Here is a 219,092-nt window from a genome sequence, read left to right as displayed (position 1 = left end):
GCCGGAAGGCGGCCTGAGAACTCGGGCCCGGACGGCGCTGCGCCGAAATCGCCGCCGGCCGGGCCCAGCCAACACACAGCGACGCCCCCAGCACGACCGACAAGCCAGCGCTGAGGGCATCAACCGAGAGGAATTGTCTCCCATGTCCACGGAGAAGGAAATCGCGGAGTACTACAAGCTCCGCCGCAAGCACATCAAGCTCGGCGGGATCCCCGCCGGCGCCGAGACGATGGCACGCCGAGGCGACCACGCCAACAAGAACAGCGACTTCATCCACCGGCCCCGTGGCGGTGCCCGATGACCACCGTCGTCCAGGCCACCACGCACCCCGCCCTCGACGCCCTCGCCCAGCTGGGCGGCACCGCCGACGCCATCGCGATCAGCCTGCACAACCTCGGCATCACCGGTGACGCCGGGCTGCCCCGGGCGCTGCGTCATCGCCAACTACCTCGCCACCCTGCCCGGCGTCACCGGCGTCGAGGTGGTCCCCACCCGTGCCTGGATCCAGACCGGCGGCGACATGACCACCGTCGCTCTGCCGGCGCCGGTCACCGACCTGATCCGCTGCTTCGACACGCACGCCTACCCGCAGCTGATCGCGCCGATGACCAACAGCAGCACGCGGGGCGGTGACCTGTGATGACGAAGGACATCGAGCACCAGGTCGCGACCGCCTTCGCCAACGACGTGGACGGACACCGCATGATGGTGCGCCTCGACCACGGCCTGCACCGCCACCTCGTCTTCGAGCAGCGCCGGCACTCGTGGAACAACCGCTTCGAACTGATCACCGTGCCCGGTTCGCTGACCATCACCGGCGACCGCGGCTCGTACACCTTCCGGCGGCTGGCCGACATGTTCTCGTTCTTCCGCAGCAAGGGTTACCCGTACGGCATCAACGCCGGCTACTGGGCCGAGAAGCTCGACAACGGCCGCCGCTCCGTACAGGTCTACGGCGAGCACATCCTCCAGCAGTACGTCGAGGAAGCGCTGGCGGAGTGGCCCGAGCGGTACGACGACCTTCTCCACCGGCACGAGACGCAGCAGACCACGTCCGGCTTCTACGCGCTCAGCGGAGCGCAACGAATCGAGAAGCCCAAGACGGTTGATGAGATCCGTGAGCTGATCCGTGAGCACGAGGAGTGGGGTTCCGGCGTCCAGTTCGAGGACGGCGCTCGCGAGCTGCTGGCCGAGCTGGAAAAGATCGGGCTGATCTCGGACACCTGGGAGTGGGATCTCCGCGACTACGACTACCACTTCCTGTGGTGCCTGCACGCCATCGCGTGGGGTGTCCAGCAGTACGACCGGGCGGTGAAGACCGGCCTGCACGTCGTGCGTACCGGCACCCTCGCCTGGGATGTCCCGCTGCCCACCGTTGCACCGAAGCCGCCGGTCCCGCTGCCGAAGCAGACCCCGGCTGGAATCAAGACCCTCGCTGTGGCCGGGGGTGTCCTGTGATGGCCACGACGCCACCGCCCGGGGCGACCTGGGAAGGCACCGTTGAGGACGTCGCCGACCGGCTCGACAACGGCTTCAACAACATCAATCGCGCCCACTCCAACGCCCTCGGCGCCATCGGAGCGATCGTGCGCAGCCGAGGGATGGCTCCTGTGCCTGCCGAGCAGCGACTCCAGTTCATCGCGCAGATCCTCGATGGCCTCGACCTGGTCGAGCGGCGTGTCTCGGGCGGTGAGCCGGAGTGACCACGACGATCGTGCACCCCATCGCCCAGCCCGAGGCCGACGCCGTCCGGTGCGTGCTCTGGGCCACCGCCCACATCCCGGTCACCGTGCACGTCGACGGCGAGCACCACCTCACCGTGCAGCCGGCCGGGCGGGCCCTGACCACCGGCGAAGAGGTCACCGCGCTGCGCGCCTTCACCGCCGTCACCGACGCCCGCGTCGACTGGAATCCGGCGGTGGCTCGATGAGCCAGGATCGCGACGCCCACGAGATCACTCGCCCCGACGGTGGCCGCTTCATCACCAAGTCTGGCGCGACTCCTTACGAGAACCGCGAGGGCTACAAGGTCACACCGGTGCGAGGTCACGACGACGAAAAAGGTCGTGGCTTCCGCGTAACGAAGCGAGGTCAACGATGACCGCCTTCATCAGCCTGCGCGCCGTCGTCCGCGGCGAGACCCGCCGCCAGAGCTCCGTCGCCGACGCCCTGCGCGGACCCGGCCGGCACACCCGGGCTTCGGTCGCCGAGCAGCTGGCCCGGCCCGCAACCGAGCAGCCGCCCATCTACGCGGCCGTCCAGGCCGACCTGCGCCAGGAGGTGCGCCGGTGATCACCAAGACCTTCAACGACTGCAAGGTCAAGGTCCGGGCGCTCCGTGGCCGTGACAACTGGGGCACCATGCTCGCAACCGTCAACGGGGAGCCCTACTCCGTAGTGGAGAAGTTCGACGAGGCCAAAGCACTCGCCGAGATCGAGCGGGATCTAGCGCCGATCCACGCGGCTCCGATCGACGGCGACAGGTGGCCAGCGCACTTCTACCCGCCCGGCACCTACGAGCTCTGCGACGAAGGACTACACCCGCGCGAGATCGGTGGGCAGTGCACGCACGTCACGTGCCAGCCGGGCTACTGGAGCCGAGGCGGTGAGGGCCGGTGACCGCCAGCCAGCTCAACCGGCTCGCCGCCCGCTTCCAGGCCGCCCTCGACGCCGAACGGGCCCGGCAGATCGCCCGCGAGAACAGCCGCTACGGCCGGTCCACCGGCATAGACCTGCGCCGCGTCCGCGACACCGAGACCGCCTACGACCTGGCCACCGCCGCCTGCTGGAGGTGGCCGGCATGAGCAAGACGAAGCGGTACGTCGTCGGCCTCGTCAACGGCGAGGTGCTGGTCCAGGGCGAGCGGAACACCGATCCCGAATGCTGCGTCAACTGCGGTGCAGGGTCGCACCCCGGGCGCCGGTGCAACGCCGGCTACCAGCCCTTCGAGGCCTACGAGGGCCACCGGGGTGATGAGTCATGACCGGGAACTGGCCGCTGCTGCTCGCCGGCGCCCTCGCCATCGGCATGGTCTCCATCGGGATCAACGTGTGGCAGGCCCTCAACGCCATCGACGCCCGCGCCGGGCTGCGGGAATTCGCCCGCGGCAAGGTCCGGTACCGCGAAGCCAACCGGCAGCTGCGCCGCGAGCGCAACGAGGCACTGGCCCACGCCGACGACCTGGGCCGGCGGCTCAACGACGCCGCGATCGCCTGGGTCAACGCGCCGATGTTCCCCGACGGGATCGGCCGGATCTACCTCACCGACGCCGAGGTCGACGCGCGCTGCGCGGCCCTCGAGCGCTTCCTCACCGACGACTCCGACGGGACCGATGCCCGATGAACGAATACGGACCGGACAAGATCTGCCAGCGCACGAAGTGCACGGAGGAGGGGCCAGCCGACCACAAAGGCGGTGCCCACCTCGACCCCCGTGACCGCGAGCGGTTCGACGGCAACGGCACCTCCCTGCGCGCCGTCACGTACAAGGTGCGCGATCAGCTGCAGGCGCTGGACCGGGTCGGCCGGGAGCGGCCCGAGCTGGCCGAGGTCATCGACGTGGCGTTGCGCGCCGCGCTCGACGAGATCCACTTCCTGAACGGCCAGCTGGCCCACGTCCGGGTCGACGCCGACCGTCAGATCCGTGAGGGCTCGCGGCGGGCATTCGACTGCGACGAGCACGGCAAGACCATTCAGGGTCTCGAGGAGCAGGTCGACCACTACAGCCGGACCGCTGACCGCAACAACAAGGCACGACTGGCGCTGCTCGGGGGCATCACCGCCTTCGACAGCCTGATCACCGCCACCGACGAGATGACGGCGCTGGGCAAGCCGACACCAGACACGGCCGCCCTGCTTGAGGCGATCCGGGTCACGCTGAAGAAGGTCCACGCGTCGCACACCCGGGCGTGGTCGAAGTGAGCACGGTCAAGGAACTCAAGCCGTGCGGCACGCACGCCGCCTACAACCGGCACATCCGCCGCGGCGAGACGATCGACGACGCCTGCCGCACCGAGCACAACCGGGTCACCAGCCAGGCGCAGAGGATGCGCACTGCCCAGGGGCGCCGACTGACCCAGGCTCAGGAAACAGCCCGCAAGCAGGCCCTGGAAGCTCTCGTGCACCGGCACGCCGATGAGTTCAAGCGGCTGTACTCGACCGCCCTGCTCGAGGCGTTCTGCGACACCGGCCTGGACGTTCCGGGCGGTGAGCTCAGTGCCTGACCCGCTGCACATGACCGCCGCCGTCCGGGCCGCCTGCGACTGGGCTGCCGAGCACGGCGAGCCCTACCCCGAGCCGGAGATGCTCGCCGCCTATGGGCAGGTTCTGCTCGACGCGGTCCGCACCGCCCTGGCCGGAACCCTGCGCCGGATGGCCGGCGGCGCCCACGACCCCGTGCTCACCCTCGACGTCGCGGGAGCCCTCGAGAAGGCCGCCCAACTCGCCGAGAGCGTGCTGCTGCCCACGGAGGTGGCGTCGTGATGCCCAAGGCCGGCGAGATCCTGCTGATCACCAAAGCCGCATCCGTCCAGTTCGCGGCGCCGCTGCTGTTCTCGGTCCGCCGGGTCTTCACGCTCGGGTCCACGCCGCAGGGCTGGGTGTGGCTGGCCGGCTACGAGCTCGACAGGTACCGCGACGCGGTCGAGAAGCGGGAGATCTTCGTCCAGCTCGCCGGACTGCGGCCTGCGCCGGAACGCCAGGCGCCACCGGCCGCACCGGTCCGGCGGCCGGTCAACCGCGGGCCCGTGCCCATCCCGAAGCAGCGCACCAGTACCGCCGCAAGGAGCCACCGATGAGACACAACGGACAGATCCGATACCGCGGTGCCCGGCTCACCTCCGCAACACCGCGCCAGCCCATCACCCTCACGCCCCGGCCGGCCTGGATGACCGACCCCGCACGGGGATGCTCCCCGGAGAAGGGCGCCGCCAACCTTTTCACCTCCCACGACAGTCAGGATCTGAGCGACGCCGCGGCGCTGTGCATCAAGAACCGGTGCCCGTTCATCGAACAGTGCTGGTCCTATGCGGTCGAGCACCGGGAGACCCACAACGTGTGGGGCGGCCGGGTGTTCTCCAGCCCCCGGGTCCAGGCCGAGGCCGCCGGCGAGCGGGCCCGCCGCGGGATGACCGCCGACCACGACCGGATCGAGCAGGCCCTGACCGCCGACCCGCGGCTCATCAACAACATGGGGCCGGACGAGCGGGCGGACGTGATCCGGGCCGGGCTGGCCCGCAACATGACCGTCAGCGCCCTGGCCGCCTGGTTCCGGCGCAACAACCAGCAGATCCGCCTGATGCTGCCGCCCGGCGAGCGTCCCGCCCCGCAGGCCCGGCGTCTCGCGGACCTCGACGAACGGGTGCGCGCGCTCTACGACGCCGACCAGCCCGACACCGCGATCGCGCTGAAACTCGGCTACTCGCAGACCGTCGTCTGCGACGCCCGGCGCCGCATGCAGCTGCCCAGCAAGTTCGGCCCCGGCGGCCGCCGCCTGGCGGTGAACGCCTGATGTGCGCGCACGTGTGGCCCGGCGACCTGGATCCCGACGCCGAGTGCCTTTCCGGCTGCGGCACGACCTACCGCGACTAGTCCGAGGAGGACGAACAGCAATGAGCAGATACAGCCCAGAGCGCGCCCACGAAACGGCGCTCGCACTGTGGGGAAAACGGACGCTCAAGACTCGGCTGTTCAGCAAGGTCTTCGTGGACTTCGAGACCGGCTGCTGGATATGGACTGCGGCGCTCGACAACCGCGGGTACGGGCAGTTCAACGTGGCCGGCAAGCCGGTCAAGGCGCACATCGTGATGTTCAAGGTCTACGGGAACTCGATCTCCGACGGCCTGACACTCGATCATCTCTGCCGAAACACCCGGTGCGTCAACCCGGAGCACCTCGAGCCGACCACCCGGTCCGAGAACACACGGCGACAGTTCGATGCGGCCGGACACCCCCGGTCAAACCAGACGAAGTGCAGCCGGGGACACGACCTGATCGGCGACAACGTCCGGGCCAGTTCTCCGCCTGGACGGCGCGTCTGCCGCGAGTGCCAGAAGGACAACAACTGGCGCTACCGCGCGCGGAAGAAGGCGAACGCATGAGTGACCTGGTGAAGATCCCACCGATGCGCCCGGAACCCGAAAGGGACAAATGGGGTCGCTACGTGCTGCCGGACGCCAATGGGCGGCCGCGGTCGTGGACCCGGGCCACCACGGTGGTCGGGACGCTCAAGGACCTCAACGGGCTGATCGGGTGGAAGCGGCGCAAGGTGGCCGAGGGGCTGGCCCTGGCGCCGACACTGCTCAACCGGATCCCGGAGATGGCCGCCGCGATCGAGACGGCGCCCGACTGGCGGGCGGCCAAGGAGGCCAAGGCGGTCCTCGACGCGCTGTGCGACGAGGCGGCTCACGCGGCGGGGGCCGACGCGGGATCCGAGGCCGGCACCCAGGCGCACACGCTCACCGAGTACGCCGACGCCGGTCGGCTCGCCGAGGTCAAGCACCTGGCCACCGAGAGCGAGCTGGCCGACCTGAACGCCTACCTCGATGCCTGCTACGAGGCGAGCATCGTCCGCCCGCCGCAGTGGATCGAGCGGATCGTCATCAACTCGGTGACCGACTCGGCCGGCACTCTCGACCGGATCGTCGACATGCAACGACCCTGCTCGCAGTGCGGCGGCCACCTGAAGATCGCCGACGTGAAGTCGCAGAAGACCGTCGACTTCGGCTGGCTGGAGATCTGCTGCCAACTGGGCCAGTACGCCAACGCCGACGGCATGATCGGCGAGGACGGGCAGCTCGAGCCGCTGCCCGAGGGGCTGTGCCGGTGCACCGGGATCGTCATGCACGCCCCGGTGGGTCAGGCCAAGTGTGACCTGTACGAGATCGACCTGACCGTGGGCTGGCAGGCGGCACAGATCGCCGCCGAGGTCCGGCGCCTGCGGGCGATGTCGAAGTCGCTCGGGTGGCCGCACACCGTGCGCACCGAGCCGGTCGGCGACCAGGTGCTCGCACTCATCCGCGCCGCCGGTCACCCCAAGGCGCTGGCCGCGCTCTATCGCGACCTGCATCCGAAGGGCCGGTGGACGCCGACGCACACCGAGGCCGCCCGGGCCCGCAAGGCCGAGCTGCTCCAGCCCACGCGATGAAGCCAAGACCCCCGCGGTTTGTAGAGAACCGCGGGTCCTGAAAACCCATCCTCTTATCCCAAGGAGGCCCGCAATGGGCTATCTCAACCCCCACTTCCTGCACGGCAAGAGCCTGGCTGACATGACGGCGGAGATCCGCGCGATCAACGTCGAGAAAGGGTGGCGCTCCGCTGAGGGCGGTCCTGGCGGCAATACCTTCGGCGACTACGTCGCGCTGCTGCACTCCGAGCTGAGCGAGGCCCTGGAGGCCTTCCGGGACTGGCGACTGCGCGACCCCCGCAACGGGCCGAAGCCGGAGGGCGTGGGCTCCGAGTTCGCCGACGTGCTGATCCGGCTGCTTGACACCTGCGACGTCTTCGGCGTCCGGCCGTTCGAGATGGACCTCCAACTCGGCGACGTCTCGCCCGTCGAGGCACGGCACCTGGAGTCGTTCGGCGACTGGGTCTCCTGGCTACACGGGCTCACCGCCCAACTCGGCAAGACCGGCCCGGCCTCACTTGCTGGCGACGCCGCATTCCTGCTGCGCGCCCTGGTCACCACCACCGAGCACTTCGCCATCGACCTGGCCGGCGAGTACGAGCGCAAGGTCGCCTACAACCGCACCCGTTCGTTCCGCCACGGCGGCCGCGCGCTGACCGACACCAACGCCTGACCTGCCCGAACACCCATCCTCTTATCCCAAGGAGCACCAGATGCCCATCGGCGTCAGCGCAGCACCGTACGCAAAGTTCAAGAACCCCGGCGACCGGCACGGCGGCACCATCGTCGACTTCCGGGTCGTGCAGACCACCGACTTCGACACCCGCCGGCCGCAGTACCTGCAGCAGAACGAGGACGGGTCGTGGACCCGCACCTTCGACGCCTACCGCAAGTCCGACGGCCGGCCCAACGACCCGATCTGCCAGTGGGAGGTCACGGTCGACACCGGCGTCGAGGACGCCAACGGCGACAGCGAGCTGCGGATCTTCATCGACCCGCGCAAGGGCCGGCGCAACACCACGCTCGAGGGCAAGCGGGGCGGGGACGCCGTCGCGATCGCCCTGAAGAAGGCCAAGGCCCACCGGGTCGGCCTGGAGATCGGCGCGAAGTTCTTCCTGATCCTCGGCGAGCAGGTGAAGGACGGCACCGGGCCGAAAACCAACACCTGGACCGCGGAGTACGAGCCGCCGGCGGGCGGGCCCGGGTCGGGCAAGCCGGTCGACGAGACGCCGATCCTGGTCGGCGGCAAGCCGTACGACAAAGACGCCGAGCTGAACAAGTGGGAGGCGGTCCAGGGCCCCGCCCTGCAGGCGTCGATCGCGGGTGCCCAGGCGGCCCACAGCGAGGCGCGCGCCATGGCCCCGACGTCGGCCCCGGTGGCTGCCACTGCCCCGGCCAGCGCGGCCGCGGCGCCGATCGACGACTCGGACATCCCGTTCTAGTCATGCGACTAGTCTAGTCGCTCGGCCACTTGCTCCCGCTCTCCCGGCGGGCCGGGCCCTTAGCCGGGTCTGGCCCGCCGTTCCGTCCCCAGGAAGGCATCGATGACGATCATCGAGCAGCACGCGGTCTACCTCCGCGAGCAGGCCGCGATCACCGACGAGGTGGCGCAGGTCGCGGGCATCCGCTCGGCGACCACGGTGGACGAACTGCCCGAGTGGGCTCGCTCGTGGGGTGAGCAGGCCGTGCCGGCCATCGTCTTCCCGTGGCGCTCGCCGTCGGGTGAGGTCGTCGAGCAGGTCCGGCCGGACACGCCGATCGCCGCCGACGGGCAGAAGTACCTGTGGCCCAAGGGCGCAGGCTCGGTGCTGAACGCCGCCCGGCCGGTCACCAACGAGCACGACGCCGTGCTGATCGTCGAGGGCACCAAGCAGACCTGGGCGGCCGCGGCGTACGCGCCGGCGAACGTGGCCGTGTACGGCGTCGGCGGGTGCCGCAACTGGTCGGCCGACGGGATTCCGCTGACCGACCTGGCCGTCGTCGAGGACAAGCGGGTCGTCGTCGCGCTCGACGCGGACGCCGCCACCAACCTGGACGTCTACACCGCGGGCCTGCGTATCGCCGAGGCCTGCGCGGCCGAGGGCGCCACCGCGGTGGGTTTCATGCGCCTGGCCGGCGTCGGCGGCACCAACGGCCTCGACGACGTGCTGGCCAAGCGGGCCGAGGACAAGCGGGCTTCGTACCTGGCCCGGATGATCGCGGCACCGAAGCCGAAGCCAGCCGACGCGAAGCCGAAGGCGCGCGCTCGTGGTGCCGTCGACCTGAGCCTGCCGCCCGGGCCGTCGGACCGCCCCATCGTCTACCTCGACGGCGATCGCCTGCAGATCATCAACGAGATCACGGACGTGCTGCTGGCTAGGTGGAACGCCTCGCGGCTGTTCTGTCATGGCGAGAAACTGAGCCAGCTCAAGGGCCAGGCGATGGAACCGATCACCGAGGGATCCTTCCTCGACATCCTGGCCCAGACCGCGCGGACCGCGAAGCGGGTCGTCGGGCGCGATGGCGAGCAGGCCGGGATGACCGACGTCTGGGCCGACGCGCAGACGGTCAAGGTCGTGTTGAGCCGCTCCGACCGGTTCACCGAGCTCGACCTGATCGCGCGCTCGCCGTTCGTACGCCCCGACGGCACCATCTGCAGCTCCAACGGCTACGACGAGGCCACGCGCACGATGGTCGTCATGGACCCCGACCTGGTCGGGATCGAAGTGCCCGACGAGCCCACCGCCGACGAGATCGCCCAGGCCCGCAAGCTGATCCTCGACGAGTGGCTCGGCGACTTCCCGTTCCCCGACGAGGCCAACCGCGCCAACGCTCTCGCGCTCGTGCTGACGCCCTTCGTGCGCTCCATGATGTATGTCGTCCCCCTCGCGGTTATCGACGGCCTGGCGCCGGGCGTCGGCAAGAACCTGCTCGTCGACTGCATCCTGCTGATGTTCCTGGGCGAGAAGCCGCAGATGATGGGCTACAACCGCGACGACGACGAGTTCCGCAAGCAACTCACTTCGGCCTTCATGGCCGGCCCCGAGGTGCTCGTCTTCGATGAGGCCCACCAACTCGACGGGCCGTCGCTGGCCCGCGCGCTGACTGGGGCGTACTGGAAAGACCGCTTGCTGGGCGGCAACAACATGAAGGGCTACCCGAACCGAGCCACCTGGATCTCACTGGGCAACAACGTCCGGGTCGAGGGTGACGTCTTCCGCCGGGTCTACCGCATTGCCCTGCGGCCGCGGGAGGCCAACCCCGAGGACCGCGACACCCAGAGCTTCCGGCACCCCCACCTCGAGGACTGGACCCGGGTCAACCGGGCGGAACTGATTCGTGCCGCCCTGCTGCTGGTGCGCGCATGGTTCGCCGCCGGCAAGCCGCGGCCGGCGAACGGGGTCACCTTCGGGTCGTTCGAGAAATGGGCCGAGACGCTCGGAGGGATCGTCGAGACCGCAGGCCAGCCGGAGTTCCTCGGCAACCTGCGGGCCTGGCGATCAGAGAGCAATCTGGCCTCCGGTTACTGGGCAGCTCACCTCGCGTGGCTACGCGACACCTTCGACTGCGCCGAGTTCACCGCTCGCGAGGTCCGGGCCAAGCTGCAGGCCGACAGCAGCGATGCCGAGTATCCGCCGATCTCTGCTGATATCGCTGACAAAGTGGCGTATCCAAAGGCGCTGGGAGAGGCCTACGCCCGCTACCGCGACCGGTCGTTCGGCGGTCTGCGACTGCGCCGGCCGCTCACCATCGACGGCAAGCCGAAGGAGGCTCGGGGCGGTCGCGCGCTCTGGGCAGTCGAGCCGGATGAGGCCGAGGGTCCGAATAGTGCCGTTGTGCCGGAAAATCCGGTGGGTCCGGAGGGACCGGAGGAGGCTCCTAACCCAACACATGCGAGAAACACTCTCTCTGATGCGCGCGTGCATGAAGCGCACGTGTCACGCATAGGGCCGGGATCTGAAGCCCCCTCCCTTCCCTCCCCTCCCTCCAACCAGCAGAATTCGTCGGAAGTCGGGCGCGACTCATCCGAGAACCGGCAGTATTCCGGCACAACGGCAGAAGTCGCGCTCTCCGCTCCCGAGGAGCCGTGGGACGGCGTCGAGCAGCCGAGCCTGTTCTCCGGAGAACAGGCTGCAGCCGAGCCGGACCCGGCTGTGGCGGTCGACCTCTCCACCTGGACGACCGACGGCGACATCGAACTGCCCGAGGGCGTGCTCGTCTTCGACATCGAGTCGGCCGACGCCTTGCTCTGGCCCGTGCGTCAGGGCTTCATCCGGATCACCGGGGTGCAGCAGGGCAAGACCATCCGGGTCTACGACGACGCGGCCGAGGTGGCCGGCCTGCTCCGCGAGGCCAAACTGATCATCGGCCACAACCTGATGGGTTTCGACCTGCTCGCCTTCGCCCTGCACCACGGCGTCGACATCCACGACCTGGCCGAGCAGGGCCGCCTGATCGACACGATGCTCACCGAGGTCGTCGTCAACCCGCCCGAGGCACGCACCAAGCAGGGCCAGATCATGCGCGCGCTCGGCCTCGACGCCCTCGGCGCGGCCAAAGACCTCGGCGCCAAGAGCCACGACCTCAAGGCCCTGGCCAAGCAGCACGGCGGCTTCGACCAGATCCCGGTCACTGACCCCGAATACGTCGCCTACTGCGCCCAGGACGTCAACCTGACCGCCCGGATCGCCCAGGGACAGAAGCGCACCGCCTACGCGAAGCGCGAGCACCGCGTCGCCGCGATCGCCGCTCAGATCCGCCTGAACGGCTTCCGGGTCGACCGCGACCTGCTCGCTGAGCGCGTGGCCCAGGGCGAGGCCCTGCGAGCCCGGCGGCTGGCCGAGCTGCAGGACCGCTACGGACTGCCGATGACCCTGCCCAACGGCAAGCCGGCCAAGAGCCCGCACGCCACCAAGGAGGGCAAGGCCGCGATCGAGCGCGCCTTCAACGACCTGGGCGTCGAGCTCGAGCGCACCAAGTCCGGTGGGCCGGCTTTCGGCAAGGAGGCTCGCGAGGAGATGATCGAGCGCTACGCCGACCGCCCCGACGTGCTCGAACTGATCGACACCGTCGGCTCGCTGCTCGGCATCCGCACCGTCTACGGCACCGTCGAGCGCTGCCTGATCGGCGACCGCGTCCACCCGGACATCACGATGTTCCAGGCATCGGGCCGCTGGTCCATCACCGAGCCCGGCCTGACCGTCATGGGCAAGCGTGGCGGCAAGCACGTCGAGCGGGAGATCTTCCTCCCCGAGCCCGGTCACGTGATCATCTCCGCTGACCTCTCCCAGGTCGACGCCCGCGCCGTGGCCGCCTGGTGCCAGGACCCGGCCTACCTCGAGCTGTTCGAGCCCGGCCGCGACAGTCACACCGAGATCGCCATGGCCGTCTGGAACGACGCCGGCCGCCGCGAGGAGGCCAAGGTGCTGGGCCACGGCTGGAACTACGGCATGGGCATCGCCAAGCTCGCCGCGAAGATCGGCGACGAGGACACCGCCCGCGAGTTCGACCGGGCCATGAAGGAGCGCTACCCCGGCCTGGTCGCTTGGAAGCAGGACACCGCGGCGATCGCCGACTCCGGCGAGCTGCTCGACAACGGCTTCGGCCGGCGCCTGCGCACCACCCCCGGCTTCGGCTGGACCCAGGGCCCGGCCCTGGTCGGCCAGTCCGCGGCCCGCGACATCCTCATGCACGGCCTGCTCCGGATGCCGCGCGAGCTGTACCTGTACCTGCGCGCCGTCGTGCACGACGAGGTCGTCATGAGCATCCCGGCCGACCGGGCCGACGAGATCGAGGCCCAGGTCATGGAGGCGCTCAGCTTCCCGTGGGCCCCGCGACCCGAGTACCGCACCGTCAACATCGAAGCCGGCCTCGCCAAGCGTGGCCTCAACTGGGGGAGCTGTTACGAGAAATGACCTCCGCATCGAAACGCAAAGGCTCCGGGGCCGAACGCGACGTCGTGACCTACCTGCGCGCTCACGGGTTTCCGCACGCGGAGAGGCGCCTGGCCGGTTCGGCACAAGATCGGGGCGACATTGCGGGAGTCCCAGGTGTGGTGCTGGAGGTGAAGAACCAGGCGCGCACCGACCTGGCCGGCTGGGTCGACGAGGCGGTGCTCGAGCAGGCCAACGACGGCGCCGACTACGGAATCGTCTGGCACAAGCGCCGTGGGCACTCCGACGCCGGCCAGTGGTACGCCACTCTCCCCGCCGCCCAGCTCGTCCGGCTGCTGCGCGCCGCGGGCTACGGCAGCCCGCTCAGCGCCATGCAGAGCCGCGTAGATGACCCGGGCGAGGACGAGCCCGGGCCGGACGCGTTCAGCTCGGATGGGCCGCGCATGGCCCGCGAGCCGGGAGCGCCGTGATGAGCGCTAAGTCGGTGATCGGTAACGGTCGGACGCCCGCTCAAATCGCTCTGATGGTGGTTCGTGTCGCCGTCTTCAAGGCGCTGGAGGTCGGGGCGACCCGTCAGCAGGTGGAGGCGGAGATCGCCGAGGCCGAACGGATTCTCGTTCTGCGCGATGGCGGGTCCGGATCGTGATGGCCTACGCCGCCCTCGTCTCGCCCCGCGTGTGGACGCCTATTGGGCCCACCAACATCTGGGTGCGCTACGAGGCCAACGTGCTCGGCGACAGCAAACCGGTCCGGATCACCGTCCACGAGGCGCCGTTCCGCATCCACGGCGAGGGCTTCATCTGCGACCTGCAGGCCCGGCTCGGCCCGCCCGGCCCCGACGAACAGGACACCCATGACCTCGGTTGAGATCGGCGACCCGACGCCTGAGCACCTGCGGGCGGGCGCCGTGCTGTGGTCACTACGCGCGTCCCTGGTCATGCTGGCCGAGCACGACGTGGCGGAGGCCCGAGCCATTGCTGATGAGCGCGCTGCCGCCGCCGACCCGATCAAGAGCCCGGTGTTCGGCCGCCGGCAGGCGCTCGGCGGGCACAGCGACCCGACCAGCGAGGCCCTGATCGCGCTGAAGGAACCGATCCGGGCCAACCGGTACGCCGCCCTGGCCGAGGAGGTCGAGGGTCAGCTGGCCGAGGTGGCTCGGCACCTCGAGCCAAAGATCAACGGTATGCGGTTCGCCCAGCCGCTCCGCCTCATCGAGCTGGCCCTGCCCGCGATGAGCAAGACGGCGGCGGAGGCCACGTGGGCCCTGACAGATCGGATCGACAGCCGCATCCGCCGGCTGCTGCATGTTCCGCTCGACCGGCAGTTCGTGCCGCGAGTTCGCTGCCCCTGGTGCGACGCCGTCAGCTTGATGATGCGTCTGGCTCCGCCCCGAGAGCAGCGGGTGGTCGAGTGCACGACCTGCGACGGGGCATGGACCTGGGCCGAGATGTCAGGGAGCAATCGGTGATCGAGGTGGCGGGCGAGCAGTGGGGCACGGCGCGGGAGGTGGCCGAGCACATCGGTCACGGCCTGACCGAGGACGCGGTGCACTCATGGGGCCGCCACGACGGCCTCACTCGAGTGCGCACGACCGACGAGCGAGGCAAGCCGAGGGTCTGGTACCTGCTCGGCCAGGCCATCCGCATCGACGTGGCCAAGCGCTCGGAAGGGCGAGGCCGCCCGCGCGCCGCTTGACTAGGACAAGGTCATTCTTCAGACTGCTGGGCAAGCAGAGGTGTATCCGCAGCCCGGTAGAGCGTTCAGCTCCCGGGCTTCTTGCTGTCCGGGGGTGTCCGATGGCCGCCACCTACCGCAGCCGCCGCATCCGGGCCACCGTCCGCGAGCACATCGCCGACGCCATCATCGGCACCGCCATCGGGTCCATCGCCGCCATCGTGCTCGCCGCCATCACCCTCGCCGTACTCGCCGAGTTCGGCATCGGTATTGGCTGGTGAGGCGCAGGGCCGCCAAGGTCTGCGCGTGCACAGGTTGCCCTGCCCACCCCGGTAGCTGCCCTGCCATCGTGGCTGTCGGCCGCTGTGCCGACTGTGCCCGGGTCGCCGATGCCAGGCGTGGTCGACGCCAGGCCCGTGGCTACGGCAAGCAGCACGAGCAGGCCCGAGCCAAGCTGTTGCGCACCTGGGTACCTGGCACGCCATGCCCCAAGTGCAACTCGCCGCAGTGGGATCCCGCCGTGCTGGACGCAGGGCACAGCGTGGACCTCCGCACCAACCCTGATGCTGTCGCTGACCAGCTCGAATGTCGACCGTGCAACCGAGGATGGAGGCGAGGACAGTGAGCGCCACCGAGAACGCGATCGACGAGGCCATCACCGCTCACGCCAAGGCTGATGGTGAGACGGGAGTGGTCACGGGATGGGTCGTCATCGCTGCCGTCGTCGACCACGACGGAGATGACGAGACCTCGGGTGTCCGCATCATCTACCCCGGCGGTTCCATGCCATGGCCGCAGGCACTCGGCATCGTCGAGGCCGGTCGTATCCGTATGCACGACCAATACCGACGCGGCGAGGCCTAATCCAAACTCGCGCTGAGTGACCAAGAGGGGTGGCACCCACCCCCAAGGCTCCCAGGTCAGAGGACCGCCGGGGAGGTGGCTCGCGGTCCAGACACCTGAAACCGGTTTTCATTAAGATCTGAGGTGACCCAACGTGACCACCACTCCGAGGGGCCTCGCGACCGGCGGACGGAATCTGTGGAAGGCCGTCACCGACGCGTACAAGCTGGATGCCGTTCAGGAGGTCCAGCTGCTCGAGGCGTGCCGCGCGAAGGACCGCCTGGATCAGCTCGACCAGTTGCTGCGTGGCGACATCAACAACTGGGCGGTCATCGCCGAGGACCGCGACGGTGACCTGAGCTTGAAGATCGACGCGGCGCTGTCGCAGGCGAACTCGACAGCGAACCAGATGAAGCAGCTGCTCGCCGCGATCCGGCTCCCGGACGAGCAGACGGGCAAGCGCCCGCAGCAACGCGGCGGCGGCCGCGGCTCGTACGCGACCGGGACCAAGACGGCCACCAAGGTGACCGCGCTGGATAAGTTCCGCCAGGCCGCCGGCGGTTAACGCCCTGGGGTCGGCTCCCGTCGACCTCGTCGAGAACTAGGACGCGGCGTCCCGCTCCGTCTCCACTTGCCCGGCGTTCGCGTCGCCTGCCCGTTTCCTAGGCCAGACACAGACTCGCTTGCGCGCCCCAGGGGTTTTACCAGGATAGTCGATCGGTTCTTCGAGGTGAGCGATGCCGTTCAAGCCCCTCTGGGACGGTCAGCCTGCGTCGCTCGGGTTCGAGGTCGCGGACTGGATCGCCACCTACTGCTGCCACGGCCCGGGCGACATCGCCGGCGACCCGATCGACCTGGACGCCGAGTGGTTGTCCTTCCTGGTCGAGGCCTATCGGATCGACCCGACCACCGGCCGCCGCGTCTACGACGAGGCGGTGCTGTCCCGGCCGAAGGGCCGCGCGAAGAGTGAGCTGGCCGGTTTCATCGGTGTCGCCGAGGCGTTGGGGCCGGTACGTTTCGACGGCTGGAACGCCGACGGCCAGCCGATCGGGCGCTCGGTCAAGACGCCGCTGCTGAAGTGCCTGGCCACCGAGGAGTCACAGGCCGGCAACACCTTCGAGAACATCGCCTTCATCTGCGGCGAGTGGGGCAAGGACAACCACCCGGAGATCTACGGGCACATCACCGGCGCCCGCAACTACCAGTCGGCCACCGCGCTCTATCTGCCGCACGGCGGTGAGATCCGCGCGTGCACGTCCGGCTCGGCCAGCAAGGACGGCGGCAAGGAGACCTGGGTCTGCGCCGACGAGACCCACTTGTACGTGCTGCGCGAGCTCAAAAGCATGTACGGCACGGTCAGCCGCAACCTCGGCAAGCGCGACCAGCCCTGGCTGATGCAGACCAGCACCGCCTACCGGCCCGGCGAGCAGTCCGTCTTCGAGGACACCCTGACCGCGTGGCGCAAGGGCGAGCTCAGCTCGTCGGTGCTGATGGACCACCGCGAGGCCAAGGGCCGTATCGACCTGGACGACGAGGCGCACACCAAGGCGCAGTTGCGGCAGGTGTACGGCGAGGCGGCCGGCTGGCTCGACCTCGACCGGATCTATCGCAACATGCGTGACCCGCGGATCTGTGCCGATGACGCCGAGGCTGCCCGCTATTACCTGAACCGGCCGCTGAGCACCAAGGACGCTTGGATTGCCCTCGACGTGGTCGAGCGGCAGGCCCGGGCCGAGGTGGTCGAGCCGGGCACCGCGATCGCGCTGGGCTTCGACGGTTCGCTGCGCGATGACGCGACCGTGCTGATCGGCTGTCGCATGTCGGACGGGTTCCTGTTCCCGGTGGGGATCTGGGCGAAGCCGTCCGGGCCGGAGGGGTCGTGGTGGGAGGTTCCCCGGTCGGATGTGCTGGCCGCCATCCGCGAGGCCTTCAGCCGCTACGAGGTGTCCCGGCTCTACGCTGACCCGCACGAGTGGCGGTCCGACGTCGACACCCTCGCCGAGGAGCTCGGTGAGGAACGGGTCCTGTCGTGGGAGACCCGCCGCGACGTGCAGATGGCCGCGGCTCTGGACCGGCTGCGCACGGACCTGATGACCGGGGTCGCTTGGCACTCGGGTGACCCGGTGGTGATCGAGCACTTCGGCAACGCGTACGTGCGGCGCAAGGGCGGCCACCGCCTGGTCCGCAAGGAGCACGACCAATCGAACCGGAAGATCGACAGTGTGGTCGGTGCCGCTCTGGCCTATGAGGCCCGCGCGGACGCCCTGGCCGCCGGTTGGTCCGGCGAGCCCGAAGACACCAGCGTGATCGTGTTCCGATGAGGGAGTGACCTGTGGCCCTCTCCGACGACGAGAACGCGCTCCTCGGCCGGCTCACGTCGACCCTGCCGCGCCGGATCCGCCACAACCGGGTCCACGACGCCTACTACGACGGCGAGCAGCGCCTCGAGCAACTGGGCCTGGCGGTTCCGCCGGAGCTGCGCCGCTTCCTGACGATCGTGGCGTGGCCGGGCACCTACGTGGACGCGATCGAGGAGCGCATCGACCTCGAGGGTTTCCGGCTACCGGACATGACCGAGGCCGATCAGGACCTGTGGCGGATCTGGCAGGCCAATGATCTGGACCAGGAATCCCAGCTCGCCCACCTCGACGCGCTGGTCCGCGGCCAGGCGTACGTCATCGTCGGCGCCGGCGACGTGGACAGCCCGGACACCGGCGACCTCGACACCGACCGCGACCCGGCCACCCCACTGATCACGGTGGAGTCCTCGGACGAGGTGGCCGTCGAGCTGTCCCCGCGCACCCGCGAGGTGGCCGCGGCCGCCAAGCTGTACCGCGACGGCACTGACCTGCGCGCCACCCTGTATCTGCCCGACGTGACGATCTGGCTGGAACGCCGGGCCGGCCGCTGGATCGACGTCGAGCGCGACGAGCACGACCTGGGTTCGGTGCCGGTGGTTCCGTTGGTGAACCGGCCCCGGCTGGACCGCCGCGGAGGCCGGAGCCAGATCGACCGGGTTATCGGCCTGACCGACGCGGCCGCCCGGGCGTTGACCAACGCCCAGCTCGCGACGGAAATCATGGCGATCCCGCAGCGCTGGGTCGTCGGCGCCAGCAAGGGCGATTTCGTCGACAGCAGCGGAAACCTGCTGACGACGTGGGAGTCCTACTTCGGGGCGATCTGGGCGCTGAAGAACGGCGACGCCAAGGTCGGCAGCTTCTCCGCGGCCGACCTGGCGAACTTCTCGGGCATCGTCAACCACTACGCCAGCCTCGTCTCCGGGGTGACCGGCCTGCCGATGCGCTACCTGGGCCAGCTGGCCACCAACCCGCCGTCGGCGGAAGGCATCCGCGCCGACGAGGCTCGGATCATCAAGACGTGCGAGCGGTTCGAACGCTCGGCTGAGGGTGCGTGGGAGCGGGTGATGCGTCTGGCCCGGCGGATCATCGACGGCGAATGGGACCCGGACCTCGGCCAACTGGAAACGCTGTGGCGCGATCCGGCCACCCCGACCCGGGCCCAGGCCGCCGACGCGGTGCTGAAGCTGGTGCAGGGCGGCATCCTGCCGATCGAGGCTGCTTGGGAGGACCTGGGCTATTCGGCGGTGCGCCGCCGCAAGCTCAAGGAGATGCGCGACGCTGAGGCGGCTCGCAGCCCGGTCGCCCAGATCGCCGCTCGCCTGGAACCACCACCGCAGGTCGACGCTCCGCCGCCGGCTGCCGACGAGACCGATCCGGCCGGTGCCGGGGCTTTCTGAGATCGCGACGGCGCACGCCCGCGATCGGCTCGGCATGGTTGAGACGCTGGCCGACGAGGCGCAGCGCGCCTGGCGCCGGGTCGACCCGTCACGGATCGCAGCGACCTGGATCGCCCGGATGGTGCCGCTGCTGGTGACGCTGACCGGCGCCCAACGCGTCGTGGCCGGCGAGGCAGACCGCTACCTCGACGACGTTCTCGACGCCCAGGGCCTTGACCCGGCCGCCGCCGCGAGTACGGTCCCGCGGGCACTGTCCGGGGTGGCCTCGGACGGCCGCACCCTGGACGGGCTGCTGTACCGGCCGGCCGACACCGTCCTGACCCTGATCCGCAGCGGCACCTCCACCGAGCAGGCGCTGGCCTCCGGAAGCTACGTCCTGGACATGATCGTCCGGACGCAGGTGGCCGACGCCGGCCGCGCCGCCGACCTGGTGGCAACAACCACCCGGCGGCAGGCGACCGGGTTCGTGCGCATGCTGGCCGGCAAGTCCTGCTCCCGGTGCGTGGTCCTGGCCGGCCGCTGGTATCGCTACGACGCCGGTTTCAACCGGCACCCGAAATGCGACTGCATCGGTATCCCTGGCCGCGAGAACACCGTCGGCGATCAACGCACCGACCCGAAGGCCTACTTCCAGTCGCTCAGCCGTGACGAGCAAGACCGGGCATTCACTGCAGCCGGCGCCGAGGCGATCCGCAACGGTGCCGACATTGCCAAGGTCGTCAACGCCCGCCGCGGCATGTACACCGCCGACGGACGGCTGTTCACCACCGAGGCCGCAGGCAAGCGTCCGCGGCTGATGCCCGAGCAGATCCTGCGCGACGCCAAGAACCGCGACGACGCGATCCGTCTGCTCCGCCGCTTCGGCTACCTGAGATGAGGGGAGAGGCCATGCGCTGGCTCCGACGCCTCGTCGGCACCGACGGCATCCCCACCGCACTGCACCGGATCTTCCACCGCATCCATCACCTGGAGGAACTCATGGCCACCGCCACTGAGCAGCTCACCGCCCTGTCCGGCCGTTTCGACGACTTCGCCTCCGACGTGCGCGCCGCCCTGGCCGTCATCAACGACGACCAGCTCAGCCCGCAGGCCCAGGAGGCCCTGGACGGCCTGAACGCCAAGCTGGCCGCCCTCGACACCGAGGTCGGCGACGCCGACGGCTCCGACGACCCGGTCGTCACCCAGCCCGCGCCGGACGACGAGACCACCGAGCGGCTCTGACCCGCTGTGACCCGGCGGCCGGGCCGGGTCACAGCACCACTTCGACGTCCCCGCCGTGAGGGTGGGCGATCAGCAAGGAGCAGCCGCGATGGCTGAAGACACCGCGACGGCCGAGAGGGCCGACGAGGAAACCACCACCGCCCAGCCCGAGCAGCGCACCGACGTGCCGCCCGAGGTCAAGCGGGCGCTGAACAAAGCGAACAAGGAAGCCGAGCAGCTGCGGCTGAAGCTCAAGGAGTACGAGGACCGCGACAAGAGTGAGCTGGAGAAGCTCACCGAGCAGCGGGCCGAGGCCGAGAAGCGTGCGGCCGCCGCGGACCTGCGGGCAGCCCGGCTCGAGGTCGCGGCTGAGAGGGGGCTGACCCCGTCTCAGGCGAAGTACCTGTCTGGCGCCAGCCGTGAGGAGCTCGAGGCGAAGGCCGACGAGATCCTCGAGGACTTTCCCGCCAAGCCGGCCGAGCCGGACAAGCCGCGCCGGCCGCGGATGGACCCGTCCCAGGGCAGCCGCGGATCCAAGCCCGCCTCCGGGCGCGAGGCAGCGCTGGCGGAGGCACAGAAGCGGTTCGGCACGAAGTCGACCGTCACGTAACGAGATCAATCCGAAGGGACCCTCATGACCGACATCTCGGTGGCGACGGTCAACTACCAGGTCGAGAAGCGTGCGTGGCTGCTGAGCCCGCACGGCACCGAGCCCGGTACGACGCCGACCATCACCCTCGATGTCTCCGCGTTCACCGCGGCGACGCACTACCCGAACGGCTACCTGCTGTCCGGCATCGTCCTCGGCCGCATCACCGCGACGGGCCTGTACGCGCCGTACGTGGACGCCGCCGTCGACGGCACCGGCACCGCCGCAGGCCTGCTGTTCGCGTCGGTCAAGGTCCCCAACACCTCGGTCCTGACGATCGACGTCGCCGGCGCGATGCTCGTGCACGGCTTCGTCAACGAGAACAAGCTGCCCATCGCCAACGGTGCGACCGGCGGCGGGTTCATCGACGCGAACGGCCGCACCGACCTGAAGCTCATCCACTTCACCACGGTCACCCCCTGACCCGGACCTGCTGAGGAGGCAGAAGCATGGCAATCGTCTTCGACGGTCCGGTCACCCCCGACGCGCAGACCGTCTTCATGCGCAACGTTCCGACACCGGCGGAGTTCTCGCTCGCCGACCTGCTGCCGGACCGGTTCTTCACCCGCAACACGATCGACCTGTCCGAGGTCACCCGCACCAACCGGACCGCCCGGTTCCGGGCCTACGACGCCCGCCTGCACGTCTCCGAGCGTGACGCCGGCGTCACCAAGCAGGTCAAGCTCCCCCCGCTCTCGACCTCGCTGAGCATGGGCGAGCTCGAACGGCTGCAGCTGGAGTTCGCCCGTGCGGGCGGCGGCGACCCGGCCGAGGTCGTCAACGCCATTTACGACGACGCCACCAACCTGACCCGCGAGGTCCAGGCCCGCATGGAGCAGGCCCGCGGCGACGTGCTCACCGACGGCAAGTTCACCCTCGCCGGCGAGGGCGGCTTGGTCCTGGAGGCTGATTTCGGTGTCCCGGGCGGCCACATCGTCGCCCCCGGCACGCTGTGGACCAACACCGGTGCGGCCACGATCATCGCCAACGTGACCACCTGGAGCGACACCTACGTCGCCACCAACGGGTTCGCCCCGGGCGGCATGGTCATCTCCCGGCGCATCCTCAACCTGATGCTGCAGAACGCCGAGATCCGGACCCTGGCGGCCAGCATGTCCGGCACGCCCAGCCTGGTCACCCGCCCGGCGCTGGACAACGCCCTGGCCGCGTTCGGCCTGCCGCCGATCATCAAGGTCTACGACACCGTCGTCGACGTCGACGGCTCCTCGACCCGGGTCATCCCGGACGACCGGGTCATCTTCGTCCCGCCGAACATCGCCGACCTCGGCTACACCGCCTGGGGCGTCTCGGCCACCGCGCTCGAGCTCGTCAACTCCTCAGCCGTGGACTTCTCCTTCCAGGAGGCCCCCGGCATCGTCGGCGTCGTCGAGAAGGTCGGCCCGCCCTACCGCGAGTTCACCTTCGTGGACGCGGTCGGCATGCCGGTCCTGCAGAACGCTCGCCTGCTCATGGTCGCCGACGTCGCGTAAGGAGCCCTGCCATGGCCAAGAAGCTCAACACCTACGTCCACGCCGTCGAACGTAACGACAAGGGCGAGACCACCAACTCCGGCGTCTTCGGCCCCGACGACGACCTGGGCAAGCCCGAAAACGCCTGGGTCGAGGCCGCGATCACCAACCCGGACGTCTGGGAAGGATCCGGCGAGGACGACACCAAGTCGGCCGAGCCCGTCCGGTCCCGTCGCAGCCAGCCGAGGGCCGGCGACATCCAGTAGAACGCCGCCCGCGCCGGTCGGGGAGGAGCCTCCCGCGGGAGATCTGATCGGCGCGGGCGGATCCACATCGACGGCAGGAGTGCGCTGTGGCTGATCTGTTCACCCTGCCCGAGTTCGTGACCTACCTGCAGGTCGCCGAGTTCGACACGGCTACCGCCACCCTCGCCCGAGAGCTGGCCACCGGGGAGATCCGCATCTACGCGGGGCCGGCCATCTATGACGCGTTGACCGACGCTGACCGGGCCGCGTTCAAGGGCATCGCTCTCGAGATGGCCAAGCGGTACGCGCTCAACCCGTCCGGGGTGCGCACCCGTAGCCACGCAATCGACGACTACCAGGAGTCGGAGACCTACGCCTCGGAGACGTTCGGCGGGGTGGCGCTCACCGAGGACGAGAAGGCCCGCATCGACGTCTTGCTCGGCCGCCTGGGTGGCGCATTCACCATCCGGCCGCAGGGCCAGCCGGACGTCCCGCCATGGGTCGCATTCCGGCGGCGGCACCCGTACACGTACACCACCTGATCCGAGCCGCAAGGACTGCATGTGCCGGCGATCAGCACGCTGACGGACGACTTCAACGACAACGCGATCAACGTCACCAAGTGGTCGCAGAACTACGGCACCGTGTCTGAGACCGGCGGCCGGGCGCGGATGGCCTGCGACACCAGCTTCAACGCCTACGTCTCGGCTTCGTCCTACAGCCTCGACTCGGTGTTCTTACGCGCCTACCCGGCCGCCAGCAACGGTGCCGCGAGCGGGAACGTCTACAGCGGCATGTGGTTCGAGTCCAGCTCGACCAACTCGGCCGCCATCTGGGTTGACACCCGGCCCGGCACGATCTTCTTCCGGTCGACGGTCAGCGGCACGGTGAACGACACGACGGCCACCTATGACGCGACGGCGCACGCCTGGTGGCGCCTGCGCCTGTCCGGCGGCAACGTGCTGTTCGACACCGCGCCGGACGGGCTGACCTGGACGACGCGGCGCACTCTCGCGGCGCCGGCCTGGACCTCGACGACGGTCGGCTATCTGAAGCTGGAGTCGCACCGCGACAACGGCACCACGAACTTCGCCGAGATCGACAACGTCAACGTGGCCCCGACCGTGGCCGCCGCACCCCGCCGCCCGGCCGTGATCCGGCAGGCCGTCAGCCGCGCCTCCAACTGGTAAGGAGCCCCCGTGCCCTACGTTCTGGCACCCCGCAACGCGGAGCTCGGCGACGACGAGGCGCAGCGCTGGACAGCCCGGGTCGAGCAGATCCCCGGCTACCCGGACATGGCCGTCGAGACCGAGTACGAGGGCCTGACCCGCGCTGAGGCCACCACGGCGATCGAGTCCCTCGAAGCCGAGGTCGCCGCCGACCCGGCTCGCTTCTTCGGGCCGGTGGGCTGATGGCGGTCTACGGCACCCGTACGGCCGGGGCGATCACGCTGTCAGCGTCGGCGACCAAGACCCTGTGGCTACTCAATCCGGCGGTTGACTTCTTCGTCCTCGCCCAGCTCGCGGTGAGTTTCAAGGCCACGGCGTCGTCCGACACGGTGGCGATCGAGCTGTACCGGATCACCACGCTGGGCAGTCCGGCCGGGACGACGGCCACGATCTCGAAGGTCAACCGGGTCGGTGACGCGGCAACGGCCACGACCACCGGCTTGATCAACCTGACAGTCGAGCCGACCGCGGTCGAGATCCTCGCCGACTGGGAGATCCAGCCGTTCGGCGGTCTCCTGGACCTGCAGTACCCGATGGGCCGGGAGCCGATCTCCGCGGCCGCCGGCCAGCGGATCGGGCTGCGCGCGGTCACGCCGGCGTCGACCACTCCGGGCGTTCGCTCCTACGTCTGGTTCGACGAGCGCTAGGAGGCCGACGTGCCGTTGATCGGCCGCAGCTTCCCCTCCCGACCACGCATCACCCGGGCACCGCTCACCACGGCCGCGGGCACTGCCTTCACCCAGACCGTCGATGACGGCGCCGGCCTGATGGACACCGCGGCCACTTCGTCGGCGTACGCCCAGGCGGCCACAGACAGCGCCGGGCTGACCGATGCGGTGCTTCCCGCCGTCGTGCTTTTCCGTGCGGCCGACGATGGCGCCGGCCTCTCCGACGCCGTTGCCACCATGCTGGCCGCCGCGCACACACGCGCAGTCGACGACGCGACCGGCCTGTCCGATGCGACCTCGTCTGCGGCTACCTACGCCGGCGCGGTGTCCGACGGCTCGGGGCTGACCGACCAGGTCACCGCATCCTCCGCGCTCGCTCGAGCGCAGACCGATCCGAGCGGCCTGGCCGATTCGGCGACCACGGTCGCCGCGTTCACCCGGCCGATCGCCGATGACACGGGCACCACTGACGCGGTGGCGGTCCAGCTCGCCAGTGGCTTCACACGCACCGTTGACGACGGCGCCGGGCTCACCGACAGCACGTCAACGATCTCCGCCTTCGCCCGTACGGTCACTGACTCCGCCGGTCTCTCCGACTCGACTGCGGCGCAGCAGGCTAGCGCGCGCACCGTAGACGACGGCGCCGACCTGGTCGACGCGGTCTCGCCGCAGCTGGCTGGTGCGTCCAGCCGGACCGTGGACGACAGCGCGGGCCTGGTCGACGCGACGGCCCTGGCCCGCGCGGCCACGGTCACTGACCAGGCCGGGCTGACCGATCTGCTCGCGCTCGCTACGGCCGTCACGGTGCCGGACGGGGCCGGCCTGGCCGACACCGTGACGGCGCAACTCGCGAGCGCCTCAGCCCGAACTATCGACGACCCGGCCGGGCTCAGCGACACCGTCGCCGCCGACCGGACGGCCACGGCCACCGACTCCGCAGGCCTGACCGAAGTGGTCGCGCAGGCCCGGGCCGCCACCGTGGCGGACCCGGCTGGGCTCAGCGACTCGACCTTGGTCCAGCTCGCGGCCGCCGGCGCGCGGCAGGTCGACGACACGGCCGGCCTGACCGAAGCCATCAGCGTCTTCTCGACCCGGACCGTCGCGGACTGGCTCGGCCTGACCGACGTGACCGCGCTGGCTGTCGCGGCGGCCCGTTCGGCGGCCGATGCACTCGGCGTTACCGATGCGGTCGCCGTGGCCGTCACCCGGACGGTCGTCGTGACCGACCCGCTGACTCTGGCCGACTCCCTCTCGGTCGCCACGACGACCGGCAACGTCCTGACCCGCGTGGTCAGCGACTCGGCCGGCCTGACGTCGGCGATCCGCGTCGTGCAGCTGACGCTGCGACCCACCTCGGGTGCCACGACCCGGCCCAGCGCCGGCGCGACGACGCGACCTGCGGGCGCCACGACCTCCAGGCCCGGTTCGGGCACCACGGCCCGGTTCGCTCTCGGTGTGACGCCGAGGCATCAGCTCGTTCCAGACCAGTGACCCACATGGAGGGCTAGACCCATGCACCTGATCGCACCGGCAGACGAACGGGTCGACGCCCTGCACTCCGCGCTGGCGGACGCCCGCGCTCTCGTGCCCGACGGCGTGGGCATGGTCGGCTATGGCATTGCCGAGCTGACCGACGGCGACGGCCGGCTGAAGCAGCTCGTCCCGTTCCACAACCTGATCACCGACGCCGGCGACCTCTACATCGCGGGCAAGGTGATCGCGGCGATCGCCCCGGCGAGCCCGTCCGCGCCGACGGCGGCGAACGGCATGAAGCTCGGCACCGGCTCCACCGCAGCCGCGAAGTCCGGCGCCGGGGGTGCGCTGGTCACCTACCTGTCCGGGTCGAACGTGGCGTTCGACGCCTCATACCCGCAGACCGCGAACCTCGGCGCCGGTCTCGGCGTCAACGCTGTCTACCGCACCACCTGGGCGGCCGGCGTCGCGACGAACTCCGCGATCACCGAGGTGGCCATCGTCAACGACCAGTCCACCAACGCGACCAGCTCGGCGGCGAACACCTACAGCCGGGCTGTCATTTCTACGGTCAACAAGGGCGCCTCGGACTCGCTGGCCCTGACCTGGAACTGGAAGGCGCTGGGCGCATGAGCACCAACGACAGCGGCCTCGGCGACGACGTCGCGGCCGAGATCAACCCAGCTGGTGACAGTCCGGACTACGGCCCGCAGCCGGAGCCGATCCCGGCCCGGCCGGCCGACGGGGCCAGTACGGAGAAGTGGGTCGACTACGTGGTGGCGCTCGGCGCGAGCCGGGAGATGGTCACCGCGGAGACAGAGCATTTCGACGGCACGGAGTACGTCACCGACCCGAAGCTGGCGCGGCCCGAGCTGATCGCGCTGGCTGACCGGCTCGGCGGCTGATCAGCACTAGCGTCGGTTGGCGGTGACGATGGCGGTTGTCAGCACGAACAGGACGATGGCAACGACCCAGCCCAACGGGCTGCCGGTCGCCACGTTGATGGCTAGCCTCCGTCTTTCATTAGGCGGCGGTTGATCGTTTCGGTCGTTGCTGGATGAGGGATTGGTGGCCGGGCATGCTGTGTCGCCCGGCCGTAGGCCGGGTTGCTCCGTGGGTCCTGGTCGTGGGTAGGCGGCGGATTCTGTTGTCAGGTAACGGGTTCGGGTAGTTCAGCGAGGCGTTCGAAGGCTCGGATGAGATCGTCGGTCCAGGGCCAGTCCGCGGCGATGCGCATCGTGGTGGTGCGGGCGGTGCGGGTGAGTTTCGCGGCGACGTGCAGCAGCCGGTAACGCAGTTTCTTCGGCTCGGCAGCGGCCAGTGATCCGTCGAGGAGCAGGTGCTGGGTCCAGCAGAGCAGGTCGATGCCGGTCAGGGCGAGTTCTAGCCAGGCGGCGTTGATGGCGAAATGCCGCGACGGGAACCGGCCGAAGCCGGTGGTCTTGCCGGTGCGGATGCGGTCCTCGACCCGGGCGTGGCAGCGGTGCCGGACTTCGAGGAACTGAATCGAGCCGCCGCCGTGGGGTGTGTCGGTGGCGAAGACCTGATGGCGCATCCCGTTGACCTGGTCGAACAGCGTCAGTTGCGCGCCGGGGTGCGGGCGTTCCCGGCGGGAGATCAGCCTCGTGCCGGCCGGGAACGAGGCCAGCACGGCCGGGTCGACATGGTCGGTGAGTTCGACCAGTTCCGCGCCGTCGCGCAGGCTGCCATCACCGTCGAGCGCCGGCACCCAATCCTGCGCGGTGGTGATCGCGGCCCGGATCGGTGTGGTGATCGCGACCCCGACGGAGAACTCGGTCACCAGACCGGTCTGTCGCAGGCTGCGGATGTGTGCGAGGAACTCGTAGCTGCTGCCCGCCGAATCGGACCGGACAAGGATCGGGGTGCCGTAGCGATAGGCGTCCGGGATCTGTTGCAGGGCCTGGCCCAGGACGGTGATGTGGTCGGCGGCGGTGTTACTGCCGGCGTTGCCGGGGCGCAGCATCCCGGCCAGGGCTTCACCGGTGGCGTCGAGGAAGCAGAGCAGCGGGTGATAGCCGAACGTGTGTTTCCAGGTCGGCGCCGCCGCTTGCTTCTCCGAATGCGACAGCACGATCGTCGCGTCGATGTCCAGCACGAACCCCGGCAGCCTGCGGCCGAGCACGGTCGAGCCCGGCAGACAGCGGTGGGTCTCGCTCAGTTGCGCCCAGGCAAGGTCCCGGGCCGCGGCGCGAGCCGCCCGTATGCGGGCCAGCGCCGGTTCGTCGATCGTGTCGAGGACTCGCCACGCGGTGGGATCCGAGGCCACCGGGCCGAACAACCGTGGCTGCTGCCGCAGCACCGCCAGATCAGCGATGGCTTCACCGCCGTCAGCGAGCAACACCGCGAGATCGACGGCGACACGGCCGGGCTCATGCGTCGGCCGACGCTGCCGATCCAGCCCCAACGCCTGGACGAAACCCCTACTCAAACCCGTCTTATCAGCAAGATCGGTAAGCAGCCGGGCGCCGGCATGACCGACCACACCCCGAGCCCCACCACGGACGACAACCTTCGGACGCGTGCCGGTACTCTGCACCTTGAGAGTGCCTTCCGTGCGGGACGATCAGGGCCTTAGACATCCCAGATCTTCCCAGATCAGAAGGCACTTTCGCGTTCCAGGGCCCCACCACCCGCCAGTCTCACTGAAGGCGCGAGGCTAGGCCTGCAAGCACGGAATAAACAAGGCGATTGCCCCAGTTGCTGAGCCCCCAGTTGTAGCGCTTTGCCGGCTTGTTAAGGCTGGTCTCCTCGATGATCCGATCAACGTAGTCCTCGGGGACGTTGTAGCGCGCAGCGATTTCTGGCACGGCGCGCCCTGCAATAAATTCGTCGACCATTCGCCGGTCGGCCTCGGAAGTCATGAACATCACTTTATGGCTGGCCGTCAGCAGTTCACTGTCCGCTGTACGGCGGACCTGCCATCCGTCGAAGGAGCAACCTCAGATGGACCGCGCTGAGGTCCTCGCCCGTGGCCGTGTCGCTGCCGAGCTAGGTATGCGTGACACCTGCGTCATCCGACGGGTCACCGGCGAGACCACCGATGACTTCTCCGGCGAGACAGCTAAGACCTACCTCAGTCCTGATCCGTATTCAGGCAAATGTCGAGTTCAGCAACACCAGGCTTCCGCGAACCGGCGTGACGTCGGCGAGGACGACGTGCTGTTACTTGATGTCCAGGTGCAACTGCCGATGACCGTGGTCGGCCTGCAGGTGCGCGACGAGATCACTATCACCGCATCTGTTGACGCTGACCTGGTCGGCCGTGTGTTCCTGATCCGCGACCTGGCGCATAAAACCGACGCCACCGCCCGGCGTGTGCAATGCGAGGAGAGGACCGGATGATGGGCAGTTTCACTGTCACCGGTATCGACGGTGCCAATGGGCTGGAGATCGTTGCAGCTGAGTTGAAACACGCAGCCAAGGTCGCGCCAGAGGAAGCGCGCAAGGTAGTCCAAAAGGGCTTGCTGAACATCAAAGCCGACTGGCGTAAGCGTTGGACCGGTTTCCCGCATGCACCGCGCCTGCCGTACGCGATCACCTACGACAGCTACCGGATGGGCGATCGAGCCGGTGGGGAAGTCGGCCCGGACAAGGACAAGCGGCAGGGTGCTCTGGGCAATCTGTTCGAGTACGGCTCGGTGAACAACGCTCCGATCCCCGGTGGTGCGCCGGCCCTGCGCGCCGAGCAGCCTCGCTTCGAGCGCGCCCTCGAGAATTTGCCGGTCACCATGCTGGGCGAATCGTGGCGCTGAACCTTCTGCAGCAGCATGCCTCCGCCTTCACCGCCCTGCTCGACGCCGACGACGTAACCCCCGCGCTCGTCGTGCTCCTGGGCGGCGTCCCTCGCGATCCGGTCAGCGGCAAGACCTCGGTGACGCCTCCCTACGTGGTCATCTACATCGGCTTCCGCACGCCTCGCGCCGGCGACGAACCCGACAAGGTCAGCCTCGAGGAAGCCGCCGCCAGCGCGCTCTACACCACCGCCACCTGCCACAGCGTCGGCGGCAACCAGCACGCCGCGCTCGCGGTCGGCGGCCGGGTCCGAGCTGCACTGCTCGGCGTCACCCCGGTCATCACCGGTCGCGTGTGCGGGCCGATCAAGCCCGTGGATGGTCAGCCCGTACAGCGCGATGAGACGACTGGCGTCATGGTTTCCGACCTGGTCGACGTCTGGGAGTTCCTCAGCCTTCCGGGCTGATCAAACCGAGAGGAGCGCGCCGTATGACGGTGCTCGCCGCAACCGCGGTGCCGAACAACACGGCGGTCAACGTGGCCGCCGCGTCTGTCGGCACCGCACCCATCCAGATCGCACCGGGCAGCATCGGCACCAACGGTGCGCTCGTTCAGATCCTTAACGGTTCTGGCGGGTCGATGACCGTCACCGTCGAGGACCCCACTCCCACCGGTGTCGGCAACAGCGCCACCGAACCAGCCCAGTCGATCGCCAACGCGCAGGACCGCTGGTTCCGGGTCCTGCCCGCCAACATCGACCCGCTCACCGGATACGCGTTGCTCACTCTGTCCACGACCACCACGGTCACCTACCGGCTAATCCCAGGCTGAGGCGCGCACATGAACCAGTACTGGATCACCCACGAGGGCGGCCAGCACGCCCTGGTCACCGGCGCTGCCGTCCGCGACGACTACCTGCGCCAGGGCTGGAAGGTTGCCGACAGCGACCCCACTGGCGACGCCCAGGTGTTCATCTGGCACGAGGACGTTGCCGAGCCGGGCCTGGTCCCCGCCTCGGCCCTGGAAGTCCTGTGGTCGCGCCGCCAGTGGGTGGCCGGCCCGCCGCCGGATGGCGCGCACCCGTTCGGCCCCGAGCCCTCCGCCACGCCGGCGGAGACCAAGCCCAGCAAGACCATCGCCGCCGGCGGCGACGTGAAGAAGGAGACCAGCGATGCCTGATGTGATCGGCGACGGCAAGGAGCGGTGGGACATCGTCACCTCCATCTCCAACATCGGCGCCCCGACAGCGGCCGAACTCAACGCGGGCGTGCGCGTCTCGCAGTACATGACCAAGGACGGGGCCACCGGTTTCGTCGCCGAGACCGCGGACGCGCCGACGTCGTCCAAGGAATCGACGTTCCAGACCGCCGTCAACGGCATGATCTCGCTGAACAACCCGCGATTCCGGTTCAAACGGCAGACCCCGCTCGGTTCGGATCCGGCGTTCATCGCGACCCCCAAGGACGGCACTGCCTACGCGGTCCGGCGCAACTCGAAGACCGCCACGTCCGCGCACGTGGCCACCGACATCGTCGACATCTTCCCGGTCCAGTTCAGCCAGAAGGCCAAGCTCGACCAGGACGACAACATGCCGGAGCGCTACGACGTCCCGGTGAAAATCACCGCCGAACCGCGCTACGACGTCGCCGTCGTCTGACCTGCAGCAATTCGCGTTTCGCCGCCCCAGGTAAGGGCGGCTTTTTCGTGCCCGGCCGCCGTCCCGAACCGGTGGCCGGGCGCTCAGTTCGGGACGTTCGGGTAGGAGAGCAATGCCGAAGTTCCGCAAGAAGCCCGTCGAAATCGAAGCCCGGCAGTGGGCAGATGGCAACGGACACCACCTCGTCGGCTGGATTGCCAGCCACGGCGCTCAAGCTCAACTGATACGTGGTGCCGACCCGTCGGTAATCGCGATCGACACCCTCGAAGGCACGATGACCGCCCAGCACGGCGACTGGATCATCCGCGGCGTACAGGGCGAGTTTTACCCGTGCAAGCCCGACATCTTCGCCGTGACGTACGAGGCGGTCGAGGCGTGAGCAAGTACAAGGACAACCGCCAGGACGCCAAGCGCGCCGAGCGCTCCATCCAGATCTGTCTCAAGGCCGACCTAGTTGCCGACTGGGAGGCCGTAGACCGGGAGCTGCGGCGGCTCAACAAGGAGGGCAGCACCTCCTTCGAGGGAGACGGCAAGGGTGAACTGATCGACCGGGTCCGCGAGCTCGAAGCTCAGATGCTCGAGCACACCGAGACCTGGCGGCTGCAGGCCATGCCTCGGCACAAGTTCCGCGCGCTGGTCGCCGCCCACCAGCCCCGTACCGACGACAACGGCGACCCGATCCGTGAGGACGCCGCGCTCGGCCTGAACCGCGATTCGTTCTTCCCCGCCCTCATCCGCGCCAGCGTCGTCGACCCGGAGCTGGACGACGAGGACTGGGCCTGGCTACTCGGCTCCGAGGAGACCGGCGACGACGGCGTGCTCACCGACCGCCAGTTCGGCGACCTCGAAGACGCCGCCTGGTTCCTCAACCGAGGTGAGGTCAGCGTCCCTTTCTCGCACGCCGCCTCGCTGGCGAGCCGGGACTCCGGCGGCGAATAGCCGCCGCCCTTCGCGCCGGCACCTCCCCGTCACGGTTCGAGGGTCGGCCGATCGTCGAGACCACCGAGCACACTTACCACCACGGCCTGCTCGTCAGCTCGGTCACGACCCGCGACAGCGACTGGACCGACCAGGACCGCACCGAGCTGCTCGCGCTGCTCGAGTACGAGGACTCCCTGTGCCCGTGCGGATGCGGCCACCTGCGCACTGACACCACCAGCAACTGGGAGACCGGGCCTGAGTTCGAAGTCACCCGCACCACCTGCCGCGCCCGGGCCGCGCTGGCGGAGGAGCAACGCGCCGCGGCCGAGGCCGACGGCGGCAAGGCCGACAACGGCGCCCGTATCTGGGGAACCATCATCGTGCGGAAGGGGTGAACCGTGCCTCGCACCGTCTCCGTTCGGCTGCTCGCCGACGTAGGGAACTTCACCCGCAACGTCGGCGGCGCAGCGGTCAAGAGCGTCCGGGATCTGGGCGGTGAGCTGGACAAAGCCGCCAAAGGTGGGCAGCTTGACAGCGTCGCCAACGGGCTTGCCGGCGTCGGCGTCGGTTTGGTCGGGATGGCCGGCTACGCGGTCAAGGCCAGCATGGACTTCGAGAAGTCCATGTCCGCTGTTAAGGCAGCTACCCATGCCGGCACCGGCGAGATCAACCAGCTTCGCGAGGCTGCGCTGCAGGCCGGCAAGGACACCCAGTATTCGGCCACCGGTGCCGCAGACGCCATCACCGAGCTTTCCAAGGCGGGCGTCTCCACCGCCGACGTACTCAACGGCGGCCTCAACGGCGCCTTGAGCTTGGCTGCGGCAGGTCAGCTCGACGTAGCCGAGGCTGCCGAGACCGCGGCCAGCGCGATGACCCAGTTCAAGCTCAAGGGCAACGACATCCCGCACGTTGCTGATCTACTTGCGGCCGCCGCCGGCAAAGCCCAGGGCAGCGTCCACGACATGGGTCAGGCCCTCAACCAGGCGGGCCTGATCGCGGCCCAGACCGGGCTGACGATCGAGGAGACCACCGGCGGGCTCGCAGCTTTCGCGAGCGCGGGTCTGATGGGCTCCGACGCGGGCACCAGTTTCAAGCAGATGCTCTTGATGCTGCAGGCTCCGAGCGACAAGAGCAAAGACCTGATGGACGAGCTCGGCATCTCGCTGTACGACTCGTCTGGTCAGTTCATCGGCCTCACCAAGTTCGCCGGCCAGCTGCAGGCAGCACTGAAGGACCTCACCCCCGAAGCCCGGGCCGCAGCGATGGCGCAGATCTTCGGCGCGGACGCCACCCGTGCCGCGTCGATCATGTACGAGCAGGGCTCGGCGGGCATCCAGCAATGGATTGACAAGGTCAACGACGCCGGGTACGCGCAGGAAACCGCGGCCGCGCTGACCGACAACCTGGCCGGCGACATCGAACGACTCAAGGGCTCGATCGAGACCCTGGCCATTGAGGCCGGGACGGCGTCCAACGGTGGCCTGCGCGCGCTGGTCCAGGTGATTGAGGGCGTCGTCGACCGGTTTGGAGCGCTGCCCTCAGGCATCAGTTCCTCCTTGACGGCTATGGCCGGCATCGGAGGCGTGGCTGCGCTGGCTGCCGCCGGCTGGGTGAAGTCGCGCCGCGCTACGGCAGAGTTCCGGGCGGAGCTGGAGTCCATCGGTCCTGCCGGTGAGCGCGCTTCCCGCGGCCTGCAGACCACCACGAAGTGGGCCGGTCGGGCCGCTGCAGCATTCGTCGCCAGCCAGGTCGCTGCAGCCGGTGTCCAGGCTGCGTTCGGCAACAATCTGAATCCACAGATCGAGGCACTCAGCCAGAACCTTGAGCAGTGGGCGGTGTCCGGCACCAAGGGAGGCGAAGCAGCCCGGTTGCTCGGCAAGGACTTTGAGCACCTTGGCTACGACCTGGGCACTCTGGATTCCGGATTCTGGGCCGGCCTCGGCAACGGCATCGGCGGCGTCGCCGAGTCTCTTTCCGGCATGGGCAGCGTGATGGACGAGAGCCTGCAGCACGCCAAGGAGCGACTGCAGGGTATCGACCAGGCGCTGACTCAGATGGTTCAGGCCGGCAACAGTGCGGCCGCCGCCGATGTGTTCCGCAAGCTTGCGGAGGAGGCGAAGAAGTCCGGCGTCAATGTCGACGAGCTCAAGAAGGGGCTGCCGTCGTACGCTGCCGCACTGCAAACTGCCGGCACCGCTAGTCAGGGGGCTGCCGCTGCTGCAGGAAAACTTGGCGGTGCGGTGGACGATGCTGCCGCCAAGCAGGAGGAGTACAAGAGCGCCACCGAGGCTGCCACCGCGGCCACCCAGGGCCAGCGTGACGCCCTCATGCAGCTCAGCGAGTTCATGAAGTCGGAGACCCAGCCTGTGTTCGGGCTGATCAACGCTCAGGACGATTTGGCCGAGGCGCAGACCAAAGCAGCTAAGGCCGTCAAGGAGCATGGTCGCAACAGCAAGGAGGCCAAGGCCGCCACGCGCGAGCTGGCGCTCGCGGCGATCGCCCTGCAGGGCTCGGTCGGAGCGCTCGGCGAGTCCTTCAACGGCAAGATGACCCCGGCGCTGAAGAGCACGCTGCGCACCGCGGGTCTGTCCGAGAAGCAGATCAAAGACCTCGAGAAGCAGTTCAAAAACGCCAAGACGGCGGCCGACGCTTACGACGGCAAATACGAGGCCAAGTCTGCCGCCCCTGGCGCGAAGCAGTCGAAGACGGACCTCGACGCGGCCAGCGCGTCCGCCCGGCAGTTCGACGGCAAGTACAACGCCTATACGCTGACGCCCAAGGCCCGCGCGGCCAAGCTCGCCGTCGACGAAGCGTGGGATGCGCTGAAGGGCTTCGACGGCAACTGGGTCGCCAACCTGAAGCTGAGCGGCTACGACGGCGTCAAGGCCCGGCTCCTCGATGTCATGTCGGCGCAGTACAAGCTGGCGCACCCGAACGCCAGCGCCAACGACATCGCCGAGGACCGCCGTGAGAAGGGCCGCTTCATGGCCACCGGCGGTCCGGTCGTCGGCCCTGGATCGGGCACGTCGGACTCGATCGCTGCGTGGCTGTCCAACGGCGAGCACGTGTGGACGGCCGACGAGGTTGCCAAGCTCGGCGGCCAGCAGGCCATGATGCAGCTGCGTACCGCGGTGAAGTCCGGCAAGCGGGTCGAGGTCGGTGACGAGACGCCCGGATTCGCCCGTGGTGGTGCGGTCACCATGCCATTCACCACCAGCGTGGCCAACACGTACGTGATGCCCCGCCAGCAAGCGCTGGCGCTGGTCTCACCGCCGGTGCCGTCGGGCGGCGCCACCGACGACTGGATCGTGCGAACCGTCCGGGCCCGCTTCCCGGGGATGGACTACATCTCCAAGTTCCGCCCGGGCGCGACCACGCTGTCCGGCAACACCAGCTACCACGCCCGGCATCGGGCGGTCGACTGGCCCGCGTCGCACGCGCTCGCGAAGTACTGGCACGACACGTTCATGAGCAAGACCAAGGAACTCATCACTCCCTGGAATGACCTGAACATCCACAACGGCCGCCCGCACACCTACCGCGGCGCGGTGTGGAACCAGCACAACTTCGCCGGCGGCAACGCCCACGACCACATCGCCATGGCCGGCGGCGGCGTCATCAAAGAGCCCGTCTACGGCTTCGGCGCCCACTCCGGCTCGTCGTACAGCTTCGGCGAGCGCGGCGCGGAGACCGTCACCCCCGGCGTGCACGGTCCTGGGGGCAGCACGACCATCAACCTGAACGTCGCCCTGGCTGCCGGCGCCAATCCGCGTGAAGCCGGCCGGCAGATCGCTGAGCAACTGAAGACCTACCTCACCGCCGGCGGCAGCATCAACGTGCGCGGTAACACCGTGCTGAGCGCGCCGTGACCCTGCCGTACGTCCGCGTCGAGGTCGGTCTTGCCGGTCCCGACGTCGGCGACGTGTTCGTCATCGGCGACCCGCTGCGTGGCCGTGTCGGCGTCGACCCGATCGGCGGCCCGGTCTGGACGGACATCTCGAAGTACGTGCGGTCGTGGTCGGTGAAGGTCGGCGCGAGCCAGGCCAACGAACCCACCCGTCGTTACGGCCCGTCCACCGCGTCGGTCGTCCTCAACGACGGCGATCGCCGATTCGACCCGGACAACCTGGCTGGGCCGTACGTCAGCGCTGGTGTCACCCAGATCGAACCGATGCGCCGGGTGCGGATCGTCGCCGAGTTCAATGGCGTGGCCTACCCGTTGTTCAGCGGGTTCGCCGACGACTGGGTGCCCGACTACCAGCACAACGTGTGGACGTACACCACCCTCACGGCCACTGACGGCACCAAGCTGTGGGCCAGCGAAAAGCGCGACGGCACGGTGGGTGGCTTCGCCGGGGAACTGACCGGCGCCCGCATCACCCGCGTCCTGAACTCGATCTCCTGGCCGGTCGCCGATCGGGTCATCGATCCGGGCACCACCACGGTGCAGGCCACGTTGCTCGAGGGGCAGGCGCTCGCCGAACTCCAGCTGACCCAGGACACCGAACTCGGTGATCTGTTCATCGACGCTCTCGGCCGGGCCGTTTTCCAGGATCGCCAGTCAGTGCTCACCCGCCCGGGCTCGACGAGCTCGCAGGCGACATTCGGCGACGGAGGCTTCCTCGACACAGGCGAGATCCCGTATCTCGACGTAAGGCTGACCAGCCTTGACGACGCAGTCGCCAACCGAGTCTCGATCACCCGGACGGGCGGAACGATGCAGGTCGTGGCGGACAGCGCCTCGCAAGCCAAATACCTGACCAAGTCATACGACCGCGGCGACCTGATCATGCAGTCGGACCTTGAAGCGCTGAACTACGCCCAAGCCCTGCTCTATCGCTTCAAAACCCCCGTCCGCCGCGTGGACCGCCTCGAGTTCCAGCGGCCCGCGTTGCACGTCGAGAACACGTTCTGGCCGGCCATGTTCGGTCGTGAGTTCGGCGACCGGGTCACGGTGGTCCGGCGCCCAGCTGGCGGAGGCGACCCGATCGAGCGGGACGCCCTGGTGCGCGGCTTTGAGCACTCGTCCGACGGCACGGCCTGGACCAGTGCCCTGGTGCTGCAGGCCGCAGACCAGTTCACCTACTTCACCATCGGCGACCCGGTCAAGGGTCGCATCGGCGCATTCCCGATCGCGTTCTGAGGAGGGCCTGAGTGGCCAAGCCCGTCTTTGCTACCAACGACGTTCCGAGCGCGGCCCAGTTCAACGAGTGGCTGGTCGGCGTCAACTTCGCCCGCATGACGAGCAACCAGGGTGTCCTGAACTCGACGACGTTGGTGACGGCCACCGACCTCTCGGTCCCGTGCGCAGCGAACGCGATCTACCGGGTCGAGGCGCTGATTACTTACTCTGCCCCGACCGCCGCCGACATGAAGGTACTGTTCCGCACCCCGACCAGCGCCACGTTCCAGGGCGCCGGCACCGTGCTCGTGGTCGGCGCCGTGTCGCAGTCGGAGATCCAGACCCTGCCGTACGGCGGCAACGCTTCTGAGGTCTGGGGCGGTCTCGGCGGAGGCACGACCTGGGGGTTCGTTCAAGGCATCCTCATCACCGCGGGCACGGCGGGCAACTTCTCGGTGGAGTTTGCCCAGAACACGGCCAACGCCGGCGGCAGCACCACGATCCAGACCAACAGTTACATCAACCTGGATCGGAAGTCCTGATGGCGACGCTGGCTGAGTGCTGGACCGCGTCGCAGGCGGCCGGCTTCCAGCAGCGGGTGCTGATGGCCGTGCTGCAGACGGCTCGGCAGTACACGTCGGAGACGTCGGAGATCATCGTCATCGACCGCAAGCGCCGGACCCTGGCCGTCGCGGTCATGGCCAACCCGACGCCATACACGGTGCCGTTCGCCTACCTGCTTGCCTCGGCCCAAGTGCTCGTGGGCGACCCGGACGAAACCATCCAGCAGATGGTCTACGCCGTGTGGGACAACGTCGCCGGCATCCTCGGCGAGGAATACGGAGACCTGTGATGGCTGGTTGGATTCTCGTCCCTTGCCTCGACCGGCTGCGCGACGATTTCGACGAGGTCGCCCCGAAGCGCGATCGGTCCTCCGACGGCGCGGTGGGCGACACCGCCCACCAGTCGAGCCAGTCGGACCACAACCCGGACGAGACCGGCAACGTGCCGATCCGGGACGCGGACCGCACCAACGAGGTCCACGCGATCGACGTCGACGTCGACCTGCGCCGGCCGGGCCTGACCATGGAGATGATCGTCCAGCACCTGGTCGCCCGCTGCCGCGCCGGACTCGAGGACCGGCTGCGCTACATCATCTACAACCGGCGCATCTGGGCCGCCTCGTCGAAGTGGACGACCAAGCCGTACACCGGCGCCAACGCCCACGACCACCACGCGCACTTCTCGGCCAGCTACGCCTCGGCCGCCGAGGCCGACACCAGTTCGTGGCGCCTCGACGATGCGCTGCCGCCCACCGAACGCACGGGAGACGACGACATGACCAAGGTCGAACTGATCGCGTTCCTCAAGAGCGAGGAAGGCCAGCGCCTGGTCGGCAAGGCCGTCTGGGGTCACGACGTCGGCACCATGTCCGGCGGCAAGACCGTCGAGCGCGCCCACAAGATCCTGGTCACCACGAACACCCGGGCCGGCTACCTGGCCAACGACTTCGCCGGCGCCGTCATCGCCGCCCTGGCCGGCCTCGAGCACGACACCTTCACCCCGACCGAGCTCGACGCGCTAGCCGCCAAGGTCGGCCAGGCCATCCCCGCGGACATGGCCGAGAAGGTGGCCGACGTCCTGCGTGACCGCCTCGCCGCGTGACCGGGCCGTGCCTCTGACTCTCACCGCCCGGATCGGCCGGCGGGGCGCTGCCCTGCTGTTCTTCGCGCTGCTCGACTTCGTGTACGCCTACGCTTTGCTGACCGCGCCGCGGCCGCTGACGGCGTTCTACGCCTGGATGGACGCGATCATGCCGCTGCCGGTGTGGGCGGTGTGCTGGGCGGTTGTGGGCGCCGTGTGCCTCGGATTCGCGTTCGCCCGCCGCGACACCACGGCGTTCATGGCGGCGGTGTCGATCAAGGTGGGATGGGGCCTGCCGGCGCTGTTCGGCTGGATCGGCGGCTCGGTGCCGCTGGGCTATGTCAGCGCGGTCATCTGGCTGGGCTTCGCCGCGTTCGTCTATCTGATCGCGGGAGGTATACCGCCACCGCTGCCCTCGGAAAGGCGGTGGCTGTGGAGCCGATCCTAGGTCCGCTTCTGGCCCTGATCGGCGCCATCCTCGCCGCCTACCTGACCTACCGGGTGTCCAACCGCAAGCTGCGCGCGGACTCCGGCCAGCAGATGATCGACCAGCACCAGGAGGACATCAAGGAGTTGCGCGCGGGCCGGGCCGAGGACCGGACGCGGATCGCTCAGCTCGAGCGGACGCAGCGGATCCAGGGTGACTACATCGGCCAGCTGCGCCGGCACATCGCCGACGGCAACCCGCCGCCTCCTCCGCCGTACCCCGAGGGCTTGATCACGTGATCTGGTCAGACCGACTTGGCCAGACGGAGCACCGTGTTGCGCATGGTGGCCGGGATCTTGTCGAGCTGTCCCGTCTCGATCAGGTAGCAGGCGCCCTTGGGGGTCAGCTCCGGGATCTCGTTGGTGTCCAGCTTGATCAGGCCGTACGACTCAGCTCGGTCGAGGCTCGCGAGGTCGGTCAGTTCGTACTGGCCGGCGGCCTTGCGGACGACCCGGCTCATGCCATCGGTGACGTAGTCCCAGCCCATGACGGCTCCTTTCGTTGAGTGATCTCGGGGTGTCTCAGGCGACCCGGACCGGGCGGGTCCGGCGGTGGCGGGCCTTGGCGGTGCGGCGCTTCTCGATCGTCAGCTCCAGCCGGCACCCGGGCATCTGGCCCCGGTGCATCCGGTGCTCGCGGTACTCGGCGGCGGTCATCCGGACGTGGCCCCGCTCGGCTTTGGCCGGGAAGTACAGCTTCGGGGCGGCGAACTGGGCGACGGTGTAGCCGGTCTCGCGGGCCGTGGCCAGCTCGTTCGCGTGCTCGGCCTTGGCGTTCCGTGTCATCGTCATGCATTAAGTGTACCCCCAGAAAAGCCAGTAGGGCAAGCCGTCCGTCACACTTTCTGGGTACCCATTTATCCTCGACTTCCGATGCTGGTGGGGGTACATTAAATGTATGGTGGAAGAGACTGAACCCAAGCGCAGCCGCGGCCGACCGGCTACCGGCATCACCCCCAAACGCAACTTCCGGATCAGCGACGAGCTGATGGCCGAGGTCGAGCGCCTCGCCGCCGCGCTGGCCAAGCATGAGGGCAAGACCGCCAACGTCACCGCCTACGTGCGCGAGGCCCTGGAGGAGAAGAACGCCCGGGTCGAGCGGCTGGTCGCGAAGCAGGTACGAGGATGAGCCGCCTGAGAGAGGTCCCTGGCTGGTGGTGGGCGTGGCTCGCCGCAGGGGCAGCCTTCTGGGCAGTCGTGATCTTTGTGGCGGTGCACTTCATCTCGAAGTGGTGGTGACCCGGGCCTCCGCCGCGGCGATCCTGGCCACGTCCTCGATCGTCAGTACGCAGCTTCCCTCAGAGCCATCCTCGTGGAAAAGCCCCAGGCCGCGATCGGTGACCGCGAGCATCCCGGCGCGGGCTTGGGCGTCCAGCGCCTCATGCAGCCGCGCGGCGATCCGCCGCTGAAGGTCATCCACGCCTCGACCGTACGACGCCGCCCCGCCCTGGGGATGGCCTGTGGATAACTCCCTGAACGCTCCGGGCGCCGGCCTACGCCGTGATGTGCGCCCCCGCTGCCACGGCGAGCAGGTATTCGAGAAGAGAGCCTGCAACCACCGGCACCCGGAGCCCTACCCCGCTTCGAGCATCCAGTCGCTCCCGCGGCGCACCCACGGCAGCCCGTCGAGCGGCCGGCCGTTGGCGTCGAACGCCGCGGGCTGGGCCCGCCACTGGCCGGTGCGCATCCACGAGTAGGCCAGCCGCAGCGCGAGCTCGCGCGCCTGGTCGTCGTCGCCGAACACACAGCCACCCTGCTGCCGGTCGTCGACGTCGGCCTCGTAGCCGGTGCGCTCGGCGAACCACCTGCCGTCGGCGAGCCGGCCGAACACGACCGAGGTGGTCCAGAACGTCTGCGCGCCGCCCTGCCGCCATCGGCGCTGCCGGTCGGTCCCCTGCACCTGGGCCAGGTCCATCCGCTCCACCCCGCCACCGTACCGAACATACGTTCTAAGGAGCAGTCATGCGCATCTTCGGTCGCGAGCCGGCACTCGTCATCTCCGCCATCGGCACGCTCGTCACCCTGCTCGTCGCGCTCAACCTGCCCGGCCTCGACGCCGGGGCGGGCGCCGCCATCACCGCGCTCGTCACCGCCGGGATCGTCGCCGTCACCACCCGGCCCGTCGCGCCCGCCCTCTACACCGGCGTCATCACCGCGGGCGCCGCTCTGGCCGCCGAGTACGGCTTCGGCGCCTCCGACCAGATCGTGGCCGCGCTGAGCGCGCTGCTGCTCGCCGGCTTCGCGCTGTTCGGCATCCGGCCCCAGGTGACACCCAAGACCGATCCCCAGCCCGACGCGGTCGTGGTGGCCTGATGCCTGCGCTCTGGTGGCACAACGGTCGCTGTTCCGACTCGAAGGAGTGCGGTCTGCGTGTCGGGCATCCGAGACGTGACCGAACGAAGATCAAGGCCGGTCGCAAAGCAGCGAAGCGCCGATAGCACGCAGCCCGTAACCCCAGGCGGTAGATCCAAAGCCCTCAGCGACCCGTACAGAGCGACACCGCAGGTCACAGCACACAGAAGCGCCCCCACCTTCCTCGTTATGAGGTCGGTGGGGGCGCTTCTTGTCGTGTCGATCTCTTAGGTGTGGACGCGCTTACGGAAGAACACCCACACCCGGCGGCCGATTCGCCACCGCCGGCCCGAACCGCCGCACGATCGCGGCCAGCAGCGCCAGCCGGCGCACTCGCGAAATGTCTTGCCGGTCTTGCCGTGGTGGCGGCCGCTGCCCCCGCAGCACCAGCAGTACGCGAGTGGCCGCCACCAACACGCCAGCGCGTAGATCCCCGCCGACATGAGCCCGGCGCCGATCGCGATCAAGACCAGTTCCGTCGTCATCTCACCTCCCTCCGAGGGGTCGAAATCGGGGTCGCGGGTCGCGGTGTGACCCGGGCCGGGTCGCGGCTGCGCGACCTTGGCCGCGACCTGTCTGGCCTGCGGAAACGTTCAGGGTCGCGGGGTCGCGGGCACCCTCGCCGAACTGCCCGCGACCGCCTGAAACGGGGCTGGCAGACAGGCAGCGCGCGCAACCGCTACCCACCGATCTGCCGCCGCTCGACCGCCGCTTGAACCTCGGTCAGGCGGCAGCCTTTGAGCGCGATACCGTCCGCCTTGACGTCCACGCTCGGCACGCCCTTGTCCCGCAGCAGCGCGCTGACCGCCTCCGGGGTGATGTCCGCGTACACGTCCGGCTTCTCGGCGGCGAGCAGCTCGGCCAGCTTCTTCCACTGCACGCCCGGACGGCCGAGGTGCGAGAACACCTTGACCGTGTCAGCCAGGACGTCGGCATCTGGCCGTTCATCGAACTCAACCTCGGGCATGTCCCCGCGCAGTTCGAGTGCCCGCTGCACGATCAGCTCGGCGGTCGGGTTGTCGATGTAGCTGGCCCGCACCGGTTGATCCCGGCCGGCCAGATACCCCCATCCCGCCCATGGGTTTTCCTGGTCGGGGGGTGGGACGAACGTGGTGGGCCGGGCGCCACGGTTGTAGGCCCCAGTGCCCAGAACCAGGTCGGTCTCGGTGTGCGAGGGCACGGCCAGGCACAGGCGGTTGGAGACGTTCGAGGTGATGCCCTTGGGCAGGCTCTCCTTGTCGATGCGCTGGGTCGACAGAATGATGTGGATCCCGAGTGCGCGGGCCCGCTTGATGATGCTGGTCAGCAGGCGCTTGGCTTCCTTGCCCAGGTCCGGGTCGGTGATCAGTTCCTGGATCTCGTCGAAGATCGCAACCAGCGGCGGCAGGCTGGGGTCGGCCTCGGAGATGGCCCGGTTGAGCTTGTTCTGGGTGTTCAGTCCCTTGATCACCCATTTGCGGATGGCAGGACCGCGCCGGTCGCACTCGCGGTCGAGCCATCGCAGCAGCGTCATCGTGTCCCGCTTGGCCTTCTCGTCCGCGCCGGAGGCGTACATCCTCGGCTGCGACGGCCACCCGGCCAGGCACAGCGGCTCGAGCGCGTCGAAGTCGCCGGAGCCCTTGAGCTCGGAGACGACGAACCGGACCAGCGGGTCGAGCGCCGCGGCCAGGGCGACGTTGCGTGCGGCCAGAGTCTTGCCGGAGCCGACCATGCCGGCGAAGGTGCTGTTGCGTTCAGCCAGCCGCCACGTGATGTCGCGCATGCGGATGTCGTCGCCCCAGGGCATCGGTCCCCAGTAGTCGGTCGGGTCGCAGGTCAGCAGGGGTGTGACCTTCTGCTTCATACGGTCCACCGGCCGGTCGGCCACCCAGATGCCGAGCACGCCGGGGTGGGCACCCTTGACCGGCTCGGGCCACACCTGGGCGATCGGCAGCTGGAAGCCCGCGGACAGGTACTCGCGCCGGTCGATGACGTCACCAGCGATGATGCCGGTGGGCAGGGACACCTCGGCCGTGTAGCCGGGCCCGTCGCGGTAGATCTCCCGGTTGAACTTGATCGCGCTACCGTCCTTGATGCCGGCCCCGGACGCCACCAGCGCGGCCCTGGTCAGCTCCGCGGTGAGCCGGACGAACCGGGCCGCGTTGAACACCCGGGTGAGGATCGGCTTCTCGTCCGGACGGCCCGCCCAGGCCAGGCCAGTCAGTGCACTCATGATGATCAGCACCTTCACGTATTGGGGGGTAAAGAACCAGGTCAGCAGGCCGGCCACGATGAGCAGCACCGCGAGGACGGCGAACACCCACCAGCGGCCCGACGACGACTTCATCCGCCGCGAGTCCAGCGCCAGCCACGTCTCAGCGTCCAGCCGGTTGGCGGCGTCCTGGCGCAGGTGGTGGTTGCCCTCCTCGGCCGACGCCCATCGCATCGCCCGCCACAGGGTCTTGCCCGCACCGATCGGCGCGTAGAAGGACACCTTGGCCAGGTAGAGCGGGATCCGCGTGGTGTGCAGCAGAGCCCCGTACGACACGGCCACCGCCGCCCAGCGGGCCAGCGATCGGCGGCCCTCCTTGCTGCGGATCGACGCGGGGATGATCGGGCGGCGCTCGTCGGCGCGGCCCATCAGGTCGCTGAAGGTGGCCTGGCGGACCGGCGGGTCGACGGGTGCGCCCTTGACGGTGGCCTCGATGACGAGCGACTCGGCGTCATACGGCCGGGTCTCGAAGCGCTCCGGCTCGTCAGGCTGCTGGTCCGCCCGGGAGAGAGTGTCTGTCACCGTTTCAACCCCCTTTCTTTCGTTGCGCCAACCGATACCGTCGCCTATGTGCACGGATGCGCTGACGGCATGAGCGTTTCCCGGTCTTCGTAATTCGTGTGTTCGTTACGTTGAACTCGTGACCGCGGATGCAGTGAGTTTTGTTTGCGTTGATTGCAGCGAGCCCGGTTCCACGAAGGGTGTTAGTTCGCTGGGTAACTGGCTCGAGGTGGCTGGGAGCGACACACCAGGTGTGCCCGCAGAGGTGATCCAACGTGAGCCCATCAGGGATTTCGGAGACCCACACCTGGTAGACGAATCGATGAGCCAAGATCTGCCGATACGCGATGCAGAAGCGGCCGTACCCACAATTATTAAAATGTTTAATCCACCGCATGCATCCGTTCTCGTCAGGCAAACTGATGCTCTTGTGAAGACGGATCTTGTCTTTATGGTTCAGCCATCGAAGTTCGATTACCATTGGTTGCCTCCCTTCCAGGAGATCCATGTGAGGGGCGCGACCGGAAGGCGGGGGGCCTCGCCGGTCGCGCCCTGACCTGCTACTTCTTGCGCTTCTGCTGCTTCGCGGAACCGCCGACAGAGATGGTCAAGGACCGGACGGGTCGCTGTGCCCACCTGATGTTCTCGGCCTCGCTCTCAGCCACGGACTCTCTGCAGTTCTCTTGAATCAGGCGTTCCAGCGCTTCGGTGCTCAGGTGCTTCGCCATCAGTGGATCGCCGCCCGCTTGAACTTCTCCCAGCGCGTCTGCGGGCCTCGCGTCCACGGGATCGCCCCGGCCCGGTCGCTCTTCTTCTGGCCGCGGCCGACCTTCCCGCTGTACTGATGCATCCGGCCGTCATCGCCGATCTCGAAACCCGCCTGCGTCTTCGCCATCAGCGCTTGCCCTCCCAGTACTCGCGTCGGGTGATCTTCTTGTCGCGCAGCTCCTGCCGCGCCTGGCGCTCCGTCCGCTTCGCCGCGGCCGTCGCCTCCGCCCAGGTCAGCGGCTTGTCCCGGTCTTTCGCCATCAGCGCTTGCGCCCCTTCTGAATGCCGTACTTGATGTGGTCGGTCTCGGTCACGGTGACCTTGGTGCCGTCCGGCTCCCGCGACCGGGTGATCTCGGTGCGGGTGACATGCAGAAGCCCATCCCCGCCGGTACGCACGTCCCAGTTCACGTGCCTGACCATCAGCGCTTCCGCCCCTTCTCCTGGCTCGCGTAGTAGTCCCGGACGCCCTGCGCGTACCGCTCGGCCCGCGCCGGCGAGTCACCCATTCGCAGCGAGGCGCGCTTCTTCTCCTGCGCCACCTGCTCCACGACTTTCTTTGTCATCAGCGCTTCCTGCCTTCCTTGTCAGGCGGCCTTCTTGCCGCTCAGTTCCTTCGCCCACCGCTGGTGCAGTTCGCGGCGCTCACGCTCGTTGGCCTGCAGCCGCTCCTCAAGCGACCCGCGCCGGCGCCGGTCTACCTGCTGCATCGCCGCCGCTGTTCCCGCAGCCGCTCGGCCTCGGCCAGCGTGGCCAGGCGCAGCTGCCTGTTGCGTTCCTTCACCTCGTCGTGCTGGCGGTTCACCCACTTGTCCGACATGCTGGGAGTTCCTTCACTGCTCACGGCCGTTGCTGCGGCCTGGGGTTCTCTGAAGATCCGGCGGCCCGGGTGCCCACCACTCGGGCCGCCGTCGTGCGCGCCGGCCTCAGCGCTTGTCGGTGATCCGGCTCCGGCCACCGCGGCGGCCGAGCTGCTCGCGCTGGTGGTACTCCCGCGACTGGGAGTCCGACATGCTCTTCTCGACGCTGACCTTGATCTGCAGCCGCTGTGGGCCGACCAAGTTGTCCAGTTCCTTCTTCGCCATTACTTCGCCTCTTTCTTGATCTGTTCAGCGGCGTGGGCCTCAGCCCGCCACCTGCGGAAATTGGTTGCATGTACGGCCCCGTAGGCGAAGCAGGAGACGAGGAAGCCCCACTGCTCCGAGCTGATCGAGTACGCCAGCCACAGCAGCTGCGAACCGAAACCGATCGCCCAGCCCCACACCGACTTCCGGCCGGCCAGCCACAGCCCCGTCACGCCGACGGTCATCAGCAGCCACGACCACCACCAGGGCGCCATCAGCGCTTGTCCTTGGCCTGCTGCTTCCGCCACCAGGCAGGTGACCCATAGGGCGGGTTCTTTTCCCGATCCCGATCCATCGCTTCACGGATCGCCTCGGCATCGCGCGCCATATCACCGTCTTTCGGCTTCGCCATCACTTCACCTCCTCTCCTGCTCGGACCATGTGCACCAGGGCTGCGGCCAGGCCGAACACGGCCACCGGCAGGCACGACACCGCCGTCGTGATCGGCCACGGAGCCGCAGTCATGCCGTCCGCCTGCATCAGGTGGTAGGCGGTCTGGCCGGCCATGCCGAGCACCACCGCGCCCAGCGACGACCAGGCCGCGAACCGGCGCGCCCGGGCCGGGGCACCGCGATGCAGCAGCACGTAGAACGCGTAGGCCGAGTAGGCCTCCATGCCGAGCGGCAGCGTGATGGCGGTGTTCACCGTCGACCACTTGCCGTCGCTGACCAGGCCGGGCAGCAGGTTCACGTCCCCGAATCCGGTCAACCTGCCGATTCCGACCCAGCCTGCCCAGATCGCCACGAACGCACCCGCCGCGACGATCAGGATCGGCCAGGTCCGTAGCGGCTTCGGCGCCACCGCGATCGGCTCCGGGTGCTTCTGAACCGCTTCCGGCGCCGGCGGCCGGACCGGACCCAGCGGAACCTCGGCCAGCAACGGCGCGGCCATCTCCTTGACGGCCCGGTGCGGCTGATCGAGGTGCTTCCGGACCGCTTCCGGGACGGCCTGTCCGGCCGGGGCCGAGGGCAGTTCCATCGGGCGGAAGACGGTGATCTCGTTGACGGTTCGTTGACGCCCCGCCCGGACCGGCAGAGCGCTTCCAGACCGCTTCCGGGACGACAACGTCTTGATCTTCTTACGGGCCTGGCGGGACTTCGCCGCCCGTCGTTCGGCGTCTTCCCGGCCGAGCAGCGTTAGCACCTCGTTGACGGTCGCCCACCCCTTGCGGATGTGGTCGCGCATCTCCCGCTTCGACGGCTGCCGGCCACCCGCGGTCAACTCGCGGGCCTTCGCCAGGGTCGCGTCGTCCAGCTCGACCCGGCCGTTGTCGGTGATCGTCATCGCGACCACCGCTGCTTCTGCGCAGGGCGCCGGTCGCCGCGAGGGCTCCGTGAGGCCCGAGTCGTGATCTTGTCGGCGGGGCGGTCGTTGTCCTTGTCTCGAGGTCGCACGGGAGTCAGGTCCGGATCGAAGTACGTCATCGCGCACCTGCCCGAGCGGGCTGCGGCGGCGGCCCGTCGTCGACCTGCGCCTCCGGCTCGACCTGGCGGCGGATCCGCTTCAGGTCCCGCTGCGCGCGCCGGTCGGCCAGCAGCATCGTCACGTAGCCGATGCCGAACGGGACCGCGAAGCCGACCAGCACGTGCTGGGGCGACACCGTTGCCTCCGGAATCAGCGGGATGTCGGGCAGGTAGACCGGTCCGGCGATCCACAGGCTGGTGAACGCCGACGCCATCGACAGCGTGGTCACCGAGCGGGCCCGGGACACCTGCGGCAGTTCGATCGAGAACTTCATCGGTCGCTCCCCTCGGTGTCGCGGCGGTACTTGAAGTAGGAGATCCACGCCAGGGCCAGGCCGATCACGGTGAACAGCGCGCCGAGCAGGCCGTCGACCGGGAAGCCGATCGCGATGCAGACCACGCCGACCACCAGGGCGAACCACCACGGCGTGTGGACCATCGGGGTACGCAGCATCAGGCCACCGCCATCCGGGCCGGGCGCGGCCGCATCGGACTCGGGCCCGACGGCCGGGCCGGCGCCGTGTGCACGCCGAAGAAACCGGGGATCTGCGGGGCCGGGGCCAGCACCGACGGGAGCACCGCCAGGAACGGCCCGGCCAGGATCAGGAACCAGAGCTGCCAGATCATCGGGCACCCCGCTCCCGGCGCCAGCGCACCATGTACGCCAGCGCGCAAACCAGCGCGGCCACCGTCAGCACGACGCCGAGCAGGCCCGGGGCGAGCAGCGACAACAGGCACAGCAGGATGCTCAGCAGGCCGAGCTTGGTCAGCGTGGTCATCGGGTCACCTGCCAGGCGGTCAGCGCCTCGGTGCCGCAGGCAATCAACAGCATGCCGAGCTGCACAGCCTGGGCCGGACTCATCGGAGCGTCACCGGCGCCCTGAAGCCGCACCGCCGGCGTGGCGCCGACGTTGTTGTCCTGCTCGAGCGACACGTAGATGTCGTGTCGCTCAGGGCCCGACGTTGCTACAACGATCTGCTCGGCGGAGATGTGGGAGGGGATGTCGGCCGCACACCACGGCGGGCACTGGGAAATGGCAGCCTGAGCTGCTTGAATAGTCACGGGTTGACTCCCTGATCGAGTCGGCCAAGGGCCCTGGGTTGCGCTGGAATCGCCACTCGGGGCCCGCCTTGTGTATGGACACAGTAGCGCCGCGTGTATGGACACGCAAGAGGCTTGTGTATAGACACACTCGCCCCTATGGTTTGAGCCATGTATGGACAGCCCGATAAGATCCGGACCGTGCCGAACCCTGAGAACTTCACGCCCATCCGGTCAATCCGGATCGCCACCGCCACGTGGGACGTGGCCAAACGGCGCGCGCGTGAACAGGGGCTGACGATGAGCGAGCTGATTCGGCAGTTTCTCGACTGGTGGCTGCGTACGCCTGGCGCCAAGCTCCCCCAGCGCCCTGGGCCCGACCCTGGTACTGACGACTGATCCATGCTTCTATTGGCGCTGGTCACGGCCGTGAGCACGACGACATGAGGGGCGTCAGCCCGGCGTAAGCCTGGCGACATTTCGGCGACACGGGCGTACTCTCAGCCCATGCCCCGCAACCTTGCCCTGGTCGCCGCCCGCACCGCGCGCAACCTCACGCAGGAGGAACTCGCCGAGCTACTCGAAGTGTCGAAGCGGACCGTGCAGCGCTGGGAAGAACTCGAGCCACGACGGCCGCAGCCGGCCCAGATCCGGCGGCTGCAGACGACACTCGGACTGCCGGTCGAGCAGCTCGGATTCCCCGCCGACAAAAACGCCATGGTCGTCGAGGACGGCCGCGGCGGCCACGACCTGGAGGTGCGCTTCCCGCCCATCTCCACCGCACCGGCTCGGCCGCCGGCCAGCGACTACGCCGGTATCTGGGTCTCGCGGTATGAGTACTACTCGTCATCGCGAGCCGAGGCTTTCACCGGCCTGCACCACGTTGTGCTCACCCAGGGCGGCCCGAAGGTTGAAGCCGTAAGCTTGGCGAATTCGGCCAGTTCTCGGATGGCCATGACCCTGGACGTCGACGGCGTGGTGCTCACCGGCACCTGGGTCGAGGACACCGACAAGACCGGCTACTACCGGGGCAAGCGGTACGTCGGCGGCATCCAGCTGGTCGCCGATCCGAGCGGTTCCCGCCTGGCGGGCAAGTGGGTGGGGCACGGCAAAGACGGCGAAGTGAATACCGGCGCCTGGCGCCTGGACTACCTGGCTCCGGCCACAAAGGCGACGGTCGCGGAGTATGACCGGCCGCCGAACGACTGATCATCGACGTGATCCCGGCTGGACGAACGAGTCCGGCCGGGATCTTTCTGTCTCTACGGTGTCCACCATGAGACGATTCCTGGCCGCAACCGCCCTGATCGCCCTGATGACCGCCTCAGCCTGCTCGAGCGATCCGGCCGAACCGGCCGCGACCACTCTGCCTGTAGTCACCTCGGCGCCGGTGCCGTCGCCTTCCGTGTCCACGAACGTCGAGACCGACACGGCCTGCAAGCTCGTCGGCGATGCCGTCGGGTCGGAGCTGGACAACGACCTGGATGACCGCGCGACGATTGAGGCGATCGTGCTGAACGCGACGAAGTCGAACGTGGAGTCCGTCAAGCTGGCCGGGGTGCAGATGGACGGCCGCTACTCGGCCTGGTCGCGGGCGAACGGAGACGCCGAGCGTGAAGAGAACAAGGTCTGGGATGCTGCGCAGAAAGCGCGGGAGGCCGGCGTGCCGGACGTCCAGATCATCCGGGCCACCGGTCTGAACCGATCGACGTTCCAGCGACGCCTCGGACCCCGCCCGGAAACGGGATCTGGCGAAATCGAGACCACCCCCGAGGGGTGACTCGGTTGTCCATATCGGACGTTCTGCAACTTGCAATATAGTTCAACGATCCGTCAACCGGATGAGTTGCGCTCACGTCCGGCCAGTTTTTATTACCAGTCCGTATCCTGCGCATGACTGGCAGTCAACACAGTTCAGGTGCATGATTCGGACTTCGGGGCAGGATCACCGCGAAGATCCATAACCGACTCTGGGGCCGATCGATATCAGTCAGGTGACCACGACCCGAGGAAACGACCATGACTCAACAGGGCGAATCGGACCGGTCCGAACGTGGTGACCGTTCGGGCAACACGACGCAGGATCTGAGCCCTCGCATCGGTGCCGGCGCGGGCCAGGCCCACGTCGAGGACACTCCCGTCCAGGAGTGGTACCTCAAGGCTGAGTCGGAGCAGCACATCCGCATCCGCGGGCGCTGGTTGCTCATCGGCGGCGCGTCGATCGCCGTACTCACCTTGGCCCTGTCCGTGGTCTGGCACATCGGCATGCGCGACGACATGCCCGTCGCCTACGTCCTTCCGCTCTACGCGGTCGCCTTCGGCGCGATCGGTGTCGGCTGCATGGAGTTCCTCACCCGGTCGACCCGAGCTCAGTACATCCGCAACGCCCGGGCCACCGAAGAGATCGCACACGACATGCTGCTGCTGGTCAGCCTCATGCCCGACGCGCTGCAGCACCAGTTCTGGGCCGGTGCCGCGTTCGATCTCCGTAAAGACCTGCTCACCGGCACCGACAATCCCCGGCCGGCCTCGAACGTGACCTCCTTCCGGCGGACCGCCAAGCAGCGCAACAACGAGGCCCGCTAGATCCCGCGCATCACGTCGATGCGGTCGTAAGCCCGGCGGGCGCGGGCGCCACGCGCTGAGCGGCCGTAATGGCCAAGCATCTGCTCGGACTCCCAGCCGTTGAGCTCCATCAGGTCCCCCTCGGCCCCGCCGGCATCCAGCCAGTTGTGGCTGAACGTGTGCCGGAACAAGTGGGGGTGCAGGTGAATGCCGAGCGCCTGACCACGGCGCTCCATCATCTGCCGGATTCCCGAGGTGGTCATCGAGGTCTTGAGCAGCGAACCTATCCAGAGTGCGGGGACCTGAGCGCCACGCAGCAGTTCGGCGCGGCGGCGCAGGTAGCGGTCGATGGCCAGGGCACACTTCTGATCGAAACGCACGGTCCGGGTCTTGCCACCCTTGCCGGTCACCACTGCCTGTCGTTCCCTGAGGTTCAGGTCATCCACGACCAGGCCCGTGATCTCGGCGAGCCGGCACCCGGTGGAAGCGAACATCCGCACCAGCGCCGTGTCGCGCCGCGAGACGAAGTCCCGGCCCTTCTCCGCGTCCTTGATCAATCGATGCAGGTCCTCCAGGGGAAGAATCCTGGAGGGCAGTTGCCCCATTTTCGGGCCTGACGGTACGTCGACTCCCTGCTTGAACGGATTGTTGTAGTCCTCTTCTTCCTCGAGGAAGGCGAAGAAGCCGGCGATGCACTGGCCGACGTTGTGCTGGGTTGTCTGGGCGTATTGCAGGTGTTTGAGGTGGATGAAGAACTTGCGGAGGTGGCCTTTACCGACTTCGTCCCAGGTGGCCACTCCCTCGGTGATGAGCCAGCCGGCGAACCAGCGCACGGCGTCGCGGTATAGCGCGCGGGTCTTTTCCTTGCGATCGGAGGCGTCTAGAGCGAGCTCGAACGATTCGACCAGGGGGGTCAGGGCGCCTAGGTCGGCAGGCACGTAGCCGCGTCGGCTGGCGGTCATGGGCAGTCACCCGCATTCGGAGTAGACAGAAGCTCTCTGAACGATTGAGAGGCTATCACTCGCGATGGGTGACCGGCCATCACTGGTGTTTGACCTGGTCTTGGGCTTGAAGAGCCCCCGGTCGGGATCGAACCGACGACCTCCCGTTTACAAGACGGGTGCTCTGGCCATCTGAGCTACAGGGGCGGCTGAGTCAGCATACTGGCTGTGAACTTCCTGGCCACCTTGGCATGTCGTTGAAAAAGCTTTACGTTTACATGGCTATTCCTCCACTCGGATCGTCCGGCACGTTCCTGCCGGTGGAAAGGAAGTCTGTTTCAGCATGGCTACCGTTACGTATGACAAGGCATCCCGGATCTACCCGGGCTCCGAGCGTCCCGCGGTCAACGAGTTGAATCTCGAGATCGGCGACGGTGAGTTCCTTGTTCTGGTCGGCCCTTCCGGTTGTGGTAAGTCCACCAGCCTGCGCATGCTCGCCGGCCTGGAGGATGTGGACCGTGGGCGCATCCTGATCGAGGGCAAGGACGTCACCAACCTTCCGCCGAAGTCCCGCGACATCGCGATGGTCTTCCAGAACTACGCTCTGTACCCGCACATGTCGGTGTACGAGAACATGGCGTTCGCCCTGAAGCTGCGGAAGACCTCGAAGTCGGAGATCGACCGCCGGGTGAAGGAGGCCGCGGCTCTTCTGCAGCTCGACGAGTACCTGTCGCGTAAGCCGAAGGCGCTTTCCGGTGGCCAGCGCCAGCGTGTCGCCATGGGCCGCGCGATCGTGCGTGAGCCGCAGGTGTTCCTCATGGACGAGCCGCTGTCGAACCTCGACGCCAAGCTCCGCGTTCAGACCCGTTCGCAGATCGCTTCGCTGCAGGCCAAGCTGGGTGTCACCACGGTTTACGTGACGCACGACCAGGTCGAGGCCATGACGATGGGTCACCGGGTTGCGGTCATGCTGGACGGCGTGCTGCAGCAGGTGGACACCCCGCGCGCCCTGTACGACACCCCCGGCAACGTTTTCGTGGCCGGCTTCATGGGCTCCCCGGCCATGAACCTGAAGACTGTTGCGCTGACCGAGTCGGGTGGCAAGTTCGGCGGGCTGGACATTCCGCTGACCCGCGAGCAGGTCGCGGCCGCGCAGAGCGGTGGCGGCAAGGTCACGATCGGTTTCCGCCCGGAGGCGGCCGAGGTGACCTCGGAGTCGGCCGGTGCCCTGGCCATCGTCGTCGACCTGGTCGAGGACCTGGGTTCGGACGCGAACGTCTACGGTCACGCCGACCTGGAGGGCTCACAGGAGCGTTTCGTGGTTCGTACGGACCGCCGCACCATGCCGAACATGGGCGAGACGGTCTACATCCGTCCGCAGACGTCGGCCATCCACGTGTTCAACGCGGAGTCCGGCGTTCGCATCTGATCGACTGATCAGCAGTTCCGGGCGGTTCCCTTCGGGGGGCCGCCCGGTTCTATTCGGCGAACTCGATGACGACGAAGTCTTTGTCGGTGGCGCACGCCAGGTGGGTGGTGTTCCACGAGCAGGTGCTGGTGTTGACGTTGCTGAGCGGGCCCAGTTGCACGGGGTCGTCGCCGAGGTGGCGGCCCGCGAGCGCGGGATCGTCGGGGTAGCCGGAGAAGGGCTTGCTGAGTTCGAGGATGTTGGTCTCGTCGAGGCGGGCGGCGGCTCGCTGGCCGGCCCACACTTCCTTGCCGCCGGCGTCGAGGAGCCGGGTCTCGGACGAGTAGCTGGTGAGGACCGCCTGGCCGACCGGGATGACCGCGTCGGACCGCGGGGCGGCCGTTTTCCACGCGACCTTGCCGTCGGGGATGTTCACGGCGACCAGCTGGGTGTTTTCGTCGCCGGGGCCGGTGCCTTCGAGCGCGCACACCCGATCGTCGCCGCAGGGGGCGAGTCGCCAGAGCCGCGCGTCGGGGGACGGCGACGTGTAGATGATGTCGACGCCGTCGAGCTTGTCGAGCCCGTACGCGACCAGGCGGTGGGCGCCGTCGGATTCGCGCACGATGAGCCGGCCGTTGTGGGCGACGACGTCGTCGGAGGTGTCGGCGACGTCGGGGCGGGTGACGAGGATTTCGCCGGTGTTCGCGTCGAGGACGCGGGCCGAGTCGTCGCCGCCGATCTGGACGAGGCGCGGGTCGTCGCCGAGGTCGGGCGTGAACGGGCGGCCGGTGGCGCCGGCCGGGCCGGAGAGGTCGGCCGGGGTGGTGACGGTGATCAGTTTGGCGGGGGAGCCTTCGGGGTCGGGCTGCTTCCAGGCTTCGCGGCCGTTGGCGACGTCGAGGCCGAGGAGTTGTTTGTTCTCGCGGTCGGCGATGACGGCCCGGTCGCCCGCGAACCACACTTCGTCGTCGTCACCGAGGGTGCGGTTCCACAGTTCTCGGCCGTCGCCGGCGGCCAGGAGGACGAGTTCGCGGGTTCCGCTCGTGTAGTCGCCGTCGCTGATCAGCGCGACCCCGACCGGCAGGGCGATCACGGTTTGCCAGGCTTTGACCGTGCCGGGGGCGGTGCCGGCGTCGGGATTGCTCCAGGCCGGCTTGCCGGAGCCGGTGTCGATGGCGACGACGCCGATCTTGCCGGTCTCGTAGTCGGCGCCGGCCAGGTAGGCGCGCTTGTCGCGGATGACGGCTTGACGGAGCCCGCTGGTGAACGGGACGGCCGGCGTGACGTGGACCGGCGTGCCGAGCGCGTGATAGTCGAGGGCCGGGTATCGGGGCCAGAACGCCCAGGCGGCGGTGGCTCCGGCCGCGATGACGAGGACGGCCGCGGCGGCGCCCGCGACGACCCACCGGGGGCGGCGGGACGGCTTTTCGGCGGGCGCCGGGCTCGGTGAGGGGCCGGGGTCGTCGGTGGGCCGCGGGGTGTCGGAGGCGAGCCAGGGTTCGTGACTGGGCGGGCCGAACGTCGACGGTGATCCGGGCAGCGAGGGCGAGCCGGGCGGGGTGTGGCCGCCGGCGGCGATCGATGCGGCTTCGCCGGTCGCCCAGGGGTCGACGGGTTCGGCGTAGTGCCGATCGTCGGAGGGGCCGGTGGCTGGGGGAGCGGGCCTCGATGCGGGCGGCGGTCCGGGGGCGGCCGAGGGGAGCGGCGTCGGTGCGGCCGAAGTGGAGGCCACGGTGGCGGTCTTCTCGCCGGGCGACGCCGGCGCACCGGGGGCGGCGGAGGGCCGGGCCGGGTCGAGGGTGGCGCCCTCGGCGACGGGGAGCTCGGGCTGTTCGAGGACCGTGGGGGCGATGCCCAGCTCGCTGTGCAGCAGGCGGGCCACCAGCGGGACCCGCGAGGAGCCGCCGACCAGGAAGAGACCGGCCAGCTCGGACGGTTCGAGGCCCGCGGCGGCGATCACCGCGCCGGCTTCGGCCACCCCACGGCGTACGAGGGAATCGGCTGTTGCCTCGAGCTCGTCGCGGGTCAGATGCACCGCGTGCTCGACGCCGGGCACCGGAACCGGGGCGAACGAGCTGCGGGAGAGCATCTCCTTGGCGCCGCGGACGTCTTCCCAGAACTGGCGTCGCGCCCGCCACTGGGCCAGCGTCACCGGCTCGGTCAGCGCCCGCCACGCCTCGGGCTCGGCCCCGGCCAGCGACTTGCCCAGGTGATCGACCAGGGCCGCGTCGAGGTCGAGCCCGCCCAGATCGTCGGCCCCGCCCGAGGCCGTGACCGAGAAGTCGGCGCCCGGACCGGCGTGCCGCACCACGGCGACGTCGAGCGTGCCGCCGCCGAAGTCGAAGACGGCCAGCGAGGCGCCGACGGGCAGCGGCCGGCGCAGCACCTCGGCGAAGTAACGCGCGGCGGCCACCGGCTCGGGCATCAGGGCCGTCCCGGCCGGCCAGCCCGCCCGGCTCAGCGCGTCGACCAGCACCGAGCGCCGGGGACCGCCCCAGGACGCCGGATAGGTGACCCGGGCCGGCGGGAGGAAACCGGCGGTGGCCACGGCCTCGCGGGCGACCGCGTCGAGCAGCGCGGCCAGCAGGTCGGCCACCGGGACGGGGTCGCCGTCGCCGAGCATCACCGTGTCGGCGTCGACGTGACGTTTGGGGTGCGGTTCGAGGCGGGCGGGGTCGGCATGGCCGAGCCGCAACGCGTCGGCGCCCACGTGCAGGCGGCCGCCGGGGTCGCGATAGACCGCCGACGGCAGCAGTGGGCGGCCGTCGAACAGCAGCGGTCTCGTGCGCCCATCGGGCCGTCGCACCATGGCCACGGTGTGCGAAGTTCCCAGGTCGACGCCGAGCACGAACCCTTCGGTCACGGCCGTCATGCTACGACCTGGGTACGACGAACCTAAGGTGACCGCCATGCGAATCGATCGGGTGACCGGGGCCGCGGCCGTGCACGAGGCGGCCGAACTCTTCGACGCGCCCCCGCTGACCGAGGCGACCGAACGGTTTCTGGCGACGCCCGGCCACCATTTGCTGCTCGCCTACGACGACGATCGTCCGGTCGGAATGATCTCGGGAGTCGAGATGACGCACCCGGACAAGGGCACCGAGATGTTCGTGTACGAGCTGTCCGTGTCCCCTGGGGCCCGCCGGCGCGGCGTCGCCACGGCGCTGGTGACCGAGCTGGCCGCGATCGCCCGGCGCAACGGGTGTTACGGCATGTGGGTGGGCACCGAGCCGGACAACGTGGCCGCCCTGGCCACCTACCGCCGCGCGGGCGCCTCCGAGGAAGCGCCCTTCATTCTGCTCAATTGGGACCTGATCGCCCGCGATTCGATCGTCTGACTCGAGGACCGAATGGCCGACGGAACGGAGAGTGGCGTCGAGAAAGGACATTTGGCTTCGCATGCGCCGATACGGCCGCGGCTGATCCAGAGATTCCGTGACCTGCGGTAACTCGTCGGAAATGATCTCGTTCAGAGGCGTCCGGCCAAATGTCACGGCCTAGTCACAACGTCATCGACCGTAGTGACTTCAATGCCGATCGATCGGAATGATCCGGAGGATGCGCCCAGTGAACCCCCGCTGGGGCGCCTTCCTTCCGGAGGACCCGTACGTGAGACAACAATTCACATGGGGCCGGCGAACGTTCACCTCTGTGCTTGCGATCGGCGTTGCCGCCGGCGCGACTCTGAGCGGTGCGCTCCCGGCCTCGGCCGCGCCGGGCGCGGACGCGGTTCCCGCCGCGCTGCTGAATACGGCCGAGAACCCCGCCACCCCCAAGGAGTCACCGGCCGACACCCTCGGTGGCCACGACGCCGAGCTGCTGGCCAAGGCCGAGGCGGCCCACAAGAAGTTCGTCACGGTCATCGTCGCCACCGACTCCGGCCGGTCCGCGGACGTCGCCGCGAAGATCAAGGCGCTCGGCGGCGTCGTGACCCGGCACTTCGACGAGATCGGCTACGTGCTGGCCTCGGTGCCGATCGCCAAGGTGGTAGCGGCCGCGGAGCTCGCGGGCGTCAAGGCGGTCGACCTGGAAGAGACCGTCAAGCTGCCCGAGACCGGGTTCTCCGACAAGTCGGGCAAGCCCGCTCAGCTCGCGGCGCCGGGCCCGTCGACGCCGGCCGCGAACCCGTACCTGCCGACCGACGAGACCGGCTCGGTGGACTTCAAGAAGAAGTTCCCCAAGTACGACGGCCGCGGCGTCACGATCGGCATCATGGACTCCGGTGTGGACATCGACCACCCGGCACTGGCCAAGACCACCACCGGCGAGCGCAAGATCGTCGACTGGGTGACGGCCACCGACCCGCTGCTCGAGAACGACCTCACCTGGCGCGCGATGCTCACCGAGGTGACCGGCCCGTCGTTCACGTTCGCGGGCTCGACCTGGAAGGCCCCGGCGGGCGCCTGGCGGGTCAACCGTTTCGCCGAGTCGATCACCGCGGCCTCCGAGCCCGCGGGTGACGTCAACCGGGACGGCGACACCACCGACACCTGGGGCATCCTCTACGACCCGGTCAGCCACGACATCCGCGTCGACACCAACCAGAACTTCGACTTCACCGATGACGCCGTCATGCGGCCGTACAAGGAGAAGTTCGATGTCGGCCACTTCGGCACCGACAACCCGGCCACGGCGATCGCCGAGCGCATGCCGTTCGTCGTCGAATACCGCGAGGACGTCGACCTGAAGCCGGCCGGCGGCACCGGCACGGCCGACTTCGTCAACATCGGCATTCCCGAGGGCCTGCACGCCTCGCACGTGGCCGGCATCGCCGCGGGCAACGACCTGTTCGGCAACGCCGCGTTCGACGGCCAGGCGCCCGGCGCCAAGATCGTCTCGGCGCGCGCCTGCTCGTGGGGTGGCGGCTGCACCAACGCCGCCCTCACCACCGGCATGGCCGACCTGGTGATCAACCGGGGTGTCGACGTCGTCAACATGTCGATCGGCGGCCTGCCCGCGCTGAACGACGGCAGCAACGCCCAGGCTCAGCTCTACAACCAGCTGATCACCAAGTACGGCGTGCAGCTGTTCGTCTCGGCCGGCAACAGCGGCCCCGGCGTCAACACGCTCGGCGAGCCGTCCGGTGCGACCGAGGTCGTCAGCGTCGCGGCCAGCATCTCCGACGACACCTGGCTGTCGAACTACGGCGCGCAGACCCGCAAGCCGCTGCAGCTGTTCCCGTTCTCGTCGCGCGGCCCGCGTGAGGACGGCGGCTTCAAGCCGAACATCTCGGCCCCCGGCTCGGCCGTCTCGCTCTCGCCGACCTGGGAGAACGTCGCCGGCCTGACCACCGTGCCCTACACCCTGCCGCCGGGCTACTCGATGCAGAACGGCACGTCGATGGCCTCCCCGCAGGCCGCCGGTGGCGCCGCGCTGCTGCTCTCGGCGGCCAAGGCCAACGGCTTCAAGGTGTCCCCGCCGTCGCTGCGGCGCGCGCTCTACACCTCAGCCGACCGGATCGCGGGTGAGCAGGTCAACGAGCAGGGCTACGGCCAGATGAACGTGCCGGACGCGTGGAAGGTGCTGGCCCGCAAGTCGCCGACCCGCACGTACACGTCGTCGGCGCCGGTCTGCACCCCGCTCTCCGACCAACTGGCCACCCCCGGCCGGGGCACCGGCATCTACAACCGGTGTGCCGTCGCCGACGGTGGTCTCAAGCCGGGCCAGGTCAAGATCCAGACGATCAAGCTGACCCGCACTAGCGGCCCGAGCTACCCCGTGCTGCACACCCTCACGTGGCTGGGCGACCGCTCGTCGTTCGTCTCGTCCCCGGTCGTCGCGCTGCCGCTCAACAAGACGGTCAGCGTCCCGGTCGTGGTGCGGGCCAAGGACGGCGTGGCGAGCGCTCTTCTCAAGGTCGACGACCCGACCACCCCGGTCATCGACTTCGAGGTGCTCAACACGGTCGTCACCGGCGTCAACACCAAGAAGCCCGGGTACGCCACCTCGTTCTCCGGCCAGGTGGACCGCTCGTCGACCACGTCGTACTACGTGACCGTTCCCGAAGGCACGAAGGCGCTGCAGGTGGACCTGTCCGGAGTTGCTTCCGGTTCGCAGACCCGCTTCATCGCCATCAACCCGTGGGGCGTTCCCGTGGAGGACACGGCGAACACGGTTTGCTACACGAACTACTCCGACCCCGCGGCCTGTAAGCCGGACGAGCGTTCGTACGAGAACCCGATCCCCGGCATTTGGGAACTCGAGCTCGAGGCCCGCCGTACGACTCCGGTCATGAGCAACCCGTTCAAGGTGACCGCCAAGATTCAGGGCGTCACACTGACCCCCGAGTCGATCACGCTGCCCAGCGTGAAGGTGAACCAGCCGGTCCCGGTGAGCTTCAGCGTGAAGAACAACTTCGGCCCGGTGACGGTCTCGGCCCAGGGCGGCCCGCTCGGCAGCGCCAGCCGCCAGCGTCCGTCCATCGAGGAGGGCGCGAGCCAGGAGCACGAGTTCGCGGTGCCGGCCGGCTCGACCCGGCTGACCGTGGCCATCGGCAACACCAGCGACGCCACCGCCGACCTCGACCTGTCGCTCTACCGCGACGGCGTGCTGGTCGGCTCGGACGCCGACGGCGACTCGGAGGAGACGGTCACGCTGACCAACCCGGCGGCCGGCAACTACACCGCCGTGGTCGACGGCTACGCGGTGCCCGCGGGCACCACGGAGTTCGACTACCTCGACGTGTACTACAGCCCGGCGCTCGGCTCGGTCTCCGTGCCGTCCACGCCGGTCACCCTGGTCAACGGCGCAACGACGACGGTCGCCGGAACGGTTACCGCTCTGTCGGTGCCGCCGGCGGGCCGTGTGCTGTCGGGTGAGGTAGCCCTCGTTACCGACCAGGGCGCGGTTGTTGGCCGTGCCCCGATCGCGATCACGGCGGTTACTCCGTAGTCGGTTTTTGGCAGTGAGAGAGGCCCGTCTGGCGTTGTGCCGGGCGGGCCTCTTTTGTCGCTTCTCTCAAGATCGCTGTACGGCCATCCCTAACCCCCACCCACCCGGGGAAGGGGCCGACCATAGCCGGGGGTGGCTTGCGGAAACGGGTTATCCACAGGGTCTAACGGGTGGAATTGGTGGTACTGGCCGGTCGAATTCGGCTGGGGCCTACGGGGTATCGGTTTCGACCGGCTCCTCGTGCAGGCGCGGGTCGTCGGGGGTGGCTGCGGGCTTGGACTGCTGCTGCTTGTGCTGCTTGGCGGGCTTGGCAGTTTTGGCAGTCTTGGCCGGTTTGGCGGGCTTGACCTGGGTCGGCTGGTCGGCGGCGGGAGAGCCGGCGGTGTCCGAAGCGGGCGCGGAACCGGCGGGTGCGGTGCCGGCGGGCGATCCGGCGGCGGGCGAACCCACGGCGGGCGATCCGGCAGTAGCCGATCCGGCGGCGGGCGACCCGCCAGTGGGCGATCCAGCAGAAGAGCCGACGGCAGGCGAATCAGCGGCAGGCGAATCAGCGGCAGGCGAATCAGCGGCAGGCGAATCAGCGGCAGGCGAATCAGCAGCGGGCGACCCGACGGCGGGCGATTCGGTGGGCGACCCGGTGGGCGACCCAGTGGCGGACGACCCGGCGGGCGAATCGGTGGGTGCTTCGGCGGGCGACGCGGTGGGTGATCCCGTGGCGGCGGGCAGCAGGGCGACCCCACCGGCGGGCATGCCGGAAACGTCGGGCTCGTCGCCGTTGGGGAGGTCGCGGGGTGTGGCGTTGGTCGGCAGGCCGCCGCCCAGGCCGCCCAGCAGCGGGATGCCGCCCTCGAACATTGTGGACTCGCGGATCCGGGCCCGTGAGGTGGATTCCGTCTCGCCGCTCGGCATCAGGTTTGTCATCCAGGGCAGACCGTTCACGTCGGTGCCGAAGAGGGGCAGGCCCTGGATGCTGTCGGGGACCACGTCGGCCGCGGGGAGATCGGAGTCGGGGTCGGCCGCGGACGGGCTGGTGTCCGGTGCGGAAAGGTTGGGGTCCGGGTCGGCCGCTGAAGGGTCGGAGGAGAGGTCAGGGTCCTCGCTGGCTGCCGACTCGCGGGGGATCGGCGCGCGCCGCGATTCGGTGGCGTTGCCGGGGTTGAGCTGGGCGAGCGGGGCCCGGCCGAGGGCGGTGTCCTTCAGCGAGCTGTGGCCGAGCGGGTTGCCGACCTTGACTCCGTTGCTGCGGCCCAGCAGGCCGGTGAGTTGTTCGTCGGCCGCCGCGCTGGTGCCGGGGATCACGTCGGCCTGCGCCGGAGTGGCTGTGAACAGGACGATTCCGCCCGCGAGGGCATACCACAACTTGCGCACTGTTCTCCTCCTGGCAAGCGCCGAATTCGGACCAAAGTGTCGGATGGGGCAACGAACGGCCACGCCGAGCGGTTCCGGCTGGTTACGATCGCGAACGTGGCTACGGATTCGGCGAGGGACGGCGCACGGAAGTCCTTTGTGGCCCGCCTTCGTGAGCGCAACGGTGACGCCCGGCCGCATTTCGTGGTCTGCGGATCGGATGCGCTGGTCTATACGCTGGCCGAGGAACTGGCCAACTCGGGGCGCATCCGGCTGACCGTGATCACGCCCCCTGACCTGCGGCCGGCCGTGCCCGATCTGGACGGCCTGCGGGCCCGGGGCGTGCGGGTGATCACCGCGGCCCGGCTCGATGAGCGCACCTTCCGCGAGGCGGGGCTGGCGGGTGCGGCCGCCCTGGCCCTGGTGATGCCCGATGACATGGTCAACCTGCATGCGGCGTTGTGTGCGCGGGCCGTCGAGGGGGATCTTCGGCTTGTTCTTCGCATGTTCACAACCGGTCTGGCGTACGGGGTCCGCAAGCTCTTCGCCGACTGCGCGGTGCTCTCCGACGCCGCCATGGCCGCTCCCGCCTTCGTGGCCGCCGCGCTTGGCGAGGTGGCGCCGACCCATTTTCGGTACGCCGCCCGCACCCTGACCGTGGCCAAGCGCGGCGACGTGCCGGAGAAGTCGGCTCTGCTCACGCTGGCCACCTTCACCGACAACGGCCGCATGACCGTGCTGCCCGCCGAGCCCGGCGAGTCCAGCCGGCAACCCGCCGATCTGGTGCTGGCCGAAGCCACCGGCCGCCCGGCGGCGCAGGCGGTGACCGCCCGCCGGCTCGCCCGGGCCGGCCGGCGCCGCCGCCCGTGGCTGTCGATCGGCCGGGCCGTGCGCGTCGGGCTGACCCGCAAGCTGGGCATCGCCGTGCTGGTGGCGCTGGGCCTGACCGCGATCTCGGGCATCCTGCTCGCGCGTTCCACCGGCGTCGACGGGTTCTGGAAGTCGATCTACATCACGCTGCTGACCGTGGTCGGCTCGTCCGATGTGGAACCCGACAACTCTCCTGCCGCGCAGGCCGCCCAGCTCGTGCTGACGATCTCCGGCGTCGCGCTGTTGCCGCTGATCACCGCGGCCGTGGTCGACGGGGTGGTCAAGACCCGGCTGGCCCTCGACCGGGGCGAGGTGCTCAAGGTCCACTCCGGTCACATCGTGCTGGTCGGGCTGGGCACGGTGGGCACCCGGGTGCTGCGTCAGCTGATCGATCTCGGGCTCGACGTGGTGGCGATCGACCGCAATCCGAACGCGCGGGGTGTCAAGGTCGCCGAGTCCCTGGGCGTACCGGTGATCACCGGTGACGCGTCGCAGGAGGAGACGTTGCGGGCGGCGTCGATCAGCCACTGCCAGTCGCTCGTGGTGGTCTCGACCAACGACGCGGTCAATCTGCAGGCCGCGCTGCACGCCCGGGCCGCCCGCGAGGACATCCGCGTCGTGTTGCGGCTGTTCGACGACGACTTCGCCCAGCGCGTGCAGACCGCGTTCAACATCAACATTTCGCGCAGCGTCTCGCGGTTGTGCGCTCCCGCGTTCGCCGCGGCCATGCTGGAACGCGAAGTGCTGGCCACGATGCCGGTCGAGCGGCACGCGCTGCTGGTGGCCGCCGTCCGGGTGATGCCGGGCTCGGCCCTGGACGGCGCCCCGGTCGACCGGGCCGAGCGGCCCGAGAGCACCCGGGTGATCGGCATGACCGCGGCCGGTTCGGAGTGGGTCGATTGGCTGCCGGACGGCCGGCGGGTGCTCGCCGCGGACGACGAGATCGTCGTGGTGGCCCGCCGGGCCGGTCTGCGCGCGCTGCTCGGCGAGGCGGCGTCCCGGCAGCTGAGCGACTCAGCTGCCGGTGAGTGACTCCACCTCGATGCCCAGCACGGCCTGCTCGTCGGGTTTCTTGGCCAGCACGTCGGTGAGGTAGGACTGCACGGCCGGGGCCATGCCGACGTCGCGACCGGCCCGCTCGGACAGCAGCCACTTGTGCTGGATGATCTGTGTGAAGATCTCCTGCGGCTCGAGCTTGTTGCGCATCGCCGCCGGGACGGCCCGCACAACCGGTTCGAACACCTCGGTCAGCCAGCGGTGTGCGGCCTGCTGCTCGTCGGTCAGCAGACTTTCCGCCCGGTACGTGTCCAGGTCGTTGAGCAGCTGGCGGGCCTGGTTCTCCTCGGCGTCGAGGCCGGTCAGGCGCAGCAGCCGGCGCGTGTGGTAGCCGGCGTCGACGACCTTGGGGCGGATGCGGTAGCCGCCGTCCACGGTGGACATCGCCACCTCGGCCACGTCGAAGCCGAGCTCGTTGAGCCGCCGGATGCGCCCCTCGATGTCGTGCCGGGCGTCACGGGCCACTTCCTGCTCGTACGTCACCTCGTGCCACAGCCGTTCGTAGCGCGCCACGATGTCGTCGACCACGGATTCCGGGTCGATCGACTCGTGCAGCAGCTCGGCCGCCTCCAGGTCGAGCAGCTCGCCGAAGATGTTCAGCCGCAGGATCTCGATGTCCTCCAGGCGCTGACCCTCGGAGAGCTTCGGATAGAGGTTGCCGGTCTCGGCGTCGACCAGGTAGGCCGCGAACGCGCCCGCGTCCCGCCGGAACAGCGTGTTGGACAGGGAGCAGTCGCCCCACGAGAAACCGGTGAGGTGCATCCGCACGATCAGGGCGGCGAGCGCGTCGAGCAGGCGGTTCAGCGTGTCCGGCCGCAGCGTGTGCGAGAACAGCGCGCGATAGGGCAGCGAGAACTGCAGGTGACGCGTGATCAGCACGGTCTCCAGCGGCTCGCCCTCGGGCGTTTCCCGGTCGGTGACGATCGCGACCGCCTCGACGGCGGGGAAGTCGATGCGCTCCAGCGCGCGCAGGAGGTCGTACTCCTTTTCGGCGATCCGCTCCCGGGTCTCCTTGAGCGCGTAGACCACGTCGTTGAGTTTCACGAACCGCACGATGTGGCGCGAGATGCCCTGGGGCAGGGCGACCAGATGGTCGGCCGGCCACTCCTCGAGCGGAATGCCCCACGGCAGATCCAGCAGCGCCGGGTCGACGAGGGCGGAAGTGATGCGCACCGAACCAGTGTGCACGTTCCTCCGCGCGCGTCGCTGCCGCAGGTGGCTCGTTACACAGGTGCGAGAACGCCGGATTAGTACATATGTCCCTGATGTGACACGAATGGCGGGTTAATCACAGTGCCGTTGAAGACCGGTCGACGTAAGGCAGGCATAGCGATCGCGGCATGTGCGGCCGTGCTTCTGGCGGGCGCGGCAGGTGCGACCGCCTGGCGTGCCGCCGGCGACGACGGCAAGCCGGTCGGCACCTGGCACGACGCTCCCGCCGCGGCCCGTACGCCGGTCTCGGGCCAGCAGGAACTCGGGCATGGGCCGACCGTGGCCGAGGACGGACCGGCGGCGATCCCGGGCGAGGCGGGGCGGATCAGCGTCGTCGCGCCCGAGCCCCTGACCGAGGACGGGCCGGCGGTGGAGAAGACCGAGGTGGCGACGGTCCCGCGGGCCGGAACGCGGGAGCGCCCGATCGAGTCCGGCTCGGCCGACCCCATCCTCGAGCGGGGCACCCCGTCCGGGCCGGCGAACGGCCGTCAGCGGGTCGGCGAGCAGCTCAACGTGCGCAAGGCGCTCGGCTATCTCGGCGGCCGGCCCAAGAAGGAGACGTTCCGCTATCCCGGCGCCTCGTACGTGAAGCTGCACTTCTCGCGGATGGCGCTGATGCCCGGCGACTACGTCACGGTCACCAACGCGGACCGCACCGAGAGCTACCGGTACGAAGCCCCGCAGGACTCGACCGGCAGCGACCGCTGGGCCATGTCGGTCACCGGCGACACCGCCGTCCTCGAAGTGCACCGCGCCCCCGGCGCCGGACCGGCCGGCCCGACCGGCGGCCTCGGTGTGGATGTCGACCGGGTCGCCCGCGGTTTCACCCGTACGGAACAGGCTCGTCAGCCCGAGAAGCAGCTGTTCGCCCCCGGGCGTACGGGCCGGGAGGAATCGGTCTGCGGCAGTGACACCTCGGCCGACGCGGTCTGCTACCGCTCGTCCGACCCGGTGGCGTTCACCAAAACCAAGGCGATCGCCCGGCTGCTGATCAACGGAACCGAGCTGTGCACCGGCTGGCGGGTCGGTCAGCAGAACCGCATGCTCACCAACAACCACTGCTTCACCAGCACGTCGCAGGCCTACGACACCGAGGTCTGGTTCAACTACCAGTGCGCCAAGTGCGGCAGCTACGACGTCTCCCAGCCGACCAAGGTGTGGGGCTCGCAGGTGATCGCCACCGACCGCACATACGACTTCACCCTGTTCTCGGTGGACCGGTTCGCCTCGATCCAGAAGTACGGCTACCTGACGCTCGACACCAAGCGGCCGGCCAAGGGCCAGGAGCTGTACGTGCCGCAGCACCCGGCGGGCCAGCCGGCCAAGATCGCCGGATCGCTGGGGGAGAAGGCCGGGAACTGCTCGGTCGTCAACCCGGGCTACGACGGTTACGCCTCCGGGTCGGACGTGGCGTACTACTGCGACACCGAGGGTGGTTCGTCCGGTTCGCCGGTGCTGTCGCGCGCGACGAACAAGGTGGTGGCGCTGCATCACTTCGGCGGCTGCCCCAATTCGGGCGTACGGGCCGACCTGCTCGCGACCAAGCTGGCCCGCTACCTCTAACTTCGAGGTGTGCAGAAGAAGAACTGGTGGCTCGACGTCGCCCTGCTGGCGGCGTTCGTCGCGTTGACGGTGGCGCTGATCAACGGCCATCTGCTCCGGCTCGACGAACGGGTGGCCGACTGGTCGCTGAGCCACCAGCCGTGGTTGCCGTATTGGACCGCCCGCGTGCTCAACTATCTGGGCCAGGGCGGTCAGGTCCTGATGCCGGTGTCGCTGCTGCTCACCGGCGTGCTGACCTGGCGCACCCGGTCGATCCGGGCGGTCTTCCCGTTCGCGGCCGGCTTCCTGCTGACCTACCTGACGATCGGGCCGCTCAAGATCTGGGCCGATCGGGCCGCGCCCCGGTTCGACGGTCCCAACCCGGTGATCATGCATAACCCCGATGCCGAGGGCCCGTACGCGATGAGCTACCCCTCGGGGCACCTCGGCAACTCGCTCGTCTGGTACGCGGTGATCGCGATCCTGGTGGTCGCGCTCCTGCGCCGGCCGTTGAGCCGCCCCGAGACGTACGGGCTCAGGGTGGTGCCGGTCGCGATCGTCTTCGGCACGACCGTCTACACGGGCTTCCACTGGCTGACCGACTCGATCGCCGGCGTGCTGCTCGGCATCGTGCTGGCCCGCCTGATCGAGCGGATCCCGTTCGACCGCATCCCGCTGCCCAAGCTGCGCGGCTGGGAACGCCCCGCGGGTCTCACACCCAGAGACCGGCTCGCATCACACGCTTGACCCGCAGGTCGCTCGACAGCACGACCAGGTCGGCGCGCAGGCCCGCCTCGAGCGCGCCCACCTGGTCGGAGAGACCGAGCACGCGCGCGGGCGTGGTCGAGGCCATCGCCACCGCGTCGGGCAGCGCGATCCCGGCCGCGACCGTGTTGCGCAGCGCCTCGTCCATGGTCAGCGTGCTGCCGGCGATCGAGCCGTCGCGGGCCAGCCGGGCCACCCGATCGGCCACCACGACCTGCTGGCCGCCCAGGTCGTAGGTGCCGTCGGCCATGCCGGTGGCGTCGATCGCGTCGGTGATCAGCGCGGCCCGGTCCGGACCGGCGGTGCCTGCGGCGAACGCCAGCATGCCCGGGTGCAGGTGGATGTTGTCGGCGATCAGCTCGCAGACCACCGGCGAGGACAGCAGGCCGACGACCGGGCCCGGCTCGCGGTGGTGCGGCGGGCGCATGCCGTTGAACAGGTGGGTGCCGACCGTCGCGCCCGCTTCGACTCCGGCCCGCGTCTGCTCGTACGTGGCGTCGGTGTGCCCGACCGCGGCGGCGACGCCCCGCTCGACCAGGAAAGCGATCGCCTCCAGGGCGCCGGGCAGCTCGGGGGCGATCGTCACCAAGCGTACGGAACCCAGGTCGATCAGCTCGGTCAGTTCCTTGATCGACGGGTCGCGCAGGAACTCCGGGTTCTGCGCGCCGCAGCGTACGCCGGAAAGGTAGGGACCCTCGTAGTGCACGCCGGCGATCAGCCCGGCCTCGACCAGCGGGCGGTAGGCCTCGGTGGCCTCGCGCATCAGCTCGTACGGGGAGCTGACCAGGCTGGCCAGCATGGTGGTGGTGCCGTGGCCCAGGTGGAACCGGGCCGCCCCGCGCGCCGCCTCGACGTCGCCGGTGGTGAAGGTGTGCCCGCCGCCGCCGTGGCAGTGCAGGTCGACGAAGCCGGGCACGATCACGTCGTCGCCCGCGCCGGCGGCGGCCTCGACCGACAGGATCGCCGGCCCCTCCACCTCGACGTAGCCCTCGACGACGGCGCCGGGCCGGACGATCTTGCCCCCGATGCGGGTCACGCTGATGTCTCCAAGTGGTCGAGGGCCAGCAGGGCCGACCCGATGCAGCCGGCCTCGTCACCCAGGCCGGCCCGGACGAACTCGGGTGGGCGGTGGAAGGTGATCCGCTCGCGGAACGCCTCCTCCAGGGGATGCAGCAGCTCGTGGCGGGCCTCGGCCAGTCCGCCGCCGATCACGAACACCCCGACGTCGTAGAGCGCCTGCGCGATGACCATGCCGTCGGCCAGCGCCTCGATCGCCTCCCGCCAGACCATGCGGGCCAGGGCGTCGCCCTGACCGGCCCGGGTGACGACGTCGTGCGCGGTGGCGCCCGGGACGCCGGCCAGCTCGGCGTAGCGCAGCCCGATGGCCCGGGCCGAACCCAGCGACTCCAGACAGCCGTGCTGCCCGCACGGGCAGGCCGGGCCGCCCGGCCGGACGACGATGTGGCCCAGCTCGCCGGCCCCGCCGTGCGCCCCGCCGTAGCCGGCGCCGTCCACGATCAGGGCGGCCGCGATGCCGGTGCCGATGGCCACGAACAGCACGTGCCGGTGTGCCCGGCCGGCGCCCAGGCGGGCCTCGGCGGTGCCGCCGACCCGCACGTCGTGACCGAGGATGGTGGGCAGGCCGAGGCGTTCCTCGATGCGGGCGCGCACCGGCACGTCCCGGAAGCCGACATTCGACGACCAGACGGCGATGCCGTTCTCCTCGTCGACGACTCCCGGCACGGCGACTCCGGCGGCGACCGGCTCCAGGCCGTCGGCCCGGGCCTTGCGGGCCAGCCCCTCGGCCACGTCGAGGATCGTGCCGAGGACGGCCTCCGGGCCTCGCTCGGCCCGGGTGGGGTGCCGCTCGGTGTGGTGGACCGTCCCGTCCGGGCGGACCAGCGCGCATTTCATGCCCGTCCCGCCCACATCAAGAGCAACCACCACCCGGCGCTGAGCCGGCGGGGCCGCTTCGCGTTCTCCCGTGCAGTCGCCCATATTTAGAGGACTACCGAGCGCGTCAGATTGCGTGGGTGGTCGGGGTCGAGGCCCTGGCTGGTGGCCAGCAGGACGGCGACGCGCTGGGCGACGACCAGGTCGGCCATCGGGTCGAGCGGGGCGCGGCCGCCGCACCAGCTGCCGAGCGCGGCGTACCCGCCGTGGTGCCGGCTGTGCACGAACAGGGCGCCGGTCGCCTCGACCTGGTCGGCCAGATCGGTCGGGACCTCGCCGAACGCCCACACGACACGGCGCGGGGCGGCGATCGCGATCGGGCCGTGCCGGTAGTCCATCGCCGGGTAGGCCTCGGCCCAGTACATGGCGGCCTCGCGGCACTTCAGCGCCGCCTCCTCGGCCAGGCCGACGGTCCAGCCCCGGCCCAGGAAGGTGATCTGCTCGGCCAGGGCCGGATGCACCGGCAGCGGCAGGCGCACGGCGACCTCGCCGTCGGCCGCCACCGACTCGATGTCCTCGCCCAGGTGGGCCCGGAGCAGCGCGAGGGCGCTGGTGGCGAAGCGGGTCTGGACCACCGACTCCTCGTCGGCGAAGTCGAGCACCACCGACTGGTCGGCGATCCGGGCGGCCGGCTGGGCCTCGTCGGCCGTGATCACGGTCGTCGGTGTGCCCCCGGCCAGGTCGTTGAGCAGGTCGAGGACCTCGGTGGTGGTGCCGGAGCGGGTGATCGCGAGGACCCGGTCGTAGCGGCGGCGGCGCGGGAACTCGGACGCCTGGAACGCGTCGGTCTCCCCGTGGCCCTTCTGCTCGCGCAGGGCGGCGTACGCCTTGGCCATGAACCAGGAGGTGCCGCAGCCGACGACGGCGACCCGCTCGCCGCGCTCGGGCAGACCCGGGGCGTCGGCCAGTTTCGCGGCCTGTCGCCAGCACTCCGGCTGGCTGGCAATCTCTGCCTTGACGTAGGTCATGGGCCACCCTTCAACCACGTGCTGTGCGCATAAGCGCGCAGTTCCCGGCACTTTCGAGCGCCATTCTGCGTGGAAGCCGGGCGGAGACGCAACCATTGTCGCCGCACCGCGCAGGCCTGAGCTTTGCTTCCCGGGCTTTCGCGCACTAATGTGCACACTCTTATCACGTAATGTGCATCTGGGAGTCTGGGTGGACCGGTACGCGCGGTGGAATGCCCTGCTCGAGTTACTCGCCGAGAGTGGCCGGGTCAGTGTCGAGGACGCGGCCGAGCGCCTCGACGTCTCGCAGGCCACCATCCGCCGCGACTTCGACCAGCTGGCCCAGCAGCAGATGATCACCCGGACCCGGGGCGGCGCGGTCGCCAACGGCGTCTCGTACGACCTGCCGCTGCGCTACAAGAGCGCCAAGCACTCGGCCGAGAAGCAGCGCATCGGCGAGGCCGCCGCGGGCCTGGTCACCCCCGGCACGGTCGTCGGGCTCAACGGCGGCACCACGGTCACCGAGGTCGCGCGGGCCTTGGCCGTGCGCCCTGATCTGAACACGGGCGGCGAGGGCTCCCAGCTCACCGTGGTCACCAATGCCCTCAACATCGCCAACGAGCTGCTGGTGCGCTCGCGCATGAAGATCGTGGTGGCCGGCGGCGTGGTCCGGCCGCAGTCCTTCGAGGTGGTCGGACCGCTCGGCGGCGCGCTGCTCAAGGAGGTCACGCTCGACATCGTGTTGCTCGGCGTGGACGCGGTCGACGTGGAACTGGGCGCGGCCTCCCACCACGAGGGCGAGGCCGCGATGAACAGCCTGATGGTGGCCCGGGCCAAGCGCGTGGTTGTCATCGCCGACTCGTCCAAGCTGGGCGGCCACGCCTTCGCCCGGATCTGCCCGATCACCAAGATCGAAACCTTGGTCACCGACTCCGGCGCCCCGGCCGACATCGTCGCCCGATTCCGTGACGCGGGGGTACACGTTATTACGGCTTGAGGGCCGAACAGCAGCGCATATTGACGGTGCTGTCTAGAGTCTCGCCCGTGACTGCCGTATTGGAGATAGCCGGGCTGCAGAAGACGTACCGCAGCCGTAAAGGGGTGCGAAGAGCGCTCGACGGGTTCGACATGGTCGTCGAGGCGGGTCAGGTCCACGGCTTCCTGGGACCGAACGGCTCGGGCAAGACGACCACGCTGCGGACGCTGCTCGGGCTGATCAGGCCCAACGGCGGTCGCATGGCGATTCTCGGCCGCGAGGTGCCGGATCACCTGTCCGACGTGGCCGGTCAGGTCGGCGCCATCGTGGAGAGCCCGCAGTTCTTCGGCAACTTCACCGCGCAGGACACGCTCTCGCTGCTGGCCGACGCGGGGGGCGTACGCAAGGAGCGCGTCACCGCCGTGCTCGAGCTCGTCGGCCTGCGCGACCGGGCCAAGGATCGGGTCAAGACGTACTCGCTCGGCATGAAGCAGCGCCTGGCCGTGGCGTCCGCGCTGCTCAAGGAGCCGAAGCTGCTGATTCTGGACGAGCCGGCCAACGGCCTCGACCCGGGCGGCATCCGCGAGATGCGCTCGCTGATGCGCAACCTGGCCGAGTCGGGCATGACCGTCGTGCTGTCCAGCCACATCCTCGGCGAGATCCAGCTCATCTGCGACTCCGTCACGATCATCTCGTCCGGACGGCGGGTGGCCGCCGGTTCGGTCGCCGAGGTGCTGGCCAGCCACACCTCGTCCGGGGTAAGGGTGCGGCTCGAGCCGGGCGTCGACATGCGCGGCGCCGTCGAGCTGCTGCGGGCCAACGGCGCCCAGGTCACCGTCGAACACGACCACTTCACGGTCGGCAACGCCGGCAACCCCGCGCAGATCACCCGGATCCTGGCCGAGCGCGAGATCTATGTCGGCGAGCTGACCCCGATCGCGGCCGACCTCGAGAGCGTCTTCCTTGAGCTCACCGGCACCGCGCCGGTCGAGGGCCAGAACCGTCAGGTGGATCAGAGCGCGGTGGCGGCACCGACAGGAGGGTGGGGTCAGTGAGCCTTTACAGCGCCGAGACCAAACGGCTGACCAAGCGCCGCTTCACCCGGTTGTTCCTGCTGGGCACGACCCTGATCCTGCTCGCGGTCGCGGTCGGCATGTTCTTCACCAACGAGAAGGTCGGTCCCGACCAGATCGCCTCGGCTCAGGCCCAGGCGCAGCAGGACTTCCAGCGCGCGGGCGAGCAGTTCCAGCGTGACAAGGCGAGCTGCGAGGCGGCCCAGGGCACGCCCGAGGCGAGCAACTGGCCGCCGGGCTGCGACGGCATGTACGAGCCGACGCCGGAGGATTTCCAGGCGCAGTGGTACATGCCGCCGACCTTCGACTTCCGCGAGAACTTCCCCGACATGGTGACCACGCTGGCCGCGTTGCTCGCGCTGGTGGCGTTCATCGTCGGCGCGTCCTTCGTGGGCGCCGAGTGGAGCAGCGGCGGCATGATGAACCTGCTGCTCTGGCGGCCGCAGCGGTTGCGCGTGCTGGGCACCAAGCTGGCCGCCCTGCTGGTGCTGTTCGCCGTGGTCACGGTGGTCTACTCGGCCATCTGGACCGGCCTCTTCCTCGGCATAGCCGAGAGCCGGGGCTCGACCGCGAGCATGACCTCGGGCGCCTGGCAGTCGATCGGGCTGATGGAGCTGCGCGGTCTGGCCCTCGTGCTGGTGGCCGGGGCCGTCGGGTTCGGGCTGGCCTCGCTGGGCCGGCACACCGCGATGGCGCTGGGCGTGACGATCGGCGCCGTGATCGTGTTCCAGTTCGGACTGGGCACGGTGCTGTCGCTGGCCAAGGTCAAGTTCGCCGAGGCCTACCTGATCCCGGTCTGGATGATCGCCTGGATGGACAAGGAGATCAAACTCGAGGACTACAACTCGTGTGACTTCTCGTCATCGGGCGGCTGCCAGCCGGATTCGCTGACGCTGACGTGGCCGATGGCGGGCGGGTTGTTCGCCGGAATCTTCGTCCTCATTGTGGGTGCCGCGATGTGGGCAATGCGTAGTCGCGACATTACGTGACGTAACGTCGACCGCGCGTGCGGACGGGGACCGCCGAGATTTATGCTGACGGTCCCCGTTCGTACATTTGTGCTCGTCTCTCTCTTTTGGAGCGTCATGCAGCCGGCCGCGGACCCGTCCCAGGAGCAGCAGCACATCCCGGCCCCGCGTTCCGAGGACGCCGAGCCGGTCGAGACGCCCCCCGCGCCCAAGGAGCCGAAGCTTAGCGAGCGGGAACAGCAGATCCTCGCCTTCGAGGCCCGCTGGTGGAAGCACGCCGGGTCCAAGGAGCAGGCCGTCCGCGACACGTTCGGCCTGTCCTCGACGCGCTATTACCAGCTGCTCAACGGCCTGCTCGACAATCCGGCCGCCCTCGAGCACGACCCGGTGCTGGTCGGCCGGCTGCGCCGTCTGCGCTCGACCCGGGCCCGCACCCGGCGGCGTTAGGGCTGGTGCGTCTCCGCGTACGCCGCCAGCCACGCCACCTGACCGGGATCGAGTGACGCCCGTACGCGTCTGCGGGCCGTCGCCACGTTCGCGGCGGTGACGGTCGACGCCTCCAGCGACTCGCGCATCGCCGCCAGCGCCGCCTCGCGGATCAGGGCCGCGCAGTCCGCCGCCGAGAAGCCCTCGAGCTCCGCCCCGAGCTCGCCGAGGTCGACCGACTTGTCCAGCGGCACCGACTTCGACGACGCCTTGAGGATCGCGGCCCGCGCCTCGGCGTCCGGCGGCGGCACGTAGACCAGCCGCTCCAGCCGTCCGGGCCGCAGCAGCGCCGGATCGATCAGGTCGGGCCGGTTGGTCGCGCCGATGACCACGACGTTGCGCAGATCCTCCACGCCGTCGAGCTCGGTCAGCAGCGAGGCCACCACCCGGTCGGTCGTGCCGCCGTCCGTGCCCTGCCCCCGGGTCGGGGCCAGCGCGTCGACCTCGTCCAGGAACACCAGCGTGGGCGCGGCCTCGCGGGCCCGGCGGAACAGCTCCCGGACGGCCCGCTCGCTGTCGCCCACCCACTTGCTGAGCAACTCGGCCCCCTTGACCGACAGCACGTTGGCCTTGCCCGTGCCGGCGATCGCCTTGACCAGGAAAGTCTTGCCGCAGCCGGGCGGTCCGTAGAGCAGCACGCCGCGCGGGGGCGAGACGCCGAGCCGGGCGAACGTGTCGGGGTAGTTGAGCGGCCACAGCACCGACTCGGTCAGCACCTGCTTGACCTCGGCCATGTCGCCGACCTCGTCCAGCGTCACCGCCGCCACCTCGAGGGTCGAGTCGGCCATCGAGGTCGGGCGCACGACGTCGAGCGCGGCCTCGAAGTCGGCCATGGCCACGGTCGGCTTCTCGACGTCGTCGTTCTTCTGCCGCAACCCGGCCCGGACGCCGGCCTCGCGGGCCAGGGCGCCGAGGTCGGCCGCGACGAAGCCGGGAGTGCGTCCGGCGATCTCGTCCAGGCGCACGTCCTCGGCCAGCTGCAGGCTGCGGGTCAGCACGCCCAGCTGCTCGCGGCGCATGGCCGTGTCGGGCAGCGGCACCGCGAGCTGGGTGGCCAGCAGATGCGGCGCGCGCAGCGACGGGTCGACCGACTCGGGCCGGCTCGTCGTGGCGATCACCGCGACCCCGCAGCGTACGGTCTCCTCGATCACCTGGTGGAAGACCACGGAGATCGGGCCCGGGTCCTCGCGCGGCGCCAGCGCGTCGGCGTCCGAGAACAGCAGCACCGCCGGCCCGCCCGAGCGGGCCTCGCGGGCCAGCTCGCGCAGCCGGGCCGCGGCCGACTGGTTGGTCAGGGTGGCGATCTCGGGCGCCCAGACCGGCACCACCCGGGCGCCGACCTGCGCGGCGACCGCGCGGACGAGCGCCGACTTGCCGGAGCCGGCCGGGCCGGTGATCAGGACGCCCAGCGTGACCTCGGTGCCGAGCCGCTCCAGCACCTCTTTGTGGTTGAAGCCGAGGTCGAGCAGCTCCTCGAGTTCCTTGGCCTGGGCCCGCATGCCGGGCAGGTCGTCCAGGCTGGGCGGCGGCACCTCGGGATCGGTGGCGGCGGGCGCCTGGGCGGGCACGGACGGGCCGGGCACCGGCGACGAGACCGGGCCGTCCTGCCAGCCGACCACGGTGTCCATGGTGACCAGCGTGCCGTCGGCCTCGATCACGGTCAGCAGCGCGGTGTTCCACTGGTAGCCGAGCCGGTTGCGCAGACTCTGGCCGATGTCGGGGCCGCCCACCGGGATCAGCTCCTGCGGGCGCAGCGAGACGTTGTCGCCCTCGGTGACCACCTTGCCCAGCAGCGCCAGCCGCAGCATCTCGGGGGTGACCAGGGCGACCACGTCGGCCGCGCCGGCCAGGGTGACCCGGCGGGCGGCGACCGCGGGCTGCTTGGCCACGGTGACCCGGCCGCCGTCGCGCAGCCCCAGATTGCCCAGGGTCAGGTCGTCGGCGTAGAGGAACTCGCGGCTCGCGCCGGGCTGGGTCTTGGCCGCGAGCGCCGCGGTGGTGCGGGTGGCGCTCAGGCGTACGGGATCGCCCGCGTTGATCGACAGCGCGGTCATGACCTCGGGGTGTAACCGCACGATGCCGCGGCGGTCGTCGAGACCGGTCGGCCGCAGCGTCACGGTCAGCGTCAGTTCGTCAGTCACGCGCGCAGACCCCTGTCGATAGAACTTCCTGATCCCATGGTCCACGCTATCGTCCGCGGGCTCCTGAGAGGTTTCACAGGCGCCGCCCGGACGCTCGGCTAGCGTTCATGCATGTCTTGGACCAGCCGGCTGCCCCGGCCCACCCGGCGCCGGGTTGTCGCCGCCTCGGCCGTTCTCGTGCTGGTCGCCGGTCTCGTCGGCTGGGCCGTGTGGCCCGAGCGTGCGAGCTGGACTTCCCAGGACGAGATGATCACCGTGCTCAGCGGGGCCGAGGGCAACGAGAACGTGACACTCGACGCTCGGCTCTACCTGCCCCGCGACCGCGACGGCAAGGTGCCCGCGGTGCTGCTCGCGCACGGTTTCGGCGGCACCAAGGAGTCGGTCAGCGACGACGCCGAGTCGCTGGCCGGGCGCGGTTACGCCGTGCTCACCTACACCGCCGAGGGGTTCGGGCGCAGCGGCGGCCAGATCCACCTCAACAGCCCCGACTACGAGATCCGCGACGCTCAGGGCCTGCTCGACTGGCTGGCGACCCGCCCCGAGATCCGGACCGACGCGGCCGGTGACCCCCGGGTCGGCGTGGTCGGCGGGTCCTACGGCGGGGCGCTCGCGCTCATGCTGGCCGGGCAGGACCAGCGGGTCGACGCGATCGTCCCGTCGATCACCTGGAACGACCTGACCAACGTCTTCCTGCCGCAGTCGGCCGACACCTCGGCCACCGGCGTCTTCAAGAAGGGCTGGGCCGGGGTCTTCTTCGGCAACGGGGGATCGGTGCCCGCCCCGGAAACGCTGACCGGCCCGGATCGGCCGCCTCTCGGCATCAACGTCGACCCGGCCTGTGGACGGTTCGCGGCCGACGTCTGCCGGGCCTACCTCGACGTGGCCACCAGCGGAAATCCCGGTCAGCCGACGCTCGACCTGCTGCGCCGGTCGAGCCCGGCCGGGACGGCGAGCCGGATCAAGGCGCCCACCCTGCTCATCCAGGGCGCGGTCGACACGCTCTTCCCGCTCAGCGAGGCCGACGCCAACGCGCGGGCGATCGCCGCGAGCGGCACCCCGGTGCGGGTCGCCTGGTTCACCGGCGGTCACGACGGCGGCGCCGGGCCGCAGACGGATCAGGACAGGGTGAAGTTCCTGACCGCGCAGTGGCTCGACCACTACGTCAAGGGCGAGGGCAAGGCGCCGTCCGACGACTTCACGTACTCGCGGGTGGCCGGCTTCAGCGCGCTCGACCGGGGGCTGGTGACCAACGGGTACTCCGACGACGCGTACCCCGGCCTGAGCGGAACCGGAACGACCAGCCTGACCCTGCGGGGCCCGGCGCAGCCGATCGCCAACCCGCCGAACGGCAACCCGGGCGCGCTGTCGTCGCTGCCGGGCACGGGCGGACGGCTGACCGAGCTGCTCTCCGGGGTCGCCGCCGACATTCCGGGGCAGCACGCGACCTTCGAATCCGGGCCAGTGACCAAGGCGATCGACGTGGCCGGATCGCCGACCGTACGGCTGCGGGCCGCCTCGCCGACCGGGGAGGCCACCCTCTTCGTCAAGCTCTACGACGTCGACCAGTCGGGGGCCGAGACGCTGAGCGCCGGCCTGGTCGCGCCGGTGCGGCTGACCGATCTTCCCCGGACGCTGGAGGACTCGGAGGTGCGGACGGTCCGGCTCCCGGCCATCGTGCGCCAGATCGACGCCGGTCACACCGTACGGGTCGTGGTCGCCACCACCGACCAGGCGTTCCTCTCCCCGGCCGAGCCGGCCACCTACACCGTTCAGGCCGGTACGGAGCTGATCCTGCCGACCGTGGTGGGCGAGCCGATCGCGAACCCGCAGACGATCTGGCGTTACGTGCTGGCCGGTCTGCTCGCGGCGATCGTCGTGGGCCTGATCGTGATCCTGCTCGTGCGGCGGCGCAAGCTTCGAGGGCAGCAGACCCCGACAGTCCCCGAGCACGCCGAGACGCCCCTGGTCGTGCTGGGGCTGCGCAAGGCGTACGGGGACGGGTTCGTCGCCGTCGAGGAGATCAGCTTCACCGTGCAGCGCGGGCAGGTGGTCGGTCTGCTCGGCCCGAACGGCGCGGGCAAGACCACGACGCTGCGCGTGCTGATGGGCCTGACCATGCCGACCGCGGGTGAGGCGCTGGTGTTCGGCCATCGCCTGGTGCCCGGGTCGCCGGTGCTGTCGCGGGTCGGCGCGCTGGTCGAAGGCCCGGGCTTCCTGCCGCACCTGACCGGGCTGGAGAACCTGCGGGCGTACTGGAAGGCCACCGGACGGCCGTGGGAGGACGCCCGCTTCGACGAGGCGCTCGAGATCGCCGGCCTGGGCGATTCGGTGCACCGGCGTACGAAGAAGTACAGCCACGGCATGCGGCAGCGGCTCGCCATCGCCCAGGCCATGCTCGGCCTGCCCGAGCTGCTGGTGCTGGACGAGCCGACCGACGGTCTCGATCCGCCGCAGATCGCCGAGATGCGCCGGGTGCTCAAGCGCTACGCCACCGACGGCCGGGCCGTGCTGGTCTCCAGCCACCTGCTGGCCGAGGTCGAGCAGACGTGCACGCACGCGGTCGTGGTCAACAAGGGCCGGATCGTCGCGTCCGGCCCGGTCGAGGACATCGTCGGCGACTCCCCGTCGGTGCAGCTGGAGGTCTCGGACGTGCCGGCCGCCGAACGGGTGCTGGACGAGCTGGGCGTGCGCTCGGTGCTGCCCGACGGGCCGTCCGGCCTGATCGTCGACATGAACGGCACGCCGCGCTCCGAGGTGGTGGCCTCGCTGGTGCGGGCCGGAATCGCGGTCGACCGGGTGGTGCCACGCCGCCGCCTGGAGGATGCCTTCCTCGCGCTGGTCGGGGAGAACTCGCGGGGAAGTGGAGACCGATGAGCGTTCAGGAGCAGGCCGGCGCGACCGGCTACCGGCCGTCACGGACGATGCCGATCCGGGCCGAGATACGCCGTCAGGCCTCCCGCCGGCGCACCCAGCTCGGCCTGGGCTTCATGGCGGTGCTGCCGCTGATCATCCTGATCGCCTTCGAGTTCGACAGCGGGGGCGACGAGGACGGGAACGGCGGCGCGTTCGGCAGTCTGGTCGACCTGGCCACCTCGGGCGGCCTCAACTTCGCGCTGTTCTGCCTGGCCGTCTCGGCCGGGTTCCTGCTGGTCGTGGTGGTCGCGCTGTTCTGCGGCGACACGGTGGCCAGCGAGGCCAGCTGGGGCAGCCTGCGCTATCTGCTGGCGGTGCCGGTGCCCCGGGCCCGGCTGCTCGCGGTCAAGCTGATCGTCGCGCTGGCCTACTCGGCGGTCGCGCTGTTCGTGCTGACCGGAGTCGGGTTGCTGGCCGGAACGCTGCGTTACGGATGGCACCCGCTCGGCAGCACGGTGGCGGCCGAGATCGCACCCGGGGCGGGCCTGCTGCGGCTGCTCGGGATCGCCGGCTATCTGGCCGTCACGATGCTGGTCGTGGCCGGGCTGGCGTTCCTGCTGGGCGTCCTGACCGACGCTCCGCTGGGCGCGGTCGGCGGTGCGGTGATGATCTGGATCCTGTCCAGCATCCTTGACCAGATCACGGCGCTGGGCGCGATCCGCAACGCGCTGCCCACCCACTACAGCGACGCCTGGATGGGCCTGCTGTCCACCCCCGCGCAGGTGGACGACCTGGTCAAGGGGGCGATCAGTGCGATCGTCTACGCCGCGGTGTGCTGGGGTTTCGCGTTCTGGCGGTTCACCCGCAAGGACATCACCTCGTAGGGGTCTGTCTCACAACTGAAGGATCTCGCGTGCCGAAACGCGGGAGCCCGTCGTAAGGTGTTGGAAACACAACTGAATACCTCATCCAGAGGGGCAGAGGGAACGGCCCTGTGAAGCCCCGGCAACCACCACGCATGTCTCGATGACGAGGCCGCGCGCGGCAGGTGCTAATTCCGTCCCCGGCTCGGCAGGTCGCCCCGGGGAAAGATGAGAGGGAAGGCCTCGATGACGTCCACCGTCAGTGCACCCAGTTCTATCTCCGCCTCGCCCGCCAAGGGCCTCGAATGCCGTGCCTGCGGCGCCCAGTACCCGCTGGTCGCGCAGCACGCGTGTTACGAGTGTTTCGGCCCGCTCGAGGTGGCCTATGACCAGGAACTCCTCGCGCGGGTCACCCGTGAGCAGATCGAAGCCGGTCCGCAGAACATCTGGCGCTACGCCGGTCTGCTGCCCGCCGGCCAGGACCCGGCCACCCGGGTCTCCCTCGACCCCGGCCTGACCCCGCTGGTCAGCGCGCCCGCGCTGGCCGCCGCGGTCGGTCTGCGCGCGCCGCTGTGGGTCAAGGACGACTCGGCCAACCCGACCCACTCCTTCAAGGACCGGGTCGTCTCGGTGGCGCTCACCGCCGCCCGGGGCCTCGGCTTCACCCGCTTCGCCTGCGCCTCCACCGGCAACCTGGCCAACTCGGTCGCCGCCCACGCGGCCCGGGCCGGGGTGCCCAGCATCGTCTTCATCCCGTACGACCTGGAGCAGGGCAAGGTCGTCACCACCGCGGTCTACGGCGGCGAGCTGGTGGCCATCGAGGGCTCGTACGACGACGTCAACCGGCTCTGCGGCGAACTGGTCGAGACCGACGAGTTCGAGGACACCGCGTTCGTCAACGTCAACGTACGGCCGTTCTACGCCGAGGGCTCCAAGACGCTGGGCTACGAGGTGGCCGAGCAGCTCGGCTGGCGCATCCCGGCCCAGGTCGTCATCCCGATGGCCTCGGGCGAGCTGCTCACCAAGGTCGACAAGGCGTTCACCGAGCTGGTCGAGATCGGCCTGTGCGAGGCGCCCGAGGGCGGCTGGACGGTCTTCGGCGCGCAGTCGGCCGGGTGCAACCCGATCGCCACCGCGCTGCACAACGACACCGACGAGATCACCCCGGTCCGGCCGACCGGCATCGCCAAGTCGCTCAACATCGGCGACCCGGCCGCGGGGGCGTACGCGATCGAGGCCGTACGGCGTACCGGCGGCTGGATGGACTACGCCGACGACGACGAGATCCGCGCCGGCATCCGGCTGCTGGCCGAGACCACCGGTGTCTTCGCCGAGACGGCGGGCGGCACGACCGTCGCCGTGCTCAAGAAGCTCGTCGAGAGCGGCAAGCTCGACCCGGAGAAGGAGACGGTCGTCTACAACACCGGCGAGGGTCTCAAGACGCTGGACGCGATCAGCGAGCTGGTCGGGCCGACCCACCGGATCAAGCCGTCGCTCCGGGGCGCGCGCGAGGCGGGCCTGCTCGGATAACGGTGAGTAATCGGCCATCGGTCATCAAGTGAGAATTCCCTCGCGTGAGGACTTGCGCCGGGATCTCAGGATCGGCAGGATGCTCTCTGCGGGAGGGCGCGACGCCGTACGCGGCCCCTCACCTTCGAGCTTGGCGACAATCTCTCGAGGGGCCCAACGACCCAGTGCCGGAGGCGCTGTGCGTCCGTTCTCCCGACCAACTGCTTGCTACAAGTCCGTAAATCGTTAGCAATCATGGCCGTCGCCCGCAAGGGTGGCGGCCATGCGTGTATCTGTCGGGCCGTTGACGTCCTACGACATTGTTTACGACATCGCCAGCGTGACGGCTCATCATGACTGTCCGGACATTCCCTTCTCGATCCGCGAGAACTTCCTCAAAAAGATCGACAATCCGCCGCCGGGCGTGCTGATCGAGCGATACCTGGGCTACCTCGACGAGGTGCCGGTCGGCTATCTCGAGCTGTCGTTCCCGCAGCTGGACAATTTGGACAACGTCGAGGCCGACCTTCTGGTGCTGCCCGAGCACCGGCGGCAGGGCGTGGGCCGGGCGCTCTACGACCTCGCGGTCGAACGGGCGGCGGCGCACAACCGCAAGCACCTGATGGCCTCGACCGTCGACCGGCATCCCGACGGCGCCGCCTTCGCCGAGTCGGTCGGGGCCAAGAAGGGGCTGGCCGAGCTGCGCAGCCGGCTCGACGTCACCGCGCTCGACGACTCCCTGCTGGCCGGCCTGCGGGCCGAGGCCGAGAAGCACGCGACGGGTTACACCATGCGGAGCTGGCACGGCGTGCCACCGGACGACCTGATCGACGACGTGGCCTATCTGGAGGGCCGGCTGAACGCCGACGCTCCGACCGGCGACCTGGCCCTCGAGCCCGAGAAGATGGACGCCGATCGCCTCCGCCAGGGCGAGGTCGCCGCCCAGCGGCGCGGCCGCCGCAACTACCAGACCGGGGCACTGGCGGGCGATCGGCTCGTCGCCTGGACGTGGATCGCCGCCGAGCTCGATCAGCCCGTGCACGCCTGGCAGAGCACCACGATCGTCGATCCCGGCCACCGCGGCCACCGGCTCGGCATGCTGATCAAGCTGGAGAACCTGGCCTACGTACGCGGGGAGAAGCCCGGCCTCGAGGCGATCGACACGTTCAACGCGGCCGACAACGCGTACATGCTCAAGGTCAACCGGGCGATGGGCTTCCGGGTGGCCGACGCCTGGATCGAGTGGCAGAAGGACTTGTGAGCCGCCGCACCCAGGGACGCACCGGTTGGTCGGTGGGATAGCCACCGGCCCGCAGCCCGGCTTTCTTCTCGAAGAAGTTGCGGGCGCCCCACGAGCCGGTCGTCGCGTACGAATAGCCGCAGGCGACCCAGTAGGCCGGCCAGAACAGCGGCCCGAGCACCGCGTACTGCCCGGCGTGGCGGTGCTCGTGGTCGAACAGCTCGCGGCGCTGCTCGTCGAGCAGCCACTCGGCGCTGCGCCGGGTCAGAATGACCGAGCCGACCGTGAAGCAGGACGCGGGCGGGACCGGCAGGCGATAGCCCTCGGCGATCAGCACGCCGTGGCGGCCCCGGCGGATCTTGGCCCGGGTGGCCAGCGCCACCAGCAGCCCGGCTCCGGTCGTGCCGTTCAGCGCGGTGAGCAGGCCCCGGGTCACGTGACGTGCGGCCATCAGAGGCTCCGCCGCATGCGCAGCTCGGTCAGGGTGGGGATCACCGGGTGCGGCACGCGCTCGCCGGTGTCGCAGAAGCCCAGTTTCTCGTACGCCCGCACAGCCCGGTCGTTGCCGACCACGACCTCGAGCAGCGTGCGCCGCCGTCCCACGCCCGCCGACCACACGGTGACCGCCTCGATCAGGTCGGCCACCACCTTGCCGCCGCGATGGGCCGGCGTCACGTAGACCGCGAAGATCACCGTCTCGCCCGGGAAGTCGGGGGTCACCGTGCCGCCCGCGTGCCCGATCAGCCGCCCGCCGTCGCCCGGGTCGGCCACGAACTGGGCCAGGCTGTCGCCCGACGCGGCCTGCACGACGCGCTGCCGATACGACTCGTGGGAGCGCTGGGCCGCCTGGGCCAGCGTCTCGAGGAAGGCGAGGGGGCTGTCGGCCAGCATCTCGAGCCGCAGCGCACGCATCCGGGCCGCGTCCTCGGGGCGTACCCGGTGCACGTTCCAGCTCATGGCGTCCTCACTACCTCGATCGGGCCGGTGCGGCAAGCGGGTTGCCGGGAATCGGACGGGGTGGCGTGACGACCCTGTGCTGGGGCAAGGTGTCCGGGTGGAGCACGGCGAGGCACGCATCTTCATGGTCGAGGAACCGGTGGTGGCCGCCGCCGACCCCTTCGACCCCGAAGGGCGCACGGCCGATCTCAGCTGGCGCCGGCATGTCGCCTTTCCGCAGCTCGCGGGCGAGGCCGACCCGCTCGTGGCCGGGCCCGGGTTCGGTCAGTGGGCGCGCCGGTCCGGCCGGGTCGCCGGGCGGCACGCGTTGCATCTCGTGCCGATCATGCTCCTCGTCGCGCTGCCCATGCACTTCTTCGTCGGCCGGGTCGACGACACGATCGTGGCCGCGCCCGCCCTGGCCGAGCTGGTCGGCGGCTTCGGCCTGCTGCTTCTCCCGGCCATGTGGCTGGCCTATCTGGCGGTGTCCGCGCTGCCGCTGGTGCTGAGCCTGGCCGGCGTGGTCGGCGTGGTGCTGCCCGCCGCCGCCGAGGGCCTCCGGCCGCGTCCGGGCCGGGTGTGGGCGCTCGTCTCCATGCGGTTGCGCGCCCTCTGGCTCTGGTTCGCCGGGTTCGGCCTGCTCACCGGGGGCCTGCCGCTGGTGCTGACCGAGGAGCAGGTCGGCACGGCGGGCGGCCTGGTCGTCATCGCGTTCGCGATCGCCTCGACGGCCGCGCTGACCTACGGCGGCCTGCTCGGGCCGGTCGTGCTGATCGAGCGCGGCCGGGGTCCGCGCCGCGCTGTCCACCTGCTCTCGCACTCGCGCCCGGCCGGGCTGGTGGTCGCGGCGGCCGCGGTCACGGTGGTGCCCCGGGTGGCCGACTACGCCCTCGGCGGGCTGGCCGCGACGGTGGCCGGAGTCGTCCTCGTTCAGCTGTGGGCGATCGCGGCCCTGGTGACGTACGGGCAGGCTCGCCGGGCGGTCGAACCGGTGACCAGCCGTTCCCTGTTCGCGGAGCTCGGCGCCCCCGAGGAATGACGCCCCGGCGGCACCGCTCGGTGGTTGCGCATCGCCCTCCCGAGGCGGGGGTTTTCTTGCACTCGCACCCCCGGAGTGCTAAACAAGTGATTGGCACTCGGGACTGCTGAGTGCCAAGCAGGTCGGGACGGTGGGGTCTCGGTCGCGGCGTCGCCATCGGCGCCGGGGCACGGGGCCGGTCGTCGCGGGCTATCCGGCTCGACCTGAGGACGTCACGACGCCAGGTGGTGACGTCCGCAGAGTTCCGCGCAGTGTGCAATCAACAACGTGCGGAGGGCGGGGCCACGCGGCCCAGCACCTCGATTGTCCAGGAGGACACAGCCGTATGGCCAAGATCATCGCATTCGACGAGGAAGCTCGTCGCGGCCTCGAGAGTGGTATGAACCAGCTCGCCGACGCCGTCAAGGTGACGCTCGGCCCCAAGGGCCGCAACGTCGTGCTCGAGAAGAAGTGGGGCGCTCCCACCATCACCAACGATGGTGTGTCGATCGCCAAGGAGATCGAGCTCGAGGGCACCTTCGAGAAGATCGGCGCCGAGCTGGTCAAGGAGGTCGCCAAGAAGACCGACGACGTCGCCGGTGACGGTACGACGACGGCGACGGTTCTGGCCCAGGCTCTGGTTCGCGAGGGCCTGCGCAACGTAGCCGCCGGCGCCAACCCGATGGCCCTCAAGCGGGGCATCGAGGCCGCCGTGGCCAGCGTTTCCGAGGGCCTTCAGCAGCTCTCGAAGGACGTGGAGACCAAGGAGCAGATCGCTTCGACCGCCTCCATCTCCGCCGGTGACTCCACGGTCGGCGAGATCATCGCCGAGGCCATGGACAAGGTCGGCAAGGAAGGCGTCATCACCGTCGAGGAGAGCAACACCTTCGGTCTCGAGCTCGAGCTCACCGAGGGCATGCGCTTCGACAAGGGCTTCGTCTCGGCGTACTTCATGACCGACGCCGAGCGCATGGAGGCCGTCTTCGACGACCCCTACATCCTGATCGCCAACAGCAAGATCTCGGCGGTCAAGGACCTCCTCCCCGTGCTGGAGAAGGTCATGCAGGGCGGCAAGCCGCTCGTCATCATCGCCGAGGACGTCGAGGGCGAGGCCCTGGCCACCCTGGTCGTCAACAAGGTCCGCGGCACCTTCAAGTCGGTCGCCGTCAAGGCCCCCGGCTTCGGTGACCGTCGCAAGGCCATGCTCGAGGACATCGCCATCCTCACCGGTGGCGCCGTCATCAGCGAAGAGGTCGGCCTCAAGCTGGAGAACGCCGACCTGAGCCTGCTGGGCCAGGCCCGCAAGATCGTCATCACCAAGGACGAGACCACCGTCGTCGACGGCGCGGGCAACGCCGAGCAGATCCAGGGCCGGGTCAACCAGATCCGCGCCGAGATCGAGAAGTCGGACTCCGACTACGACCGCGAGAAGCTGCAGGAGCGCCTGGCCAAGCTGGCCGGCGGTGTTGCGGTCATCAAGGTCGGCGCGGCCACCGAGGTCGAGCTCAAGGAGCGCAAGCACCGCATCGAGGACGCCGTTCGCAACGCGAAGGCGGCCGTCGAGGAGGGCATCGTGCCCGGTGGTGGCGTCGCCCTGGTGCAGGCCGGCAAGACCGCGTTCGACAAGCTCGACCTGGTCGGCGACGAGGCCACTGGCGCCAACATCGTCAAGGTCGCGCTCGACGCCCCGCTGCGTCAGATCGCCGTGAACGCCGGCCTCGAGGGCGGCGTCGTGGTGGAGAAGGTGCGCAACCTCGAGGCGGGTTACGGCCTCAACGCCGCGACCGGTGAGTACGTCGACCTGCTGGCCGCGGGCATCATCGACCCGGCCAAGGTCACCCGCTCGGCGCTGCAGAACGCCGCGTCGATCGCCGCGCTGTTCCTCACCACCGAGGCCGTCGTGGCCGACAAGCCCGAGAAGAACCCGGCCCCGGCCGGCGCCCCGGGCGGCGGTGACATGGACTTCTGAGTCCAGTCCCAGCAAAACGGAAAGAGGGTGGGTCGCCTGGCGGCCCGCCCTCTTTCCGCGTTTCCCGGCCCGAAGCCGAAGGGTTGCTCACAGGTGCGGGTTGGGGAGCGAGTACGGGCGCTAACGTGGGACGCGTGCGCGAACCCTCCGTCTCCCGTTACACGGCCGGCCGGCTCTCCCCGATCCGGCGGGTGGCCGACCTCCGGCGCCTGCGCGACGAGCAGTTCGACGTCCTCGTCATCGGTGGCGGGGTCACCGGCGCCGGCGCGGCCCTCGACGCCGCTTCCCGGGGCCTCAAGGTCGCCCTGGTCGAGGCGCGTGATCTGGCGGCCGGCACGTCCAGCCGGTCCAGCAAGCTGATCCACGGCGGTCTGCGCTATCTGGAACAGCTCGAACTGCACCTGGTGCACGAGGCGCTGACCGAGCGGGGGCTGCTCTCCACCCGGCTCGCCCCCCACCTCGTACGCCCCGTGCCGATCCTGGTGCCGCTGCCCGCCGGCAACCCGGCCGTCCGGGCCGGTCGCCGGGCCTACTACGGGGCCGGCGTGGCCGCGTACGACGTGTTCGCCGGTGTCTTCGGCACCGGCCGGGGCATGCCGCTGCACAAACACCTCTCCCGCGACGGCGCCCGCCACCTGTTCCCAAGCCTGCGGGCTGACACGGTGAGCGGCGCCATCCGCTACTACGACGGCCAGGTCGACGACGCCCGCCTGGTCATCACCCTGGCCCGGACGGCGGCCAGCCTGGGCGCGGCCGTGGTCACCAGCGCCCGGGTCGTCGGGTTCGTGCGCGAGGCCCGCGAGGTCGTCGGGGTCCGCGTACGCGACCTCGAGGCGCCCGACTCCGGGGAATTCGAGGTCCGCGCCCGGACGGTCGTGGCCGCCACCGGCGTCTGGAGCGACGACATGTCGCAGATGCTGCGCGACGTCGGCGTACGCCCCGGCCTGCGGGTTCGTGCCTCCAAGGGCGTGCACCTGGTCGTGCCCCGCTCGGCGATCACCGGGGAGGCCGGGCTGATCCTGCGCACGCCGACCTCGGTGCTGTTCGTCATCCCGTGGGGCGGCCACTGGATCATCGGGACCACCGACACCGACTGGAAGCTCGACCGGTCCCATCCGGCCGCCTCCGCGCGCGACATCCGATATCTGCTCGACCAGGTCAACGAGGTGCTCGACCGGCCGCTGACCACCGACGACATCGAGGGCGTGTACGCCGGGCTGCGGCCGCTGCTCTCCGGTGAGGCCGACTCGACGTCCAAGCTGTCCCGCGAGCACGCCGTGGTCGAGCCCATGCTGGGCCTGCTCCTGGTGGCCGGGGGCAAGTACACGACGTACCGGGTGATGGCGGCCGACGTGATCGACCGGGCTGTCCGGCGGCTCGGCGGGGCGGCGCTGCCCTCCCGCACCGACCAGCTGCCGCTGCTGGGCGCCGACGGATACAACGCCGCCTGGCGCGATCGTCAGGACACGGCCCGGCGGCACGGCGTCACGGCCGGGGTGATCGAGCATCTCCTCGAGCGGTACGGCACGCTGACGGTTCACCTGCTGGCCATGATCAAGGCGGATCCGGGCCTGGCCGCCCCGCTCGCGGGCGCACCGGAATACCTGGCCGCCGAGGTGGCGTACGCGGCCCTGGCCGAAGGCGCCCTCCACCTGGACGACGTGCTCACCCGGCGTACGCGGATCTCGTTCGAAACCGCGCATCGCGGCACCGAGTCGGCCGCCCACGCCGCCGAGGTGATGGGCGAGGCGCTCGGCTGGGACAAGGCGGTGCGCGAACGCGAGATCGAGCACTACCTGGCCCGGGTGGCCGCGGAAAGGCAGAGCCAGACGATGCCGGACGACGCGGCGGCCGACGCGGCCCGGGTCGGAGCGCCGGACGTACGCGGGTTCGCCGCCGACCGCGGGGTCGACCTGCTGCAAGTCGACCTTTGATCCTCGTCGACGAGCCGCTCTGGCCGGCCCGCGGACGGCTCTGGTCACATCTGGTCAGCGACCTGTCCTACGACGAGCTGCACGTGTTCGCCGAAATGCTGGGCGCGCCGCGGCGCGCCTTCGACCGCGACCACTACGACATCCCGTCCCAGCGCTTCCCGAGCGCTCTGTGGCTGGGCGCGACGCTGCTGCCCTCGCGGGAACTGACCTTCCGGCTGCGGGCCGCCGGGCTGCGGCGGCCCAAACACCTCAGCCGTTCCCGCTGAGCTCCCGTTCCAGGTTGGCGCGGGCCCGGGCCTCCCACTGCTCGCGGAGGGGCGCCAGGCGATAGATCGAGGGCAGCTCGAGAAGCGCCTTGAGCACCTGGGCGCGGCCGGCCCGGAAATCGTCGTCGGCGACGTGCGCGTACTCGCGGCGGATCTTCTCGGTGTAGGCGGCGTACGCCTCGTCGTCGCCCGCCAGAACGGCCAGGTCGGCGTCGCAGAGCAGCTCGCCGTCGGGGTCGTCCTCCTGCGTGGCGTGACCCGCGGTCAGACCGACCAGCCGGGCCACCTCGCGCGCCGTGTCCCCGCCGACGCCGAGAGTCTGCAGAAGGCCCTCGGCGAACTCGGCGCTGTCCCGCTCGTTGGCGTCCCCCAGAGCCCGCGGGTCGTAGACGGCGTCGTGCATCCAGGCGGCCAGCCGCACTCGCTCGGGATGCGGAGCCAGCTCGGCGAAACGGTCAACCACGTCGAGAACGGCCGTCAGGTGATCGACGGTGTGATATTGCCGCTGCGGCTCGGACCACCTGGTGACGAGATAGCCGGCGGCCGCCACGAGATCCGCGTCGTCGACGGTGGCGCCGGCGGCCCGGGCCGCCTCACAGAACCGCTCCACAAGTCTTTCCACGCCCGCAATCCTGACACTGGAGGCGCTGGGCGTTCCGCGCGGTGGGTCTGCGCGGCGCCGGGGCTGAACACCTAGGGTTTGGGGATGACCGAGGCGGCACCGGCGGGGCGAGTCACGCGAGCTGTGGGGCGGGTGCGTGGCGGGCTGCGCGAGGGTATGCGGCGCGGGCGTCACGGGCTGGCGCTTGCCTTGCAGGCCGGGCTGGCGGCGGGGCTGGCCTGGTTTCTCGCACACGACGTCATCGGGCGGCCCAGTCCGTTCTTCGCGCCGATCGCCGCGGTGATCACGCTCGCCTCGTCGGTGGGGCAGCGCGTGCGGCGTACGACGGAGCTCGTCCTCGGTGTGGCCATCGGCATCGGGATCGGGGACGCGCTCATTCTGCTGATCGGCCGCGGGCCCTGGCAGATCGGGCTGATCGTGCTGCTCGCGGTGCTGGTGGCGACCGCGGTGGGCGGCGGGACCCCGCTGGTGGTGCAGTCGGCGTCGTCGGCGGTGCTGGTCGCGACCCTGACGTCGAGCACGGGGCTGCCCTGGACGAGGTTCTTCGACGCGCTGGTCGGCGGGGGCGTCGGGCTGGCCGTGATGACGTTGCTGCTGCCGCTCAACCCGCTGAACGTGGTGCGGCGGGCGGCCGATCCGGCGTTGCGGGCGCTGGCCGACGGGCTGCATCGGATCGGCGCCGGCATGGCCGAGCGGGACCGGACGACTATCGCCGACGCGCTGGCCAACCTGCGCGCGGCCGAGGCGACCTTTGCCGCGTTCTCGGCGGCCGTCACCGCCGCCCGGGAGAACGTGGCCTTCGCGCCGGCCCGCTGGCGCAGCCGGGGGGCGCTCGCGCTCTATGTCGACGGGGCTGACCACATCACGTACGCCCTCAGGAACTGCCGTGTGATGAGCCGCCGCGCCGATACCGCGCTGGCCGACGACGAGACGATTCCCGAGGTGCTGCCGGTGTCGATCGGTCTCCTGGGCGACGCCGTGGATCTGCTGCGCCAGGAGTGGGCCAAGGGCGTCGAGCCGGTGGCCGCTCGTGAACGCGCGCTGCGGGCGGCGGCCGAGTGCGGGAAGGCGTACGACGAGGGGGTGGGCTTCTCCGGCGGGGTGATCGTCGCGCAGATCCGGACGACCGCGACCGACCTGCTGCGGGCCAGCGGGGTCGACTACGCCGAGGCTCCTCGATTGGTCCGGCGGGCGGTCGGGTGGCACGGGCGGCCGCGTTCGGGGCGACGAAAACCGGCGTCGCGCTCGGGGCTGGGCCGCCCGCCCACGTGACCTAGTGCTGCGGCGGGGTCTCAGTTGCCGGTCCCTGCCCGTCACCCGTGGACGGCGCGGCGGGCTCGGCCGGAGTGGCGGCGGGAATCGCGGCGGGCTCGGCCGGCGTCACGGCGGACCCGGTCGGAGTGGCAGGGCGAGGCTCGGCGATGGTCGGGTCCGAAGCCGGGCTCGGCGGCGGCGCTGGGTGGCCGGACGCGGGCGGATAGCCGTTGCCGGGCGGATACGTGTAGTTGGGCGGCGCGCCAGTGGTCGGCTGTACGCCCTGGCTCGGCTGCACGCCGTGGCTTGGCTGTACGCCGTCGCTCGGCTGCACGCCATAGCCGGGCTGCGCGGGGTAGCCCGGAGCCTGGTCTGGTTGCGTGCTGTGCGACGGCTGGCCGGGTTGGTGCTGGTCGTACGAGGGCTGCCCGGCGTATCCAGGCCCGGCGTATCCGGGCTGGGTGCCGTATGCGGGCCGGCTGGGACCGTAGCCGGGGTACGGCTGAGCGCCGTAGCCGGGATGAGGCGCGTAGCCCGGCGGGGTGCCGTAGCCGGGATGAGCTGGGTAACCGGGCTGTGCGGCATAGCCGGGGTGTGGCGCCTGACCGAGCTGGCCGCCGGGCTGTGATGCGTAACCCGGCGGCGGTCCCCAACCGGGCTGGGCCGCCGGGTCGGGCTGGCCGCCATACGCGGGCTGGGTGCCGTAATGGGGCTGAGCTGCCGGGTCGGGCTGGCCGCCATACGCGGGCTGAGCGCCGTAATGGGGCTGGGCTGCCGGGTCGGGCTGGCTTCCATACCCGGGCTGAGCGCCGTGATTGGGCTGAGCCCCGTAGTTGGGCTGGCTGCCATAGGCGGGCTGAGGACCGTGGTTGGGCTGGCCGCCGTAGGTCGTCTGGGCACCGTGGTTCGGCTGCTGGCCGTAGCCCGGGTATGGGCCGTACCCGGCTGGCAAAGCGTGATCAGGCTGCGCGCCGTAAGCGTTGTGCGCGCCGGCCCCCGGCTGGGCCGCGTATCCGGGCCAGGCGGCCGCGTAAGGGGGCTGGGCGTAGCCGGGTGGGGCGGCGTACGGCTGGGGCCAGCCTCCCGCGTACGCGGGCTGGGGCATTTTGATCGGGAGCGGGACCACCGGCTCGGCCGGCGGCGGGACGGTGCGCGTGATGCCGTCCGGGAAGTTGATCTGGTAGTTGTGGCCGTCCCAGAAGGCCTGTGGCGCCTGCGGGTCCTTGGCCGTGAAGGCCGAGCGGTATTCGAGGATCTCAGCTAGCAGGCGGTGTTCCTCGGCGGCGGCCCGGTTGATGTCGGCCGGCTTGCGGTCGAGGCCTCTGTTCATGCCGTCGCGCAGCAGGGCCAGTTGCGTCGAGGCGAACTGGAAGCTTCGCATCGCCTTCTGGCCGGACTGGCCGGCGACCCGGCGGGCCCACTGGCGGGCCGAGTAGCGGCGGCCCAGGCTGCCCAGCGCGGCGACCTCGGGTGGGGAGAACCAGCCTGTGTTGACGTAGAAGGGCAGCACACGCTCGGTCAGGCGGCCCTCCCAGCTGCGCAGGGCGATGGCGAAGCCGACCACGGCGAAGAAGAACGGGACCATGAAGCCGAGATAGCCGTACAGCATGATCAGGGGCTGCGAGAGGCTCACCGAGAGCGTGGGCAGCAGGTTGAACGTGCCGTGCAGGATCATCGCCAGCAGCAGGCCGGCGATCGGGGCCAGCCAGCGCACCTTGCGGTCGCCGGAGCGGGCCGCGATGCCCAGGCCGATGCCGGTCATGGCCGAGAACAGCGGGTGGGCGAAGCCGGTGAACAGGATGCGCACGATGAAGATCGCGAAGAGGTTCTGCAGGCCGGTGGCCGGGCCGTACTCCTCGACGCCCGTCGCGTAGCCGTGTTTGCCGAGGTAGAGAATGTTTTCCACCATGGCGAAGCCGAGCGCGGAGAGGCCGCAGTAGACGATGCCGTCGGTGATGCCGGACCACTCGACGCGCCGCCGCCAGAAGAGCAGCAGCGGGCCCGCCGCCTTCATCAGTTCCTCGATGAACGGGGCGACGAGCACGGCGACCAGGGCGTCGGGGAGGCCGATCTTTTCGAACAGGACGGCCGCGCTGGTGTTGACGACCAGGGCCACGGCGGTGGCGATCGCCGCGCCCCAGGCGAAACAGAAGGCCAGGTAGCGGATCGGCTCGGGCTCGTAGCGGTCGAGCCACAGGAAACTGGCCACCAGCAGGGGAACCGGCAGGACGGCCGCGGTCAGGCCGACGGCCAGGCTCGTGCCGCCCATGTCGACGCCCAGGAACAGCAGCATGCCGATCGCGCCGGCCAGCAGGAACGCGACCACGCCGGCGATCGGCAGCCAGCGCCGCCACCCGGTCTTGCGCGCGGCCACCGGCAGCATGGCCGCCGGATCGTGGAACGGCGAAGAGGCGGGGGAGAGCGAGCCGGCTTCGGGCACGACGACGCCGGCGTCAACCGGGCCGACCGGCGCGGGCGCGGGTGAAAGCGGCGCCGCGGGCGGCGCGGACTGGGGAGAAGCCTGGTCGGGCGTTCCACCCGGCGAAACGTCGGCCATGCAGTCAGCGTAGTCACCCGATCGGGGACCGGCCGCCCCGAGGAGCACCCCGGCCGTCCGCGATCGCGTCAGAGATAGAGGCCGGTGCCGTCCGGCTCGACCCGGCTGGCCGCCACGGCGTGCACGTCACGCTCGCGGAGCAGCACGTATTCCCGCCCGTGCAACTCGACCTCGGAGCGGTCGTCGGGGTCGAAGAGCACCCGGTCGCCGACCACGATCGAGCGCACGTTCGGACCGACCCCGACCGCCGTGGCCCACGACAGCCGGCGGCCCATCGAGGCGGTCGCGGGGATGACGATGCCGGCGCTGGAGCGGCGCTCGCCCTCGCCGCCGTCCTGCCGCACGAGCACGCGGTCGTGCAGCATGCGGATCGGTAAGCCACTCTCGGTTCGGGTGTCGGCGCTCACGATTGCAGACGGTACGCCGCCCGTCGTGGCGGCCACCCCGGGGGAGCGTACGGAGACTAGGTTGTACCGGTGAGCCGGTTGCAGCGAGTCCGGGACAATTTGAAGCGCGCCTATGAATCGGGGCGGGAGTCCGTGCGTCTCGCCCGCGACGAATCAACTCCCGAACCGGATGCCGAGGTTGATTTCGTCCCACCACCTCCGGAACCCGACGACCTGCACTACTCGACCAACAGCCGAGACGACGCCGAGGTGCCGCACTCGCTGCGGATCTCCGCGGCCTGGGGCTGGCGCCTGATCGTCGTCGGCCTGGTCGGCTGGGCCCTGCTGCGCTTCATCGGCATCATCAGCGTCGTCGTCGTCCCGCTCGCCGTCGCCCTGTTGCTCTCGGCCCTGCTCGGCCCGGCCGTGGGCTGGCTGCGGCGGCTGCGGCTTCCGCCCTCGCTGGCCACGTTCCTTGTGCTGATCTGCGGCCTGGCTGCCGTCGCGGGCACGTTCACGCTGGTCATCAGCCAGTTCCTGGACGGTCTGCCGCAGCTGACCCAGAACGCCACGGCGGGCGTACGCCAGATTCAGGAGTGGGCCAAGACCGGCCCGCTGCACCTGTCGGACGACCAGGTCAACCAGGCCATCGACAACGCGCAGGAGTGGATCAACACACACAGCGCGTCGCTGACCTCGACCGGCATCTCCACCGCGGCCACGGTGTTCGAGGTGCTCACCGGCATGCTCCTGGTGCTCTTCTCGACGTTCTTCTTCCTGCGCGACGGCCGGAAGATCTGGCGTTTCGTCGTACGCCTCTTCCCCGTCAACGCCCGCTGGTCGATCGCCGACGCCGGGGACGCCTCGTGGGCCACGCTCGGCGCCTACGTGCGGGCCACGGTGCTGGTCGCGTTCATCGACGCGGTCGGCATCGGCATCGCCCTGGTGATCCTGGACATCCCGTTCCCGTTCCCGCTGGCCGCGCTGGTCTTCCTGGGCGCGTTCATCCCGATCGTCGGCGCGAGCGTGTCGGGCGCGGTCGCCGTGCTGGTGGCCCTGGTCGACCAGGGCTGGGTGATCGCGCTGATCGTGCTGGGCGCGGTGATCCTGGTGCAGCAGGTCGAGGGGCACATCCTCCAGCCGCTGATCATGGGCCGGGCCGTCGCCATCCACCCGCTGGCCGTGATCATCGGCATCGCGTCGGGCGTCGTGCTGGCCGGCATCATCGGCGCGCTGGTCGCCGTGCCGCTGATCGCCGTCCTCAACACGGGCATCCGCCGTCTGGCCCGCCGCCGTCCCGAAGTCCCCCCAACGGCCGTGGTGGTCAGCGGCGGCATCAGTTGATCAAGAGCTAATTCGATTGTCCGGCCGGTGCGGACCCCGCAGAGTCGCGTTGTGAATCAAGACGATGTGACCCGCGCGGTGGGGCTGGCTCTGGACACGCTCGAGAAGGCGGAAGGGCGTGACTGGCAAACGCCGGCGGGTGACCTGACCTGGACCTGCTGGGAGACCGTCGAGCACACGGCGGACGCCCTTTTCGCGTACGCCGCCCAGCTGTCCCCGGCTAGGCCGTCGGTGACGACCCACGTCCCGTACGGATGGCAGTACCGCCGCGAGGGTGGCCCCGGTCAGACCGTGTTCGTCGACCCGGCCGACGGCCCCGGCGCCCTGCTGCAGGTTCTCGAGTCGTCCGGCAATCTGCTGGCCGCGATCGTCACCACCGTCCCGCCCGACCGGCTGTCCTTCCACAACTACGGTCCTTCCGACCCGAGCGGTTTCGCGGCCATGGGCGTCGTCGAGGTGCTGGTCCACACGCACGACGTGGCCGCGGGGCTCGATCTCGGGTGGAATCCGCCCTCCGACCTCTGCGCCGCCGCGCTCGACCGGCTCTTCCCCGGCACGCCCACCGGCGCCGACCCGTGGGTGGCCCTGCTCTGGTCGACCGGCCGCGCCGACCTGCCCGGCCGGCCCCGGCCCACGTCATGGAAATGGGACGGCCGCCCACGATGATTCGCGGGCGGCCGTCCCCTTGAGACGATGCGGGTCAGGCCGGTGACACGGCCAGCGCGACCTCGTTGACGCCGACCGTGGCGTCGACGACGGCCTCGCCGTTGCCGCTGCGGCTCAGGGCGCGCAGCGTCCACGAGCCGGGCGCCGCGAAGAAGCGGAACACGCCCTCGGGCGAGGAGACCACCTCGGCGGTGAACTCGCCGGACGAGTCGAGCAGCCGCACGTACGCGCCGCCGACCGCCTCACCGTCGGTGTTCTGCACGATGCCGGTGAGCACCGTCTCGCGGTTGAGGTCGACCGAGGCCGGGATGGGAGCCGACTGGTCGGGCGCGGCGCAACCGGCCGCGGTGTTCGACGGAGAAGTCATGGTCACGCCTTTCCGGGCTCGTCGCCGAGGGCGATCGGGACGCCGATGAGCGAGCCGTACTCGGTCCAGGAGCCGTCGTAGTTCTTGACGTTCTGCTGGCCGAGGAGCTCCTTGAGCACGAACCACGTGTGCGAGGAGCGCTCGCCGATCCGGCAGTAGGCGATGGTGTCCTTGCTGCCGTCGAGGCCGGCCTCGCCGTAGATCTTGGACAGCTCGTCGTCGGACTTGAAGGTGCCGTCCTCGTTGGCCGCCTTGCTCCACGGCACGCTGATCGCGGTCGGGATGTGGCCGGCCCGCTGCGACTGCTCCTGCGGCAGGTGGGCCGGGGCGAGCAGGCGACCGGCGAACTCGTCGGGGCTGCGTACGTCGACGAGGTTCTTCACGCCGATGGCCTCGACGACCTCGTCGCGGAAGGCGCGGATCGTCAGGTCGGGCGCGGAGGCCTGGTAGCTGGTCTTCTCGCGGACCGGCACGTCCTTGGTGTACGTGCGGGCGTCGAGCTCCCACTTCTTGCGGCCACCGTCGAGCAGCCGGACCTGGTCGTGGCCGTAGAGCTTGAAGTACCAGTACGCGTAGGCCGCGAACCAGTTGTTGTTGCCGCCGTAGAGGACCACGACGTCGTCGTTGGAGATGCCGCGCTCGGAGAGGAGGGCGGAGAACTGCTCCTGGTTGACGAAGTCACGCCGGACCGGGTCCTGGAGGTCCTGCTTCCAGTCGATCTTGATGGCGCCGGGGATGTGGCCGCCGTCGTAGGCGGTGGTGTCCTCGTCGACCTCGACGAAGACGACGCCCGGGGTGTCGAGGTTCTGCTCGGCCCAGTCGGCCGAGACGAGTGCGGTGTCGCGACTCATCGGTTCACTCCCTTGTCAGGTGAGAGATGGGGGTGAGTCAGCGCACGGAGTTTGCTTGTCGCACCGCGCGCGGGACCCAGTGGAGATGGAAAACGGATCTCGAGCTGTCGTGCGACGGAGCCACGAACCCGGCTGCACTGCCGGTGGGGAGAGAGCTAAGAAATGCTCAGCACAGGTGGCCCCGTCAGATGACGGGGCGACACAGGCAGGCGGCCATGCGGCACAGGTCGACCGCACGCCTCTTGGTGAGCAACGGGCTCATGAGAACGGACCCTACCAGCGGTTCACGTACTGGTAACAGGGTCGACCACGATCCGGGAACATGGCCGGGGTCACAGACCGCCCGCGTTCAGTGACACCTGGTCGGCGCCGGCGGTGAACTGAAGACCCTCCGGCTGGGCCTCGACCTTCTGCACGGCCAGCTTGAGCGGCAGCTCGGGAACCCGCAGGTCGACCGAGAGCTTGCGCACGTACGCGTCGATGAGCGAGCGGATGATCGGCACGTTGGGCAGCTCGGCCGCGGTGACGTTGGAGAAGCGGACCTGCACCACGCCGTCCCGGACGGTGACCGTGGCCGCGCCGGAGACGTTGAACGTCTGGCCCAGCGCCTGCACCGGCGCGCTGCCGATCAGCTTGCCGTCCTTCTCGGCCAGCTTGAGGCCGGGCTGGCCGATCAGCTCGGCCAGCTGGGGGTAGTCGATCGTGCCGGTGCCGGTGACCGTCTGCGCGACGATGTCGCCGGTGCCGCTGCGGATGGTGTCGAGCGGCGCGTTGACGTCGTGGGCGTGCACGTCCAGGTTGGCCACGCGGACCGTCCGGTTGTTGCCGGCCGGTCCGGTCAGGTTGGCCAGCTGGATGCGGATCTCCTGATAGTTGCCGTCGAGCACCTGGGTCAGGAACGGGATGCCCTCGACCGTGACGTCCGGCTTCTCGCTGGTCGCCTTCTGGTCGGCGATCTGCTCGGAGACCCGGTCGCCGATGGTGCGCTCGGCATAGCCCGCCGCGAACCGGTCGAGCGCCACGAGCAGGCCCACAATGATGATCAGGAACACGATGAAGGTGATCAGCAGCCGCCGCCCCCACCGCTTCTTGCGCGGGCGCTCAGTGCCGTAGACCTCGCCGCTCACCGGTCCTCCTGACAGTGCCAGAAACTTGCCGAGAACCGTACATGCCCGCAACGAGCACCTTGCGAAACGGCTACGTCAGGAACCAGTGGCTCAACGCGTACGCCGCCGGGGCGACCAGCGCGAAGGCGCCGAGCGGCCCCTGCATGTGCCGCGCGACCCAGAAGGTCGGCGCGTCGCCGGCCAGCTGACGACCGGCCTGCCCGAAGTTGACCGCGAGGTCGACCAGATGGGCGATCACGACCGCGATCAGGCCGACGATCGCGCCCTTGGCCGGGGTGAACGGGAGGACCAGGAAGCTGCCCAGGGCGGCCCCGGCCAGGGTGCCGAGCATCGCGCCGAGCACGACCCCGGCCACGCCGCGTGGCACCTGCGCGGCGATCCGCGGCTTGGGGAAGACGGCGTCGGCGGCCCGGGCCACGACCAGCGCGACCCCGGCGGCGACGGCGCAGACGATCACGGTCTGGGTGCCGGTCTCCTGCCGGGTGAGGACGATCGGGATCGCGTACGCCACCACGCCGGCCACGATCGCGAGCGTGGTGCGCCAGGAGTCGGTCAGCCGGGCCCGGTCATCGGCCCGGAACAGCTGCCCGATCAGCGCCGCCACGAAGCCGCCCAGGGTCACCCACACCAGCGGCATCAGGGCCGGCCGGGCGCCGGTGACGGCCAGATAGTCGGCCACCAGCGCGACCGCCACGGACACGCCGGCCGTGGTGGCCGCCGCGGGCGGATTGAGGGCCATCACCCAGGCCAGCAGATAGAGCAACTGCACGCCGAAGAGCACGATCGCGTACGGCATCCGCGAGTCGGGCGCCGAGGTGAGGGCGCCCAGCACCAGGCCGACCGACAGCAGACCGGCGAACCCGGCGATGGCCAGCGACAGCTCGCGGCGTACGGGAACCTCTTCGATCTCGTCGAATTCGTCGTCGGTCTCGTCGGTCTCATCCGGGCCCGACGACTCCGGATCCGATTCTGCGTTGTCCCGGAAGCCGGCGGACGACCGCTTGCCGCCGGACCTCGCGATCTCGCGCGAGGCGTCGGCGTCCCAGGACTCTTCCTGCGGCATGGTGGGGAACACGCCTGCGATCGTGCCAGAAGGAACCCGGTCGCCCAATTCTTCGGCGAACGTAAAAGGCTTGTTACGAAACCGCCATTCGTACGCCGGGAGGGCGTTCACTACATCACTCGGTCAAACGATCGAGGCGTTCCTGGTGATGCATCGGTTAAGGTAAGCCCAGCCCACCCGTCGGTGACGCCGGGAAAATGTCCGCCGATGGCGGATTCTGATGAGACGCCATCGAGTCACCCGAGCGGCCTCGTGCCGCAAGGACGGAGGTGAGTGTGGAAATCCTTCTGTTGGTGACGGCACGGGCCGGTGAGCCTTCCGCCGTGCTGCCCGCGCTGGATCTGCTTCCCCACTCCGTACGCACCGCCCCCCGTGATGTCCGCACGCTGGTGTCCGGGCCGAGCCCCGATGCCGTTCTGGTGGACGCCCGTTCCGAGCTCTCCGAGGCCCGCGCCACGTGTCGCATGCTGCACGCGACCGGCATCGGCGTCCCGCTGATGGCGGTGGTGACCGAGGCGGGGCTGATCGCCCTCAACGCCGACTGGGGCGTCGACGACGTCATCCTGGCCAGCGCCGGTCCGGCCGAGGTCGAGGCGCGTCTGCGCCTGGCCGTGGGCCGCCTCAGCAACGCGACCGCCGGCGCCGGCGGCTCGATCCGCGCGGGCGAGCTCAACATCGACCCCGACACGTACGCGGCGAAGCTCAAGGGCCGTCCGCTCGACCTCACCTACAAGGAGTTCGAGCTGCTGAAGTTCCTCGCTCAGCACCCGGGCCGGGTCTTCACCCGCGACCAGCTGCTGCGCGAGGTCTGGGGCTACGACTACTTCGGCGGCACCCGCACGGTCGACGTGCACGTCCGGCGCCTGCGGGCCAAGCTCGGCTCGGAATACGAGTCGATGATCGGCACGGTGCGCCAGGTGGGCTACAAGTTCGTGGTTCCGCCGTCGGGCCGCCAGCTGCCCGACAACGAGCCGGTCTCGCTGCCGGTCTAGATTTGAGGGCATGACGCCTGTTCAGATACTTGATCGGTTGAGTGCCGCCCAAGCGGCCGACGTTCTCGCGTTGGCCGCCGCGGCGGAACAGGCCGACGGCGTCTACCCACTGTCGGAAGACGTGGTGCTTCGTGTGCGCGGCGGGGATTCCCCTGCCGCGCACAAGCATGTTCTGGTCTTTTCCGGCGACGAGACCCTGGCCGGGTACGCGTTTCTGGACGAGGACGGCTCGGGCGAGCTCGTCGTCCATCCCGCCCGCCGCCGGCACGGTTACGGCACCGCCCTGCTGAAGGCGGCCGGTTCGGGGCCGTTGCGGTTCTGGGCACACGGTGACGAGCCCGGTGCGCGCGCCTTCGCGGAAAAGAACGGCTTCGAGCGCGTACGGGTCCTGTGGCAGATGCGTCGCCCGCTCACCGAGCCCCTGCCCGACATCCCGCTCCCGGCCGGTGTCACCGTGCGCGGCTTCCGTCCCGGGGCCGACGAGGACGCCTGGCTCGGCGTCAACTCCCGCGCCTTCGCGCACCACCCCGAGCAGGGCCGCTGGACCCGCGACGACGTCCTGTTGCGCGAGGCCGAGCCCTGGTTCGACCCGGCCGGCTTCCTGCTGGCGGTCGACCCGCAGGACACCATGCTCGGCTTCCACTGGACCAAGGTGCACCCGGCGTCCGGGGCCGACCCGGCGATCGGGGAGATCTACGTGCTCGGCGTCGACCCGGCCGGTCACCGCAAGGGCCTGGGGGCCGCGCTCAGTGTCGCCGGTCTGCGACATCTGGCCGGGAAGGGCCTGACCGTCGCCAACCTCTATGTCGACGAGTCGAACACCGCCGCCGTGGCGCTCTACCGGCGGCTGGGCTTCACCGTTCACAAGGCTGACATCAACTACCAACGGTCATAGTTCGCCGAGGGTGTCGGCCGCCACATCGGGCGAGTCCCACCAGTCACGAATCGGACAAGGACGTGTCTCGAGGCGGTAACTAGTGCCTCCATATAACCGACATTTCCGTCTCTCGTCACTCAGTTCACGCAACGGACAACTCGCCCTCAGGGCAAGGCCATGTTGAGGCGGAAACGTGTTCACTGCGCGTTCATTTAGCCCGGGGAAACCGGCTACCTCTCACTCTTAGCTTCGGTGGTGCCGGTGCGAAGCCGGCATGCACACCATCGAAGGGAACATTGTGAAGCTCCAGCGGTCCGGTTTTCTGGCAGCCGGCATTGCTTTGACCGCGTCGCTCGCGCTCACCGCATGCGGCTCGGACAACGACTCGCCGTCCGGTGACGGCGCCGCCAACTCCGCCGCTGCCGGCAACTGTGTCGCCGGCAGCCTGACGGCTCAGGGTTCGTCGGCGCAGAAGAACGCCATGGACGAGTGGATCAAGACCTACCAGGCCCAGTGCGCCGACGCCAAGGTCGACTACCAGGGCACCGCCTCGGGCGCCGGCATCCAGGCGTTCATCGCGGGCACCGCCGACTTCGCGGGTTCCGACTCCGCCCTCAAGGAGGAGGAGCAGCCCCAGGCCGACGCCAAGTGCCCCGGTGGCGCCGCGCTCAACCTCCCGATGGTCGTGGGCCCGATCTCGGTGGTCTACAACCTCGAGGGTGTTGACGGCCTCCAGCTCGACGCACCCACGCTGGCCAAGATCTTCGACAGCAAGATCACCAAGTGGAACGACCCGGCGATCGCCGCGCAGAACCAGGGCGCCAAGCTCCCGGACAGCGCGATCACGGCCGTGCACCGCTCGGACGAGTCGGGCACCACCGACAACTTCACCAAGTACCTGAGCAAGACCGCCGAGTCCGACTGGACGTACGGCAACGCCAAGGCCTGGAAGGCCAAGGGCGGCACCGGTGCGGCCAAGTCCGACGGCATCGCCACCGCCGTCAAGGGCACCCCGGGCGCCATCTCCTACGTCGAGCTCTCGTACGCCGAGAACAGCGACCTGTCGAAGGCCAAGATTAAGAACGGCGCCGGCGAGTACACCGAGCTGACCGCCGAGAGCGCCGGCAAGGGCATCGAGGGCGCCAAGATCGCGGGCACGGGCAACGACCTGAAGCTCAGCATCGACTACACCGCCACGACCCCGGGTGCCTACCCGATCGTCCTGGTCACCTACGAGATCGCCTGCAGCAAGGGTTCCGCCAAGGCCGCTCCGCTGAAGGCCTTCTTCTCGTACACCTCCAGCACCGGTGGCCAGAAGGCCCTGGGCGACCTGGGCTACGCCCCGCTGCCGGAGTCGATCCGCGGCAAGGTCGAGACCGCGGTCGCCTCGATCTCCTGACCTGACGAACGAATCCCTCCGAGACGACAGCGAGCGAGCAGATGGGTGACAACCCCTCCTCCCGCTCGGAGAACGCCACTGCCGGCGACTCGGGTGTGACTGGACGTCATGCCCGGGGCGCTGGCACCGGTGTTTCGCCGAGTAGTCACGACGAACCCCCATTCGGTGGCGGGGGCGCCCTTCCCCGGAAGACCCGGTTCGGCATGGAAGCCGGCTTCCGGGGCCTGTCCGTGGCGGCGGGCGCGATGGTGCTCGTCATCATCGTCGCCATCGCGATCTTCCTGATCTCCAAGGCCGTGCCGGCCATCCGGGCCGACAACGAGAACTTCCTGACGTTCAACCAGTGGTTCCCGAACGAGACCGAGCCCCGGTTCGGCATCGCGGTTCTCGCCTTCGGCACCTTGCTGACCTCGATCATCGCGCTGCTCGTCGCGGTGCCGATCGCTCTGGGCATCGCCCTGTTCCTGTCGCACTACGCGCCCAAGCGGCTGGCCACCCCGCTGGGCTTCGTGATCGACCTGCTGGCCGCCGTGCCCAGTGTCGTCTTCGGTCTCTGGGGCCGTGACGTCTTCATGGAGCCGGTCCGCGAGTTCTCCGGGTGGCTCAACAAGTACTTCAGCTGGATCCCGATCTTCGGCGGCGACGGACCGTTCGGCCGCTCGGTGCTGCTCGGCAGCCTGGTCCTCTCGATCATGGTGCTGCCGATCGTCACCTCCCTCTCCCGCGAGGTCTTCCGGCAGACCCCGGGCATGAACGAGGAAGCCGCGCTCGCCCTCGGCGCCACGAAGTGGGAAATGATCCGCACCGCGGTTCTGCCGTACGGCAAGCCGGGCGTGATCGCCGCGGTGATGCTGGGCCTCGGTCGCGCCCTCGGCGAGACGATCGCCCTGGCCATGACCCTCGGCATCGTCTTCAACATCTCTTTCAACATCATCGAGAACGGCGGTAACTCGATCGCCGCCAACATCGCCAACTCCTTCGGCGAAGCCAATGAGACCGGCCGCGGTGCTCTCATCGCCTCGGGTCTCGTGCTCTTCGCGATCACCCTGGTGGTCAACATGGCGGCCCGGGCGATCATCTACCGTCGGCGCGAGTTCCGGGACAGTGCAGCATGAGCGTGATGGACGACCGTGAGCTTTCCGGCGTCGTGATGACCCCGGACAACATCCGTTCCAAGAAACTGCCGGTGGCGGTCAACCTCGGCATCGCCGTGGGCGGCCTGGCCCTCGCGGCGGCCGTGGTCTACGGCTTCGGCATCGGCAACTACGTGCTGGTCGTCGTGCTCGGCGTGGTGTTCTATCTGCTCGGCCTGCAGTTCATCGCCGGCCGCATCGAGGGTTCCCGCACCGCGCGCGACCGCATGTGGAAGACGCTCATCTACGCCGCCTGCCTGCTGGCGATCCTCCCGCTGGCCTCGGTGGTGTGGACGCTCGTCTCGAAGGGTGTCGGGCGCCTCGACGGCAACTTCTTCGGCACGTCGATGAACAACATCGGCGCCCGTGACCCCGAGGGCGGCGCCTACCACGCCATCATCGGCACGCTGGAGCAGGTCGGCATCGCCACCCTGATCGCCGTGCCGCTCGGCGTGCTCGGCGCGATCTACCTGGTCGAGTACGGCCGGGGCCGGTTCGCCAACACGGTCCGGTTCTTCGTCGACGTGATGACCGGCATCCCGTCGATCGTCGCCGGTCTGTTCATCCTGTCCTTCTGGGTCCTGATCGTCAGCCCGTGGTTCAACAACGGGACGCCGCGGTTCTCGGGTTTCGCGGCCTCCCTGGCGCTGACCGTGCTGATGCTGCCGACGATCGTGCGGTCCACCGAGGAGATGTTGCGCCTGGTGCCGGGCCCGCTGCGCGAGGGCGCGTACGCGCTCGGCGTGCCCCAGTGGAAGACGATCCTGCAGGTGGTCCTGCCGACCGCGCTGCCCGGCATCGTCACCGGCGTGATGCTCGCCGTGGCTCGGGCGGCCGGCGAGACCGCCCCCGTGCTCCTGGTCGCCGGCGGCGCGGCGTCGATCAACTTCGACCCGTTCTCGGGTGGCCAGCAGTCCCTGGCTCTCTTCGTGTACCAGCAGGCGGGCGACGCCTCCCGGTACGCCCCGGCGCGGGCCTGGACGGCCGCGCTGACCCTGGTCGCGATCGTGCTCGTTCTGACGATCGCCGCCAAGCTGCTCGCCCGCCGCAACAATCTGTCGAAGTAGAGGTAGACCCATGGCCAAGCGCATCGAGGCGACCAACGTCTCCTCCTACTACGGATCGTTCAAGGCGATCGACAGCGTCTCCATGACGGTCGAGCCCAAGACGATCACCGCCCTCATCGGCCCGTCGGGTTGCGGCAAGTCCACCTTCCTGCGGTCGGTCAACCGCATGCACGAGGTGCTGCCGGGCGCCCGCATCGAGGGCTCGCTGACCATCGACGACCAGAACATCTACGACCCGGACGTGGACGTCACCGCGGTCCGGCGCATGATCGGCATGGTCTTCCAGCGGCCCAACCCGTTCCCGACCATGTCGATCTACGAGAACGTGGTGGCCGGCCTCAAGCTCAACGGCGTCAAGAAGAAGTCGGTTCTCGACGACGCCGCCGAGCAGTCGCTCAAGTCGGCGAACCTGTGGAACGAGGTCAAGGACCGCCTGAGCCGGCCCGGCGCCGGTCTCTCCGGTGGTCAGCAGCAGCGTCTCTGCATCGCCCGCACCATCGCGGTCGAGCCCCAGGTCGTGCTGATGGACGAGCCCTGTTCGGCGCTCGACCCGATCTCGACGCTGGCGATCGAGGACCTGATGTTCAAGCTGAAGGACCGCTTCACGATCATCATCGTCACGCACAACATGCAGCAGGCCGCCCGGGTCAGCGACAAGACCGGCTTCTTCTCGATCGACAAGACCGGCGACCCCGGCCGCCTGATCGAGTACGACGACACGCAGAAGATCTTCAGCAACCCGACCGAGAAGAAGACCGAGGATTACATCACCGGTCGCTTCGGCTGACAATGTCCCGCACATCACCCACGGGACCCTGTGGATAAGTCGATTTGCCCGTTCCGCTCGGCGTACTTTCAGGCCAGCCCCCTGGGTGGGTGGGGTAGGGCCGGTGGGCGGCGCTCTACTGCAGGTGCAGCAGGGCGCCGCCGTCTTCCGTCAGTTCCACGCGAGGCATGACGGGCGTCGCGGCATCACGGCGGCTCGCGCCCGCGACCACCTCCGCCATCCCGGCGTACGGGGTGAGCGAGTCGATCACCGAGCGGGTCGGTGGCAGCATCGCCAGCCCGGCCGTGCCCGCCGCCGTGACCCACGTGGTGTCCTCGCTCTCGCCGGACACGTCGCGCGGCGCCTGACCCTCGGGCAGCAGCGACACGAAGAACCATGTGTCGTAGCGCTTGGGCTCGAACTCCGGGGTGACCCAGCGCGCCCACGGGAACAGCAGGTCGTCGCGCATCCGGAGGCCGCGACGGCGCAGCAGTTCACTCAGGGTCAGCTCGCGGGCCAGCACCGCGGCCCGGTCGGCCTCCCAGTCGTCGGTGCCGACCTCGGCGATCGTCCGGTCCGGTTGCTCGACCGGACCGGCGAGCAACACCCCGGTCTCTTCGAAGAGCTCCCGTACGGCCGCGCCGACCACCGCGGCCGCCCGCTTCTCGTCCACGCCCAGCCGGGCCGGCCAGTCGCCGCGGATCGTCGACGGGCGGTCGTCCGGATCGACACCGCCGCCAGGGAAGGCGTACAGACCGCCGAACGCCATCGTGGTCGCGCGCCTCAGCACGTACAGCTGGAAGCTCTCGCCCGAGGGGCGCAGAAGCACGACCGTGGCCGCGTCGCGTACGGGCGCCGGTGTCCCGTTGAACTCGCGGGCTCGCTTGATCAGGGCTGGGGGGAGCCGCAGGGGCGTGGAATCGGTCACCTGACGATCCTGACACCGGGGCGGCGCCGGACGATACCGTAAGGATCATGACCGATCAGAAGGTTCGCTGGGGCATTCTCGGTCCCGGCGGGATCGCCGCCTCGTTCGCCGCCGACCTGCAGCACGTGCCGGGGGCTGAGCTCGCCGCCGTCGGCTCCCGCCGCCAGGAGACCGCCACCGAGTTCGCCCAGCGGTTCGGCTTCGCCCGGGCCCACGGCTCGTACGCGGATCTGGCCGCCGACCCCGGCGTCGACGTCGTCTACATCGCCACCCCGCACGCGTTCCACGCCGAGGCCGCGCACCTGTGCGTCGCGGCGGGCAAATCCGTGCTGGTCGAGAAGCCGATCACCCTCGACCTGCCGGAAGCGGCCCGGCTCGTGGCCGCCGCCCGCGACAAGGGCGTGTTCCTCATGGAGGCCATGTGGATGCGCCTCAACCCGGCCATCCGCAAGATCGCCGAGCTGGTCGAGGGTGGCGCGATCGGCTGGGTCAGCGCCATCCACGCCGACTTCGGCCTGCAGGGCCCGTTCGAGCCCGACCACCGTCTGCGCGACCCCAAGCTGGGCGGCGGCGCGCTGCTCGACCTCGGCGTCTACCCGATCAACTTCGCCCACCTGATCATGGGGGCGCCCACGTCGGTGCAGGCCTGGGCGCATCTCACCCCTGAGCGGGTCGACGAGAACACCGGCATCCTGCTGGGCTGGGAGCCCGGCGCGGTCGGGGCGCTGACCTGCAGCATCAACGGCCAGAGCCGCAACAACGCGACGATCACCGGCACCGACGGCCGGATCGAGCTGCCCGAGGGCTTCTTCGTGCCGCGTTCGTTCGTGCTGCACCGGCCGGGTCAGGAGCCCGAGACGCACGAGTTCGACTTCCCGGGCAGCGGCTATCAGTTCGAGGCGGCCGAGGTGCAGCGCTGCCTGCTCGCCGGCGAGCTGGAGAGCCCGCTGATGCCGCACTCGACGACCCTCGAGATCATGACGTTGCTGGACACGATCCGCGAGGAGATCGGGGTCGCCTACTAGGGCGTGCCGCCCCCGTTCTCAGTTGAAGAGGGGGCGGCAGGCGAAGTAGGCCAGGCAGGCGATCAGGCCGGCCGCCGGGAAGGTCGTGACCCAGGCGATCACGATGTTGCCGGCCACGTTCCAGCGCACCGCGTTCAGGCGCTTGGTCGCGCCCACGCCCATGATCGCCGAGGTGATCGTGTGGGTGGTCGAGATCGGGGCGTGCAGGACGTACGCGTTGAAGAAGAGCACCGAGCTGGCCACCGTCTCGGCCGCGAAGCCCTCGGCCGGGCCCAGGTCGATGATCTTGCGGCCGAGCGTACGGATGATCCGCCATCCGCCGGAGTAGGTGCCGGCGGCCAGCATCGTCGCGGTCGTGATGTAGACCCACCACGGGATGTGGGTCGGGCTGTCCTGGAAGCCGCCCGTGTAGAGCGCCAGCACCACGATGCCCATCGTCTTGGCCGCGTCCTGGATGCCGTGACCCAGCGACATCAGCGCGGCCGAGGCGGTCTGGGCCATCCGGAAGCCGCGGTTCAGCCGGCCGGGATTGCCGCGGCGGAAGGTCCACATGACCACGACCATGACGATGAAACCGATGAGGAAGCCGACCAGCGGCGACGCGACCATCGGGATCAGGACCTTCGCGATGATCGTGTCCCACTGGACCGTGCCCAGCGACGACGCGACCAGCGTGGCGCCGACCAGGCCGCCGAACAGCGCGTGCGACGAGCTCGAGGGCAGGCCGAAATACCAGGTGACCAGGTTCCAGACGATCGCGCCGACCACGCCGGCGAAGACCACGGCGAGGCTGGGCACGCCCAGCTTGAGCTCGACCAGGCCGTCGCCGACCGTCTTGGCGACCTCGCCGCCCAGGTGCGCGCCCACGAAGTTGCCGACGGCGGCCATGGCCAGCGCCACCCGCGGGGTCAGGGCGCGGGTGCTGATGCTGGTCGCGATGGCGTTGGCGGCGTCGTGGAAGCCGTTGGTGTAGTCGAAGATCATCGCGGCCACAACCACCGCGAGGACCGCCAGGAGTTCGGGCGACAAGGCCTAGGACTCCTTGACCGCGATGGTCTCGACGGTGTTCGCCACGTGCTCGAACGCGTCGCAGGCGGCCTCCAGTTCGTCGGCCACCTCTTTCATCTTGAGCACGGTGAGCGCGTCGTACTCGCCGGAGAACAACCGGACCAGCAGCATCCGGTACGAGCGGTCGCCCTCGTTCTCGAGCCGGTTGATCTCGATCCAGTACTCGTCGAGATCCTTCATGCTGCGCAGCTTGGGCATCGCGTCCGCGGTGATCTTGGCCTGCTGGTCCAGCACGTCGACCAGCTCGTGCATCTCGCGCGGCAGCGACGGCAGCTCGGTCAGCCCGTACAGGTAGAGCAGGTTGCCGACCGCCTCGAGGTGGTCCATCACGTCGTCGAGCTGCGAGCCCAGCGAATAGATGTCCTCACGGTCGAACGGTGTGATGAACGTAGAGTTGATCTTCTTGTAGAGATCATGGGTGATCTGGTCACTGTCGTGCTCGACGTCGGTCAGCCGGTCGCTCACCGACTGGACGTCGACCCCGGGCAGCGCCAGCTCGTTGAGCAGAGCCGTGCCCTTCACGAGGTTGTTCGCGGCCTGCGTGAACAGGTCGTAGAAGGCGCCCTCGACGGGGCGGAAAGAAAACTTCACGTCACGAACCTCGATCGGCGGGCATGGGGTGATCACCAGGAATGCTAAGGCCTCTCCTGGTTCACCCGTCGTTCGCCCGCTAAACGGGTTCTCGTCGCCGATCTGCCCGGGTGGCGTCCGGTCTGGGCGAAGGACGGCGTACGGCCCTGGTCGGCAGGGGTTCGCGGGCCACCCAGCGGCTCACCGGGTGCCGGCGCAGGTGGCGGGCCAGCCCGCGCTGGTCGCGATCGGCGATGACGTCGACCCCGGCCGCGCCCAGCTCAGTCCAGATGGCGGCCCGGGCGCGCCGGGACCCTTCGGGCAGACCCGAGATGCGCACCGTACGCCCGTCGTCGTGCGCCGACCGCACCATCGCGTGCAGCAGGTGACGCTCCTCGGCCGGGATCGGCTCGAGCCCGTCCCAGCCGAAACGCCGGCTCCACGGCTCGCTGATCATCGGCACCATCGAGGGCGGCGCCGACCGCGAGCCGATGTCGTCGAACGAGCCCTCGGCGAACGCCAGCCGGACTTCCTCGGTCGCGAGCAGTTCCCGGACGTCCACGATGCCGGTCACCGACACGGTGACCGCGCCCGGCGTCAGCTCGTCGCCCTCGCAGTGGCTGAGCAGCCCGGCGTGGTCCCGCAGCTGCTGGTCGAGCATCCGGTACGCCCGCAGCAGCGTCTCGGCGTCGCGGACGGCGCCGGTGAACTCGACGACGAGCCGGAACGGCACCTGCTGGTCGCGGGAGAGCCGCCCGCCGTGGCCGCGGGCCTGGGCGAACAGCGGGGTCAGGACGAGCCGGCGCAGCGTACGCCCCGGCTGCGGCGCGCCCGGCCCGAGGAAGAGCTCGCCGCGCGGGCCGGGGGTGACCGGCACGGTGAGCCCGCCCAGTCCGTGCCGCATGACCCTCGGCAACGGGTCGACGTCGGCCGGACGGGCCAGCGCGTGCCCGGCCGGCAGATAGGGGCGGCTGTTACGGCGGGCCAGTGACAGCCCGGCCGTGACCAGCCCGGCCACACCCGCGGCACCCGCGAGGCCACCCGCGATCATCAGACCGTTGTTCACTGCACACCATCCGATTCGTACCAAAAATCCGTTCTCTACTGTGTCACAAGTGCTACCCGACCCCGGGTAATCTCGCGCAGAATTCCCCCATGCCACCGTCCGCCGAGGCCTTCGAGGCCGAGCGCAGCCATCTCGTCTCCGTCGCCTACCGGATGCTCGGCAGCGTGGCCGAGGCGCAGGACGTGGTGCAGGAGGCCTGGTTGCGCTACATCCGCGCGAGCGATCAGGAGATTCGCGACCTGCGCGGCTGGCTCACCACCGTCACCGGCCGGCTCTGCCTCGACGTGCTCAAGTCGGCCCGCGTGTCGCGCGAGGCGTACACCGGCATGTGGCTCCCGGAGTACTTCGTGGACCCCGACGCCGGACCGGCGGCCCAGGCCGAGCGGCGCGACGAGGTCGGCCTGGCGCTGCTCGTGGTCCTCGAGCGGCTCAGCCCCGAGCAGCGGGTGGCGCTGGTGCTGCACGACGTGTTCGCGGTGCCGTACGACGAGGTGGCCCGGGTGCTCGGCACCACCGAGGCCACCGCCCGGCAGCACGCCTCCCGCGGGCGCAAGGCCGCCGCCGAGGGCGGGGTGCGGCACAACGCCGGCCCGATCGAGCAGCGACGTGTGCTGAGCGCCTTCATCGAGGCGGTGAACAGCGGTGACATGGAAGCGCTGGCGTCCGTGCTCGCGCCCGACGTGGTGTCGATCAGCGACGGCGGCGGCTTCACCCGCACCGCGCTGCGTCCGATCCTCGGCGCCGACAAGGTGGCCCGGTTCTTCGTCGGCATCGCGCACGGCAGCCGCATGGCGGGCGCCGTCCTCGAGCCGGCGCTGATCAACGGCACCGCCGGGGTCCTCGTACGCGGGGAGGGCGTCTATGGCGCGCTCGGCCTGACCATCGCGGACGGCCGCATCACCGGCCTGTTCCAGCAGCTCAACCCGTCGAAACTGCTAGTCAGCGACCTTCTGTAGGTACTGCTGGTATTTCGTGGCGAACGGCTCGCTGCCGTCGCCCAGCGCCACCAGCAGCTCCTCGGCCGCGGCGCGCGCCTCGCGGACGAGATCATCGGGGTAACCGAACCGCTCGCGGTGCTCGGAGAACTCGTCCTCGTCGCGCAGCTCGACCAGGCCCGTCGACCGTCGCCGGACCACGTCGAGGTCGAGGTCGATGATGTGGACGGTGTCACCCTCCCAGCGCGCCGGGGTGGTGATGTCGCAGTAGACCTCGCTCGTCCGCGGCTCGGGGTTGAACATGCCCGTCCACCACGTGTGATGGGGGATGAGCAGCACGAACGGGATCTGCTCGACCGACGGACGGCCGTGGTAGACCGACTCGGTGCCACGGGTCACGCCCACCCAGACGCCCAGCTCGTCGGAGTCGAAACGGCGGGCTGGGTAGTCCCGATGGGCCGAACCGTCGTACTTCGTGTAGACGACCCGGACCGTGTCACTCGGCATGCGAGAACCCTAACGGTGGTCGGCTTCTGTCGGTGGTGGCGGGTACCGTCTGCGCGTGCCCGCAGCAACGAAGAAGAACGCCACCGCTGACAAACTCCTGCAGGCTGCCGTCGGCGCCGTTCCCGGTGGCAGTTCCCGTCCGGGTCAAGAGGCCATGGTCGCGGCCATCGACAAGGCGATACGCGATCGTGAGCATCTGCTCGTCCAGGCCGGCACGGGCACCGGCAAAAGTCTGGCCTATCTCACGCCGTCCCTTCTCGTCGACGGTCCGGTGGTCGTCTCCACGGCCACCCTGGCCCTGCAGAATCAGCTGGTCGAGCACGACCTCCCCCGTCTCGCGGCGGCGGTCGAGCCGGTGCTCGGCCGCAGACCCACCTTCGCCGTGCTCAAGGGCCGGCACCACTACCTGTGCGTGGCCAAGATGGAACACGCCGATGAAGAAGCGCCGACCGACACGCTCTTCGACGACGCGCCGCCCAAGACCCAGTGGCTGGGCGAGGCGGGCCGGCTCGGCAAGCAGATCCAGCGGTTGCAGGCGTGGTCCGAGAAGACGAAGACCGGCGACCGTGACGAGCTCGATCCCGGCGTCGACGACACGGCCTGGCGTCAGGTCTCGATGCCCGCGCGCGACTGCGTCGGGGCCCAGCGCTGCCCGTACGGGCCGGAGTGTTTCGCCGAGGCGTCGCGCGCCCGCGCCCGCGAGGCCGACATCGTGGTCACCAACCACAGCCTGCTCGCGGTCGACATGCTGGCCGAGCGGCACATCGTCCCCCCGCACAAGCTGCTCATCATCGACGAGGCGCACGAGCTGGCCGACCGGGTCTCCTCCGCCTCGCAGGCCGAGCTGACCCCCGAGGCGCTCGAGCGCTCGTCCCGCCGCGCCCGCACCCTGATCCCACCTGCGGCCTCCGAATCGCTGGCCGAGGCGGCCGACGCGCTCACCGTGGGCCTGGCCGAGACGCCGGCCGGTCGCATCACGGCGGGCCTGCCCGAGCTGCTGCAGCAGGCCGTCGCGCTGATCGAGTCGGCCACCCGGGCCGGGCTCACGGCGATCGGCGAGATCAAGGGCGACGACCCCGATCCCGTACGCAAGCAGCAGGCCAAGGCGGCTCTGGACGACCTCAACGACACGGCCCAGCGGCTGCTCGAGGAATCCGACTTCGACGTCGCCTGGGTCGAGAAGTCCGACACCGGCAGCGGGCGGCGCGCGCTGGTCGTGGCTCCGCTCTCGGTCGCCGGCACGCTGGCCCAGGGGCTCTATTCCGACCGTACGGTGGTGGCCACCTCGGCCACCCTGACGCTGGGCGGCCGCTTCGACACGGTGGCCCGCTCGCTCGGCCTGCCCGCCGCCTCGCCCGCCCCGCCGTCCGACCCGCAGTCACCGGCCTCCGGGGACGGCTGGACGTCGCTCGACGTCGGCTCCCCGTTCGACTATCCGCGTCAGGGCATCCTCTATGTCGCGGCCCACCTGCCCCGCCCGCAGATGTCCGGCCTGCCCGACGCGGCCGGTGAGGAACTGGTCAAGCTGGTCGAGGCCCTGGGCGGCCGCACGCTGGGCCTGTTCTCGTCGCGCCGGGCCGCCACCCAGGCCGCCGAGCTGCTGCGCGCCCGCACCGACCTGCCGATCCTGCTGCAGGGCGAGGAATCGCTGCCGGTGCTGGTCCGCCGGTTCAAGGAAGACAAGACGAGCTGCCTGTTCGGCGTCATGTCGCTCTGGCAGGGCGTCGACGTGCCGGGCGACGCGTGCCAGCTGGTGGTGATCGACCGCCTGCCGTTCCCCCGTCCCGACGAGCCCCTGGCCGCGGCCCGGGCCGCCGCGGTCGACGCGAGCGGCGGCTCCGGCTTCTCCTCGGTGAGCGTCCCGATCGCGGCCATCCGCCTGGCCCAGGGCGTCGGCCGCCTGATCCGCTCGACGGGCGACAAGGGCGTGGTCGCCGTGCTCGACTCCCGCCTGGAAACAGCGCGCGGCTACGGCGCCTTCCTCCGCAAGTCCCTGCCCCCGTTCTGGTACACGACCCGGCCCGAAGTCGCCCTGGGCGCGCTGCAGCGCCTCGCCGCGAAGTGACCGCCGTGGCGTCGCCGGGCCGGCCGGAAGGGCCGCCCCGCGGCAAACGCCGCTGGTTGCTGGTCGCGGTCGTCGCGGTGTGGATCGTGGTGGTGTCCGGGCTGGCCGTCTGGTCGGTCGGGCACGAGAAGGCGACCGTGCCCGAGCAGCGTGACCTCGGGCTCGCGGTGACCGACCTGCAGCGGGCGGCCGGGGTGGTCTACGCGTCGGCGGCCGGGCCGGGCCGGGCGGTCGTGCTCGGCGGGCTCGAGTTCACCCGCGACTGCCGGGTCACGCCGGTGCGGTCGGGGCTGATCGCGGCCCGCAACATCACCGTGTACGTGCCGGACGGCGAGGCGGTCGAGGCCACCGAGGCGATCGCCGCCGCGTTGCCGCCGGGCTATCAGGCCGACGCGGGGCGGAGCCGGGGCGGCACCCGGGTCTCGCTGCACGCCGACGCGGGCAACTTCATCGGCATCGACATGAGCACCGAGTCGTCGGCCCGCACCCTCACGCTGCGGCTGTTCACCGGCTGCCGCCCGCTCGACGGCGACGAGACCCCGGCCACCGCGGGTCCGGACGCGCCCGGGCCGCCCTCGCTGCTGGCCCGGTCGCTGTCGGCGCTGGGCGCGGCGCCGCGGACCCCCGAGGCGCAGACCGTCGCCTGCCCGGCGGGTCCGGCCGCCGGATCCTTTGCGGTCGACGGCGTACGGAAACCGCCCGATCTGACCGCGCGGCTGGGCAAGCTGGCCGCCGGGGCCGAGGTCGTGCGGGACGACGACACGGCTCGCGCCTATCGCCGTGGCGAGCAGTCCGTCCTGCTCCTGCCCGACGGCCCCGATTTGCGGGTCGTCGTCAGCACCGCCTGTCAATAGACGAGGGCCTGCGCGCCCTCCGACATGATCTCCTCGACGAAGACGGCGGCCCCGGCGATGCGGATGCCGGGCAGCACCCTGTCGGGGGTGATGTCGCGGCGGGCGGCGCACTGCGTGCAGGCGGTCACCCGGCCGGTCGAGAGCAACAGGTGGAGCAGATCGGGCAGCGGCGCCGCGTGCGGCAGCTCGAACTCGGCGGCCCGGCCGGGCAGGGCGAACCAGGTCGACTCGCCGGTGAGCCAGAACGAGACGTCCACCCCGGACGAAAGCGCCGTGCCGGCCACGGTGAAGGCCTGCGAGCAGCGCTCCGGCGCGTCGGCGCCCGCGGTTGCCTTGACGACCAGCAAGCGTGTCATGCGGGTCAGCATAAGATGGGCCGGTCATGGTTACGGAAATCGGGTTTGTGAGCCTGCTGGTGGCCGGTCTCGGCGCGCTGGCGGGCGGGTTCGGCTATCTGGCGATGCGTGTTTCGAGGGGGCGTTGGTGACCGATCAGCAGGAGAACCCGCTGGGACCCCCGCCCTGGCTCAACGCCCCGCCGGTCGACGCGTATCCGTACGAGGAAACCCACGACCTGCGCCGGGGCGCCGACCTCAATCCGGCGCTGCTCGGCCTGCTGCCGTTCGTCGGGCTGTGGCGCGGCCGCGGCAAGGGCGGCTTCCCGGCCGAGAACGACTACGACTTCGCGCAAGAGGTGCGGGTCAGCCACGACGGCCGCCCGTTCCTGCGCTACGAGTCGCGGTCCTGGCTGCTCGACGAGGAGTCGAAGCCGGCGGGCGAGTGGATCGTCGAGTCCGGCTTCTGGCGGCCGGTGCTCAACGCCGAGGGCCGCGCGACCGACGACATGGAAGCCGTCATCGTCAGCCCCGAGGGCACCGTCGAGATCTACGTCGGCAACACCATCGGCACCACCCGGCTCGAGATCGACACCGACGCGGTGGCCTACACCCCGAGCGGCCAGCACCTGACCGGCGCGCGGCGGCTCTTCGGCATCGTCGAGGGCGCCCTGCTCTATGCGCACGAGGTGTCGATCGACAAGAGCGAACTGCAGCCGCACATGTCGGCCCGGCTGCTCAGGGTCGGCGGCTGAGCACGGAGGGCGTAATCTGGCCTACGTGTCCGCCACTGCGCTTGCCGCCATGCTCCGCGAGCGTGGCCTGCGGCTCACTCCCCAGCGCCAGCTGATCCTCGAGGCGGTGCACGAGCTGGGCCACGCCACGCCCGAGCAGGTGCATCACCACGTGCGGGAACGCGCGGCCGGGGTCAACATCACCACGGTCTATCGCACGCTCGAGCTGCTGGAAGAGCTCGGGCTGGTCAACCACACGCACCTGTCGCACGGGTCGCCGACCTATCACGCGGCGGGTGAGGATCAGCACGTTCACCTCGTCTGCCGTGGATGTGGGTCGATCAGTGAGGTAGACCCGAGTGTGATGGAGCCGGTCACCGATCGGCTGCTGAGCGAGCGCGACTTCCGGGTCGACGTGGGTCACGTGTCGCTCTTCGGTGTGTGCGGGGACTGCAAGGAGCTGTGACATGACCGTGGTGATGGTCGAGGATCTGGACCCCGCATCGGCCGACGCCGGCGTGCCGGCCCACTACGGCGACCCGATGCGCGAGCAGCGCACGCTGGCCACCGCCGTGGGCCTGGTCGATCGGTCGAACCGTGACGTGATCGCCGTGCCCGGCGAGGAACGCGCGTCCTGGCTGCACACCCTGACCACTCAGCATCTGTCGGATCTGTCCGGCATGCAGGGGACGGAACTGCTCGTCCTCTCGCCGAACGGCCACGTCGAGCAGCACGCCTTCGTCACCGAGGACGGCACCACGGCCTGGCTCGACACCGAGCCCGGCGCCGGGGCCGGGCTGCTCAAATACCTCGAGATGATGCGCTTCTTCACGCGTGTCGAGCCCCGCGACGCGTCGTCCGAGATCGCCGTGCTGTCCCTGGTGGGCCCGGGCGCGGCCGATGTCCTCCCCGGGCTCGCCGAGCCGAAGATCAACGCGGTGCCCGGGGCCAAGTTCGCGGCCGGCGATGTCCCGCCCGGGTCGACCAGCCGTTACGACGTACGGGAAACCGAATTTGGTCTGGCCCGTCGCGTGCCCCTCGGCGTCGACCTGCTGGTTCCCCGGTCGGAAAAGACGGCGGTGATCGAGAAGCTCGGGGTGCCCCTGGCCGGTCTGTGGGCCTACGAGGCGATCCGGGTCGAGCAGCGCATCCCGCGGCTGGGCTGGGAGACCGATCACCGCACGATCCCGGCCGAGGCCGAGTTCCTGGCCGCCGCCGTGCACCTCGACAAGGGCTGCTATCGCGGTCAGGAAACGGTCGCCCGGGTGCACCACCTCGGCCGTCCGCCCCGCCGCCTCGCCCTGGTGCACTTCGACGGCATCGCCACCGACCACCCGCCCGTCCAGGGCACCCCGGTGATCCGCGAGGGTCGTGAGGTCGGCTTCGTCGGCACCGCCGTGCGCCACCACGAGCTGGGCCTCATCGCCCTCGTCGTGCTCAAGCGCAACGCCACCGACGGGCTCATGGTCGGCGAGTCCGTGGTGGCGGTCGATCCCGCCTGAGCCCCCGCTAAGGTCAGTCCCATGACCGGGACCGTGATCACCGTTGCTCCGACCGGCGCCGAAAGCAGCAAGGCCGACGTGCCCGCGCTGCCCGTCACGCTCGACGAACTCGTGGCCACCGCCAAGGAGTGCGAAGCGCTGGGCGCCGCCATCATCCACGTCCACATCCGGGACGCCGAGGCCCGGCCGACCCTCGACCAGGGGCGGCTGCGCGCGACCGTGTCGGCGCTGCGCGAGTCGACCGGCCTGATCGTGCAGCTGTCGTCGGGCGGCGCGGTCACCGATCCCGAGTCCGACCGGCTGGCCGTGCTCGACGCCGGCCCCGAGATGGCCTCCTGCACGATGGGCACGGTCAACTTCGGCGACGGGGTGTTCCTCAACCGCTGGGAGTTCATCGTCGACCTGCACGGCCGCATGCAGGAGCGCGGCATCGTGCCGGAGTACGAGATCTTCGACCTCGGGCAGCTGGCCTCGCTGCAGCGGCTGCTGAGCAAGTACGGGCTGCCGTTCGGCGGTCACGTGCACGTCGACCTGGTGATGGGCGTGCCCGGCGGCATGCCGGCCACGACGGCCGCGCTCGTCGCGTGCGAGCAGGCCCTGCGCGACCTGCCCGAGGGCACGACGTTCTCGGCCACCGGCATCGGGCGCGGCACCATCCCGGTCATGCTGGCCTCGCTGAGCGCGGGCGGGCACCTGCGCGTCGGCATGGAAGACACCGTCACGTACGCCAAGGGCCGCCCGGTCGAGTCGAACATGCAGCTCGTGGCCCGGGCCGTCGGGTTCGCCCAACTGGCCCAGCGCCCTCCGCTCACCGCGCGTGAGACCCGCGAGCTGCTGGGTATCCCGGCTCGATGATCATCGCTCAGGTTCTCCGCTCCGGTTTCATCGAGAGCGTCCACCACGGTTCGGTCTTCTCGAGCGCCGGAAGCCGGGGAGAGGTGACCGCCCCGATCTTCCCGCGCTCGTCGAACAAGCCGCTGCAGACGGTCGGCATGCTGCGGGCCGGTCTCGTGCCGCGCGACGACGCCGACCTGGCCCTGATCAGCGGCAGTCACTTCGGAGAGCCGTTCCACGTACGCCGGGTCCGCGAGATCCTCACGGCGGCCGGCCTCGACGCCGGCGCCCTGCGCTGCCCGGCCTCGTTGCCGCTGGCCGAGGACGCCCGGGACGACTGGCTGCGTACGGGCGGGGCCGCCGAGCGGGTGCTGATGAACTGCTCCGGAAAGCACGCCGGGATGCTGGCCACCTGCGCGGCCAACGACTGGCCGCTGGAGTCGTACCTCGACCCGGCCCACCCGCTGCAGGTGGCGATCGCCCGTGCGGTGGCCGACCTGGCCGGCGAGAACGTGGCCGCGGTGGGAGTGGACGGCTGCGGGGCGCCGGTGCTGGCCCTGTCGCTGACCGGCCTGGCCCGCGCGTTCGAACGTCTGGTCACGGCCGAGCCGGGCAGTCACGAACGCCGGGTGGCCGACGAGATGCGTGCCCACCCGGAACTGGTCGCCGGCACCGGCGCCGACGACACCGTGCTGATGACGGCGGTGCCCGGGCTGCTGGCCAAGGGCGGCGCCGAGGGTGTGGTGGCGGCGGCCGTGCCGGGGGCGGGCGCGATCGCCATCAAGGTCGACGACGGCGGGATGCGGGCGCGCACCCCCGTACTGCTCGATGAGCTGCAGAGACTCGGCGTCGAGGTGCCGGTGATCGAGGAACTGATCCTGGGTGGGGGAGAGCCGGTCGGCCGCGTACGCGCGGTGCGGTGACTCGACTCACGCTAGCTGTAGTTAGCGTTTTGCTTGCAACAGCTAGCACTCCGGGCTACCTTCGAATGCATGGCCACGCCCAAGGATCTGCCCGAGGACATCGGTGGTTTCATCCGTGATCTCCGGCAGACCGCCAAGATCTCGCTGCGCCAGCTCGCCGACAAGGCGGGCGTGAGCAACCCGTATCTCAGCCAGATCGAGCGTGGCCTGCGCAAGCCCAGCGCCGAGGTGTTGCAGCAGATTGCCAGCGCGCTGCGGGTGTCGACGCCCGCGATGTATCTGCGGGCCGGCCTCCTCGACAGCGAGGGACAGCAGGGCGTGCTGGCCGCGATCGCCGCCGATCCGGAGCTCACGATCCCGCAGAAGCAGTCGCTGACCCAGATCTACGAGACGTTCCGCAGCGAGAACGCGCGCAACAAGCCCGCCGAAGAGACCACTCCCACTTCCGAGGAGCAGAAATGACCGAGCAGACCAAGACCCGTTTCCCCGCCCCGCTCTACGCCGCCGCCGGCGCCGGTGACATCGCCGTCGAGCAGCTGCGCAAGCTGCCCGCCGTGGTCAACGAGCTGAGCGAGCGCGCCGCCGCGTCGCTGCGCACGTACAACGAGCAGGCCGGCACCAAGGCCGCCGAGCTGCGCGACAAGGCGTCCACGACCGACTTCACCGCGCTGCGGGGCAACGCGGCCAGCGTCGCCACCTCGTTCGCCCAGATCGCCCAGGACCGTGCCGTCGCCGCGTACACCGCGCTGGTGGCCCGGGGCGAGCGCGTCGTCGGCACCGGCGTCGTCGAGGCGGCCGACGTGGTCAACGCCGACATCGAGACCACCGAGGAGCCGGCCGCCATCGAGCCGGCCCAGGCCGAGGCGAAGCCGAAGCCGCGCAAGCGCGCCGCCACTAAGTGACGACCCGGCACGACATGATCAGCGGGGCCCGGCATCGGCTGGGCCCCGCGGCATAGACTTCCCCTCATGGCCTCCTCCGCGCCGATCTTCTACGCCGCCGTCGTCGGCTATCTCAACCTGCTCATTCTCATCCTGTCGCTGGTGGTGCAGGCGGTCGCGCTGATTCACTGCCTGACCCAGCGGGGCGACGGATTCCAGGCCATCGGCACCCTGCCGAAGGGCGCGTGGGCGGCGATCCTCGCCATCTGCATCGTCCTGACGCTGCTGATCAGCGGTGCGGTCGGCATCTTCAGCCTGATCGGCATCGCGGCCGCCCTGATCTATCTGCTCGACGTCCGTCCCGGCCTCAAGGACCTGTCGGACGGCAAAGGCTTCTGGTGAGGCGGTTCGGCCCGCCGCCGCCCGATGGTGGGCCCCGCCTGCATCGGGCGGACCCGACCGGGCCGCGCTCGGGCCGTCCGACCCTTCCCGGGCCGCTGACCGAGATCATTTCCACCCCCTCCGGCGTACGCTTGGAGCAGCTGATCACCGGTGTCGGTGAGCCGGTCACCGTGTTCGCGCACGGGCTGGGCGGCGACATCTCCGGCACCCGCCCGCTGGGCAGCGCGGTCGCCGGGCGCCGGGTCTTCTTCCACTTCCGGGGTCACGGCCGCTCGGACGCGCCGGTCGGCCCGTGGAGCTTCGCCGGCCTGGCTGACGACCTGCGCGGCGTGGCCGACCTGGCCGGCGCGACCCGGGCGCTCGGCGTCAGCATGGGCGCGGCCGCGCTGTGCCGGCTGCTCAGCGAGACGCCCGACCGGTTCGAGCGCGTCGTCTTCTATCTGCCCGCGCCCCTCGACGGCACCCGCCCCGCGGCCGCCGAGGCCCGCGTCGAACGACTGCTGGCCGCGGTCGAGTCGGGCGAGGCGGCGTCGATCGCCGCCGCCGTCGAGGCCGAACTGCCGCCCTCGGTGCGCAACACGCCGACCGGCTGGAGCTTCCTGCGCCAGCGTGTCGAGCAGTTGCAACGCGACGGCCTGGCCTCCGAGCTCACGACGCTGTGGCACGAGCCCGCCGTGGCCGACGAATCCCTCCTGCGGGCGTTCCGCGGGCGCGCGCTCGTGCTCGGCTGCCTGGGCGACGACGTGCACCCGGTCGCGTGGGCCGAGCGGCTGGCGTCGCTGCTGCCCAAGGCTGACCTGCACGTCTACGACCGCCCGGCCGTCCTCTGGAACAACCGGGCCGAACTGCGCACCCGCATCTCCGCCTTCCTGAACGACTGAGGGCCCCTCCGGTTTCCCGGAGAGGCCCTCTGACGTGTGCTCAGATCAGCTGGCCAGCCAGACCGGAACGTAGTAGTCCTCGCTGCTCCAGTTGGCGACCTTGTCGATGGCCATCGGCCAGATCTCGAAGTGCCAGCCCTTGGACAGCCCGGCCACCGACCGCGACGCCCAGGCGCCGGCCGAGTTGACCGGTGCGCGGTCCTCGATGCCGGAGGGCAGCGAGCTCAGCGGCTGTCCGGTGTACTTGAACCACTTCTTGGTGTCGAAGTTGTACATGTACATGCCGGCCGCGTCGGTCCACTTGAGCAGGATGACGCTGACGTAGTCGACCCCGGCCTGGGAGTCGCTGGCCGTGCCCCGGACCGTGCTCCACGAGCTCGCCTTGCTGGGGCTGGCCGGGAACTTCACGGCCACCTTCGGAGGCGTCTTGTCGTAGGCGACCCGCAGCGGCGACGCGTTGCGGGCGGCCTTGCCCTGCTTGTTGGAGAACTCGACCCGCGGCGTGAAAGTGCCCTCGCCGAAGTAGTGCGGCACCTGCGTCGACGCGGCGCCCTTGCGCAGCAGCGTGAACTCGCCGTCGCCCCACTCGGTCCACGCCTCGGAGGCGGTGGCCGGCAGCGCCGACGGGGTGAAGACACCCTCGACCTGGTAGTCGTAGGTCACGCCGCCGGAGACGTACGTGTTGGTGTAGATCGTGCTCTTCTGCCAGCCCAGGTTGCCGGTCGGCGCGGCGACCCCGACGGCGGCCGGAGCCAGCGTGCCCTTGCCCTCGACGGTGCCGTCGTTCAGCGTGACCGCCACGGTGAAGGCGCCGGCCGCGGCGTACGTGTGCGTCCAGCTGGTCTCGCCGGCGGCCGCGGTCTGCGCGGCGGTGCCGTCGCCCCAGGTGATGACCCGGCTGATCGCGGCGGGCTCGGTGTCGTCGTCGGCCAGGGCGCTCTGCGTCAGCGTCACCGTCTGGCCGGGCCAGATGGCGTTGCTGTCCAGGCCGTAGGTGCCGGTCGGAGCCTCACCAGCCGCGTGGGCGGGCGCGCCGACCCCGACCACACCGGCGGTGAGGGCCGTGGTGAGGAGGGCGGGAAGGGCGCGACGGTAAACGAGTTTCATCTGTCCCCCGTTGTTTCTGCCTCCCCGTCACGACAGAGGGGAGCCAGCGGACAGTACCGGTGCGACGGCTCATTGATCAAGCCCGTTCTACCAGCTGAGCCGTAACCTTTTTCGGCTCTCAGCACGTTGTCTAGAACGTGCGGCTATCCCCCAAATCAGTCTTTGTCGGACTCGTGGCGTTCGGCTTGCCGTTCGCCGTCACGATCGGCTGGACCCTCGCGACCCCGGCCCAGCGCCCTGCTGCAGTGGGCGTCCCCGGCGGCGAGGGCGCCCTCGGCGCCGCTCCCACGTCGACGAAACGAGAGCCGGTGGCCGTCCGCTACACGGCCCAGCCCTATCGCCCGGCCCCCACGACGTCCGGCAGCGCCCCCGTCCCCACCTCGGTCACGCCATCGGTGTCCCCGAGCGCCACGACGACCGTCGCGCCCACGACGTCGCCGTCCCCCACACCGTCCACGACCACCCCGACCGACGACCCGCTCCCACCGCTGAACCAGCCCCCGGTGCCGACCCCCACCGAGATCAGCACCCCGCCGAGCTGGGAGCCGCCGTCCGTCGAGCCCCCGATCAGCGAAAGCTTCCGGCCCCCGTCGCGGGACTTTCCCGAGTGGAGCCGCCGTCAGCCCGACTGAAGCGGGCCCTCGCCCCTCCGGCCTCGCAGCGGTTTGACGTCGGCTGCTTTAGGCTGCCGGGCGTGACCGCTGTACGGCAATTTTTCACCGGGGCCGGGCTGCTCGGCCGGGGCCTCGGCATCGTCTTGCGCAGTCCCAAGGTGCTCGGGCTCGGGCTGCTGCCGGCGCTCATCTCCGGCGTGCTCTATGCCACGGCGCTGTTCTTTCTGGTCGACTATCTGCCCGAGCTGAGCCGGGCCGTCACCTGGTTTGCCGACGACTGGGCCGAGTCGGTTCGGGAGGCGATGCAGGTGCTCGGCGGCATCGCGCTGCTCGGGGTGGCGGTGCTGCTCGGGGTGCTGACGTTCACCGCGGTCACGCTGCTGATCGGCGACCCGTTCTACGAGCGGATCTCGGGGCTGGTCGAGGAACGGTTCGGCGGGGTGGCCGACGAGGTCGAGGTGGGGTTCTGGGAGTCGCTGCGACGCAGCCTGTTCGACTCGTTGCGGCTGATCGGGCTGTCGATCCTGATCGGCATTCCGCTGTTCCTGCTCGGGTTCGTGCCGGTGGTCGGGCAGACGGTCGTGCCGGTGCTGGGCGGCGCGGTCGGTGGGTGGGTGCTCGCCCTCGAACTGACCGGCGTGCCGTTTCAGCGGCGCGGGCAACGGCTACGGCAGCGCCGGGTGGTGCTGGCGGCGAACCGGCCGCTGGCGCTCGGTTTCGGCGTGGCCGTCTTCTGCTGTTTTCTGATTCCGCTGGGCGCGATCCTGTTGATGCCCGCCGCGATCGCGGGCGCCACGCTGCTGGCCCGCAAGTCGCTCGGCCACCCGATCCAGACGGCCGGCGGCGTCCCGCCGCACACCGGCCGGCCCGGTGACGGGGCCGGCTCAGGCCGACTCGCGGACCACGAGCTCGGTCGGTAGCACCACGGCGTCGGGCAGGCCGGCCTGGCCGTTGATCAGGCCGAGCAGCTGGCGGGCCATCGTGCGTCCCATGTCGGCGATCGGCTGGCGCACTGTGGTCAGTGGGGGATCGCTGTAGCGGCTGATCTCGAAGTCGTCGAAGCCGATCACCGCGACGTCCGACGGCACCCGGCGGCCCGCGTCCTTGAGGGCCAGCAACGCGCCGTGGGCCATCATGTCGGAGGCCACGAAGACCGCGTCGAGCGCCGGGTCGTCGGCCAGCAGCGTTCGCATCGCGGCGATGCCGGACTCGCGGGTGAAGTCGCCGAACTGCACATGCTGGGCCAGGCCGGCCTCGTCGAGCGTGGCCCGATAGCCCGCCAGGCGATCGATGCCGGCCACCATGTCCTGTGGGCCGGCAATGGTGGCGATCCGGCGGCGGCCGGCCGCGACCAGATGGCGTACGCCCGCGGCGACCCCGCCGAAGTGGTCGACGTCCACATAGGGCACCTGGGGGCCGCCGATGGGGCGGCCGCTGCAGATCACCGGGATGCCGAGACGGGCGAGGTTGCCGGGGAGCGGGTCGGCGCCGTGCATGGAGGCGAACATGACGCCGTCCACGTGACCGGCCACCGCGTACCGCTCGACCCGGTCGTGGCTCTTGGCCGAGCCGGCCATCATCAGCACGAGCTGCTTGTCGGCCGCCTCGAGTTCAATGCCGACGCCCCGGATGATCGCCGGGAAGAACAGGTCGTCCGAGAACACGCGGTTGGCGGTCTCGGGCAGGATCAGCGCGATCGACTCGGTGCGCTGGGTGACCAGGCTGCGGGCGGCCTGGTTGGGCACGTAGCCCAGTTCGTCGACGGCGCGGGTGACCGCCTCACGGATGGAGGCGGCCACCGACGTCGAGCCGTTGACGACGCGGGAGACCGTCGCCCGGGACACTCCGGCCCGGCGGGCCACTGCTTCCAGGGTCGGCCGTTCCCGCGTCACCAATCAGCTCACCCCTCGTTCGATTCCGGCGCGGCGATGCCGTTGCGCCGGATCACCTCCCGGTACCACTTCGCGCTGTCCTTCAGCGTGCGCTTCTGGGTCGCGTAGTCGACGTGCACGACCCCGAACCGCTTGCGGTAACCCTCGGCCCACTCGAAATTGTCCATGAGCGACCAGACGAAGTAACCACGCAGATCGACGCCGGCCGCCAGGGCATCATGGCAGGCGCGCAGGTGGCCGTCGAGGTAGTCGACCCGACGGGCGTCGTGAACCTCGCCGTCGGCCGACGGGACCTCGGGGTACGCGGCGCCGTTCTCGGTGATCAGCAGCGGGGTGCCCGGGTAGTCGTCGTTGATCCGCTTGAGCAGGCTGGTCAGGGCGGACGGCTCGATCAGCCAGTTCATGTCGGTCACCGGGCCGTCCGGCGCGCGCCAGGCGATGCCCTCGCTGCCGGGCTGGTCGAGCGCGGCCGGAGCGCCGGGCTTGGCCGAGACGTACGCGGGCTGATAAAAGTTGATCCCCAGCACGTCGATCGGGGCGTTGATCGTGCTCAGGTCGCCGTCCGCGATGTACGACAGGTCGGTGAACCGCGACATGTGCTCGAGCATGTCGGCCGGGTATTGGCCCTTGAGCAGCGGGTCGAAGAACATCCGGTTGGACAGCCCGTCGATGATCCGGGCGGCCTCGCGGTCGGCGGCGTTGCCCGCGTCGACCGGGAAGACGACCGACGGGTTGAGCGTGATGCTGATGCTCTGCGCGCCGGCCGAGCGCAGCGCCCGGGCCGCCATGCCGTGGCCGAGCAGCAGGTGGTGCACGGCGGCGAAGACGGCCGCCGGGTCCTGCTTGCCGGGCGCGTGCACGCCGCTTCCGTAGCCCAGGTAGGCCGAGCACCAGGGCTCGTTCAGGGTCGTCCAGGTCTTGACCCGGTCGCCGAGACGGGCGTGCACGATCTGGGCGTACTCCGCGAAGGCCTCCGCGGTCAGCCGGTTGGCCCAGCCGCCGAGATCCTCCAGCGTCTGCGGCAGGTCCCAGTGATAGAGCGTGACGACCGGGTCGATGCCCTTGCCGAGCAGTTCGTCGGTCAGCCGGTCGTAGAAGTCCAGGCCCTTGACGTTGACCGGGCCGGTGCCGTCGGGCTGGATGCGCGGCCAGGCGATCGAGAACCGGTACGACGCCAGGCCCAGATCGGCCATCAGCGCCACGTCGTCGACGTAGCGGTGGTAGTGGTCGCAAGCCACGTCGCCGGTGTGCCCGTTGAAGACGCGTCCCGGCGTACGGCTGAAGGTGTCCCAGATCGAGGGGCCGCGACCGTCCTCCCGCGCCGCGCCCTCGATCTGATACGACGCCGTGGCGGCGCCCCAGATGAAGTCGTCGGGGAAGGTGATCGCGGCGAGGGCCGGCTGCGCCGACGTGGACGTGACGGTGGCCGTCATGCGTTCCCCTTATTCGCTCACGAAGTCCAAACTTAACCGGTTAATCATAGGGGCGGAAACTTTCGCCGCCATACCGGTAAGTCGAATGTAAGCCAGCCTTACGTCCGAGCGAGGGCGGTTGGCCGGGGAAGGCAGCGGTGCGTCAGCCGGTGCGCAGGGCCGTGATCAGACGCGGGTCACCGGTGATGACCAGGCGATCCGTACGCACCCGGCCCATCAGCATCAGCAGCAGATCGCTGGCCGTGCCGGTGGCCTGGGCGCGGGCGTGGTGATCGTCGGAGTCGAGAATCGTGCCCGTGTCGAGCAGAGCCACCCCGGCCCCGCGCAGCCGCACGAACCATTCGTAGCCCGCGTCGTTGGCCACCAGGTGGACCACGCCGTGCAGGTCGGTCGGGCCCTTGCGGCGGCCGGCCGGCAGCCAGGTGTCGAGCACCTCGCTCACCCCGTCGGCGGCCAGCTTGGTCTCGATCGGGGTGGGCCGCTCGGCCGCGGACTCGGCGTCCCAGCGGTGCACCGAGATCTCGTGGGCCATCCGGCGCTGCCAGAACGACGCCTTTTTCGCCTGCGGCGCCCAGTTCCAGGCCGGGAAGTCGGCGTCGAGGGCCTCGAGCGTCTCGATCGTGCCGGTCAGTTCGCGGCGCAGGCCGTCGAGCGCGGCGTCCCACTCGGGGCGGGCCGGGAGCTGCGGCTGGTCGGGACGCTCGGTGACGCCGCGGGCGGCGATCTCGCGCACCCAGTTCAGTTCGGACGTCAGATGCTCGACCAGGTCGGCCACCGTCCAGTCGGGGCAGCCGGACACGGCCGCGCCGGGGCCGGCCTGGGCCACCGCGTCCTGCAGCGCCGGGCCGTCGGCCCGCAACGCCGCGAGCCAGAAGTCCTTCGTCGCGTGCAGCCTGTTCATCGCGATGCTCTCCGCTCCACCGGACCGCCGATGAGAATGCCCAACCCGTTGAGCTTAGGGTGGTTGGCGTGCCTGACGTTACCGCCGCCCCGCAAACCGCCCTCTCGGCGTACACGACGCTACGCCTCGGCGGCCCAGCCGGCACCTTGACGGTCGCCACCGAAACGGACCAAGTGGTAGCTACCGTGCGTAACGCCACCCAGGAGGGGCGTCCGCTGCTCATTCTGGCCGGCGGAAGCAACGTCGTGATCGGTGATGGCGGCTTCGACGGCACGGTCGTGTTGCTGCGCACCCGGGGCATCCGCGCCGTCGAGGAGAGCGACGACAGCGTCGTGCTGCGGGTGGCCGCGGGCGAGCCGTGGGACGACCTGGTGGCGTACGCGGTGGAACGGGGTCTCTCGGGCATCGAGTGCCTGAGCGGGATCCCGGGCTCGGCGGGCGCCACCCCGATCCAGAATGTCGGGGCGTACGGGCAGGAGGTCGCTCACACGATCGTGGCGGTCCACGCGTACGACCGGCAGTCCGGGACGCTGCGGGTGATGCCCCCGGCCGAGTGCGGCTTCGCCTATCGCGCCAGCGTCTTCAAGCACAACGACCGGTACGTGGTGCTCGAGGTCGACTTCCGGCTGACCCGCTCGCCCGAGTCGGCCCCGATCCGGTACGCCGAGCTGGCCCGCAACCTCGGCGTCGAGGTGGGCGACCGGGTCCCGCTGCAGCAGGCCCGCGACACCGTGCGCAAGCTGCGCGAGCAGAAGGGCATGGTGCTCGACCCCGACGACCGCGACACGTGGTCGGTCGGCTCGTTCTTCACCAACCCCGTGGTCAGCGCCGGGCGATGGGCCGACCTCGGGCTGGATGCCCCGCACTGGCCGGGCGACGACGGCACCGTGAAGATCCCGGCGGCCTGGCTGATCGAGCGGGCCGGTTTCGCCAAGGGCTTCGCGGGCGACGGCGTGGCCATCTCGACCAAGCACACGCTGGCGCTGACCAACCGGGGCGACGGCACCACCGAGGCTCTGCTCGGCCTGGCCCGCACCGTGCGGGACGGGGTCCGGGAGCGCTTCGGCGTCGAGCTGCACCCGGAACCCGTCCTCATCAACTGCGCTCTCTAGTCCCAGCCGAACACCTGGGTGTAATACGGCACCCCGTTCGCGGCGTAGACGACGCCGGCGCCCATCGACTTGGCGCCGCAGTTGAGGATGTTGGCGCGGTGCCGCGGGCTGGCCATCCACGCCTCGATCACCTCGGTCGCGGTGCGGTAGCCCCAGGCGATGTTCTCGCCGGACGGCTGTTCGTAGCCGGCCAGATGGGACCGTCGCACGAACGTGGTGCCGTCCCGCCAGACGTGGCTGAACAGGCCGGTGCGGGCCATGTAGACGCTCTGCCGCACGGACGCGACGACCAGCTCGCGATCGACCGTGAGCAGGCGGCGGCAGCCGCCGGCCCAGCGCCGCTGGTTGGTCATCGTGATTACCTGGGACATCAGCGTCCGCGGGGCGACGACGGCCGGCGCGGCCGCGGGCGGCGCCGGTGGCACCGGCACCGTGGCGTGGGCCGGAGCGGCCACGGCGAGCGCGGCCGCCGGACCGGCGATCAGCGGGGTGAGATGTCGCAGCACCCGGTGCAGCACGGCATGGCTCCTTTCCTGGGCGGCGTCGCCCACCTAGGGATATCGGAGCCGTTATCGGGGCGTACGTCCCTTCTTTGCCGGAAACCGGAAACCAAGTCGTAGAACCTGTCAGTCTGAGGGGATTGGCGATCTTGGACGGAGACCGGCTTCCCGGGGATCTGTCCGACCGGGTCCGGCCAGGCCGATAGCCCGCTAATCTGTCACTGTCCGTAAATAGACCGTGACATCACGCTATCGTGGCTTTGCGCGGTTGATTCCGCCGCCGGCTGTCGCCGGAGCAGAACACACGACACCGACCTGCACCGGGCGCCCACCAGCGTGCGGACGGGCGGTCGTGTGTCCGCACCAAGCACGAACGAGGGGTGGGGCAGGGTGAGCACAGGATGAGTCGCCTACTCGTCGTCGAGGACGATCCGGACATCGCACTCGCCCTGCGACTGTTGTTCAGCCGTGCGGGTTACGAGGTGGCGCACGCCGGCGACGGTCGTACGGGCCTCAAGGAGGCGTACGCGGAGCACCCGGATCTGGTGGTTCTCGACGTCGGCCTGCCCGAGATGGACGGCTGGCAGGTGCTGGAGCGTCTGCGCGACGTCTCCGACGTGCCGGTGCTGGTGCTGACCGCGCACGGCCAGGAGGCCGAGAAGGTGCGCGGGCTGCGGGGCGGCGCCGACGACTACCTGACCAAGCCGTTCGCCAACAACGAGCTGCTGGCCCGGGTCGAAGCCCTGCTGCGGCGCTCGTCGAGCGGGCAGAACAGCTGGGCCAGCCAGGTCTACGACGACGGGCTCGTGCATCTGGACCCGACCAAGCGCCGGGTCTACGTCAAGGGCGACGAGAAGCGCCTGACCCCCACCGAGTTCCGGCTGCTCAACGCGCTGGTCCGGCACGCGGGGGCGGTGCTGAGCCCGAACCAGCTGCTGACCCAGGCGTGGGACGACCCGACCGGCATCGGCCAGGAGCGCGTCAAGTTCGCCGTGCTGCGCTTGCGCCGCAAGCTCGGCTGGTCCGACCCCGACGATTCACCCATCGAATCCGTGCGTGGATTCGGTTACCGCTACCGCCGTCCCGGCGGAGAGGCCTGATTTCCCCTTGGTTGTGATCCGGGTGTCCTCAGGTGACGAAGCCGACAACCGATGAGGGCCTTGGGACGCCGAGCAGGAGGTATTGAAGCGTGGAAGACCTTGGTGAGATCGTTGGCGAATTCCTCATGGAAAGCCATGAGAACCTCGACCAGATCGACCGTGACCTGGTCGAGCTGGAGCAGGACCCCAACTCCCGGGACCTGATCTCCCGCATTTTCCGGGCGATCCACACGATCAAGGGAACCAGCGGCTTCCTGGCGTTCAGCCGGCTGGAGAAACTGGCTCACGCGGGCGAGTCGCTGCTGTCCAAGCTGCGCGACGGCGTCATGCCGGTGACTCCGACGACGATCACCACGTTGCTCGCGACCATCGACGGTGTCCGCTCGATCCTCGCCGCGATCGAGGAGACGCAGGCCGAGGGCGATGTCGACATCGACAGCATCATCGCGCAGGTCAACGCGCAGATGAACGCCGAGCCCGCCGAGTCCGCCGAGCCCCCGGCGGCGGCCGAAGCGCCGGCCGCCGAGGCGGAGCAGCCCGAGCCGCTCGAGGAGACTCCGGCCCGTCCGGCCCCCGAGCCGGTGGAGAACCAGCGCAAGCCGATCGGCGAGATCCTGGTCGAGACCGGCGCCGCGCAGGCCTCGGACGTCGGTTCCGCGCTGGCCCAGCAGATCGAGGGCGACGAGCGCAAGCTCGGCACGATCCTGCTCGACGAGGGCAAGGCCCAGCCGGCCGCGGTCAGCGAGGCCCTGCAGGCTCAGACGCCCAAGCGCAGCATCGCCGACAGCGCCATCAGGGTCGACGTCGACCTGCTCGACACGCTGCTGAACATGGTCGGCGAGCTGGTCCTGGCCCGTAACCAGCTGGTCCGGGGCGTGATGGAGACCGGCGACGCCACCCTCGTCCGCAGCGCCCAGCGGCTCGGCATGATTACCAGCGAGCTGCAAGAGGGCATCATGAAGACCCGGATGCAGCCCATCGAGCACATCTGGTCGAAGCTGCCCCGAGTCGTCCGCGACCTGAGCAACGGCCTTGGCAAGCAGGTCCAGCTGGTCATGCAGGGCAAGGAGACCGAGCTCGACCGCAGCCTGCTCGAGGCGGTCAAGGACCCACTGACCCACCTCGTACGCAACGCGGTCGACCACGGCATCGAGAACCCGGAGCAGCGGACCGCGGCCGGCAAGGGCCCCGAAGGCACGCTGACGCTGCGCGCCTATCACGAGGGCGGGCACGTGGCGGTCGAGGTCGCCGACGACGGCGCCGGCCTGAACGTGGAGCGGATCGCGCAGAAGGCGGTCGAGAACGGCCTGCTGCGCGCCGACCAGATCCCGAACATGGACCGCCGCGACATCATGGCGATGGTCTTCCAGCCCGGCTTCTCGACCGCGGCCAAGGTGACCAACGTGTCCGGCCGCGGTGTCGGCATGGACGTCGTCAAGACCAACATCGAGAGCATCGGCGGCGCGGTCAGCGTCGACTCCACGCCCGGCGAGGGCACCGTCTGGCGGCTGACCATCCCGCTGACCCTGGCCATCATCCAGGCCCTCACCGTCGACTGCGGCGATCAGCGGTACGTCGTCCCGCAGGTCGCGGTGCTGGAACTGGTCTTCATCGACGGCCAGTCCACCAAGATCGAGTACGCCTCGGGTGCGCCGGTCTATCGGCTCCGGGGCAAACTTCTTCCCCTCGTACGCCTGGACAAGGCGCTCGGCCTCGGAATGAGCGGCGACCAGGGCGTCTACATCATGGTGCTGCAGGCCGACGGACGGCGCTTCGGCCTGGTCGTCGACCGGGTCCTCAACACCGAGGAAGTCGTCGTCAAGGCGCTGAACAGCCGGTTCAAGGACATCGGGCTGTACGCCGGGGCGACGATCCTGGGCGACGGCAAGGTCGGCCTGATCCTCGACGTCTCGTCACTGGCCCGGCGCAGCCACCTGGCCGCCGACGCCGAACGGAAGAACCTCGAGGCCTCCTCGCGAGCGGCCGCAGGCAGCGGCAGCGGCGAGCGACTGCTGGTCACCGCGGTCGGCGAGCGCCGGGTGGCGATCCCGCTCGACACGGTCACCCGGCTCGAGGAGTTCCCGCGCGACCGGATCGAGCACGCCGGTTCCCGCGAGGTCGTGCAGTACCGCGGTCAGATTTTGCCCCTGGTGCGGTTGTCGCATCTGCTCGGGGCGTACGGGGAGGAACCGGAGGGCGACACCGTCTCGGTGGTCGTCTACAGCGAGGGATCACGGAGCGTGGCACTGGTGGTCGACCGGATCGTGGACATCGCCGAGAACTCGACCACCGCCCGCCGCGACGCCGAGGAGGACGGCCTGGTCGGCACCGCGGTCATCCAGCAGCGCGTGACCGAGCTGCTGGACGTGCGGCGCGCGATCCTCGCGGCCGACCCGAACTTCTACACCGACCTGGAAAACGACGAGCTGCTGGTGGAGGCCTGAGATGGCGAGCCGTCAGTTCGCCACGTTCGAGGTGGCGGAACAGCTCTTCGGCGTCGAGGTGCACACGGTGCAGGAGGTGCTCTCGTACAACGAGTACACCCCGGTGCCGCTGGCGCCGCCGGCCATCGGCGGGTTGTTCAACCTGCGGGGCCAGGTGATCGCCGCGGTGGACCTGCGAGTCCAGCTCGGCCTGGTCCGCAAGGAGCTCGAGGGTCCGGTGATGAACGTGATCCTGCGCGGCGACGGCGAGCCCGTCAGCCTCGTGGTGGACCGGATCGGCGAGGTGGTCGATCTGGACGACGACACGTTCGAGCCGCCGCCGGACACGCTCAGCGGGCCCACCCGCGACCTGGTCGTGGGGACGTTCAAGCTGGACGGCCGGCTGATGCTCGCCCTCGACGTGAACGCGGCCGTCGACACGTACCGCGCCACGACCTGATGTACAGCCTCGTCAGCGCCCCGGTGCTCGGCTTCGACCTGACCCGCCTCACCGGCGGGTCGGCCACGGCCGAGGTCGTGCTGCGCGGATTGCGGCTGCAGGCCGACGACCTTCCGCTGCTGGCCGAGCGACTGCCCAATGAGGACGCGCGCGGCCCGCTCTGGGTCGAGGTGGAGAGCGCGGCGCGCCGGATGCCGTCGCTCAAGGGCATGAACAAGGACGACGCGGCCGGCAGCCTGGCCCTGGTCGAGCGGGCGCCGATCGGCACGGTCGACGCGCTGCTGACCTGCCTCCGGTACGACGTGATGGCCTGGACCTGGACCGGCACCGGCCGCGAGGCCCAGCAGTCCGAGGTGGCGGCCGCGGCCACCGCCCTGATCTGCGACGCCGCCGTGGCCAGCTACCTGCGCGAGGTGCTCGACGCCGACACCCGCCGCCGGCTCGGCGCGGGCTGGGTCGCGGCCATGCGCAAGGTGCCGGTCGGTGCGCCGATCGACCTGGGCCCGCACCACTACACGGTCTCGGCCCTGCTCGACCGGCTGCGCTCGCTGCGGTCGAGCGATCTGAGCCGGCTGATCAGCTCGGCCGAGGACGCCCGCCGCAACGCCGGTGGCTGGTCCCCGGCCGTGCATTCGGCGTCCTGGGCGGCCTATCTCTCGGATCGGGTCCGCACGGCCGCCGCGGCGCAGATGCTGTTGGTACAGGCCGTCGACACGGCTGCCATTCCGCTGGCCGATCGGGCCGGCGGGGTGTGGAACATGCTCAGCGGCGCCGTACAGGCGCTGGTGGTGCGCGACCTGCTGGATACGTCGACCGCTCATCGGCTGCTCGCGCCGGTGGTGGCGGCCCTCGGCCCCGCGTGGCTGGCCTGAGGTGGCTGGGGTGAAGGAGGTGACCAGATGATTTCGGTCCTCGTCGTCGACGACTCGGTGGTCGTCCGCCGCTTGATCGTCGATGCCCTCGGCGGAGCCGAGAACATCGAGGTTGTCGGCACGGCATCCAACGGTCTGCTGGCCCAGGCCAAGATCGATCAGCTCAAGCCTGATGTGATCACGATGGACATCGAGATGCCGCAGATGGACGGCATCACGGCGGTCCGCGAGCTGCGCAAGCGGCACAAGCAGATCCCCGTGATCATGTTCAGCACGCTGTCGGCCTCGGGTGCGACGGCCACTCTGGAGGCGCTCTCGGCCGGCGCCACCGACTACGTGACCAAGCCGAGCAACGTGGGCTCGATCAACGAGTCGATCAAGGCGGTCCGCGACGAGCTCGTCCCCAAGATCCACGCGCTGGCCGGCCGTCGCCGGCCCGGCGCCCCGGCGGGACCACCGTCGCGTCCCGGCGCCCCGGCCGCCCCGGCCCGTCCGGTGGCCGGACGCCCGGGCGGCGTCCCGTCGCGCGCCGGTGCGCCACCGGCCGGACACGGACGCCCCGGCGCCCCGCCCGCCGGCGCCGGGCCGGCCGCTCCTCGCCGGGGCACGCCCGGTGGCCGCATCGACATCCTGGCGATCGGCTCGTCGACCGGCGGCCCGGACGCGCTCACGAAGGTGCTGCAGGGCATTCCGGCCGACTTCCCGGTGCCCATCGTCGTCACGCAGCACATGCCCCCCGTCTTCACCAAGATGTTCGCCGAACGGCTCGACCGCAGCACGCCGCTGCGGGTGGTCGAGGCCGGGGACGGGATGGAGCTGACGCCCGGCTGGGCGTACATCGCTCCGGGGGATCAGCACCTGGTCTTTCACCGCCGGGGAACCGCCACGCTGACGCAGCTCAGCGGCGCGCCCCCGGAGAACTCCTGCCGCCCGGCCGTGGACGTCATGTTCCGCTCGGTCGCGGCCCTCTACGGCGCATCCGCTTATGCGACCGTGCTCACCGGAATGGGACATGACGGACGAGGTGGTGCGAAGGTGCTGAGAGATGCAGGCGCCGAGGTGCTGGCACAAGATGAGGCCACCTCGGTGGTGTGGGGGATGCCGGGCGCCGTGGTCGGCGCGGGGCTGGCGGACGAGATCCTGCCGCTCGACCGGATCGCCCCGCACCTGGTCAACCGGATCAAGACCGCCCGATCGGCGGCGGTGGCCCGATGACACTCTCGCAAGCCGAGTTCAACTTCGTCTCCCAGCTCGTGCGGCGCGAGGCGTCCATCGTGCTCGCGCCGGGCAAGGAGTATCTGGTCGAGGCCAGGCTCATCCCGGTCGCCCGCACGGTCGGGGCGGCGAGCGTCAACGAGTTCCTGGCCGACCTGCAACGCCGGCCCGACCCGACCAAGCAGCGCAAGATCATCGACGCGCTGACCACCAACGAGACGTCGTGGTTCCGTGACCGTGAACCGTTCGCGGCCCTCACCGACGTCGTGCTGCCCGAGCTGGTCAAGTCGCGGTCCGCGACCCGCAAGGTCCGGATCTGGTCGGCCGCCAGCTCCAGCGGCCAGGAGGCGTACAGCCTGGCCATCACCCTGCAGGAGAACCTCCCGCCGGGCTGGAACTACGAGATCATGGGCACCGACATCTCGACCGAGATGGTCAAGCGGGCCGAGACCGCCGAGTACAGCCAGGTCGAGGTGAACCGCGGACTGCCCGCCTCGCAGCTGGTGCAGTACTTCGAGCGGGCCGGCGCGCATTGGCGGATCACCTCGGCCTTGCGTCGCAACGTGTCCTTCCGGCTGATGAACCTCACCGCACCGCTGCCCGCCATGCAGCCGTTCGACGTCATCTTCCTGCGCAACGTCCTGATCTATTTCGACGTCGCGACCAAGCGCACCGTGCTGCAGAACGTGGCCAAGCTGCTCCGTCCGGACGGCTGGCTGTTCCTGGGTGCGGCCGAGACCACGATCGGGATCGACGACAACTACGAGCGTGTGGCCGCCGGCCGCACCTCCGCCTACCGAGTCCGTAGCGGGGCGTCCCTGGGCGCCGCGAGAAGGGGATGACGCCCATGCGCGCCATGGTGATCGACGATTCCCGCGCTATGCGCATGATCCTCAAGCGCATCGTCACCAAGCTCAATTTCGAGGCGGTGGAGGCGGGCGACGGCAAGGAGGCGCTCGACCTCCTGAACGCGATGACCGAGGTGCCGGAACTGGCCCTCATCGACTGGAACATGCCGAACATGAACGGGCTCGAGTTCGTCACCCACGCGCGGGCCGAACCGCGCCTGCGCGAGATGACGCTGGTCATGGTCACGACCGAGAGCGAACAGAGCCAGATCGTCCGGGCGCTCGCCGCGGGGGCCCACGAATACGTGATCAAACCCTTCACCGAAGGGGCCATGATCGAAAAACTGGCCCTGCTGGGCCTCGTCCCGACCGGAGCGAACTCATGAGCATCGAAGTCGAGGTCCACGAGAGCGACCTCGCCGAGATGGTGGAGCAGGTGTGGGAGTCGTATCTGGATCCGGAGGGCGTGAGCCCCCTGATCCCGACTTACGACGAGAACCAGCCGTCCGAGGTGCACTCCTCGGTCTCCATCACCGGTTCCTGGACCGGGTACGTCGTCTATGCCACCTCGACCAAGGCGGCCCGTCGTGCCGCCGGCGCGTTCCTGGCCATGGAGCCGGACGAGGTCGGCGACGAGGATCTGTCCGACGTGCTCGGCGAACTCGCCAACATCATCGGCGGGAACGTCAAGGCGATGCTGCCACCCGGCGCGCTGCTGTCGCTGCCGCAGGTGGTGCTCGCTCCCGAAGCGACGGCGCGCTTTCCCGGCACCCAGAGGATCAGCGGTGTCTACGGCATGTGGGAGGGCGAGCCGGTGTCGATTTCCATGTGGCAGAGCCGCGGTGACAACAAGGAGGGCGCGGAATGAAGATTCTCATCGCTGACGACAGCCGGGTGATGCGGCAGATCGTGGTCCGCACCCTGCGTCAGGCCGGGTTCGGCGATCACGACCTGATCGAGGCGGCCAACGGGCAAGAGGCGTTCGACATGGTCACGTCGGAGAGCCCGGATCTGGTGCTGTCCGACTGGAACATGCCGGAAATGACCGGCATCGAGGTTCTCCGGAAGCTTCGTGCCGCCGGAAACGACGTCAAGTTCGGTTTTGTGACGTCCGAGAGCACTCCTGAGATGAAGGAACAGGCGGATTCCGCCGGTGCTCTGTTTTTCATCGTGAAGCCGTTCTCGGCTGAGCGATTCGATGAGGTCTTCGCTCCTATTTTGGGATGATTACGACATGTCCGACGTAACGGTTCTTCCTGGCACCCTGGCCGTCCGCAACCTTTTCGAGGATCTGCTCGGCCGGGAGGTGACCGTCAGCCCCGGTGAGCCTCTCAGCGCAGATGAGATCCCCACCGCGACGGTCGCAATCTTCATCGACACTGCGCAGAACATCTACGCCGTCCTCGGGATGGAGCTCGCGCTGGCCGCCAACGCCGGCGCCGCGCTCGGTCTGCTGCCCGCCGGTGCGGCCGAGGACAGCATCGACGACAAGCAGCTCTACCCCAACCTCGCCGAGAACGTCGGCGAGCTCTGCAACGTGCTGACCAGCCTGCTCAACCGCGAGGGTGGCCCGCACATCAAGCTCCACCAGGTGGTCTATCCCGGCGAGCCGCTGCCCGGCGACGCCCGGGCCCACCTGATGGCGCTCGGCCGCCGGGTCGACCTGCTCGTCGACGTCAACCGGTACGGCAAGGGGAAGCTCAGCCTCTCACTGGCTCCCTGATCGCACGCGAACCGACGAAGGGCCTGCCATCCGGCGGGCCCTTCTTCGGTTGCCGGACGGGTTCAGTCCGGTGCTAAGCAAATTGCCGTCCCGGCCGAATCAGAGTTTGAGCGTGCTGAACGGACGGGAGCAACCCATGACCTCACCGACCTCTGGAATCTCCGGTGCCGCGGCTGCGGCCGGAGCCGGCGCGGCCAAGGAGAAGAGCAAGACCCTGGGCGACCGGGACACCTTCATGAAGCTCCTGGTGGCCCAGCTGAAGTACCAGGACCCCAGCAAGCCGGCCGATTCCACCCAGTTCCTGGCCCAGACCGCCCAGTTCACCCAGGTGGAAAAGCTGGAGGGCATCGCCGACATGCTCAAGGGCCAGCAGTTGATCACTGCCAGCTCCCTGGTCGGCAAGAACGTGGAGTACATGGACGCCGACGGCGTCCGGCACACCGGGGCCATCTCGGCCGCCAAGCTCAACGGTGACAGCGAACCGATGCTTCGGATCGGAAACACGGAAGTGCCGCTGTCGAAGGTCACGGAAGTTCAGGAGATTCAGCCTGGCGCGACCGACGCGACGCCCAAGGCGTAATCCTCAACCGCCGCAATCTCAAAGCGAAGGAACCACCCATGCTGCGTTCGCTCTATTCCGGCATCAGTGGCCTGCACGCGCATCAGCAGATGATGGACGTGACCGGTAACAACATCGCCAACGTCAACACCGTCGGTTACAAGGCGAGCTCCGTCCAGTTCCAGGACACGCTGAGCCAGATGACCGCCGCGGCCGGCGCCCCGCAGAACGGCCAGGCCGGCTCCAACCCGGGTCAGGTCGGCCTCGGTGTCCGCAACGCCGGTATCACCTCGAACTTCAGCCAGGGTTCGGCGCAGACCACCGGCAAGGCCGGCGACATGATGATCCAGGGTGACGGCTTCTTCATCACCCGCCGCGGCAACGAGGAGCTCTACAGCCGGGCCGGCTCGTTCTTCTTCGACGCCAACGGCACGCTGGCCACCGCGACCGGCGAGCCCGTGCAGGGCTGGACCGCCGACGAGAACGGCGTGGTCAACCCGGCCGCGAAGCCGGGCGACATCAAGATGCCGCTGGGCAAGAGCATCACGCCGGAGATGACCAGCACGGTGGAGATGAAGGGCAACCTGACCAACGACATGCCCGAGGGCATCACCGACGTCACCAAGGTCCCGGTCATCGAGATCCCGTTCAAGGCGTTCGACAAGTTCGGCAACCCGATGAGCCTGTCGGCCAAGTTCACCCGAGACACCGACCCGACCGCGGGCGATCCGCAGACGTACACCGTGACCCTGACGAAGTCGGGCCAGGACACGCCGGCCATCACGGCCAGCGCCAAGATGAGCTTCAACGACGGCAAGCCGACCACTACCGACCCGCTGACGTTCAGCGGTATCAACGCCACCGGCACCGGGATCGACCCCAACCTGTCCGAAGAGCTCAGCGTCGACGTCAAGGATCTGACCATGTTCCACGGTCTGACCGAGGCGCGGGTCTCCGACTCCAACGGCCATGCAGCCGGCACGCTGGCCTCGCTGTCGTACACCGTGTCGGACACCGGGGAGATCGTCGGCGCGTTCAGCAACGGCCAGAAGAAGGTGCTGGGCCAGGTCGCCCTGGCCACCTTCAAGAACGTCAACGGTCTGGAGAAGACCGGAGACTCCCAGTGGCGTTCCACCGTCAACTCCGGTCTGGCCCAGGTCGGCACGCCCACCAGTTCCGGCCTCGGCCAGGTGATCAGCGGCGCCCTCGAGATGTCGAACGTCGACCTGGCCCAGGAGTTCACCAACCTGGTCATCGCCCAGCGCGGCTTCCAGGCGAACTCCCGCATCATCACAACCTCCGACGAGCTGCTCCAGGAGCTCGTCAGCATGAAGCGGTAATCGGCATCAAAGAAAGAGTTCGGCCGCCGGCCGGGGCAGGCGCATCCGCGTCTGCCCCGGCCGTCGTCGTTCGAGCCGGAGGCTGCACCCGTACGGCCACCGGTTGGATCTCATCGGCAACCGGGATCAGGCCGAAACACATATCGAAGGGCCACGGACGGCCCACCAGCCAGGAACACATGACCACCAAGGATGGACGTAAGTGATCCTCGTTACCCGCATCAACGGTGCCGTGTTTGCCCTGAATCCCGACCTCATCGAGCGCGCGGAGTGCACGCCCGACACGGTCATCACGCTGGTGGACGGCACGAAGTACGTCATCGCCGAGTCCGTGCCCGAGTTCATCGAGTCAGTGCGGCACTACCGCGCCTCGCTGATCGCCCAAGCGAGTCGCCTCGAGGCCGAGCCCACCAACACCCACTCCTCCGCCACGTCGTCCGACAGCGACGACGACGACGCTAAGGTGCTCCCGCTGCACCGGAATGGACGCTGATGGACATCTCAACCATCGTCGGTGTAGTCGCCGGCCTCATCATCATCTTCACTGTTCAGATTCTCGAGGGCGGTTCGCCGACCTCCATCATCCTGATCCCCTCGATGCTGCTGGTGTTCGGCGGCGCCTTCTCGGCCGGTATGGCGGGTGGTGTGCTGAAGGACGCGACCGGCGCCGGCAAGCAGCTCCAGAAGGCGTTCCTGGCCAAGGTCACGCCGCCGACCAAGCTGGTCGAGGAGGTCGTGAAGCTGGCCGAGCGGGCCCGCCGCGAGGGTCTGCTGGCCCTCGAGGACGCGGTCAAGACGGTTGAGCACCCGTTCCTCAAGCGCGGTCTGCAGCTGGCGATCGACGGCACCGACCCGGACGAGCTGCACGACATCCTGCACGCCGAGATCGCGGCCAAGAAGAAGGCCGACAAGGCCAGCTCCAAGCTCTTCGAGAACATGGGCGGCTACGCCCCCACGATCGGCATCATCGGCACGGTCATGGGTCTCGTGCACGTGCTCGAGAACCTCGACAAGCCCGACACGCTCGGTCACTCCATCGCCGCCGCGTTCGTCGCGACCCTGTGGGGCGTGCTCAGCGCCAACGTCATCTGGCTGCCCATCGCCGCCCGTCTGACCCGCCTCAGCGGCGTCGAGGCCGAGGAGATGGAGCTGGTCGTCGACGGTGTCCTCGCCATCCAGGCCGGCTCGAACCCGCGACTGGTGGCCCAGAAGCTCCGCAGCCTCCTCCCGCCGGACGAGGCCAAGAAGGCCGAGTCGGCCGCGAACACGAAGAAGGCGGCCTGACCCGATGAGCAGTGGCGGGGGTAAGCGTAAGCAGCGACACGAGGAGCACGAGGAGCACGTCAATCACGAGCGCTGGCTCGTGTCCTACGCCGACATGCTGACCCTGCTGTTCGTTCTGTTCGTGGTCCTCTACTCCATGAGCGACGTCAACATGAAGAAGTTCGCTCAGCTGGCTTCCGGTCTGTCGTCGGGCTTCGGCGCTCAGAGCGTCGCATTCCAGGGCCAGACCGGGCCGATGGACGGCTCCGGCAACAGCGCCGAGATCGTGGCCATCGACCCCGGCGCCAACCCGGGTGACGGCAAGGCCGGCGCGTCGAACCTGACCGCTCAGCAAAAGGAAGCGCTCAAGGCCGCGATGGCCGCCGAGGACCGCAAGAAGGCTTCGAAGAACGCGGAGGCCGCCACCAAGGAGGCGGAGAACCTCAAGAAGGTCGAGAACAAGATCGCTGACGCTCTGGCCGCACAGAAGCTGCTCGGCTCGGTGCAGTTCACCATCGACCGGCGTGGCCTCGTGGTCACGGTCCTGACCAACGAGGTGGTCTTCGCCGGCAACCGGGCCGACCTGCAGCCGGGCGGCAAGAAGATCCTGGACGCGATCGCCCCGACCCTGACCAAGTTGCCGAACAACATCGAGGTCGACGGCAACACCAACCAGCTCAAGGCCAAAACCACGTTCTACCCGAGCGGCTGGGAACTCAGCGCGGCCCGCGCCTCCACCACGGTGCGTTACCTGGTGGGCCACGGCCTGGCCAAGAACCGCATGACCGCGGTCGGCTTCTCCGACACCAAGCCGCTGATCGACCCGTCCGACCCCCGCTCGATCGTCATGAACCGCCGAGTCGACATCGTCGTGCTGACGACGCTCTCGGCCGAGCAGGCAGCGCTGCTGCCGGCCGCGGCCGGCGCCAACAACAAACTGCACCCGGGTCAAACCTCAGCTGCAGCCAAGGCGGCTCAACCGGCCGCCGGCACGACCGATAACAACAGCGAGTCCAACACCAACCCAACGCACGACTGAGAGGAGCTTTCGATGAGCAAGGACGAGACGACCACCACCACCGCCGCCGACGCCCCCAAGAAGTCCAAGAAGATGCTGATGATCATCGTGGTTGCCGCGGTCGTGCTGCTGGGCGGCGGCGGCGCCGGGGCGTTCTTCATGCTGAAGGGCGACAAGGCCGAGGCCGCGCCGGTCAAGGGTTCGGTCACCGCGATCGAGGAGCCGCTGACGATCAACCTGGCCGACGGTCACTACCTCAAGCTCGGCTTCTCGCTGCAGCAGACGGCGGACGCCGGCGCCGAGTCGGTCGACACCAGCGAGGCGCTCGAGCTGGCGATCGACGAGTACACCGGCAAGACGGTCGCCGAGCTCTCCACCGAGAAGGGCCGCGAGCACGCCAAGGAAGAGCTGCTCACGAAGATCGTGAAGGCGTACACCGAGGAAGACAAGAAGATGGTGATGGGGATCTACTTCACCTCGTTCGTCACCCAGTAACGAACAACTCAGATTAGCTCCGGCAGGCGGGTTCACTTCGGTGAACCCGCCCAACTGGCTTTAAGGGGATAAAAACGGTCCTCGCGCTCAGCCGACCTGGAAGCGAGCCGATGGGGACAACGTGACCAACGCCGCACGTTCCCTCGGCCGGATGTCCCGCCGTGGTCAGGGCGCAGGGCCGACCGCGTACGACTTCCGCAAGCCGATCAAGCTCTCCCGTGAACACGTCCGGACGCTGCAGATCGCCTTCGAGACCTACGCGCGCAGCTGCGGGACGCTGCTCACAACCCGTCTGCGGGCGGTCAGCAACGTCACGCTCGCCTCGATCGAGCAGCTGAACTACGACGAGTACGTCGCGGCCCTGGGCAACCCCACCGTGATCGCCGTGGTGGCGCTCGACCCGCTGCCCGGCACGGCCCTGATGGAAATCTCGACCTCGGCGTCGATGACCGCAATTGATCACATGCTCGGTGGTCCCGGCGGTCCCCAGCCGGAGCGGCCGCTGACCGAGGTCGAGATGCCCCTGCTGCGCGGCCTGCTGGAGCGGATGCTGGGCGAGCTGCGCTACGGCTTCGAGACGCTGGTCGACATCCACCCGAAGCTCAAGGACATCGAGTACAACGCGCAGTTCCTCCGGGCCCATCAACCCGGTGACGCGTGCGTGATCGCCTCGTTCGACGTGAAGATCGGCGCCGAGGAGACGATGCACACCTTCTGCCTGCCGTTCAACACGATCCTGCCGGTGCTCTCGCGCACCGAGACGGTGGTGCTCAGCGAGGCCGAGCGGGCCGCCAAGGACATGGCGCTGCGCAACCTGACGGCCGGCCTCTCCTCCGCTCCACTCGATGTTGCGGTCCGATTCCAGCCCATCCGGATGCGTACCGATGACATCGTGGACCTACGGCCCGGAGATGTGGTCCCGCTCGGTCATCCGACCAGCCAGCCGCTCGAGGTGACCGTCAACGAGACCGTTTTCGCCCATGCAGTTCCCGGTAACCAGGGTGCCCGGCTCGCCTGCCTCGTCGTGCCCGCGCCCAAGGAATCGCCCAAGGAGTCTGGTCGCCCATGACCGCGCCCACCATCACCGCGCCGCAGCTGGCGCTCGCCCGGAACGCGGCCGACGCCGCGCTGGCCGTCCTTCCCACCAGCCGGCCCCTGGCCGTCGCCGAACCGATCGCCGCGACCGCGGACGTCCTCGTCGAGGGACAGGCGGTCACCGCCCGGTTCAGCGGGGCGGCCTCCGGCGAGGTCGTCGTGGTGGTCGGGCAGGACCTGGCGGACGCGCTCAAGGAGAGCCCGCTCGGCGAACTCGACCTGACCGCCGCGGTGCGGCCGGCACTCGAGGCCGCCGCGCGCGTCTTCGGGCCGGTCGTGCTCGACCCCGGCGTCGTGATGGAGCCGCAGGTGGCGCTGAGCGCGATCGCCGCCAAGGACGACGCCGTCGCGGTGCCGCTGGTCGAGGGCGGTGACATCCGGGCCGTGCTCGCCCTCTCGCTGAGCCCCTGGCCGTCCGACCTCCCGGGAGCGGGCGGCAACGTCGCGCGGCGCGAGTCGGCCGGGCCCGCGGTGCAGTTGCGGGGCGGCCTCGACATGCTGCACGACGTCGAGATGGAGGTCTCGGCCGAGCTGGGCCGCACCCGGATGAGCGTACGGGAGCTGCTGTCCCTGACGCCCGGAGCGATCGTCGAGCTCGACCGGGCCGCCGGCAGCCCGGCCGACCTGCTGGTCAACGGCCGGCTGATCGCGCGCGGCGAGGTCGTCGTGGTCGACGAGAACTTCGGCATCCGGGTCACCGAGATCATCGCTCCCGGCACCGAGCGGGAGTAACGGCCTTGTTCGAGCTCGTCCTGCGGATCGGCTTCTCGCTCTTCCTCATCCTCGGGATGATGTGGGGCCTGGCCCGGCTTGTCCGCCGCCCCCTGCTCGGGCGCGGGCACGGGTCGCTGGTGGTGCTCAACCGTCAGCAGCTTTCCCGGGGCGCCGCGGTGGCCGTGGTCAAGGTGGCCGACCGCGCGATCATCCTGGGCGTCACCGATCAGCAGGTGAGCCTGCTGGGCGAGGCCGAGGTCGAAATCTTCGAGCACCACCACGCCGAGCACCGCGACCACCTCGAGGTGGACGCCGAGCTCGCCGCGGAACTGGCCAACGGCCCTCAGGATCTGCCCGGGCGGCATCCGGCGGCGCCCCGGCACAGTCGCATCGAGGGGTCGATCCTCTCGCCGCGCACCTGGAAGTCGGCGATGGAGTTCCTCCGGGATCGGACCAGCCACCGATGATCAAACGCGCGTTGTTCTTTCTGCTGGTGAGCCTGGGATTCGCGCTCGTCCTGCTGCCGGGACCGGCCAATGCCGAGCCGTCCCGTACGCCGGCCGCACCGCAACGCGCCCCCGCGACCGTGACGGTCGCGCTGCCCGAACGGGCCCCCGCGCCGCCCACACCGCCGGCTCGTCCCGGCCGCCCCAACATCAACGTCAACATCAACGGCACCAACCCGGACGGCAGCCGCCCGGCCACGTCGCTGATCATCATGCTGGGCCTGACCGTGCTCTCGGTCGCCCCCGCGTTGCTGTTGCTGTGCACCTGCTTCACGAAGATCTTCATGGTCCTGGGCATCACCCGCAACGCGCTCGGCCTGACCAGCATGCCGCCCAACCAGGTGCTGGCCGGGCTGGCCGTGTTCATCAGCCTGTTCATCATGGGCCCGACCGTGTCGGCGATGAACGAGCAGGGCGTGCAGCCCTATCTCAAGGGCGACAAGACCCAGTCGCAGGCCTTCGAGGACGGCGTGAAGCCGCTGCGCGACTTCATGTGGCAGACCACCCGCGAGGACGAGGTGGCGCTGATGATCCGGCTCGCCGGTGACGAGCGGCCCCGCAACCGCGAGGACGTCGAGCTGACCACGCTGGTGCCGGCCTTCGTCCTCTCCGAGCTGCGGGCCGCGTTCATCATCGGCTTCGTCATCTTCATCCCGTTTTTGCTGATCGACATGGTGGTCTCGGCGTCCCTGATGTCGCTGGGCATGATGATGCTGCCACCGGTGACCGTTGCCCTGCCCTTCAAGCTCTTGTTGTTCGTGCTGGTCAACGGATGGGGGTTGATCCTCACGGCGCTGGTGGCGTCGTACCGATGAACTTCAGCGTCCCGACCGCCGAGCTGCTGGCCCTCATGCTCGGCGCGGCCCGCACCGGAGCCTGGATGATGGTGTGCCCGCCGTTCAACTCGCGGCTGATCCCGGGCACGGTCAAGGCGCTGCTCTCGGTCGGCCTGACCCTGCCGATGGCGCCGTACCTGCGGGGCACGCTGCCGTCGCTGCAGACCTCGGACATCATCTTCAGCGTCCTGATCCAGGTCTTCGTGGGCGCCGGGCTGGGCTTCGTCACCGCGCTGCTGTTCGCTGCCCTGCAGGCCGCCGGTGACCTGATCGACCTGTTCGGCGGTTTCACGCTGGCCATGGGCTACGACCCGCTGTCGCAGAACCAGAGCTCGATCTTCGGCCGGTTCTACAACCTGGTCGCGATCACGTTGCTGTTCGCCACCGACGGCCACCAGATGGTGCTGCGTGGCTACCTGCAGACGTTCCAGACCGTACCGCTGAACTGGACCTTCTCGACGAACACGTTCAGCGAGCTGCTGATCAGGGGGATCGGTGACCTGTTCATGGCGGCCGTCCAGATCGCGGGGCCGCTGATCGCCGTCCTGTTCCTCACCGACGTCGCGTTCGGTCTGCTCAACCGGGTCGCGCCGGCGCTCAACGCGTTCCAGCTGGGCTTCCCGGCCAAGATCTTCATGGTGCTGCTCATCTCCGGTATCGCCATCTCGGCGCTGCCCGGCGTGGTCGACTCGATCGTGGAGCGGGCGGTCAAGGCGGTGCTCCAGCTCAGCAGCGGTTAGGCCGGACCTTAGGGGGTGGCATGTCGGGCGAGAAGACAGAACAACCGACACCCCAGAAACTCAAGAAGGCCAAGCGCGAGGGCCAGATCGGCAAGAGCCAGGACATCGGCGCCTGGTTCGGGATGCTGGCCGCGAGCGTGATGCTGCCGCGCACCCTGGAAACGGCGATGAAGCACGCCGAGGAGCTGGTGGCGCAGATTCCCGACGTCATCGCCGACCCGCAGCCGGCCCAGGCGATGGCCCTGCTCAAAGAGGCGGGCATGAGCACGGTGTGGGCCGTGCTGCCGCTCTCGCTGACCATGATGGTGGTGGGCATCGCCGCGGCCGGGGCTCAGGGCGGCATCCGCGTCGCGACCAAGCTGTTCATCCCCAAGTTCAACCGCCTGAACCCGTGGCCCGGCCTCAAGCGCATGCTCGGCCCGCAGGCCCTCTGGGAGGGCACCAAGGCCCTGGTCAAGACCGGCGTGCTGGGCGGCGTGCTCTATGCCACCACCAAGGACGTCTTCCCGGCGCTGATGAGCGCCGGGCAGCTGCCCCTGGCCGCCCTGTTCGGCACGGTCGTGGACGCCGCCCTCAACCTGATCCGGGCCGCGTCGGTGGCCGGCATCGCGATGGCCGCGGCCGACTACTTCGTCGTGCGCCGGCGCACCAACAAGCAGCTCCGCATGACCAAGGAAGAGGTCAAGCAGGAGTACAAGAACTCCGAGGGTGACCCGCTCATCAAGGCCCAGATCCGGGCCCGGCAGATGGCGATGGCCCGCAACCGGCAGATGGCCGACGTGCCGACCGCCGACGTGGTGATGGTCAACCCGACCCACGTCGCGGTGGCGCTGCGCTACGAGCCGCAGAAGGGCGCGCCCCGCGTGGTGGCCAAGGGCCAGGGCCCGCTGGCCACCAAGATCCGTGAGCTGGCGGCCGAGCACCGGGTCCCGATGGTCGAGGACAAGCCGCTGGCCCGGGCGCTCTACGGCGGCGTCGAGGTCGGCCACGAGATCCCGGCCGAGTTCTTCGGCGCGGTGGCCAAGGTGCTGGCGTTCGTCATGAGCCTGAAGACGAAGGGGTCGGCGGCAGGCCTGCACCGCAACCCACATTCTGAATCAGAAGCCGCATAACTGAAAAGTTAGGAGATTTCCTCACATCGGTACCTCGAACGGGGGAAGATCGCTTTGCGAGAGCAGCCCCTGCTCAGCGATGGCGACGGAACGCCGATCAGTAGTACGCCAGGACGGCGAACCCCGCGCAGGGATGGCTCCCACGTCCACTCCTGGAAGGTGCCGTGAAGAAACGCAACATCAGCCGGCTTGCCGTACCCGTCGGGGTCATCGGCATCATCCTCATGATGGTCGTGCCCATGCCGACCTTCCTGCTGGACACGCTGATCGCGCTCAACATCACGGCGGCCCTGCTGATCCTGCTGACCAGCATGTTCGTTCAGAAGCCGCTCGACTTCTCGGTGTTCCCGGCCCTGCTGCTGGTGGCCACCCTCTTCCGCCTCGCGCTCAACATCAGCGCGACCCGGCTGGTGCTGCGCGACGGTGACGCCGGCAAGGTGATCCACGCGTTCGGCAGCTTCGTCGTCGGTGGCAACCTGGTCATCGGCCTCGTGATCTTCCTGATCCTGGTGATCGTCCAGATGGTCGTGGTCACCAAGGGCGCCGAGCGCGTGGCCGAGGTCGGCGCCCGGTTCACCCTCGACGCCATGCCCGGTAAGCAGATGGCGATCGACGCCGACCTGAACGCCGGCCTGATCGACGAGGACCAGGCCAAGCAGCGCCGGGCCGACGTGGCGGCCGAGGCCGAGTTCTACGGCGCCATGGACGGTGGCTCGAAGTTCGTCAAGGGCGACGCCATCGCCGCCGTCATCATCACGCTGATCAACCTGGTCGGCGGGTTCGCGATCGGCGTGGCCCAGCAGGGCATGGCGGCCGGCGACGCGATGAACCACTACAGCCTGCTGAGCATCGGCGACGGCCTGGTCTCGCAGATCCCCGCGCTGCTGCTGTCGGTCGCCACCGGTCTGATCGTGACCCGCTCGGCCACCTCGGGCGACATGGGCTCGACCGTCACCGCCCAGCTCAGCCAGAACAAGCTCGCGCTGCGCATCGCCGGTGGCGCCGCGCTCGCCCTCTGCGTCATCCCGGGCCTGCCCAAGGTGCCCTTCCTGCTGGTCGGGGCGGCCATCCTGGTCGCCGCCCAGCGGCTCAAGGACCCGGTGCCCGAGGACGAGGCCGCCCTGGCCGCGGCGGCGGCCGCGGACGCGGTCGAGATGCCGCCCGCGGACTCGCCCGAACAACTGCTCGGCGAAATGCGCGTCGACCCGCTCGAGCTCGCGCTGTCGCCGGACCTGGTCGACCTGGTCGACGCCAGCAGCGGCGACCTGCTCGACCGCGTACGGGCGCTGCGCCGCAAGATGGCCATGGAGCTGGGCGTGATCATGCCGCCGGTGCGCACGCGCGACGACCTCGACCTGCCGCTTTCCTCGTACGCCATCAGGATCTCCGGCGTCGACGCGGGAACCGGCGAGGCGCCGCCCGGCACGGTGCTGGCGATCGGCGACGGCCTGCAGGGGCTGCCCGGCAAGGCCGGGGTCGAACCGGTCTTCGGCCTGCCCGGCAAGTGGGTGCCGTCCGAGCTGCACTACCAGGCCGAGCTCTCCGGCGCGACGGTCGTCGACCGGGCCAGCGTGATCATCACGCACCTGGCCGAGGTGGTCCGCAGCAACGCCAGCCGCCTGCTCGGCCGCGAGGACGTGCGCGCGCTGACCGAGATGGTCAAGCGCACCCACCCGGTCGTGGTCGAGGAGCTCACCCCCGCGGTGCTGAGCCTCGGCCAGATCCAGAAAGTGCTTCAGGCGCTCCTCGACGAGGGTGTGCCCGTTCGCGACCTCGTACGCATCTTCGAGGCGCTCTCCCTTCGAGCGAAGGTCTCCGTCGACCAGGACAGCCTGGTCGAGGCGGCCCGCGCGGCGCTGGGTCCCGCTATCGCGGCCCAGTACACGACCGCCGGCCGACTCACGGTGATCACGCTCGATCCGATGCTCGAGCAGCAATTGCTCGAATCTCTGCGGCCCAGTGAGACGGGGGCCTTCATGGCGATCGACGGCATGCGTGCCGAGGCGATCGTCAGCGAGGCGGCCCGGCTCACCGAGACCGCGGAACAGCAGGGTCTGGCCCCGGTGCTGGCCTGCTCGCCACAGCTGCGGCTGCCACTGATGCGACTACTGCGCGCCGGATCGCGCCGAGTTCAGGTGCTGTCGTACGGCGAAATCTCTGGTTCCACAGCACAGATCGAGACGATTGGGGTGGTCAACGGTGCCTACGCGGGTGCTGCTTGAGGGACCGGCCATCGAGCCTCTTCTGGCTCAGGTGCGCGATGAGTACGGCTCCCGTGTCCGGATCATCTCCGCCGACAAGGTCCGCAGTGGCGGTGTCGGTGGCTTCTTCGCGAAACAGCATTACGAGCTGTCGGTCGAGGTGCCGGACCCGAACGAGGACAGGAATGACATGGCTCAGCGGACGAAGACGGCCGACACCGGCCAGCACAGCCTGGAACGGCTCCTCGAACGGGCCGAATCGCAGGACCGGATGGACGACACGGGACGGAGTGCGCCGCGCCCGTTCGGCACGGCCTCGCCGCGGTCGGTGACGCCGGCGTCGTTCGGCATGACCCGGCCCGGCGAGACCACGCCCCGGCCGGCGGCCGAGAACAACTTCGGGGCCGACGAGGGCCGCACCGCCGCACTCGGGGACACCGGGGCCGCGTTCGCCGAGCTGATGGCCGGTCTCAACGGCGGCGACCAGCTCACGTCGCGTCCGAAGCCACCGCGGGAGGAGACCCCGACCGTACGGCCGTTCCGCCCGGCCGCGGCCAGCGAGGCGCCGGTCAACGTGGCCCGTACGCCCGCCCCGCCCCCGGCCCCGATCGCGGCCCCGATCGCGGCGCCCACGCCGCCCGCGGTGGCGCCGCAGTCACCCGCCGCCCCGGCCGCTTTCATGCCGGAGCCGCCCGCGGCCGCCCCGGCCGTCGCGCCGACGTCGCCCGCGGCCGTCGCGCCGACCTCGCCCGCGCCCCGGCTCGCCGACCGGATCGGTGGCCTGGCCGCCAGCGAGATCGAGATCGACGAGGTGCCTCCGGCGCCCGAGCCGGTCGCCGCGCCGGCCCCGGCCGAGCCGTACGGGTTCAAGCAGGCCTCGCCCGTCTCGGCGGTCCCGGCCCCGGCGCCCGCGGCGGCCACCCCGGTCGCCGACAACGAGCCGGTCGTACGGAACCTGATGTCGGTCGGCATGCCGGAGAACATGGCCCGCCAGATCACCGGCAGCGACACGTACGCCGGGGTCCTGAGCGTGCTGGCCGCGCGGCCCAGCGCACCGGGAATCCCGGACGGGCCGGGCGAGATTCTGGTGCTCGCGGGTGACATCAACATGGGCGTCACCATCGGCCGCCAGTTGCTCGAGCAGATCGGCGTCCCGGAGAACCACCTCCTGCTGGCCGCCCAGTCGACGGCCGGCACGGGGCTGCACTCCTCCCGGCTGATCTCGACGCCCGAGGCGGCCGAGACCCGCACCGAGAAGCTGCACAGCGCCGAGGAGCCCTGGGTCGTCGTGCTCGAGGCGCCGGTCGGCGGCACCGACCCGATCTGGGTCAACGAGATGTGCGACGCGATCGGGGCCACCGCGGTCTGGGCGATCGTCGACGCCACCCGCAAGACCGCGGACAGCGGCCGCCACCTGCGGTCACTGGGCGAGGTCGAGTCGCTGGTGGTGCACGGCGTCGAGCTGACCGGTGACCCGGCCTCGGTGCTCGGGCTCGACCTGCCGATCTATTCGCTGGACGGCAAGCCGGCCACCCCGCACGCCTGGGCGGCCATGCTCTGCGCGCGGATCGCGTCGGATGTCATGCCGGTCGCCGCGGCGCCGCGGCGCGTCACCCGCTCGGTGCGGCAGTGATTCGTCCGTCGGTCCTGCTGTTCGCGCTCCTGATGAGCGCGCCGGCGCTGTACCGCTACGTGCTCGACGAGGTCGATCTCACCGAGGTTCTGATCCGGTTCGTGATCGCCGTGCCGATCGCTGCCCTGCTGCTCGCGGGGTTGCGGTTCGTCACCGCGGGATACGGCCGGCCGGAGGGGAAGCCGGAAGGCACCCCGGTGACACCGACCCCGCTCGACGCGGAGAAGCCGGCCTGACAGGTCCACACAAAGAGGGGGTGACCGCTTCGGCGGCCACCCCCTCTTTGCTGTGTCCGGTTCGCTACGCGGTGGTGTCCAGCCGGCTGGAACCCGGGGCGGCGGGCCGGATCGTCGGCACGTTCGTCTCGGCGGCCGCCGGGGCCGGACCGTCGTCGCGTCGGCCGCCACCGGGGAAACCGGCCGCGGCGAACTGCTGACGCGCCTGCTCCTGCTGGGCGTTGCCCTGCCGCAGGTCCAGCGACGTGTTGCGGAAGCCGGCGTCGTTCAGCTCGCGCCGCAGGTCGTCCATGGCGTTGCGCAGCGCCTCGTTGCCGGCGTCGGTGCCGCTGGTCAGCTGCACGTTGATCTCGCCGTTGCGGATCTCGGCGACCACCTGCACCGGGCCCAGGTCGACCGGGTGCAGGTGCACGGTCAGCCGGTGCACGCCGTCCGCGTCCAGCTTGAGCGGCACGATCCGCATGGCGAGCTGGGCGGCGGGCGGCTGGAACGGCTGGGCCGGAGCCTGCGGCGGCGGGGCCCCGGCGGCGGGCGCGGCCGGGGCGGTCGCCTGCGGGCCCGAGACCCCAGCCAGGCCGGCCTGGCCGAGCGCGCCCGGGGTGGCGGTGCCGTCCGGAGCCACGCCGGGCACGGCCGCGGGATCGACCGGGTTGGCGGTCACGATGCCGGCGGTGGCATCGGCTGCGGCCGGGTCGGCCGGCGCGACCGGCTGGGCCGGGGCGGGCTGGGCGGCGTCGGCCGGGGCCGGGGTGGGGCCGGTGGGAGTGGTGGCGGCGTCGGTCGCCGGGGTCGTCGGGGGCGGCGTCAGGCCGGCCGGACGCGGGCCGGCCATCGGGGTCCCGGTGGTGGCCGGTGCGGTGAGCGCGGTCGCGGCGTCGGCGGCGGCCAAGGGGCCGGCCGGGGTGGCGGTGCCGGTCGGGTCGGTGCCGGTGGCCGGGCGGCCGTCCCCGGGCTGAACGGCGCCGCTCTGGGCGATCTGCGCGGCCAGGGCCGGGGGCAGGGGCGTGCCGGGCCCGGTGGCGGTCGGTGGTGTACCGGCGGCGGCCGGGGTGCCGGGCACGTTTGTGGCGCCGGTGGGCGGGACCCCGGCGGGCCGCTGGGCGGGACCGCCGACGGACGGGACGCCGGCGGCTGCGGCCTCGGCCGGTGTGCCCGGCGCGGCGGGTGCGGGCCCGGCCTGGGTGACGGTGGGGTTCGCTCCGGCCCCGGCGGCGTTGGCACCGGCCCCGGCGGCGTTGGCACCGGCCATGGCGGCATTCGCACCGGCTACGGCGGCATTCGCACCGGCTACGGCGGCGTTCGTTCCGGCCACCGCAGCGCTCGCTCCGGCCACGGCCGCCTGAGCGGCGTTCCCCTGGGCGGCCGCGGCGGCCTGGGGATCGGTCGGCTTGGCTTCGGCGCCTTCGTCGGTCTTGGTCTCGGTGGCCTTGCCGTCGGATCCGGCGCGGTCGCGGCCCGAGGTCTCGGTGCGGTCCGTGCCGGTCCCCGCGGTGCCGGCCCGCTCGGCGTCGCCGGCCCGGTCGGGGTCTCGCCGTTCGCCCGGCCGGTCGGTGCGGCGGTCGGCGTCAGCCCGGTCGGTGCGGGGCCGGTCGGCGTCCGTGCGGGGCCGGTCGGCGTCGGCGCGGCCCGCGGCGGTGTCCCGGTCGGGCCCGCGCCGGCTGCCGGAGTCGGCGCGGCGCTGGTCGGCCCGGTTGACCGCGGCGGCCCGGTCGGCGGCCTCGCGCTGCAGGGCGCTGCGTCCCACGGCCACCCGGTCGGCGTCGGCCCGCCGGTCGGCGGCCCGATCCGCGGCCCGGTCCTCGCCGGCGCGCCGGCCCGCGGCGTCCCGGTTCTCGGGCCGGGAGTTGTCGTCCCGCTTCGGTTTGTCGAGTTCGGCCGAGAGCGCGGAGCCGAACTCCTCCGCGCCCTCGCCCCGCTTGTTGCCGGGGCGACGGGCGATGTCGGCGGCCGACGCGCGGTCGGCGCCACTGACGGAATTCGGCATCTTCATGCGGCTCTCCTCAGATCGAGCGGTCGGCCGGTCAGCCGCCGAGCGCGGCGAGGGCCTTCTGGACCTTCGGGACGTACGCCTGGGTCTCCGAGAACGGCGGAATGCCGCCGTATCGGTGCACCGCGCCACCGCCCGCGTTGTACGCGGCCAGGGCCAGCGGCAGCGACTTGAACTCGCGCAGATTGCGGGCCAGCAGCTTGGCGCCACCGTTGATGGCCTGGGCCGGGTCGAACGAGTCCTTGACGCCGAGGCCGCGCGCGGTCGACGGCATGAGCTGCATCAGACCCTGGGCGCCGGCCTTGCTGACCGCCTTCGGGTCATACCCGGACTCGACCTTGGCCACCGCCGCGAGCAGCTTGGGCGAGACGCCGTACCGGTTGCCGGCCTGCACGAACAGGTCGGCGTAGGGCACACCGGCCAGCGATCCGGTGCCCTGCAGGCTGGCCGGGCGGACGGCCGAGACGGCGTTCGGCGCGACCGTGGGAAAGTCCGGGACGACGCGGCGGATGTGCGTCGGCTTCTCGTACACACTCTGGATCTTGACCTGGTCGCCCGGCTTGGGGGCCGCGATCATCTTGTTGTCGCCGAGATAGATGGCGACGTGGTCGACGGGGGAGTCGAAGGCGAGAATGTCGCCCGGTTTGGCCTGGGCCAGGTTGGCCACCGGCTCGCCCGCCTTGGCCTGCTGGTGCGACAGCCGGGGCAGCTTGATGCCGAGGTCGCCGTACGCGCGCTGGACCAGCGCCGAGCAGTCCAGCCCCTTGTCGGGGTCGGTGCTGCCGAAGACGTACGGGGTGCCCAGGTACTTCTTGGCCGCATCGACCACGTTCTGGCCGGTGGCCTGGCTGTTCAGCCGCAGGCCGGCGCCGGCCTGGCCGGTGGCGCTGGCCAGGGCGGAGGCGAAGTTGGTGGTGCCGGCGGCGCCGGTGGTGCCGACCGTACCGGCGGCGCCCGGGGCCGGGTTGACCGGCGTGAGCCCGAGCTGCGTCTGGAGCTCCTGGATGCGGTTGAGCACCCCGGTGACACCGATCATTCAGCGCCCCCGCTGCGGGCGGCGTTGCGGACCTTGCTGGTCATCGCCAGCTCGTCCAGGTTGGCCTGGTCGCGGCGCAGGTCGTTGGCCCGCACCATCTCGGCGTGCCGCTCGGCCATCATCTCGACCGCGCGACGGCGCTTGGCCGCGTCGGCCAGCACGGCCATGCGCTCGCGCTCGAGCTCCTCGGCGTCCTCGACCATCCGATGGGCGCTCATCAGGGCGCCGGCCAGCGACTGCCGGGCGACGATCGAGGCCACGATCGCCCGGGCCGTGCCCTCGGTGGGCGCCTCGGCACCGACAAGATCGAGCTGCTTCCGGCGTACGAGCGCCTGGGCGTCACGGATCTGGGCGCGCGACTGGATCACCGCGCCCTTGGCCGCGTCCTCCTGAGCCTTGCGGGCGCGGAGCACGGGAGAGAGCCGGAAGAAACGGTTCACGATCTGCCTCCTAGCACGGCCGGGGAAGGGCCCTCACCTTGTCCGGTCGGCCCCGGACCCCAATCGCTGAGGTCCTGCACCCGAGCTGCAACTGTGTTTATGGCGTCGCTCCGCTCGCGTTTATGGCGTTGCTTGGGTCAGGCGGCGGCTATCAGGGCGCGTAGCTGGGCCCAGGCCTCGTCGGCGGTGACGCGCTCGTCCAGGCCCTGGCGCAGGAACGCGTTGATGTGCGGCCAGATCGCGGTCGCGCGGTCGGCGTCCGGGTTGGTGCCGGCCACGTACGCGCCGATCTCGACCAGCTCGCGGACCTCGCGGTGGGCGGCCATCAGGCGGCGCAGCTCGGTGGCGTCGGCGCGCTGTTCCTTGGTGGTGATCTTGTTGGCCACCCGGGAGATCGAGTCGAGCGCCTGGATGCTGGGGAAGTGCCCGGCGGTGGCCAGCTTGCGGTCGAGCACGATGTGGCCGTCGAGGATCGAACGGGCCGCGTCGGCGATCGGCTCGTTGTGGTCGTCGCCCTCGACCAGCACGGTGTACAGGCCGGTGATGCTGCCCCGCGCGCCCGGCCCGGCCCGCTCCAGCAGCGAGGCCAGCATCGCGAACACCGACGGCGGATATCCGCGGGTGGCCGGCGGCTCGCCCACCGACAGGCCCACCTCGCGCTGGGCCATGGCCGCCCGGGTCACGCTGTCCATCATCAGCAGCACGTCGGCGCCCTCGTCGCGGTAGTACTCGGCGATCCGGGTGGCCACCGCGCCGGCCCGCAGCCGCACCAGCGGTGGCGTGTCCGAGGTCGCGATCACCACCACCGACCGGGCCAGTCCCTCCTCGCCCAGGTCGTGCTCGATGAACTCGCGTACCTCGCGGCCGCGCTCACCGACCAGAGCCACGACGTTCAGCTCGGCCGACGTGCCCCGCGTGATCATGCTCATCAGCGTGGACTTGCCGACGCCGGAGCCCGCGAAGATGCCGATGCGCTGCCCCCGCCCGCACGGCACGAGCGTGTCCAGCACCCGTACGCCCAGAGGCATCGGCTTGTCGACCAGCTGCCGTTCCATGGCCGACGGAGGTGCCGCGTCGATGCTGACCATGTGCCCCTTGAGCGGCGGCCCGCCGTCCATGGGGCGTCCAAGCCCGTCCAGGATGCGGCCCTGCAGGTCGGGTCCGACGGCGACCCGCAGCGGACCGCCCGTGCTGGTCACCGGCGTGCCCGCGCCCAGACCGGCAATCGGGCCGAGCGGCAGGCAGGAGAGCTTTTCGCCGTCGATGGCGGCGACCTCGGCGAAGATCGCCTCCGGGCCCTCGCCCATCTGCACCAGGTCGCCGACCCGGGCGTCGACCCCGCTGACGGTCACGCGCAGGCCGACGGCCCCGGTCACCCGGCCCCGGGTGAGCGGGCGGGCCGCCTCGATCGCCGCCGACATGCGGTGGCGGAACACATCCGTCATCCTGCGACTCCTTTTCCGGCGCTACAGCAGCCGCAACGCTTCCCGGGCGCGGTCGACCGCGGCGGCGATGGTGGCGTCCACGGTCGCCATGCCGGTCTCGGCGATCGCGTCGCCGGGCCGCAGCGAGCCGTCCGGGCGCAGACGCACCTGACGTCCCTCGTACTCGAAATCGGTCTCGCCGGCGTCGCCGACCAGCGTGTGGAAGTCGTCCGGGTGCAGGCTGACGACCAGCGAGCCCGCGTCCGGGGTGGCCGCCATGGCCCGGCGCAGCGCGGCCACCGTGCGGCCCTGCGGGTCCTCCAGGCTGCGCCCGACGATCGCCTCGGCCAGTTCGAAGGCGTGCGCGAGCAGCACCTCCTGCAGTTCGGCGAAGGTGGGCATGAGCTGGTTCTCGTGCTCGGTGACGGCGCGGCCCAGCGCGTTGACCGCCTGGGCCAGCGCGGTCGCCCGGCGCTGCTCGTGGGCCTGCTCGGCCGCCGCGGCCCGGGCCTGCGCGTTCTGCGCGGCCGCGGCCGCCTCGCGCTGGCCCTGGGCCCAGCCTTCGGCGTAACCGGCCGTGCGGGCCTGCTGCTTGGCGCGGTCGAGCGAGTCGCCGTCGACCGGCAGCCCGGTGCGCAGGTCGACCGAGAACCGGGCCGCCGAGGCCGACTCGGCCATCGAGCCGCGCAGCACGGGGCTGCTGCTCTCAGGCGATGAGCTCATCGGCCTCGCCACCGCGCTGGACCTCGATCTGGCCGGAGTCCTCGAGCGACCGGATCACCGAGACGATCTTGGCCTGGGCCTCCTCGACCATCTTGACCTTGACCGGGCCGAGCAGGTCGATCTCCTCGAGCAGGTTCTCGCGGCCGCGCTCGGACAGGTTCTTGGTGACCTTGTCGCGCACGGTGTCGGGCACACCCTTGAGGGCGGTGGCCAGGTCGGCCGGCTCCACCTGGCGCAGCACCAGCTGGATGGCGCGGTCCTCGAGGCTGATGATGTCCTCGAACATGAACATCCGGCGCCGGATCTCCTCGGCCAGCTCGGGGCTGCGGGCGTCCAGGGCTTCCAGGATGAGCCGCTCGGTGGTGCGGTCGGCGCGGTTGATGATGTCGACCAGGGGCTGCAGGCCGCCGACGGTGGAGAGATCGTCGGGCTGCAGCACGGACGAGAGCTTGCGCTGCAGGGCCTGCTCGACTTGGCGGATGATCTCGGGGGAGGTGCGGTCCATGACCGCGATGCGGTGCGCGACCTCGGTCTGCACCTCGAGGGGGAGACCGGCCAGGATCGACGAGGCCAGCGCCGAGGGGATGTGCGCGAGCACCAGCGCGATCGTCTGCGGATGCTCGTACTGCACGTAGGAGAGCAGCTGCCGGGGGTCGGCGTGACTGAGGAAGTTGAACGGGATGTCGTTCATCGAGGCTTCGAGGCGGTCCAGGATGAGCGCCGCGCGGTCCTTGCCCAGTGAGGCCTCGAGCAGCTCACGGGCGTAGTCCATGCCACCCGAACCGGCGTACCGGGTGGTGGCCATGGCATAGAACTCGTCCATCACGTCGTCGACCTGGGTCGGTTCCAGCTTGCCGAGCCGGGCGATCTCGGCCGAGACCATCTCGACCTCTTTCTCCGACATCTGCGACATGATCTGGGCGGACTGCTCCTTGCCGAACTGCACGAGCATGATGGCGGCCTTGCGCACGCCCGTCATCGACATGGTGGTGAGCGCCGGTGTGGTCAACGCGTACTCCCTCGGACCGTCAGCAGGAACATCCGGCCGGCATCGTCACGCCGACGCGGAAAGGCGGTGGCGGCGGCCGGCTGAGCCGGCCGCCGCTTGAAGGTCAGCGCGTCACATCGGCGGCCAGCCAGCCGCGCAAGAGCACCGCCATCTCGTCAGGTTGATCCTTGACCATCTGCTCGATCTCCCGCTGGCGTTCCTCGCGAGCCTGCACGTTCGTGTCGTCCACGGCCATGCCGGCCTCCAGCATCTGCGAGGGAATCGCCTGGTTGAGCTCGGCCAGCCGCTGCGCCTCGAGCGCGGCCTGCATGTCCTCCAGGTGCTTGCGCTCCTCGGGGCTCAGGCCCCGCCGCTTCTTGCTCTTGCGGCTGAAGCGCCAGGCCAGGAAGAGCAGGGCCAGCACGATCACGCCGAGCGCGCCCGTCTTGATCAGCGACATCTGCTTGGCCTGCTGCGCCGCCGTCGAGGAGGCGGCCAGGGCCTCCTGGGCCGCCTTGGCCGCGCTCTGGTCGAACGGCATCGCCGAGACCGCGATCGTGTCGCCGCGGGTGCTGTCGATGCCGGCCGCCGCGGTCACCAGCTGCTGCACCTGGGCGGGGTCGATGGTGCCGGCGGTGCTGCTGTTGAGCAGCACGGCCACGTTGAGCTTCTTGATGCCGCCCGGGGCACTCCGGCGCACCTCGTTGACCTCGTTGACGGCGTTGTTCTTGACGCTCGTGCTGTTCTCGTACTGACCCGGCCCGCTGCTGCTGCCCCCGCCGGTGGTGCAGCCGGGGCCGGCGATGTTGTCCGGCCCGAGTACGCCGCCGGCGCAGTTGTTGGCGCCGTTGTACGCCTCCCGCGAGTTCTGCTCGGAGAGCGCGGGCACCGACGGGTCGGAGTTGTAGCTCTTGCTGGTCGTCTGCGTCTGGTCGAAGTCGAGCAGCGCCGTGGTCACCACGGACGAGTTGCCGGGCCCGACGACGCTGTCCAGCATGCTTTGGATGGACTGGTTCATCCGGTTCTGGAAGGCGACCGTCTGGGATTCAGTCCCGCTGTCCCCGCCGGTGCCGATGGCCGCACCACCACCGGTAGAGAGGATCTTGCCGTCCGCGCCGGCCACGGTGATCTCGGTCGGGTCCAGCCCCTCCACACTCGAGGCGACCAGGTGCACGATGGCCTGCACCTGCTGGCTGTCCAGGGGCTGACTGGCGTTCGAGGCTACCAGCACCGACGCGGTCGGCTTGTCCTGCTCGTCGGCGAAGACGTCCTTCTTGGGGATTACGAGGTGCACGGTGGCCGCCTCGACGCCCTCGATCGACTTGATCGTGTTGGAGAGTTCGCCCTCGAGGGCGCGCTGGTAGTTCGTCTGCTGCATGAAGTCGCTGGTGGTGATGCCCTGCTGGTCGAGCAGCGCATACCCGGTGCCGGCGTCGCCGGGCAGGCCCTCGCCGCTCAGCGACAGGCGCAGGTCGTTCACCTGGTCCTGCGGCACCAGGATGGTCTGGCCGTCGTTGGCCAGCTCGTAGCTGGTGCCGGTCTTCTTCAGTGACTCGACGATCGCGCTGGCGTCCTTGGACGAGAGGTTGTTGAAGAGAATCGAGTATGAGGGCTTCGACGCCCACGTGGCGAAGAAGTAGGCGCCCACGACGAGCGCGATGACTGCCGCGATCGTGACGGCCTTCTGTCCCGGGGTGAAGGACCGGAACGTGTCCGTGACGCGGCGAACCGGAGCGGGAAGGCGGTCGGTCATGTCAGGCCTGCATCCTCATGATTTCCTGGAAAGCTTCGACGGCCTTGTTGCGGACGGCCAGCGTGAGCTGGAGGCCGAGCTGGGCCTCGTTGGCCGCCATCGTGTACTGGGCCGGGTCCTGCAGCGTGCCGTCGGCGGCCTGCACCGCGAGGTCGCTCGCCTTGCCCTGCGCCGCCTGCACACTTTCCAGGCCGCGCGACAGCATGCTGGCGAAGCTCTCGTTCGGTCCCTGCGCCTCGGTGGCCTTGTCGGTGCCGGTCAGTGCGCCGGCCGCGCCCAGGTGGCCGATGTCGGTGACCTTGTCGAGCCCGGACACCGGAGAGATGCTGCCGAACGGGTTGCCGATCGGGCTTATCGGGGAGACCATCGCCTACCTCACTTTCCGAGGTTGATCGCAGCGGTGTAGGAGTCCTTGGCCCGGTCTACGACCGCCAGGTTGGCCTGGTAGGCGCGCTGGGCCATCATCATCTGGGCCATCTGGGAGCCCAGGTCGATGTCCGGCTTGCGGACGTAGCCCTGGTTGTCGGCGAGCGGGTTGTCCGGCTCGTGCACCAGGACACCCTCCGAACTGCCGAACGCAACGCCACCCACCTGCGCGCCGTTGCCGTCCTGGGCCTCCTGGGCGATGACATAGCGGGCCTGGAACGCCTTCTCCGACGTACGGCTGGTGTTGTCCATGTTGGCGATGTTGTCCGACACGGCATCCAGCCACTTGCGGTAGACGGTCACGCCCGAACCGGCGACGCCGATAGCGTTGAAAGTGCTCATCGTCAGGCTCCCTTGATCGCGTCGCGCAGCATCGAGTACTTGGTGTCCAGCGCCCGGAGGGTCAGCTGATAGCGCATCGTCGTGTCGATGTGGGAGAGCGTCTCCTCGTCGAGGTTGACGTTGCTGCCGTTAAGGCGGGTCGGCTCCAGCGACGTCGCGGTCTGCGGAGCGACTCCGAGCGGCGACAAACCCTTGGCTACGGCGCCGCGCAACGCTTCCTCGAACTCAACCTTACGAGCCCGATAGCCTGGGGTTTCGATGTTCGCAATATTGTTCGCGATAGCGCTCTGCCGGGCCGCGAGGCCGGTGACCGCGACGCGCAGGGCGGAAGACGAGACATCGTCGAACACAGCAGCTCCTTGTGTGAGTTCCAAGGGCCGATCCGTGGCTTTATGGTGAGCGATCCGTCGCTCGTACCTTGCAGTTCGGCTCGCGCGCCGATCCGCTGAGTGTCAGACGGTTGCCAGCCGGTTGCTGAAACGCGAGAACGCCCCGGGTCCCCGCATAGGGGGTCCCGAGGCGTTCCGGCTGGGTGGTTACATGGCCCGATCGACGTAGACGGGTCGTTTGACCGCCTCTCCCGTCTCGATGCGGGTGGTCATCGTCATCTGCTGGCGGGTGGCGGTCATCCGCCGGGCGATCTCCTCGGCCGCCTTGAGCTGGCGGGTCAGGATCTCGTCGGCTCGCGGCTTGAGCTCCAGCGGCAGCGCGCCCAGCTCCGTGGGTGGCTTCCACAGGCTGGCCGGCGGAGTCTCGGCGTGGCGGTGCTCGTCGGCGAGCATCGACTCGATCGTGGACACGTCCAGCTCGAGCTCGTCCAGAGCTTCGCTCCAGGCGTTCCGCCAGTCTCCGCCGCTCACGTCGGTCATCCGCTCGTCAGCCGGCAACCGCCGCGGCGGCGGCCTCACGCCAGGCGTCCCGCAGCGGCTCGACCAGCCCGCGGCAGACGGCGACCCGCTGAGGGTCCTTGGCGATGTTGGACCCGATCAGCTCGGTGATCAGGTAGCCGTACAGGCTGGCCAGGCCGGGCGCGCCCGACCAGGCCTCGACGTCCAAGCTGACCTGCAGCTCGATGACGATCTCCTGGGCGTGCGTGATCTTCTCGTGGGCGGTCTCGAGCTCGCCCGCCCGCATGGCCTCCTCGCTCTGTGCCAGGTCGAGGATCAGGCGGTCGTACAGCATGACCAGCAGCTTGGCGGGAGATGCGGTGGTGATCGAGTCCTGCAGGTAGCGGTTGCGCGGGTTCGAGTTCATCGGTCTCCTAAGTCAGGGCCCTGCGATGGCTGGTCGGGGCGGTGGATCAGAGGCCGGAAAGCTGGCCGGCGAGCCAGGTGGACTGGTTCTTGAGCTTGCCCAGTGAGGTTTCGAGGTCGGAGTACTGCTTCTGGAGCGAGGTCCGCTTGGCCGCGAGGCGGAGGTCCCAGCTGCTGATTTGGGTGTTGAGGCCGTCGATCTCGTTCTTGCGGCCGAGGATGACCGAGGTGATGTTGGTCGTCTGGTCGAGCGCGTACTTTTCCATCTGATCGGCGAACTCGATGCCGGCCGCCTGGATCTGAGTCGGGTTCTCGTTGTAGGCGTCGGTGAACTTGGTCGAGTTGAAGGTCAGCCGGCCGCTCCGGTCGAGCTCCACGCCGAGCTTGGACAGCGAGATCGAGATCTTCTCGAGGTTGGTGCGGGTGGCGGCGTCGGTCGGCTGGTTCTTGTCGTACGACGGGTTCGCGTACGTCAGACCGAGGCTGATCTTGCCGAGCATGCTCTGCGAGATGTTGCGGACCGAGAAGTCACCGGTCAGCGGCGAACCCTTCCTGGTGGCCGCGTCGTAGGCCGTCTGCTTGGCGACCTCGCTCAGCGTGCCGTTGGCCGCGTCGACGAGCGCCTGGATCTTGGCCGCGATGCCGCTGACGTCCTGGTCGGAGGTGACCGTGACGTCGTTCTCGAGCTTGGACACGGTGATCGAGACGCCCGGCATGAGCGTGGCGAAGGTGTTGGTGTCGCTGGTGACCGAGTAACCGCCGTTGGCCGCGTTGGCGTCGCCACCGCCGATGTCGAGCTGGGCGTTGGAGGCGGTGGCCACGTTCGTCAGCGGCGAGGCGACGCCGTCGAGCCCGCTGTCGATCCGGAAGGCGGCGTTGGTGCCGGTCTTGGCCCCGCTGATCTGCAGGATGTTGTTGTCGCCACCGGTGGTGACCACGGTCGCCTTGAGGCCGATGCCGGCCGCGTTGATCGCGGCGGCGACGCCCTTGGCCGACTTGTCGTCGCCCAGCGTGATCGTGTTGACCTTGTCGTTGGTGCTGCCGTCGAGCGGGCCGGTGGTGATCTGGATAGTGCCCGAGCCGATGTCGCCGCTGGTCGGCACCTTGGCCGTGGTGATCTGGTTCTTGGCCAGGCTCTTGACGTTGAATACCGTGGTCCCGGAGGCGCCGTTGGTGCCGGTCAGGGCGGTGGCCGTCACGGTGCTCGAGCTCGACGTCGCCTTGACCGCGCGCCAGGTGCTGAGCTGGCCGAGCGAGTCCGCGGAGTTCTTGAGCGAGGTCAGTGCGGCGTTGACCGACTGGTAGGAGGCGATCGCCGTCTGGGCGCTGCTCACCTTCGACTTGAGGCGGGTCTGAGGCGCCGCCTCGACCTGCATCAGCGAATTGATCATGGAAGTGGTGCTGAGGCCACTGACGAGTCCGTCAACCGCTGTGCTCACCGGAGCCTGCCTTTCACTGCTCAACAAAGAAGCGGGGGCAGCCGCTTTTGACGGCTACCCCCACCTATTCGGTCACTTGCCCATGAGATTCAGTTGCTGACGGTGGCAGTTCGGTTAGCGCAGCAGCGAAAGAACGTTCTGCGCCGACTGGTTGGCCTGGGACAGCATCGAGGTGCCGGCCTGGGTCAGGATCTGCGACCGGGTGAAGGACACCATCTCCTGGGCCATGTCGGTGTCACGGATACGCGACTCCGACGCGGACAGGTTCTCGACCGCCACGTTGAGGTTGTTGATGGTGTGCTCGAAGCGGTTCTGCACGGCACCGAGCGTGGCGCGGCTCTCGGTCACCGACGCCAGAGCCTTGTCGATGATCTTGATGGCCGCGTCGGGGTCCTTGGTGAGGTCGAGGGCCGCGGTGCCGAGCGACTCGGAGTCCACGCCGCCGATCGAGATGCCGATCTTCTGGTTGGCGTTCGCGCCGACCTGGAACTTTCCGGTGTTGCCGCCGGTCTTGTCCAGCGCCGTCGCGGTGTCGATCTTGGCGCCGGCCAGGACGCCCCCGGTGTTGTCGGCGATTGCGAAGTCGCCGGAGCCGCCGATCGAGTAGGTCGTGTTGTTCTGCGCGTCGACCTTGGCCGACATGGTGAGCTCGTTGCCCTGGAAGCCGGCCGCCTTGAGGGCCTTCTCGGTGGCCGAGTTGACGGCCTTGGCCAGGTCCTGAGCGGTCGCGTCGGCGGGCAGCGCGTCGATCGACACGGTGATCGGCGTCGTGCCGAGGTCTTGGCCGTTCGGGCTCTTGGTGGCGCCGGCGACCTTGCCGATGTCGAAGCTGAACGTGCCGGAGGTGGCGCCGGTCGGCACCGGGGCGGCCGCCTTGGTGGTGGGGTCGGCGTCCAGCCTGTTGGTCGCGGCGTCGGTGAAGTGCGTCTTGACGGTGTTGCCGAAGCTGCCGTCGAGCAGGTTCTGCTTGCCGAACGACGTGCTCTTGCCGATCCGGTCCAACTCGGCGTTGAGCTGGCCCATCTCCTTGTTGGCGGCCTCGGCGGCCGTCGAGTCGGTGGCGCCCGAGTTGGCCGCCTGCACCGACAGGTCACGCATGCGCTGCAGGATCGCGGTCGTCTCGTTGAGCGCGCCTTCAGCGGTCTGCGCGACCGAGACACCGTCCTGCGTGTTCCGCACGGCGACCTTGAGACCGCCGACCTGCGAGCGCAGGCCCTCGGAGATCGAGAGGCCCGCCGCGTCGTCGGCTGCCCGGTTGATGCGGAAACCGCTGGACAACTTCTCCAGCGACTTCGACATCTGGCTGTCGGTCACCGACAGGTTCCGGTAGGCGTTCTGCGCGGCGATGTTCTGATTGATACGAAGACCCATGAGTACTTCCTCCTTGAGGGGTCTCGAAGCCGGCCCATCCGTGGGGCCGTGGCGGTACGCCAGGTCCGATCGGCGCGATGCCGACGGTTCCTCAGCAGTCTGCGAGATTTCCGCGGTCATTTCCGGCGAACCCGAAGAAACCCGAGACGACTTCACATGACGCCGGAATCGACCGGATCGGGGGAAATCCCTCAGCGGAGTCGCAGACGTGCCGACGTGTCCGAATGAGCGGGTTCGTCGAGCCCGACCGAAGGGAGACGGAGGACCAGGGTGAGCCTCACCGACCTGGCCAGCGTCCTGTGGCGTTCACGTGAGCTGCTCGAGATGCTGCTGTTCAAGCTGGAGGAGGAGCAGTTGCTCCTCGCGGCCAACCGCTCCCGGTGGCTGAGCCACGCCACCCGTGAGGTGGAGGTGGTGCTCGAGCAGATCCGGCAGACCGAGGTCATCCGGGCCGCCTACGCCCAGGACGTCGCGGTGGAGCTCGGGCTCGCCCCCGAGGCGTCGCTCGGCGAACTGGCCGACGCCGCCCCCGCGCCCTGGTCTGATCTGCTGCACCAGCATCGCAAGGCGTTCCTGCTGCTCACTTCCGAGATCAGCGCCCTTGCCGACGTCAACCGCGACCTGCTCACGGCCGGGCAACGCGCAGCACGCGAAACCATGCTCGCGTTCGCCGAAACTGTGGAAACGTACGGACCGCAAGGCCAGACCGTTTCCGGCGGCATCCGCCGCTCCAGCCTGGTGGATGAGGCGATCTGATGGCTAGTTCATTCAGTGGCATCAACACGGCGCTCACTTCGCTCTACGCGCAGCGCCGCGGCCTGGACATCACGGGCCAGAACATCGCGAACGCGAACACCGAGGGGTACACGAAGCAACGGGTGCGGATGGCGTCGCAGACCGGCAGCCTCAACCCCGGGGTCTACGCGACGACCACTCAGGTCGGCAACGGTGTGACCGTCGCCGGCGTAGAGCGCGGCCGCAACGCGTACCTGGAGGAACGGGGTCGCACCGAGCACGCGAACTCGGCCTATCTGCAGAGCCAGAAGGCGTCGTACGCGCAGATCGAAACCGTGCTCGCCGAGCCCAGCGACACCGCTCTGCAGGCCCGTCTGCACGACATGTGGGACGGCTGGAACGACGTCGCCAACAACTGGCAGGACCCGTCGACCCGCTCGTCGCTGCTTGAGAAGAGCCGCACGGTGGCGATCACCCTGAACGACGCGCGGGCCTCGCTCGCCAGTCAGTTCGGCGCGAATCGCAACGAGATGAGCGCGTACGTCGACCAGGTCAACACGCTGGCCGACAACATCGCGCACATGAACAACCAGGTCGTCGTGTCCCGGGCGGCCGGTCTCGAGGCGAACGAGCTGCAGGACCAGCGCGACGTGGCCGTCATGAAGCTCTCCGAGCTGGTCGGCGCCACCTCCCTGGCCAAGACCGACGGCTCGGTCAACATCTACGTCGGAACGTCGCCTCTGGTCAGCGACTTCTCGACGCGCAAACTGGAACTTTCCGGCCCGCCCAACCTGGACTCGTGGGACCCGGGCAACCAGGTCGCGCTCAAGTGGGCCGGCACCGACACCCCGGCGCCCGCGGGCGGCACGATGGGTTCGATGCTCGACACGATGAACAACATCATCCCGGGCATCTCGGGCCAGCTCGACGACGTGGCCAAGAGCCTCGCCGACAGCGTCAACGCGCTGACGACCACGGGCTACGACGTCAACGGCGACCCCGGCACCGAGTTCTTCACCGGCACCAACGCCCGCGACCTCAAGGTTGCGATCGACGATCCGGACAAGGTCGCGTTCTCGGCCGGCAACCCCAAGGCCGTGCCGCCGGCGGTCGCCGCGATCGACAACGACCGGGCCGACGAACTGGCCGCCTTGGGCACCTCGCAGAACGGTCCGGACGCGACCTATCAGCAGATGATCGGGCAGCTCGGTGTGGCCTCGCAGGCCTCGTCCCGGCGCAGTGAGATCCAGGATGCCGTACGGGATCAGGTCGACACCTCCCGTGAGGCCGAGTCGGGCGTCAACCTCGACGAGGAGATGACCAACCTGCTGACCTTCCAGCGGGGCTACGAAGCCGCTTCCCGGGTGCTGACCACGATCGACTCAATGCTCGATCAGTTGATCAACCGCACCGGTCTCGTCGGCCGATAACGGCAAGGGAACCGCATGACCATTCCCAGCAGGGTCACCGACACCAGCATGCGGCACCGCATGCTGGGCGACCTCAACCGCAGCATGGCCCGGGGCCAGAAACTGCAGGAACAGATCTCCAGCGGCAAGCAGCTCAGCCGCCCGTCCGACTCGCCGACCGGGACGGTCACGTCGCTCCAGCTGCGCGGCGAACTGCGTTCCACGCAGCAGTTCTCGCGCAATGCCGACGACGGCCTGGGCTGGCTCGGCACCATTCAGGACAAGCTCGGCGACGCGTCGGGGCAGCTGATCCGCGCACGGGATCTGACCGTGCAGGGTCTCAGCTCGGCCAACAACGCGTCGGCGCGCGAGGCGATCGCCGTCGAGATCGACAACATCCGCCAGTCGATGATCGGCGAGGCGAACACCAAGTACCTGGGCCGGCCCGTCTTCGGCGGGACCACGCCCGGCTCGGCGGCCTTCGACGCAACCGGGACGTACGTCGGTAACGACGGGCAGACGACCCGATCGGTCGGACCCAACGCGAAGGTACGAATCGACACGACCGGCGCCGAGGCGTACGGAGCGAACGGCAGCCCCACGCAGCTCTTCAAGGTGCTGGGCGACATTTCGGCGGCGCTTCGGGCCAACGACGACACCGCGCTGAATGACGGCCTATCCAACCTGGATACGGCCCACGATTTACTAAAGTCCACCCTTTCGGACGTTGGCGCCCGATATAATCGGATTACGCAGATGAAGCAGTCCGCTGATGATCACTTGCTGTCCGTGACGTCGCAGCTGTCCGATATCGAGGATGTCGACCTGCCCAAGGCGATCATGGAATTGCAGATCCAGCAGACGTCTTATCAGGCCGCCCTGGCCGCCTCGGCCAAGGTGATCCAGCCCTCGCTCATCGATTTCCTGAGGTGACCATGACTACTCGTACCGCGACCCGACCGATTGAGGCCACGATGTCCGACCCGTCGCTGGGTCTGCCGACCATCACGATGGCGGTGCCCATGCCCGGTTTCCCGGCGCATCGGGAATTCGTGCTCGTGCGGCTCAACGAAGACGGCCTGCTCTACGCGTTCACGTCCACTGAGGACCCGGATCTGCGCTTCCTCGTGGCGCCGCCGGAGCCGTTCTTCCCGGACTACGCGCCCGAGATCGAGGCCGACGTCTTCGCCGCGCTCAACACCAAGGACGCCGACCGTCTGCTGCTGCTGACCGTCATCACGGCCGGCGCCAACGAGACCACCGCCAACCTGATGGCCCCGATCGTTGTCGACCGGGACTCCATGCGCGCCATGCAGGTGGTGCTGAGCGGCTCGGGGTTCCCCGTCCGCGCGGTCATGAACCCGGTCTACTGACGTCTCCGCAGGCGCGGCCGTTCGAACGGCCGGCGGTCGCGCCTGTCTCGCGATGCTGTCCGTCCACGGATGGAGGAGGGCACCGACGATGCTCGTACTGACCCGGCGCTCCGGGGAAAGCGTGATGATCGGCAACGATGTCGTCATCACCGTGCTCGAGGCGCGTGGAGACGTGATCCGGCTGGGCATCCAGGCTCCGCGTGACGTGCAGGTGCATCGCGAGGAGGTGTACCGGGAGCTGCAGGCCTCGAACCGAGAGGCCGCCTCGCCCACACAGGACGAGGTGCAGGCGGTCAGCGAGATGCTGAAGCCGCCGACCACATCGGACTGAAAGCCATTTCGAACGCCCCGTCGCAATCGCGGCGGGGCGTTTGCTTTTGGCCATTCGGCCGGGAAAAGGCGAAAACGCAACCGCGGGACCGGAATAGCTGAAAGATGTTCATTACCGCTCGTGCGGTGCTGTTCCGGCTTCGAAGGGGGATCGATGTCGCGCCTGGCCGAACTCGGTATCGCCAAACGTCTCGCCCTGATCGTGGGGGTGGGCGCCGTCGCGCTGGCCGCGCTGGCCGCGATCTCCCTCAGCGGCCAGGACCGGCTGACCGACCAGGGCTACAACGTCTCCAGGCTGCATGCCTGCCAGGCGGCCCTGAACCACCTGGACACCCGTCAGAGCGAACTCAAGGTGGACGCCTACCGCTCGGCGCTCGGACAGGACGTCACCCAGGACGTGATCGACGACGTGCAGTCGGCGACCGAGGCCGCGGACGCCGTGGACAGCTGCGGACTGCCGAGCGACATGGCGGCCACGTTCGCCCAGGACCGCGCCGACTTCGTCGCCTTCGGCGAGTTCATCTCCGATTTCGTGGCCTCCGCGGACAAGCGGAGCCGGATCGGGGAGATCCCCGAACGCAACAACGTCACCGACGACGAGCTCGGCGCGCTGCTCGACCGCGTCATCGCCGGCGTCGAGACCGAGCACGCCGACATGGAAAGCACGGTCAGCCACACCCGTACGCTCTCGATCGTCGTCGCCGTCGTCGGCTTCGTGCTGCTGATCGGCCTGGCCATCCCGCTGGCCCGCTCGATCCTGGTGCCGGTGCGCACGCTCGCGGCCGTCATCGAGGCGCTCGCTCGCGGCGACCTGACCGGCCGCAGCGGCATCACCAGCCGCGACGAGCTGGGCACGATGGCCGCCGGCCTGGACGGCGCGCTCGAATCGATCCGCGGCTCGCTCGAGACGATCGGCCGGGACGCGGACTCGCTGGCCGGCGCGGCCGGTGAACTGTCGGCGGTGGCCGCCCAGATCGCCGAAGCGGCCGGCGACACCGACCGGCAGACCGCGGCGGCCGCGACCGAGGCCGAGGAGATCTCCCGCAACGTGCAGTCGGTGGCGGCCGGCTCCGAGGAGATGGGCCTGGCGATCCGCGAAATCTCCCGCAACACCAGCGAATCGGCGCAGATCGCGGCGGTCGCGGTGTCCGAGGCGGCACGGGCGACCGACACCGTACGTCAGCTCGGTGAATCGTCGGCCGAGATCGGCAACGTCATCAAGCTGATCACGTCGATCGCCGAGCAGACCAACCTGCTCGCGCTGAACGCCACCATCGAGGCGGCCCGCGCGGGCGAGTCGGGCAAGGGCTTCGCCGTGGTCGCCAGCGAGGTCAAGGACCTGGCCCAGGAGACCGCCCGCGCGACCGAGGACATCGGCACCCGGGTCGCCGCGATCCAGCAGGACACCGGGGGCGCGGTCGAGGTCATCTCGCGGATCAGCGAGGTCATCGGGCAGATCAACGACTTCCAGACCACGATCGCGTCGGCGGTCGAGCAGCAGACCGCCACCACCGGCGAGATGAGCCGGAACATCGCCGAGGTGGCCGGCGGATCGGCCCGGATCGCCTCCAACATCGCCGACGTGTCGAGCGCCAGCGCGGCGACCGTGCAGGGCGTCGAGCAGACGCGGCAGGCCTCGGACGGGGTGGCCCGGACGGCGGATGATCTGCGCTCGCTGGTGAGTTCGTTCCGGATCTGAGGCGTAGGTAGTTCTCAGCCCTCCACCGCCCCCTCCACCCACCCTGGGGGCAGCGGTGGGAACAGTACGGCGTGTCAAGCCGGCGGCGGCAGTTATCCACAGGCCGCGCACCTATCCACAGGCGGCGCACCCGGACTGCACCGTCGGCGGAACGAGGTTGACAACGGCCGGGCCGCACTCTTCTGGTCAGACGGGAAGATCCCGTCGAGCAGAGTCGGGGAGTGACAGTGAGCGCGGAGCGGGAATCAGTAATCGGGGTGGTCAGCGCCGTCGACGCTCTCGACCTGATGGCCGATGCGCATGTGCACACCGGCTTCTCGGCCGGCCGGGACGCCGTCGGTGTGGTCGTTTCGGCCGCCGACCGGGCCGGGTTGTCCGCGATCACCTTCGCCGACCAGGCCGGACCGGATGCGACGTGGCTTTCCGCGTACGCCGACTCGGTGCGCCGTGCGCAGCTCCGCACCGAGATCACCCTGCGCCTCGCGGCCGAGGTCGAGGTCGTCCGCCCCGACGGGTGGCTCGCCCTTCCGCCCGACATCAGCTCGCTCGAGGCGCTTTCGGTGGCCGTCTCGCGCCTGCCGCTGACGACCGGTGTGGCCGGCGCCCGTGAGGTGCGCGCCATGCTGACCTCGGGCGAGCTCAGCGCCGACCAGGTGGCTGAGCAGCTGGTCGACGTCACCGTACGCGGCATCGAGCGCGCCTCCCGGTACGCGCCGACCCAGCTCGCCCGCCCGCTCTGCCTGCTGGCCCAGGTTGGCCTGGACGACGCCGTGCTTGGCCCCGACCTGATCGGCGCCCTGGCCACGGCCTGCCGCGAGACCGGCACCGTGGTCGAGATCAGTGAGGCCTGGCGCTCACCGTCGCCCCGTGTGGTGGCGATGCTGCGTGCGGCGGGGGTGGCGATGGTGCCCGCGAGTGACGCCCGGTACGCGACCGAGGTCGGGCACTGGCAGTACGTCCGCCGGGTCTGAGCGAAACCGGCCGCTCACCGTAGCCGTCTCCGTACTCTCAGTCATGCCAGCTGTAGGAACGCGTAGGCATGGGAGAGATGCGATGAGTATGGTTCAGCAGGCCATCGAGGTGAGTGCGCCGTTGCACACGGTGTACGAACAGCTCGCCGCGTTTGAAAACTACCCGCAGTTCATGAGCGGCGTGCGTGAAGTCACCCCGATCGGCAACGACCAGACCCACTGGATCATGGACGTGGAGGGGCACCGCCGGGAGTTCGACGCGCAGATCACCGAGCGCTCACTGGACGAGCGTGTCTCCTGGTCGACCATGGACGGGCCGCTGCTCGCCGAGACCATCACGCTGCGGCCGATGGGCGAGACCAAGACGCAGGTGGTGGCCCAGCTCGAGGCCGACATCGCGTTCCTGATGCCGAACGACCGGCACGGGCAGGCCTCGCTGAACAAGCGCCTCAAGACCGACCTGACCACCTTCAAGAGCCTGGTCGAGGGCGGTACGCTCGGCGCCAGCTCGAAGAAGCTGGCCCGCCCGGTGCCGACCCCGGCCGCGATCGCCGCGCGGACCAAGAGCCGCGCGCACCCGGGCGCCGGCTGGGGCACCAGCGCCGCCGAGCACAGCAACGCCAGCCGGGCCGATCTGCCCTATCACGGCATGTCGGCGTCCACGATGGGCACTCGCGTCGACATCACCTCGGCGCCCGGCATCAACGACCCGCACGACCTCGACAACGTGCTGGCCCCCGGCCGCCGGATCGCCGGCCCCGGCGCCGTCAGCGGTTCCGCGAGCGGCAGCGCGCGGATGGGCGGACGCGCCGACCAGAAGGACGCCTGGGGCGACGGCATGATCAACGAAGAGGACCGCGGCAGCGCCCAAGACTGGTGAGCAACGTCTGACGAACCGCCCGCCCCGCAGCCGTGGGGCGGGCGGTTTGGTCTGTGCCGGTCAGACCGGCGCCGCTTCCCAGGAGGCGATCAGCCGGGCCCCGTGCGGGACGGCGTGCTCGTACCGCACCGAGCCGCCGTTGGCCTCGGCCAGGTGCCGCACGATGAACAGCCCCAGCCCCGAGCCGCGCATGAAACGCCCGAACAGGTTGGGCAACAGCTCGTCCGGGATCCCCTTGCCGCTGTCCTGCACGATCAGGTCGACCCGCTCGTCGTGCCGCACGGCCGAGATCACAACCGGTGCGACCCCGTACGCGATGGCGTTGTTGACCAGGTTTTGCAGCACGGCGATGACATGGCCGCGATCGGCCAGCGCCGCCATGTCGTCACCGATCTCGACCAGCACCTCGCCCGGGCCGGCCGACGACGCCGCGACCACCGCCGTGGCCACCTCGTGCAGCGGCACCGGCGCCCGCCGCGCGGTGACCGAGCCCATGTCCAGCCGGAACAGCAACTGCAGGTCGTTCAGCATCTTGATCAGCCGCTGGGTGTTCTTGTCGATCTTCGTGGCCAGTTCGAGCCGGATGTCGTCGGGCAGGTCGTCCCAGTCGGCGCGGAGCAGCTCGGCCAGGCTGGCGATCGAGCTGATCGGCTGGGCGACGTCGTGGGTCAGCATCGACGTGAGGTCGTTCTTGAAGGTCAGCGCCGACTCGAGCCGGGTGTTGGTCTCGCGCAACCGGGCGTTGCCGCGTTCCAGCTCGGCCGCCTTCTCGCCGAGGATCTCCTCGGCCTGCTTGCGCTCGGCGATGTCGACATAGGTGGCCACGTACGCCCGGGGCCGCCCGTGGTCGTCCGGGATCGGCGCCACGCTGGCCAGCACCGGCACCGTGCCCCCGTCGACGCGGGGGAGCAGCCAGTCGCCGCCGGACACGGGCGGCACCGGAGGCGGATCGAGCCGGACGGGTTCGTCGGCGTCGTGCCCGGTGAGCTCGCGCCAGCGCCGGTTCACGTCGATCACCTGGTAGTTGGCGTCGAGCACCATGACGGCCTCGTTCATCGACTGGAACAGCGTGTCGGTGAAGCCGGCCAGCTCGCGCTGACGCCGGTCGGCGCCGACCAGCGTACGGATCAACTGCCCGAGCAGGACGAGCACGACGATCGCGAGCAGGGTGGCGATCGAGGCGGCGACGTGGCGGGGGAGCACGGCCACGCAGAACGCGACCGCGGCAATGACCAGGACGGCGGCGAAGCCGTGCACGACCCGGCCGGCGGTCCGGCTGTGCACCGGGATCGTCTGCAGGAGCAGGGCGAGTCCGGCCGGGACGAGCGCGGCCGCCGGATCGGCGAGGAAGCCGTCCGGCGGAGCGCCTTTCAGTGACATGAGCAGGGCCGTGATGCCGAAGACGGCGACCGCGACGCCGGCGCACCCCGCGGTCAGACGGGAGAGCCTGCCCAGATCACGCACCGCTTCATGCACGTAATCCCCTCAAGATCTGAGGAAGCGAGCATAACGCGGCGTATGCGTATCAAGCGGTTACTTTCCGGCCCACTCGTAGCCGTCCTCGAGCACGATGCGCTCGGCGACCTTGACGATGTCCTCGTGGTGGCGGTTGCCGTGGTGCCCGCAGAAGGCCAGTTCGCCGCCGCTGGTCAGCGTGACCACCAGCTTGGCGGCGGCGCTGCAACGGTCGCAGCGCTCGGTCAGCGAAGCAACGGTGGTGATCTCGGGCGACAGCAGGCTGGACATATCGCTCTCCTTGCTCAGTGGCGGTGTGTAGCGGTACGAGGTGTCAATCGGTCCTCGTCCGCGCCGCTTTAGCTGTTGTGTTCGATCTTCCAGGGCCGTCCGGCGGGGCCGCCGGTGTTGCAACCCAGGTGCAACCGGGTCATCCCTCAACGATGCCCGCAACCCGGCCCGGACATGCCTTGCGGGCCGGGTGAAGTCACTAACAAATGCAAAGGCCGGACCGTGCAACCTGCTGCGGATAGCGTGAGGGCGCGAACCGGCACGGAACGTGACATCAGAACCACCGGGAGGATCCATGTCGCAGGCGCCCGCATCCGAGACGCGGCCCACGGTCCTGGTTGTGGACGACGAGGAGGACCTGCGCGACATCATGCGGCGGATGCTCGAGCGCCGCGGCTTCGCCACCCTCATCGCCGGCGACTCCCAGCAGGCCATCGCCGCCTGCCGAGAACATCCGGGTGACATCGACATTTTGGTCACCGACCTCGGCCTGCCCGGCGTCTCGGGCGGCGAGCTGTCCCGGTCGGCCACCCAGCTGAGGCCCGAGATGAGCGTCGTCTACATCTCCGGCCTGCCCAAGGAGATCGCGGTCGCCGACGGGCTCATCGGCGAGGACGCGCTGCTGGTGAAGAAGCCGTTCAGCAGCGAGGTGCTGGTGCAGACCCTGCGCTCGGTGCTGGGCGAAGAGGAGTAGCGAAGGGCACGGTGAGCTCGCCGAGCCGCCAGCGGGACGGGCCGTCGAGCACCGGCCACCCCTCGGCGCGCATCCGGCGGCAGGTCGCCAGCCAGCGCTGCCGCGGCCCGAACGGGGTGGCCTCGGTCTCCCAGGCCCGGCCCAGCGCCTGCAGGAACGCGTGCACCGGCTCACCCGGCACGTTGTGGTGGATCAGCGCCTTGGGCAGCCGCTCGGCGAAGGTCGCCGGATGATCGAGGTCGGGCAGCCGGGCCGAGAAGGTGAGCGTGGTCGGCGCGGCCGCCTCGACCACGGTCCACGTCGCGATCCGGCCCAGCTCGTCGCAGGTGCCCTCGACCAGCACGGCCCCGGTCGCGGTCATCGCCGTCCACGCGGCGGCCACCTCGTCCTCGGCGTACTGCCGCAAGACGTTGAACGCGCGCACCACCGCCGGCCGCAGACCGGCCAGCTCGAAACCGCCACGCCGGAACTGCAGGTGCGGTGGATCGGCGTACGGCTGCGCGGCCTCCACCCGTACGGGATCGATCTCGAGACCTATCACCGTGACGTCGGGACGCACGGACGCGGCCAGACGGCTCCGCAGCTCGACGGCGGTGACCGGGGTGGCGCCGTAGCCGAGGTCGATCACGAGCGGGTCGGCCGCGCTCCGCAGAAGATCACCGCACCGGTACGCCACATAGTTGTCGACGCGACGCAGCCGGTTGGGATTGGTCGTCCCCCGGGTGATCGCGCCGACCGGCTTCACGACTACTTCTCCCGGTGAACCTTGTGCTGCGCCGCCTGGGCGATCGGGCGCACCACGATGCGGTCCAGATTGACGTGGTGGGGACGCGTGGCCGCGTACGCGATGATGTCCGCGATGTCGTCGGCCACCAGCGGTTCCCGTACGCCGTCGTAGATGGCATCGGCCTTGGCCTGGTCACCGCCGAAACGCTTGAGCGAGAACTCGTCGGTGCGCACCATCCCCGGGTCCACCTCGATCACCCGCACCGGCCGGCCCGACAGTTCCAGCCGCAGCGTCCCGACCAGCGCGTTCTGGGCGTGCTTGGCCGCCGTGTACCCGCCGCCGCCCTCATAGACCGTGAACGCCGCCGTCGAGCCGACCGTCACGATCGTCCCGGCTCCGCTCGCCACCAGCGCCGGCAGGAGAGCCTTGGTCACCCGCAGCGTGCCCAGCACGTTCACGTCGTACATCCATTGCCAGTCCTCGACCGAGCCCGACTCGACCGGATCGAGCCCCTGCGCCCCGCCCGCGTTGTTGACCAGCAGCGTGACCGGACCGCCCAGCCCATCCACCGCCGTGGCCAGCGCCGCCACCGACTCGTCGGACGTGATGTCGCACTCCACGGCGGTCGCCCCGGCCCCGATCTCCTTGACCAGGGCGGCCAGCCGATCGGCCCGCCGGGCCGCCGCGACGACGTGGAACCCCTCGGAAGCGAGCCGGCGGGCGGTGGCCGCCCCGATGCCGCTCGACGCACCCGTCACCACTGCGATGTTCTGCATGACCCCATGATTCCCGATGACTTGAGTCACCCCGGGGCGACTGCATAGTGGTTGAGCGCATCCGTGCGGGGAAGATTAATGACTGCGCAACTATCTGCGTGACACCCGTCCAGGAGGCTGAATCGTGGCAGAATGGCCGACCCCCCGGCGCATCGCCACCCTCTCGGTTCACACGTCCCCGCTCGAACAGCCGGGCACCGGCGACGCCGGCGGCATGAACGTGTACATCGTCGAGGTCTCGAAGCGGCTCGCCCGCCTCGGCGTCGAGGTCGAGATCTTCACCCGCGCCACCCGCAGCGAGCTTCCCCCGGTCGTCGAGATGGTCCCCGGCGTCTCCGTCCGCCACGTCACCTCCGGCCCGTTCGAGGGCCTCTCCAAGGAGGAACTGCCGGCCCAGCTGTGCGCGTTCACCAACGGCGTGCTGCGGGCCGAGGCGGCTCACCCGCCGGGCCGCTACGACCTGATCCACTCGCACTACTGGCTGTCGGGCCAGGTCGGCTGGCTGGCCCGGGAACGCTGGGGCGTGCCGCACGTGCACACCGCGCACACCCTGGCCAAGGTCAAGAACAGGCTGATCGCCAACGGCGACCGGCCCGAGCCCAAGGCCCGGGTGATCGGCGAGGAACAGGTGATCGCCGAGTCCGACCGGCTGGTCGCCAACACCCGGTTCGAGGCGCAGGACCTGGTCGCCTACTACGACGCCGACCCGGCCCGCACCGCGGTCGTGCAGCCCGGCGTCGACCTCGACCGGTTCCGCTCCGGCCCCCGCGAGCGGGCCCGGTTCGGGCTGCCCGAGCACGGCAAGGTCATCGCCTTCGTCGGCCGGATCCAGCCGCTCAAGGCGCCCGACGTGCTGATCTCGGCGCTGGCCGGGATGAACGACCCGGACACCACGCTGGTCATCTGCGGTGGTCCGAGCGGCACCGGCCTCGACCGGCCCAGCGCGCTCATCGAGCAGGCCGCCTCGCTCGGCCTCAGCGACAAGGTCATCTTCCTGCCGCCGCAGAACGGTGACGGACTGGCCGCCCTCTACCGCAGCGCCGACCTGGTCGCCGTGCCCTCGCACAACGAGTCGTTCGGGCTGGTCGCCCTGGAGGCGCAGGCCTGCGGCACACCGGTGGTGGCGGCCGCGGTCGGTGGACTGGTGACCGCCGTCCGGCACGGCCTGAGCGGAGTGCTCGTCGACGGGCACGAACCGCAGGAATGGGCGCGGGTGCTCGACGACCTGCTCGGCCGGCCGCGTGAGCTCCGGCGGCTCGCGGCGGGAGCGGTCGCGCACGCCGCCGACTTCTCCTGGGACCGTACGGCCGAAGGATTGCTGGCCGTCTACCGTGAGGCGATGGTCGCGCACCGCGCCCTGATCGCTGAGCGACTGGAGGCGTACGCATGGTGACCGAACTGATCGAAAAGGTGCTGACCGACCGCGACCTCGAGTGGGACACCACCGGGCCCGGCGCGTACGTCGTCACCCTGCCCGGAACCCACAAGCTGAAGACCGCGGTCAACCTGATCGTCGGCGAGCACGCCATGCGCGTGGAGGCGTTCGTCATGCGCCGCCCCGACGAGCGGCACGAGGAACTGTGGGCCTGGATGCTGCGCAAGAACGCCCGCATGTACGGCGTTTCGTTCTCCATCGACGCGGCGGGCGACATCTATCTCACCGGGCGGGTGTCGCTGGGCGGACTCGACGAGGACGAGCTGGACCGGCTGCTGGGTGCGGTTCTCACGTACGCCGACGAGTCGTTCGACACCATGCTGGAGATCGGTTTCGGGTCGTCGATCCGCCGCGAGTGGGAGTGGCGGGTCAAGCGCGGCGAGTCCCTGGCCAACCTGCAGGCGTTCAAACACCTGGCCCCTCAACCGGACGAATCCTGATTGCCGCTCCACTTCCGGGTGTCGCCGCGCTCGCATCGGGTATTTCGAAATCGATAGGAAATCACCGATGAAATGAGAGGTGAACCGGCGTGGCCGCCACGAAGACCGCCAAGAACCGGACGAGCCGTAACGACACCCCCAACACCCCCGACGTGAGCGAAAGCAAAATCGCCCGGATGAAGGTCGACGAGCTGCGCCGAGAGCTCCGGAGCCGCGGGGTCAAAGGCACCGACGATCTGAAGAAACCGCAGCTGGTCGACAAGCTGATCAAGGCCGAGGTGAAGTCGGCGTCGGGCAAGCGTTCCGGTGGCTCCGGTGGTTCCCGTGGCAAGAACCCGACCAGCCACAACGACACTCCGAACACCCCCGAGGTCAGCGAAAGCAAGATCGCCCGGATGAAGGCGTCCGAGCTGCGTACGAAGCTGGCCCAGCGCGGGGTCAAGGGCACCGACGACATGAAGAAGCCGGAGCTTGTCGAGAAATTCGTCAAGTCCGAGCTGAAGGCGGCCAAGAAGAGCACGACCGCCAAGAAGTCGACGGCCAAGGCCTCTGCGGCTTCTAAGGCTTCTGCGGCTTCGTCGGCCAAGGCGTCGGCCACCAAGGCTCCGACCGCCAAGGCTTCGTCGGCCAAGGCTTCCGCTTCTTCGACCAAGGCTTCTGCGGGTAAGGCCTCTTCGGGCAAGGCTGCGGCGAGCAAGGCTTCGTCGGCCAAGAAGAGCGCCACCGGTGGCAAGCGGACCGGCAAGAAGTCCTCGTCGTCCGTGGACTACTCGCAGGAGATCAAGTCGACCTCCGACCGTCCCGAGCGTCCCGGTCGCAGCCTGGTCACCACCGACCACGAGGTGATCCGCCAGTGGGCGAAGGCCCGGCGCGCGGTGCCCTCGACGGTGGCCGGCACCCAGCACGACGGCCACCTCGGCGTTCTGCGGTTCGACTTCCCGGGCTACTCCGGCGATCGGCTCGTCGAAGTCAGCTGGGCGGAGTGGTTCGAGGCGTTCGACAAGCGCCGGCTCAACTTCATTTATCAGGAGAAGCGGTCGAGCGGCGGGCGCAGCAACTTCTTCCAGTTGGAGAACCCCGACGAATGACGTGTCCGGACTGTGGCTTTTATCCGGTCCAGATGTGGGACAGGTCATCCGCCGATCGGCTAATTGTCGATGACTGTGATGGTGCAGACAGATGGCAGACAGCCAGTTGGCTTGTCTGCCTTGACTGCCGCAACTAGCGTAATCAATGGACGTCGGACCGTTAGTTCGGGGAACTGGTTGATCGGCAACGATCGCCGCGGCCGACGTTTGGGGACGGGTGGCATAAGCCGTTGGGGGACGGCGCGACCCGAGACCGGCGGTTAGTGCGGGCGACGCCTATGGGGATGGGCGTCGTCCGCCGCCGCCGGTGCCAACCAGAGACGGCCCTTGGGGCCGTCTTTTTTGTGTGCTCGGCCCTGGGTGGCTGTGGTGGCGCCGGCCGGCTAACGCTGCCCGCCGGAGACGAGCAGGATGTCGCCGGTTATCCATCGAGCCGCGTCGGAGGCCAGGAAGGCCACCACCGGGCCGTAATCGTCCGGAGTGCCGAGCCGGCCCAGCGGGGTCTCCGCGATGGCCTGCTGCGCCTGGGCCGAGTCGGTGAAGCCCATCGCCCGGGTGCCGTCGGTGTCCGACACGCCGGCCGCGATGGCGTTGACCCGGATGCCGCGCGCGGCGAACTCCTTCGCGGCGACCAGGGTCAGCGAGTTCACCGCGCTCTTCGTCGCGACGTAAAGACCGGCGTACGGCGGATGGCTCCTCGTGCCCGCGGTCGAGACGTTGACGATCGAGGCCGGTCCGAGATCACCCTGCCCGGCGAACGCCTGCATGGTCAGCAGGGTGCCCAGAACGTTGGTGCTGACCTGCTGCTCGAAGTCCTTCGCGCTGACGGCCGTCAGCGGCGCGAACGAGTAGATACCGGCGTTGTTGACCAGGATGTCGACCGGCCCGAACGCGTGTCGGGCGGCCCGGAACAGGTCGGCCACCTGGGCGGCCTGCGAGACATCGGCCCGGACGGCGATCGCCTGCCCGCCGAGCGACATGATCGATGCGACTACCCGGGCCGCGGCGGCCTCGTCTGATCGGTAGTTCACGACGACCTTCGCTCCCGCCGCGGCCAGATGAGCCGCGATACCGGCGCCGATGCCTTTGGCCGCTCCGGTGACCACGGCGGTGCGGTTCTGCAATGTGTTCATGATCGCGAAGGTAGGCGGGCCGCTCACTGCCAGGTAGTACGTACCTTTTCGTAAGCTGCTGCCATGGCGGTAGGAGACCAGGTCACCACCTCGTTGCGGCTGCTGGCCAGTGACACGTTCGACAGCGATTGCCCCACCCGGCCGATCATGGACAAGGTCACCAGCCGCTGGGGCACGCTGATCGTCGCCGCGCTGGTCACTGGGCCGCACCGGTTCTCCGCCCTGCACCGGCGGATCGGCGGGATCAGCCAGAAGATGCTGTCGCAGCACCTCAAGGCCCTGGTGAGCAGCGGCCTGGTGGCCCGCGATGTCGAGCCAACCGTGCCACCGCAGGTCACCTACAGTTTGACCGAGTTGGGGACAAGCCTGGCCGGGCCGCTGACCGACCTGCTCGGCTGGTTCGGCCGCAACCGAGCCGAACTGCTCGCCGCTCAGCAGCAAACGGCGGATTGAGTACGGCAACGGCCGGGCTTCGATACGCGCCCAGAGGACAAGGAGAGTCAGCGAACGTCGGCGGTCACCGACGTCTCGGCCTTGAGGGTGGCCACCCGCCGCTCCCGCGCCGGCCCGGCCAGCAGATGCAACCCCGCGGCCACCGCCCCCAGCAGCCCGACCAAGACCCAGTGCGCGTCCCCCAGGTATTCCAGCCCCGCCCCGCCCAGCGACGGGGCCAGGAACGACGCCGCCGGGAAGGTCAAGAAGAACACCGCCTGATAGCGGCCCCTCAGTGCCAGCGGCGCCAGTTCGGAGTTGATTTCGGCGTTGGGGGGTGCGGCCAGCATGCTTCCGACGGTCCAGACCACCGCGGCCAGCAGATACCAGGCGAGGTGGTCGGCCACGGCCAGCACGCCGAAGCCGACCCCGTCGACCAGCAGGGCCAGCGCCAGCACGCGATGCTTGCGCCGGCCGTCGATGAGCCGGGGCACGAACAACTGCCCGAGCACGATCAAGGCGCCGCCCAGGGCGACCACCGAGCCGTACGCGGCCGGGGACAGCCCGTCGGCCCGCATGGCCAGCGGCACGATGGTGTTGCTCTGGGTGTAGATCAGGGCCTGGATCAGGGTGAGCCCGGCGAACACCAGGAAGATCCGGTCGCTGAGCACGGTGCCGAGCCCGCCGTGCGAGTGGCGGGCCACCGGCCGCCGCAGGGTCTCGGGCACCTTCCAGGCGATCAGCACGCCGGTGACCAGGGTGCATCCGGCGTCGATCAGGAACAGGCCCAGGTAGCTCCACTGGGCCAGCAGGCCGGCCAGCAGTGACGCCCCGGCCAGTCCCAGGTTGAGCGCCCAGAACTGCAGGTTGAAGGCTCGCGACCGTTTCTCGGCGGGGGTCACGTCGATGATCGCGGCCACGAACGCGGGGCCGGCCATCGACTGGGCCACGCCGAGCAGCGCGCAGAGCACGGCGATCAGCGCGAGGTGGGTGCTGAAGGCCATCGCGGCCAGCGCCACGACGGTGGCGAAGTGCGAGGCGAGGAGCGTACGGCGGCGTCCCCAGCGGTCGGTGAGCACGCCCCCGGCCAGGGTTCCGGCCAGACCGCCGATCCCGTACGTTCCCACGATGAGCCCGGCCTGAGCTGTTCCGGCGCCTCGTTGCGAGGTCAGGTAGAGCGAGAGGAAGAGGACCGCGAAGCCGCCGACCTTGTTGATCAGCAGCCCGGTCCAGAGGTACCAGTATGTGGCGGACAGCCCGCCGACTGTGTCCCTCAGCCATGCCCGCATGCGGCGCTCCCGCAATAGGTAACCGTCTTAACAGAGATCGACGTTACCGCGAGGGCAGCTCGGCCGGCGCGTCGGCCACCGGCTCGGCAACGGCGGGCACGGGCGTCGGCGGCTCAAAACCGGCGGCCGGTGTGATCTGCCGGATTCGCCGCTGCCGGCTCGGACCGGACACCAGGTGGCCCACCGCGACCAGCGCGCACACCACGAAACAGCCGATCCACAGGGCCTTGTTGCCCAGGTGCTCCTGAGTGAGGCCGCCGGCGATCGGGGCCAGGGCGGTGCCGGCCGACCAGCTCAACGAGTTCAGCCCCTGGTAGCGCCCGCGCATCGAGGCGGGCGAGAGCGCGGCGACGGTGGTCGCGTTGCTCGGCGACTGGATCATCTCGCCGAGCGTCCAGATCACCACGCTCAGCGCGAAGAACCAGGACGCGTGGGCGAACGCGGTGAGCCCGAAACCGACACCGATGATCAGGGAGCCGAGCGCGAGCACCCGGGACGGTTCGCGCCCGCCGATCAGCCGGGGCACGAACAGCTGCCCGAGCACGATGAGCACGCCGTTGACCGCGATCACCCAGCCGTACGTCGCGGCCGACAGGCCCGCCGTGGTCATCGCGATCGGCAGCGTCGACATGTGCTGCATCATCACGACGATGCCGAACACCGAGACCAGCAGGTACGCCAGGAAGACGCGGTCGCGCAGCACGGCGATCATGCCGCCGCCGGTGTCGGCGGAGCCGTTCTGCCGGTGCCCGCCGGAAGGCCGGGTCTCGCGCAGGAAGATCAGGCAGATCAGCGCGGTGACCAGGGTCGTGCCCGCGTCGACCACGAAGAGCAGCAGGTAGTCGACCTTGGCGGCGAGCCCGGCGCCGACCGCGGAGAGCGCGAAGCCGAGGTTGATGGCCCAGTAGTTGAGCGAGAAGGCCCGCACCCTGTCCCGCTCGGGCACGACGTCGACCATCATCGCCGAGAAGGCCGGCCGCACCGCCTCGCTGAACAGGCCGAGGGTGAAGGTGGCGACGAGGATGTGGGCGTAGTCGTGGGCGAAGCCGAGGGCCAGCATGAGGGCGGCCGCGCCGAACTGGGCGGTCAGCATCGTGGGTTTGCGGCCCCAGCGGTCGGCCAGCACCCCGCCGAGCGTCGTGCCGAGCGCGCCGCCGACACCGTAGAGGCCGATGACCAGCCCGGCCTGGCTCTGCGAGAAGTGCCGGTCGGCGGTGAGGTAGATGGCCAGGAAGATCACCACGAAGGAGCCCAGCCGGTTGATCAGCGTGCCGGTCCAGAGCAGCCAGAACTGCCGCGGCAGGCCACCCACGGCCTGGTCGAACCAACCCCGCACGTTGTCTCCCCGTAAGTAGCGCCCAGCCCCTGCTCCCTTACAACCTAGGGTGTGGCGCAACCGGGTTTCCACGTGGTGGTCGCCACTTGAGGGTCCCGGAGCGCCGCTCCGGCGGCTGCGGCAGGATGGAGGCCATGACAGGGACTTTGGTGCTGCTGCGACACGGCAACAGCGAGTGGAACGCCAAGAACCTCTTCACCGGCTGGGTCGACGTCGACCTCGACGCCAAGGGGGAGGCCGAGGCCCGCCGCGGTGGCGAGCTGCTGAAGGAGAACGGCGTGCTGCCGGACGTGGTGCACACCAGCGTCCTGCGCCGCGCCATCCGGACGAGCGAGATTGCTCTGCACATCACCGACCGGCACTGGATTCCGGTGAAGCGGTCGTGGCGGCTCAACGAGCGTCACTACGGCGCCCTGCAGGGCAAGGACAAGAAGCAGACCCTCGAGACGTACGGCGAGGAGCAGTTCATGCTCTGGCGCCGGTCCTACGACGTGCCGCCGCCGCCGATCGAGGCCGGCTCGGAGTTCGCCCAGTTCGACGACCCGCGGTACGCCTTCCTGCCGCCCGAGGCCAAGCCGAAGGCCGAGTGCCTCAAGGACGTGCTGGTGCGGGCGCTGCCCTACTGGTACGACGAGATCGTGCCGGACCTGCGCGCCGGCAAGACCGTGCTGGTGGCCGCGCACGGCAACTCGCTGCGGGCCTTCGTCAAGCACCTCGACAGCATCTCCGACGAGGCGATCTCGAAGCTGAACATCCCGACCGGCATCCCGCTGCGCTACGACCTCGACGACGACCTGCGCCCGCTCAAGCCGGGCGGCGAATATCTCGACCCCGACGCGGCCAAGGAGGCCGCGGCCGCGGTCGCCAACCAGGGCCGTTAAGAAACGCTGAAACAGCAGAGGCCGGGACGCCCCCGTGGCGTCCCGGCCTCAGCACTGACCAGGCGAGCAAGGCTCAGGCGAGCTCAGGCTCCGCCCGGTCGCCCACCGGCTCTCCGGTGATCAGGTACACCAGCTGCTCGCCCACGTTGACCGCGTGGTCGGCGTACCGCTCGTAGAAGCGGCCCAGCAGCGCGCCGTCGATCGCGGTCTCGGCGCCGTACGGCCAGGAATCGTCCAGCATGATCTTGAAGAGCTGGCGCTCCAGGTCGTCGATCTCGTCGTCCTCGTGCTCGAGCTTGGCCGCCAGCTCGGCGTCGGGCTTGGCCAGCAGGTTGGCGATGCTCTCGGCCATCTTGTCGGCCACCTCGGCCATGCCCTTGAAGACGGGACGCAGCTCGGCCGGCACGGCCGGCGACGGGTGCCGCCGCTGCGCCGTCTTGGCCACGTGTTCGGCCAGATCGCCCATCCGCTCGAGGTCGGCCGAGATGTGCAGGGCCGTGATGACCATCCGCAGGTCGGAGGCGACCGGCGCCTGCCGGGCAATGGTGTCGGCCACCTTGGCCTCGACCTGGCTGTAGATCTCGTCGACCTCGTGGTCGCGCTCGATCACCGCTTGGGCCGACTTCAGGTCGGCGGTGAGCAGGGCGTTGGTCGCCTTGCGCATCGCTTCTCGCACGGCTTCCGCCATGGTGACCATCAGGCGACTGACCTCGTTGAGGTCGGCCTGGAACTCCTCGCGCATGTCCTCGTCCCGGGGTTCGGTGGGGCCGTCCCAGGAAAGGGCACGACCGTAGCTGACCTCCACGCTAGGTCCGCCTGACGGCAGTCACGTGAACGGCGATGAACGACGCCGGGCGCAGTGGTGAACATTATTCGACGCGCGCCCGTTTTGTCCGGCTCATCCTAGTGGTCAGGTAAACAATGACCCTACGATCGCAGCGTGGACCTGGCGTACGGCATTCCTCTGATCCTCGCCGCGCTCGTCGTCGGCGCGGTCGCGGGGCTGTTGATCACACGTGTGCGCAGGTCGCCGAGGCCGGACGAAAAGGCCGTCCGGCCGCACGAGGGGGGACGCGCCATCGACACCGACGAGCCGCACGGCAAGCACGGCATGAAGGGGCTCGGTCGCAAGAGCCTCGACTCGCTGCGTGTCGGCGTGGTGGTTCTCGACGCCGAGGACCATCCGGTGCTGGTCAATCCGGCCGCCCGGGCGATGGGCCTGCTGCGTTCCGGCGGGGCCCCGGGCACGATCGCCGCCCACCCCATTCTGCGTACGCTGGCCGGCCAGGTGCGCCGCACGGGCGTACGGCGGGAAGTGGAACTCGATCTTCCGCGTGGCCGGGCCGGTGCCGCCCAGGCCCCGCTCGGCCTGCACCTGCGCGCGGTCGCCCTCAACCAGACGCACGTCGCGGTCGAGGCGGCCGACGTCACCGAGTCGCATCGGCTGGCCCGGGTGCGGCGCGACTTCGTGGCCAACGTGAGCCACGAGCTCAAGACGCCGATCGGCGCGTTGCAGCTGCTGGCCGAGGCGCTGCTCGACGCGACCGACCTGCCGGCCGCCGACACCGCCGAGGAGCAGAACGAGGACCTGCTGGCCGCCCGGCGGTTCGCCGAGCGCATCCACCACGAGTCGGCCCGCATGGGTCGCCTGGTCAGCGAGTTGCTCGAGCTGACCCGGCTGCAGGGCGCCGAGCCGCTGCCCACCCCCGAGCCGGTCGCGGTCGACTGGGTGATCGCCGAGGTGATCGACCGCACCCGCACCACGGCGTCGGCCAAGTCGATCGAGGTCGTCTACAACGGCCCGAAGGGCTGCATGGTCTACGGCAGCGACAGCCAGGTCGCCACCGCGGTGACCAACCTGGTCGAGAACGCGATCGCCTACTCCGGCGAGGACACGAAGGTCGAGCTCACCCTGCGTCAGGACGACGACTGGGTCGAGATCGACGTGGCCGACCAGGGCATCGGCATCGCGCCACACGACGTCGACCGCATTTTCGAGCGCTTCTACCGTGCCGACCAGGCACGTTCCCGGTCCACCGGTGGAACCGGTCTGGGCCTGGCGATCGTCAAGCACATCGCCACCAACCACGGCGGCCGGGTCAGCGTGACCAGCAGCCTGGGCGACGGCTCGACGTTCACCCTGCGCCTACCGGCGCGACCCCCCGAAGCCCCCTTGCCGTTACCGACGGCAATTGAGATCGAGTCCGGTGCGGCCGGACGCTAGTCCCGGACGCCGGAAGATGGAAGGAACCACATTGGCCCGCGTGCTCGTGGTCGAAGATGAGGAGTCGTTCTCCGACGCCCTGTCGTACATGCTGCGCAAGGAGGGCTTCGAGGTGTCGGTCGCCCCGACCGGGACCTCGGCGCTGACGCAGTTCGACCGGACCGGTGCCGACATCGTGCTGCTCGACCTCATGCTTCCCGAGATGTCCGGCACCGAGGTGTGCCGTCAGCTGCGGCAGCGTTCCGCCGTACCGATCATCATGGTCACCGCCCGGGACTCCGAGATCGACAAGGTCGTCGGCCTCGAAATCGGCGCCGACGACTATGTGACCAAGCCGTATTCGCCGCGCGAGCTGGTGGCCCGGATCCGGGCCGTCCTGCGCCGTCAGGGCACCGAGGCCGCCGAGGTCTCGACGCCGACGCTGGCCGCCGGCCCGGTGCGGATGGACGTCGAGCGGCACGTCGTCACCGTCGACGGCGCCGGGGTGCAGCTCCCGCTCAAGGAGTTCGAGCTGCTCGAGCTGCTGCTGCGTAACGCCGGCCGGGTGCTCACCCGCGGCCAGCTGATCGACCGGGTCTGGGGCGCCGATTACGTCGGCGACACCAAGACCCTCGACGTCCACGTCAAGCGGCTGCGCTCCAAGGTGGAGCCGGAGCCGTCCGCGCCCCGCTACATCGTCACGGTGCGCGGCCTGGGCTACAAGTTCGAGCCGTAGGCCCCTACGACTTCGGTGGCGCGGCGGGCTCACGTCCGCCGCGCTTCTTCGGTCCCTGAGCGGCCACGGTCGCCGGGTGCACCGCGACCAGGCCGGCCGCGAGCCGGGCGTCGCAGAGTTCGGCCAGTTTCCCGTACGCCGCCTTGCCGATCAGCGCGCTCAGTTCCGGCCCGTACGAGACGTACATCGGTTCGCTGCCCACGTGGGCCTCGGGCGACGAGGTGCACCACCAATCGAGGTCGTGCCCGCCCGGCCCCCAGCCGCGCCGATCGAACTCGGTCAGCGTCGACTGGAGCAGCTTCGACCCGTCCGGCCGCTTGATCCAGTCCTGCTCGCGGCGCACCGGCAGCTGCCAGCAGACGTCCGGCTTGTAGTCCAGCGGGTGCACGCCGTCGCGCAGCGCCTGGGCGTGCAGCGCGCAGCCGCCGCCCCCCGCGAAGCCCGCGTCGTTGAGGAACACGCACGGCCCGTCCTCGGACTGGATCGCCGTGCGGCGGGCCGGCTTGGACCCGTCGATCGAGTCCATCTCCGTGTAGTTCTTGAAGCCGCGCCGGTAGTGCTGCCACGTCTCCGGAGTCAGCTTGGCGGCGGCGGCCTTGACCCGGTTCTCGTCGTCGGCGTCGGTGAAGAACGCTCCGTGCGAGCAGCAGCCGTCCTGGGCGCGGCCGGCCACGATGCCGTGACAGGCCGAACCGAACACACAGGTCCAGCGGGACAGTAACCAGGTCAGGTCGGCCCGGACCAGGTGCTTCTCGTCATCGGGGTCGAGGAACTCGATCCACTCGCGAGGGAAGTCGAGATCGACCTCGGCGGCGCGCTCGGCTGCCGCGGGGTCGAGGGTGATACGGATGGGGACACGGCGGCTCACTCGCGACAGCGTACGCGCGCAGGGGACGGAAGCAGTGGTGACGCCCGGTATGGCCGCATATACCCGGTCGAGGAGGCGGCGTACGCGACAATCGGGTCTACGCTTGACCTCGTGAGCTCCCGCGTTCCCGTGCTTCTGTCCAGCTCGTCGGTCTTCCCCGAGCCGACGGCCGCCGCGTTCGAACTGGCCGCCACGACCGGTTACGACGGCCTCGAAGTCATGGTCTGGACCGACCGCGTCAGCCAGGACGCCGGTGCGCTGAAAGGTCTGTCCGACCACTACGACCTGCCGGTGCTCTCGGTGCATGCGCCCTGTCTGCTCGTCACCCAGCGGGTCTGGAGCCCCGACCCGTGGGAGCGGCTCAACCGGGCCGCCCAGCTGGCCGAGACGCTCGGCGCCCCCACGGTCGTGGTGCACCCGCCGTTCAGCTGGCAGCGTGACTACGCCAAGAACTTCGCCGCCGGTCTGGCCAAGGTGCAGGCGCGGCACCCCGACCTGTCCTTCGCGATCGAAAACATGTTCCCGGTCAAGATGGCCGGCCGCTGGTTCGTGCCCTACACCCCGGGCTGGGACCCAACCGAGACCGGCTTCGACGCGTACACGCTCGATCTCTCGCACTGTGCGGCGTCGCGGATCAACGCGCTCGGCATGGCCGACAAGATGGGTTCCGGCCTCAAGCACGTGCACCTGGGCGACGGCACCGGCGAGGGCCGCGACGAGCACCTGGTGCCCGGCCGGGGCAATCAGCCGTGCGCCGAGCTGCTGCGGTCGCTGTCGGCGCGCGGTTTCCGGGGTTCGGTGGCGCTCGAGGTCTCGACGCGCAAGGCGGCCAGCCGCGCGGTCCGCGAGGCCGACCTGCGGGAGTCCCTCGAGTTCGCCCGCCGCCACCTCGCTCCGGCCGAATCGGCGACGCCCGCCATCACCCGGGCCTGAGCCGGCCTGTTACAGGGCGACCGGCTCGCGCAGCGGAGCGGAGCCGGCCAGCTCGGCCCTCTTGCGGGCGCGGTGCGCGGCCACGTGCGAGCGGGTCGCGCAGCGCTCGGAGCAGAAGCGCCGGCAGTTGTTGGACGACGTGTCCAGATAGACGTTGCCGCAACGCTCGTCGGCACAGATGCCGAAGCGGGCGCTGCCGTATTCGCACAGCCACACCGACAGGCCCCAGACCGCGCCGGCCAGGTATTCCGTGCTGACCGACGAGCCCCGGCTGGTCACGTGCATGTGCCAGTCGGCGGCGTCGTGACCGGAGATGCGCGGCTGCACCGGAAACATCTCGAGCAGGGAGTTGAGCTCCTTGACGGCTTCGGCGTCGCGTCCGGAGGTGCCGTACTCGAAGACCTCGCGCAGACGACGCTGGGCGCGGCGGAACATCGCCACGTCCTTCTCGACGACCTCGTCGCGCATCCAGGCCTGCTCGTCGGCGAACAGGGCCCGCAGCCCGGCGAGATCGCCCAATTCCGCGTTGACGAGGTCGACCGCGGTCCGGGCGTACGCATCGAAGTTCACCCGACAAAGGTAGCCGTCCCCGGGCCGGTCGAACATCAGCGTTGCGGCTGACTGGGCCCCGAGTGGCACTCTCGCGATACCGGGTGTTCCGGACGATACCCTCGGGACATGCTCCGTTCCCTGCTCCTGGCCGCCGCCGGTTCGGACCGTCTCGGGCGCCTCGCCGGCTCCGCCCCGGTCAGCAAGAGCGCCGTCCGCAAGTTCGTCGGCGGGTTCGACGCCGACGAGGCGCTGCTCACCGGTCGCGCGCTGGCCGACGACGGCCTGGCGCTCACCTTCGACCACCTCACGGCCGAGACCCGCAGCGCGGAGCAGGCGGTGGCGGTCCGCGACGAATACCGCGCGCTGCTCGGCAAGCTCAAGGGGGCGGGGCTGACGCCGGTCGCCGAGGTCAGTGTAAAGCTGTCCCTGCTCGGGCAGCGGCTCGACGAGAAGCTGGCCTACGAGCACGCTCAGGCCGTCTGCGTGGCCGCCGACGAGGCCGGCACCACGGTGACGCTGGACGCCGAGGACCACACGCTCACCGACTCCACCCTGGAGATCCTGGCCGAGCTGCGCAAGGACCACCCGGGCACGGGCGCGGTGCTGCAGGCCCATCTGCGGCGCACCGAGGGGGACTGCCGCGAACTGGCCACGTCGGGCTCGCGGGTTCGTCTCTGCAAGGGGGCGTACGTGGAGCCGGAGTCGGTCGCGTTCCAGTCGGCGCTCGACATCGACAAGTCGTACGTGCGCTGCCTCAACATCCTGATGTCGGGCGAGGGCTATCCGATGGTCGCCACCCACGACCCGCGGTTGATCGCCATCGCCGAGGACCGGGCGCGCTGGTTCGACCGCACCGCCGACGAGTACGAGTTCCAGATGCTGCACGGCGTCCGCACCGACGAGCAGGCCCGGCTGGCCGCCGGGGGCAACGTCGTGCGCGTTTATCTTCCGTACGGGCAGCAGTGGTACGGCTATCTGATGCGCCGGCTGGCCGAGCGCCCGCGCAACGTGACCGTTCTCGGGCGGGGTCTGGTGGGGCGCTAGTCACCCCATGAGCAACAATTCGGGCTAAACAGCAACAGATCCGGCGTGTCGCCCTTGACTTTTTCTGGCCTTTTTCACGGAACGTATCGCGTTGGTCACAGCCGTATCGATACCGTCCTTATGACACGCACGTTTGCCGCCGCGTCGCAAGACCTTTCCGGTCTCCGCGGCTGTGCCTGCGAAAGGATCGGTGCGACACATGACAGGTCCAGCCCAGACCGAGGAAAAGCTCTCGGAGGTGCGGTTCCTGACCGTGGCCGAGGTGGCCGCTCTGATGAGGGTCTCCAAGATGACGGTCTATCGGCTGGTGCACGGGGGTGACCTCACCGCCGTGCGCGTCGGGCGGTCGTTCCGCGTGCCCGAGCACGCCGTGCACGAATATCTCCGCGGCGCCTTCTCGCAGACCGCGTAAGGACGCTCCGCGTCGTTTCGGCTTCCGGTCATTCTGCGGCCGGAGGTCATCCGGTCCGGGGTCGTTTTGGCTCGGCCCCGGCCGGGCCGGTACGCTGGTGCGGTTGGCTCCCGGCTGCTGTGTGGTCCGGGGCCGTCGAATCAGATCGGATTCGGGTGACGCCTAGGGCACGCCCGGCCGAGCCACCAGGTTTCGAGAGGCATTCCGTATGGGCTCCGTGGTCAAGAAGCGCCGCAAGCGTATGGCGAAGAAGAAGCACCGCAAGCTGCTGCGCAAGACCCGCGTCCAGCGTCGCCGTCTCGGCAAGTGACCCGCGGCGGGGTTTGACACCCCGCCGGGCGGGCACTTGCCGCACGCCGTGCTTCTCACGAGCATGGGCACTCGTACGCATCAGAAGGTGCGCCTGACGTGACCTCTCCGCCCAGCGTCGTCGTGGTCACCGGAGTCAGCCGATACCTCGGCGCCCGGGTGGCCGCTCGCCTCGCATCAGATTCCCGGGTCGACCGTGTCGTCGGCCTGGATCCGCACGAACCGCCCACGGCTCTGCGTGAGCTGCTGGCCGATGTCGAGTTGATCCGGGCCGACGCGCGCGCCGCGTCCGGCGCCATCGCCGACCTCGATGCCGAGGCCGTCGTGCACCTCGCGGTGACCAGCGCGCCCGACGCTCAGCACGGCCGGGCCGCGATGAAAGAGCAGAACGTCATCGGCACGATGCAGCTGCTCGCGGCCGCTCAGGCCGCACCCCGGCTGCGCAAGCTCGTGGTGCGGTCGTCGACGGCCGCCTACGGCGCGTCGTTCCGCGACCCCGGCGTCTTCACCGAGGACACCGAGCCGCGGGCCGTGCCACGAGGCTCGTTCGCGCGCGACATCCTCGACATCGAGGGCTACGTGCGCGGCTTCCGGCGCCGGCGCCCCGAGGTGTCGGCCACCGTGCTGCGCTTCGCGCCGTTCATCAGCTCGACGGCCGACACGACACTGACGCGCTACTTTGCCCAGCCGGTCGTGCCGACCGTTCTCGGCCGCGACGCCCGGCTGCAGTTCGTGCACGTCGACGACGCCCTCGAGATCCTGCACCGCTCGATCGTCGAGGAACACCCGGGCACCTTCAACGTGGCCGGCACCGGCATCCTGGCCCTCTCGCAAGCCATCCGGCGGGCCGGGCGCATCTCGGTGCCGCTGCCCGAGGGCACGCTCTCCACGCTGGCCGGGGTCGCCCGCAACGTGGGCATCGGTCAGATCGGCTTCGACCAGATCGACCTGTTCGTGCACGGCCGCGTGGTCGACACGACCCGCCTGGTCCGCGAGTTCGGCTTCACACCGCGCACCACGGCCGAGGCGTTCGACGACTTCATCAAGGGCCACGCCAACGGCTCCTCCGTGACCTCCGACCGGGTCGCCGCGGCCGAAAAGGCGATCCTCGACGGGATACGCCGGGTGCGGGCCGGGAGCACGGCCGGAGGTGACCGGCGTTGAGTCAGGACGAATTTCGCGGCATGCTGCCGGGGCACGCCGACTTCACGCTGCCCCGGCCGGCCGAGCCGGTCCGGGTCAACGGCCGCCGCCCGATTCCGGAGGTGCCGTCCATGAACGGGAACGGGAACGGGCACCACGTCAGCGACCCCGAGCCGGACACCCTCGACGTCTGGGACCAGCGCGTGGCCGCCGGTCTGGCCTTCCTGCGCCGGCGGCTCACCGGCAGCTACGAGGTCGACGAGTTCGGCTTCGACCGCGAGCTCAACGACGCCGTGTTCCAGCCGCTGCTGCGGGTGCTCTATCACGACTGGTTCCGCACCGAGGTCTTCGGCATCGAGAACGTGCCGGCCAAGGGCGGTGGCCTGGTCGTGGCCAACCACTCGGGCACGCTCGCGCTCGACGCGCTGATGCTGGGTGTGGCGATCCGCGACAAGCATCCCGAGGAGCGGCATCTGCGCCTGCTCGGCGCCGACCTGGTCTTCCGCATGCCCCTCGTGAGCGAGCTGGCCCGCAAGTCGGGCGCCACCGTGGCCTGCAACCCCGACGCCGAACGGCTGATGAGCACGGGCGAGCTGGTCGGCGTCTTCCCCGAGGGCTTCAAGGGCATCGGCAAGCGCTTCGCCGACCGCTACAAGTTGCAGCGCTTCGGCCGGGGTGGGTTCGTCTCGGCCGCCCTGCGCACCGGCACCCCGATCGTCCCGGTGGCGATCGTCGGCGCCGAGGAGATCTATCCGATCCTGGCCGACGTCAAGCCGCTGGCCCGGCTGCTCGGCGTGCCGTACTTCCCGTTGACGCCGACCTTCCCCTGGCTCGGTCCGCTGGGCCTGGTGCCGCTGCCGAGCAAATGGCTCATCCAGTTCTGCCCGCCGATCCCGACCGAGCATCTGACCGACCTCGCGGACGATCCGATGGTCGTCTACAACCTGGCCGACCAGGTGCGCGAGACGATCCAGGCGACGTTGCTGGAGTTGCTGGAGAAAAGGCCCGACGCCTTCGGTTTGTGACTTTGAGTCACTGGATCGTGACGACTCGTGGGCCTATAGTGACAAGTGAGGGGCGGAGCCGGTAACTCCCGGCAACCGCCCCTCGCCATGTCTGCTGTTGCTAGTCGCTCCCGAAGATGTTGCCGAGCAGTCCGCCCAGCATGTCTTCGTCCTCGTTGAGCGGCTCCTCCGGCAGGAACTCGTCGGCCGGCGGCGTCGACTGCACCGGGGTGCCGCCGAGCGGAAGGGCCGGAGCGCTCGTCCGCGTACGCTGACCCGTCACCCCGGCGTCGGTCGAGGCGGTGGGCGCGACAGCCGGGCCGCTCTTACGCGGTTTGGCCGTCGGCTTGTTCTTGTTGCTCGGGCGGGTGGCCGGCTTGCCGTTGCTGTTGTGCCCGGACGGCTTCGACGGCGCCGCCTGGGTGTCGTCCATGCCGTTGCCGGTCGCGCAGCCCTTCAGCTTGGGCCCGAGCGCGTCGGAGCCCGTCGGAGCCACGTTGCCGCAGGTCAGGCTCGTACGCAGAGACTGCGCGCGCCCGCTGGCCGAGTCCAGCAGCGCGATCGACTTGAACGCCCGCTCCTGGTTGGCCGACGAGAGCTTGTCCAGCGCCGGGCTCAGCGTGCGGCGCTGCCGATCGGCGAACGTGTCCACCGTGGCCAGCGGCTTGATGTCCCGGCGGGCGACCGCCGAGGTGGTCAGCAGCTTGACGCCCTTGCGGGTGTCCGCGTCCATGTCGTCCAGCACGCCGGCGAACCCGCCGTCGTCGCCCTTCATGGCGACCGCCTCGCTGAGCCGGTTGCGCGCGAAGTCCAGGGACAGCTGCCCCCGGGTGACGTCCGAGCCGGCCATAGCCAGCTGGGCTTTCTCGGTCGAGCGCTTGACGCCGTAGAGTGCGTCGCCCGGAGACGCGTTCTCGCTGGCCGCGGAGATCCCAGAGACCGCCAGGGCGCCCGCGGCGACCCCGATGACGATCGCGCCCCGGGCCCGGATGCGGCCGCCGTGGCCGAGCAGTCCGTGCTTCAGCCGACCGGCGCGGGCCGTGTCAGGCTGGGCGTTGACGGCGGTGGCGGGCTCATCGACGGCGGTCGCGGTGCGGCCGATGCCGTCCCGCTCGGCGGTGGCGACCAGCATGGCCCTCAGCCCGGTGCGGAACTCGGGATCGACCCGGGCGCCGGGCCGTGCCGTGGACAGGCTGTTGCCGATGGCGACCAGCTCGGCGAGCTGCTCGTCGGCCGGGACACGGCTGTGGTGCCGGGGGCCGCCGGTGGTCTCGTCGAGAAGCTCCGCGAAGCGCTCGGCGCTCCGCCGGTCCAGAAAATCGAATCTCACCGCGGGCACCTCCCCTCGCTCGTGAATGTCTCGCCGGCTGCATCGCCGGCGGTCGCGACGATGCCGGTGGCCGACAGTGCCTTCCGGGGTCGCACTCGGACAAACGCGCGACACGCGTCCCCGGTTACGGGGGACAACGGCCCGCATCGGGTAATGGGCGAGAGTGGCATCACGCTGAGCTTGCTGTTGGCGTGCCCTTCTGGCCCTCGCCTGCGAGGCCGTCTATCGGCTGCGGCTGCGTGCCGCTCGGTGCAGGCGGTCACGCTGAGCTTGCTGTTGGCGTGCCCTTCTGGCCCTCGCCTGCGAGGCCGTTTGTCGGCTGCGGCTGGCTGCCGCTCGGTGCAGGCGGTCACGCCTGGAACCCGTCGGGCAGGAGGCGGGCCAGCGCGCGGACGGCGCGATACTGCAAGGCCTTGATCGCGCCCTCGTTCTTGCCCATGGTCTGCGCGGTCTCGGCCACCGAGAAGCCCTGCAGGAACCGCAGCACGATGCACTCCTGCTGCTCCGGGTTGAGCTGCTTGACCGCGGTCAGCAAGGCGACGTTGGTGATGTGGTCGACCACCGACGACTCCGGGCTGCCCTCCGGCCCGCGCGCCTCGCGATCGGCGTCGAGCACGTCGCCGGTGGTCACCTCGAGGCGGTAACGACCGGACTTGAAGTGGTCGGCGACCAGGTTGCGGGCGATCGTCACCAGCCAGGCGCCGAGGTCGCGGCCCTGCCAGGTGAAGCTGCCGATCCGCTTGAGCGCGCGCAGGAACGTGTCCGACGTCAGGTCCTCGGCGAGCTGGCGGTTGCCGACCCGGAAGTAGACGAAGCGGAACACCGTGTCGACATACCGGTCGTAGATCAGCCCGAACGCCTCGGACTCGCCGGCCTGGGCCCGCTCGACCAGCGCCCACACCTCGGCGGCGGCGTCACCGGGGTCGGGCCGGGCCGGATACTTCGGTGGCTCGGCGTCCCGCTGCGGCCCGGTTGTGCTCTGCGAGGGCACGACGACGGTCTGCTCGCCCACCGCGTCCGGCAGGTTGCTGCGCTGGCCGGCGGTCGGCTGCGCCGGCATCGGCGGGCGCCCGGGCACGGCCACCCGGCCGCCCCCGGCCATCGGCTTGGCGTTGCCGGTCGGGGGCATCCGCTGGTTCGGTGACTCGTTGACGTGCGGGCGGTTGCGGGTGCGTTTGGGGCCGTCACCGCGGATGGTGTTGACGATCAGGTCGTCGACCGAGTGGCGGAGGCCCGTCAGACTGTCGGCGAGGGATGGGCGGTACGGATCCCCGGCGTAAACATGACTCACTGCGCCTCCTCGACCCGGCGACTCTGCTCCGACTGCTGATCCGCCCCGCCAGACTGGGATTCGCAGTTTTTTCGTGCTTGTGGCACAGCGGCCTCCTCGGGATGAGGGGTGATCACTCATAGCAAAACGGGTGAAGTGGCCCGCGAAAATGCCGACCGACCTCACCCAGGGTTTTGGAGTCCGTTACTTAGACGCGAAGTATCACGGACCCCGAACACACGGAGTCGCACTCCGTGTGCGCTGCGCAAAAATAGTACGAAGTGGCGCAGACAAGACACAAGGAACGTCTGCCACGATGACCGACACGGGTGTTTGCGCGACGGACATCCTGTCCGCCGTCCACTTCCGTGGATGTTTGTGCCAGACTCGTGCCTCGTGGACGAAGCAGCCCGCGACCCGGTCGCCGGGGCCGCCGCGCGCCGGCCCCAGGGCCTCGCGCTGATCACCACCGACGCCGAGCTGACCTGGTCCGATGTTGATCGGCGGGTGACCGCGGCCGCGCATCGGGTGGCCGCGCTCGTGCCACCGGACGAACGGGTCGCGATCGTGCTCGGCAACTCGGTCGATTTCGTCGTGACCTTCTTCGGCGTCCTGCGGGCGGGGCGTGTCGCCGTGCCGCTCAACCCCGGATACACGGCCGACGAGCTCGATCACGCGATCGCCGACTCGGGTGCGGCCCTGGTCATCGCGGCGGAGGCCGATCAAGAGAGCGAGCCTCCCCGCGTACGGGCAAGCTTGGATCCGGACGAGGCGGGCGGGGAAGCGCCGCACGAGGCGGGCGGGGAACTGCCGTACGTGTCGGCCGGTGATCTGGCCGTGCTGCTCTACACCTCGGGCACCAGCGGGCGGCCGAAGGGCGCGATGCTGACCCACGCCGCGCTGGCCGCCAACCACGATCAGCTCGACGCGATCGACCCGCCCGTGGTCGGCCCGGACGACGTGGTGCTGCTACCTGTCCCGATGTTCCACGCGTACGGGCTGAACACCGGCCTCGGCAGCGTCGCCCACCACGCGGCGACCGGCGTGCTGATCGACCGGTTCGACCCGGCGGCCTCGCTGGCGGTGATCGCCGAGCGCGCGGTGACCGTGGTGGTGGGCGTGCCGGGCATGTATTCGGCCTGGTCCCGGCAGCCGGGCGTGAAGGTCGCGCTGGGCAGCGTGCGGACCGCGGTGTGCGGGGCCGCGCCGCTGGCCCCGGACGAGATGGCCCGGTTCGGCGCCGCGACCGGCAAGAGCATCCTGGTCGGGTACGGGCTGACCGAGACCGCGCCGGTGCTCACGACCACCGCCGTCAGCGACCGCGGCAAGCCCGGCTCTATCGGCCGACCGCTGCCCGGGGTGTCGCTGCGGCTGCGCTCGACCGGCGGTCAGGTCCTCTGGGAGGACGGCACCGCCTCGCCGGAGGAGGACCTGGCCGAGTTCGACCTTTCGATCGAGGATGTGGCCGGCACCGACCCGGGCGAGATCGTGGTGCGCGGGGCCAACCTGTTCTCCGGCTACTGGCCGGACGGGCGCGGCGGGCCGGACGCCGGTGGCTGGTGGGCGACCGGCGACGTGGCCTACGCGGACGGCGAGGGCGACCTGCACCTGGTCGACCGGATCGACGAGCTGATCCTGGTGCACGGCTTCAACGTCTATCCGGCCGAGATCGAGCGGGTGCTCGGCACGCATCCCGGCGTGGCCGAATCGGCCGTGGTCGGCGTGCCCGATCATGACGCCGGGCAGCGGCCGCACGCGTACGTCGTGGCCGCCATCGACCCGCCGCCCACCCCCGCCGAACTGCAGGTCTTCTGTGCCGCGCAGCTCGCGCGGTTCAAGCTGCCGTCGGTCGAGCTGGTGCGTGAGCTTCCCCACTCGGCGACCGGCAAGGTGCGCAAGCGAGAGCTGAGCTAGCGAGGAGTGTCATGAGCCGAGTGACCCTGATCAGCCGGGACGGCTGCCACCTGTGCGAACAGGCCGAGGCGGTGCTCGATCGCATCGTGCCCGGCCAGTGGATCCGGGTCGACGTCGACTCGTCGATCGACCTCGAGCGCGACTACGGCGACCGGGTGCCGGTCGTGCTGCTCGACGGGGCCGAGCACGGGTATTGGCAGGTCGAGGAGTCCCGGCTGCTCCGGGATCTGGCCCGGCCGCCGGGGGAGCCCCGCCTGTAAGTTGTTCGCCGTGGCGCGCACTCACCTTGTCTGGGACTGGAACGGCACCCTGCTCGACGACCTCAGCCTCGTGGTCTCGTCCACGAACGAGGCCTTCACGGCGATCGGCGGGCGGCTGGTCGACGCCGACGAGCATCGCAGCCGGTTCCGCCGGCCGGTGGCCGAGTTCTATGCCGAGATCCTCGGGCGCGCGGTCGACGACGAGGAGTTCGGCCGGCTCGACCGCATCTTCCACGACGCGTACCGGCTGGGTCTGACCAACATGACGCTGGCCGCGGACGCGTCGGCGGCGCTCAAGGAGTGGCCGGGCTCGCAGTCGCTGCTGTCCATGTGGTTCCACTCGGAGCTGGTGCCGGCCCTCGAGACGTACGGGCTGAGCGGGGTCTTCACCCGGGTCGACGGGCTGCGCACCGAGATCGGCGGGCACCTCAAGGCGGGCCACCTGGCCGAGCACCTGGCCGAGCTGGGCCTGACCGGCAGCGAGGTGGTGCTGATCGGCGACTCGCTCGACGACGCCGCGGCGGCCGACGCCGTCGGGGGCGAGATCGTGCTCTACACCGGCGGCTTCACCGACCCGTCCCGGTTGCGAGCCTCGGGTCGTCCGGTCGCGGACACTCTCGTCGAAGCGGTCGCGATCGCCCGTACGCTGTAGCAGGGTGGTCGGTGGCGGGGCGAACCGGTCATACTTCAACGGTTCGGGTCATTATCACGCCAGATGATCTTTGTCCACCCGCACTACCAAGATCGCGATTTGTGCACGCCTTCACAAGCGCCTAGTCTTTGATGCCGAAGAGCCCCGGTAGCACAGCCGGTAAGTCCAGGCGCCCGAGGGTTCGCAGGTTCGCCACCTCGTCGGCACGGAGTCAGATGAGCCAGCAGCGTCACGGAGTTACGCCCGGCAGCACCCCCGGCGATCGAGCCGGTGCGGTGCAGGCCTTTCCGGATCTGCCGGAGGCCACGATCGCACGGCTGCCCGAATATCTGCGTGCCCTGCACAACTTGGGCGAGCGCGGGTCGGACACGATCTCGAGTGAAGGGCTGGCCGCCGCGGCCGGGGTCAACTCGGCGAAGCTCCGCAAGGACCTCTCCCACCTCGGGTCGTACGGCACCCGTGGCGTGGGTTACGACGTGACCCTGCTCATCGAGCAGATCGAGTACGTTCTCGGCCTCGATCAGCGCCGGGCGGTCTGCCTGGTCGGTCTCGGTAACCTCGGTCACGCGCTGGCCGGCTACGACGGGTTCGCCAGCCGCGGCTTCAAGATCGTCGCGCTGTTCGACGCCGACGAGGCCAAGGTCGGCGAACAGATCCAGGGCCTCGTCGTCCGGCACATCGAGGAGCTGGGCCGGGTCGCCGTGGAGGAAAACATCGCGATCGGTGTGATCGCCACCCCGGCCGCCGCCGCCCAGGCCGTGGCCGACGTGCTGGTCGACGCGGGCGTCACCAGCATCCTCAACTTCGCTCCGTGTGTGCTCGCGGTTCCGGCCAACGTCGACGTGCGCAAGGTCGACCTGGCCATCGAGCTGCAGATTCTCTCTTTCCACGAACACCGCAAGGCGTCGTTGACGGCGCTGCCGGGCGGCCGGTCGGCCACCGCGGCGGGCAATCAGGAGGCGGTCGGGTCGTGAATCTCCTCAGCGTCGGTGCGTCCTACCGCACCGCCGATGTCGCCACGCTCGAGCGGCTCGTCATCGCCGACGACGCGGTGCCCGGCCTGCTGGAGAAGCTCGTCGCGCAGCCGTTCGTGGGCGAGGCGGTCGTGCTGTCCACCTGTAACCGGGTCGAGATCTACGCCGCGGTCAGCACCTTCCACGGCGGCCTGGGCGACATCTGCAACGTGCTGTCCGAGGTGTCCGGCATCCCGGCCACCGAGCTCGCCGGTCACCTCTACGTGCACTACGACGAGGCGGCGGTGCTGCACTCGTTCAAGGTCTCCAGCGGTCTCGATTCGATGGTCGTGGGCGAGTCCCAGATCCTCGGCCAGCTGCGCGACGCCTACCACGTGGCCACCGAGTCCGACACGGCCGGCCGTCTGCTGCACGAGCTGATGCAGCAGGCGCTGCGGGTCGGCAAGCGGGCGCACTCCGAGACCGGGATCGACCGGGCCGGGCAGAGCGTCGTGACCGCCGCGCTCGACGTGGCCGAGAGCGAGCTGGGCGACCTGACCGGGAGCCGCGCGCTGGTGATCGGCGCGGGCGCGATGGGCGCCCTCTCGGTGGCCACGCTGACCCGGGCCGGAGTGGGGCCGCTGCGGATCACCAACCGGAGCGCCGCCCGGGCCGACCGGCTCGCCGAGGCGTACGGGGCCGTGGCCGTTCCCTACGACGAGCTGGACGCCGCCCTGCGCGAGGCCGGCCTGGTCGTCTCGGCCACCGCGTCGACCGAGCCGGTGCTCACCCGCGAACGGCTCGAGGCCGCCGCGCCGCTGGTCGTACTCGATCTGGCCGTCCCGCGCGACGTCGCCGCCGACGCCACCGGCATCCCCGGAATCACCGTGATCGACATCGACAGCCTGGCCTCCATGCGGCGGTCGATGCCGGCCGCGGCCGAGACCGCCGCCGTCGAGCAGATCGTCGCGAGCGAGGTCGACCACTTCCTGGCCTGGCTGCGCGGCTCCGACATCGCGCCGACCGTGGCCGCGCTGCGTTCCCGGGCCGAGGACGTCGTCACCGCCGAGCTGCGCAAGCTCTACTCCCGCCGGTCGGAATTCTCCGAGGAGCAACGAGCCGACGTTTCCCGTACGCTGCATCGCGTCGTCCAGCAGTTGCTGCACTCGCCCACCGTGCGGGTGCGCCAGCTGGCCGCCGAGCCCGGTGGTGATCAGTACGCCGCACTGCTGCGCGAGCTGTTCGACCTGGACGTGCCCCATGCCACACCCGCCAATGCGGTTCCCGAGATCGGAGGACAGGCGTGAGTACGCCTTTGCGCCTCGGCACGCGCGGCAGTGCCCTGGCGCTCGCCCAGTCGCAGCTGACCGCCGACGCGCTCACCGCGGCCACCGGCCGCCCGGTCGAGCTGGTGCGGATCATCACGCCCGGCGACCGCTCCGCGGCCCCGGTGGCCCAGCTCGGCGTCGGCGTCTTCGTCTCGGCGCTGCGTGACGCGCTGCTCGCCGGCGAGATCGACTTCGCTGTCCACTCATACAAGGACCTGCCCACCGCGGCGCACCCGGGTCTGCACATCGCGGCCATCCCGCCGCGCGAGGACCCGCGCGACGTGCTGATCAGCCAGGGTGGCCAGACGCTGGCCGAGCTCCCGCCGGGCTCCGTGATCGGAACCGGCGCGGTGCGCCGAATCGCGCAATTGCATGCTTTGGGCCTAGAGTTGCAGGTCACGCCGATCCGCGGAAACATCGACAGCCGGATCGCCCGGGTTCACGGACCCGAGGCCGATCTGGATGCCGTCGTTCTCGCCCGGGCCGGTGTGGTGCGTATCGGCAGGGTCGCCGAGATCGCAGAAACGCTCGACCCGATGCTCATGCTGCCCGCCCCCGCCCAGGGCGCGCTGGCCGTGGAGTGCCGGGCCGACGACGCAGACCTGGTGGAATTGCTGGCCTCGCTCGACGACGCAGCGTCCCGGGCCGCCGTCACGGCGGAACGGGCGATGCTCGCCACGCTCGAGGCCGGGTGTTCCGCCCCGGTCGCGGCCCACGCCGAACTCGCCGAGGGCGAGGAAGGCGACGAGATTTACCTGCGCGGTGCGGTGATCAGCCCGGATGGGGTTCGAGCCATCCGGCTGTCGCGCACCGGAACGCCCGCCGACGCGGCGGAGATCGGCAAGGCGCTCGCCGCCGATCTCCTCGACGCCGGCGCCGACACCCTGATCGGGAGCACAGAATGACCACCCGCACCGCCCGCAAGCCAGCTGGACGCATCGCGTTCGTCGGCGCCGGACCCGGCGACCCGGAACTGCTCACCCGCCGCGCGCACGCCGCGCTCACCGAGGCCGACCAGGTGGTCTACGACCGAGGGGTGCCCGAATCCCTGCTGACCGCGATCCGGTCGGAGGCCAAGGAGGACGCTCAGTTCAGCCCGGCCGAGGGAGCGCCCGGCGACGTGGCCAAGGTGCTGCTCTCCGCGGCCAAGTCGGGCCTGTCCGCCGTGCACCTGGTGGCCGGTGACCCGTTCGGTCACGAGGCCGTGGTCAAGGAGGTGCAGGCGGTCGCTCGCACCGCGGTGCACTTCGAGGTCGTGCCCGGCCTGGGCCAGGCCGAGGGCGTCGCCACGTACGCGGGTGTCCCGCTGCCCGGCGTGCGGGTCACGGCCGACGTCGGCGACGTGACCGCACTCGACTTCGACGCGCTGGCCACCGCGGCGCTCAAGGGCTCGTTCGCCGTCGCCGTCGACGCGGGTGACCTCGCCGCCGTCCGCGACGGGCTGCTGGCCGCGGGCGTCGAGCCGGGCATCCCGGTTGCGGTGACCGGCGACGGCACCGGCGAGACGCAGTACACGACCACCTCGACGGTCGACAGCTTCGTCGCCGCCGCGCTCGGCTTCACCGGCCGCGTGGTGCTGACCGTCGGCTCCGACGTCGGCCAGCGCGACGCGATGAGCTGGTGGGAGAACCGGCCGCTGTACGGCTGGAAGGTCCTGGTGCCGCGGACCAAGGAGCAGGCCGGCGCGATGAGTGCCCGGCTGCGGGCCTACGGCGCGATCCCGTGCGAGGTGCCGACCATCGCGGTCGAGCCCCCGCGCACCCCGGCCCAGATGGAACGCGCGGTCAAGGGCCTGGTCGACGGCCGGTACGCGTGGGTCGTCTTCACCTCGGTCAACGCGGTCCGCGCGGTCTGGGAGAAGTTCGACGAGCACGGTCTCGACGCCCGCCACTTCGGCGGCGTAAAGATTGCCTGCATCGGTGAGGCCACCGCCGAGGCGGTCCGCGCGTTCGGCATCCAGCCCGAGCTGCTTCCCCAGGGCGAGCAGTCCAGCGAGGGCCTGCTGGCCGAGTTCTCGCCGCACGACGAGATCCTCGACCCGGTCGGCCGGGTGCTGCTGCCGCGGGCCGACATCGCCACCGAGACGCTGGCCGCCGGCCTGATCGAGCGGGGCTGGGAGGTGGACGACGTGACCGCGTACCGGACGGTGCGGGCCGCGCCGCCGCCGGCCGAGATCCGCGACGCCATCAAGTCGGGTGGCTTCGACGCGGTGCTCTTCACCTCGTCCAGCACCGTACGCAACCTGGTCGGCATCGCCGGCAAGCCGCACGCCCGTACGGTCGTCGCGGTGATCGGCCCCAAGACCGCCGAGACGGCCACGGAGTTCGGCCTGCGCGTCGACGTCCAGCCCCAGCACGCTTCGGTGCCGGATCTGGTCGAGGCGCTGGCGTCGTACGCGGTGGAGCTGCGCGAGAAGCTGGCCGCGATGCCGGCCAAGCAGCGTCGCGGCTCCAAGGTGCAGGGGCCCACGGCTCTTCGTTTCCGCTAAGGAGCGTCATGTTTCCGGATGTCCGTCCGCGCCGCCTCCGCCGCAGCCCGGCCATGCGCCGCCTGGTCGAAGAGACCAGGCTGGCGCCCGCCGAGCTCATCCTGCCCCTGTTCCTCAAGGAGGGGCTGACCGAGCCGCGCGAGATCAGCTCGCTGCCCGGCGTCATGCAACACTCGCGTGAGTCGCTGCGCAAGGCCGCCCACGAGGCGGTCAGCGCCGGGGTCGGCGGCCTGATGCTGTTCGGCGTGCCGACGAGCGAGCACAAGGACCCGTCGGGGTCCGCGGGGCTCGACCCGGAGGGCATCCTCAACGTGGGCATCCGGGATCTGATCTCGGAGGTCGGCGACTCCACGGTCGTGATGGGCGACCTGTGCCTGGACGAGTTCACCTCGCACGGGCACTGCGGGGTGCTGGCCGCCGACGGTTCGGTCGACAACGACGCCACGCTGGAGATCTACGCCGAGATGGCGGTCGCCCAGGCCGAGGCCGGGGTCCACATGGTGGGGCCGTCCGGGATGATGGACGGCCAGATCGGCGTCATCCGGCGTGCTCTCGACAAGGCCGGCTATCAGGACGTCTCGGTGCTGGCCTACTCGGCGAAGTACGCGGGCGCGTTCTACGGCCCGTTCCGCGAGGCCGTCGAGTCGACCCTCGAGGGCGACCGCCGGCAATACCAGCAGGACCCGCCGAACCTTCGTGAGGCGCTGCGCGAGGTCGACCTGGACGTGGCCGAGGGCGCCGACATCGTCATGGTCAAGCCGGCCCTGCCCTACCTCGACGTGATCGCCGCCATCCGCGAGCGGGTCACCGTGCCCGTCGCGGCCTATCAGGTCTCCGGCGAATACGCGATGGTGGAGGCGGCGGCCCGCAACGGCTGGATCGACCGCGAGCGGGTCATGCTGGAGTCGCTGACGTCGATCAAGCGGGCGGGCGCGCAGATCACCCTCACCTACTGGGCCACCGAGGTCGCCCAGATGCTGCACAACCGCTACTGAAACACGCCTTAGTCGTCGTTGAGGACGGTCCCGGTTCCGCGGCCGTCCACCACCCGTACGCCGGTCGCCACGACCTCGAGGGTCAGCCGCTCGTCGTGCTCGCGTAGCCGGTCGCCGCGTACCTGCACCGGGAACTCGACCCGCACGGCGCCGGCCGGGACGGTCCGGCAGCCCACGTACGGCTCGTAGTCGGCGTACGGGAGGGTTGTCGTGCCCGGCACGGTGGCTGCGCAGACCGCCAAGGGGAAGCTCAGCGGCCGGGTCAGCGTGACCGGGAAGACCAGCGGCGTGCGGCCCGCGTTGCCTTCGACCACGCTCGCGTCCCCGACCGACAGACCGGCCCGCGACTGGAACCGGGCCACCTGCGGATCGTGGTCGCTCACGCCGTCCGGGTGGTCGGCGTTGAGATGGGCCGAACGCATCTGGATCAGGTCGCCGTGCAGCGCGTCGTTGACGAACAGCTGGTCCAGCGTCTGCGCCTGACCCTCGAAGACGTACGAATACGCCGCGCTGGGCGCCTCGGCCACCAGGTTGTCCCACAGGTTGTGCAGCCCGGCGGCGTACAGCGGGCCGAGCTGGTCGCCCGGGGTGGCCGGGACCGGGTCGTCCGGCCGCGGGAACACGTTCAGGTCGCCGCCGAACACCACCCTCGCGTACGGGTGGGTGGCCTCGATGGTGTCGGCGATCGCGGCCCCGTACGCGGCCTGCTCGCGGCGCTGCCCAACCCGGGTGTCCGGTCCGGACGAGAAGTGGTTGCTGATCGCCCACAGCCGGTAGCGGTCGTTCGAGCCCGGCGCGGCCCGCACCTCGAACAGCCCGACCTGCGGCGCGCGGGTGTAGACGTTGCTTCCGTCCACGCCGGTCGAACGGTCGACGTCGGCCGGCAGCGTGGCGTTCAACGTCTTCGGGTTAGATACGTCGCTGTTGGTCGGCAGCGGGGTGCCGCGATATGTGACCTGGGGTGAAGTGCCCAGCACCGGGTCGGCCGGGTCGGCGGCGGAGAGCGCGAGCCGGTCGGTGCGATAGAGGAAGCCCGACACGATGCCCCGGGCGTCGGCGCCGCTGCGATCGGACGCGGCGTCGTACGCGGGTCCGCCGTTCCGGGCGATGACGAGCGCGAGCTCCTGCAGGGTGTCCGGCTTGCCGTCGGCTTGGCCGGCCGTCCCGCAGCTCAGTGCGGCCGCCACGACCCGGCAGATGTCCTGGTCTTCGGCCTCCTGCGCGAGGATCAGGTCGGGCGCGTGCAGACCGGCGGTGACCTGACGGGCGAGCCGGCCGAGCCGAGTGTCGTATTCGGACTGGCTGCCGGGCGTGTAGTCGAACGGCGGGTCGACCCCCGGGCAGCCGGTGTTGCCGGTGAAGTCGCAGCCGTCGTCCGGGTCGTCGCGGAAGTCGTACAGGTTCTCGACGTTGAAGGTGGCCACCGAGATCTCGCGCTGCCGGTCGGCGGGCCGCGGCGGATTGTTCGCGGCCGGGTCGGCGCCGCGCGTGAACGCGACGTTCGCGACCTGGATGCCGTACTTGTTGAAGGCGAAATAGAGACCGCCGACCGCGTCGCCGCCGGTGGTGTCGAAGGTGCGGGCCGGTGGCAGCACCACGGAGCTGTCGCCGGCCGCGGCCTTCACGCCCATCGGCCCCAGCATGATCCGGTTGCCGTTCCCGTTGTCGGTCAGGCCGGGCACGTCGTCGAGCGGGTGGGCGTCGCGGAAGACCCTTCGCCCGTACGGGTCGGAGCGCTTGAGCAGGGGATCGTCGCGGTCGACCAGCCACACCTCGGCGTCGTCGGTGGACGCATAGGTCTTGGTGTTCGAGACGACGCCCGAGCCGGCGCGGACCCGCAGCTGCATGCCTTCGCGCTGTTCCCAGAAGAGGTCGGCGGCTTTCCGGTCGGCGGGCGGGATCGCGTCGTCGATCCGCACCTCGGCGGCCACGTCGAGCCCGGTGGCCGAGGTGGTGATCCATTCGGCCCCGGTGAGCTGGGTGAAGTTGAAGTATTCGGCCACCCGGGCGTTGACCACGATCTCGTCACCGGGTTTGGGCGTGTAGCCGCCGATCAGGGTGGTGAACGTGCCCATGTAGACGAACACGCCGTCGGAACTGGCCGGATCGCCGTCGGTGTTGTTTCCGCGGCTCTGCAGGAAGAAGCCGTACTGCTCGGCGCCGGCGGCGGTGTGCGAGAGGGCCAGCTGGGTCACGACGCCGCGGACCTGGTATCTCGCGCTGCTCGAGCCGTTGCCGGTCGCCGGGGCGTACGGGGAACGGCTGGTGTTGCCCTGAATCGCGCCGACCGTGAGCGGATCTTGGCCGATGGCGGCCTGGGCCGGTGCGGGCAGCGTCATTGCGGTTGCGGCGAGGAGCCCGACGACCAGCATGCGACCCAGCACGGTGCCTCCACGGCGGACCGGCGGTTGCGTCTGCGCTTACGTCAGTCGTTCGTCTTCCGGTCGCAGGGGTTGAGCTTAGTCGATGGACTCGAGGCTTTGAACCAGTTGCGAAACGTCGGCACCATACTCGTACCAGTCCCGGTCGGGCTGATATCCCAGCTCGGCGTTGACCTTGAGCATGGACTCGTTGTGCTGGGCGTTCCAGGTCTGCACCTCGCGCAGCCCGGTCTCGGCCGATCGCAGCTCGAACAGCATGCGGGCCTTGAGCGCCCGGTCGATGCCATAACCGCGGTGGTCGCGCACGACGATGGTGTCGTACTGGTCGGCGCGCTCGGGATGGTGGGCGGGGACGACGACCTCGGTCAGGCCGGCGACCACGCCGCTTTCGTCGTGCAGGGCGAGCACGATGTACGGCTTCAGGCCGCGCTTGTGGAGCGTGTCGAGCGACTCGCGCAGCCGCTGCGGGTCGGACGATCGGGGGGCCAGGTCGAGGTCGTCGTCGTCCTGGGCTTCCAGCTTGGCCTGCGCGTACGCCTCGAGCAGGTGGTCGGGCGGGCCGCCGGGGTGGAACTCGACGCGATAGCCGGCGCCGATGCTGCCGGCCATCACCGTCAGCGCGGGCCAGTCCACCGAGGACAGCACCAGCACGCTGCGCGTCTCGACGTATTCGCGTTCGAATCCGAGGGACTCGTAGAACGCGATGGCCGGCGTGCCGCCGATCGCTTCGACGCCGAGCGTGGAGAAGCCTTCCAGGTACGCCCGGCGGGCCGCGACCGCCACGAGCTGGCGACCCAGCCCACGGCGTCGCAGCCGGGGACTGACCACTATTTCGAGGACACCGATGTCACCGAGCAGCAGCATGCTGACCATGGCGAAGATTTCGCTCTCGCCCTCGGCCAGCCGGTCATCCTCGGCAACCCAGCTGATCCGGCGTTCCCCGGGCATGGTCTCGGAGAGGTAATCGCGCACCTGACCGTCCACCCACGGCGGATCGTCGGGAAGGTCGGTGGCGATCACCGCATTCACCGTCTCCACGAGCGACCGGATCTCCGCCGCCGAAGCGGTCCGGGGATCCCATTCACGCACCCTCACCCGTACAGCTTGCCGGTAAGCGAACCGTCTGGGAAGTGCTCCGACCGTAAATGTATAGGCATCGTCACGGTGCGTGCAGGTCAGCGGTCAGTTCCGGGAGCGCTTCCCATAGTCGTTGGCCGCGTCGAACACTTTCTGTGCATAAGGCCGGACCGCGTTGTACGACAGGATCGCGTCCCACCACGAATCCGCCCTGGACATGTCGCGCCCGTTCTGACACAGATACTTGGCCGCGGTCATCGCCGCGTCGTCGATGTCGTTGGGATCGGCGATCCCGCTGTTGTCGGCGTCCACCTTGTAGGAGTTCCAAGTAGCCGGAATGAACTGCAGGGGACCGATCGCCCGGTCAAAGGTCGTGTCCTGATCGAGCGCGCCACGGTCCGTGTCCGGGATCAGCTGCCGTCCGCCCTTGCCGTCCAGCGGCAGCCCCATGATCGGCGGCATCGCCATGCCATCGGTGGAGAGCACGGCCCCGTTGGCGCTGCCGTGCGACGACTCGACCATGCCGATCGCGGCCAGCGTGGTCCAGCTCAGCCGGCACGACGGCGTGGTGCGCGCGGTAACAAGCTCGGCATACCCGTACGCCTGCACAGCCACCACCGGAATGCCGGCCCGCGTGCCGATCTGCCCCGCCCACCCCGCCAGAGCATCGGCCGGCCGGCCCCCGGTCTGAGCCGCCAAGGTGGGCGCGAGGGTCTGCGCCCCCGTCGGAACGTCCGCGCTGGGCAACCCGGCCGGAGCACTCCCCGGAAGCCCACCCGGCAGCCCCGCCGACGGAACCCCGGCCGCGGCATCGAGCGGAAACCCGGGCGTCGCACTGGGCGAGGGCGCCGACTGAAGCGCCTCGGGAACCAGATAGGCCCCCGCCGTGCCCGCCGCCCCCAGAAGCAGAACAGCAATGATCGCCGGAACGATGAGCCGCCCACTGGGCCGCTTGGCCCAGGCCGCGGCCCCACGCCCCACCCGCCCGACAAACCCGAACGGCCCACTCCCACGCCGCCGCACAGCCACAGCCGCCGGCGAGGCCGTCCTCGCCCCGGCGGCACCCTTGGTCACCGCGGGCGGCGTCGCGCTCCCGGCCGGGGCGGGTTCGACTTTCGTCTTGTCCGCGGCATCGTCCTTGCTCGAAGTCTCCGCACTGAGCCGCGCCGCCCGTTCCACTTCACTGATAGGCCCAGCGCTCGGCGAGGCCCCGGACTTGGCCGCTTGCTTAGGCACCGCCCCCGCGCTCGCCGCAGCCGTGGTCGGCGCGCCTGTTCCCGACCCGGCCGTGCCTGGGCTGGCTGCTGCTGCACCTGCGGAAGCTGTGCCCGGCCCGGTCGCGCCTGCACCGGTGATGCCCGCGCTCGCGCCAGCTGCTCCCACGCCCCTGGCGCTCACGCTCGGATCCGCCGCGCCTGCACTCGCGGTGCCCGGCCCGGCAGCTGTTGCGCCCGTGGTGGCCGCGCTCGGCCCAGTTGCTCCCGCGCCCGCGGCGCTCGGCCCTGCCGCGCCTGCATCCGTGCTCGGCCCGGCTGCCGCTGCGTCCGTGTTGCCCGCGTCCGGCCCAGGTCCTCCTGCGCCCACGGCGTCCGAGCCCGATCCGGCTGCATTGGCGCCGCTGGCGTTCGCATTCGACCCAGCCGCACCCGACGGGCCTCCGCCCGACTCGTTCGAACCGGAGGCGCTCTCGCCCGCCGAATCAGTCCCCGGCGCGACCGGACCCGTCGCGGCAGCTTCGTTTCCGCTCGTGGCTACCGCGCCACCCGGCTCCGCACCAGCCGTGCCGGTCGCCGTGGTCGTCGTCCCCGGCGACCCCGCGGAAGTCGGCTGCGCGGCGGCCTCGGACTCGGCGGCGGTCGGCTGCGATCCGCCCTCGGAATTCGTCTCGGTGGTGGCGGCGCGAGCGGCCTCCGAAGAGGCCGGCAGCGGCTCGAGTGGGGCCGCGCCGGAGCTGGCCAGAGGCCCACCCTGATGAGGCGCCGCAGCTCTCAGCTCGGGCCGTGCCACCTCTTTGTCCTGCCGCTCCACCACGCCGACGACACTACCCAACCCGAGCCCGCCCGGGAGTGCCCGCGTTGACGCCTGTGGATAACTCGAGGACCGTTTTTCGGCTTCCGCCCCGGCCTGTGGATAACTCGCCGGGCCGGCGTCGCTGAGGCGTATTGTCTGGGCCAGCCCCCAGGGCGGTGGGGTAGGGGTGGTTGGCTGTTCCGGGGCGGGGCTGAGGGCCTACTCTTCCTGCATGCCGCGTTACGAGTTCCGCTGCCGCGCCTGTGGCGACACGTTCGAGGTCAACCGGCCGATGAGCGAGGCCTCCGCCCCGACGGCGTGCCCGCAGGGCCATGCCGACACCGTCAAGCTGCTCTCGACTGTGGCCTTCACCGGTCGTGGCGGCAGCATGCCCTCGCGGCCCGCAGCGCCCGCCGGCGGCGGCTGTTGCGGCGGCGCTTGCGGCTGCTGACCGCCTCCAACCCGGCGCAACTCCCGCCAAGCCACCGTGGGGGCCGTGCCGCCAATTGCGAGCCCGTGTCCAGCCGCCGGCGAAGCCCGCGGTCCAAGGCCGCGATGTCGGCGTCGAGCAGTGCGAACCCCGCGTCGAGCCGCTGACGGGTCCGCACTGAGCCACTAACGCCGCGCCGAGCCACTACGGGGCTTGCGCCGAGCCACGACGACGCCCGCGCCTGGCCACTCCGGGCCGCGCCACGACGACGCCCGCGCCAAGCCAGGCGGCCCTGCGCTCAACTACAGCGATGCCCGCGCTGAGGCACCCACGAAATCGCGCCGCGTTCTCACCCGCCCGGGGGTCAGGCCTACGCGCGAGTCCCTCGGACGGACTCCGCGAAACACCCCCGAGCCCGAGCTGACGTCGCGGCCCGACGAGTCCACGCAGCCCTATCCGGCGCTACCGCAGCCGATCACGTCCACATGGCGAGACTGTGCCCCCAAGTGGGGAATTCCACGCTGATCTCCCTGGACGGCGGACCAGCGGTGCGACCTGCGGCGACACGGGCAGAAATATGATGATCTAGCGGTATGAGGTGGCCGGGCGAGCTGTCTCACGACCGGGGACCGCCGAACGGGTGGCCGGAACTGGCCGACCGCAGCGTGACTCCGCTCGATCCATTTCGTTACGTCACGCGTAGTGCTTAACGAAGCCGCTGATGTCTTCCATCCAGGGTCGTTCGTGGTGGGTGGATGATTACCGTCCGTTTCTACGATGGCCGGTGACACAGTGATACGGCAGCATGAGGCGCGACTTCCCGAAGGGGGCGGAGGTTCAACCGTGTGGGGACGGACCGAGCTGCCGAGCGGGCTGGTGACCTTTGTGTTCACCGACATCGAGGGCTCGACGCGGTTGGCTCGGATGCTTGGTGACGACTACGGCTTGGTCCTCGGCGATCACCGCTCGGTGATGAGGACTGCGCTGAGTAACTTCGGCGGTGTCGAGCTCTTCACTGAGGGTGACAGTTTCTTCATTGCTTTTCAGGATTCGGCGGCGGCCGTCGCGGCCTGTGTGGAGGCCCAGCGGCAACTGTCCGCATTCAACTGGCCCAGTCCTGATGTCGCGCCGCGGGTGCGTATGGGCATGCACACCGGCTGGGCTCGCCCGAGGGGGAACGAGTACGCCAGCGTCGAGGTGCATCGCGCCGCCCGGGTGGCTTCGGCCGCGCACGGCGGGCAGATCCTGTGTTCCGGCGCCACCGCCCTGGCCCTGGTCACCGCCGGAACCGAAGTCCCGTTCGCCCTGCAAACAGAGAACGCTGCAAAGACAGAGAACGCTGCAAAGACGGTGAACGCGGCAAAGACGGAGAACGCCGAAAAGCACGAGAACCGGCAGACGCCGCACAAGCAGTTCGACCTGCTCGACCTCGGCCCGCACCGGCTCCGCGGCTTCGACGACGACGAGCGCCTCTTCCAGGTCCTCGCGGCCGGCCTCGAACGCGACTTCCCCCGCCCGCGCACCCCGGGCGCTCCGTCCCACAACCTGCCCGCCCAGCTCACCGGGTTCCTGGGCCGCCGCGCCGAGCTGGCCGAGGTCACCGACCTGATCCGTCGCCACCGCATCGTCACGGTCGCGGGCCCGGGAGGCGCCGGCAAGACGAGACTTTCGCTCGCGGCGGCCGAGGAACTTCTTCCCGCGTACGGGGACGGCGTCTGGACGGTCGACGCCGCGAACTCGCGGCAGGGGTTGGCGCCCGCGATGGCCGCCGCTCTGGGCGTGCGCACCGAGCCGGGCCGTCCGGTGCTCGAGACGCTGCTGGAGCACTGCGCCGGGCGCCACATGCTGATCGTGCTGCAGACCGCGGACACCTTCCAGGCCGCCTGCGCCACCCTCGTACGCCGTCTGCTGGCTCGTTGCCCGAAGGTCAGTGTGCTGGTCACGAGCCGGGTGCCGCTGAACGTGCCGGGCGAGGTGCTGTGGCGTATTCCGCCGCTGTCGCCCGGCGACGTCTTCGCCCTGCTGACCGAGCGCACCGCCGAGGCCCGTGGTGGCCGTCCCGGACCGCCCGACGATCAGGTCGACCTGGCTGAGGTGGCCGCCCGGCTGGAGGGCTGCCCGCTGGCCGTCGAACTGGCCGCGGTCCGTCTGCGTTCCCTCTCGGCGGCCCAGCTCGCGGCCCGCCTGGACGACCCGCTCGCCGCCCTCGACCCGATCGACATCGTTCCGGGCGGCGGCCCCGAAGCCCCGAGCGACGACGACCTCGGCGACCGGCACGACAGCCTGACCGCCACTCTGGACTGGTCCTATCGCACGCTGAGCCCTCCGGCCGCCGGCCTCCTGCGCCGCCTCTCCGTCTTCGCCGGCACCGTCGATCTGGCCACGGTGGAATGGTGCTGCGCCGACGCGCTTGGCGCGCTGTCCGAGCTGGCCGACAAGTCGCTGGTCGAGGTGGTGCCGGGCCCGCGCTACCGGCTGTCGACCCAGGTTCGCGCGTACGCGTCGCGCCGCCTGACCGCCGCCGGTGACGAGCGCGCCGCCCGCGACCGGCACGTCGCCTGGGCGCTGCACACGCTCGATGCCGTCGCGGTCGACACCGACGGCCAGGTCCGCACGACGTCGCTCACCGAGATGACCCCGTACGTGCCGGAGTGGCAGACTGCGCTCCGGTGGGCCGCCACCAAGGGCAGTGTGCAGGCCGGTCTGCGGCTGGCCCTCGCGCTCGACCCGTGGTGGCGCGAGCACGGTGGCGCCGGTGAGGGCCGGGACCTGCTGTTCCGCCTGTACCAGCGGCTCGACGGCGTCGAGGTGGAGCCTTCGATGCTCGCATACGCCCACATGGTGCACGCCGGCCTGTCCGACGACCGGCTGGAGCGTACGAGGTTCCTCGACCGGGCCGAACGGATCGCCCGCGCCGAGGAGAACCAGGCGCTGCTCGTGCACGCGCTGGCCGGGCACCGGACGACCCTGATCGAGGGCGGCCGGTACGACGAGGCCGAGCAGCTGTGCCGCGAGGTGATCGCCGAGGCCGAGCGCAACGGGGCGGCCGAGTCGGCCCTGCCCGCCGTGATCGCGCTGGCCGAACTGCTGTGGCGCCGGGACGAGCTGACCCAGGCGGCCGAGCTGCTGGGCGGCGCGCGGCAGGCCGAGGCGAGCTGCCCGGAGCACCGCGGTAAGCGTACGGTCGACTGGCTCCTCGGCATGGTTGCGTTGCGCCGCGGTGATCTGGTCGCCGGGCACGACCACCTGGTGGTGGCCTTGCGGTCCCGGCTGCGGCACGGGTTCCGGGGGTCGGCGGCCGATGCGGTGGCCGCGCTCGCGGTCCGCTGCGCGATGGGTGGCGACCCCGCGACCGCCGCGGTGCTGTTCGGCGGGGCCGAGGCGGCGCGCGGGGCCCGGCGTACGGAGATGTTCGGGCTCTTCTGGTCGGCCCAGCAGCTGTCGTTGCGTTCGTCGCTGGGCGATGCCGCCTTCGACGCCGCGTACGCGGACGGGGTGGGTCTGGGTTTCGACCGGATCGTCGCCCTGGCGCTCGCCGTCGAGCACCCGGACCTCGAGGACGGCGCGGCCCGGTTCGCCCAGACCCTCCAGGGCAGCTAACTCTTTCGCATGAGGGAGGCAGCCCGGTCCAGGTCGGCCTGGCGCACGAACGACACCGAACCGAAGACCCGTACGGCCTGGTAGTAGGTCCAGGCCACGCTGTAGCAGGCGGCCCGCACGAGCGTGCTGTACGGGACGCAGACGCGCTTCATGTCGGCGTAGAAGGTGTCGTCGATGCGGGCCTTGTTCGCCGGGAACTGGCCCAGGTCCTTGTAGTTGCGGTAGCCGAAGTCGTGGTGCCAGCACGCGTTGGCGAAGTCGAAGCCGAGCGGCCGTTCCGGGCTGGCCGAGCAGTAGTCGGTCGACCAGTCGAAGCCGTAGCTCAGCCAGGGGTCGCGGTCGAGGCGGGCGGCGTTCCACTTGGCCGTGCTGGCCGCGCTGGGCTGGGTCCAGCTCGCCAGGACGGTGGCCTTGTCTCCGGTGGTGGCCCGGGCTATCCCGGCGGGGGCGAGCAGGGCCAGCGCCAGGGCGAGGACGAGAGCGATGCGTCGGGTCATCACAGCAGTTTTGGAACCGCGGCCGTACGCATACAACGTTGTCTATCCCACTTTGCCGAAGCGTGCCGAAGCTCTTAGTTGATGTTCCTTAACGATGATTAATGTGATGTCCTGGGTAGTCGCCCCGCCGCGATCGCTAAGGTGTCACCGTGCGGGGCATCACATGATCAATCTTCCCAGGGTCCGACAGGGACCCCTGCGTGCGCTGGGCATCCGGCTGGCGCTCGCGATCACGCTCGTCCTGGTCACCGTCACGATCATCTACCTCGATCGGGACGGCTACCGCGACGTCAACGAGGACGGGCTGACCCTGCTCGACTGCTTCTACTACGCGGTCGTGTCGCTCTCCACCACCGGCTACGGCGACATCACGCCGGTGACCCCGCACGCGCGCCTGATCAACGTCCTGTTCATCACTCCGGCCCGCGTGCTCTTCCTGATCATCCTGGTCGGCACGACCCTCGAGGTGCTGACCGACCAGTACCGCAACAGCCTGCGTGTCACGCGGTGGAGGCGAAAGTTGAAGGACCACGTCATCATCTGCGGCTACGGCACCAAGGGCCGGGCCGCGGTCGCCGCACTGCTCGAGACCGGCTACGACAAGTCACGGATCGTCCTGGTGGAGAACCGGCCCGACGGCGTACGCCAGGCCGCGGCGAACGGGCTGGCGGTGATCGAGGGCAACGCGACCCGCTCGGCCGTGCTGCTCGAGGCCGACGTCAAGAACTGCAAGGCCGTGATCATCGCGACCGACAGCGACGAGGCCTCGGTGCTGATCACGCTGACCGTCCGCCAGCTGACCGCCGGCCAAGTGCGGATCATCGCCTCGGTCCGTGAGCAGGAAAATGCCGCCCTGCTCAAGCAGAGCGGCGCCCACCACGTGATCGTCTCGTCGGCCACCGCGGGCCGCCTGCTGGGCCTCACGACCACCGCGCCGCCGCTGATCGACGTCGTGGAGGATCTGCTCACCCCCGGCCAGGGCATGGCGCTGGCGATGCGCAGCGCCGAGCGGGCCGAGGTGGGCCGCAACCCGCGCGAGCTGCCGACGCTGGCGGTCGCGCTGATCCGCCGGGGCAAGGTGCTGCCCCTCGGCGGCGGCCAGAAGATCACGATCGAGACCGGTGACCTGATCGTCTACATCCGCGACGATCGCAGCAGCGTCGACGTCGCGGTCTAGGACGGACCTACATGATGGTCCAGGTGTCGGTCTTGTTGAGCAGCGCGTCGAGCATCTGGTCGGGGGTGCCGTCGGCCTGCGCCCGGGCGTCGACCAGCTGCTTGGTGATCAGCTCGTCGTAGGACGGCCGCTGCACGTTGCGGAACACGCCGATCGGCGTGGTGCCCAGGTCGGAGCCGGAGAGCCGGGACAGGGCGAACGCGTACGCCGGGTCGTCAACCGTGGCGTCGTGCACGATGGCCTCGCCGCCCTCCTCGACCTTGAGCCCGAACGCGCCTGCCGGGTGCGTCACCGAGAACTGCTTCTCGGCGCCGAACGTGATCGGCTCGCCCTGCTCCAGGCGGATCAGGTGGTCGTCGCGGCTGCCCGCGTCCTTGATCAGCTCGAAGGCGCCGTCGTTGAAGATGTTGCAGTTCTGATAGATCTCGACGAACGCCGAACCCTGGTGCTCGGCCGCGGCGCGCAGCACCGACTGCAGGTGCTTGCGGTCCGAGTCGATCGTGCGGGCGACGAACGTGGCCTCGGCGCCGAGCGCGAGCGAGATCGGGTTGAACGGCGAGTCGGCCGAGCCGGCCGGAGTCGACTTGGTGATCTTGCCGATCTCGGAGGTCGGGGAATACTGCCCCTTGGTGAGTCCGTAGATCCGGTTGTTGAACAGCAGGATCTTGAGGTTGACGTTGCGGCGCAGCGCGTGGATCAGGTGGTTGCCGCCGATCGACAGCGCGTCGCCGTCGCCGGTCACGACCCACACCGACAGGTCGGGGCGCGACACCGACAGCCCGGTGGCGATGGCCGGGGCCCGGCCGTGGATCGAGTGCATCCCGTACGTGTTCATGTAGTACGGGAAGCGGGAGGAGCACCCGATGCCCGAGACGAAGACGATGTTCTCGCGCGGGATGCCCAGCTCGGGCATGAAGCCCTGCACGGCGGCCAGGATGGCGTAGTCACCGCAGCCCGGGCACCAGCGCACCTCCTGGTCGGACTTGAAGTCCTTGGCCGTCAGCTTGACCGGCGTCAGAGGAATAGTTGAGCTAGCCATTCTTGACCACGTCCTCGAGCATGTTCTCCAGCGTCGCGGCGGTGAAGGGCAGGCCGCTGACCTGGTTGAAGGGCACCGCGTCGATCAGGAACTTCGCGCGGATCACGTGGGCCAGCTGACCCAGGTTCATCTCCGGGATGACGACCTTGTCGTACGCCGCCAGCACCTCGCCCAGGTTGGCCGGCAGCGGCGCCAGGTGGCGCAGGTGGGCCTGGGCGATCGGCAGTCCGCGTTGCCGCAGTGCCCGGCACGCCGCGCCGATCGGGCCGTACGTCGAGCCCCAGCCCAGCACCAGCACGCGGGCGTTCTCGTCGGCGTCCTCGACCTCGATGTCGGGCACGTCGATGGCCTCGATGCGGGCGGCCCGGGTGCGCACCATGTGCTCGTGGTTGGCCGGGTCGTACGAGATGTCACCGGTCTTGTCGGCCTTCTCCAGCCCACCGATGCGGTGCTCGAGTCCGGGCGTGCCCGGGATCGCCCACGGCCGGGCCATCGTCTCGGGATCGCGCAGGTAAGGCAGGAAGCGCCCGTCCTCGCCGTTGGCCCCGGTGGTGAATTCGACCGAGATGTCCGGCAGTTCCTCGGAGGAGGGCAGCAGCCACGGCTCGGAGCCGTTGGCCACGTAGTTGTCCGAGAGCAGGATGACCGGAGTGCGGTATTTCAGGGCGATCCGGGCGGCCTCGATGGCCGCGTGGAAGCAGTCCGACGGCGACTTGGGCGCGATTACCGACAGGGGCGCCTCGCCGTGCCGGCCGAACAGCGCCATGTTGAGGTCGGCCTGCTCGGTCTTGGTCGGCATGCCGGTCGACGGCCCGGCCCGCTGCACGTCGACGATGATCAGCGGAAGCTCCAGCGCGATGGCCAGCGAGATCGTCTCGCCCTTGAGCGCCACACCCGGACCCGAGGTCGTGGTGACACCCAGAGCGCCCCCGTACGAGGCCCCGAGCGCGGCGCCGATGGCGGCGATCTCGTCCTCGGCCTGCATGGTGGTGATGCCGAACTTCTTGTGCTTGCTCAGCTCGTGCAGGATGTCGGACGCCGGGGTGATCGGATAGGCCCCGAGGAACAGCGGCAGCTTGGACCGCACGCTCGCCGCGACCAGGCCCAGCGCCAGCGCCTGGTTGCCGGTGATGTTGCGATAGGTGCCGGGCCGCATGCGCGCGGGCTTGACCTCGTAGCGGACGGCGAAGTCTTCCGTCGTCTCGCCGAAGTTCCAGCCGGCCTGGAAGGCGGCCTTGTTCGCCGCGACCAGGTCGGGACGCTTGGCGAACTTCGACTCCAGGAACCGCAGGGTCGACTCGAACGGCCGCGAATACATCCAGCTCAGCAGCCCGAGCGCGAACATGTTCTTGGCGCGCTCGGCGTCTTTCTTGGCCACGCCCAGCTCGGCCAGCGCGCCCACCGTCATCGAGGTCAGGGCGACCGGGTGCAGCACGTAGTCGCTGAGCGAGCCGTCCTCGAGCGGGCTCGCCGCGTAACCGACCTTGGCCAGGTTGCGCTTGGTGAACTCATCGGTGTTGACGATGATGTCGGCGCCCGACGGCAGGTCGGCCAGGTTGGCCTTGAGCGCGGCCGGGTTCATCGCGACCAGCACGTGCGGCGAGTCGCCGGGCGTGAGGATGTCGTAGTCGGCGAAGTGGACCTGGAAGCTCGACACGCCCGGCAGGGTGCCCGCGGGCGCCCGGATCTCGGCCGGGAAGTTCGGCAGCGTGGAGATGTCGTTGCCCAGCTGGGCGGTTTCCGAGGTGAATCGGTCACCGGTCAGCTGCATGCCGTCGCCCGAGTCGCCGGCGAACCGGATGACCACCCGGTCCAGCTGTTCGACTCGTTTCGCTCCAGCGGAAGCGGACACGTTCGCAACCTCCCAAGGGTGCCGGCCGGCGGGTTGAGCACGTCTGTGGGCCGGCCCGCGTTAGTCATCTCCAGCCTACGTCGCCGGTCCTTACCGGTCCGGCCCAGGCCGTGACCACAGTAGCCAGGTAAGGCTTCCCTGAACCACTGGAGTCCACTATCCGGCTACGCTGACGGATCGTGGACGGGTATCTGGGGTCGTACGCCACGCTCGGCCTGGTCGCGGCGGCGGGCGTGCTCGTCTTCGTGGGGGCTTTCGGGGCCAACAAGCTGCTCCGACCGGCTGACCCGGCCCGGCCGCCGGGCAAGTTCGTGGCCTACGAGAGCGGCATCGACCCGGTCGGCGGCGACTGGGCACAGGCTCAGATCCGCTACTACGTCTACGCGTACCTCTATGTGCTTTTCGCCGTGGAGGCCGTTTTTCTCTTTCCGTGGGCGGTCGTCTTCGACCGGCCGGGCTTCGGCTGGGCCACCGTGGCCGAGATGGGCGTCTTCGTGGCCGTCCTCGCCCTCGGCATCCTCTACGCCTGGCGTAAGAAGATCCTGACCTGGACTTAAGTCCCAGCCGCCGGGCGTGTCGGGGTGGCGGACTCGCCACGCGCTGTCCGACATGCCAACATCGTGCGCATGGGCCAGCTTCTCCTCTTCGTCGTCGTGGCACTGGTGGTCGCCGCGATCGTGTTCGGCGTGACCGTGATGATCGGTGGCGGCGACAACGCATTGACGCCCGTCGAGCCGGATGGCGCGGCCGTGCCGCTGCCGAGCGACCGGCCGCTGGGCGAGGAGGACGTGGTCCGCACGAAGTTCGACACGGCCTGGCGCGGCTACCGCATGTCCCAGGTCGACCAGGCCCTGCAACGCGCCGCGTACGACATCGGCTACAAGGGCGAGCTGATCAGTGTGCTCGAGGCCGAGGTCATCGCGCTGCGCGAGGGGCGTACGGCCGACGCCGACGTGCTCCGGCGCGCCCGTGAGGCGGCGATCGCCCCGTCCGAGGCCGCGGCGAAGGCGGCTCCGGCCCCCGACCTGGAAGTCTCGGTCAACCCGGCCCCCTCCTCGGCCCCCTCCTCGGCCCCCTCCTCGGCCCCCTCCTCGGCCCCCTCCTCGGCCCCCTCCTCGGCCCCCTCCTCGGCCCCCTCC

The 219,092-nt window shown here is 69.9% G+C and carries 253 protein-coding genes, 1 tRNA gene, 3 pseudogenes and 1 riboswitch (1 of these 258 cut by a window edge); of the genes and pseudogenes, 171 read left to right on the top strand and 86 right to left on the bottom strand.

Going from position 1 to position 219,092, the window contains the following annotated elements; genetic code table 11:
- The 45 genes from ACZ3I4_RS17700 to ACZ3I4_RS17480 form a co-directional block, all read left to right on the top strand.
- Positions 1–17, top strand: the end of a protein-coding gene (locus tag ACZ3I4_RS17700; protein WP_465382983.1) for a hypothetical protein. It extends 229 nt beyond the left edge of the window; 17 of the gene's 246 nt are visible here — the last part of the coding sequence; its start codon lies beyond the left edge, outside the window; it ends in the stop codon at positions 15–17.
- A gap of 125 nt (positions 18–142) precedes the next feature.
- Positions 143–301 (top strand): hypothetical protein, encoded by a 159-nt coding sequence (locus ACZ3I4_RS17695; RefSeq protein WP_465382982.1) that lies wholly within the window; start codon positions 143–145, stop codon positions 299–301.
- Positions 302–406: 105 nt separating this feature from the next.
- Complete coding sequence (locus tag ACZ3I4_RS17690) at positions 407–640, top strand: hypothetical protein (protein WP_465382981.1); 234 nt, start codon at positions 407–409, stop codon at positions 638–640.
- Positions 640–1,458: a hypothetical protein gene (locus ACZ3I4_RS17685; RefSeq protein ID WP_465382980.1), complete on the top strand. Its 819-nt coding sequence runs from the start codon at positions 640–642 to the stop codon at positions 1,456–1,458. The genes ACZ3I4_RS17690 and ACZ3I4_RS17685 overlap by 1 nt, the downstream gene beginning before the upstream one ends.
- On the top strand, positions 1,458–1,703 hold the full coding sequence (locus tag ACZ3I4_RS17680) for a hypothetical protein (protein ID WP_465382979.1): 246 nt from the start codon (positions 1,458–1,460) through the stop codon (positions 1,701–1,703). Before ACZ3I4_RS17685 ends, ACZ3I4_RS17680 begins: the two co-directional genes overlap by 1 nt.
- Positions 1,700–1,930: a hypothetical protein gene (locus ACZ3I4_RS17675; protein WP_465382978.1), complete on the top strand. Its 231-nt coding sequence runs from the start codon at positions 1,700–1,702 to the stop codon at positions 1,928–1,930. The genes ACZ3I4_RS17680 and ACZ3I4_RS17675 overlap by 4 nt, the downstream gene beginning before the upstream one ends.
- Positions 1,927–2,100, top strand: a complete 174-nt coding sequence (locus ACZ3I4_RS17670) for a hypothetical protein (RefSeq protein ID WP_465382977.1) — start codon at positions 1,927–1,929, stop codon at positions 2,098–2,100. The genes ACZ3I4_RS17675 and ACZ3I4_RS17670 overlap by 4 nt, the downstream gene beginning before the upstream one ends.
- A complete protein-coding gene (locus tag ACZ3I4_RS17665; RefSeq protein WP_465382976.1) occupies positions 2,097–2,291 on the top strand; it encodes a hypothetical protein in 195 nt (64 codons plus the stop codon). The genes ACZ3I4_RS17670 and ACZ3I4_RS17665 overlap by 4 nt, the downstream gene beginning before the upstream one ends.
- Positions 2,288–2,617, top strand: coding sequence for a hypothetical protein (locus ACZ3I4_RS17660; RefSeq protein ID WP_465382975.1), 330 nt, complete (start codon positions 2,288–2,290; stop codon positions 2,615–2,617). Before ACZ3I4_RS17665 ends, ACZ3I4_RS17660 begins: the two co-directional genes overlap by 4 nt.
- Positions 2,614–2,802 carry a hypothetical protein gene (locus ACZ3I4_RS17655; protein ID WP_465382974.1) on the top strand — a complete coding sequence of 63 codons (189 nt, stop codon included), beginning with the start codon at positions 2,614–2,616 and terminating at the stop codon, positions 2,800–2,802. The genes ACZ3I4_RS17660 and ACZ3I4_RS17655 overlap by 4 nt, the downstream gene beginning before the upstream one ends.
- Positions 2,799–2,981, top strand: a complete 183-nt coding sequence (locus ACZ3I4_RS17650) for a hypothetical protein (protein ID WP_465382973.1) — start codon at positions 2,799–2,801, stop codon at positions 2,979–2,981. Before ACZ3I4_RS17655 ends, ACZ3I4_RS17650 begins: the two co-directional genes overlap by 4 nt.
- On the top strand, positions 2,978–3,340 hold the full coding sequence (locus tag ACZ3I4_RS17645) for a hypothetical protein (RefSeq protein WP_465382972.1): 363 nt from the start codon (positions 2,978–2,980) through the stop codon (positions 3,338–3,340). The genes ACZ3I4_RS17650 and ACZ3I4_RS17645 overlap by 4 nt, the downstream gene beginning before the upstream one ends.
- Positions 3,337–3,918 (top strand): hypothetical protein, encoded by a 582-nt coding sequence (locus ACZ3I4_RS17640; protein ID WP_465382971.1) that lies wholly within the window; start codon positions 3,337–3,339, stop codon positions 3,916–3,918. The genes ACZ3I4_RS17645 and ACZ3I4_RS17640 overlap by 4 nt, the downstream gene beginning before the upstream one ends.
- A complete protein-coding gene (locus tag ACZ3I4_RS17635; protein WP_465382970.1) occupies positions 3,915–4,220 on the top strand; it encodes a hypothetical protein in 306 nt (101 codons plus the stop codon). Before ACZ3I4_RS17640 ends, ACZ3I4_RS17635 begins: the two co-directional genes overlap by 4 nt.
- Positions 4,204–4,479: a hypothetical protein gene (locus ACZ3I4_RS17630; RefSeq protein WP_465382969.1), complete on the top strand. Its 276-nt coding sequence runs from the start codon at positions 4,204–4,206 to the stop codon at positions 4,477–4,479. Before ACZ3I4_RS17635 ends, ACZ3I4_RS17630 begins: the two co-directional genes overlap by 17 nt.
- Entirely contained in the window at positions 4,479–4,793 is a 315-nt protein-coding gene (locus tag ACZ3I4_RS17625; RefSeq protein WP_465383023.1) for a hypothetical protein, read from the top strand. Before ACZ3I4_RS17630 ends, ACZ3I4_RS17625 begins: the two co-directional genes overlap by 1 nt.
- Positions 4,790–5,506 (top strand): WhiB family transcriptional regulator, encoded by a 717-nt coding sequence (locus tag ACZ3I4_RS17620; protein WP_465382968.1) that lies wholly within the window; start codon positions 4,790–4,792, stop codon positions 5,504–5,506. The genes ACZ3I4_RS17625 and ACZ3I4_RS17620 overlap by 4 nt, the downstream gene beginning before the upstream one ends.
- 193 nt (positions 5,507–5,699) lie before the next feature.
- Entirely contained in the window at positions 5,700–6,095 is a 396-nt protein-coding gene (locus tag ACZ3I4_RS17615; RefSeq protein WP_465382967.1) for an HNH endonuclease, read from the top strand.
- Positions 6,092–7,141 (top strand): hypothetical protein, encoded by a 1,050-nt coding sequence (locus ACZ3I4_RS17610; RefSeq protein ID WP_465382966.1) that lies wholly within the window; start codon positions 6,092–6,094, stop codon positions 7,139–7,141. Before ACZ3I4_RS17615 ends, ACZ3I4_RS17610 begins: the two co-directional genes overlap by 4 nt.
- A 73-nt stretch (positions 7,142–7,214) precedes the next feature.
- Positions 7,215–7,793 carry a nucleoside triphosphate pyrophosphohydrolase family protein gene (locus ACZ3I4_RS17605; RefSeq protein WP_465382965.1) on the top strand — a complete coding sequence of 193 codons (579 nt, stop codon included), beginning with the start codon at positions 7,215–7,217 and terminating at the stop codon, positions 7,791–7,793.
- A 40-nt stretch (positions 7,794–7,833) separates the two neighbouring features.
- Positions 7,834–8,562, top strand: a complete 729-nt coding sequence (locus ACZ3I4_RS17600; RefSeq protein ID WP_465382964.1) for a hypothetical protein — start codon at positions 7,834–7,836, stop codon at positions 8,560–8,562.
- Between the two features lie 102 nt (positions 8,563–8,664).
- A complete protein-coding gene (locus tag ACZ3I4_RS17595; RefSeq protein WP_465382963.1) occupies positions 8,665–13,014 on the top strand; it encodes a DNA polymerase in 4,350 nt (1,449 codons plus the stop codon).
- A 137-nt stretch (positions 13,015–13,151) separates the two neighbouring features.
- A complete protein-coding gene (locus ACZ3I4_RS17590) occupies positions 13,152–13,463 on the top strand; it encodes a hypothetical protein (RefSeq protein WP_465382962.1) in 312 nt (103 codons plus the stop codon).
- A 53-nt stretch (positions 13,464–13,516) separates the two neighbouring features.
- On the top strand, positions 13,517–13,639 hold the full coding sequence (locus ACZ3I4_RS17585; protein WP_465382961.1) for a hypothetical protein: 123 nt from the start codon (positions 13,517–13,519) through the stop codon (positions 13,637–13,639).
- Complete coding sequence (locus ACZ3I4_RS17580; RefSeq protein WP_465382960.1) at positions 13,636–13,860, top strand: hypothetical protein; 225 nt, start codon at positions 13,636–13,638, stop codon at positions 13,858–13,860. Before ACZ3I4_RS17585 ends, ACZ3I4_RS17580 begins: the two co-directional genes overlap by 4 nt.
- Entirely contained in the window at positions 13,847–14,461 is a 615-nt protein-coding gene (locus ACZ3I4_RS17575; RefSeq protein ID WP_465382959.1) for a hypothetical protein, read from the top strand. Before ACZ3I4_RS17580 ends, ACZ3I4_RS17575 begins: the two co-directional genes overlap by 14 nt.
- On the top strand, positions 14,458–14,688 hold the full coding sequence (locus tag ACZ3I4_RS17570; protein WP_465382958.1) for a hypothetical protein: 231 nt from the start codon (positions 14,458–14,460) through the stop codon (positions 14,686–14,688). Before ACZ3I4_RS17575 ends, ACZ3I4_RS17570 begins: the two co-directional genes overlap by 4 nt.
- A gap of 101 nt (positions 14,689–14,789) precedes the next feature.
- Complete coding sequence (locus ACZ3I4_RS17565) at positions 14,790–14,948, top strand: hypothetical protein (protein WP_465382957.1); 159 nt, start codon at positions 14,790–14,792, stop codon at positions 14,946–14,948.
- 340 nt (positions 14,949–15,288) lie between these two features.
- Positions 15,289–15,531: a hypothetical protein gene (locus ACZ3I4_RS17560; RefSeq protein ID WP_465382956.1), complete on the top strand. Its 243-nt coding sequence runs from the start codon at positions 15,289–15,291 to the stop codon at positions 15,529–15,531.
- A gap of 133 nt (positions 15,532–15,664) precedes the next feature.
- Positions 15,665–16,075, top strand: coding sequence for a hypothetical protein (locus ACZ3I4_RS17555; RefSeq protein WP_465382955.1), 411 nt, complete (start codon positions 15,665–15,667; stop codon positions 16,073–16,075).
- A 172-nt stretch (positions 16,076–16,247) separates the two neighbouring features.
- Positions 16,248–17,831 carry a hypothetical protein gene (locus ACZ3I4_RS17550; RefSeq protein ID WP_465382954.1) on the top strand — a complete coding sequence of 528 codons (1,584 nt, stop codon included), beginning with the start codon at positions 16,248–16,250 and terminating at the stop codon, positions 17,829–17,831.
- Positions 17,832–17,842: 11 nt separating this feature from the next.
- A complete protein-coding gene (locus ACZ3I4_RS17545) occupies positions 17,843–19,267 on the top strand; it encodes a phage portal protein (protein WP_465382953.1) in 1,425 nt (474 codons plus the stop codon).
- Entirely contained in the window at positions 19,251–20,144 is an 894-nt protein-coding gene (locus ACZ3I4_RS17540) for a VG15 protein (protein ID WP_465382952.1), read from the top strand. The genes ACZ3I4_RS17545 and ACZ3I4_RS17540 overlap by 17 nt, the downstream gene beginning before the upstream one ends.
- An 11-nt stretch (positions 20,145–20,155) precedes the next feature.
- The gene (locus ACZ3I4_RS17535) at positions 20,156–20,488 is read left to right on the top strand and encodes a hypothetical protein (protein ID WP_465382951.1); all 333 of its coding nucleotides are present in this window, start codon (positions 20,156–20,158) and stop codon (positions 20,486–20,488) included.
- A gap of 88 nt (positions 20,489–20,576) precedes the next feature.
- Positions 20,577–21,077: a hypothetical protein gene (locus ACZ3I4_RS17530; RefSeq protein WP_465382950.1), complete on the top strand. Its 501-nt coding sequence runs from the start codon at positions 20,577–20,579 to the stop codon at positions 21,075–21,077.
- A 24-nt stretch (positions 21,078–21,101) separates the two neighbouring features.
- Positions 21,102–21,539: a head decoration protein gene (locus ACZ3I4_RS17525; protein ID WP_465382949.1), complete on the top strand. Its 438-nt coding sequence runs from the start codon at positions 21,102–21,104 to the stop codon at positions 21,537–21,539.
- A gap of 26 nt (positions 21,540–21,565) precedes the next feature.
- Positions 21,566–22,606: a major capsid protein gene (locus ACZ3I4_RS17520; RefSeq protein WP_465382948.1), complete on the top strand. Its 1,041-nt coding sequence runs from the start codon at positions 21,566–21,568 to the stop codon at positions 22,604–22,606.
- Positions 22,607–22,617: 11 nt separating this feature from the next.
- On the top strand, positions 22,618–22,851 hold the full coding sequence (locus tag ACZ3I4_RS17515) for a hypothetical protein (protein ID WP_465382947.1): 234 nt from the start codon (positions 22,618–22,620) through the stop codon (positions 22,849–22,851).
- 86 nt (positions 22,852–22,937) lie between these two features.
- Positions 22,938–23,372, top strand: coding sequence for a hypothetical protein (locus ACZ3I4_RS17510; protein ID WP_465382946.1), 435 nt, complete (start codon positions 22,938–22,940; stop codon positions 23,370–23,372).
- Between the two features lie 21 nt (positions 23,373–23,393).
- A complete protein-coding gene (locus tag ACZ3I4_RS17505) occupies positions 23,394–24,020 on the top strand; it encodes a hypothetical protein (RefSeq protein WP_465382945.1) in 627 nt (208 codons plus the stop codon).
- A 9-nt stretch (positions 24,021–24,029) separates the two neighbouring features.
- Complete coding sequence (locus ACZ3I4_RS17500) at positions 24,030–24,242, top strand: hypothetical protein (protein ID WP_465382944.1); 213 nt, start codon at positions 24,030–24,032, stop codon at positions 24,240–24,242.
- Positions 24,242–24,706 (top strand): hypothetical protein, encoded by a 465-nt coding sequence (locus ACZ3I4_RS17495; protein ID WP_465382943.1) that lies wholly within the window; start codon positions 24,242–24,244, stop codon positions 24,704–24,706. Before ACZ3I4_RS17500 ends, ACZ3I4_RS17495 begins: the two co-directional genes overlap by 1 nt.
- A gap of 9 nt (positions 24,707–24,715) precedes the next feature.
- Positions 24,716–26,218: a hypothetical protein gene (locus tag ACZ3I4_RS17490; protein WP_465382942.1), complete on the top strand. Its 1,503-nt coding sequence runs from the start codon at positions 24,716–24,718 to the stop codon at positions 26,216–26,218.
- 21 nt (positions 26,219–26,239) lie between these two features.
- Entirely contained in the window at positions 26,240–26,833 is a 594-nt protein-coding gene (locus tag ACZ3I4_RS17485; RefSeq protein WP_465382941.1) for a hypothetical protein, read from the top strand.
- On the top strand, positions 26,830–27,105 hold the full coding sequence (locus ACZ3I4_RS17480) for a hypothetical protein (protein WP_465382940.1): 276 nt from the start codon (positions 26,830–26,832) through the stop codon (positions 27,103–27,105). Before ACZ3I4_RS17485 ends, ACZ3I4_RS17480 begins: the two co-directional genes overlap by 4 nt.
- A gap of 245 nt (positions 27,106–27,350) precedes the next feature.
- Here ACZ3I4_RS17480 and ACZ3I4_RS17475 read toward each other — a convergent pair whose 3' ends face one another.
- Both ACZ3I4_RS17475 and ACZ3I4_RS17470 read right to left on the bottom strand, forming a co-directional pair.
- Positions 27,351–28,757: an IS1380 family transposase gene (locus tag ACZ3I4_RS17475; RefSeq protein ID WP_465382939.1), complete on the bottom strand. Its 1,407-nt coding sequence runs from the start codon at positions 28,755–28,757 to the stop codon at positions 27,351–27,353.
- Between the two features lie 103 nt (positions 28,758–28,860).
- Positions 28,861–29,082, bottom strand: a complete 222-nt coding sequence (locus ACZ3I4_RS17470; RefSeq protein ID WP_465382938.1) for a hypothetical protein — start codon at positions 29,080–29,082, stop codon at positions 28,861–28,863.
- A gap of 82 nt (positions 29,083–29,164) precedes the next feature.
- Here ACZ3I4_RS17470 and ACZ3I4_RS17465 point away from each other — a divergent pair, with 82 nt between their 5' ends.
- From ACZ3I4_RS17465 to ACZ3I4_RS17395, 15 genes are all read left to right on the top strand, one after another.
- Positions 29,165–29,563: a DUF6093 family protein gene (locus ACZ3I4_RS17465; protein ID WP_465382937.1), complete on the top strand. Its 399-nt coding sequence runs from the start codon at positions 29,165–29,167 to the stop codon at positions 29,561–29,563.
- The gene (locus ACZ3I4_RS17460) at positions 29,560–29,973 is read left to right on the top strand and encodes a hypothetical protein (protein ID WP_465382936.1); all 414 of its coding nucleotides are present in this window, start codon (positions 29,560–29,562) and stop codon (positions 29,971–29,973) included. The genes ACZ3I4_RS17465 and ACZ3I4_RS17460 overlap by 4 nt, the downstream gene beginning before the upstream one ends.
- Positions 29,964–30,419: a hypothetical protein gene (locus tag ACZ3I4_RS17455; protein WP_465382935.1), complete on the top strand. Its 456-nt coding sequence runs from the start codon at positions 29,964–29,966 to the stop codon at positions 30,417–30,419. The genes ACZ3I4_RS17460 and ACZ3I4_RS17455 overlap by 10 nt, the downstream gene beginning before the upstream one ends.
- Positions 30,420–30,442: 23 nt before the next feature.
- Complete coding sequence (locus ACZ3I4_RS17450; protein WP_465382934.1) at positions 30,443–30,784, top strand: hypothetical protein; 342 nt, start codon at positions 30,443–30,445, stop codon at positions 30,782–30,784.
- Positions 30,785–30,793: 9 nt separating this feature from the next.
- Entirely contained in the window at positions 30,794–31,132 is a 339-nt protein-coding gene (locus ACZ3I4_RS17445) for a hypothetical protein (RefSeq protein WP_465382933.1), read from the top strand.
- Complete coding sequence (locus tag ACZ3I4_RS17440) at positions 31,125–31,610, top strand: phage tail tube protein (protein WP_465382932.1); 486 nt, start codon at positions 31,125–31,127, stop codon at positions 31,608–31,610. Before ACZ3I4_RS17445 ends, ACZ3I4_RS17440 begins: the two co-directional genes overlap by 8 nt.
- A gap of 112 nt (positions 31,611–31,722) precedes the next feature.
- A complete protein-coding gene (locus tag ACZ3I4_RS17435; protein WP_465382931.1) occupies positions 31,723–31,989 on the top strand; it encodes a hypothetical protein in 267 nt (88 codons plus the stop codon).
- Positions 31,986–32,549: a hypothetical protein gene (locus tag ACZ3I4_RS17430; protein ID WP_465382930.1), complete on the top strand. Its 564-nt coding sequence runs from the start codon at positions 31,986–31,988 to the stop codon at positions 32,547–32,549. Before ACZ3I4_RS17435 ends, ACZ3I4_RS17430 begins: the two co-directional genes overlap by 4 nt.
- Positions 32,550–32,929: 380 nt before the next feature.
- Positions 32,930–36,400: a phage tail tape measure protein gene (locus ACZ3I4_RS17425; protein WP_465382929.1), complete on the top strand. Its 3,471-nt coding sequence runs from the start codon at positions 32,930–32,932 to the stop codon at positions 36,398–36,400.
- A complete protein-coding gene (locus ACZ3I4_RS17420) occupies positions 36,397–37,674 on the top strand; it encodes a hypothetical protein (RefSeq protein WP_465382928.1) in 1,278 nt (425 codons plus the stop codon). Before ACZ3I4_RS17425 ends, ACZ3I4_RS17420 begins: the two co-directional genes overlap by 4 nt.
- Before the next feature lie 11 nt (positions 37,675–37,685).
- Positions 37,686–38,195, top strand: coding sequence for a hypothetical protein (locus ACZ3I4_RS17415; RefSeq protein WP_465382927.1), 510 nt, complete (start codon positions 37,686–37,688; stop codon positions 38,193–38,195).
- The gene (locus tag ACZ3I4_RS17410; protein ID WP_465382926.1) at positions 38,195–38,506 is read left to right on the top strand and encodes a hypothetical protein; all 312 of its coding nucleotides are present in this window, start codon (positions 38,195–38,197) and stop codon (positions 38,504–38,506) included. The genes ACZ3I4_RS17415 and ACZ3I4_RS17410 overlap by 1 nt, the downstream gene beginning before the upstream one ends.
- Positions 38,506–39,318, top strand: coding sequence for a hypothetical protein (locus ACZ3I4_RS17405; RefSeq protein WP_465382925.1), 813 nt, complete (start codon positions 38,506–38,508; stop codon positions 39,316–39,318). The genes ACZ3I4_RS17410 and ACZ3I4_RS17405 overlap by 1 nt, the downstream gene beginning before the upstream one ends.
- Positions 39,299–39,745 (top strand): hypothetical protein, encoded by a 447-nt coding sequence (locus tag ACZ3I4_RS17400; protein WP_465382924.1) that lies wholly within the window; start codon positions 39,299–39,301, stop codon positions 39,743–39,745. The genes ACZ3I4_RS17405 and ACZ3I4_RS17400 overlap by 20 nt, the downstream gene beginning before the upstream one ends.
- On the top strand, positions 39,730–40,023 hold the full coding sequence (locus ACZ3I4_RS17395; protein ID WP_465382923.1) for a hypothetical protein: 294 nt from the start codon (positions 39,730–39,732) through the stop codon (positions 40,021–40,023). The genes ACZ3I4_RS17400 and ACZ3I4_RS17395 overlap by 16 nt, the downstream gene beginning before the upstream one ends.
- A 5-nt stretch (positions 40,024–40,028) precedes the next feature.
- Here the strand turns inward: ACZ3I4_RS17395 and ACZ3I4_RS17390 are convergent, their stop codons facing one another.
- Complete coding sequence (locus ACZ3I4_RS17390; RefSeq protein ID WP_465382922.1) at positions 40,029–40,271, bottom strand: hypothetical protein; 243 nt, start codon at positions 40,269–40,271, stop codon at positions 40,029–40,031.
- A gap of 34 nt (positions 40,272–40,305) precedes the next feature.
- A complete protein-coding gene (locus ACZ3I4_RS17385; RefSeq protein ID WP_465382921.1) occupies positions 40,306–40,575 on the bottom strand; it encodes a hypothetical protein in 270 nt (89 codons plus the stop codon).
- Positions 40,576–40,681: 106 nt separating this feature from the next.
- On the opposite strand from ACZ3I4_RS17385, the gene ACZ3I4_RS17380 reads away from it, so the two are divergent.
- Positions 40,682–40,912 (top strand): hypothetical protein, encoded by a 231-nt coding sequence (locus ACZ3I4_RS17380; protein WP_465382920.1) that lies wholly within the window; start codon positions 40,682–40,684, stop codon positions 40,910–40,912.
- 90 nt (positions 40,913–41,002) lie between these two features.
- Here the strand turns inward: ACZ3I4_RS17380 and ACZ3I4_RS17375 are convergent, their stop codons facing one another.
- Positions 41,003–41,203 carry a hypothetical protein gene (locus ACZ3I4_RS17375; protein WP_465382919.1) on the bottom strand — a complete coding sequence of 67 codons (201 nt, stop codon included), beginning with the start codon at positions 41,201–41,203 and terminating at the stop codon, positions 41,003–41,005.
- A 153-nt stretch (positions 41,204–41,356) separates the two neighbouring features.
- A complete protein-coding gene (locus tag ACZ3I4_RS17370) occupies positions 41,357–41,707 on the bottom strand; it encodes a hypothetical protein (protein ID WP_465382918.1) in 351 nt (116 codons plus the stop codon).
- A gap of 38 nt (positions 41,708–41,745) precedes the next feature.
- Between ACZ3I4_RS17370 and ACZ3I4_RS17365 the strand changes: the two genes are divergently transcribed.
- Complete coding sequence (locus tag ACZ3I4_RS17365) at positions 41,746–42,096, top strand: hypothetical protein (RefSeq protein WP_465382917.1); 351 nt, start codon at positions 41,746–41,748, stop codon at positions 42,094–42,096.
- A gap of 266 nt (positions 42,097–42,362) precedes the next feature.
- On the opposite strand, the gene ACZ3I4_RS17360 is transcribed toward ACZ3I4_RS17365, so the two are convergent.
- The 18 genes from ACZ3I4_RS17360 to ACZ3I4_RS17275 form a co-directional block, all read right to left on the bottom strand.
- Positions 42,363–42,620: a hypothetical protein gene (locus tag ACZ3I4_RS17360; RefSeq protein WP_465382916.1), complete on the bottom strand. Its 258-nt coding sequence runs from the start codon at positions 42,618–42,620 to the stop codon at positions 42,363–42,365.
- Positions 42,621–42,814: 194 nt separating this feature from the next.
- Positions 42,815–44,908: an FtsK/SpoIIIE domain-containing protein gene (locus tag ACZ3I4_RS17355; protein WP_465382915.1), complete on the bottom strand. Its 2,094-nt coding sequence runs from the start codon at positions 44,906–44,908 to the stop codon at positions 42,815–42,817.
- Positions 44,909–44,912: 4 nt separating this feature from the next.
- A complete protein-coding gene (locus ACZ3I4_RS17350; RefSeq protein WP_465383022.1) occupies positions 44,913–45,284 on the bottom strand; it encodes an HNH endonuclease in 372 nt (123 codons plus the stop codon).
- A 330-nt stretch (positions 45,285–45,614) separates the two neighbouring features.
- Positions 45,615–45,782: a hypothetical protein gene (locus ACZ3I4_RS17345; protein ID WP_465382914.1), complete on the bottom strand. Its 168-nt coding sequence runs from the start codon at positions 45,780–45,782 to the stop codon at positions 45,615–45,617.
- Positions 45,782–45,916 (bottom strand): hypothetical protein, encoded by a 135-nt coding sequence (locus ACZ3I4_RS17340; protein ID WP_465382913.1) that lies wholly within the window; start codon positions 45,914–45,916, stop codon positions 45,782–45,784. The genes ACZ3I4_RS17345 and ACZ3I4_RS17340 overlap by 1 nt, the downstream gene beginning before the upstream one ends.
- On the bottom strand, positions 45,916–46,077 hold the full coding sequence (locus ACZ3I4_RS17335) for a hypothetical protein (RefSeq protein ID WP_465382912.1): 162 nt from the start codon (positions 46,075–46,077) through the stop codon (positions 45,916–45,918). Before ACZ3I4_RS17335 ends, ACZ3I4_RS17340 begins: the two co-directional genes overlap by 1 nt.
- Positions 46,077–46,220 (bottom strand): hypothetical protein, encoded by a 144-nt coding sequence (locus ACZ3I4_RS17330; RefSeq protein WP_465382911.1) that lies wholly within the window; start codon positions 46,218–46,220, stop codon positions 46,077–46,079. Before ACZ3I4_RS17330 ends, ACZ3I4_RS17335 begins: the two co-directional genes overlap by 1 nt.
- Positions 46,221–46,241: 21 nt before the next feature.
- Complete coding sequence (locus tag ACZ3I4_RS17325; protein ID WP_465382910.1) at positions 46,242–46,364, bottom strand: hypothetical protein; 123 nt, start codon at positions 46,362–46,364, stop codon at positions 46,242–46,244.
- Positions 46,352–46,474, bottom strand: a complete 123-nt coding sequence (locus ACZ3I4_RS17320; protein ID WP_465382909.1) for a hypothetical protein — start codon at positions 46,472–46,474, stop codon at positions 46,352–46,354. The genes ACZ3I4_RS17325 and ACZ3I4_RS17320 overlap by 13 nt, the downstream gene beginning before the upstream one ends.
- A 106-nt stretch (positions 46,475–46,580) precedes the next feature.
- On the bottom strand, positions 46,581–46,739 hold the full coding sequence (locus ACZ3I4_RS17315) for a hypothetical protein (RefSeq protein WP_465382908.1): 159 nt from the start codon (positions 46,737–46,739) through the stop codon (positions 46,581–46,583).
- Entirely contained in the window at positions 46,739–46,993 is a 255-nt protein-coding gene (locus ACZ3I4_RS17310; protein WP_465382907.1) for a hypothetical protein, read from the bottom strand. Before ACZ3I4_RS17310 ends, ACZ3I4_RS17315 begins: the two co-directional genes overlap by 1 nt.
- Positions 46,993–47,130, bottom strand: a complete 138-nt coding sequence (locus ACZ3I4_RS17305) for a hypothetical protein (RefSeq protein WP_465382906.1) — start codon at positions 47,128–47,130, stop codon at positions 46,993–46,995. The genes ACZ3I4_RS17310 and ACZ3I4_RS17305 overlap by 1 nt, the downstream gene beginning before the upstream one ends.
- Positions 47,130–48,062 carry an ABC transporter permease gene (locus ACZ3I4_RS17300; protein ID WP_465382905.1) on the bottom strand — a complete coding sequence of 311 codons (933 nt, stop codon included), beginning with the start codon at positions 48,060–48,062 and terminating at the stop codon, positions 47,130–47,132. The genes ACZ3I4_RS17305 and ACZ3I4_RS17300 overlap by 1 nt, the downstream gene beginning before the upstream one ends.
- Before the next feature lie 136 nt (positions 48,063–48,198).
- Positions 48,199–48,516, bottom strand: a complete 318-nt coding sequence (locus ACZ3I4_RS17295) for a hypothetical protein (RefSeq protein WP_465382904.1) — start codon at positions 48,514–48,516, stop codon at positions 48,199–48,201.
- Entirely contained in the window at positions 48,513–48,695 is a 183-nt protein-coding gene (locus ACZ3I4_RS17290; protein WP_465382903.1) for a hypothetical protein, read from the bottom strand. Before ACZ3I4_RS17290 ends, ACZ3I4_RS17295 begins: the two co-directional genes overlap by 4 nt.
- A complete protein-coding gene (locus ACZ3I4_RS17285) occupies positions 48,695–48,868 on the bottom strand; it encodes a hypothetical protein (protein WP_465382902.1) in 174 nt (57 codons plus the stop codon). The genes ACZ3I4_RS17290 and ACZ3I4_RS17285 overlap by 1 nt, the downstream gene beginning before the upstream one ends.
- Complete coding sequence (locus tag ACZ3I4_RS17280; protein WP_465382901.1) at positions 48,865–49,020, bottom strand: hypothetical protein; 156 nt, start codon at positions 49,018–49,020, stop codon at positions 48,865–48,867. The genes ACZ3I4_RS17285 and ACZ3I4_RS17280 overlap by 4 nt, the downstream gene beginning before the upstream one ends.
- The gene (locus tag ACZ3I4_RS17275; RefSeq protein WP_465382900.1) at positions 49,017–49,304 is read right to left on the bottom strand and encodes a hypothetical protein; all 288 of its coding nucleotides are present in this window, start codon (positions 49,302–49,304) and stop codon (positions 49,017–49,019) included. Before ACZ3I4_RS17275 ends, ACZ3I4_RS17280 begins: the two co-directional genes overlap by 4 nt.
- A gap of 150 nt (positions 49,305–49,454) precedes the next feature.
- Here ACZ3I4_RS17275 and ACZ3I4_RS17270 point away from each other — a divergent pair, with 150 nt between their 5' ends.
- The 4 genes from ACZ3I4_RS17270 (at position 49,455) to ACZ3I4_RS17255 (ending at position 51,869) form a co-directional block, all read left to right on the top strand.
- Positions 49,455–49,682: a hypothetical protein gene (locus ACZ3I4_RS17270; RefSeq protein WP_465382899.1), complete on the top strand. Its 228-nt coding sequence runs from the start codon at positions 49,455–49,457 to the stop codon at positions 49,680–49,682.
- A gap of 108 nt (positions 49,683–49,790) precedes the next feature.
- Positions 49,791–50,492, top strand: coding sequence for a helix-turn-helix transcriptional regulator (locus tag ACZ3I4_RS17265; protein WP_465382898.1), 702 nt, complete (start codon positions 49,791–49,793; stop codon positions 50,490–50,492).
- A complete protein-coding gene (locus ACZ3I4_RS17260; RefSeq protein ID WP_465382897.1) occupies positions 50,470–51,063 on the top strand; it encodes a hypothetical protein in 594 nt (197 codons plus the stop codon). Before ACZ3I4_RS17265 ends, ACZ3I4_RS17260 begins: the two co-directional genes overlap by 23 nt.
- Positions 51,064–51,302: 239 nt before the next feature.
- A complete protein-coding gene (locus ACZ3I4_RS17255) occupies positions 51,303–51,869 on the top strand; it encodes a hypothetical protein (protein ID WP_465382896.1) in 567 nt (188 codons plus the stop codon).
- On the opposite strand, the gene ACZ3I4_RS17250 is transcribed toward ACZ3I4_RS17255, so the two are convergent.
- Together ACZ3I4_RS17250 and ACZ3I4_RS17245 are read right to left on the bottom strand one after the other, a co-directional pair.
- A complete protein-coding gene (locus tag ACZ3I4_RS17250; RefSeq protein WP_465382895.1) occupies positions 51,866–52,810 on the bottom strand; it encodes a tyrosine-type recombinase/integrase in 945 nt (314 codons plus the stop codon). The genes ACZ3I4_RS17255 and ACZ3I4_RS17250 overlap by 4 nt on opposite strands.
- 112 nt (positions 52,811–52,922) lie before the next feature.
- A tRNA-Thr gene (locus ACZ3I4_RS17245) sits at positions 52,923–52,996 on the bottom strand.
- A gap of 136 nt (positions 52,997–53,132) precedes the next feature.
- On the opposite strand from ACZ3I4_RS17245, the gene ACZ3I4_RS17240 reads away from it, so the two are divergent.
- Positions 53,133–54,218 carry an ABC transporter ATP-binding protein gene (locus tag ACZ3I4_RS17240; RefSeq protein WP_465382894.1) on the top strand — a complete coding sequence of 362 codons (1,086 nt, stop codon included), beginning with the start codon at positions 53,133–53,135 and terminating at the stop codon, positions 54,216–54,218.
- A gap of 49 nt (positions 54,219–54,267) precedes the next feature.
- Here ACZ3I4_RS17240 and ACZ3I4_RS17235 read toward each other — a convergent pair whose 3' ends face one another.
- Complete coding sequence (locus ACZ3I4_RS17235) at positions 54,268–57,060, bottom strand: Hsp70 family protein (RefSeq protein ID WP_465382893.1); 2,793 nt, start codon at positions 57,058–57,060, stop codon at positions 54,268–54,270.
- A gap of 46 nt (positions 57,061–57,106) precedes the next feature.
- Between ACZ3I4_RS17235 and ACZ3I4_RS17230 the strand changes: the two genes are divergently transcribed.
- Complete coding sequence (locus ACZ3I4_RS17230; RefSeq protein WP_465382892.1) at positions 57,107–57,535, top strand: GNAT family N-acetyltransferase; 429 nt, start codon at positions 57,107–57,109, stop codon at positions 57,533–57,535.
- Positions 57,536–57,806: 271 nt separating this feature from the next.
- Complete coding sequence (locus tag ACZ3I4_RS17225; protein WP_465382891.1) at positions 57,807–61,088, top strand: S8 family serine peptidase; 3,282 nt, start codon at positions 57,807–57,809, stop codon at positions 61,086–61,088.
- Between the two features lie 210 nt (positions 61,089–61,298).
- Here the strand turns inward: ACZ3I4_RS17225 and ACZ3I4_RS17220 are convergent, their stop codons facing one another.
- On the bottom strand, positions 61,299–62,456 hold the full coding sequence (locus tag ACZ3I4_RS17220) for a hypothetical protein (RefSeq protein WP_465382890.1): 1,158 nt from the start codon (positions 62,454–62,456) through the stop codon (positions 61,299–61,301).
- A 96-nt stretch (positions 62,457–62,552) separates the two neighbouring features.
- Between ACZ3I4_RS17220 and ACZ3I4_RS17215 the strand changes: the two genes are divergently transcribed.
- The gene (locus ACZ3I4_RS17215) at positions 62,553–64,337 is read left to right on the top strand and encodes a potassium channel family protein (RefSeq protein ID WP_465382889.1); all 1,785 of its coding nucleotides are present in this window, start codon (positions 62,553–62,555) and stop codon (positions 64,335–64,337) included.
- Here the strand turns inward: ACZ3I4_RS17215 and ACZ3I4_RS17210 are convergent.
- Positions 64,320–65,534 carry a DUF4032 domain-containing protein gene (locus ACZ3I4_RS17210; RefSeq protein ID WP_465382888.1) on the bottom strand — a complete coding sequence of 405 codons (1,215 nt, stop codon included), beginning with the start codon at positions 65,532–65,534 and terminating at the stop codon, positions 64,320–64,322. The genes ACZ3I4_RS17215 and ACZ3I4_RS17210 overlap by 18 nt on opposite strands.
- A gap of 177 nt (positions 65,535–65,711) precedes the next feature.
- Here ACZ3I4_RS17210 and ACZ3I4_RS17205 point away from each other — a divergent pair, with 177 nt between their 5' ends.
- Both ACZ3I4_RS17205 and ACZ3I4_RS17200 read left to right on the top strand, forming a co-directional pair.
- A complete protein-coding gene (locus ACZ3I4_RS17205; protein ID WP_465382887.1) occupies positions 65,712–67,136 on the top strand; it encodes a trypsin-like serine peptidase in 1,425 nt (474 codons plus the stop codon).
- Positions 67,137–67,145: 9 nt separating this feature from the next.
- The gene (locus tag ACZ3I4_RS17200) at positions 67,146–67,862 is read left to right on the top strand and encodes a phosphatase PAP2 family protein (RefSeq protein WP_465382886.1); all 717 of its coding nucleotides are present in this window, start codon (positions 67,146–67,148) and stop codon (positions 67,860–67,862) included.
- On the opposite strand, the gene nagA is transcribed toward ACZ3I4_RS17200, so the two are convergent.
- The 3 genes from nagA to ACZ3I4_RS17185 are packed head-to-tail and all read right to left on the bottom strand — an operon-like array spanning position 67,828 to position 70,801.
- Entirely contained in the window at positions 67,828–68,916 is a 1,089-nt protein-coding gene (gene nagA / locus ACZ3I4_RS17195) for an N-acetylglucosamine-6-phosphate deacetylase (RefSeq protein WP_465382885.1), read from the bottom strand. The genes ACZ3I4_RS17200 and nagA overlap by 35 nt on opposite strands.
- Positions 68,913–69,878, bottom strand: a complete 966-nt coding sequence (locus ACZ3I4_RS17190; protein ID WP_465382884.1) for an ROK family protein — start codon at positions 69,876–69,878, stop codon at positions 68,913–68,915. The genes nagA and ACZ3I4_RS17190 overlap by 4 nt, the downstream gene beginning before the upstream one ends.
- 2 nt (positions 69,879–69,880) lie before the next feature.
- Complete coding sequence (locus ACZ3I4_RS17185; RefSeq protein ID WP_465382883.1) at positions 69,881–70,801, bottom strand: SIS domain-containing protein; 921 nt, start codon at positions 70,799–70,801, stop codon at positions 69,881–69,883.
- 190 nt (positions 70,802–70,991) lie between these two features.
- Between ACZ3I4_RS17185 and ACZ3I4_RS17180 the strand changes: the two genes are divergently transcribed.
- The 4 genes from ACZ3I4_RS17180 to ACZ3I4_RS17165 all read left to right on the top strand — a co-directional run bounded on the left by ACZ3I4_RS17180 (position 70,992) and on the right by ACZ3I4_RS17165 (position 74,244).
- Positions 70,992–71,777 carry a DeoR/GlpR family DNA-binding transcription regulator gene (locus ACZ3I4_RS17180; protein WP_465382882.1) on the top strand — a complete coding sequence of 262 codons (786 nt, stop codon included), beginning with the start codon at positions 70,992–70,994 and terminating at the stop codon, positions 71,775–71,777.
- A gap of 47 nt (positions 71,778–71,824) precedes the next feature.
- Complete coding sequence (locus ACZ3I4_RS17175; RefSeq protein ID WP_465382881.1) at positions 71,825–72,811, top strand: ATP-binding cassette domain-containing protein; 987 nt, start codon at positions 71,825–71,827, stop codon at positions 72,809–72,811.
- Complete coding sequence (locus ACZ3I4_RS17170) at positions 72,808–73,818, top strand: ABC transporter permease subunit (RefSeq protein ID WP_465382880.1); 1,011 nt, start codon at positions 72,808–72,810, stop codon at positions 73,816–73,818. The genes ACZ3I4_RS17175 and ACZ3I4_RS17170 overlap by 4 nt, the downstream gene beginning before the upstream one ends.
- 96 nt (positions 73,819–73,914) lie before the next feature.
- Entirely contained in the window at positions 73,915–74,244 is a 330-nt protein-coding gene (locus ACZ3I4_RS17165; RefSeq protein ID WP_465382879.1) for a DUF3263 domain-containing protein, read from the top strand.
- On the opposite strand, the gene ACZ3I4_RS17160 is transcribed toward ACZ3I4_RS17165, so the two are convergent.
- Positions 74,241–76,424: an AAA family ATPase gene (locus tag ACZ3I4_RS17160; protein ID WP_465382878.1), complete on the bottom strand. Its 2,184-nt coding sequence runs from the start codon at positions 76,422–76,424 to the stop codon at positions 74,241–74,243. The genes ACZ3I4_RS17165 and ACZ3I4_RS17160 overlap by 4 nt on opposite strands.
- A 111-nt stretch (positions 76,425–76,535) precedes the next feature.
- On the opposite strand from ACZ3I4_RS17160, the gene ACZ3I4_RS17155 reads away from it, so the two are divergent.
- The 4 genes from ACZ3I4_RS17155 to ACZ3I4_RS17140 all read left to right on the top strand — a co-directional run bounded on the left by ACZ3I4_RS17155 (position 76,536) and on the right by ACZ3I4_RS17140 (position 82,910).
- Positions 76,536–79,298: an alpha/beta fold hydrolase gene (locus tag ACZ3I4_RS17155; protein ID WP_465382877.1), complete on the top strand. Its 2,763-nt coding sequence runs from the start codon at positions 76,536–76,538 to the stop codon at positions 79,296–79,298.
- Positions 79,295–80,161: an ABC transporter permease gene (locus tag ACZ3I4_RS17150; RefSeq protein WP_465382876.1), complete on the top strand. Its 867-nt coding sequence runs from the start codon at positions 79,295–79,297 to the stop codon at positions 80,159–80,161. The genes ACZ3I4_RS17155 and ACZ3I4_RS17150 overlap by 4 nt, the downstream gene beginning before the upstream one ends.
- A gap of 78 nt (positions 80,162–80,239) precedes the next feature.
- A riboswitch (SAM riboswitch) is annotated at positions 80,240–80,375 on the top strand.
- Between the two features lie 11 nt (positions 80,376–80,386).
- On the top strand, positions 80,387–81,670 hold the full coding sequence (thrC, locus tag ACZ3I4_RS17145; protein ID WP_465382875.1) for a threonine synthase: 1,284 nt from the start codon (positions 80,387–80,389) through the stop codon (positions 81,668–81,670).
- 262 nt (positions 81,671–81,932) lie between these two features.
- Positions 81,933–82,910 carry a GNAT family N-acetyltransferase gene (locus tag ACZ3I4_RS17140; protein WP_465382874.1) on the top strand — a complete coding sequence of 326 codons (978 nt, stop codon included), beginning with the start codon at positions 81,933–81,935 and terminating at the stop codon, positions 82,908–82,910.
- Here ACZ3I4_RS17140 and ACZ3I4_RS17135 read toward each other — a convergent pair.
- Positions 82,849–83,340, bottom strand: a complete 492-nt coding sequence (locus ACZ3I4_RS17135) for a hypothetical protein (RefSeq protein ID WP_465382873.1) — start codon at positions 83,338–83,340, stop codon at positions 82,849–82,851. The genes ACZ3I4_RS17140 and ACZ3I4_RS17135 overlap by 62 nt on opposite strands.
- Complete coding sequence (locus ACZ3I4_RS17130; protein WP_465382872.1) at positions 83,340–83,846, bottom strand: GNAT family N-acetyltransferase; 507 nt, start codon at positions 83,844–83,846, stop codon at positions 83,340–83,342. The genes ACZ3I4_RS17135 and ACZ3I4_RS17130 overlap by 1 nt, the downstream gene beginning before the upstream one ends.
- 97 nt (positions 83,847–83,943) lie before the next feature.
- Here ACZ3I4_RS17130 and ACZ3I4_RS17125 point away from each other — a divergent pair, with 97 nt between their 5' ends.
- From ACZ3I4_RS17125 to ACZ3I4_RS17110, 4 genes are all read left to right on the top strand, one after another.
- Entirely contained in the window at positions 83,944–84,864 is a 921-nt protein-coding gene (locus ACZ3I4_RS17125) for a hypothetical protein (RefSeq protein WP_465382871.1), read from the top strand.
- Positions 84,865–85,189: 325 nt separating this feature from the next.
- Positions 85,190–86,812: a chaperonin GroEL gene (gene groL / locus ACZ3I4_RS17120; RefSeq protein WP_465382870.1), complete on the top strand. Its 1,623-nt coding sequence runs from the start codon at positions 85,190–85,192 to the stop codon at positions 86,810–86,812.
- A 134-nt stretch (positions 86,813–86,946) separates the two neighbouring features.
- The gene (locus ACZ3I4_RS17115) at positions 86,947–88,746 is read left to right on the top strand and encodes a glycerol-3-phosphate dehydrogenase/oxidase (protein WP_465382869.1); all 1,800 of its coding nucleotides are present in this window, start codon (positions 86,947–86,949) and stop codon (positions 88,744–88,746) included.
- Positions 88,743–89,012, top strand: coding sequence for a DUF4031 domain-containing protein (locus tag ACZ3I4_RS17110; protein ID WP_465382868.1), 270 nt, complete (start codon positions 88,743–88,745; stop codon positions 89,010–89,012). Before ACZ3I4_RS17115 ends, ACZ3I4_RS17110 begins: the two co-directional genes overlap by 4 nt.
- Here the strand turns inward: ACZ3I4_RS17110 and ACZ3I4_RS17105 are convergent.
- Positions 88,996–89,634, bottom strand: coding sequence for an HD domain-containing protein (locus ACZ3I4_RS17105; protein WP_465382867.1), 639 nt, complete (start codon positions 89,632–89,634; stop codon positions 88,996–88,998). The genes ACZ3I4_RS17110 and ACZ3I4_RS17105 overlap by 17 nt on opposite strands.
- 84 nt (positions 89,635–89,718) lie before the next feature.
- Here ACZ3I4_RS17105 and ACZ3I4_RS17100 point away from each other — a divergent pair, with 84 nt between their 5' ends.
- On the top strand, positions 89,719–90,906 hold the full coding sequence (locus ACZ3I4_RS17100) for an FUSC family protein (RefSeq protein WP_465382866.1): 1,188 nt from the start codon (positions 89,719–89,721) through the stop codon (positions 90,904–90,906).
- Positions 90,907–91,594: 688 nt separating this feature from the next.
- Here the strand turns inward: ACZ3I4_RS17100 and ACZ3I4_RS17095 are convergent.
- Both ACZ3I4_RS17095 and ACZ3I4_RS17090 read right to left on the bottom strand, forming a co-directional pair.
- Positions 91,595–93,445 (bottom strand): annotated as a pseudogene (locus ACZ3I4_RS17095) (PrsW family intramembrane metalloprotease); the annotation flags it as partial.
- Positions 93,446–93,513: 68 nt separating this feature from the next.
- Entirely contained in the window at positions 93,514–93,810 is a 297-nt protein-coding gene (locus tag ACZ3I4_RS17090) for a GroES family chaperonin (RefSeq protein ID WP_133876913.1), read from the bottom strand.
- A gap of 111 nt (positions 93,811–93,921) precedes the next feature.
- Here ACZ3I4_RS17090 and ACZ3I4_RS17085 point away from each other — a divergent pair, with 111 nt between their 5' ends.
- Complete coding sequence (locus ACZ3I4_RS17085; RefSeq protein WP_465382865.1) at positions 93,922–95,175, top strand: AI-2E family transporter; 1,254 nt, start codon at positions 93,922–93,924, stop codon at positions 95,173–95,175.
- Positions 95,176–95,226: 51 nt separating this feature from the next.
- Positions 95,227–95,841 carry a maleylpyruvate isomerase N-terminal domain-containing protein gene (locus ACZ3I4_RS17080; RefSeq protein ID WP_465382864.1) on the top strand — a complete coding sequence of 205 codons (615 nt, stop codon included), beginning with the start codon at positions 95,227–95,229 and terminating at the stop codon, positions 95,839–95,841.
- A gap of 34 nt (positions 95,842–95,875) precedes the next feature.
- On the opposite strand, the gene ACZ3I4_RS17075 is transcribed toward ACZ3I4_RS17080, so the two are convergent.
- The 5 genes from ACZ3I4_RS17075 to ACZ3I4_RS17055 form a co-directional block, all read right to left on the bottom strand.
- A complete protein-coding gene (locus ACZ3I4_RS17075) occupies positions 95,876–96,208 on the bottom strand; it encodes a DUF1416 domain-containing protein (RefSeq protein WP_465382863.1) in 333 nt (110 codons plus the stop codon).
- Positions 96,209–96,210: 2 nt separating this feature from the next.
- Positions 96,211–97,059 carry a sulfurtransferase gene (locus tag ACZ3I4_RS17070; RefSeq protein ID WP_465382862.1) on the bottom strand — a complete coding sequence of 283 codons (849 nt, stop codon included), beginning with the start codon at positions 97,057–97,059 and terminating at the stop codon, positions 96,211–96,213.
- 184 nt (positions 97,060–97,243) lie between these two features.
- Positions 97,244–97,321, bottom strand: a complete 78-nt coding sequence (locus ACZ3I4_RS17065; RefSeq protein ID WP_322112171.1) for an Ms5788A family Cys-rich leader peptide — start codon at positions 97,319–97,321, stop codon at positions 97,244–97,246.
- 70 nt (positions 97,322–97,391) lie between these two features.
- Complete coding sequence (locus ACZ3I4_RS17060; protein ID WP_465382861.1) at positions 97,392–98,186, bottom strand: LmeA family phospholipid-binding protein; 795 nt, start codon at positions 98,184–98,186, stop codon at positions 97,392–97,394.
- A 70-nt stretch (positions 98,187–98,256) separates the two neighbouring features.
- Entirely contained in the window at positions 98,257–99,261 is a 1,005-nt protein-coding gene (locus tag ACZ3I4_RS17055) for a hypothetical protein (RefSeq protein WP_465382860.1), read from the bottom strand.
- Between the two features lie 257 nt (positions 99,262–99,518).
- On the opposite strand from ACZ3I4_RS17055, the gene ACZ3I4_RS17050 reads away from it, so the two are divergent.
- The 6 genes from ACZ3I4_RS17050 to pstB all read left to right on the top strand — a co-directional run bounded on the left by ACZ3I4_RS17050 (position 99,519) and on the right by pstB (position 105,504).
- The gene (locus ACZ3I4_RS17050; RefSeq protein WP_203377276.1) at positions 99,519–100,241 is read left to right on the top strand and encodes a winged helix-turn-helix transcriptional regulator; all 723 of its coding nucleotides are present in this window, start codon (positions 99,519–99,521) and stop codon (positions 100,239–100,241) included.
- A gap of 10 nt (positions 100,242–100,251) precedes the next feature.
- On the top strand, positions 100,252–101,136 hold the full coding sequence (gene mshD / locus ACZ3I4_RS17045; RefSeq protein ID WP_465382859.1) for a mycothiol synthase: 885 nt from the start codon (positions 100,252–100,254) through the stop codon (positions 101,134–101,136).
- Between the two features lie 280 nt (positions 101,137–101,416).
- On the top strand, positions 101,417–102,517 hold the full coding sequence (gene pstS, locus ACZ3I4_RS17040) for a phosphate ABC transporter substrate-binding protein PstS (protein WP_465383021.1): 1,101 nt from the start codon (positions 101,417–101,419) through the stop codon (positions 102,515–102,517).
- A 41-nt stretch (positions 102,518–102,558) separates the two neighbouring features.
- Positions 102,559–103,632 (top strand): phosphate ABC transporter permease subunit PstC, encoded by a 1,074-nt coding sequence (pstC, locus tag ACZ3I4_RS17035; RefSeq protein ID WP_465382858.1) that lies wholly within the window; start codon positions 102,559–102,561, stop codon positions 103,630–103,632.
- Positions 103,633–103,667: 35 nt separating this feature from the next.
- Positions 103,668–104,717 carry a phosphate ABC transporter permease PstA gene (gene pstA / locus ACZ3I4_RS17030; RefSeq protein WP_465383020.1) on the top strand — a complete coding sequence of 350 codons (1,050 nt, stop codon included), beginning with the start codon at positions 103,668–103,670 and terminating at the stop codon, positions 104,715–104,717.
- Positions 104,718–104,727: 10 nt separating this feature from the next.
- Positions 104,728–105,504 carry a phosphate ABC transporter ATP-binding protein PstB gene (gene pstB / locus ACZ3I4_RS17025; RefSeq protein ID WP_465382857.1) on the top strand — a complete coding sequence of 259 codons (777 nt, stop codon included), beginning with the start codon at positions 104,728–104,730 and terminating at the stop codon, positions 105,502–105,504.
- 115 nt (positions 105,505–105,619) lie between these two features.
- On the opposite strand, the gene ACZ3I4_RS17020 is transcribed toward pstB, so the two are convergent.
- Positions 105,620–106,411, bottom strand: a complete 792-nt coding sequence (locus ACZ3I4_RS17020; RefSeq protein ID WP_465382856.1) for an NUDIX hydrolase — start codon at positions 106,409–106,411, stop codon at positions 105,620–105,622.
- A gap of 47 nt (positions 106,412–106,458) precedes the next feature.
- Here ACZ3I4_RS17020 and ACZ3I4_RS17015 point away from each other — a divergent pair, with 47 nt between their 5' ends.
- Positions 106,459–107,436, top strand: coding sequence for a Gfo/Idh/MocA family protein (locus tag ACZ3I4_RS17015; RefSeq protein WP_465382855.1), 978 nt, complete (start codon positions 106,459–106,461; stop codon positions 107,434–107,436).
- A gap of 18 nt (positions 107,437–107,454) precedes the next feature.
- Here the strand turns inward: ACZ3I4_RS17015 and ACZ3I4_RS17010 are convergent, their stop codons facing one another.
- From ACZ3I4_RS17010 to ACZ3I4_RS17000, 3 genes are all read right to left on the bottom strand, one after another.
- Positions 107,455–108,465 carry an inorganic phosphate transporter gene (locus ACZ3I4_RS17010; protein WP_465382854.1) on the bottom strand — a complete coding sequence of 337 codons (1,011 nt, stop codon included), beginning with the start codon at positions 108,463–108,465 and terminating at the stop codon, positions 107,455–107,457.
- 3 nt (positions 108,466–108,468) lie between these two features.
- Positions 108,469–109,095: a DUF47 domain-containing protein gene (locus ACZ3I4_RS17005; protein WP_465382853.1), complete on the bottom strand. Its 627-nt coding sequence runs from the start codon at positions 109,093–109,095 to the stop codon at positions 108,469–108,471.
- Positions 109,096–109,174: 79 nt separating this feature from the next.
- Positions 109,175–110,140, bottom strand: coding sequence for a PI-PLC domain-containing protein (locus ACZ3I4_RS17000; protein WP_465382852.1), 966 nt, complete (start codon positions 110,138–110,140; stop codon positions 109,175–109,177).
- Positions 110,141–110,229: 89 nt separating this feature from the next.
- Here ACZ3I4_RS17000 and sigJ point away from each other — a divergent pair, with 89 nt between their 5' ends.
- The gene (sigJ, locus tag ACZ3I4_RS16995; protein ID WP_465382851.1) at positions 110,230–111,096 is read left to right on the top strand and encodes an RNA polymerase sigma factor SigJ; all 867 of its coding nucleotides are present in this window, start codon (positions 110,230–110,232) and stop codon (positions 111,094–111,096) included.
- Here the strand turns inward: sigJ and ACZ3I4_RS16990 are convergent.
- Positions 111,076–111,582 carry a DUF402 domain-containing protein gene (locus ACZ3I4_RS16990; protein WP_465382850.1) on the bottom strand — a complete coding sequence of 169 codons (507 nt, stop codon included), beginning with the start codon at positions 111,580–111,582 and terminating at the stop codon, positions 111,076–111,078. The two genes, sigJ and ACZ3I4_RS16990, sit on opposite strands and share 21 nt — an antisense overlap.
- Positions 111,583–111,736: 154 nt before the next feature.
- Here ACZ3I4_RS16990 and ACZ3I4_RS16985 point away from each other — a divergent pair, with 154 nt between their 5' ends.
- Positions 111,737–113,647, top strand: a complete 1,911-nt coding sequence (locus ACZ3I4_RS16985) for an ATP-dependent DNA helicase (RefSeq protein ID WP_465383019.1) — start codon at positions 111,737–111,739, stop codon at positions 113,645–113,647.
- 5 nt (positions 113,648–113,652) lie between these two features.
- Complete coding sequence (locus ACZ3I4_RS16980) at positions 113,653–114,501, top strand: hypothetical protein (protein WP_465382849.1); 849 nt, start codon at positions 113,653–113,655, stop codon at positions 114,499–114,501.
- Here the strand turns inward: ACZ3I4_RS16980 and ACZ3I4_RS16975 are convergent.
- A complete protein-coding gene (locus ACZ3I4_RS16975) occupies positions 114,495–114,869 on the bottom strand; it encodes a DsrE family protein (protein WP_465382848.1) in 375 nt (124 codons plus the stop codon). The genes ACZ3I4_RS16980 and ACZ3I4_RS16975 overlap by 7 nt on opposite strands.
- A 14-nt stretch (positions 114,870–114,883) precedes the next feature.
- Between ACZ3I4_RS16975 and mtfM the strand changes: the two genes are divergently transcribed.
- The 10 genes and pseudogenes from mtfM to ACZ3I4_RS16925 all read left to right on the top strand — a co-directional run bounded on the left by mtfM (position 114,884) and on the right by ACZ3I4_RS16925 (position 120,992).
- The gene (gene mtfM, locus ACZ3I4_RS16970; protein WP_268919125.1) at positions 114,884–114,988 is read left to right on the top strand and encodes a small membrane protein MtfM; all 105 of its coding nucleotides are present in this window, start codon (positions 114,884–114,886) and stop codon (positions 114,986–114,988) included.
- Positions 114,985–115,590 carry a heme-binding beta-barrel domain-containing protein gene (locus ACZ3I4_RS16965; RefSeq protein WP_465382847.1) on the top strand — a complete coding sequence of 202 codons (606 nt, stop codon included), beginning with the start codon at positions 114,985–114,987 and terminating at the stop codon, positions 115,588–115,590. The genes mtfM and ACZ3I4_RS16965 overlap by 4 nt, the downstream gene beginning before the upstream one ends.
- Before the next feature lie 49 nt (positions 115,591–115,639).
- Entirely contained in the window at positions 115,640–116,035 is a 396-nt protein-coding gene (locus tag ACZ3I4_RS16960; protein ID WP_465383018.1) for a Fur family transcriptional regulator, read from the top strand.
- A gap of 1 nt (position 116,036) precedes the next feature.
- Positions 116,037–117,071, top strand: a complete 1,035-nt coding sequence (gene ygfZ / locus ACZ3I4_RS16955) for a CAF17-like 4Fe-4S cluster assembly/insertion protein YgfZ (protein WP_465382846.1) — start codon at positions 116,037–116,039, stop codon at positions 117,069–117,071.
- Positions 117,072–117,092: 21 nt separating this feature from the next.
- Entirely contained in the window at positions 117,093–117,926 is an 834-nt protein-coding gene (locus ACZ3I4_RS16950; RefSeq protein ID WP_465382845.1) for a beta-keto acid cleavage family enzyme, read from the top strand.
- Positions 117,923–118,828, top strand: coding sequence for an asparaginase (locus tag ACZ3I4_RS16945; protein WP_465382844.1), 906 nt, complete (start codon positions 117,923–117,925; stop codon positions 118,826–118,828). The genes ACZ3I4_RS16950 and ACZ3I4_RS16945 overlap by 4 nt, the downstream gene beginning before the upstream one ends.
- A 69-nt stretch (positions 118,829–118,897) precedes the next feature.
- Positions 118,898–119,242 (top strand): annotated as a pseudogene (locus ACZ3I4_RS16940) (helix-turn-helix domain-containing protein); the annotation flags it as partial.
- A 44-nt stretch (positions 119,243–119,286) separates the two neighbouring features.
- On the top strand, positions 119,287–119,730 hold the full coding sequence (locus ACZ3I4_RS16935; RefSeq protein WP_465382843.1) for a hypothetical protein: 444 nt from the start codon (positions 119,287–119,289) through the stop codon (positions 119,728–119,730).
- A 66-nt stretch (positions 119,731–119,796) separates the two neighbouring features.
- Entirely contained in the window at positions 119,797–120,111 is a 315-nt protein-coding gene (locus ACZ3I4_RS16930; protein WP_203377299.1) for a DUF2516 family protein, read from the top strand.
- Positions 120,108–120,992: an alpha/beta fold hydrolase gene (locus ACZ3I4_RS16925; protein WP_465382842.1), complete on the top strand. Its 885-nt coding sequence runs from the start codon at positions 120,108–120,110 to the stop codon at positions 120,990–120,992. The genes ACZ3I4_RS16930 and ACZ3I4_RS16925 overlap by 4 nt, the downstream gene beginning before the upstream one ends.
- 45 nt (positions 120,993–121,037) lie before the next feature.
- Here the strand turns inward: ACZ3I4_RS16925 and ACZ3I4_RS16920 are convergent, their stop codons facing one another.
- Entirely contained in the window at positions 121,038–122,099 is a 1,062-nt protein-coding gene (locus tag ACZ3I4_RS16920; protein WP_465382841.1) for a PKD domain-containing protein, read from the bottom strand.
- A 173-nt stretch (positions 122,100–122,272) separates the two neighbouring features.
- Between ACZ3I4_RS16920 and ACZ3I4_RS16915 the strand changes: the two genes are divergently transcribed.
- Positions 122,273–122,731, top strand: a complete 459-nt coding sequence (locus ACZ3I4_RS16915) for a hypothetical protein (RefSeq protein WP_465382840.1) — start codon at positions 122,273–122,275, stop codon at positions 122,729–122,731.
- A gap of 62 nt (positions 122,732–122,793) precedes the next feature.
- Positions 122,794–123,633 (top strand): EI24 domain-containing protein, encoded by an 840-nt coding sequence (locus tag ACZ3I4_RS16910; protein ID WP_465382839.1) that lies wholly within the window; start codon positions 122,794–122,796, stop codon positions 123,631–123,633.
- Here the strand turns inward: ACZ3I4_RS16910 and ACZ3I4_RS16905 are convergent.
- The 3 genes from ACZ3I4_RS16905 to ACZ3I4_RS16895 form a co-directional block, all read right to left on the bottom strand.
- Complete coding sequence (locus ACZ3I4_RS16905; RefSeq protein WP_465382838.1) at positions 123,598–124,608, bottom strand: LacI family DNA-binding transcriptional regulator; 1,011 nt, start codon at positions 124,606–124,608, stop codon at positions 123,598–123,600. The genes ACZ3I4_RS16910 and ACZ3I4_RS16905 overlap by 36 nt on opposite strands.
- Positions 124,609–124,613: 5 nt before the next feature.
- Positions 124,614–126,038, bottom strand: a complete 1,425-nt coding sequence (locus ACZ3I4_RS16900) for a GH1 family beta-glucosidase (RefSeq protein WP_465382837.1) — start codon at positions 126,036–126,038, stop codon at positions 124,614–124,616.
- 142 nt (positions 126,039–126,180) lie between these two features.
- Positions 126,181–126,939, bottom strand: coding sequence for a maleylpyruvate isomerase family mycothiol-dependent enzyme (locus ACZ3I4_RS16895; protein ID WP_465382836.1), 759 nt, complete (start codon positions 126,937–126,939; stop codon positions 126,181–126,183).
- A 68-nt stretch (positions 126,940–127,007) separates the two neighbouring features.
- Here ACZ3I4_RS16895 and ACZ3I4_RS16890 point away from each other — a divergent pair, with 68 nt between their 5' ends.
- The gene (locus tag ACZ3I4_RS16890; RefSeq protein WP_465382835.1) at positions 127,008–128,051 is read left to right on the top strand and encodes a UDP-N-acetylmuramate dehydrogenase; all 1,044 of its coding nucleotides are present in this window, start codon (positions 127,008–127,010) and stop codon (positions 128,049–128,051) included.
- On the opposite strand, the gene ACZ3I4_RS16885 is transcribed toward ACZ3I4_RS16890, so the two are convergent.
- Entirely contained in the window at positions 128,048–128,569 is a 522-nt protein-coding gene (locus tag ACZ3I4_RS16885) for a CAP domain-containing protein (RefSeq protein WP_465382834.1), read from the bottom strand. The genes ACZ3I4_RS16890 and ACZ3I4_RS16885 overlap by 4 nt on opposite strands.
- Before the next feature lie 383 nt (positions 128,570–128,952).
- Between ACZ3I4_RS16885 and ACZ3I4_RS16880 the strand changes: the two genes are divergently transcribed.
- From ACZ3I4_RS16880 to ACZ3I4_RS16760, 25 genes are all read left to right on the top strand, one after another.
- The gene (locus tag ACZ3I4_RS16880) at positions 128,953–129,651 is read left to right on the top strand and encodes a response regulator transcription factor (RefSeq protein ID WP_465382833.1); all 699 of its coding nucleotides are present in this window, start codon (positions 128,953–128,955) and stop codon (positions 129,649–129,651) included.
- Positions 129,652–129,740: 89 nt separating this feature from the next.
- Entirely contained in the window at positions 129,741–132,095 is a 2,355-nt protein-coding gene (locus ACZ3I4_RS16875; protein WP_465382832.1) for a chemotaxis protein CheA, read from the top strand.
- Between the two features lies 1 nt (position 132,096).
- Positions 132,097–132,534 (top strand): chemotaxis protein CheW, encoded by a 438-nt coding sequence (locus ACZ3I4_RS16870; protein ID WP_465382831.1) that lies wholly within the window; start codon positions 132,097–132,099, stop codon positions 132,532–132,534.
- Positions 132,534–133,406: a hypothetical protein gene (locus ACZ3I4_RS16865; RefSeq protein ID WP_465382830.1), complete on the top strand. Its 873-nt coding sequence runs from the start codon at positions 132,534–132,536 to the stop codon at positions 133,404–133,406. Before ACZ3I4_RS16870 ends, ACZ3I4_RS16865 begins: the two co-directional genes overlap by 1 nt.
- A 27-nt stretch (positions 133,407–133,433) precedes the next feature.
- Positions 133,434–134,621, top strand: coding sequence for a protein-glutamate methylesterase/protein-glutamine glutaminase (locus tag ACZ3I4_RS16860; protein ID WP_465382829.1), 1,188 nt, complete (start codon positions 133,434–133,436; stop codon positions 134,619–134,621).
- Positions 134,618–135,463, top strand: a complete 846-nt coding sequence (locus ACZ3I4_RS16855) for a CheR family methyltransferase (protein WP_465382828.1) — start codon at positions 134,618–134,620, stop codon at positions 135,461–135,463. Before ACZ3I4_RS16860 ends, ACZ3I4_RS16855 begins: the two co-directional genes overlap by 4 nt.
- A gap of 5 nt (positions 135,464–135,468) precedes the next feature.
- A complete protein-coding gene (locus ACZ3I4_RS16850) occupies positions 135,469–135,855 on the top strand; it encodes a response regulator (RefSeq protein ID WP_465382827.1) in 387 nt (128 codons plus the stop codon).
- A complete protein-coding gene (locus ACZ3I4_RS16845) occupies positions 135,852–136,337 on the top strand; it encodes a chemotaxis protein CheX (RefSeq protein WP_465382826.1) in 486 nt (161 codons plus the stop codon). Before ACZ3I4_RS16850 ends, ACZ3I4_RS16845 begins: the two co-directional genes overlap by 4 nt.
- Positions 136,334–136,696: a response regulator gene (locus ACZ3I4_RS16840; protein ID WP_465382825.1), complete on the top strand. Its 363-nt coding sequence runs from the start codon at positions 136,334–136,336 to the stop codon at positions 136,694–136,696. The genes ACZ3I4_RS16845 and ACZ3I4_RS16840 overlap by 4 nt, the downstream gene beginning before the upstream one ends.
- Before the next feature lie 7 nt (positions 136,697–136,703).
- Complete coding sequence (locus ACZ3I4_RS16835) at positions 136,704–137,192, top strand: hypothetical protein (protein WP_465382824.1); 489 nt, start codon at positions 136,704–136,706, stop codon at positions 137,190–137,192.
- A gap of 136 nt (positions 137,193–137,328) precedes the next feature.
- A complete protein-coding gene (locus tag ACZ3I4_RS16830) occupies positions 137,329–137,772 on the top strand; it encodes a flagellar hook assembly protein FlgD (RefSeq protein WP_465382823.1) in 444 nt (147 codons plus the stop codon).
- Between the two features lie 38 nt (positions 137,773–137,810).
- The gene (locus ACZ3I4_RS16825) at positions 137,811–139,091 is read left to right on the top strand and encodes a flagellar hook protein FlgE (RefSeq protein ID WP_465382822.1); all 1,281 of its coding nucleotides are present in this window, start codon (positions 137,811–137,813) and stop codon (positions 139,089–139,091) included.
- Positions 139,092–139,293: 202 nt separating this feature from the next.
- The gene (locus tag ACZ3I4_RS16820) at positions 139,294–139,584 is read left to right on the top strand and encodes a flagellar FlbD family protein (RefSeq protein ID WP_465382821.1); all 291 of its coding nucleotides are present in this window, start codon (positions 139,294–139,296) and stop codon (positions 139,582–139,584) included.
- On the top strand, positions 139,584–140,375 hold the full coding sequence (locus ACZ3I4_RS16815) for a flagellar motor protein (protein ID WP_465382820.1): 792 nt from the start codon (positions 139,584–139,586) through the stop codon (positions 140,373–140,375). Before ACZ3I4_RS16820 ends, ACZ3I4_RS16815 begins: the two co-directional genes overlap by 1 nt.
- Positions 140,376–140,379: 4 nt before the next feature.
- A complete protein-coding gene (locus ACZ3I4_RS16810) occupies positions 140,380–141,393 on the top strand; it encodes a flagellar motor protein MotB (protein ID WP_465382819.1) in 1,014 nt (337 codons plus the stop codon).
- 12 nt (positions 141,394–141,405) lie between these two features.
- Positions 141,406–141,867, top strand: coding sequence for a flagellar basal body-associated FliL family protein (locus ACZ3I4_RS16805; protein WP_465382818.1), 462 nt, complete (start codon positions 141,406–141,408; stop codon positions 141,865–141,867).
- A 121-nt stretch (positions 141,868–141,988) separates the two neighbouring features.
- Positions 141,989–142,936, top strand: a complete 948-nt coding sequence (locus ACZ3I4_RS16800) for a flagellar motor switch protein FliM (protein WP_465382817.1) — start codon at positions 141,989–141,991, stop codon at positions 142,934–142,936.
- A complete protein-coding gene (gene fliN / locus ACZ3I4_RS16795; RefSeq protein WP_465382816.1) occupies positions 142,933–143,694 on the top strand; it encodes a flagellar motor switch protein FliN in 762 nt (253 codons plus the stop codon). Before ACZ3I4_RS16800 ends, fliN begins: the two co-directional genes overlap by 4 nt.
- A 5-nt stretch (positions 143,695–143,699) precedes the next feature.
- Positions 143,700–144,143, top strand: coding sequence for a flagellar biosynthetic protein FliO (locus ACZ3I4_RS16790; RefSeq protein WP_465382815.1), 444 nt, complete (start codon positions 143,700–143,702; stop codon positions 144,141–144,143).
- Positions 144,140–144,997, top strand: coding sequence for a flagellar type III secretion system pore protein FliP (fliP, locus tag ACZ3I4_RS16785; RefSeq protein ID WP_465382814.1), 858 nt, complete (start codon positions 144,140–144,142; stop codon positions 144,995–144,997). The genes ACZ3I4_RS16790 and fliP overlap by 4 nt, the downstream gene beginning before the upstream one ends.
- Entirely contained in the window at positions 144,994–145,758 is a 765-nt protein-coding gene (gene fliR, locus ACZ3I4_RS16780) for a flagellar biosynthetic protein FliR (protein ID WP_465382813.1), read from the top strand. The genes fliP and fliR overlap by 4 nt, the downstream gene beginning before the upstream one ends.
- Positions 145,759–145,778: 20 nt before the next feature.
- Positions 145,779–146,870 carry an EscU/YscU/HrcU family type III secretion system export apparatus switch protein gene (locus ACZ3I4_RS16775; RefSeq protein ID WP_465382812.1) on the top strand — a complete coding sequence of 364 codons (1,092 nt, stop codon included), beginning with the start codon at positions 145,779–145,781 and terminating at the stop codon, positions 146,868–146,870.
- A 164-nt stretch (positions 146,871–147,034) separates the two neighbouring features.
- On the top strand, positions 147,035–149,092 hold the full coding sequence (flhA, locus tag ACZ3I4_RS16770) for a flagellar biosynthesis protein FlhA (RefSeq protein ID WP_465382811.1): 2,058 nt from the start codon (positions 147,035–147,037) through the stop codon (positions 149,090–149,092).
- Positions 149,082–150,704, top strand: a complete 1,623-nt coding sequence (locus tag ACZ3I4_RS16765; RefSeq protein ID WP_465382810.1) for a hypothetical protein — start codon at positions 149,082–149,084, stop codon at positions 150,702–150,704. Before flhA ends, ACZ3I4_RS16765 begins: the two co-directional genes overlap by 11 nt.
- Positions 150,701–150,940 (top strand): hypothetical protein, encoded by a 240-nt coding sequence (locus ACZ3I4_RS16760; RefSeq protein WP_465382809.1) that lies wholly within the window; start codon positions 150,701–150,703, stop codon positions 150,938–150,940. The genes ACZ3I4_RS16765 and ACZ3I4_RS16760 overlap by 4 nt, the downstream gene beginning before the upstream one ends.
- Positions 150,941–151,004: 64 nt before the next feature.
- Here ACZ3I4_RS16760 and fliK read toward each other — a convergent pair whose 3' ends face one another.
- The 14 genes from fliK to ACZ3I4_RS16690 form a co-directional block, all read right to left on the bottom strand.
- Positions 151,005–152,930, bottom strand: coding sequence for a flagellar hook-length control protein FliK (gene fliK / locus ACZ3I4_RS16755; protein ID WP_465382808.1), 1,926 nt, complete (start codon positions 152,928–152,930; stop codon positions 151,005–151,007).
- Positions 152,931–152,961: 31 nt separating this feature from the next.
- Positions 152,962–153,963: a transglycosylase SLT domain-containing protein gene (locus ACZ3I4_RS16750; RefSeq protein WP_465382807.1), complete on the bottom strand. Its 1,002-nt coding sequence runs from the start codon at positions 153,961–153,963 to the stop codon at positions 152,962–152,964.
- Positions 153,960–154,403, bottom strand: coding sequence for a flagellar export protein FliJ (locus ACZ3I4_RS16745; protein ID WP_465382806.1), 444 nt, complete (start codon positions 154,401–154,403; stop codon positions 153,960–153,962). Before ACZ3I4_RS16745 ends, ACZ3I4_RS16750 begins: the two co-directional genes overlap by 4 nt.
- 137 nt (positions 154,404–154,540) lie before the next feature.
- Positions 154,541–155,848 (bottom strand): FliI/YscN family ATPase, encoded by a 1,308-nt coding sequence (locus ACZ3I4_RS16740; RefSeq protein WP_465382805.1) that lies wholly within the window; start codon positions 155,846–155,848, stop codon positions 154,541–154,543.
- A gap of 21 nt (positions 155,849–155,869) precedes the next feature.
- The gene (locus tag ACZ3I4_RS16735; protein WP_465382804.1) at positions 155,870–156,550 is read right to left on the bottom strand and encodes a FliH/SctL family protein; all 681 of its coding nucleotides are present in this window, start codon (positions 156,548–156,550) and stop codon (positions 155,870–155,872) included.
- Entirely contained in the window at positions 156,534–157,559 is a 1,026-nt protein-coding gene (gene fliG / locus ACZ3I4_RS16730) for a flagellar motor switch protein FliG (RefSeq protein WP_465382803.1), read from the bottom strand. Before fliG ends, ACZ3I4_RS16735 begins: the two co-directional genes overlap by 17 nt.
- A gap of 103 nt (positions 157,560–157,662) precedes the next feature.
- On the bottom strand, positions 157,663–159,291 hold the full coding sequence (gene fliF / locus ACZ3I4_RS16725) for a flagellar basal-body MS-ring/collar protein FliF (RefSeq protein WP_465382802.1): 1,629 nt from the start codon (positions 159,289–159,291) through the stop codon (positions 157,663–157,665).
- A gap of 1 nt (position 159,292) precedes the next feature.
- Entirely contained in the window at positions 159,293–159,658 is a 366-nt protein-coding gene (gene fliE / locus ACZ3I4_RS16720) for a flagellar hook-basal body complex protein FliE (protein WP_465382801.1), read from the bottom strand.
- Between the two features lie 8 nt (positions 159,659–159,666).
- Positions 159,667–160,059 (bottom strand): flagellar basal body rod protein FlgC, encoded by a 393-nt coding sequence (locus ACZ3I4_RS16715; protein ID WP_465382800.1) that lies wholly within the window; start codon positions 160,057–160,059, stop codon positions 159,667–159,669.
- Positions 160,060–160,061: 2 nt separating this feature from the next.
- Complete coding sequence (locus ACZ3I4_RS16710) at positions 160,062–160,409, bottom strand: flagellar basal body rod protein FlgB (RefSeq protein ID WP_465382799.1); 348 nt, start codon at positions 160,407–160,409, stop codon at positions 160,062–160,064.
- Positions 160,410–160,595: 186 nt separating this feature from the next.
- Positions 160,596–160,928: a hypothetical protein gene (locus tag ACZ3I4_RS16705; protein ID WP_465382798.1), complete on the bottom strand. Its 333-nt coding sequence runs from the start codon at positions 160,926–160,928 to the stop codon at positions 160,596–160,598.
- 7 nt (positions 160,929–160,935) lie between these two features.
- On the bottom strand, positions 160,936–161,313 hold the full coding sequence (gene fliS / locus ACZ3I4_RS16700; RefSeq protein ID WP_465382797.1) for a flagellar export chaperone FliS: 378 nt from the start codon (positions 161,311–161,313) through the stop codon (positions 160,936–160,938).
- A 46-nt stretch (positions 161,314–161,359) separates the two neighbouring features.
- Complete coding sequence (gene fliD / locus ACZ3I4_RS16695) at positions 161,360–162,751, bottom strand: flagellar filament capping protein FliD (protein WP_465382796.1); 1,392 nt, start codon at positions 162,749–162,751, stop codon at positions 161,360–161,362.
- A gap of 114 nt (positions 162,752–162,865) precedes the next feature.
- Complete coding sequence (locus ACZ3I4_RS16690) at positions 162,866–164,122, bottom strand: flagellin N-terminal helical domain-containing protein (protein ID WP_465382795.1); 1,257 nt, start codon at positions 164,120–164,122, stop codon at positions 162,866–162,868.
- A gap of 270 nt (positions 164,123–164,392) precedes the next feature.
- Here ACZ3I4_RS16690 and ACZ3I4_RS16685 point away from each other — a divergent pair, with 270 nt between their 5' ends.
- The 8 genes from ACZ3I4_RS16685 to ACZ3I4_RS16650 all read left to right on the top strand — a co-directional run bounded on the left by ACZ3I4_RS16685 (position 164,393) and on the right by ACZ3I4_RS16650 (position 171,519).
- On the top strand, positions 164,393–164,878 hold the full coding sequence (locus ACZ3I4_RS16685; protein WP_250003385.1) for a flagellar protein FlgN: 486 nt from the start codon (positions 164,393–164,395) through the stop codon (positions 164,876–164,878).
- Complete coding sequence (flgK, locus tag ACZ3I4_RS16680; protein WP_465382794.1) at positions 164,878–166,287, top strand: flagellar hook-associated protein FlgK; 1,410 nt, start codon at positions 164,878–164,880, stop codon at positions 166,285–166,287. Before ACZ3I4_RS16685 ends, flgK begins: the two co-directional genes overlap by 1 nt.
- Before the next feature lie 15 nt (positions 166,288–166,302).
- Complete coding sequence (flgL, locus tag ACZ3I4_RS16675; RefSeq protein ID WP_465382793.1) at positions 166,303–167,199, top strand: flagellar hook-associated protein FlgL; 897 nt, start codon at positions 166,303–166,305, stop codon at positions 167,197–167,199.
- Between the two features lie 41 nt (positions 167,200–167,240).
- Positions 167,241–167,639, top strand: coding sequence for a flagellar assembly protein FliW (gene fliW / locus ACZ3I4_RS16670; RefSeq protein ID WP_465382792.1), 399 nt, complete (start codon positions 167,241–167,243; stop codon positions 167,637–167,639).
- A gap of 88 nt (positions 167,640–167,727) precedes the next feature.
- A complete protein-coding gene (csrA, locus tag ACZ3I4_RS16665) occupies positions 167,728–167,970 on the top strand; it encodes a carbon storage regulator CsrA (RefSeq protein ID WP_465382791.1) in 243 nt (80 codons plus the stop codon).
- A gap of 153 nt (positions 167,971–168,123) precedes the next feature.
- Positions 168,124–169,668 carry a methyl-accepting chemotaxis protein gene (locus tag ACZ3I4_RS16660; RefSeq protein WP_465382790.1) on the top strand — a complete coding sequence of 515 codons (1,545 nt, stop codon included), beginning with the start codon at positions 168,124–168,126 and terminating at the stop codon, positions 169,666–169,668.
- A gap of 227 nt (positions 169,669–169,895) precedes the next feature.
- Positions 169,896–170,639, top strand: a complete 744-nt coding sequence (locus tag ACZ3I4_RS16655) for a hydrolase (RefSeq protein ID WP_465382789.1) — start codon at positions 169,896–169,898, stop codon at positions 170,637–170,639.
- A gap of 82 nt (positions 170,640–170,721) precedes the next feature.
- Positions 170,722–171,519, top strand: coding sequence for an SRPBCC family protein (locus tag ACZ3I4_RS16650; protein ID WP_465382788.1), 798 nt, complete (start codon positions 170,722–170,724; stop codon positions 171,517–171,519).
- A gap of 60 nt (positions 171,520–171,579) precedes the next feature.
- Here ACZ3I4_RS16650 and ACZ3I4_RS16645 read toward each other — a convergent pair whose 3' ends face one another.
- Together ACZ3I4_RS16645 and ACZ3I4_RS16640 are read right to left on the bottom strand one after the other, a co-directional pair.
- The gene (locus tag ACZ3I4_RS16645) at positions 171,580–172,995 is read right to left on the bottom strand and encodes a PAS domain-containing sensor histidine kinase (RefSeq protein ID WP_465382787.1); all 1,416 of its coding nucleotides are present in this window, start codon (positions 172,993–172,995) and stop codon (positions 171,580–171,582) included.
- A 57-nt stretch (positions 172,996–173,052) separates the two neighbouring features.
- Positions 173,053–173,265: a DUF7455 domain-containing protein gene (locus ACZ3I4_RS16640; RefSeq protein ID WP_202991182.1), complete on the bottom strand. Its 213-nt coding sequence runs from the start codon at positions 173,263–173,265 to the stop codon at positions 173,053–173,055.
- 295 nt (positions 173,266–173,560) lie between these two features.
- Here ACZ3I4_RS16640 and ACZ3I4_RS16635 point away from each other — a divergent pair, with 295 nt between their 5' ends.
- The gene (locus ACZ3I4_RS16635; protein ID WP_465382786.1) at positions 173,561–173,959 is read left to right on the top strand and encodes a response regulator; all 399 of its coding nucleotides are present in this window, start codon (positions 173,561–173,563) and stop codon (positions 173,957–173,959) included.
- Here the strand turns inward: ACZ3I4_RS16635 and ACZ3I4_RS16630 are convergent.
- Both ACZ3I4_RS16630 and ACZ3I4_RS16625 read right to left on the bottom strand, forming a co-directional pair.
- Positions 173,904–174,704 (bottom strand): class I SAM-dependent methyltransferase, encoded by an 801-nt coding sequence (locus ACZ3I4_RS16630; RefSeq protein ID WP_465382785.1) that lies wholly within the window; start codon positions 174,702–174,704, stop codon positions 173,904–173,906. The two genes, ACZ3I4_RS16635 and ACZ3I4_RS16630, sit on opposite strands and share 56 nt — an antisense overlap.
- Positions 174,705–174,706: 2 nt before the next feature.
- Positions 174,707–175,462: an SDR family oxidoreductase gene (locus ACZ3I4_RS16625; RefSeq protein WP_465382784.1), complete on the bottom strand. Its 756-nt coding sequence runs from the start codon at positions 175,460–175,462 to the stop codon at positions 174,707–174,709.
- A gap of 124 nt (positions 175,463–175,586) precedes the next feature.
- Between ACZ3I4_RS16625 and mshA the strand changes: the two genes are divergently transcribed.
- The 3 genes from mshA (at position 175,587) to ACZ3I4_RS16610 (ending at position 178,425) form a co-directional block, all read left to right on the top strand.
- Complete coding sequence (gene mshA / locus ACZ3I4_RS16620; RefSeq protein ID WP_465382783.1) at positions 175,587–176,855, top strand: D-inositol-3-phosphate glycosyltransferase; 1,269 nt, start codon at positions 175,587–175,589, stop codon at positions 176,853–176,855.
- Complete coding sequence (locus ACZ3I4_RS16615; RefSeq protein WP_465382782.1) at positions 176,849–177,337, top strand: type III secretion system chaperone family protein; 489 nt, start codon at positions 176,849–176,851, stop codon at positions 177,335–177,337. Before mshA ends, ACZ3I4_RS16615 begins: the two co-directional genes overlap by 7 nt.
- Positions 177,338–177,426: 89 nt before the next feature.
- Complete coding sequence (locus ACZ3I4_RS16610; RefSeq protein WP_465382781.1) at positions 177,427–178,425, top strand: hypothetical protein; 999 nt, start codon at positions 177,427–177,429, stop codon at positions 178,423–178,425.
- 383 nt (positions 178,426–178,808) lie between these two features.
- On the opposite strand, the gene ACZ3I4_RS16605 is transcribed toward ACZ3I4_RS16610, so the two are convergent.
- A complete protein-coding gene (locus tag ACZ3I4_RS16605; protein WP_465382780.1) occupies positions 178,809–179,558 on the bottom strand; it encodes an SDR family NAD(P)-dependent oxidoreductase in 750 nt (249 codons plus the stop codon).
- 63 nt (positions 179,559–179,621) lie between these two features.
- Between ACZ3I4_RS16605 and ACZ3I4_RS16600 the strand changes: the two genes are divergently transcribed.
- Positions 179,622–180,011, top strand: a complete 390-nt coding sequence (locus ACZ3I4_RS16600) for a winged helix-turn-helix transcriptional regulator (protein ID WP_465382779.1) — start codon at positions 179,622–179,624, stop codon at positions 180,009–180,011.
- 47 nt (positions 180,012–180,058) lie between these two features.
- Here the strand turns inward: ACZ3I4_RS16600 and ACZ3I4_RS16595 are convergent, their stop codons facing one another.
- Entirely contained in the window at positions 180,059–181,279 is a 1,221-nt protein-coding gene (locus tag ACZ3I4_RS16595) for an MFS transporter (RefSeq protein WP_465382778.1), read from the bottom strand.
- A 43-nt stretch (positions 181,280–181,322) separates the two neighbouring features.
- Positions 181,323–182,615: an MDR family MFS transporter gene (locus ACZ3I4_RS16590; protein ID WP_465382777.1), complete on the bottom strand. Its 1,293-nt coding sequence runs from the start codon at positions 182,613–182,615 to the stop codon at positions 181,323–181,325.
- Between the two features lie 134 nt (positions 182,616–182,749).
- On the opposite strand from ACZ3I4_RS16590, the gene ACZ3I4_RS16585 reads away from it, so the two are divergent.
- The gene (locus ACZ3I4_RS16585; RefSeq protein ID WP_465382776.1) at positions 182,750–183,496 is read left to right on the top strand and encodes a phosphoglyceromutase; all 747 of its coding nucleotides are present in this window, start codon (positions 182,750–182,752) and stop codon (positions 183,494–183,496) included.
- Between the two features lie 73 nt (positions 183,497–183,569).
- Here ACZ3I4_RS16585 and phoU read toward each other — a convergent pair whose 3' ends face one another.
- Positions 183,570–184,238 carry a phosphate signaling complex protein PhoU gene (gene phoU, locus ACZ3I4_RS16580; protein WP_465383017.1) on the bottom strand — a complete coding sequence of 223 codons (669 nt, stop codon included), beginning with the start codon at positions 184,236–184,238 and terminating at the stop codon, positions 183,570–183,572.
- 222 nt (positions 184,239–184,460) lie between these two features.
- On the opposite strand from phoU, the gene ACZ3I4_RS16575 reads away from it, so the two are divergent.
- Both ACZ3I4_RS16575 and ACZ3I4_RS16570 read left to right on the top strand, forming a co-directional pair.
- Positions 184,461–185,720: a sensor histidine kinase gene (locus tag ACZ3I4_RS16575; RefSeq protein ID WP_465383016.1), complete on the top strand. Its 1,260-nt coding sequence runs from the start codon at positions 184,461–184,463 to the stop codon at positions 185,718–185,720.
- 31 nt (positions 185,721–185,751) lie between these two features.
- On the top strand, positions 185,752–186,435 hold the full coding sequence (locus ACZ3I4_RS16570; protein WP_020512993.1) for a response regulator transcription factor: 684 nt from the start codon (positions 185,752–185,754) through the stop codon (positions 186,433–186,435).
- A 4-nt stretch (positions 186,436–186,439) separates the two neighbouring features.
- Here ACZ3I4_RS16570 and ACZ3I4_RS16565 read toward each other — a convergent pair whose 3' ends face one another.
- Complete coding sequence (locus ACZ3I4_RS16565) at positions 186,440–187,303, bottom strand: DUF3109 family protein (protein WP_465382775.1); 864 nt, start codon at positions 187,301–187,303, stop codon at positions 186,440–186,442.
- Between the two features lie 111 nt (positions 187,304–187,414).
- Between ACZ3I4_RS16565 and ACZ3I4_RS16560 the strand changes: the two genes are divergently transcribed.
- On the top strand, positions 187,415–188,236 hold the full coding sequence (locus tag ACZ3I4_RS16560; protein WP_465382774.1) for a sugar phosphate isomerase/epimerase family protein: 822 nt from the start codon (positions 187,415–187,417) through the stop codon (positions 188,234–188,236).
- A 9-nt stretch (positions 188,237–188,245) separates the two neighbouring features.
- Here ACZ3I4_RS16560 and ACZ3I4_RS16555 read toward each other — a convergent pair whose 3' ends face one another.
- The gene (locus ACZ3I4_RS16555; RefSeq protein WP_465382773.1) at positions 188,246–188,806 is read right to left on the bottom strand and encodes a CGNR zinc finger domain-containing protein; all 561 of its coding nucleotides are present in this window, start codon (positions 188,804–188,806) and stop codon (positions 188,246–188,248) included.
- A 108-nt stretch (positions 188,807–188,914) separates the two neighbouring features.
- Here ACZ3I4_RS16555 and ACZ3I4_RS16550 point away from each other — a divergent pair, with 108 nt between their 5' ends.
- The 5 genes from ACZ3I4_RS16550 (at position 188,915) to ACZ3I4_RS16530 (ending at position 192,721) form a co-directional block, all read left to right on the top strand.
- Positions 188,915–189,832, top strand: a complete 918-nt coding sequence (locus ACZ3I4_RS16550) for a proline dehydrogenase family protein (protein ID WP_465382772.1) — start codon at positions 188,915–188,917, stop codon at positions 189,830–189,832.
- Positions 189,833–190,031: 199 nt separating this feature from the next.
- Positions 190,032–190,244: a helix-turn-helix domain-containing protein gene (locus ACZ3I4_RS16545; RefSeq protein WP_127498359.1), complete on the top strand. Its 213-nt coding sequence runs from the start codon at positions 190,032–190,034 to the stop codon at positions 190,242–190,244.
- A gap of 208 nt (positions 190,245–190,452) precedes the next feature.
- The gene (locus tag ACZ3I4_RS16540) at positions 190,453–190,554 is read left to right on the top strand and encodes a 30S ribosomal protein bS22 (RefSeq protein WP_007465623.1); all 102 of its coding nucleotides are present in this window, start codon (positions 190,453–190,455) and stop codon (positions 190,552–190,554) included.
- A 98-nt stretch (positions 190,555–190,652) separates the two neighbouring features.
- Positions 190,653–191,717: an NAD-dependent epimerase/dehydratase family protein gene (locus tag ACZ3I4_RS16535; RefSeq protein WP_465382771.1), complete on the top strand. Its 1,065-nt coding sequence runs from the start codon at positions 190,653–190,655 to the stop codon at positions 191,715–191,717.
- Positions 191,714–192,721, top strand: coding sequence for a lysophospholipid acyltransferase family protein (locus ACZ3I4_RS16530; protein ID WP_465382770.1), 1,008 nt, complete (start codon positions 191,714–191,716; stop codon positions 192,719–192,721). Before ACZ3I4_RS16535 ends, ACZ3I4_RS16530 begins: the two co-directional genes overlap by 4 nt.
- A gap of 100 nt (positions 192,722–192,821) precedes the next feature.
- Here ACZ3I4_RS16530 and ACZ3I4_RS16525 read toward each other — a convergent pair whose 3' ends face one another.
- Both ACZ3I4_RS16525 and ACZ3I4_RS16520 read right to left on the bottom strand, forming a co-directional pair.
- Positions 192,822–194,030 (bottom strand): DUF5667 domain-containing protein, encoded by a 1,209-nt coding sequence (locus ACZ3I4_RS16525; RefSeq protein ID WP_465382769.1) that lies wholly within the window; start codon positions 194,028–194,030, stop codon positions 192,822–192,824.
- A 349-nt stretch (positions 194,031–194,379) separates the two neighbouring features.
- Complete coding sequence (locus tag ACZ3I4_RS16520; protein ID WP_465383015.1) at positions 194,380–195,240, bottom strand: ECF subfamily RNA polymerase sigma factor, BldN family; 861 nt, start codon at positions 195,238–195,240, stop codon at positions 194,380–194,382.
- 432 nt (positions 195,241–195,672) lie between these two features.
- Here ACZ3I4_RS16520 and ACZ3I4_RS16515 point away from each other — a divergent pair, with 432 nt between their 5' ends.
- From ACZ3I4_RS16515 to hemB, 8 genes are all read left to right on the top strand, one after another.
- The gene (locus ACZ3I4_RS16515; protein WP_465382768.1) at positions 195,673–197,214 is read left to right on the top strand and encodes an AMP-binding protein; all 1,542 of its coding nucleotides are present in this window, start codon (positions 195,673–195,675) and stop codon (positions 197,212–197,214) included.
- 11 nt (positions 197,215–197,225) lie between these two features.
- Positions 197,226–197,474, top strand: a complete 249-nt coding sequence (locus tag ACZ3I4_RS16510) for a glutaredoxin family protein (protein WP_465382767.1) — start codon at positions 197,226–197,228, stop codon at positions 197,472–197,474.
- 10 nt (positions 197,475–197,484) lie between these two features.
- A complete protein-coding gene (locus ACZ3I4_RS16505; RefSeq protein WP_465382766.1) occupies positions 197,485–198,126 on the top strand; it encodes an HAD family hydrolase in 642 nt (213 codons plus the stop codon).
- 215 nt (positions 198,127–198,341) lie between these two features.
- Complete coding sequence (locus ACZ3I4_RS16500; protein ID WP_465382765.1) at positions 198,342–199,100, top strand: redox-sensing transcriptional repressor Rex; 759 nt, start codon at positions 198,342–198,344, stop codon at positions 199,098–199,100.
- Positions 199,097–200,386: a glutamyl-tRNA reductase gene (locus tag ACZ3I4_RS16495; RefSeq protein ID WP_465382764.1), complete on the top strand. Its 1,290-nt coding sequence runs from the start codon at positions 199,097–199,099 to the stop codon at positions 200,384–200,386. Before ACZ3I4_RS16500 ends, ACZ3I4_RS16495 begins: the two co-directional genes overlap by 4 nt.
- Positions 200,383–201,312 (top strand): hydroxymethylbilane synthase, encoded by a 930-nt coding sequence (hemC, locus tag ACZ3I4_RS16490; protein ID WP_465382763.1) that lies wholly within the window; start codon positions 200,383–200,385, stop codon positions 201,310–201,312. Before ACZ3I4_RS16495 ends, hemC begins: the two co-directional genes overlap by 4 nt.
- On the top strand, positions 201,309–202,895 hold the full coding sequence (locus tag ACZ3I4_RS16485; RefSeq protein ID WP_465382762.1) for a bifunctional uroporphyrinogen-III C-methyltransferase/uroporphyrinogen-III synthase: 1,587 nt from the start codon (positions 201,309–201,311) through the stop codon (positions 202,893–202,895). The genes hemC and ACZ3I4_RS16485 overlap by 4 nt, the downstream gene beginning before the upstream one ends.
- Positions 202,896–202,903: 8 nt before the next feature.
- Positions 202,904–203,890 carry a porphobilinogen synthase gene (gene hemB, locus ACZ3I4_RS16480; protein WP_465382761.1) on the top strand — a complete coding sequence of 329 codons (987 nt, stop codon included), beginning with the start codon at positions 202,904–202,906 and terminating at the stop codon, positions 203,888–203,890.
- Between the two features lie 8 nt (positions 203,891–203,898).
- On the opposite strand, the pseudogene ACZ3I4_RS16475 reads toward hemB, so the two are convergent.
- From ACZ3I4_RS16475 to ACZ3I4_RS16465, 3 genes and pseudogenes are all read right to left on the bottom strand, one after another.
- A pseudogene (locus tag ACZ3I4_RS16475) lies at positions 203,899–206,362 on the bottom strand (lamin tail domain-containing protein); the annotation flags it as partial.
- The gene (locus ACZ3I4_RS16470; RefSeq protein ID WP_465382760.1) at positions 206,350–207,366 is read right to left on the bottom strand and encodes a GNAT family N-acetyltransferase; all 1,017 of its coding nucleotides are present in this window, start codon (positions 207,364–207,366) and stop codon (positions 206,350–206,352) included. The gene ACZ3I4_RS16470 and the pseudogene ACZ3I4_RS16475, both read right to left, overlap by 13 nt.
- An 87-nt stretch (positions 207,367–207,453) precedes the next feature.
- A complete protein-coding gene (locus tag ACZ3I4_RS16465) occupies positions 207,454–208,329 on the bottom strand; it encodes a lytic transglycosylase domain-containing protein (RefSeq protein ID WP_465382759.1) in 876 nt (291 codons plus the stop codon).
- A 766-nt stretch (positions 208,330–209,095) separates the two neighbouring features.
- Here ACZ3I4_RS16465 and ACZ3I4_RS16460 point away from each other — a divergent pair.
- From ACZ3I4_RS16460 to ACZ3I4_RS16450, 3 genes are all read left to right on the top strand, one after another.
- A complete protein-coding gene (locus ACZ3I4_RS16460) occupies positions 209,096–209,320 on the top strand; it encodes a hypothetical protein (protein ID WP_465382758.1) in 225 nt (74 codons plus the stop codon).
- Between the two features lie 270 nt (positions 209,321–209,590).
- Positions 209,591–209,809 (top strand): FmdB family zinc ribbon protein, encoded by a 219-nt coding sequence (locus ACZ3I4_RS16455; protein WP_465382757.1) that lies wholly within the window; start codon positions 209,591–209,593, stop codon positions 209,807–209,809.
- Between the two features lie 822 nt (positions 209,810–210,631).
- Positions 210,632–213,388, top strand: a complete 2,757-nt coding sequence (locus tag ACZ3I4_RS16450; RefSeq protein ID WP_465382756.1) for a winged helix-turn-helix domain-containing protein — start codon at positions 210,632–210,634, stop codon at positions 213,386–213,388.
- Here ACZ3I4_RS16450 and ACZ3I4_RS16445 read toward each other — a convergent pair.
- A complete protein-coding gene (locus ACZ3I4_RS16445; RefSeq protein WP_465382755.1) occupies positions 213,385–213,885 on the bottom strand; it encodes a phospholipase in 501 nt (166 codons plus the stop codon). The two genes, ACZ3I4_RS16450 and ACZ3I4_RS16445, sit on opposite strands and share 4 nt — an antisense overlap.
- Before the next feature lie 163 nt (positions 213,886–214,048).
- On the opposite strand from ACZ3I4_RS16445, the gene ACZ3I4_RS16440 reads away from it, so the two are divergent.
- Positions 214,049–215,062, top strand: coding sequence for a potassium channel family protein (locus tag ACZ3I4_RS16440; protein WP_465382754.1), 1,014 nt, complete (start codon positions 214,049–214,051; stop codon positions 215,060–215,062).
- 7 nt (positions 215,063–215,069) lie between these two features.
- On the opposite strand, the gene ACZ3I4_RS16435 is transcribed toward ACZ3I4_RS16440, so the two are convergent.
- Positions 215,070–216,101, bottom strand: a complete 1,032-nt coding sequence (locus ACZ3I4_RS16435; protein WP_465382753.1) for a 2-oxoacid:ferredoxin oxidoreductase subunit beta — start codon at positions 216,099–216,101, stop codon at positions 215,070–215,072.
- The gene (locus ACZ3I4_RS16430; RefSeq protein WP_465382752.1) at positions 216,094–217,953 is read right to left on the bottom strand and encodes a 2-oxoacid:acceptor oxidoreductase subunit alpha; all 1,860 of its coding nucleotides are present in this window, start codon (positions 217,951–217,953) and stop codon (positions 216,094–216,096) included. Before ACZ3I4_RS16430 ends, ACZ3I4_RS16435 begins: the two co-directional genes overlap by 8 nt.
- A 179-nt stretch (positions 217,954–218,132) precedes the next feature.
- Between ACZ3I4_RS16430 and ndhC the strand changes: the two genes are divergently transcribed.
- Both ndhC and ACZ3I4_RS16420 read left to right on the top strand, forming a co-directional pair.
- The gene (gene ndhC, locus ACZ3I4_RS16425; protein WP_465382751.1) at positions 218,133–218,510 is read left to right on the top strand and encodes an NADH-quinone oxidoreductase subunit A; all 378 of its coding nucleotides are present in this window, start codon (positions 218,133–218,135) and stop codon (positions 218,508–218,510) included.
- A gap of 69 nt (positions 218,511–218,579) precedes the next feature.
- The coding region (locus tag ACZ3I4_RS16420; RefSeq protein ID WP_465382750.1) for a DivIVA domain-containing protein at positions 218,580–219,092 on the top strand (513 nt) is incomplete at its 3' end.

The sequence above is a fragment of the Actinoplanes sp. NPDC021490 genome, from assembly GCF_055562135.1.
Note: the sequence above shows the minus strand (reverse complement) of the source record. Positions and strands in the feature narration are given on the sequence as shown.

What these genes read in the sequence shown, in the direction of transcription:
- ACZ3I4_RS17645 (WP_465382972.1), top strand. Translation starts at nt 2,978, where the DNA reads ATGACCGGGAACTGGCCGCTGCTGCTCGCCGGCGCCCTCGCCATCGGC.
- ACZ3I4_RS17300 (WP_465382905.1), bottom strand. Translation starts at nt 48,062, where the DNA reads ATGACGATCACCGACAACGGCCGGGTCGAGCTGGACGACGCGACCCTG.
- ACZ3I4_RS16705 (WP_465382798.1), bottom strand. Translation starts at nt 160,928, where the DNA reads ATGACCGACGTGAGCGGCGGAGACTGGCGGAACGCCTGGAGCGAAGCT.
- ACZ3I4_RS17445 (WP_465382933.1), top strand. Translation starts at nt 30,794, where the DNA reads ATGAACCAGTACTGGATCACCCACGAGGGCGGCCAGCACGCCCTGGTC.
- ACZ3I4_RS17525 (WP_465382949.1), top strand. Translation starts at nt 21,102, where the DNA reads ATGACCGACATCTCGGTGGCGACGGTCAACTACCAGGTCGAGAAGCGT.
- ACZ3I4_RS17100 (WP_465382866.1), top strand. Translation starts at nt 89,719, where the DNA reads ATGACCGAGGCGGCACCGGCGGGGCGAGTCACGCGAGCTGTGGGGCGG.
- fliR (WP_465382813.1), top strand. Translation starts at nt 144,994, where the DNA reads ATGAACTTCAGCGTCCCGACCGCCGAGCTGCTGGCCCTCATGCTCGGC.
- ACZ3I4_RS17310 (WP_465382907.1), bottom strand. Translation starts at nt 46,993, where the DNA reads ATGGCGCCCTGGTGGTGGTCGTGGCTGCTGATGACCGTCGGCGTGACG.
- ACZ3I4_RS17140 (WP_465382874.1), top strand. Translation starts at nt 81,933, where the DNA reads ATGCGTGTATCTGTCGGGCCGTTGACGTCCTACGACATTGTTTACGAC.
- ACZ3I4_RS17230 (WP_465382892.1), top strand. Translation starts at nt 57,107, where the DNA reads ATGCGAATCGATCGGGTGACCGGGGCCGCGGCCGTGCACGAGGCGGCC.
- ACZ3I4_RS16735 (WP_465382804.1), bottom strand. Translation starts at nt 156,550, where the DNA reads ATGAGCTCATCGCCTGAGAGCAGCAGCCCCGTGCTGCGCGGCTCGATG.
- ACZ3I4_RS16550 (WP_465382772.1), top strand. Translation starts at nt 188,915, where the DNA reads ATGCTCCGTTCCCTGCTCCTGGCCGCCGCCGGTTCGGACCGTCTCGGG.
- ACZ3I4_RS17075 (WP_465382863.1), bottom strand. Translation starts at nt 96,208, where the DNA reads ATGACTTCTCCGTCGAACACCGCGGCCGGTTGCGCCGCGCCCGACCAG.
- ACZ3I4_RS17600 (WP_465382964.1), top strand. Translation starts at nt 7,834, where the DNA reads ATGCCCATCGGCGTCAGCGCAGCACCGTACGCAAAGTTCAAGAACCCC.
- ACZ3I4_RS17320 (WP_465382909.1), bottom strand. Translation starts at nt 46,474, where the DNA reads ATGTCGGACAAGTGGGTGAACCGCCAGCACGACGAGGTGAAGGAACGC.
- ACZ3I4_RS16870 (WP_465382831.1), top strand. Translation starts at nt 132,097, where the DNA reads ATGGCGAGCCGTCAGTTCGCCACGTTCGAGGTGGCGGAACAGCTCTTC.
- ACZ3I4_RS17465 (WP_465382937.1), top strand. Translation starts at nt 29,165, where the DNA reads ATGGACCGCGCTGAGGTCCTCGCCCGTGGCCGTGTCGCTGCCGAGCTA.
- ACZ3I4_RS17390 (WP_465382922.1), bottom strand. Translation starts at nt 40,271, where the DNA reads ATGGGCTGGGACTACGTCACCGATGGCATGAGCCGGGTCGTCCGCAAG.
- ACZ3I4_RS17255 (WP_465382896.1), top strand. Translation starts at nt 51,303, where the DNA reads ATGACTCAACAGGGCGAATCGGACCGGTCCGAACGTGGTGACCGTTCG.
- ACZ3I4_RS17345 (WP_465382914.1), bottom strand. Translation starts at nt 45,782, where the DNA reads ATGGCGAAGACGCAGGCGGGTTTCGAGATCGGCGATGACGGCCGGATG.
- ACZ3I4_RS17280 (WP_465382901.1), bottom strand. Translation starts at nt 49,020, where the DNA reads ATGACCACGCTGACCAAGCTCGGCCTGCTGAGCATCCTGCTGTGCCTG.
- ACZ3I4_RS16595 (WP_465382778.1), bottom strand. Translation starts at nt 181,279, where the DNA reads ATGCGGGCATGGCTGAGGGACACAGTCGGCGGGCTGTCCGCCACATAC.
- ACZ3I4_RS16990 (WP_465382850.1), bottom strand. Translation starts at nt 111,582, where the DNA reads ATGCCGAGTGACACGGTCCGGGTCGTCTACACGAAGTACGACGGTTCG.
- ACZ3I4_RS16835 (WP_465382824.1), top strand. Translation starts at nt 136,704, where the DNA reads ATGTCCGACGTAACGGTTCTTCCTGGCACCCTGGCCGTCCGCAACCTT.
- ACZ3I4_RS17135 (WP_465382873.1), bottom strand. Translation starts at nt 83,340, where the DNA reads ATGGCCGCACGTCACGTGACCCGGGGCCTGCTCACCGCGCTGAACGGC.
- ACZ3I4_RS16840 (WP_465382825.1), top strand. Translation starts at nt 136,334, where the DNA reads ATGAAGATTCTCATCGCTGACGACAGCCGGGTGATGCGGCAGATCGTG.
- ACZ3I4_RS16860 (WP_465382829.1), top strand. Translation starts at nt 133,434, where the DNA reads ATGATTTCGGTCCTCGTCGTCGACGACTCGGTGGTCGTCCGCCGCTTG.
- ACZ3I4_RS17360 (WP_465382916.1), bottom strand. Translation starts at nt 42,620, where the DNA reads ATGACGACGGAACTGGTCTTGATCGCGATCGGCGCCGGGCTCATGTCG.
- ACZ3I4_RS16435 (WP_465382753.1), bottom strand. Translation starts at nt 216,101, where the DNA reads ATGGCTAGCTCAACTATTCCTCTGACGCCGGTCAAGCTGACGGCCAAG.
- ACZ3I4_RS16895 (WP_465382836.1), bottom strand. Translation starts at nt 126,939, where the DNA reads ATGAACAGGCTGCACGCGACGAAGGACTTCTGGCTCGCGGCGTTGCGG.
- ACZ3I4_RS16930 (WP_203377299.1), top strand. Translation starts at nt 119,797, where the DNA reads ATGGCCTCCTCCGCGCCGATCTTCTACGCCGCCGTCGTCGGCTATCTC.
- ACZ3I4_RS16690 (WP_465382795.1), bottom strand. Translation starts at nt 164,122, where the DNA reads ATGGGTCTTCGTATCAATCAGAACATCGCCGCGCAGAACGCCTACCGG.
- ACZ3I4_RS16740 (WP_465382805.1), bottom strand. Translation starts at nt 155,848, where the DNA reads ATGACGGATGTGTTCCGCCACCGCATGTCGGCGGCGATCGAGGCGGCC.
- ACZ3I4_RS17285 (WP_465382902.1), bottom strand. Translation starts at nt 48,868, where the DNA reads ATGATCTGGCAGCTCTGGTTCCTGATCCTGGCCGGGCCGTTCCTGGCG.
- ACZ3I4_RS16985 (WP_465383019.1), top strand. Translation starts at nt 111,737, where the DNA reads ATGGTCGCGGCCATCGACAAGGCGATACGCGATCGTGAGCATCTGCTC.
- fliS (WP_465382797.1), bottom strand. Translation starts at nt 161,313, where the DNA reads ATGAACTCGAACCCGCGCAACCGCTACCTGCAGGACTCGATCACCACC.
- groL (WP_465382870.1), top strand. Translation starts at nt 85,190, where the DNA reads ATGGCCAAGATCATCGCATTCGACGAGGAAGCTCGTCGCGGCCTCGAG.
- ACZ3I4_RS16960 (WP_465383018.1), top strand. Translation starts at nt 115,640, where the DNA reads ATGCTCCGCGAGCGTGGCCTGCGGCTCACTCCCCAGCGCCAGCTGATC.
- ygfZ (WP_465382846.1), top strand. Translation starts at nt 116,037, where the DNA reads ATGACCGTGGTGATGGTCGAGGATCTGGACCCCGCATCGGCCGACGCC.
- ACZ3I4_RS17535 (WP_465382951.1), top strand. Translation starts at nt 20,156, where the DNA reads ATGCGCTGGCTCCGACGCCTCGTCGGCACCGACGGCATCCCCACCGCA.
- ACZ3I4_RS16540 (WP_007465623.1), top strand. Translation starts at nt 190,453, where the DNA reads ATGGGCTCCGTGGTCAAGAAGCGCCGCAAGCGTATGGCGAAGAAGAAG.
- ACZ3I4_RS17460 (WP_465382936.1), top strand. Translation starts at nt 29,560, where the DNA reads ATGATGGGCAGTTTCACTGTCACCGGTATCGACGGTGCCAATGGGCTG.
- ACZ3I4_RS17480 (WP_465382940.1), top strand. Translation starts at nt 26,830, where the DNA reads ATGAGCACCAACGACAGCGGCCTCGGCGACGACGTCGCGGCCGAGATC.
- ACZ3I4_RS16815 (WP_465382820.1), top strand. Translation starts at nt 139,584, where the DNA reads ATGGACATCTCAACCATCGTCGGTGTAGTCGCCGGCCTCATCATCATC.
- ACZ3I4_RS16900 (WP_465382837.1), bottom strand. Translation starts at nt 126,038, where the DNA reads ATGACGGCCACCGTCACGTCCACGTCGGCGCAGCCGGCCCTCGCCGCG.
- pstC (WP_465382858.1), top strand. Translation starts at nt 102,559, where the DNA reads ATGGGTGACAACCCCTCCTCCCGCTCGGAGAACGCCACTGCCGGCGAC.
- phoU (WP_465383017.1), bottom strand. Translation starts at nt 184,238, where the DNA reads ATGCGCGAGGAGTTCCAGGCCGACCTCAACGAGGTCAGTCGCCTGATG.
- ACZ3I4_RS16485 (WP_465382762.1), top strand. Translation starts at nt 201,309, where the DNA reads ATGACCACCCGCACCGCCCGCAAGCCAGCTGGACGCATCGCGTTCGTC.
- ACZ3I4_RS17665 (WP_465382976.1), top strand. Translation starts at nt 2,097, where the DNA reads ATGACCGCCTTCATCAGCCTGCGCGCCGTCGTCCGCGGCGAGACCCGC.
- ACZ3I4_RS16750 (WP_465382807.1), bottom strand. Translation starts at nt 153,963, where the DNA reads ATGATCGGTGTCACCGGGGTGCTCAACCGCATCCAGGAGCTCCAGACG.
- ACZ3I4_RS17625 (WP_465383023.1), top strand. Translation starts at nt 4,479, where the DNA reads ATGCCCAAGGCCGGCGAGATCCTGCTGATCACCAAAGCCGCATCCGTC.
- ACZ3I4_RS17260 (WP_465382897.1), top strand. Translation starts at nt 50,470, where the DNA reads ATGACCGGCCGCCGAACGACTGATCATCGACGTGATCCCGGCTGGACG.
- csrA (WP_465382791.1), top strand. Translation starts at nt 167,728, where the DNA reads ATGCTCGTACTGACCCGGCGCTCCGGGGAAAGCGTGATGATCGGCAAC.
- sigJ (WP_465382851.1), top strand. Translation starts at nt 110,230, where the DNA reads ATGCCACCGTCCGCCGAGGCCTTCGAGGCCGAGCGCAGCCATCTCGTC.
- ACZ3I4_RS17295 (WP_465382904.1), bottom strand. Translation starts at nt 48,516, where the DNA reads ATGAAGTTCTCGATCGAACTGCCGCAGGTGTCCCGGGCCCGCTCGGTG.
- ACZ3I4_RS17065 (WP_322112171.1), bottom strand. Translation starts at nt 97,321, where the DNA reads ATGAGCCCGTTGCTCACCAAGAGGCGTGCGGTCGACCTGTGCCGCATG.
- ACZ3I4_RS16455 (WP_465382757.1), top strand. Translation starts at nt 209,591, where the DNA reads ATGCCGCGTTACGAGTTCCGCTGCCGCGCCTGTGGCGACACGTTCGAG.
- ACZ3I4_RS16635 (WP_465382786.1), top strand. Translation starts at nt 173,561, where the DNA reads ATGTCGCAGGCGCCCGCATCCGAGACGCGGCCCACGGTCCTGGTTGTG.
- ACZ3I4_RS16950 (WP_465382845.1), top strand. Translation starts at nt 117,093, where the DNA reads ATGACCGGGACCGTGATCACCGTTGCTCCGACCGGCGCCGAAAGCAGC.
- ACZ3I4_RS16500 (WP_465382765.1), top strand. Translation starts at nt 198,342, where the DNA reads ATGAGCCAGCAGCGTCACGGAGTTACGCCCGGCAGCACCCCCGGCGAT.
- pstA (WP_465383020.1), top strand. Translation starts at nt 103,668, where the DNA reads ATGACCCCGGACAACATCCGTTCCAAGAAACTGCCGGTGGCGGTCAAC.
- ACZ3I4_RS17620 (WP_465382968.1), top strand. Translation starts at nt 4,790, where the DNA reads ATGAGACACAACGGACAGATCCGATACCGCGGTGCCCGGCTCACCTCC.
- ACZ3I4_RS16935 (WP_465382843.1), top strand. Translation starts at nt 119,287, where the DNA reads ATGACCGAGCAGACCAAGACCCGTTTCCCCGCCCCGCTCTACGCCGCC.
- ACZ3I4_RS16585 (WP_465382776.1), top strand. Translation starts at nt 182,750, where the DNA reads ATGACAGGGACTTTGGTGCTGCTGCGACACGGCAACAGCGAGTGGAAC.
- ACZ3I4_RS17380 (WP_465382920.1), top strand. Translation starts at nt 40,682, where the DNA reads ATGGTGGAAGAGACTGAACCCAAGCGCAGCCGCGGCCGACCGGCTACC.
- ACZ3I4_RS17305 (WP_465382906.1), bottom strand. Translation starts at nt 47,130, where the DNA reads ATGGCGAAGCCGAAAGACGGTGATATGGCGCGCGATGCCGAGGCGATC.
- ACZ3I4_RS16660 (WP_465382790.1), top strand. Translation starts at nt 168,124, where the DNA reads ATGTCGCGCCTGGCCGAACTCGGTATCGCCAAACGTCTCGCCCTGATC.
- ACZ3I4_RS16805 (WP_465382818.1), top strand. Translation starts at nt 141,406, where the DNA reads ATGAGCAAGGACGAGACGACCACCACCACCGCCGCCGACGCCCCCAAG.
- ACZ3I4_RS17680 (WP_465382979.1), top strand. Translation starts at nt 1,458, where the DNA reads ATGGCCACGACGCCACCGCCCGGGGCGACCTGGGAAGGCACCGTTGAG.
- thrC (WP_465382875.1), top strand. Translation starts at nt 80,387, where the DNA reads ATGACGTCCACCGTCAGTGCACCCAGTTCTATCTCCGCCTCGCCCGCC.
- hemB (WP_465382761.1), top strand. Translation starts at nt 202,904, where the DNA reads ATGTTTCCGGATGTCCGTCCGCGCCGCCTCCGCCGCAGCCCGGCCATG.
- ACZ3I4_RS17340 (WP_465382913.1), bottom strand. Translation starts at nt 45,916, where the DNA reads ATGGCGAAAGACCGGGACAAGCCGCTGACCTGGGCGGAGGCGACGGCC.
- ACZ3I4_RS17290 (WP_465382903.1), bottom strand. Translation starts at nt 48,695, where the DNA reads ATGCTGCGTACCCCGATGGTCCACACGCCGTGGTGGTTCGCCCTGGTG.
- ACZ3I4_RS16640 (WP_202991182.1), bottom strand. Translation starts at nt 173,265, where the DNA reads ATGTCCAGCCTGCTGTCGCCCGAGATCACCACCGTTGCTTCGCTGACC.
- ACZ3I4_RS17440 (WP_465382932.1), top strand. Translation starts at nt 31,125, where the DNA reads ATGCCTGATGTGATCGGCGACGGCAAGGAGCGGTGGGACATCGTCACC.
- ACZ3I4_RS16865 (WP_465382830.1), top strand. Translation starts at nt 132,534, where the DNA reads ATGTACAGCCTCGTCAGCGCCCCGGTGCTCGGCTTCGACCTGACCCGC.
- ACZ3I4_RS16825 (WP_465382822.1), top strand. Translation starts at nt 137,811, where the DNA reads ATGCTGCGTTCGCTCTATTCCGGCATCAGTGGCCTGCACGCGCATCAG.
- ACZ3I4_RS16775 (WP_465382812.1), top strand. Translation starts at nt 145,779, where the DNA reads ATGTCGGGCGAGAAGACAGAACAACCGACACCCCAGAAACTCAAGAAG.
- ACZ3I4_RS17685 (WP_465382980.1), top strand. Translation starts at nt 640, where the DNA reads ATGACGAAGGACATCGAGCACCAGGTCGCGACCGCCTTCGCCAACGAC.
- ACZ3I4_RS17640 (WP_465382971.1), top strand. Translation starts at nt 3,337, where the DNA reads ATGAACGAATACGGACCGGACAAGATCTGCCAGCGCACGAAGTGCACG.
- ACZ3I4_RS17150 (WP_465382876.1), top strand. Translation starts at nt 79,295, where the DNA reads ATGAGCGTTCAGGAGCAGGCCGGCGCGACCGGCTACCGGCCGTCACGG.
- fliP (WP_465382814.1), top strand. Translation starts at nt 144,140, where the DNA reads ATGATCAAACGCGCGTTGTTCTTTCTGCTGGTGAGCCTGGGATTCGCG.
- ACZ3I4_RS16945 (WP_465382844.1), top strand. Translation starts at nt 117,923, where the DNA reads ATGATCATCGCTCAGGTTCTCCGCTCCGGTTTCATCGAGAGCGTCCAC.
- ACZ3I4_RS17670 (WP_465382977.1), top strand. Translation starts at nt 1,927, where the DNA reads ATGAGCCAGGATCGCGACGCCCACGAGATCACTCGCCCCGACGGTGGC.
- ACZ3I4_RS16975 (WP_465382848.1), bottom strand. Translation starts at nt 114,869, where the DNA reads ATGCTGACCCGCATGACACGCTTGCTGGTCGTCAAGGCAACCGCGGGC.
- ACZ3I4_RS17185 (WP_465382883.1), bottom strand. Translation starts at nt 70,801, where the DNA reads ATGACCTACGTCAAGGCAGAGATTGCCAGCCAGCCGGAGTGCTGGCGA.
- fliF (WP_465382802.1), bottom strand. Translation starts at nt 159,291, where the DNA reads ATGACCGACCGCCTTCCCGCTCCGGTTCGCCGCGTCACGGACACGTTC.
- ACZ3I4_RS16445 (WP_465382755.1), bottom strand. Translation starts at nt 213,885, where the DNA reads ATGACCCGACGCATCGCTCTCGTCCTCGCCCTGGCGCTGGCCCTGCTC.
- ACZ3I4_RS17365 (WP_465382917.1), top strand. Translation starts at nt 41,746, where the DNA reads ATGCGCATCTTCGGTCGCGAGCCGGCACTCGTCATCTCCGCCATCGGC.
- ACZ3I4_RS17410 (WP_465382926.1), top strand. Translation starts at nt 38,195, where the DNA reads ATGGCGACGCTGGCTGAGTGCTGGACCGCGTCGCAGGCGGCCGGCTTC.
- fliN (WP_465382816.1), top strand. Translation starts at nt 142,933, where the DNA reads ATGACCGCGCCCACCATCACCGCGCCGCAGCTGGCGCTCGCCCGGAAC.
- ACZ3I4_RS17530 (WP_465382950.1), top strand. Translation starts at nt 20,577, where the DNA reads ATGGCTGAAGACACCGCGACGGCCGAGAGGGCCGACGAGGAAACCACC.
- ACZ3I4_RS16510 (WP_465382767.1), top strand. Translation starts at nt 197,226, where the DNA reads ATGAGCCGAGTGACCCTGATCAGCCGGGACGGCTGCCACCTGTGCGAA.
- ACZ3I4_RS16845 (WP_465382826.1), top strand. Translation starts at nt 135,852, where the DNA reads ATGAGCATCGAAGTCGAGGTCCACGAGAGCGACCTCGCCGAGATGGTG.
- fliE (WP_465382801.1), bottom strand. Translation starts at nt 159,658, where the DNA reads ATGGTCTCCCCGATAAGCCCGATCGGCAACCCGTTCGGCAGCATCTCT.
- ACZ3I4_RS17435 (WP_465382931.1), top strand. Translation starts at nt 31,723, where the DNA reads ATGCCGAAGTTCCGCAAGAAGCCCGTCGAAATCGAAGCCCGGCAGTGG.
- ACZ3I4_RS17550 (WP_465382954.1), top strand. Translation starts at nt 16,248, where the DNA reads ATGCCGTTCAAGCCCCTCTGGGACGGTCAGCCTGCGTCGCTCGGGTTC.
- ACZ3I4_RS16715 (WP_465382800.1), bottom strand. Translation starts at nt 160,059, where the DNA reads ATGAGCACTTTCAACGCTATCGGCGTCGCCGGTTCGGGCGTGACCGTC.
- ACZ3I4_RS17240 (WP_465382894.1), top strand. Translation starts at nt 53,133, where the DNA reads ATGGCTACCGTTACGTATGACAAGGCATCCCGGATCTACCCGGGCTCC.
- ACZ3I4_RS17575 (WP_465382959.1), top strand. Translation starts at nt 13,847, where the DNA reads ATGACCTCGGTTGAGATCGGCGACCCGACGCCTGAGCACCTGCGGGCG.
- ACZ3I4_RS17015 (WP_465382855.1), top strand. Translation starts at nt 106,459, where the DNA reads ATGACCGATCAGAAGGTTCGCTGGGGCATTCTCGGTCCCGGCGGGATC.
- ACZ3I4_RS16515 (WP_465382768.1), top strand. Translation starts at nt 195,673, where the DNA reads ATGTTTGTGCCAGACTCGTGCCTCGTGGACGAAGCAGCCCGCGACCCG.
- ACZ3I4_RS16440 (WP_465382754.1), top strand. Translation starts at nt 214,049, where the DNA reads ATGATCAATCTTCCCAGGGTCCGACAGGGACCCCTGCGTGCGCTGGGC.
- ACZ3I4_RS17270 (WP_465382899.1), top strand. Translation starts at nt 49,455, where the DNA reads ATGTATGGACAGCCCGATAAGATCCGGACCGTGCCGAACCCTGAGAAC.
- ACZ3I4_RS17385 (WP_465382921.1), bottom strand. Translation starts at nt 40,575, where the DNA reads ATGACGATGACACGGAACGCCAAGGCCGAGCACGCGAACGAGCTGGCC.
- mshD (WP_465382859.1), top strand. Translation starts at nt 100,252, where the DNA reads ATGACGCCTGTTCAGATACTTGATCGGTTGAGTGCCGCCCAAGCGGCC.
- ACZ3I4_RS16810 (WP_465382819.1), top strand. Translation starts at nt 140,380, where the DNA reads ATGAGCAGTGGCGGGGGTAAGCGTAAGCAGCGACACGAGGAGCACGAG.
- ACZ3I4_RS16625 (WP_465382784.1), bottom strand. Translation starts at nt 175,462, where the DNA reads ATGCAGAACATCGCAGTGGTGACGGGTGCGTCGAGCGGCATCGGGGCG.
- mtfM (WP_268919125.1), top strand. Translation starts at nt 114,884, where the DNA reads ATGGTTACGGAAATCGGGTTTGTGAGCCTGCTGGTGGCCGGTCTCGGC.
- ACZ3I4_RS17070 (WP_465382862.1), bottom strand. Translation starts at nt 97,059, where the DNA reads ATGAGTCGCGACACCGCACTCGTCTCGGCCGACTGGGCCGAGCAGAAC.
- fliW (WP_465382792.1), top strand. Translation starts at nt 167,241, where the DNA reads ATGTCCGACCCGTCGCTGGGTCTGCCGACCATCACGATGGCGGTGCCC.
- fliK (WP_465382808.1), bottom strand. Translation starts at nt 152,930, where the DNA reads ATGAAGATGCCGAATTCCGTCAGTGGCGCCGACCGCGCGTCGGCCGCC.
- ACZ3I4_RS17315 (WP_465382908.1), bottom strand. Translation starts at nt 46,739, where the DNA reads ATGGCGAAGAAGGAACTGGACAACTTGGTCGGCCCACAGCGGCTGCAG.
- ACZ3I4_RS17610 (WP_465382966.1), top strand. Translation starts at nt 6,092, where the DNA reads ATGAGTGACCTGGTGAAGATCCCACCGATGCGCCCGGAACCCGAAAGG.
- ACZ3I4_RS17450 (WP_465382934.1), top strand. Translation starts at nt 30,443, where the DNA reads ATGACGGTGCTCGCCGCAACCGCGGTGCCGAACAACACGGCGGTCAAC.
- ACZ3I4_RS17250 (WP_465382895.1), bottom strand. Translation starts at nt 52,810, where the DNA reads ATGACCGCCAGCCGACGCGGCTACGTGCCTGCCGACCTAGGCGCCCTG.
- ACZ3I4_RS17265 (WP_465382898.1), top strand. Translation starts at nt 49,791, where the DNA reads ATGCCCCGCAACCTTGCCCTGGTCGCCGCCCGCACCGCGCGCAACCTC.
- ACZ3I4_RS17350 (WP_465383022.1), bottom strand. Translation starts at nt 45,284, where the DNA reads ATGCGGTGGATTAAACATTTTAATAATTGTGGGTACGGCCGCTTCTGC.
- ACZ3I4_RS17405 (WP_465382925.1), top strand. Translation starts at nt 38,506, where the DNA reads ATGGCTGGTTGGATTCTCGTCCCTTGCCTCGACCGGCTGCGCGACGAT.
- ACZ3I4_RS16880 (WP_465382833.1), top strand. Translation starts at nt 128,953, where the DNA reads ATGAGTCGCCTACTCGTCGTCGAGGACGATCCGGACATCGCACTCGCC.
- ACZ3I4_RS17695 (WP_465382982.1), top strand. Translation starts at nt 143, where the DNA reads ATGTCCACGGAGAAGGAAATCGCGGAGTACTACAAGCTCCGCCGCAAG.
- ACZ3I4_RS17585 (WP_465382961.1), top strand. Translation starts at nt 13,517, where the DNA reads ATGGTGGTTCGTGTCGCCGTCTTCAAGGCGCTGGAGGTCGGGGCGACC.
- flgK (WP_465382794.1), top strand. Translation starts at nt 164,878, where the DNA reads ATGGCTAGTTCATTCAGTGGCATCAACACGGCGCTCACTTCGCTCTAC.
- ACZ3I4_RS16830 (WP_465382823.1), top strand. Translation starts at nt 137,329, where the DNA reads ATGACCTCACCGACCTCTGGAATCTCCGGTGCCGCGGCTGCGGCCGGA.
- ACZ3I4_RS17520 (WP_465382948.1), top strand. Translation starts at nt 21,566, where the DNA reads ATGGCAATCGTCTTCGACGGTCCGGTCACCCCCGACGCGCAGACCGTC.
- ACZ3I4_RS16920 (WP_465382841.1), bottom strand. Translation starts at nt 122,099, where the DNA reads ATGAAACTCGTTTACCGTCGCGCCCTTCCCGCCCTCCTCACCACGGCC.
- ACZ3I4_RS17515 (WP_465382947.1), top strand. Translation starts at nt 22,618, where the DNA reads ATGGCCAAGAAGCTCAACACCTACGTCCACGCCGTCGAACGTAACGAC.
- ACZ3I4_RS16850 (WP_465382827.1), top strand. Translation starts at nt 135,469, where the DNA reads ATGCGCGCCATGGTGATCGACGATTCCCGCGCTATGCGCATGATCCTC.
- ACZ3I4_RS17335 (WP_465382912.1), bottom strand. Translation starts at nt 46,077, where the DNA reads ATGGTCAGGCACGTGAACTGGGACGTGCGTACCGGCGGGGATGGGCTT.
- ACZ3I4_RS17090 (WP_133876913.1), bottom strand. Translation starts at nt 93,810, where the DNA reads ATGCTGCACGACCGCGTGCTCGTGCGGCAGGACGGCGGCGAGGGCGAG.
- ACZ3I4_RS17165 (WP_465382879.1), top strand. Translation starts at nt 73,915, where the DNA reads ATGCAGCCGGCCGCGGACCCGTCCCAGGAGCAGCAGCACATCCCGGCC.
- ACZ3I4_RS17495 (WP_465382943.1), top strand. Translation starts at nt 24,242, where the DNA reads ATGGCGGTCTACGGCACCCGTACGGCCGGGGCGATCACGCTGTCAGCG.
- ACZ3I4_RS17130 (WP_465382872.1), bottom strand. Translation starts at nt 83,846, where the DNA reads ATGAGCTGGAACGTGCACCGGGTACGCCCCGAGGACGCGGCCCGGATG.
- ACZ3I4_RS16605 (WP_465382780.1), bottom strand. Translation starts at nt 179,558, where the DNA reads ATGAACACATTGCAGAACCGCACCGCCGTGGTCACCGGAGCGGCCAAA.
- flgL (WP_465382793.1), top strand. Translation starts at nt 166,303, where the DNA reads ATGACCATTCCCAGCAGGGTCACCGACACCAGCATGCGGCACCGCATG.
- ACZ3I4_RS16855 (WP_465382828.1), top strand. Translation starts at nt 134,618, where the DNA reads ATGACACTCTCGCAAGCCGAGTTCAACTTCGTCTCCCAGCTCGTGCGG.
- ACZ3I4_RS17485 (WP_465382941.1), top strand. Translation starts at nt 26,240, where the DNA reads ATGCACCTGATCGCACCGGCAGACGAACGGGTCGACGCCCTGCACTCC.
- pstB (WP_465382857.1), top strand. Translation starts at nt 104,728, where the DNA reads ATGGCCAAGCGCATCGAGGCGACCAACGTCTCCTCCTACTACGGATCG.
- ACZ3I4_RS16600 (WP_465382779.1), top strand. Translation starts at nt 179,622, where the DNA reads ATGGCGGTAGGAGACCAGGTCACCACCTCGTTGCGGCTGCTGGCCAGT.
- ACZ3I4_RS17325 (WP_465382910.1), bottom strand. Translation starts at nt 46,364, where the DNA reads ATGCAGCAGGTAGACCGGCGCCGGCGCGGGTCGCTTGAGGAGCGGCTG.
- ACZ3I4_RS16545 (WP_127498359.1), top strand. Translation starts at nt 190,032, where the DNA reads ATGACAGGTCCAGCCCAGACCGAGGAAAAGCTCTCGGAGGTGCGGTTC.
- ACZ3I4_RS17190 (WP_465382884.1), bottom strand. Translation starts at nt 69,878, where the DNA reads ATGGGCGACTGCACGGGAGAACGCGAAGCGGCCCCGCCGGCTCAGCGC.
- ACZ3I4_RS17565 (WP_465382957.1), top strand. Translation starts at nt 14,790, where the DNA reads ATGGCCGCCACCTACCGCAGCCGCCGCATCCGGGCCACCGTCCGCGAG.
- ACZ3I4_RS16650 (WP_465382788.1), top strand. Translation starts at nt 170,722, where the DNA reads ATGAGTATGGTTCAGCAGGCCATCGAGGTGAGTGCGCCGTTGCACACG.
- ACZ3I4_RS17650 (WP_465382973.1), top strand. Translation starts at nt 2,799, where the DNA reads ATGAGCAAGACGAAGCGGTACGTCGTCGGCCTCGTCAACGGCGAGGTG.
- ACZ3I4_RS17595 (WP_465382963.1), top strand. Translation starts at nt 8,665, where the DNA reads ATGACGATCATCGAGCAGCACGCGGTCTACCTCCGCGAGCAGGCCGCG.
- ACZ3I4_RS17330 (WP_465382911.1), bottom strand. Translation starts at nt 46,220, where the DNA reads ATGACAAAGAAAGTCGTGGAGCAGGTGGCGCAGGAGAAGAAGCGCGCC.
- ACZ3I4_RS16615 (WP_465382782.1), top strand. Translation starts at nt 176,849, where the DNA reads ATGGTGACCGAACTGATCGAAAAGGTGCTGACCGACCGCGACCTCGAG.
- ACZ3I4_RS17470 (WP_465382938.1), bottom strand. Translation starts at nt 29,082, where the DNA reads ATGACTTCCGAGGCCGACCGGCGAATGGTCGACGAATTTATTGCAGGG.
- ACZ3I4_RS17605 (WP_465382965.1), top strand. Translation starts at nt 7,215, where the DNA reads ATGGGCTATCTCAACCCCCACTTCCTGCACGGCAAGAGCCTGGCTGAC.
- ACZ3I4_RS17155 (WP_465382877.1), top strand. Translation starts at nt 76,536, where the DNA reads ATGTCTTGGACCAGCCGGCTGCCCCGGCCCACCCGGCGCCGGGTTGTC.